Source organism: Mesorhizobium sp. B2-4-12, assembly GCF_006441575.1.
Lineage (GTDB): Bacteria > Pseudomonadota > Alphaproteobacteria > Rhizobiales > Rhizobiaceae > Mesorhizobium.
In genome coordinates, this window is sequence record NZ_VFVC01000005.1 from 1 (window position 1) to 191,139 (window position 191,139).

Here is a 191,139-nt window from a genome sequence, read left to right on the forward strand (position 1 = left end):
TTGTCTGAGACGGTGTAGACGGTGGCGCCACGGATGCCCTTGACGCTGATCGTGTCGGCATGGATCGAGATCAGCAGGTCTGCCTCATGCTGGCGGGCGATGCGCACGCGGTCGTCCAGGCGCAGATATTCATCGGTGTCACGCGTCATGAAGACATCGTATTTGCCGATAGCCGCGAGCTTGTCGCGCAACTCCGTGGCAAACGCCAGTGTGACGTTCTTCTCGATGGTGCCGTTCAGGCCCTCGGCGCCGCCGTCGATACCGCCATGGCCGGGATCGAGGACGACGGTGAAGCGGTGGCCCGGATTGGAGACCGGGCCGGTGCCGACCCGCCCACCCTTGTCGGTCGAAACCGTGGAACCGGTGGTCAGCGCCTGGTTGGCAAAGGCGGCGTCGAACTCACGTTCCGACGCGGCCGACATATCGACGGCAATGCGATAGCCGGTTCCGTCCTCGTTCTTGAGCACATCGAGCTTGTCGACGGCGAACGGCCCCTTGCCGGTGAGGATCAGCCGCGAAACGCCGTCGCCGATCTCGCCCAGCCGCACGCCCTTGACCAGGCCGCGCGGCTTCAGATCCTTGGCGTCGATGGCCAGCCTGGTATTCGCAAGATCGATGACCAGACGATTGGGCCCACGCAGCAGGAACCATTTGATGTCCGGCTCGCGATCGAAATCCATGACGATGCGCATCTTGGTGGCATCGCCCGCCATCTTGTAACCCTTCGCCACGAGCGGTGCATCGGCGGCATCGGCAACGGAGGAGCACGCAAGGAAAATCGCCATCAGCAGCAGGAGACGGAAGGCGCCGAGAATCTGGCCGCCAACACGACATCCCTTGTCTGTGAAGTCTGCCAGTCCCATCTCTCTTCCAGTCGCTCACGGTTTGGCGCCAGGCGCCTGCTCGTTTCATCGAAGTGCCGGTTAGGCCGCGAACCCGATTAACGATTGGTATCCAGAGAAGGTTAACCAAGCCTTTTCATGCAAGGTCGGAACCCAGGCTTACGCTGCGGAACTGCTTTTTGCCGGCATCGGAAATCGGGGTTGCCTTCCAACCCGCCAAATCATAAAAGCGATGGTGGATCACTGCAATCCTGGAACCGCCCTCCTCCGCAGCTTCCTGCTACAGGGTCAGATGAAAGGCGGCTCCTTTCGCTTCACGCGAGAAGGCTACAGGTGATCGCGACGAATTTCGCAGGTGTGCGCCCGTGGCGGGGGAATCGCCTGCGTGAGGAAAACGGCCGGGTTTGTTCCCGTGCCGGCTCTGTATGAGCAAACAAGCTGGTCCGGTTTCCGGGCTTTGGTTCAAAGGTTCTGCTGGTGACGATGGCTTCAAGCGCAATCATTGAAAGGTCCGCATCAAACCGCGCCAATATGGCTGCGGGCGGCACCGCCATGACACGCGGGCAGCGTCCGGCGGACGTTCAATTATCCGGCACCCACATTCATCCAGACACACAGCAGCGGGCTTTGCCCCGCCAGCTGCGGCTGACGGCTGCCGGGGGGAAACGAAATAATGCCCAACAAAATGCTGATAGACGCCTCCCACCCGGAGGAAACACGCGTTGTCGTCGTACGCGGTAACCGTATCGAAGAATTCGACTTTGAATCCCAGGACAAGAAGCAGCTCAAAGGAAATATCTATCTCGCCCGCGTAACGCGCGTCGAACCCTCCCTTCAGGCAGCTTTTGTCGAATATGGCGGCAACCGTCACGGTTTTCTCGCCTTCAGTGAAATACACCCCGACTACTACCAGATTCCGGTCGCCGACCGTCAGGCACTGCTGCGCGCGGAAGCGCAGGAGGCCGAAGACGAGGAGGACGAGGATGGCGATGGCGACGATCGCCAGAACCGTGACCGCGGACGGCGCGGACGCCGGCGCGGCGGCAAGAGCCGCGACCGTGCCGAGCACAAGCGCGATGCCGGTTCAGCCGATTCCGACGAGGCAAACGAAGCCGCCGGCGAGACAGGTGAGGACAACGGCCATGGCGCTGACGTCATCGCCGAGGACACCTCCCACGTTTCGGAAACCATCGAACATGCGGCGGATACCTCCGAACATGTCGATGCATCCGAACACGCCGATGAATCCCACCATGATGAAGGCCCTTCCGAACAGGGCGACTCTTCTTCCGAAGAGGGCGAAAACGAGACCCGCGACGGCGGTTCTACTTCGATCGCCGCCTCCGTCGAAGCCGATGTGATTTCCGAGCCCGCCCCGCAGGCGGAACAGGGCAGCGAAGCCACCTCCACCGACAATGATCGTGGCATGCTGGAGGAGGTGCAGTCCTCGCATCCCGACGATCATGAGGTCGAATCGGTCGGTGCGGAGGATGCGCTGGAAGAAGTGCGCAACCGCCGCAAGCCGGTGCGTCGCCAGTACAAGATCCAGGAAGTCATCAAGCGTCGGCAGATCCTGCTGGTGCAGGTCGTCAAGGAGGAGCGCGGCAACAAGGGCGCCGCACTCACCACCTATCTGTCGCTTGCCGGCCGCTATTCGGTGCTGATGCCGAACACGGCGCGCGGTGGCGGCATTTCACGCAAGATCACCAGCGCGGTCGACCGCAAGCGCCTCAAGGAAGTGGTTGCCGATCTCGAAGTGCCGCAAGGCATGGGCGTCATCCTGCGCACCGCCGGCGAGAGCCGCACGAAGGCCGAGATCAAGCGCGATTATGAATATCTGATGCGGCTCTGGGAGAACGTGCGCAATCTCACGCTTCAATCCACCGCCCCTGCCCTCGTCTATGAGGAAGGCAGCCTGATCAAGCGTTCGGTGCGCGACCTCTACAACAAGGATATCGACGAGATCCTTGTCTCGGGTGAGGAAGGCTATCGCGAGGCCAAGGACTTCATGCGCATGCTGATGCCGAGCCACGCCAAGGTGGTTCAGCCGTTCCGCGACACGACACCGATCTTCGTGCGCAACGGCATCGAGGCGCAACTCGACCGCATGCTGCAGCCGCAGGTGACGCTGAAGAGCGGCGGCTACATCATTATCAACCAGACCGAGGCGCTGGTTGCCATCGACGTCAATTCGGGCCGCTCCACCAAGGAGCACTCGATCGAGGACACCGCGCTCCACACCAATCTGGAAGCGGCCGAAGAGGTGGCCCGCCAGCTCAGGCTGCGCGACCTTGCCGGCCTGATCGTCATCGACTTCATCGACATGGAGGAGAACCGCAACAACCGCTCCGTAGAGAAGCGGCTGAAGGATCACCTCAAGAACGATCGTGCCCGCATCCAGGTCGGGCGCATCTCGCATTTCGGCTTGATGGAGATGTCGCGTCAGCGCATCCGCGCCAGCGTGCTGGAATCGACCATGAAGCCGTGCCCGCATTGCGGCGGCACCGGCCATGTGCGCTCCGATTCTTCGGTCGCGCTGATGGTGGTGCGGGCGATCGAGGAATTCCTGCTCAAGGATTCGCGCAGTCACATCACGGTTCGCACGCCGGCGGCGACAGCACTCTATGTGCTCAACCACAAACGCGGCACGCTGGTGGAACTGGAAAGCCGTTTCGGCCTGACCATCACCATCGAGGCCGACGATGCGGTAGGCGCGCAGCACTACGCGATCTTCCGCGGTGCTCTAGCCGAAAAGCCCGAAGGCTTCGTGGAGGTGCGCAGCCTGCCAGCCTATGTCGAGCCGGAAGAGCCCGAGGACGAGATTGTCGTCGTTGAGGAAGAGGATGAGGCATCGGCGCAGGCAGAGCAGCCTCGCCAACAGCCGCAGCAGCACCAACAGCCGCGGCCTGCCGGTGGCGAGGATGGCGAAGGCCGCGACCGCAAGCGCCGCAAGCGCCGCAGACGTCGTGGCGGCAGGGATCGCGACCGTGAGCATGGCGCGCCGGCCGACGGCTCGTCCATCTCTGCTCCGGCCGGAGATTTCTCCGATCAGACAGACGCGGAGGTCAATGACGAGACCGAAACCGACGATGCCGCCCCGGTCGCTGCCAGTGCGTTGGATGAGGCAACGCAGGCGTCGGACGACAGCCAGGGCAAGAAGCGCCGGCGCGGCAAGCGCGGCGGCAAGCGCAACCGTCGCGAAGACGGCGAAGGCGAGGCCGAGGCAAGTGCCGGCGAAACGACCGAGCCGTCCGAGGCTGATGCTTCGGAAAGCGAGCCCGCGTCGATCGAACCGGTTGCCGTTGCCGCGATGGAAGAGCCGGTAGTGGCTCCGGTCAGCGACGAGGTGCCAAGCACAGAGAAGCCCAAGCGGGCGCGCCGTGCGGCCAAACCGAAGAAGGCAACCGCCGAGGCCGTCGCCGAGACAAGCGTTGTCGAAGCGGCCGCGGAAACGCCGGTTGAGACTCCGGTGACTGCCGCTGAGGTCGAAGAGGAGCCTTCAAAGGCCCGGCCATCGCGACGCAAGCCGGCCGCCATCGATGCACCGGTCGTGCCGGTGGTTTCGTCGACCGTCGACGATGAGCCGGAAGTCAAGGCCGAGGAAAAGCCGAAGCGTGCCGGCTGGTGGCAGCGGAAAGGCTTTTTCTAAGCCTTTCAATGGCTTGAAATGATTTTTTGATAACAAAATCCCGCGCCAATCGACATACGGCGCGGGATTTTTCATATCGGGCGGCCAACAGGGCGCGAAGTTTCAAGGCGCGAAGATCGACCAGTTCATCATCCTGGCCAGCTTTTCCAGCGCGATCGAACCCAGCTTGGAATTGCCGTTGGCATTGAGACCCGGCGACCAGACGGCAAGCGAGGCAATGCCCGGCACGATGCCCAATATGCCGCCGCCGACACCGCTCTTACCGGGAATGCCGACGCGAAAGGCGAAGTCGCCCGAGCCGTCATAGTGGCCGCAGGTCAGCATCATGGCGCCGATGCGCCGTGCCCGCTCCGCCGACACCACGGAATGCCCGGTCGCCGGGTTCTTACCGCCATTGGCGAGGAAGCGGCCGGCCATGGCCAGTTGCCGGCAGCTCATGGCGATGGCGCAGTGGTGGAAATAGACGCCCAGCGCCAGCTCTGGCGCATGATGAAGGTTGCCGAAGGATTTCATGTAGTTGGCGAGCGCGAAGTTGCGATAGCCGGTGGCGCGCTCAGACGCGGCGACCTCGCGGTCGATAATGATCGTCTCGTCGTCGGCGAGGAACTGGATGAAGCGCAGGATCTCGCCGATCGCCTCGCGCGGCTGGTGGCCGGCAAGCAGGATGTCGGAAACGACGATGGCACCGGCATTGATGAACGGGTTGCGCGGAATGCCGTTCTCGTGCTCGAGCTGGACGATCGAGTTGAAGGGATTGCCCGAGGGTTCGCGCCCTACCCGCTTCCACAATGCGTCGCCGACATTGCCGAGCGCGAGCGTCAGGGTGAATACCTTGGAGATGCTCTGGATCGAAAAGGCCTGTTCGGCATCGCCCGCCATCAGCACGCGGCCGTCATTGGTGACGGCGGCGATGCCGAATTTCCTTGGGTCAACCTTGCTCAGTTGCGGGATATAGGAAGCGACCTCGCCGCGATCGGTGCGTTCGGCCATTTCGGCGGCGACCTCGGCCAGCGCCTGCTCGAGTTCCGGCATGGGGCTACCTCAACCAGCGGTCGATGCGCGTCAGCGCCTCGACCATGTCGTCGTGGCTGCCGGCATAGGAAAACCGCATCGTGCGGTGCCCCGCCTGGGTGTCGAAGTCACGGCCCGGCGTCGCCGCCACATGCGCCTCGGCCAGCATCCTGCGCGCGAAGGCCATGCTGTCGTTGGTGTGCCGGGTGACATCGCAAAAAGCGTAGAAGGCACCGTCCATGGGCGCGGCCAGCGGGAAACCGAGTTCGGGCAGACGTTTCATCAGGAGCTCGCGATTCCAGGCGTAGCGACCCTTCACCGCTTCCAGTTCCTCGGTGGCGGCAAAGGCCTCGATCGCCGCGATCTGCGACAGTTCCGGCGGCGAGATGTAGAGGCTCTGGGCGATCCGCTCGACGGGCCGCACCAACTCTTCCGGCAAGACCATCCAACCGATGCGCCAGCCGGTCATGCAGTAATATTTCGAGAAGGAATTGATCACCGTCACGCTGTTGCCGTAGCGAAGCGCCGTCGTGTCAGGCGCGGCGTAGGCCAGCCGATGGTAGATTTCGTCGGAGATGACGGCGATCCCCAGGGTCTCCGCCGTCCTGATCAGAGCCGACAGTTCGTCGGCCGGTATGACCGCGCCGGTCGGATTGGCAGGGCTTGCAAACAGCACGCCCTTCAGCGGCTTCTCGCGGTGCGCGGTCTCCAGATGACCGGCATGCAAGTAAGCCTCATCGCCGAGTTCGATCTCGACCACATCGATGCCGAGCGCCGCCATGATGTTGCGATAGGCGGGGTAGCCGGGCGCGGCGATGGCGACGCGGTCGCCCGGATCGAACATCGCCAGGAAAGCGAGATTGAAGGCCGCCGACGATCCTGTCGTCACCGCGATCCGGCCGGGATCGACATCAAGCCCATAATGATCAGCGTAGTGCCCCGCAATCGCTTTGCGTAGACCGGCCAGACCGAGCGTGTCGGTGTAGCCTATGCGGCCATCCTCCAGGGCCTTGGCCGCCGCGGCGCGAACGCGTGCGGGCGCCGGGTCGGACGGCTGGCCGACCGCCATGGAAATCACCGGTACGCCTTGGGCCTTCAGCCGGTTCGCTTCGGCCAGCACATCCATGGCGTGGAATGGCTCTACATTGCCGCGGCGTGAGAGTGAAACGACCATTAGACCCCTCGTCCAAGCTGCCGCTTTTGTTGGCGCAATTCCGGACGGTAACCGGATGCGCGATTTCCTGGAATTGGCCGGCTCAACGGAAGCACCGTCGCGCTCGCCTCGATCTTCCGGGAGACGTAATCCCGATAGAGGAGTCCATCAATCGCGAGGTCAAGATCGCCGCAGTGGTAATCGCCTGCCTGCTGATCATTCAGCTTCTGCTGCAGGTCCAACTTTCCGAAGATCGGTTAGCCAGGTCTCGATCTCGTCGAGGACTGTCGGCAGCTTGCCGGTGATCAGTGAGCGCACCTCGTGGATCTTGCGCAGCAATCGCTCATCGCGTTTACCGCCGTCCGTCTGGCCTTCCTGAATCCAAGCTTGCAAATCACCCGGATCCACTGTCGGTGGCAACTCGATCTCGCGCAAGGCGGCAATTAGAGTCGCGCCACGCCGGGCTGCCGCATGCAATTCTTTCTCTGTCTTCGTGTGCAATGTGATGTAGCCATGCAGCCGGGTGAACTCGATGACAGAACCCTTGAAGTCCGGGTCGACCTGTTCAGGTGTCAGAGTGGCCTGCTGCAGCACCGGCGCGACAAACATCTTTTTGCTGACGCGGTTAGCCGTTGTGTTGGCTGCGTAGTCAAGGAGATAGCGATCAACCAGAGCCGCTATGTTCGTACCCCGGTGACCGGCGGCCTCGACCAGCGCCTTCCATTCTGTCTTGTTACGATGAACTGTGATGTTGTGTTTGTCGCGACCATCACGCCGGTTCTTCTCTTTCGTGCTCATGGCAATCCCCAGTCGTTGAGAGCGCGGACAAGGAGGGGGAAGCAACGGCTTCCCCTCTCCAGGTTGTCCGACTGGTCTGGGTTACTCGGCGGCTTTGGCCGCAGCCAGCGCCTCTGCCTTGCCCCATACAGACGGAAACACCTCATTGACGCGCAGAGCGAGCTTCTTGACCGCCTCCTGCTTCAGCCAGGCATTGAAGCCCTTAATGCAGAGGCCGAGTACCTGGTGGCGCTCCATCGGGTCGATGCTGTTGAGATCGTTGATCAGCTCATATTGCATTACAGCGATCGGATCGCCGGAAGCGCGCGCCGCGTCACCACGCTCGTTGGCGAGATCTTCGAAGAACTCGTCGGCCGTGTTTTCGTCGTGCGCCTTGATGATCTCGAAAGCCAGTACCGTCGCCACATCCGGCTTGAAGATCACCTTCTTGGTAATTGCCTTGTGTTCGCCATGCATCAGGTTCGCCGCAGTGCGCAGCGCGGGATTGGCGAGCAGGTAGTCGAGCATCACCTTGGGCGCGATCTTGCCCAGGCTCTGCACCTTGGAGGCGGTGTAGCAATCAGCATCGAGGTGCATCGCCATCTTGCAGGCACCCGCCAAAGGACCAGACATCGAGCCGTAGCCAGCAGTCACCAGGATCTCTGCGTGCGTGCGCGGTTTGCCTTGATCGAAATAGGCAAAAACGCTCGGAATCCGGTCAACTTGATTGACAACGTAGTGTTTGACCGTAATGCCGGTGATGAGAGTTGCCAGGCAACGGTGCTGCAGATCGATGCCATTGCCGTCAATGTCGAAGACCAGCGGGACACCAGTCGGCTGGAATTCACGGATCTCCACCTGGTGGCAGAGGTATTTGGTGTTGGCAAGGGACGGCGGCCTATTGGCGGTGTTCCGGATCCAGGCCTTGGCGGCCCACTCAACATCGACATTTGTCCACCCGTCAGGGTGCTCGAAATCATCCGCAAAGGACACGTTATCCTGGGCCCACGTATGCAGCCGATCGATGAAGTCGTGCCACATCGGGCTGTTGCATGCTTCGATATCGAGGGTGGGAAGCAGAGAAAGGGGCGACGTCGAAGACGCCGCTTGTGTAGCGGTGGTCATGTGACTCTCCTGTTACCCGGTGCCATTGCCGAGGCTCGCATTGAGCCAGGCCGCTATCCGGTGATTGCAATACTGCGCCCTTCTCCGGTGCTTGGCAACTACCAACCTTGTCCGGATTGCTTTAAGTCGCACTGATATGGTACGCGCACAGCGAAAGAGAGACAGTTTTGGCAATTCAGCTTGCCCATTTAAGCGATTGATTTTATCGATAAAAATTGACGATGAAGGCCCCAACAAAATGATGCCCCCAATCCTGTGGGTATCACAAGTTGAGGAAGTTTTTCCGGTGCCGACTTTTCATCTTTCGCCCGCTCGTCTACCAGTGGACACATTATGTTGAGCCGACCCAGACCGACGATAGCCCGGGCAGCGCGTGTCTTCGCCACGCTTTCGCTCGGCTTCGCCGTTGCCGTGGCGAGTTCGGTCACCGCCTTTGCCCAAGGCGTGCCTGTGATACGTGATGCCGAGATCGAGGCTCTGGTGCGCGATTACGCACGGCCGATCTTCAGGGCTGCCGGATTGGCGAATGATGGCATAGACATCGTGCTGGTCAACGATTCCAGCTTCAACGCCTTCGTCACCGGACGCCGGATGTTCATCAACACCGGCGCGCTGATGATGGCTGAGACGCCCAACGAAATCATTGGCGTCATCGCGCACGAAGCCGGCCATTTGGCCGGCGGTCACCAGCAGAAATTGCGTGACCAGCTCGAGCGCGCCAAGACGATGGCCGTCATCGCGACATTGCTTGGTGCCGGCGCGATCGTCGCCGGTGCGACCACCAACAGCCGCGGCCTTGCCGGCGCAGGCATGGGCGTCGCCGCCGGCGGCGGCGAGATGGCCCAGCGCAGCATCCTTGCCTACCAGCGCACCGAGGAGATCACGGCCGACCGCTCCGCGATCACCTATCTCAATGCCACCGGTCAGTCCGGCATGGGCATGCTGAAGACCTTTGCCCGCTTCCAGACGGCCTTGTCGTTGTCGGGCGCCCAGATCGATCCCTACCGGATCAGCCATCCGATGCCGCAAGAGCGAATCGCCAACCTCCAAGTGCTGGTCAAACAGAGCCCCAATGTCGACAAGCTCGATCCGCCGGCGCTGCAGCAGCGCCATGACATGATGCGGGTTAAGATCGCCGTCTACATGGGAGGCCAGGCCGCCGCGGCGCGGCTGATGCAAAAGATGCGGGGCAGCCTGGCCGCGCAATATGGCGATGCCCAGTCGACCTACCTTTACGGCAATCTTCCCGCAGCGCTCGTCAAGACCAACGCCCTGATCAAGGCACAACCCAAGAATGCCTACTTCCAGGAGTTGCGCGGCGACATACTGATGAAGGCGAACAAGCCTGGGGAAGCGACGGACGCCTACGCCAAGGCGGTCAGCCTCGATCCGGCGCGGTCCGGCCTGCTGCCTGTCTCGCTTGGCCAGGCGCTGATGGCTGTCGGTACGCCTGATTCCCTCAAGAAAGCCGTCGTGCAGATCAACAATGGTCTGGGTCGCGACAAGGAAAATTCCGAGGGGTACCGTTATCTGGCGCAGGCTTACGGCGAATTGGGAGACATACCGGGCGCCGAGCTTGCCACGGCCGAAGGTCATTTCTATTCAGGCAACTACAAGGACGCGAAGATCTTCGCCATGCGGGCGCAGCAGCGGATGAAGCGCGGCGAGCCGCGCTGGATACGCGCCCAGGACATCATAAATTACAAATCGTCAGGCAAGATCTAGTAATCTCATGAACCTTCCGGCCACGCGCTACGACACAGCCGGACCGGGAAAACAGGTAAAAGGAACGAAAACGATGAAAAAGGCACTGCTGCTGGGCACCACGGGGATCGCTGTAGCCCTTGCCATGCTGGCTTTCGGTTTCGTGGCCGGCAGCCCACAGGTCGCGAAGGCCGGGACGACGCAGCCGGTCCAGACGGTGGCCGATACCAAGATCGACCGCACGGAGATCGAAGGAATCATCCGCGACTATCTCTTGAAGAACCCGGAAGTGCTGCTCGAGGTGCAGGACGCGCTGGAGGCCAAACAGAAGGAAGAGCAGCGCATCGCTCATCTTGGCGTCATCAAGGACGCCAAGGACCAGATCTTCAACTCCGCCTTCGACGGCGTCGTCGGCAATCCGAACGGCAAGGTGACGATCGTCGAGTTCTACGACTACAATTGCGGTTTCTGCAAACGCGCCATCGAGGACATGCGGGCGCTGACCAAAACCGATCCGGATCTGCGCTTCGTGCTCAAGGAATTCCCGATCCTCGGCCCGGATTCGCAGAAGGCGAGCTTCGTTTCGATGGCGTTTCACCTGATGATGCCGGAAAAGTACGGCGAGTTCCACAACGCGCTGCTTGGCGGCCAGGGACGCGCCACCGAGGCGACCGCGATCAAGATCGCGCTTTCGCTCGGTGCCGACGAGGCGACATTGCGCGAGAAGATGAAGGACCCGTCGATCCCCGAGGCCTTCTCCAAGACCTATGATCTCGCCAACAAGCTGTCGATCACCGGAACGCCGTCCTATGTCGTCGGCAACGAGGTCGTGTTCGGAGCTCTCGGGCAGCAAGTGCTTGCGGAAAAGATCGAGGCGGCGAAAGCCGCGCTTTGATCCGCCGCGGGTTTTGCTCACGGTCGCATTTCGGCCTGTTGTGGACAGTGAAAGAACGCACTTGCGCTCTTTTCGCGGACGGCTATGCCCATTATAGAGAGCCAGCGCGGCGGTTTGATACCGGCGCCGGAAAAGGTCGGCTTTTTTGAAAACGGTTTTCGTCCTGAACGGTCCCAATCTCAACGCGCTCGGCAAGCGCGAGCCGGGCATCTATGGCGGCAAGACGCTTGCCGCGATCGCCGACGACTGCAAGCAGGCGGGCACATCACTCGGGCTCGAGATCGATTTTCGCCAGTCGAACCACGAGGGCGATCTTGTCGACTGGATCCAGGAAGCCGGCGACAAGGCTGCCGGTATCGTCATCAACCCGGGCGCCTACAGCCATACATCGATCGCGATCCACGACGCCATTCGTTCGGTGGCGCCATTACCGGTCGCCGAAGTTCATCTTTCCAACATCCACGCGCGGGAATCATTCCGTCATGTCTCCATGGTCGCGCCGGTCGCCGTCGGCATGATCTGTGGTTTTGGGCCGCTCGGCTACACGCTGGCGCTGCAGGCGCTGGCCGCACGCCTATGACCGGTCAACAAACAGAAGGCTCGAAAATGTCCATAAAGAAGACCGGTGTTGACCAGCAGCTTATCCGCGATCTTGCGGGTATACTGAACGACACCAACCTGACCGAGATCGAGGTTGAACTGGGCGACCTGAAGGTGCGCGTGTCACGGCAGGCACCTGCCGTCCATGCGATTGCGGCACCCCAGTCCACCTATGCGCCGGCGGCTGCGGGCCAGCCTGCCAACGCGGCCGCCCCGGCGGCGGCGGTCGACGTATCGAAGAACGCGGTGGCCTCGCCGATGGTCGGCACCGCCTACCTGGCGCCGTCGCCGGACGCCAAGGCGTTCATCGAGATCGGCCAGAAGGTCAAGGAAGGCCAGACACTGCTCATCATCGAAGCGATGAAGACGATGAACCAGATCCCCTCGCCGCGCGCCGGCACGGTGACGGCGATCCTGTTCGAGGACGCGCAGCCGGTCGAATACGGCATGCCGCTCGTCGTGATCGAGTAGAGCGGGTCGGATGTTCCAGAAGATCCTCATCGCCAATCGCGGCGAAATCGCGCTTCGGGTTCTGCGCGCTTGCAAGGAACTCGGCATCCAGACGGTGGTGGTGCATTCGACCGCCGACGCCGACGCCATGCATGTGCGGCTTGCCGACGAAAGCGTGTGCATTGGCCCGCCGCCATCGCGCGACAGCTATCTCAACATCCACCAGATCGTCGCGGCCTGCGAGATCACCGGCGCCGACGCCGTGCATCCGGGCTACGGCTTCCTGTCCGAAAACGCCAAGTTCGCCGATATCCTGGCCGCGCACAACATCACCTTCATCGGCCCGTCTGGCGATCATATCCGGATCATGGGCGACAAGATCGAGGCCAAGCGTACCGCCAAGCGTCTCGGCATTCCGGTCGTGCCAGGTTCCGACGGCGCGGTGAGCGAGGAGAAGGAAGCCAAGCGGATCGCCGCCGAGATCGGCTACCCCGTGATCATCAAGGCATCGGCCGGTGGCGGCGGGCGCGGCATGAAGGTGGCCCACAGCGAGGCCGACCTCGAAGTCGCCTTGCAGACTGCGCGCTCGGAAGCGGGCGCCGCCTTCGGCGACGACGCCGTCTATATCGAGAAATACCTGCAGAAGCCGCGCCACATCGAAGTGCAGGTGTTCGGCGACGGCTTTGGCCGCGGCGTGCACTTCGGCGAGCGCGATTGTTCGCTGCAACGGCGTCACCAGAAAGTCTGGGAAGAGGCCAATTCGCCAGCACTCAATGCCGAGGAGCGGTCCCGGATCGGCGGCATCTGCGCCAAGGCCATCGCCGATCTCGGCTATTCCGGTGCCGGCACGATCGAATTCCTCTACGAGAACGGCGAGTTCTATTTCATCGAGATGAACACACGCCTGCAGGTCGAGCATCCGGTGACGGAAGCGATCACCGGCATCGATCTCGTGCACGAGCAGATCCGCGTTGCTTCCGGCGGCGGACTTTCGGTCAAACAGGAAGACATCAAGTTCAATGGCCACGCCATCGAATGCCGCATCAATGCCGAGGATCCGCGCACGTTCACGCCCTCGCCCGGCACCATCACCCATTTCCACACGCCTGGGGGTCTCGGCATCCGCGTCGATTCCGGTGTCTATTCAGGCTACAAGATCCCGCCTTACTACGACAGCCTGATCGGCAAACTGATCGTGCACGGGCGCAATCGCGTCGAATGCATGATGCGGCTGCGCCGGGCGCTTGACGAATTCGTCGTCGACGGTATCAAGACGACATTGCCGCTGTTTCGCGACCTGGTCGGCAATGCCGACATCGCCAATGGCGACTATGACATCCATTGGCTGGAAAAATATCTGGCCAAGGAAGAATAGTTCGGGGACGCGATGACCCGTCCTTACGCGCCTGGCTATCGCATACCCACCGACCTTCTGCTCAAGGCCTACGCCTCGGGCGTCTTCCCGATGGCCGAAAGTGCCGGTGATCCGGAGGTGTTCTGGGTGCGGCCGGAGACGCGCGGCATCATACCGCTCGACGATTTCCACATACCCAAAAGCCTGAAGAAGGCGATTCGCAGGAACCCGTTCGACATTCGCTTCGACTTCGATTTCGAGGCGACGATCGACGGCTGTGCCGAAAAGCGTGAGGAGCGCCGCTCGACCTGGATTAATGCGCCGATCCGCGAGGCCTATGTGCAACTGCACCGCATGGGTCATTGCCATTCGGTCGAGGCCTGGCGCGAAGAGCGGCTGGTCGGCGGCCTCTATGGCGTCTCGCTCGGACGGGTGTTCTTCGGCGAAAGCATGTTTTCCAAGGAGACGGATGCGTCGAAAATTTGCCTCGTGCACCTTGTCGAACGCCTGAAGTCACGCGGTTTCGCGCTGCTTGATACGCAATTCACCACCGAGCATCTCAAGCGCTTCGGCGCGGTCGACGTGCCGCGCGGCAAATATGAGAAGCTGCTGGCGGAGGCTCTGAAGGGCGAAGCGGCCTTTTTCCCGTAAAGGATCTGCCTTACTTCACCGCGGCGGCTTCCAGCGGCGTCTGCGAATGGAACATCATCTTCCAGCCGTTGACGCGATGGACGTAGCCCGTGCTGACCAGCGCTGCGTAGGGTTCGCCATTCTCGCGCGTCGCATGGGCCTCATAAGTCAGCATGACGATGTCGCTGCCGGGTTCGATTATTCCTTTGAGCTCGATGTCCAGATTGCGCCACCGGTTGGGCTTCGACGCGGTCTTGGCCAGATCGGCGTTATCCATGGCCTGCGCCATCTGCGGAAACGCCACTAGGCACTCGGTATCGGCATTGGCCGCGTAGTAGGCCTCATCGCCCGTCCAGAACCCCTTTTCGAGTTCCAGCAATTCCGCCTTGTTGGCCGTAAGTCGCTTGCTGTCTGACATCGCAATATCCTCCACGCGCACCGATGCGCGGTCGTGCGTGGTCCAACGTGTGGTGGCCGCGACGGTTCCGGGGATCAGTTGGTCGTGGTCGTATCCGGTTCCGTGGGGTCGGACTGTTCCACGTCCGGAGTGGCCACGGGCGTCGGCTTGGCCGAAGCGGGTTTGGGCTTGGCCGCGACAGGCTTCGAAGCGTCAGCCTTGGTGGCGTCAGCTTTGGTGGCATCTGGCGCCGGTACATCCGACTTCTGCTTGCATTCCTTCAGCCAGACGTCATAGACGGCATGTTCGACGGCATTGAGACCCGGGCTTTCGGCAAACATCCAGCCCGTGAAGATGCGGCGGATCTTGCGGTCGAGCGTGATCTCGTCGACCTCGACGAAGGAATCGGTCTTCGGCTCCTCGTTCTGCGGCCGGGAATAGCAGACGCGCGGCGTCACCTGCAAAGCGCCGAACTGCACCGTCTCATTGATATAGACATCGAAGGTGATGATGCGGCCGGTGATCTTGTCGATGCCAGCGAACTCGGCGACCGGATTGGTGATCCGATCGGATCCCGCGGGCGGCGCCGGCGCGGGTGCGGCGGGTGCAGCCGGCGCGGGCGAAGCCGCAAAGGCGGCGGTGCTGACGGCAAGGCCGGCGGCTAGCGTGAGACCGCCCGTCGATATCAGGTTGAAAAAACTCATACAGGGGTACCGGAGGTTCGCGCCCAGGTGATTCCGTTGATCGCCAAGGCTAATCGCCGTTTTCTGATCAGCAAGCAGCTAAACGCCAATTGTGGCGATAAAGGACCGGCCTGCACCTTTGCGCCGTTACAAACCGGGGCCGTTACGACCCGGGTGTCCAGGCATCGTAGTCGCCCGTGACCTGCGGGCGATGCTGGTTGGTCAGCACCGAGCCCTTCGGGCGATAGGCCGCCGGCGTACCGGTCAGATTGGGCTCATGCGGCTTCTGCCAGTCGCGCGGCTTATAATTGTCGCTCGGGGGTGCCGTATCGACCCGGTGATGGATCCAGCCGTGCCAGCCGGGCGGGATCGCCGAGGCTTCCGAATAGTTGCGGTAGATGACCCAGCGGCGCGTGCGGCCTTCCGAATCGATGCCGCCCTCGTAATAGACATTGCCGGTCTCGTCCTGGCCGACTTTCTTGCCGAATCGCCAGGTGTGCAGGCGCGTCCCCAGCGTCTGGCTGTTCCACCAGGTGAAAAACTGCGTCAGGAAAGTCTTCATTTCGGAACCCTTCGCGCTGGCGGCGCCTATTTCCTGCTTATGGCGTCAGGCCTTCGCGAAGGCAAGGGTTTTGCCGCCGGGAGTGCGCAAATGGCGCGCCAGAGGCCGGATACGAGCCTGTGATCCCTGCAAGCGGCAGGATGCACGCTTGCCAAGCCTTTCCGCTCTTTCTAAAGCTCAGCGCCGATGCGGGTATCCATCCGGCAACGGGCCGAAGGAGGTGACGATTGGCCACGCAATTGCCGACCACCGACGTTCGCATCGGCGCCGAGCTGATTCGTCGCCGCAAGGGCGGCACGCCGTTGGTCTGCCTAACAGCCTACACCTATCCCGTCGCTCGCCTGCTCGACCCTCATGTCGACCTGCTTCTGGTCGGTGACAGCGTCGCCATGGTTCTGCATGGCCATGAGACGACACTAGGCGCCTCGCTCGAGATGATGATCGCGCACGGTCAAGCCGTGATGCGGGGCTCTGCCAGGGCTTGCGTGGTTGTCGACATGCCGGCCGGGACCTATGAGGACTCGCCGGCGCAGGCAGTCGTCTCGGCGCGGCGCATCGTTGGCGATACCGGCTGCCAGGCAGTGAAACTCGAAGGTGGCGTCGGCATGGCCGGGCAGATCGCGGCGATCGTGGCCGCCGGCATTCCCGTGATGGGTCATATCGGCCTGCTGCCGCAATCCGTGGAAAAGGATGGCGGCTACAAGATCAAGGGCCGCACGGATGAGAATGTCGCGGCGCTGACCGCCGACGCGCTCGCGGTCGAAAAGGCTGGAGCGTTCTCCGTGGTCATCGAAGGCACGATCGAGGCTGTCGCCGCCGATATCACACGCCGCATCGCCATACCGACCATCGGCATCGGCGCCAGCAGCAACTGCGACGGCCAGATCCTGGTGATCGACGACATGGTCGGGCTGACGGTCGACCGCGTGCCGAAATTCGTCAAGGAATACGCCGACCTGCGCAGCGTGATCGCGCAAGCCGCCGAGCGCTACGCATCGGAGGTGCGAAGCCGGACATTCCCCGGCCCCTCCCACATTTTTTCAAGCACGAACGGCGGAGATGAGGCATGAACCGGCCTGACGTCGTCGACAGCATCGCCGCGCTTCGCGCGCGGGTCCGCGACTGGCGACGCGATGGCCTGCGCGTCGCCATGGTGCCAACCATGGGCGCGTTGCATGACGGACATCTCTCCCTGATCCGGATCGCAAGGGAAAAAGCCGAGCGTTGCGTGGTGTCGATCTTCGTCAACCCGGCGCAGTTCGCGCCGAGCGAGGATCTCGACAAATACCCGCGCCAGCTCGCCCGCGACCTGGACATGCTGGCAATGGTCAAGGCCGATCTTGCCTTCACACCGGCGGTTGACGCGATGTATCCCGCCGGCTTTGCCACCAGAATCTCGGTCGGCGGCCCATCCGCCGGGCTCGAATCAAACTTTCGCCCCACGTTTTTCGAGGGCGTCGCCACCGTGGTGGCCAAACTCTTCCTGCAGGCAACGCCCGACTATGCGGTCTTTGGCGAAAAGGATTACCAGCAGCTCTGCGTCGTCAGGCAGCTCTGCCGCGACCTTGACCTGCCTGTCGAGATCATCGGCGCGCCGACCATACGCGATACGCATGGCCTCGCCATGTCGTCACGTAACGCCTATCTCGGCGAGGACGAACTCCAGATCGCCCGGGAGCTCAACGTGATCCTACGCAAGGCCGCAGCGGCGCTGGCGACAGGTGCCGGCCAGGAAGACGCGATCGCCGAAGCCATCCGCGCCCTGATCGCCACCGGTTTCCGGAAGGTCGACTATGTCGAGGCCCGCGAAAGCCTGACACTCGCGCCATGGCGGCACGACCGCGCGGGCCGCGTTCTCGCCGCCGCCTGGCTGGGAAAAACCAGGCTGATCGACAATGTGGCAGTTCCCGCCGCCCGAGTGTGAGCTTCAGCCTCTCGATCCGGTTCGCGAATCGGCATGCGCAAAAATGAAACCCGAATTGCCTATACGCGAACTGTCGCTGCCGCTGCGCTCACGCTGACCTCGGCTTTTACCCTTCCCCTACCCTGCTCACTGGATCTATTCCTCGGTCGGCATGTGCAGGTACATCGACTGGATGCCGACGCGACCCGGGCCGGTGAAGCGATTGACGATGAAGTTCATATTGGCGCCGAAGAAGCCGCTCGACAGGCGGTCGATCTTGGTTTCCATCCTGACCGAGGCATCCTTGAACAGCCAGCCGCCCGGCTCGATGTCGATGGTCTCGCCCGGTGCAAGCGTCTTTCCGAAGACATTGCCGTAACCGTGCAGCCAGACGATGCCGTCGCCGGCGTCGCCGCGAAACCGGTCGATGAAGAAGCCGCTCTGGCCGAACAGCATCGTCGCCAGGCCTCGTACACGCTCGAATGTGTAGTCGATATTGCCGGTGGCGGCGAGAAACTGATGTTCGCGCACCTGGATTTCCTCGCCGCGCCTGAGATGGATCGGCACGATGTGACCTGGCCCGTCGCGGCTGAAGGCGATGATGCCCGGCCCCGACGCTTCGGTGACGAAAATCTGCATGCCGGCCATCATGCGCTTCAATGCGCCCTTCAGCGATTTCAGGCCGATGGTGATGCTGGAGTTCTTCCACAACAGGATGTGGTGCTCGAAATAGACAGGCATGCGCGTCACATCGACCGAAAGCACGGGCACAAGTTCGCCCGCTATGTGATAGGTGACGCCGCCAAAGGTTTCGTCCGACACCTGTGTCGGCATCAGTTCCGGCAAGCTTGGCATGATTCCCCCCAGCGCCATGCCGCCGGTCGACGACAGGCCGTCACAGGCGCGTCAGCCACAGCAGCATTTGCCGAGGACGACCGTCAAATGAAAGCTGCGGTCGAGGGAGCTGCTCGCAACAACGTGATGCAGTCCCCGGGAGAATCAGCGCTCAGCGCTCAGCGACCGCTCAAGGATAAGCTCGGCAATGCCGGACTGTCCCGACCCGTGGTTGTCGGTCCGGCCGATCTGGACGAAACCGTTCCCCAGATAGAAGGCGACGGCGCGCCTGTTCTGTTCCGCGACCTGAAGACGTATGGCGCGGGCTTCCGGAAAGCTCTCGATCACCTCGTCGAGCAACGTGCCGCCGATGCCTCGGCCTTGCAGATCGGGTGCGACAAGAAGCTGGTGCAGATCGACCACGGCGCCGCCCTCAGCGCTTTCGGCATGGGCGACGCCGCCGATGCGTTTGCTATCGTCGGCGACCAGGAACTCGGCATTGGGCCGTTCCAGGCTCGCTTTCAGTTTCGCCGGCGAATACCAGATATCGATAACCTCATTGATCCGCCCGGCACCGTAGATCGCATCGTAAGTCGCATGCCAGGTTTGGACCAGCAGCGCGCGGATGGCACCGAGGTCGCGCTCTCCGGCGGTGCGCACGAACATGGCGGCTACTCTATGCCGAGCTTGGCCTTGACGAGGTCGTTGACCGCCTGCGGGTTGGCCTTGCCGCCGGTTGCCTTCATCACCTGACCGACGAACCAGCCGGCCATGGTCGGCTTGGCGCGCGCCTGTTCGACCTTGTCCGGATTGGCCGCGATCACCTCGTCGACCGCCTTCTCGATGGCGCCGGTGTCGGTGACCTGCTTCATGCCACGGCTTTCGACCAGCTCGCGCGGATCGCCGCCCTCATTCCAGACGATCTCGAACAGGTCCTTGGCGATCTTGCCGGAAATCGTGCCATCCTTGATCAGGTCGATGACGGCACCAAGCTGATCTGGTGAAACCGGAGCGCTTTCAATGTCCTTGCCGGCCTTGTTCAATTGTCCGAGCAGATCGTTGATAACCCAGTTGGCGGCTAGCTTGCCGTCGCGGCCGGCAGCCACCTTCTCGAAATAGTCGGCGATCGATTTTTCCGACACCAGGATCGAGGCATCATAGGTCGACAGGCCGAGCGAGGAGACCAACCGCGCCTTCTTGTCGTCGGGCAGTTCCGGCAATTCCCTGGCCAGCGCATCGACATAGGCCTGGTCGAACTCCAGCGGCAGAAGATCGGGATCGGGGAAATAGCGATAGTCGTGCGCCTCTTCCTTGGAGCGCATCGAGCGGGTCTCGCCTTTGACGGCGTCGAACAGCCGTGTCTCCTGTTCGATCTTGCCGCCGTCCTCCAGGATGGCGATCTGGCGGCGCGCCTCATAGTCGATGGCTTGGCCGATGAAGCGGATCGAGTTCATGTTCTTGATCTCGCAGCGCGTGCCGAAGGCCCCCCCTGGGCGGCGTACCGAGACATTGACGTCGGCTCGCAGCGAGCCTTCGTCCATGTTGCCGTCGCAGGTGCCGAGATAGCGCATGATGGTGCGCAGCTTGGTCACATAGGCCTTGGCTTCGTCGCCAGAGCGCATGTCGGGCTTCGACACGATCTCCATCAGGGCGACGCCGGAGCGATTGAGATCGACATAGGACATGGTCGGGTGCTGGTCGTGCAGCGACTTGCCGGCATCCTGTTCCAGATGCAGCCGCTCGATGCCGACCTCGATGTCTTCGAATTCGCCCTGGCGGTCGGGACCGACCGACACGATCACGGTGCCCTCGCCGACGATCGGCTGCTTGAACTGCGAGATCTGATAGCCCTGCGGCAGGTCAGGGTAAAAATAGTTCTTCCGGTCGAAGACCGACTTGTGATTGATCTGCGCCTTCAGGCCGAGGCCGGTGCGGATCGCCTGCTTGACGCATTCCTCGTTGATCACGGGCAGCATGCCCGGCATTGCCGCATCGACCAGGCTGACATTGGCATTGGGTGCCGCACCGAAAGCGGTCGAAGCGCCAGAGAAAAGTTTTGCCTCCGAAATGACCTGCGCGTGCACCTCGAGGCCGATGATGATCTCCCAGTCGCCGGTGGCGCCTGATATCAGGCGTTTTGCGTCGGGTGTGCGGGTATCGATGATGCTCATAGCCTGCCGTCAAATTTCGGATGAATGCCGAATGCGCTGCACATTCAGCAGGTACAAATCGTACCCGCTTCGCTAGTGCAAACCGCCAAAAGAGACAAGCGCAAACCCTCGGCGCTTGTGGGGACAGCGCATCCTCCACCACCTCGCACGGCGGTCCCTACAGCATCACAAGGGGGTCTGGAGCTCGTCCGCTCCGAACTCGACAACCGGTAGACCATCGGTTCCGCCGGCCGCCCTCCGACCGGCGGTTTTCTTTCATCGCCTCAGGCGGTGGCGATGTAGGCGCGTATTTCCTCGGCCTCGCGCTCGACATCCTCGATGCGACGCTTGACCACGTCGCCGATGGATATGATGCCATCCAGCAGGCCATCCTTCTCCACGGGCAGATGGCGGAAGCGCCCCCTGGTCATGATCTCCATCACCTCGTTGACGGTGTGGTTCTCATTACAGATCTTCACCTTCGGCGTCATTGCCGAGCGCACTGCAATGTCGAGTGCGGCGGCTCCTTCCTTGGCGATCACCCGCACGATGTCGCGCTCGGAGAGGATGCCGACGATCTTTCGATCGCCATTGGTGATAACCAGTGCGCCGATCTTGTGTTCTGTGAGGATGCGGATGGCTTCACTGAGTTTTTCGTTTGGCCCGAGCGTCAACACGTCATGGCCTTTTTGCTCCAGAATGGCCTTAACCGTCATGGCGTCCTCCTCTACTTTGCCAACCGGTTCCTGCCCTGGCCGGCTTTCACTTGAGAGTGAACATCGTGCGCCGTGATCGGTTGCATTTCAAGTGTGATCGGGGGCTTCCCACTTTGGCGCCTGCCATCGCCGGTCGAACCAGCGCAGGCCGAAGAAGCCGGTGACAAAACCGCCAATATGGGCCTCCCAGGCGATCTGGCCCTCTACACCGGGGGCAAAGCCAAGCAGGCCGGTGGCAAGATTGATGATCATCCACATGGCGAGGAAGATCACGACGCCGCGCGAGCGCAAAACACTCGCGATCGGCAGCACGGGACCGGCGAAGGCCGCCTTGCCGGCCGAACGGTCGGTGCGGAAACCGAAACGCGCGGCCGCACCCATCATGCCCGATATGGCGCCAGATGCACCCACCAGCGGCGCCTCGCCATAAGGGTGCATGGCCCAGAACAGCGCCACGGAAGCCAGCCCGGTAGCAGCGAAGAACAGGGCGAACCAGAGCCCGCCAAGGCGATTGGCCAGTGGCGAGCCAAAGGCGGCAAGCCAGACCATGTTGATGGCGATATGGGCAAAGCCGCCATGCATGAAGGCATAGGTGAAGGGGCGGGTAAACAGGAACCAGTCGAAGCCGTACTGCCCGGTGTAAAGGACAGGGATGAAGGCCCCGTCGTACAGCAGCGTCATTTGCTGTGCATCGCTGAGTACGTACTGCTGCAGCAGATAGACGACCGCGCAAATGCCGATCACCGCCAGCACGATCGGCGGCAGGTTGAATACCGGCTCGCGCGCCGGCGGAGGCACGCTCTCGACCTGTTCGGTCTCGGAAGGATTTACCGGTTCGCTCATCTGCAATCGCACTCGGTGCTGGTTCGATCTGGCGAGCATCTAGATCACCGCCAATGGAACCGCAAACGGCGAATCGTCCCGGTGCGAATCAAAAGAAGCCGTCCAAGGTTTCCCTTGAACGGCTGGTCGAGTCCCCTGTTACCCCGAAACTCTTGACTGAAGTGCTGCCGATCGTCGCGAAACGACCGCTTTTGGAGTGGTTTTGGTGTGCCACAGGGCTCGCCTAGGCGCAACGTAAACTACTTGTTAACCTTAACGGCCCCGACCCGTGAACAAGTGTTAACGACGCTGGCACGCTTCCTGCTCCGCAACGCATGTAGGTCATCGGAGGGCGCCCTTCTGTTCACCGATGGGACATCAGACGACAGAATGCGCGGAGCAGCATACCATGAACCAAAACGGATCGATCACGCTGTTCCATTATTGGAACCGACTGCGTGACGGGCGCCCTGCTCCGAAGCGATCGGAAGTCGAGCCGGCCGATATCAAGTCGCTGTTGGCCGATACGTTCATCCTGGAAAGGGACACCCGCGGGCAAGCCGTATTCCGCCTCGCCGGCACCAGGCTCTGCGCCTGCTATGGCCGCGAACTCAAGGGGTTCTCCTTCCCGTCACTGTGGCGCGAGAAGGATCAGCGGCTGGTCTCGCGGCTGATTCAAGGAGTTTTCGACCAGAAATCCGTCGTGCTGATGATGTTCGAGGGGTTCAGCCGCAACGGCCGTTCCAACAAGTTCGAATTGCTTGCCTTGCCGCTTGACGGCGGCGTCGAAAACCCGCGCTGCCTCGGCGTGGTCAGCGCCGCGGAGAAGCCATTCTGGCTGGGTGCCGATCCGATCACGGACGCACTGATCGATTCTATCCGCGTCATCGACCCGGAGAAGGAGCTCCTGAACAACCGTCCGGCGATCAGCGTTCCCTCGCTCGTTCCCGACGACATCGAGGCGCCCGAAACGATCTCGGCACTCGGCCGCGCGCGCCGCATCCGCCATCTCGTCGTCTTCGATGGCGGGCGCGAGGAATAGTTGACAATCGTACGGTCCCGCCAGCCCGTTTTTCCCCTTTGTTAACCCGTTTTGTTGTAGTTCTCTGCTGAAGTTCCTCGCATCCACGCGCGGGAATGCCAAACGGGGTGTAGGCAGTCATGAGGTCAGCGGCGGTCGACTATGCGCCGTCCCAAGCTGAAAGGCGTAACTTTCAGCGCGTCCGGGTCAAGATATACGGGCGATTCATGCTGGAAGACCGCACCGAGCATCCTTGCCAAGTCGTCGACATGTCGCCCGGCAACGTTGCGTTGCGCACTGACCGCGTCGGCATGCCTGGCGAAAAGGTCATCGCCTATATCGACCATATCGGCCGCATCGAGGGCGTCGTCACGCGTACGTTGCAGGACGGCTTCGCGATGACCGTGATTGCGTCCGACCGCAAGAAGGACAAGCTTGCCGCGCAATTGACCTGGCTTGCCAACAAGCACGAGCTTGACTTGCCGGAAGACCGCCGCCACGAGCGCGTGGCGCCGCGCAACCCGACCAGCGTGCTGCAGCTCACCGACGGCCGCCAGTACCAGTGCCGGATCATCGACCTGTCGCTGTCCGGCGCCGCGATCGAGATCGACGTCAAGCCGGCGATCGGCGTCCAGGTCATGCTGGGCACCATGCGCGGCCAGATCGTTCGTCATTTCGAGGATGGCGTCGCCATCGAGTTCGCCGTCATCCAGCGCCCCGAAACGCTTGATTCCGAGTTCAACACGCCGCGCGCCTGACCGGATCGGGCAGCACGCCTCAATCAAACCGGCCCTTCGGGGCCGGTTTTTTGTTGTGGCAACCGCCATTGAAATTTCTCGGAAGCGCCAGAACCGCTCTGACAGCCTGAGCGTCATCTGTGGTGCCTGATGCAAGACCCCATACCTAACGGGCTGGACGCGATCCAAACAAATCAATACTCAAATGATTCAAATTTTAGGTTTATTATATGGACGTTTTACTTAATATCTACTTCGCACCTTTGCGTCAAATAAATCCGCCTGTGGCAATGTCTCCTTCGAACGGGGAGACTAGAAATGAAAAAAACGAGGGGCAAGCTGTTGCTGATGGCAATGGCGATGCAGCTTTCCGCTTGGGGATCAGCATATGCCGCGGGACCGGCCTTTATGCACACCGCCGGCCGCACCACTCAGCCCGTTGGCCATTATGAATTCTGCCAGCGCATCCCTGGCGAATGCAACGAAAAGACGCCAAAGGGCGCGCCGGTCGAGCTGACCCGCAAGCTCTGGGCGACGATCGTCAATATCAACAATTCAGTCAACACCCGCATCAAGCCGCGCACCGACATGGAAAACTATGGTGTCGAGGAGTACTGGGCCTATCCGGACAATGGCTATGGCGATTGCGAGGACTACGCGCTGGAAAAGCGCCGCGAACTCATGGATGTTGGCGTGGCCGCCGGCGACCTGCTGATGACTGTCGCGCGCCAACCCAATGGCGACGGCCACGCCGTGCTGACCGTGCGCACCAGCCTTGGTGAGTTCATTCTCGACAATCTGGAAACCAAGGTGCTGTCCTGGACGGACACCGACTACACCTATCTCAAGCGTCAATCGACGGAGAATTCCGGCGTTTGGGTGACGATCAACGACGGCCGCTCCGACGCGGTCGCCAGCGTCCGCTAGGGATGCAGATGCAGGCCGCGGCTTTGTGACAGCGGCATGCATGAACCGAGATCAAGCGCGTCGCCTTGACGCGACGCGCTTAAGGAGAAACCCGGTCGAGTCCCCACCCTCCCCGTCCCCAACGACCGGGTCAAAGGAGCCGGCCCCGTCCCCGGGCCGGCTCCGCCATTTCTGGACAGGACCTTACTATGGCAAGTTTCCAACGGTTTAGACTTTGTTAGCTGAAAGATCTGACTGACAACCGTCTTCCTCCCACTATTCCGGTCACTCGACGGTCGCATCGGCGGCCGCTATGTTTTGCCGGAAGGCTCGGCCAGAGCAACTCTGGAGACGCCAGTCAAAGAAAGCGCCGCATGCCGACAGAAGCCAGATCTCCACGCCTTGCGGTTCTCATCGATGCAGACAATGCTTCCGCCAAGATTGCGGATGGCTTGTTCGAAGAGATCGCGAGGATCGGCGAGGCCAGTGTCCGCCGCATCTAAGGCGATTTCTCGCACGCGATCATCCCCCAACAGCAGTTCGCCTATACGACGGGAAAGAATGCGTCTGATATTACTCTGGTGATCGATGCCATGGACCTACTCCACAGCGGTCGCCTTGATGGCTTCTGCCTGGTTTCGTCCGACAGCGACTTCACGAGACTTGCCGCTCGTATCCGCGAACAAGGCGTCGATGTGTTCGGCTTTGGAGAACAGAAAACCCCGGAGAGTTTCCGGCAGGCATGTCGACGTTTCGTTTACACCGAAAACCTTCTCCCTGGCGTGGCGAACGTTCAAGACGCGGCGCCGGCAAAAAGGCCACTTCAGTCGCCAAGCGCAGCAACCCCAATGTTGAAGAAAGCCATCGGCCAGATGGATAGCGAGGATGGGTGGGTGCTTCTCGGCACCTTCGGTAAGCAACTCTCAAATCTCTTTTCCGATTTCGACCCCCGCACCTATGGCTTCAGCAAGCTAAGCGATCTGGTGAGAGAAACCGCTGCATTCGAAATCGAAAAACCTAAAGGCGGGGCTATGCGAATACGCCTCCAACCTGCTGCCCCGAAAAAGGCGAAAAACAAATTCGGATAGGTGCCGGAGTTCTGTTCCTGTCCGGCTTCCCAGGGACAGTCAACCAATGCACTATCGGCTGTCCATCCCGTTTCGGATCATGGTTATGTTGGAAATCCCGGAAGATCGGTGCGAACACCATCGGCTGTTCAGGGCCATCGACGACGCCTTCAAGGTCGGAGATTTCGGGACTTTGGGCGCACTTCTGGGCGGCTCACGACGCTGGTTTGACGAACAGATGCCGTTCGAGCTCGGCCTCGGGCATCCTCTGGAATACGCGATCTATTGGAGTCCCCTCGCCTTCATTTCCACCCTGCTGAGCGCGGGTTCAAATCCGAACTACAGCCATCACGGCGGATTTCCGTCGATCATTGCGGTGCTCTCCACGGAGCGCGCTGACAAATTGGAAATCATGCGGATCTTGATTGATGCTGGCGCGGATCTCGACATGCGGGGCGTGAACGACTGGACGCCGCTTCACTATGCGGTGGCGGTCCGCGACGCCGATGCGATCCGCCTGCTTCTGTCGGCCGGCGCCGACCCCTCGCTCAAAACGCGCGTCGATGACCATGCAACAGCCCTGGAAGGAGCGGAGCATGCGGGCTTCGATGCTGGCGCCACGCTGCTGCGCGAGGCGATGACCAGGCGTGGCTCCGACGACACCAGTCGATAGGCCTCAAAGCTTTTTCAGCCCCGCCTTGAAGCGCCTGCCATTGGCGACGTAATGCGCGGCCGAGCCGCGCAGCCTTTCGACGGCCGCGTCGTCCAGCACACGGATCGCCTTGGCCGGCGAGCCGACGATCAGCGAATTGTCCGGAAATTCTTTGCCTTCGGTGACCAAGGCACCGGCGCCGACCAGCGAATTCCTTCCGATCCTGGCGCCGTTCAGCACGATGGCGCCCATGCCGATCAGGCTGTTGTCACCGATCGTGCAACCATGCAGCATGGCCCGGTGGCCAATCGTGCAGCCCTGCCCGATCGTGAGCGGAAAGCCGGGGTCGGTATGCATGACCGTGTGTTCCTGCACATTGGTGTCGGCGCCGATGACGATCGGCTCGTTGTCGCCACGAATGATGGCGCCGAACCAGAAGCCGGCATTGCGGCCGACCCTGACGTCGCCGATCAGCGTCGCGTCGGGCGCGACCCAGTTCGATTCTGCGTCGGCGAAGCTGGGTTCTGTTCCATTGATCGCATAAAGCGGCATTGTCGGCCTCCGAATCGTCTCAGGCTGGAATGCCGGACCCTAGGAGACGGATCGTCCATGAGGCAATGGCAAGCACGACGATGCCCAGCACCAGGGACCATGTGATCGCCGTACAGCCGCATGACAAGAGCGCCATTGTCGAAATGCGGTTCTCGCGCCGGGCATCGAGGGCATCGTTGACCAGCATGAACGGCCCCGCACAAGCGGTCGCCGCTAGCGAGCGCACCACATGCGAAGGCGAGACGTAAGGTTCGGCGAAGGCGACCTTGCGGCCAGACACCAGTTCCATCGCCGAGCCAGCCAGCCCGCACGCCGTCAGCCCGACGACAAAAGCAAACAGAGTGAGTTCGATCTGGCCCATCTTTACCGTCCATTTACCATGAAACTGCACAGTCGCTCCACAAGGCTGCAAGAGCCATGCCGAGCGATGTGTGCCGCCAAGGGACACCCAAGGGCGCAAGCAAGCTGGATCCGAGGACCGAGATGAAGCAGGCAGCGATCGCCGACGGCCCTGAACTCACCGTGGTCGATTCCATGCTGATGAAGCGGGTGTTCTACGCCTTCGCGGCGTTGGCGCTGCTGTCGATGGCGATCAGTCTTGGCGGCAAATGGTTCGGCCGTTCCATCGCCATGGCCGGATACACCGACGACACAACAGTGCGCGAGGTGGTGATCGGCAACAATGTGATTTCCGTGCCGGCCAATTTCATCCGTTTCGAGCAGGCCCGCCGCGACGGTATTGCCTCACGTCTCGATCTTTATCTGCGCTATCCCCAGATGGACGGCTACAGCGAGGCGGCCCGCGACGATTTCAACCATTCCGGAACCAACAGGAACATCATTTTTCTGTCCTTCGAACTGCGGATGATGTCGCGCGACATGAGCGGCCGGTTCGCGCCGATCTACAGTGCGCTGATCGTCCAGCCCGGCATTCCGGGCCCTGGCGCCACGACGGTCTACGGCTTCAATGAAAAATCAGGCTATCTGAACGAGGTGCTGGTGTTCGGCAAGCGCGGGGGCAAGGACCCCTTCGTGGCCCGCTGCCTGAGCGGACCGAGTGCCGGCGAATCGCTGGCGCCCTGCGAGCGGGACATCCATGTCGGCGACGATCTCAGCCTCACCTACCGTTTTCCCAGGGAATTCCTTGGCGACTGGCAGGCGCTCGACGCTGCGATCACGGCCGAGGCAGGACGTATCCTGAAAACCGGACATTGACGGACCGGTGGGGCAGGCCGCGCTCGGCGTGGCCCGCCCTCGGATTGCGGGCTCAGCCCAGATCGATGTCGAGGATCGCCATCGAGAAATTGTAGTCGCCGTCGTCCTCGTCCTTGAAGACAATGCCGAGGAACTCCTCACCGACATACACTTCGGCCGAATCTTCCTTGCGGGGCCGTGCCTTGACCATAAGCTTGGGGTTCTGGAAGACGCGCTTGAAATAGGCGTCCAGCTTTCTGATTTCGTCCGGCTTCAACAGTCTTCTCCGATCATCGGCTTGCTGGTTTGAACGGCGCTTCTGGCACGTCGACAATGGCGATGTAAAGGCAAGCCGGCCGTATTGCACCGGAAGCGGCAGCGCCGCCGGGCAAAACGCGGTCACGGGCGGAGGACGCGCCGGCGTGAAAAATCAGATGTCGAAGCTGACGACCTGGTCCATCGACTGCGACGGCAGGAGCTGGTCCATCTGGCGCGAAGGCTGATCGCAGCCGGTTTCGCCGACGACGCGGGCCGGCACGCCGGCGACCGTCTTGTTGTGCGGCACGGGCGACAGCACCACCGATCCGGCGGCGATCTTGGAGCAATGGCCGACTTCGATATTGCCGAGAATCTTGGCTCCGGCGCCGATCAGCACGCCACGGCGAATCTTGGGATGACGGTCGCCGCCGGCCTTGCCGGTACCGCCCAGCGTCACGCCGTGCAGGATCGACACGTCGTCCTCGATGACCGCGGTCTCGCCGACGACAAGACCGGTGGCGTGATCGATGAAGATGCCCTTGCCGATGCGCGCCGCCGGGTTGATATCGGTCTGGAAGACCGACGATGAGCGGCTTTGAAGGTAGAGAGCGAAATCCTTGCGGCCCTGGTTCCACAGCCAGTGCGCCAGCCGATGGGTCTGGATGGCGTGAAAGCCTTTGAAATAGAGCACCGGCATGATGAACCGGTCGCAGGCCGGGTCGCGGTCATAATAGGCCTGGATGTCGACGCGCACCGTCGTCGGCCAGTCCTTGTCATCGGCCAGCATCGACTTGAAGGTCTGGCGGATGAGATCGGAACCGATATCCTGATGGGCAAGCCGCTCCGCGATCCTATGAATGACCGCTTCCTCCAGACTCTCCTGGTTGAGGATCGTCGAATAGAGGAACGCGGCCAGCAACGGATCGCGGTTGACCGCTTCCATGGCTTCGTCACGGATGGAGCGCCAGATCGGATCGACCGGCTGCAATGCGCCGTGGCGGGAAATGCTGATGCTGTTCATCGACGTCTTGTCCTGCGTCCTGCGGGCTTGCCTGTTGTGCGGCCGCACATATAAGCCAGATCATAGCACGGTTGAACTCAATTTTCCTTAGTGCTTTGTCAAATGGATTTGGTTGGCAGGAATTCAAGCCGCGATGGAAAACGAACCCCTGATCGACGAAGCCCTGAAAACCGAGCTTTCAGCGCTCTACCGGGCCGGGGATCGCCACTACCACAATCTTACCCATATCGAGGCGATGCTTGCGCTGGCCGGCGACTACCGGGGGCTGCTAGGCGACCCGGAAGCCGTCGAAGCGGCGATCTGGTTCCACGACGCCATCTACGACAGCAAGGCCAAGGACAATGAGGCGCAAAGTGCCGTCCTTGCCGAGACAAGGCTCGCGGGCCGCGGCGATGCCGGGCGCCTGGCCCGCATCAGCGCGATGATCCTCGCCACAGCCACGCATCATTTGCCCCGCTTCGAAGATGCAGCGGCAATGCGCGACGCCGGTCTTTTCCTCGACGTGGACCTCTCGATCCTGGGTGCCGCGCCGGCCGCGTTCGACGCTTATGAACGCGCGGTCCGCCGCGAATATGACTGGGTGGAGGAGCCGATGTGGCGCGCCGGACGTGCCGCCGTGCTGAAGGCTTTCCTTGCCCGCCCGCACATTTTCCACACCGAAGAATTTCGCCGGCGTTTCGAGCCTCAAGCCAGGCTGAACATGGCGCGGTCGCTGGAGGCCCTGGAAAGCTCCACATGATTTTTGTCGGAAGATATCATAGCGCTTGCATGTGGCCCTGTATCGACCTTGCTGCGGGGGCACAGTATCGAAGCGGGCTGCGAAAAACGCCTTCCGAGGGTATCGTCCAACATGAATTCTTCTGAGGTGCCGACATCATGAGCAGCAATTTCTTCCAGCCGGTCGATGCCTCGGCCGTTCCCCGCTTTGCTGGGCTCTCGACCTTCATGCGGCTGCCAGCGGTGACAACCGCCGAGGGGCTCGACATCGCGCTGGTCGGCATACCGTGGGACGGCGGCACGACCAACCGCGCCGGCGCGCGGCATGGCCCGCGCGAGATCCGCAACCAATCGAGCCTGATGCGGCGCGCCCACCATGTCTCCGGCATCGAGCCGTTCAGCATCGCCAATGTCGCCGATGTCGGCGATCTCTCGGTCAATCCGATCAACCTGCTGGATGGGTTGAAGCGCATCGAGGAGGGCATCGCGGCAATCGTGGCGGCGGGCGCCATTCCGCTGGCGGCAGGCGGCGATCATCTGACGACGCTGCCGGTGTTGCGTGCCGTTGCCAGGAACCGGCCGGTCGGCATGATCCATTTCGACGCGCATTCCGACACCAATGACCGCTATTTCGGCGACAACCCCTACACGCATGGCACGCCGTTCCGACGCGCGATCGAAGAGGGCCTGCTCGATCCCAAACGGGTCGTGCAGATCGGCATTCGCGGCTCGATCTATGAACCCGGCGAGCATGATTGGGCGGTCGCCCAGGGCATCCGCATCATCTACATGGAAGAGTTCGTCCGGCGCGGCGCGGCCAGCGTCATGGAAGAAGCGCACGCCATCGCCGGAAGCGGACCGACCTATGTGACCTTCGACATCGATTGCATCGATCCGTCGATGGCACCGGGCACCGGCACGCCCGAGCTCGGCGGCTTCACCACCCGCGAGGCGCAGGAAATGGTGCGCCTGCTCGACGGATTGAACATCGTCGGCGCCGATGTCGTTGAGGTGGCGCCACCCTTCGATCTTGGCGGTATGACGGCGTTGGCGGGTGCAACGATGATGTTCGAACTGTTGTGTGTGCTGGCGAAATCGGTTCAAGAAGCGAGAGCGCCGGACTGACCCCAAGCATGCCTGCGCAGGATCAAAGCGGATGTTCGGCGTAGAACTCCAGCACGCGCTGCTTGAAGGTCTTGTCGCCAACCGCCAGCATGTGGTCGCGGCCCTCGATGTGAAAAGCCCTGGCGTTCGGCATCAGGGCGGCAAGCTCGTCGGGCGAGCCGCCAATGTCGTCGGTGGTGCCGACCGCGATCAGCGTCGGCTGGGCGATGCGGGCAATATCCTGCCCGCTCAGCAATTCGCGTGACGTGGCGATGCAGGCGGCAAGCGCCCGGCGATCGCTGCGGGTCTGGTCAGCGAAGGCGCGGAACGAGCGGCCGCGCGGATGGGTGGTTGCGGCCGGATCGTCGGCAAGAAGGGCCTCCGCGATCGGATCCCAATCGCCAACCCCGTCGATCATACCGATGCCCAAGCCGCCAAAGACCAGCGTCGCCACCTTGTCGGGATCGGACAGTGCCATGAACGCCGCGACCCGCGCGCCCATCGAATAGCCCATGACATGGGCCCGTTCGATACCGAGATGGTCAAGCAGGGCGGCGGCATCCGAAGCCATTTTCGCTGGTGTATAATCGGCCTCGTCATAGCTCTTGGATGACGAGCCATGGCCGCGATTGTCGAAGCCGATGGCGCGATAGCTGGCGTCGTTGAGCGTCTTGAACCAGCCCGGCGACACCCAGTTGACGTAGTGGCTCGAGGCGAAGCCGTGGATCATGAGCACCGGATCGCCTTCGCCCGATGCCGGCTCGCGGTCGAGGAAGGCGAGATCGAATCCATCATGGGAGAAAAACTGCATGGGAAGCGATCCCCTCGCGTTCAATCGGAATCGACGTTCGGAGAATCGCCCTTGTTCGCCGGCGGCATGCGGGGCCCCGGTGCGGTGCCGATCACGGGATGACGCAGCAGATCGCCATCCCTGATGCCGTCGCGGGCTGCGGTGCCGGCCTTGAGCTCGAGCACGAAGCGGACCGGCTCACCCGGCGACACGATCGCCTCGGATTGCGGCTCGCCCTGCTTGATCGCACGGATCCTGCCGTCCTGGCCGACAAAGATCAGGTCAAGGGGCATCGGCGTGTTCTTCATCCAGAAATTGACGTCGCGTGTCTCGTCGAAGACGAACAGCATGCCATGATTGGCGGCCATGTCCTCGCGAAACATCAGGCCGGCTTCCCGCTCGGCATCGGTATCGGCGACTTCGATAGAGAAGGAGCGTTCCCCATTTTTCGTCACCGCGATCAGCGGCGCCGGATCGACGGGAAGGATCATCGCTCGGCCATTGGCCGCGCTGGGTGCCTGGAAATAGAAGAAGGCGCCCGCGGCGATGATGACGGCGGCAACGGCGCACATCACGCCCGCCGTCAGCCTGTTCATGTGAGTCATGTCATGCGAAATCCTCGGCCGGGGTCGCCCTAGTGCGAAACCGGCAAGGTGCCCATATCGGGGTGAATTTCGGCGGCCATAAGGCCTTTGTCACCACGTCCGAAACGCACAAGCACCACCTGCCCCGGCCGAAGCTCGGTGATGCCGTAGCGGCGCAAGGTCTCCATATGGACGAAAATGTCCTCGGTTCCCTCGCCGCGCGTCAGGAAGCCGAAGCCCTTTGTGCGGTTGAACCACTTGACCAGCGCGCGTTCGAGCCCACTCTCCGGCGTCACCGAAACATGGGTGCGCTGTTCCTGCATTTCGGCGGGGTGGACGGCAGTGGTGATGTCCATGGAAAGCACACGGAAGGCCTGCAGTCCGCGCTCGCCTTGTTTGACGAGACAGACCACGCGCGCGCCTTCCAGAGCTGTCTGGAAACCGTCCCGTCGAAGACATGTCACATGGAGGAGGATATCGCCCGAAACACCATCATCCGGAAGGATGAACCCGTAGCCCTTGGCCACATCGAACCATTTGATGGCGCCGGCAATTTCGGTCAGGTCGGCGGCCTCGCCGCCTTCGTCGCGCTTCACAGCGTCGCCAAGGGTTCCGGCCCGCCCCGTCAAAGAGGCCTTTTCCCCCATAAGAATGCCCCCTTTGTTCAAGAACACTGCAACTGATTCTTGATACCAGATTAACACTGCGGCTTCCGGTGTGTGCAAGACCTGCCGTGCCTTTTTTCACGGTTCATTGCGGGAATACCGGATTTGTTCTTTGCCGGCATTGCCGGCCGCCGGGCGATTGCCCTTTGACCGGGCCGACCCTATGTTGCGCCGCAATCCAACAAATCGAGGAAAACACATGCGCTATCTGCACACCATGGTCCGCATCGCCGATGTCGATGCCTCGCTCGATTTCTACTGCAACAAGCTCGGCCTGAAGGAAGTCCGCCGCTACGAAAACGAGCAAGGTCGCTTCACGTTGATCTTCCTCGCCGCGCCGGAGGACGAGCAAAGCGGCATCAACGAGAAGGCGCCGCTGGTCGAACTCACCTACAATTGGGATCCCGAAGACTACAAGGGCGGGCGTAATTTCGGCCACCTCGCCTATGAGGTCGACGATATCTATGCGACCTGCCAGAACCTGATGGACAAGGGCGTCACCATCAACCGGCCGCCGCGCGACGGCAACATGGCCTTCATCAGGTCTCCGGACGGCATCTCCATCGAGCTTTTGCAGAAAGGCCCTGCCAAGGCCAAGGCCGAACCCTGGGCGTCGATGGCGAACACCGGAAGCTGGTAAGGCTATAGCCCCTTGCCGGGCGCGGATATCGCCGGCCTTTGCCTTTCGGCGAGCCGGCGCCTATCTGCCTGAAGTCGCGCCGGCCCCGGCGCCGGCGCATTGTCATGCAACCGGGCGCCCGCCCGAGGAGAATCCGGTCATGCCGTCCAGCCGTGCCGACGTCGCCACCGAACATGCCAGCCGCTACCTGCAGCAATTGTGCAAGCACTGGGCGCACAAATTCCCGGTCGAGTTCGATCCGCATCATGGCACGATCGAACTGTCGCTTGGCCGCACAGTGATGGATGCCGATGCGAGCGCGCTGCACATCATCGTGTCGACCGACGAAGCGGGATCGCTCGAGCGCCTGGAAAGCGTCGTCGCCGATCACATCAAGCGCTTCGCTTTCCGCGAAGAGCTGGTGTTCGACTGGAAGCAGGCTCCGGCAGCGTAAAAATATCCGAAGTCAGCCGCCGCTGCCGGCTTTACCGGCCATCTCCAACAATGCCTGCACCGAACGCCAATTGCGCGCGGTGCCTGGTACTTTCAGCGTGCGCCCGATCAGGCCGGCGAACACAGACTTTCCAAGTCCATCGGGGGCATGCAGGTAAAGCACGTCGCCCTTGATCTCGAATTTTTCCGGCCCTGTGCATTTCTCCAAAAGCCGGGCCGCTTCCTCTTCAGTCGGTTCGCGCTCCAGCGCATAGGCGTGGAGCTTGGTTGGCTCGCCGGCAACTTCCGGATAGGGATTTTGCGCGACCAGCCGCTCGAACCAATCCGCGTCGCGCACCATGATGCGCGAATGAAAACCCCATTTCTTCTCGAAGGCTGCTTCGATCTGTTTCGTCAGCGTGGCGGCATCGTCCTTGTCAGCCCGGAACACGGCATTGCCGCTCTGCACATAGGTGGCGACGTCGGAAAAGCCGAGATCCTCGAAGAACGAACGCAGTTCCGCCATCTTGACGATGCGATTGCCGCCGACATTGATGCCCGAAAAAAGGGCGATGAAGACCTTCCCGCTCATATGATGAACCCCGCCAATGTCTCGTTGTCCGTGATGTCCTGATACTGAACACCTTCGGCCTCGAAGTTCGCCTTCAGCAGGTCGAAATTGCGGCGGTCCTTGGTTTCGATGCCGATCAGCACCGAACCGAAATTGCGCGCCGACTTCTTCAGATATTCAAAGCGCGCGATGTCATCGTCGGGACCCAGCATCTCAAGGAAGTCGCGCAAGGCGCCCGGCCGCTGCGGGAAGCGGATGATGAAGTATTTCTTCAGGCCTTCGAAGCGCAGCGCCCGTTCCTTGACGTCAGGCAGCCGCTCGAAATCGAAATTGCCGCCCGATACCACGGCGACGATGGTCTTGCCCCGGATCTCCTTCCTGGCAAAATCCTTCAACGCATCGATGGCCAAAGCACCCGCTGGCTCGAGCACGACGCCTTCGACGTTGAGCATCTCGATCATGGTCGCGCAGAGCCGGTTTTCCGGGATTAGCCGCACCGTACCGGCGGCGAATTCCTTGAGGTACCGCAAGGGTTCGCGGCCAATTTCGGCCACCGCCGCGCCATCGACGAAGTTGTCGACCTTGGCGAGCTTCAGCCGTTTTCCCGCCGCAAGACTGTCATGCAGGCTCGGCGCCCCAGCCGGCTCGCAGAAGACGAAACGGGCTTCCCGGCCCTGATCGGCGAAATAGTGGGTGACGCCGGCGGCGAGCCCGCCACCGCCGACCGGCAGCATGACGATGTCGGGCATGCGTGCGCCTGGCATCTGGTCGGCGATTTCATAGGCGACCGTGGCCTGCCCCTCGATGATGTCCTTGTGGTCGAAAGGCGGCACCATGTGCGCACCGGAGCTTTCGGTGAATTCGAAGGCGGCGCGATAGCAGTCGTCGAAAAAGTCGCCGACCAGCCTGATTTCCACGAAATCGCCGCCGAAAAGCCGGGTCTTGTCGATCTTCTGCTGCGGCGTCGTCACCGGCATGAAGACCACGCCCTTTCTGCCGAAATGTCGGCAGACGAACGCGAAACCCTGTGCATGGTTGCCGGCGGACGCGCAGACGAACATTTCGGCCTGATTGCCGGCGGCAAGCGCCTTGCGGAAGAAGTTGAAGGCGCCGCGGATCTTGTAGGAGCGCACCGGGCTCAGGTCCTCGCGCTTCAACAAAATCCGGGCGCCGGTTTTCTTTGACAGATAGTCGTTTTCCTGCAGCGGCGTCTCCGGAAAGATCTGGCGGATCGCGGAGGCAGCGATGGCGACGCGCGAGGCAAAACTGGTCATGGCAAGATCATCCCGGTCCGCCCGCAGGCGCGTTAGACGGAAGGCTATCGCACATCCGGCCCCGCAAGACCATTGCCAGGTTGGGCTTACGCCTGCAACGGGCATTCCCGCCATGCTTGCAGGCGCTTGGAAGCGTTTGTTCATGCCGGCCGGATCGAGGTGTCCGCACCTTCACGGGCATTGTGCGGCATCTCCGGCGCAGACCCAGAGCGCTGACCTTCTCCTGTTGTGGCCGCTCTCGCCGACATTTTGGCTTTCGCGCAACAGTGCGATGGCCGCTGCCGGACGCCAACGACATTTCGGCGGGAGACGACTTACTTCCGCCGCACTTCGCCTGCTGGGGAGATGTCGCGGAGAGTGGAAGGCCCTTTTGGGCTCGAGTGGAATTTTGACGTGCATTTGAAGACTATTTGCATTCTTGCACTTGCCTTGCTGGTGGCAGGCTGTGGCGGCGGCCGCAAAACCGAGGAACTGCTCGGCAGCGCGGTCATGTCCGTGCCGGTGACGGAAATCGCCGGCAACCACTCGATCTTCATTGCCACGACGCGCAAGCCTTCCGACGACCCCAACAAGGTTTTCGACGGTGAACGCTCGGCGACGCTGAACTACGCGCGCGTCAATGTCACCGTTCCGGGCACCCACACAACCGGCCAGATCGAGCGGCGCTCACGCGGCAAATCGAACGACCCGACGAAGTATTTCATGGCTTCCGAGGTCGTCGGCTACGACACGCAGCCGAAATTCGCCAGCGCGCTGAGCACCGATATCGCGGCGCGCGGCGACCGCGTCATGGTCTTCGTCCACGGCTACAACACCGGCTTTGACGACGCCGTCTACCGCTTGACCCAGATCGTTCACGATTCCGGTTATCCCGGCACGCCGGTGCTGTTCTCCTGGGCCTCTGGCGCCAAGACGACGGACTATGTCTATGACAAGGAAAGCGCCAGTGCCGCGCGCGACCAGCTTGAAGTGACGTTGCGGATGCTGGCACAGACCGGCGCGCGGCGCATCGACATCGTCGCCCACTCGATGGGAACCTGGGTGACGATGGAGACGCTGCGCCAGCTCGCCATCACCGGCGACCGCGATCTCGGCGGCAAGCTCGGCGACGTGGTGCTCGCCTCGCCAGACATCGACGTCGATGTGTTCAAGAGTCAGATGCGACGCTATGGCAAGCCCAACAAGCCGTTCATCCTGCTGTTGTCGGACGATGATCGTGCGCTCCGGCTCTCCGGCCTGATCGCCGGTGCGCGGCCGCGCGTCGGCGACTACAAGGATGCCGCCGATCTTGCCTCCTACGGTGTTACGGTCGTCGATCTCTCCAAGGTCAAGGGCAGCGACAGTTTCAATCATACGAAATTCGCCGACAATCCCGCTTTGGTGAAGATGATCGGCCAGCGGCTGCGCGAGGATGACGGCTTTGCCAGCGATCGAGACGTGACCGACCGCATCAGCCTGCTCGGCCAATAGATGCGGCGCCGCGGGTTTCGCCGTATCCGCTTCACCATCGTTGAGACATATCGGCCCACTTTGAACTGGACCGCGCCGGTCTCTGGCTTTATCGGGATAGGAGCGACGTCAGGCGTTTGACGTCCCCTACGGGAGCCGGCGCGTGAGCTTTCGCTTCAAGAATGTCGTCGCCGCCGCGTTTGCGCTCACCGTTGCCGGCTGTGCCGGCCAGAACACGCATGACCTGCTCAACAGGACGACTGTCGCGGTGCCCGCATCCGACATCGCGGCCACGCATGAGATCTTCGTCGCCACGACCCGGCAGAAGGCGACCAAGGAGCCGCGGCAGGTGTTCGATGGTGATCGCTCGCTCACCACCAGCTACGCCCGGGTCGATGTCACAGTTCCTAAGAGCCACAAGGTCGGCGCCATCGAGCGCGCCAAGGGGTCCGCAAACAGCAATCCGGCCAAGGACTTCACCGCGAAGGACGTGATCTACTACAAGGATGCACCGCAATTCGCCAAGGCGCTTGGGACCGACATCGCCATGCGCGGCGACCGCGCGCTGGTCTTCGTGCACGGCTTCAACAATGGTTTCGACGACGGCATCTACCGCCTGACGCAGATCGCCCACGATACGAAATATCCCGGCACACCGGTGCTGTTCTCATGGGCCTCAAGCGCCAAGACGACCGGCTATCTCTACGACAAGGACAGCGCCAATGCCGCGCGCGACGACCTCGAGGCGACGCTGCGGATGCTGGCCAAGACCCGCGTCAAGAGCATCGACATCATCGCCCACTCGATGGGAACCTGGTTGACCATGGAAGCGCTGCGCCAGCTCGCCATCACAGGCGACCGCGATCTTGGCGGCAAGCTCGGCTATGTGATCCTGGCCTCGCCGGACATCGATGTCGATGTGTTCAAGAAGCAGATGATCCGCTACGGCAAACCGACCAAGCCTTTCGCCATCCTGCTTTCGGGCGACGATCGGGCACTGAAGCTCTCGTCGTTCATTTCTGGCGACAAGCCGCGCGTCGGCGACTACGGCAATGCGGCGGATCTTGCCAACTATGGTGTGGCGGTCGTCGATCTGACCAAAACCAAGGGCGGCGACCAACTGAACCACGCCAAATTCGCCGACAACCCCTTCCTGGTGCAATTGCTTGGCGACCGCCTGCGGGCGCCGGCCGGCCTGGCTTCAGACGAGGCTCAACTCGACGATCTCGGCCAAGGCCTTGGCAAAGCTGTCGGCTCGGTCGCCGAGGTCGTCATCACGACGCCGTTCAAGGTGCTGACCATCGCCACCGGCGGCTGAGAGCGAAGCGCCGGCGGCTGACCTCAGACGAACAGATCGACCTTCTGGAAGCTCGTCACGTCGATCAGCCCAACGTCGGAAATCCTGAGCTCCGGAATGACCACCAGCGCCAGCAGCGAGTGCTGCATGTAGGCGTTGTTCAGCGAACAGCCCATCTTGCGCATCGCCTCGGTCAGTTTCTCCGCCTTGGCGGCGACGATCTCGGCGCGCTCGTCAGACATCAGCCCGGCGATCGGCATTTCGACCAGCGCCAGCTCCTTGCCCTTGGAGAACAGCACGACGCCGCCGCCGACTTCGCCCAGTCGGTTGACCGCCAGCGCCATGTCCTGCTTGTTGGTGCCGACGCAGATGATGTGGTGGGCGTCATGCGCCACGCTGGAGGCCATGGCGCAATCGGCCATATAGCCGAAGCCGGAAACAAAGGCGTTGGTGACGCCGCCGGTACCCCGGTGACGCTCGACCAGCGCGATCTGGCAGATGTCGTTGCGGCGATCCATGGCGACCAGCCCGTCCTCGACGGCAAGGTCGGCCTCCAGCGCGCGCGTCGGTGCCTGGTTCTCGATAACGCCGATCACCCGCACCCGCACTTCGTTGGCGCCCTTGGGGGCCACGATGTCGAAATCGGTTGCCTTCAGCTTCTTGCCGAGCTTGACGGTGTTCTTCGCGGTCTTCGGGTAATCATAGGCCGGAATGTCGATATCGAGCTTGCCGCCCTTGGCCAGTCTCACGCCGCGCGCATAGACCTCGTCGATGGTCATTGCGGCGAGATCGGACACAATCAGCAGATCGCCCAACCGGCCCGGCGCGATCGAACCGATCTCGCGCTCCAGCCTGAAATGCTGGGCGGTGTTGATCGTCGCCATCTGGATCGCCGTCATCGGCTTCAGCCCCTGTTGGATCGCATGGCGCACCACCCGGTCCATGTGCCCTTCGTGGACAAGCGTGCCGGAATGGCTGTCGTCGGTGCACAGGATGAAGTTACGCGGATCGATGCCGCCTTCCGTCACCGCCTTGATTTGGGAGGCAACGTCATACCAGGCCGAGCCTAACCGCAGCATCGCCTTCATGCCCTGGCGCACGCGGGCGATGGCGTCCTCGGCGCGCGTGCCTTCATGATCGTCCTCGGGTCCGCCGGCGACATAGCCGTGGAAGGGCAGGCCAAGATCGCGCGAGGCATAGTGGCCGCCAACCGTCTTGCCCGCATGAACCGTCGCGGCGATCTCACCCGACATGACCGGATCGTTGGCGGCGACGCCGGGAAAATTCATCACTTCGCCGAGCCCGATGATGTTTTCCCAGGTCATCGCCTCCGTCACATCGGCGACCGTCAACTCGGCGCCGGCATGTTCGAGCCCGGGTGCGGAGGGCACGCAGGACGGCATCTGCACATGCACGTTGATGGGCATGGCCACCGCCTCGTCATGCATCAGCCGCACGCCAGGCAGGCCCAGCACATTGGCGATCTCATGCGGATCGATGAACATCGACGTGGTGCCGTGCGGGATGACGGCGCGGCAAAATTCGGTCACCGTCACCATGCCGCTCTCGACATGCATGTGCGCGTCGCACAGGCCAGGCACCAGATAGCGCCCGCCGGCATCGACCACCTTGGTGCCCTGGCCGATGGCATGGCTGGCGTTCGGCCCGCAATAGGCGAAACGGCCGCCGGCAATGGCGACATCGGTGCCGGCGATGATCTCGCCGGAATGCACGTTCACCCAGCGCCCGTTGCGGACGACGAGGTCGGCGGGTTTCCTGCCCATGGCGACATCGACCAGATGCCTCGCCATCTCGGTCCAAGGCTTGGGCTTTGTGGGGCTGGCGGGTTTGGCATGCGTCATGGGGAGGTTCCTTTGCTGCGGCCAGTCTGGCAAATCTCGGAGCGCGGAGCCAGAGCCGTTTGCCCGCCATCCGCCGGAAAGCCGCGCGTTGACTATTCCAGCCAAAAGGCGATGCTGACTGTCGAACCCGAACCATACGAGGGAGCCATGACCCGTTACTGGAAAGCGTTCGCCACCATCATCCTGTTCATTGTATCGACGTCTTTTGCCGTTGCAGAGGAGCGCTGGCAGACGTTGCCGGAGCCAGCGGCCATGCCCAAGGCCGAGCAGAGCGGTTATGCGCCGGTCAACGGCATCCAGATGTACTACGCCGTTTTCGGGACGGGTGATCCGGTGCTGCTCATCCATGGCGGCCTCGGCCATGCGGACGTCTGGGCGAACCAGGTGGCGACACTTTCCAAGACCCACAAGGTGATCGTCGCCGACAGCCGCGGCCACGGCCGCTCGACCCGCACGGACGAGCCTTACGGCTACGACCTTATGGCCTCGGACTATCTGGCGCTGCTGGATTACCTCAAGATCGACAAGACCGCCCTTGTCGGCTGGAGCGATGGCGGCATCATTGGCATCGACATCGCGCTTCATCATCCCGAACGTCTGACGCGGCTGTTTGCACAGGCCGCCAACGTCACCACGGATGGCGTCGACCCGGGCGTCATGACTAACAAGACCTTCGCCGCCTACATCGACCGCTCAGGCCGTGACTACAAGAAGCTGTCGAAGACCCCGGCCCAGTATGATGCCTTTGTCGCGCAGATCAGCCATATGTGGGAATCGCAGCCGGCCTGGACGAAGGAACAGCTCGGCAAGATAACAACCCCGACGGCGATCGTCGCCGGCGACCATGACGAGGCGATCAAGCGCGAACACACCGAGTACATGGCCTCCGCCATCCCGGGCGCGAAGCTGATCATCCTGCCCAACGCCAGCCATTTCGCCATGCTGCAGGCGCCGGACCAATACAGCCAGGCTGTATTGGATTTCATCGACGCCAAATAGCCGGTGACGAGCCTTGTCGATGGCACAGACGATCAGGTTCGCGATCTTCGCGGTGTCGGCCTGCCTCGCCGGCCTGGCCTTCTTCGCTTTGCATTCGTTCTGGATATGGCTGGCGCCGATACTGATTTTCATCGCCGGCTCGGTGCTCGCGGAATACGCCTTCAACCGGCTGGCATCGCCGCTGGAGAAGCAGCGCGATTTGGAGGACAGGGCGCGCGACCCGCCAACGTAAACCGCTGTTGCCTGAAGCCAATTCCGTTTCGCGGCGAATAAGGTTAGGTTGTGCGCCAGGAGTCTTTCGAAACCGCCATTTCGGGGTGCTCGATGCGTCGATTAACGCTCGCCAGTGCCGGTTTTCTTGCCCTGCTGTCCGGGCCGGCCTCGGCCGCGGACGTTGGTGCCGGTTTGCCAATGACCGCGCCCGGCTTTGACTGGACCGGCTACTATGCCGGCCTGCAGGCCGGCTATGGCTGGGGGCAATCGGATATCACCGGGACAGGCGGCGGGCCGTTTTCGGTCTCGCCCGATCTCGACGGCGGTTTCGTCGGCGGTCATGTCGCCGGTCTGTGGCAGTTCGACCAGGCGGTGCTCGGCGCCGAGGCCGAACTCAACTATTCCTCGATCGACGGCACGGCCGAACCCGAACCGGGGAACGTGTTCGGCACAGACATCAAGTGGTTCGGATCGATGAATGCCAAGGCCGGCTATGCCATGAACCGCGTGCTGGTCTACGGCATAGGCGGCGTCGCCTTCGCCGGCGTCGAAACCTCGCAAGCCGCGGGCCCGGCATTCTCCAACACACGTACGAATGTCGGCTGGACCGTGGGCGCCGGCGTCGACTACGCGCTGACGGACAAGTTCGTCGTCGGCGCGCAGTATCGTTACTACGATTTCGGCTCCGAGCACTATGACGGGTCGAACGGCTTCACCGACCGCGATCAGGACGTGAAGCTGAACACCGTCGGCGTCAATCTGAGCTACAAGTTCTGAGCGTGGCTCTTCCCCGCCATTCCGAAGGGAAAGCCGCCTGCACAGCTTTCCTGGAATTGCTTTGACAGCGCCACTGCTGGACAGATGGCGCGCGGATCAATCCTGCCGGATGTGAGGCGGCCGACGCCCGCAGGGGGCGGGGGAATGGGGTGGCCTGAGAGGCGCCGGCCTTGGCGGATCAAATCCACCGCGAGGATGTTTAGCAATGCCTGCGCCGTTGATAATTCCGCGATCGCGCCAGTATCGCCACGCCCCCCTCCTCTGGGTTGCGCGTTCGAGAACGCGAGAACACGACTTGACGGCCTGTGTCTGGCATCTGAAAAGGGCTGGCCTGCGGACGTGGCGGAATTGGTAGACGCAAGGGACTTAAAATCCCTCGATCTCTGATCGTACGGGTTCGATTCCCGTCGTCCGCACCAGTTTGAAATTGCTTACTTATTTGAAATCTACCATTGCCGTAGGCTACCCTGAAAAAACGTGACGTGGGTAGCCGCCAAGGTAGCCGAGACAGTCAACTAGGAGGGAGAACACTTGCATGACGCCAGCAAAAGCTAAGGGCCATCGAGGATCGTGGTTCGCCAATGTCGACGGAGAGAGCCTCCCATGCGTCCACAAGTATTGGGTCAAAGGTCTCGTCCACCACGACCGCTTTCAGAGGCAAGGCTACGCTAACTCTTCGCAAATTTTGGAATTGGTCCAAGCAGTTCAACAAACCGAGCGGGTGATCCTCACCGACGACAAACCGATCGTTGATGCTGCTGGAAACCTAATTGGCTTCGAACGCAAGGGCTACATCGCGATCTACGCGGTGGATGATGTCACATACAGCCCGGAGGAAGGCCTAAAGTTCCGGTTGGTGCAGAGGATTCGAAGCCTGCAATAATTTTGCTTACAGGGTCGATTAAAAAGACACAGCCCGGCCATTAAGCGGTTGGGCCAAAAAGGGGATGGTAATGGCCGTCTATCAGGTTTGGGCCTCGAACAGCGAAGACGAGTGGACCTATTGCTTTTTGGAAACTGAGGACCGCGAGGAAGCAAAAAACAAAGCTCAAGAGATTTTTGAGTCGCGCCGCTTCCTGTTCTTGGCGATCGACAAGGATGGCAAGACCATCTGGTCGAACGATCCTGACACACCAGCGGAGTTCGCCTGAGCAGTAAAAAGGCCCGGAAGCCGAAGCCGCCGGGCAATCAGCGGAGGTGCTGGGGAGCATCTTAATGAATCGTTGACCGCGCTGTCCTATTTTGGAACAGCGCGGTCAAACCCCAACCGGACTGCGCAGGCGGCTCCGGCAACCCAGCCCCCGCCGCACTGTCGGAGCCGCCACCATACATGGAATAATACCAGCAATGGTTGAATCAACTGTTACTAAGTGTCCTTTCCAGTTCGCTTTCCCGGTCGTTAGACTTTGATAAAACTGGGGATTTCAGATCCCCTGCCCGCCCTCGATAAAGCCGGGAAAATCGCACTCGGCATGGTCCATTTCGCGGTCGGTGCATACCTCCCGTTCATGGTCGCCACGCGCGCCGTCCGCCCAATGCGTTTGATTGTGGTGACGGTTCGGTGCGCCTAGCGTCGGCTCCTCGGTGCCGTCGTCCTCATCGTCGCTGTTGTCCAGTTCGCGATCGTCGTATGGGATGCCCCTGCCGTCGTCAAAGCCGCTCACAGTCTGCGGGCCGAGCGCACACCAGCCAAGCCACACCTTAACGTTTGTTCAATGCGCCCAATTTAGAATTGGAGCATGCGCTTCTCCATTGTGCTTTTTGGCTGGGCGGCAATTTTCGGCTGGGACTTCGCCGCCAATCAAGGCGAATTCACCATTCGCCTCGGTATGCGAGTTGCCCACCTGATCCAAACGTCGGGGCTTGTTTGAAACGATGTAGATAGATAGGGCTTCGACGCGTCCGCAAGGCTTCGCGATCGGCCTGGGCATCGCTATAGGCCACGCTGTAGCGGGTTGATCTCATAAGGGTCACTCGGCCGCACCGGCCCCGTGGTATTCCACTGGATGAACTCGACCTCCTTTCCCGTCACTTCCCGCACGGCCTTCAACAGCGCCTCATGAAGGTCTTGCATTGAGCGGTAATGATTGCACTGCGGCGATATAAATGGCTTCACGATGCTCAAGTGAAGCGCCTCGGCCGCCGCTAGGAAGCGCTCGATTTCCGCCTCGGAAAGCTGTTTGGATGGTTTGCTCCTGGCCATTTGGCGATCTCCGTTCTTGAAGGGGTCGCCGCTACGGAAGGATTATATTCCTAATTATATACGTGACATAGCCGTTTCCTGCTGGTACTGATTCCAGCGACAGGCCGGCGCGTCACGGAACCTAGGAAAAGTTCCTATGACGGATTTGAAATTTGAAATCACGCCACCCGTCTTGCGTGCGGGCTTAGCGGCGTTCGAGGAATGGAAGATCGACGGCGACGACGATCCTGTCGCGCTCGTCGCTGCTATTCTTTTTGCATGCCAGGAGCCTTTACTGGCAAGCCTAGCTCTGACCGGATCATTGCAACCAGTTCATCGAGGCGCGGCGACCTTGTAAGCCAAGTTGCGGCCGCCAACGTCTCCACAAGGACCAAGTCAATCGATTCTTGTGTATGGCTTATCGCAAGTTCGTCTCTGTCGATACCATGCCGGAATAGGTCCAAATGTAGACCCTTGCCGTCCTCTAAAGAAACCCCGGTTGAACTTCGCATGTTCGCTAAAGTTTGGTCCACCTTGTCAGTCGGGGCGCCAGAGTGAACGCCTGACGAAATGTTCGCCATATACTTGATCACCTGCTGCCGAGTGACCCACTGACCACGATAGCAAATCACTCTCTGCTGGGCGAATTGATCAAGGTTAAGCTGAGTTTGCGTAACATCATCATCGCTGGGGAGTTTCTTCTGCAATTGTTTGGCAAAATCGTCTGGAGAAATCCAATGAGGTTTTTGCAAATCAAAGGCGCTTATCCGGTCAATTCGACCATCAAAAATGGCCGCCCCGCCGCTTAGAAAGAGCAAGAATGGAACCTTTTCCTCGACGCGGTAGTGCGGTCGATTATCTGGTGCGGTTAAAGTGATCTTGCCCATCCTTGGCGATGCAACGATAGCTATGTCGCTTTCCACGATTAGTCGCCGCAGGATCGCGCTGAGATGCCTGATATCGCGGCGCGAGGTGTCTTTTTTGGCGACGACCTCCCCAAGATATTCCATATCCTCGACGAGCGCGTTAGCGGCATCGCGAGTGGTGTTCAGTAAGTGCGCCCGCTGTTCCTCAGACAACGCCATGATGGTATCCTAGGCACATGGAAAAACAAAAACTGTCAGATGATGAAGTCGCCAAGCGCCGAGACGAAGCCTTACGGCGCGCGCTGAAAACCCCTCCGTCCAAGCACGAGACGAAGGGGAAGCCAAAGGATAAGAAGAGTCAATCTTCCGAGCGTCGGTGACGTTTTCGCCAACGAACAAAGGCAGCCGCTTTCTGCTTAGGCGTTAGCGGCATCGTCAGTCTGTTGATAGGTCAGCCGCTTGCCTGACGTGCCCCGGATCAAATCGTCTGACCGCTCGCGGTCGGTAACGCCAAGCGCGGTGCGGCGATTGTAGCGGAAATCGAACTCGGCAAGGTAGCGGTGCAAGTGTGCTTCGCCGCAATGCTGATAGACGCCGACCATGCCGCGCTTGAAGACCGAGAAAACGCCTTCAATGGTATTGGAGTGAACCACGACATCGCCTTCGCGGCGGGCGTATTCTCCGGCAGCGTGGTTGGTCGTACGATGCGCGGCGTACTCCTCGCCAGTGCGGGTGTAGAGGCGCGAGGAGTCGGTGTAGAGCGTCGTGTCGCGAGACACGTTGCGGACCAGCACGTCGCGCACGGTCGCTGCCGTGGCATCGTTCAAGTGGAACATGCGGGCTTTGCCGCCGCGCTCGACAAGGCCAACGACGATGCGCTTCTGGGCGCCGCCGCCCTTGCCTTTCTTGGTGTATGGCGCACCCTTTCGCGGCTTGCGAGGCGTCTCACGCTTGCCGATGTAGGTTTCGTCGGCTTCGACGGTCTTGCCTTCGCCGCCGAGCGGGCCTGACGATGCAACGTCTTCCTTCATGGCTTCGCGGATGCGATGGGCCATGAACCAGGCAGTCTTGTAGGTGATGCCAAGCATACGGTGCAGCTGATGCGCCGAAAGACCTTTCTTGCTGGCGGCATATAGATGGAAGCCCAGAACCCATTTGCACAACGGGATTTTCGACCGCTCCATGACGGTGCCAACGGTGACGGTGAAATGCTCGCGGCAAGCGTTGCACTGATAAAGGCCGGGACGGTGAGACTTGCCCTTCAACAGGTGCAGCGAAGCCGGATCGGCGTTACCGCAATGCGGGCAATAGGCGCCATCGGCCCAACGAATGGCTTCAAGATGCTCGCGCGCCTTGTCGTTGTCGTTGAAGATCGGATCGGTAAGGTTCGTCATGGCTTTTCCCTCTTGACCTTTTATCGGTCAAGACGCCTGCTATGTCAAGTATATAATTAGGATTATATTCCTAATTATATACATGACAAAAGCGACCAAATCACATAAGCCGGAAGGCGACAGGCCGGCACTAGGCGGAAACCCGCCAACAGATCAAGAAATCATAACCGCGTTTGCGAACGAAATACGCGAGGCGGTTGGGCTTGGCGTTGGTGCTAACGATTCTCAGTCGCGTTTCGAGCTGATTGCTGCGCAGCTGCTCGCTAACCCAATCTTGGCAGGAACGCGCTCACGATCCTGAACTGAAGTTCAAATATGGTTTTCGATAAATGCTCGAACATCTCGGCTGCCTTGTCGAGTTCGGCTTTGTCGAAAAGGAATTTTCCTAGCAAAGCCTTCCGCTCTTGTTCCGTTGTGTAGCTAGGACCGAAAATCTGCTCGACAGAGAAGGTGCGGAGCAGTTCAGTATGCTGGTATTCTTCGCCAATAAAGTGATGCGTTTCATTCCATCGCCCATGAATTATACGGTTCCTGACCGTCGCCTTCTTCCCGATTTTTTCGGTTGTGCGTTCTACGTCTTTCAGAAGATCGGGGTGTTTGCGAAGGTGAGACCGCGCAGCTGCTTCTATGACGCGCAACTGCGCTTGAATCCCGATGATTGACAGGAGGATCGAGCCAGACTTGTTAAGATCGGTGGGAGTGCTGACGGAATTGAACAGAAACATCATTTGCCATTCGACCTTCGACCAAGCGTCGACGGCAGCAGCAAATGCGATGTAGGTTTCGTCGCGCGTTGGGCGGAAAACTAGCTCTTTTGGGAATTCCGGCATATGGCTGAGACCGACAAAGACCTGGATGAAACGAGGCGCATCATGGAGCGCTTGGTGAAGACGCCGCCTGACCCCAACAAGGCCAGCGCAAAGCCCGGTAAGAAGCCGGTCAAAAAGGAAGAAAAGCCCGCTGATTGAGCGGGCTTTTTCCTAAGAAAGGAACGCCCCAATGGTAGAGTCGGTCATCCCTGACCTTGGTCGCCTTTTTTCGGAAATGCGGGAAGAAGATCGTCAATTAGCTTCTCAGCGTGACGCCGCCCATTGGGCGAAGATAAGAAATTATTTGCTTCTCTTTTCGCTCGTCCTCTGTCTAGCCGTTGCGTGTCTGGCAATTGCGATATGATGCCGGCAAGAGCCGCGATTTGCCCGGATATTTGATCTAAGGCTGTTTCGATCCGGCGTTCGCTGTCAGTAGGCATAATGTTTGGTCCCCCCTTTTAACTTTGACCAAACAACGCTTACGCTTTCTTTCTCATTCTGTGGAGTCGGCGCGCCTTCTGGCGCAAGGTCTTTGCTCTAGTGAGCGCTTCGATAGGTCAGTCGCTTGCCTTCGATGCCTTCCATGATGGCGTCAACGCGCATCTGGTCGGTGAAGCCAAGCTTGGCGTGGCGATTGTAGCGGAAATCGAACTCGGCAAGGTAGCGGTGCAAGTGCGCCTCGCCGCAATGCTGATAGACCCCAACCATGCCGCGCTTGAAGACTGAAAACACGTTCTCAATTGTGTTGGTGTGGACGATGCGGCCGGCTTCGTAGCGAACGTATTCGCCGCCAGTGTGCTTGACCGTGGCGTGGTCGGCAAACTCCTGTCCAGTGAAGGTGTAGAAGTTCGACTCGTCGGTCATGAGCGTCGATTTGCGGTCGGCGTTGCGGACCAGCACATCGCGCGCAGATGCTTCGTGGCGCGCTCGACATAGAAGGAACGCACGGAGCCGCCACGGCGTTCGTCCCCGTTTGTTAGATGCGCGTGGTGCCATTCTCTTGGCCACCAAAATGTCGTACCGGTGGCCGCTGATCGGTGCTTCGCCCGTGGTCTGGCCCACCGCCCATCTCAATGATTCCGACCAGCGCGCGAACAAACTCAACCATATCGTTTGCAGTGAGGGCTGCCCTGTCGGGACTCTGCCCAATGTGCTCGGCGGCCGCGCAACATGACAGGCGAATGAGATCGTAGTGCGAATCCCTTTCATCCTCCGGCAACGCCGCTAATCTCATGGCTCGGCGATGAATCAACCGCAGCAATTGTTCGAGAGCTGCTCCGACACTCATGCGTTTGCTCCGCATAGCGTTTCCGGCGCTCCAGGACGCGTTGGAACGTCGACGAGAACGTGTTCCCTCCCTGTGTCAAAGCTGCATCTCAGTCATTAATATATCGTTTATTGCTAATATAATAGCTTGCAGGAGCCAGGTGCGCGCGTCGGACGACGCCCGCTGCTCCTCAGAAATCGTTCGTGTCAGCGTCATCTCGGTAGGGTTGGCATAAAGGCTCGCCACGGTCGGGCAGCGGAGCGTCCGGGCAGCGATGAAATATCGCAATCGTCCTGAGCAATCCCAATGTTATCCCGCATTTGGCGGATCGAGCTTCGTCAGGCGCTGACCTCGATCACGCCGCTGCGCGGACCTGATCCGGCTGCAAACCGCGATGTAATCCCGACATCACAGTCCTCGTCCAACGTTTCTACCGCGCGTTCCAGAGCGAGTTCCGCTCGGTTGACGCACTGTCTGGCCCCAGATTTGCCAAGCCAGGAGCCTGGAGGGCGCCAGAACACGATTCAAGCCGCGATCGGGTTGAGCTTCAGATGCTGGATCAGGATGATGGTCTTGGCATCGACGATGCGGCCGGCGGTTATGCCGGCGAGCGCTTCGTCGAGCGGCATTTCCAGAACTTCGATGTCCTCGCCTTCTTCCGGGGCGCCGCCGCCGGCGGAGATGCGGTCGTGGGGCGAATAGCGGGCGACGAAGAACCAGAGCCGCTCGGTGACGCTGCCCGGGCTCATGTAAGGCGAAAACAGCCGCTCGACATCCTGCAGGCGGTAGCCGAGTTCTTCCTCGGCTTCCTTGCGGATGGCAGTCTCCGGATCGTTTTCATCCAGCAGTCCGGCACAGGCTTCGATCAGCGGTTCGCGATGGCCGGTCACGTAGGCGGGATAGCGGAACTGGCGCACCAGAAGCACGGTCGAACGCAAAGGGTCATATGGCAGGATCACCGCCCCGTCGCCACGGTCATAGGTCTGGCGGATTTGCGTTTCCCACTGGCCGTCACGCCGGCGATAGTCGAGCACGGTCTTCTTCAGGACCGCCCAATCGTCGGAAAGAACCTCTTCCGAGCGGATGCGAACGCGGTCTTCCATCGGACACCTCTGAGCTGCTGGCGCAGGCAGCCCTAGCGGCGAACCGGCTGCGGCGCAATCGGGCCAGCGATTGGTCCAGCAGGCGTTTCACTCTCTCGTGTGTGGCATGGAGGAGATCCGTTGCTTAAATAGCAGGTTCCCTCCCCGGAGTTTCTTCCATGACGACATCGCTTTTCCAGCCCATCACGCTCGACGGGCTCAGCTTTCCCAACCGCATTGCCGTGGCGCCGATGTGCCAGTATTCCGCCGAGGACGGCTCGGCCAGCGACTGGCATCTTTACCACTGGATGAACCTGGCCATGTCCGGCGCCGGCATGGTCACCGTCGAGATGACCGATGTCGAGCGGCGCGGCCGTATAACCCATGGCTGCCTCGGCCTCTATTCCGAAGACAATGAAGCCTCCGCGCGGCGGGCGCTGGACGCGGCCAGACGCGTTGCCGCCTCGGGCACCAAGTTCGGCACGCAGCTTGCCCATGCCGGCCGCAAGGCCTCGAACCGCAAGCCTTGGGAAGGCGGCGGGCCGTTGCAGCCAAACGAAGATCCCTGGCAGACCGTTTCAGCCTCGGCCATAGCCTACGACACCGGCTGGAACGTCCCGCGAGCGCTGGAAGACGACGAGATCCTCCAACTCATCGAGCGGTTCGCGGAGGCCGCAAGGCGGGCCGAACGCGCCGGCTTCGACTTCATCGAACTGCATGCCGCGCATGGCTACCTGATCTTCCAGTTCCTGTCGCCGCTCTCCAACCAGCGCACGGACCGCTGGGGCGGCTCGCTGGAAAACCGGATGCGTCTCGCGGTCGAGATCGCCAGGGCGGTGAAGAAAGCAGCACCAAGCCTGATGCTCGGCGCGCGGCTGTCGGTGAAGGACTGGGTCGATGGCGGCTTTGACGTCGATGACGCGATCGAGGTGGCCAAAGCGCTCAAGGCCGAGGGCGTCGCCTATCTCTGCTGCTCCAGCGGCGGCAACTCGCCGTTGCAGAAATTGCCTACCGGCCCCGGCTATCAGGTGCACCTGGCGGAAGCCGTGCGCAAGGGCGCCGGGATCCCGACCCGTGCGGTCGGCCTGATCGACGATCCGAAGCAGGCCGAGGCTGTCATCGCCGAGGGCCGCGCCGACATGGTGGCGCTGGCGCGCGCCTTCCTGGCCGACCCGCGCTGGGGTTGGCGTGCGGCCGCCACGTTCAGCGAAAAGATCCATCCGGCGCCGCAGCTCGCCCGCTCGGTGACGACGATGGAACACTGGATGAAGGCGGCGGGCTGACCGATCCCACCTCCCAATGCCGTCGCGGTCCTGCCCAGCACATGCATCGAACAAACTTAAGTCGCGTCGCAAACGCGACGCGACTTTTGGGCGCAGCCTGAAGGCCATTTTTGAAACCAAATTGGCTGCTTTGCGTTGCGGCCATGATGGACAACAAACCCTTTGAAACGCCTGTGGTGGTCGAGCTTGGCCATGTCGGCAAATATCGCCATATCCGCAGCACCCAGGAAGCGGCGGAGTGCCTGATGACGGTTTGGCCGCTCAATCGCGGCCCGCGTCACCGTGATGCTCTCGACACTTGCCTCAAAGTGCTGGAAGGTTATCGTTCGACAGCGGATGCACGACGGGCACTGATCGAGGCCGCCAGGGAATCGGAAGTGCTTGTGCCCGACGACAGGCTATCCGACGACCGGCTGCATTGAGCAGGCGGAGCTTTCAACCGGAGGTTTTTAATGGCGAAGCTGACTTACAAGATCGTCGAACATGACGGTGGCTGGGCCTACAAGGTCGGCTCGACCTTCTCGGAGACGTTTCCCACCCACCAGGACGCGTTGCGCGCCGCCGAAATCGCTTCGGCCGAGCAGCAAGTCGCGGGCGCCACGGACGGCATCCAGTATGAGGACGCCGAGGGCAAATGGCACGAGGAATTGGCCGATGGCCGCGACCGACCGCAGACCGAAGTTTCCGACTAAACTGCCAGCAGAAGAAAACTTGCCTGCACAAAGACAGGGTGCCGACCGCGGACGTCAGGAGAGACGACGTCCTGCGGTCAGCAGCCACCCCAGCGGAATTATTTGCCGCAGTACTGATCGTTGACGTTCAGCCCGGCATTGGCATCGGGACCAGGGGTGCTGGACGCACAAGGCCCGACCGGACCAGGGTTGCCAAGGCTGTTCAGCCCACTGCCATCCGCATTGATGCTTCCGGTGGTGCTCTGGTCGACGCCTTGGGAATCCTCATTGCCGAACAGCCACCAGTTGTGATGGCTGGAATACGTGCCGTCCGACGGCTGGGCCATCGCCGATGTTGCGAGCCCGATTGTCAGAACCGACGCCGCGAGAAGTTTCGTATACATTGAATCACTCCGTATCTTGGCCGCCTTGGGTGCGACACGGGGTAAACCCGGCGATCAGCGGGATGGTTCATTGAAATTGTTGTGAGGCCGCGGTGATGGAATGGGCGGGCTGCAATCCGCTCTATGAAATCAACGACCCGCTTCGGTTCGACGAACTGCGGCATGTGGCCGGCACCGTCGACACGTTCACATTGAATTGCGAATGCAGATGCCGCCGGCCGGTCGAAACACAGCGCCGGCCGCGTGGCATTGCAGCAGGCCGCGCGCCGCGCTATCTCAGGCGACATCGCCTTCCCAGACGACCCGTCTTGCCGGAGCCTTCATGCCCGAAATCGTTACCGCCGCCATGCTTGTCATCGGTGATGAGATTCTGTCCGGCCGCACCAAGGACAAGAACATCGGCCATCTCGCCGACATCATGACGGCGATCGGCATCGACCTGAAGGAGGTGCGCATCGTCCCCGACGAGGAAGACGAGATCGTCGCGGCTGTGAATGCCGTGCGCGCACGCTACACCTATGTGTTCACCACCGGCGGCATCGGCCCCACCCATGACGACATCACCGCCGATTCGATCGCCAAGGCGTTCGGCGTGCCCTGCGAATACGACGCCAAGGCCTACGCGATGCTGGAGGCGAGCTATGCCGCGCGTGGCATCGAATATACAGAGGCCCGCAAACGCATGGCGCGGATGCCGCGCGGCGCCGACCATATCGACAACCCGGTGTCGGTGGCGCCCGGCTTCCGCATCGGCAATGTCCATGTAATGGCCGGTGTGCCCGCTATCTTCCAGGCCATGCTCGACAATGTCGTGCCGACGCTGAAGACCGGCACGAAGATGCTGTCGGCGGCGGTGCACTGCCCCTTCGGTGAAGGCCTTGTCGGCGGGCCGTTGGGCGAGATCCAGAAAGCGCATCCGGACACGATCATCGGCTCCTATCCGAAATATGGCGATGGCAAGTTCTGGACTGAACTGGTCGTTCGTGCCCGCAGCCAGGAGGCACTCGACGCCGCGCGCGCCGATGTCGAGGCTATGGTGGCGGGATTGGCTGGCAAGGTGGGCTGATCGGCTCGAGGCCGGAACCAAGCACGGCGCGGCCACGTTTCTTTCCGACGGGTTCGGGCGCTCGCAAGATTGAGGGATCATCATGCGCTTCAAGACCATGGTTGCCATTCTGCAGAACGAGCAGGATGCCGAGCGCGTGCTCGACTGTGCCATTCCGCTTGCCAGCCGCTTCGAGAGCCATCTGATCGGCATCCATGCCGAGGCGCTTCCTGTACCCTACACATCGGCAACCGGGTTCCCGGATACCGAGTTCTTGCAGGTCTCGGCCGACATGAACCGCGAGCGGGCCAACAAACTCCAGGCCGTCTTTCTCAGGCGTATCGAGGATTCCGGCCTCTCCTTCGAGTGGCGCAGCCTGGAGAGCTTTTCCGGCGACAGCGCGCTGACGGGCATTTCAAGCGTGCGCGCCGCCGATCTCATCATAGCCGCCCAACGCGAGACCGGCGGCGACCCCAGTGCCGACGTCGATACGCTGGTCTATGACGCCGGCCGGCCGGTCCTGGTGGTCCCCCACGCCGGCCCGCTGGTCACCACCTTCAAACGCGTGCTGCTCGCCTGGAACGGCAGCAAGGAAGCCGCCCGCGCCGCCTTTGACGCGCTGCCCTTCATCATCGAGGCCGAGAAAACCGACATACTGGTCATCGATCCGCCCGATACGCTCGACGAGAGCCCGGAGGCCGCCGGTGCCGAAATCGCCTCCGCCCTGTCACGCCACGGCGCCACCGTCAGCGTCTCGGTGCTGAAATCGGGCGGCACGTCTGTCGATGACATGATCCAGAACAGGGTCGCCGAAAGCGGTGCCGATCTCCTGGTTCTTGGCGCCTACAGCCACTCCTGGCTGCGTCAGCTTCTGTTCGGCGGGGTGACGCGCACGGTCCTCCGCACGGCGCAGGTGGCGGCCTTCCTGTCGCGATAAGTCCACAACGATCGCTGGTGGCCACCCTTGCCAAACCCAAGGGTTTCCAGTTAATTCCGCGCGCATTCCCCTGTTTTCTTGCACGCGGTCCTCGCGTGCTGCGGAGTGCGCGAGACATGTCCCTTCCCGAAAAAGCCTTCCCGGTCTCCTGGGACCAGTTCCATCGTGACGCCCGCGCGCTCGCCTGGCGGCTTGCCGGCACCAACAAGGGGCAATGGAAGGCGATCGTCTGCATCACGCGCGGCGGATTGGTTCCAGCGGCGATCATCTCGCGCGAGTTGGGCATCCGCATCATCGAGACGGTCTGTGTCGCCTCCTATCACGACTATACCAGCCAGGGGCAGTTGCAGGTGCTGAAGGAAGTCACGCCGGCGCTGCTTGCCGATGATGGCGCCGGGGTGCTGATCATCGACGACCTGACCGACACGGGCAAAACCGCCGGTATCGTGCGGGCGATGATGCCCAAGGCCCATTTCGCCACCGTCTACGCCAAGCCCAAGGGCAGGCCCTTGGTCGATACTTTCGTCACCGAGGTCAGCCAGGACACCTGGATCTATTTTCCCTGGGATATGGGCTTCACCTATCAGAAGCCGATCGCTGACGATCACGCCGGCTGATTCGGAACGGGCGCTTTTTCCAGTTTAAGCCGTCACCAGCGACAATATTTGCCTGCGCGGCCAGGCCCGCGGAGGCAGAATGTCCTGTGAAATCGACCTTTGTTGAGGGAACCGGCCAGCCTGATCAAAGTTTTTACTTTTATTGGTCACGATTAGTCGTAGAATCCGTGAGGCGGCAAACGATTCTGGAGGCTGGGGCTAACTTCTCCGATGTTGATAAGGCCAACGACGCACAACCATCTGGCTGAACGGGTCCAACGGCTCTTTGGTATGGCTCCATGCCGCCTGCAGGTTGCCGCCCTGCCCTGGCGCAATGTGGGGAACGGTGTCGAGATCATGCTGATCACCAGCCGTGACACCGGCCGCTGGGTGCTTCCCAAAGGCTGGCCTGAGGCCAGGGAGCCGCTCTGCGAGGCGGCCGCACGCGAGGCTGGCGAGGAAGCCGGATTGCGCGGTAGCGTCTCTCATCTCGAAGCCGGCCGCTACTTCTATGCCAAGGTGCTGGCCTCCGGCGAAGAAGTACCCTGCGAGGTGCTGGTGTTTCCGCTGCATGTCGACAAGATCGCCGACCGCTGGAAAGAAAAACACGCCCGCACCCGCAAATGGGTCAATTCCAGCGAAGCGGTGCGCATGGTCCATGAACCCGACCTGTGCCAGATCATCGCCTATTTCTGCGCCGACCCGCACAAATTTTCCTAGACCGCCGCCGGCCTGTGCCGCGTGCGCCACGGCGGATTCACACGCCTGTGATGTGCCGCATGAATGGTTTGCTAATTTTTCTTCGCTAGGAAGCGGCCAATCTGGCGTTTGATCGATGGCGAAACCTGTAGACCCACTTCAGCAAGACCCGGGCAAGCCCAAGCGCGAGCGCCGCCCTCGCGTGCTCAAGGGTGCAAGCATCATCACCGGGTCCCATTCGGAAGTCGCCGTTTTGCTGCGCAACCAGCATGCGGGCGGCGCCGAACTGAAAATACCGCTCGAGGCCCGGATTCCCGATCGCTTCCTTCTTTACGTGCCGCTCGACGGCGTCGGCTATCGCTGCGAGGTCCGCTGGCGCCGCAAAGACAGGATTGGCGTGCAGTTCACCGGCACCGAGCCGAAACCGAGGTTGCATTACGGCTGAACCACGATTTGCCCGGCGCCTCCCAACGTCGGCAATTCGCAAACCGGCGACCCAGACGACCATCGCGGCGGCGCATTTCTATCCCCGTTATCCACATGTGTGACACACAAGATGTTGGGGTCACAAAAGCTACGCAAACGAATCCTTGACGGCGCAAAACGAGTCGCCTTTTATAGGCCATGCGCTCCTGTTGAGAGCGCGACCGGAAAGTTCTGAGCCCGGTCTTTTTCCCGGATTATGTGTGTTTTTTTCCCGCATTTCCGCCTGTTACGAGGCCGGCGGAAGCGTTGGGATTGTGGGGCATGGGGCGACGAAAGGGAGAATTGTCGGACTGGAATAAATTGTCTGTTAATACTATATTTAGTGTTTGCAGGTAGGTTCGGCGCTAGATAGTGTGAATTTCCCTCGATCGAGGGAATCGAAAAATTCAGTTTCGAAGGACCCGCAAGGTCGGTTGGCAGCCTCGGCAAGCGCCTGGCAAGGCGTCTTGTTGCGCGCGCGGCAGCAGCTTGCGAAGAGGAGATGCCGGCATTGTTCGCGATGCCTGCAAACGGCGGACTGTGCTTTTCGCATTTGGGGCAGAAATCCCCTGACGAAAGCGCTATATATAGACAAAAGGGACAGGACCAATGCGCATCGAGCGTCGTTTCACCAAGCCGGGGCAATCTGCTTATGCGGAGATTGAATTCCGCAAGGCGCTTTCCGAGATCAAGAATCCGGATGGCTCGGTGGTGTTCCGCTTGGACAATATCGATGTGCCGGCGCAGTTCTCCCAGGTGGCGGCCGACATCCTGGCGCAGAAATATTTTCGCAAGGCTGGTGTCCCCGCGCGGCTGAAGAAGGTCGAGGAGAACGACGTCCCCTCCTTCCTGTGGCGCTCGGTCGCCGATGAGGCCGAACTTGCCAAGCTGCCGGAAGTCGAGCGCTATGGTTCCGAGATCGACGCCCGCCAGGTCTTCGACCGTCTGTCCGGCACCTGGACCTATTGGGGGTGGAAAGGCGGCTACTTCAAGTCGGAAGACGACGCGCGCGCTTTCCGCGACGAACTCGCCTACATGCTGGCCACCCAGCGCGTGGCGCCGAACTCGCCGCAATGGTTCAACACCGGCCTGCACTGGGCCTATGGCATCGACGGTCCGAGCCAGGGTCATTTCTATGTCGACCCCTTCACCGGCAAGCTGACCAAGTCGAAATCATCCTACGAGCATCCGCAGCCGCATGCCTGCTTCATCCAGGGCGTGCAGGACGATCTCGTCAACGAGGGCGGCATCATGGACCTTTGGGTGCGTGAGGCGCGCCTGTTCAAATATGGCTCCGGCACCGGCTCCAACTTCTCGCTGCTGCGCGGCGAAGGTGAAAAACTGTCGGGCGGCGGCCGTTCTTCCGGCCTGATGAGCTTCCTGAAAATCGGCGACCGCGCTGCGGGCGCCATCAAGTCGGGCGGCACGACGCGCCGCGCCGCCAAGATGGTCATCGTCGACGCCGACCACCCCGATATCGAGGAATTCATCGACTGGAAGGTCAATGAAGAGCAGAAGGTCGCCTCGCTGGTGACCGGCTCCAAAATCGTCAAGAAGCATCTCGAAGCCATCATGAAGGCCTGCGTCAACTGCGAAGGTCAGGATGACGATTGCTTCGACCCGTCGATCAACACCGCGCTGAAGCGCGAGATCAAAGCGGCCAAGAAGTCGGCCGTGCCGGAGAACTACATCTACCGCGTCATCCAGTTCGCCAAGCAGGGCTATACCTCGATGTCGTTCAAGACCTACGACACCGACTGGGATTCGGACGCCTACCTCACCGTTTCGGGCCAGAACTCCAATAATTCGGTGTCGCTGAAGGACAATTTCCTGCGCGCCGTCGAGCAGGATGGCGACTGGCAGCTGACCGCCCGCAAGGACGGCAAGGTGCTGAAGACGCTAAAGGCCAGGGATCTCTGGGAAAAGATCGGCTACGCCGCCTGGGCTTCGGCCGATCCCGGCCTGCATTTCAACACGACGATGAACGACTGGCACACCTGCGCTTCGGCTGGTGCGATCCGGGCCTCCAACCCGTGTTCTGAATACATGTTCCTTGACGACACGGCCTGCAATCTCGCCTCGATCAATCTGCTCCCTTACCGCAATGCCGACGGCACGATCGATATCGCCGCCTACGAGCATACGGTCAGGCTGTGGACCGTCGTTCTCGAAATCTCCGTCATGATGGCGCAGTTCCCGTCGAAGGAGATCGCCAAGCTCTCCTACGACTACCGCACGCTCGGCCTCGGCTATGCCAATATCGGCGGCCTCTTGATGACCTCGGGCATTCCTTACGATTCCGACGAGGGCCGTGCCATCTGCGCCGCGCTGACCGCGATCATGACCGGCGTCGCCTACGCCACCTCGGCGGAAATGGCCTCCGAGCTCGGCGCCTTCCCGGATTATGACCGCAACGCCCAGAACATGCTGCGCGTCATGCGCAACCATCGCCGCGCCGCCTATGGCGACAGGGACGGCTACGAGAAGCTGGCTGTCAATCCGGTGCCGCTGGTTGCCGCCGATCTCAAGCAGCAGGCGCTTGCCGAGCATGCCAAAGCCGCCTGGGACCGCGCCATCGAGCTTGGCGAGGAGCATGGCTACCGCAATGCGCAGGCGACCGTGATCGCGCCGACCGGCACGATCGGCCTGGTCATGGATTGCGACACCACCGGCATCGAGCCCGACTTCGCTCTTGTGAAGTTCAAGAAGCTCGCCGGCGGCGGCTATTTCAAGATCATCAACCGCGCCGTGCCGGAAGCGCTGCGCACGCTCGGCTATTCCGAGAGCCAGATCGCCGAGATCGAGGCCTATGCGGTCGGCCACGGCAACCTCAACCAGGCACCCGGTATCAATCCCGGCTCGCTCAAGGCCAAGGGCTTTACCGACGAGAAGATCAGCGCGCTCAACGCGGCGCTGAAGTCGGCGTTCGACATCAAGTTCGTCTTCAACCAGTGGACGCTCGGTGCCGACTGGGTGAAGGAGACCTTTGGCTTCACCGACGAGCAGCTCAACGACTTCTCGTTCGAGATGCTGCCGGCAATGGGCTTCTCCAGGAAAGACATCGAGGCAGCCAACATCCATGTCTGCGGTGCCATGACGCTGGAAGGCGCGCCCTTCCTCAAGGCCGAACACCTTGCCGTGTTCGACTGCGCCAGCCCCTGCGGCAAGATCGGCAAGCGCTCGCTGTCGATCAACAGCCACATCCAGATGATGGCCGCCGCACAGCCTTTCATTTCCGGCGCCATCTCCAAGACCATCAACATGCCCAACGATGCGACGGTGGAGGACGCCAAGAACGCCTACATGCTGTCGTGGAAGCTGGCGCTGAAGGCCAACGCGCTCTATCGCGACGGCTCGAAACTGTCGCAGCCGCTCAATGCCTCGCTGCTCGCCGATGGCGAGGATGACGAGGACGAAGCGGTCGAGCAGCTGATCGCGGCGCCGCAGGCGGCGCGGGCGGCGCAGATCACCGAGCGTATCGTCGAGCGCATCATCGAGCGCGTGTCGCGCGAGCAGGAGAAGCTGCCCGGTCGCCGCAAGGGTTATACCCAGAAGGCCAAGATCGGCGGCAACACCATCTTCCTGCGCACCGGCGAATATGATGACGGCCGCCTCGGCGAGATCTTCATCGACATGAACAAGGAAGGCGCGACGCTGCGTGGCCTTCTCAACAACTTCGCCATCGCGATTTCGCTCGGCCTGCAATACGGCGTGCCGCTCGACGAATATGTGCATGCCTTCACCTTCACCAAGTTCGAGCCGGCCGGCATGGTGATCGGCAACGACGCCATCAAGAGCGCGACGTCGATCCTCGACTACGTGTTCCGCGAACTTGCGATCTCCTATCTCGGCCGCAACGACCTCGCCCATGTCGACCAGTCGGACTTCTCCAACACCGCACTTGGCCGTGGCATCAGCGAAGGCAAGACCGACGCCGTTTCCAAGGGACTGACACGCGGTTCGCCGGTGAAGCTGGTTTCCCGGGTGAGCGGCAGTGAGCCTAAGGGCTTTGCCGGCTCCGCCTCCGGCACCCCTACCCGCTCGGCGCCGTCGGCCTTCTCCGGCTCCAACGTGCTGGCGTTGAAACCGGCGAGCGACGAGGCAATCGCCTACAAGCGCGACTATGAGGAGCGGGCCAAGGAATTGGCCGAGGACATGGCCTTCGAGGAAGCCGCCGACGCTGCCTCCGAGGCCTCCGGCGCCGCGGCCCTGTTCACCGACGCGGCCGCCAATGAAGCAGCCGAGGCGAAGAAACTCGCCGCCGACCGCCGCGCCAAGTCACTGCTTCAGGGCTACACCGGCAATTCCTGCTCCGAGTGCCAGAATTTCACCATGGTGCGGAACGGGACGTGTGAGAAGTGCGATACTTGTGGGGCGACCAGCGGGTGCAGCTGAAACCCTTTGCCTCCTTATGGTCCTCCTGACGCGTCACTGAATCTCGCTCAACGTCAAGGTAGATCGCTCATTCGACACACGATGTCTGCTCACCTCTGGCGGTAAGCCGAAAAACACAATCTCCGGGCGCTTTCCGCGCCCGGGAATGCCCTATACCTAACCACGTTTCTCCCAGCGACCTCGACCTCCGCTTTGGCGCCGGCAACGCCGACTGCTGGTATCTCGATGACGATAGCCTGGCGCGCGCAGGGCATGTCATGCGGCAATTCCCGCATCTGGCCGCACGATTTCGGCAAACCCCTCTCGCCACGAGGCATGGCGCGGGCTCCAGCCGAGCTCTGACTTGGCCCTGACGTTGGATCCCGCGCGCGATTCCGTCATCATGACGACGAGATGGCCGCCGGCCGCGAGCTCCGGCGTGCGTTCGCTCTTCGAAGCCCCCAGCGCCTCGTCCATCTCGGCCTCGAGCACCTCCTGCATCACCGCGCGGATCACTTCGTGCGGCCCATCCAGGTTCGATAGCAGAATGTCTTTGACGGCAGCGCTGGCAGTCAGTCTTGGTCATGGTGGCGTTCCTTCGCGGGAATCAGGTGACGTTGAACATCACCAGTCTGCCATGACCGCCTCTCTCGGCAAAATTTGCTGAACTCTCAGCACATTATCCTGACTTACCGATCTGTGCAGGGGCGCGAATCTGGTGTCTACTTGGCAAGCGCTTACCCTGAAGCCTCTCGCCCAACAGGCGCCCGACATCTGTCCGTGCAGTGATTGAGATCGTCCATTGCCACCGGACCAAGGTCTTGGTTTTTGCAAAGCAAAGGTCTGACATTTCCATCCAGACTTTGTCCTTAGCCGTCAGATATTCCGTACTCTGGCAAATCGGCATATAAAGCGCGCCACGGGGGGAAACAACTCTATGTTCATTGACTATTATGAAATTCTCGAAATTAGCCCGAATGCCAACTCGGAAACGTTAGAGCGGGTATTTCGTTACTTTGCCATGCGCTACCATCCCGACAATCAAGACACCGGCGATGAAGCACGCTTTAGCGAAATCGTGGAAGCCCATAACATCCTGAAAGACCCGGTCAAACGCGCTCAGTACGACATCAAGTACAAAGACCACTTGAAGCTTCGCCGCGAGCTGATTGAGGAAACCGGCAATAATAAAGGTATAGAGCGTGACGTCGTAATTCAGGCAAAACTTCTCTCGCTTCTTTACGTCAAACGCCGACAAGACGTCAATGATCCTGGCATTGGCGATACAGAACTTGAACGCCTGTCAGGCTGCCCCCGTGAGCATCTCGAGTTTCATCTCTGGTATCTGAAAGCAAAAGGCTGGATAGGTAGGGTCGAAAACGGCACCTTCGCGATTACCGTGGAGGGCATCGATCGCGCCAATGCCGAACACCGTCGTGAGCCCGCCATCCGACTATTGGACCGCGACGTCCGTGGCGCATGAACCCTTTGCTGCTGCAAAGGATCCGCCGTTCCATTGACGGCAACGGCGGTCCGTCCTGGGATAGTGGGTAGTCGGCGCGCCCGCGCGAGAACAGCGCGACCTGGAGGGAACCAGTGGAAGTGCCGCGCGTTCTCGCCGCATGCTCAAGAAGATCGCCTTTGCCGCCGTTCTGATCCAGGTCGCCGCCTTTTCGGCTCTCATAACCCAGACGGTTCTTTTCGCGTCATCCACCACCACCCACGCGGCGAACGTAGCGCCTGGCGAAGCTGTTGCGGCCGTAGACAGAGAATGCGCCCAGGCAATGTGGCCCAATATTCCGGATCATTGTCTAAGGCGGATTGAGGCGACGAGGCCGATTGCGATAACAATCCTGCGGACGGCCGCGCAATAACGACCCGGCAGGGTAAGGCGGCGGACCGTACACCCCTTGACCACCAAGGCCCATGCCCGGCAGACCGTGGCCTACGCGCCGACCAGCGGCACGGTAACGGTCGTCGCGTAGTTGATCGGGAAGGCGCTGAAATAGGGAAAGTCGATGACGAAGGCATAGCTGGCGGTCAGATGTGCCATGCGGAAGCCGCCACTCGCCGGATCCATGACGATCGTGACGACGACATCCTTCAAACCCAGGGCCTGAAGTTTCTGTGTAGCGATAGCCTGGATGTCGGCCTGGGTCAGCGTGTTCTGAAGCTGCAGCGAGCGTGCGGACATCTCCAGCGTATAGCGAACGCTGGATACGGAGTTCATCGACCAGCCGAAGGCGAAGATGCCAAACAAAAGCATAATGAGAAACGGGGCGATCAGTGCGAATTCCAACCCGGCACCGCCCGATCGATCCCGCCTGAACGCGGCTGCCATGACGCAATTCCAGGAAAAGTGCGAAGCGGTTTTCCGTCCGGAATTGCGCAGAAACAAAGAGTTAGAGCGGGTCAACGATTCCATCAAACGCTGAACCGCTCTGACGCAATTCCAGGAAAAGTGCGAAGCGGTTTTCCGTCCGGAATTGTGTCCAAGCAAGCACATAGTGCGGGCCTGCGTTTCCGCGAAACGAAGAACGGCTCTAGCGGACACGGATCACCTCCAGGTGGCCGATGACGCTGGACGTGGAAAAGACGCCGAAGGTGAAGGGCGGCACCCAGGTGGCCGACGCCTGGATCTGGACATAGACCGATGGCGCCTTGGGCCCACTGCACAGGGTGGCGGCGTCGACCACGGTCGCCCCGCACATGTAAATCCGGCTTAGCGTGACCTGGCCATCCGCCGGCCGCTTCTCCCAACTCGAAATGGCAACGGCCTGGGTCGCCGTATCGTTGGTCGATCCTGCCATGACCAGGTTCGCGGCAGTCTTGACGCCGGCGCGCATCGACAGTGAACTCGTCACGTAGGACCAGCCGTCGAGGATGCCGAGCAGCGCAACGCACAGAAAGGGCAGAACCATTGCGAACTCGACGGCCGCAGTGCCCGCCTCATCTTTAAGATACGAGATCGATCGACGCTCCACGGCAGGCTACTCGACCAGCGCCACGGACTGCGTGGCCGGAATATCGTGCAGGCCAAGGCTCGTGCAATCCTGATTGACGGTTGAGTTTCCGGACCATTGGATCGTGTTGGCAACGACCTGGGTGCAGCCGCTGTTGCCCGAGAAATTGCCGAGATAGCTGACCTGCTGTTTTGGAAAGTAGATGGCCCCAGTCAGTAGCGAGTCGGCCGTGCCGTTGAAGGTGCTGGATGCGCTGTTACCTGTCCTGTCGCCATAGAACAGAACGCCTGAATAGGTGCCCGAAGTCGGCGCACTGAGCTGCACAGAGGCATTGCCATTTATGCTGACCGTCGAACTGCCCGACATGAAGATGGTCACCCCGGTGCCAGTGATGGCCGCGTTGGCGTTTATTTTGAGATTGCCCTGAACGACATAGACGCCGGGCTGGAGTGCGACGCTGCCGCTGAGACTGAGCCCATTACAGTACGTACCCGGCGCCAGCGTCGCTTTGTTGCTGTTCTGGCAGGGGTTGGTGGCCGCAGGAGCCGGCAGGCCGGCGAATGGATCGGCGGCAGGCAACGCCTGGGTGATCGGGGCTGCGCAAACTGTCGTGACGGGGTTATTGAGAGAGACGCCGCCCGCCGTTATTAGGCAATCGGCCTGGAGGCCTGCCGAACCCTGGAGCTTGATGGCATCCGAGGCGATCGAATTGGACATCACCGAGCAACCGGTGAACTTCACGCTGGTGTTGCCTGAAAACAGCGCAGCCTGCGATGCGGATGGATCGAGCGCTAGCACGCAGGCCTTCGAGGCATTGGTGATGAGCGCCACCGCCCTCGCCTGTTCGGGAACCTGGCCCCGCGTAAAGATCGAGGTGAACATCCGATCGAGGTTCTGGCTGACGATGACCTCGACCGCTTTCTTCGCCGTGTTCGGTCCGGACGCTGGCGGCGTGTTGACGACAATCGTGCCGGAACCCAGCCCATTGGAGGCGGCCGATTGGGTCGCGGCTGCGGTGATCGTCGGCTTGTCGGACCCCGAGATTTGTTCGAGCGCGCCGGCATAGGCCGCGGCGTCGGCCGTCGCCTGAAGTTTGAGGCTGTTGTAATACCAGTAGGACGTCTCGATACCGAAACCCGCGGCGCCGACGACGATCGGTAAGGTCAGGGCGAAGATGGTGGCAACATTCGCGCTCGTACCCCGGCGTATACCGTCCGCTATAAGCCGAATTCGGGTGAAGCGTTTGAAAGTCATGAGAAATTAGAAGACATGCACATATGAACGAACGGCTAAAAAGTTCGGTTCATTTTTTGATCGATGGCTTATTGGCCTCAAAAAGAAAGAATTTTCGTCGGCCGATCGGCGCACGATAGGACTTTTGTCCAGCAAACTTGGGACCAAGGTCCGACAGACGACATTATGGCATGGCCATGCTTTTCGAGCGGGACAGCCGTCACGAAGGCAAGATGCGGGCAGTGAAGGCGAGTCTCAGAGCTGCCAGCCTGGTTCGTAGCGACGCCGTCCCCCTACCAGTTCACCCTGAACCCGACATTGCCGCCATAGGTCTGCACCCGGTCGGCGAACTTGCCATCGAAGCTGGCGAAGACGGATGTGTTGGAGCCCAGTTCAGCTTGACGCCGGCGTTGACGGCGACCGCGTCCTCGGCAGCGCTAGCGCCCTGGACGACGAAGGCATAGCCCGGCGCTGCCTGGAAGGTGGGTTCCACCGAGCGGTCCGGCTTGAACTCATGCTGCCATGCCGCGCGGCCCCAGGCCTGCAGCGTCGTCGTCCCGCCGACGGCGACCGTCGTGTCGAGCTGCAGGCCGAGCGAGACCGGCAGCGAGATAACCGTGCGACTGTCGAAGTCGAGGCCGAGCGCTCCGTCGCTGGCCGACTTTTCTGAAAAGGCCTGCATCGACAGCGCCTGGAATTGCAGCCCGGCGAACGGCGTGATGGCGCCGGCACCGATCGGCTGCCGCCAGCCGGCCTCGAGGCTGGTGCCGAAGCCGGCGCTCATGAAATCACCGGTCCAGTGCTCCCTCGTGATCGCCGGCACGGGATTGAGCGGACCGGATGCGCCCGGAACCGAGGTGAAGCGGTCGGTCGTGTTGCTGTAGAGATCCATCGCCAGCGAGCCGTTGATGTAGAACTGGCCCCATTTGCGCGCACCATAGGCTCCGGCATGGCCGCCGATGATGTTGCCCGAAGTCTCGCGGTCCGGCACCGAGAAGGATCCCGCGATGCCGCCAAGCGCGAAGCCCATCAGCGTGTCGGGATCGCCCTGCGAGTCGAGGCCGACGGCGAAATTGCCGGACCTGTAGCCAAGCGCGGCGCTGCCGACCATCGGATCGCCGGAAACCGCGCCGGAATTGCCGCCCGCGGTTTCGTGCGCTATCGTTGCAAATAGCGTGAAGTTATCGGCGGTTGGATTTACTTCAGGCCGAAAGAACTGGTGTCGCTTCGGCGATCGTGCCCGCCGAAAGTTCTCTCTGTACGGCAAGGAAAAACCTGCGTACTTCGTCACTGGCTGCCGCCCTGTCCCTGCCGGATCCGACGACGAGATCAACCAACTCGACCGCTTTTGCCCTCCAGAAGGAGGTGGCGGTCTCGCCGTGCAGATTGCCGAGATTGGCTGCAACTTCTTTAACCAAGAATAGCTGACGGTCGATCGGGAATGCACGGACTTTTTTTGGGGACATCTTCCGAACCATGAGACTGACGCAACGAATCAACCATTGCTGAACAAACAATGGCCTAGCCGCGAAGATGGAAACGGAAGCTTAACGCCGCCATCGAGACGATCCGGTCGCCGGATCGTCATGTGCAATCAAGTCGAGCTGGTGTGATCGGGATAGACGGAGCGGACCTCAGGCCTGCAGCACCCTGGCCTCACCGCCACGCTTGCGCGGCGCCATCATGTCGCTGGCCATCAGTCCGGTGACACGGCAGAACGCCATGAATGCTCGGCAGGCATCCTCGGTCTTGACTACATCCACCGTGGCGCCGAAGCAGGCATTGAAAGCCTTTTGATAAACCGGTCCCTGCCGGCGTGCCGGCCAGTCCTGGAGAAAATCGAGCGCCTGCTCGACGCTGTAGATCTCCTCGACGGGCAAGCCGGATCCTGGCGCGATCCGCACCGGCACCTCGAATTGCAATCTGTCCATCTGACATCTCCCGAACTGGCGTCGCCCCAAGCAACGCCGTTCGTCGTCAAAAGTTGCTTTGGCCTGTTGGTGCCACGCAAATGTGTCGTCACTGCGGAAGCGACCGTTTTGCCGCAACGGGCGGACGAAAGACCTACCGGCGCCGAGCGGCCCGGCAGGTCTCCCCATATATCCCGGGCGGCGTGATCACTGGTTGGCCGGGTCGGTCTCCGCGTCGAAGGCCATGCGCACCACGGTCAGCAGAACATACGCCGACGGCAATGCGAATAGGACGCCAAGGACAAGCGCTCCGGCTCCGGACAAATAGAGCGCCTCGGCGATCGCCCAATAAACGGTTCCGATGCAGATGAGCGCCTGGACGGAGAGGAATGAGGCGGCCGAAGCCGCTCGCGACAGGCTTTTGAATGTCTTGATCCGTTGCATTGAATTGATCCGGAAATGACGCGCCGCGCCACCAATGCTCGGCTGACGGCCGCCGCACGGGTCGCGACACGAATGGCATGGGAAATGATTGTGAAACCTGCGGTCCTGGACCGCTCAGACCAGCGTGGACGGCGGCGCGCGCGGCTGGTTGCTGCTGATGCTGGGCGCGCCCCCATGGTCGGCAATAAATACGGCGGGTAATATCGGATCGAACCGAAAGAAGGCAGCTTGCGGCGCCGGCAGGGCCGGATGGCCGCTGGCGGATTTGGCCAGCACCGGCCGGGCGCCGCGAACCTCCAGCGCCTGCGCCTTGTTGGTGACACGCAGCAGCGCCGCCGCCTCGCCCGACCGTTCCAGACCAACGCTGGCGCCGCCCTGTGCAGGGTCCGCGAAGATGGGCACATCAGGCCGGCCGAGGCACAGCATCGCCAGCAGGACCAGGCCCATCAGACATGAGCAGGCTGCCGTCAGTAGTGCTTCAAGCGATCTGGCGCACTTGCGTGAAGGAGGCGATCTCCAAAACATAACCCGGCCTAACCCACGATGGGCGGAAAGGAAAGCAAGCCGTGCAAAACCGAGCAGAGATCACCCCGACCAGACGAATATCCCGCCCACTCGGCCGGCATCAGGCAGTTCTTCCTTGAACCTTTTGCCCCCAAGTGCCAAATCTGGGGGACTTTCACGCCAGCACTCCTGCAGCGCCCCACCTTCTACACGGACAAAATGGTCACCTATCTCGACGCCGCCACGGCACCGCTCAGAAATACCGGCCAGATCCGCCTCTATGGCGAGGAAGGGTTTGCCGGCATGCGCAAGGCATGCGACCTCACCGCGCGCTGCCTGGACGAGCTGGTGCCTATGGTCGCTCCCGGCGTCACGACCGATACCATCGACCGTTTCGTCTTTGAATTCGGCATGGACCATGGCGCGCTGCCAGCGACGCTCAATTATCGCGGCTATACGAAATCGTCCTGCACCTCGATCAACCACGTGGTCTGCCATGGCATTCCAGACAACAAACCGTTGAAGGATGGCGACATCGTCAACATCGACGTCACCTATATCCTCGATGGCTGGCACGGCGACTCCTCGCGCATGTATCCCGTCGGCACCATCAAGCGCGCCGCGGAACGCCTGCTCGAGGTCACCCATGAATGCCTGATGCGCGGCATTGCCGCGGTCAGGCCGGGTGCCCGCACCGGCGCCATCGGCGCCGCCATTCAGACCTATGCCGAGGCGGAACGCTGCTCGGTGGTGCGCGACTTCTGCGGCCATGGCGTCGGCCAGCTGTTCCATGATGCGCCCAACATCCTGCACTATGGCAACGCCAGTGAAGGCGTGGAAATGCGACCCGGCATGATCTTCACCATCGAGCCGATGATCAACCTCGGCCGGCCGCATGTGAAGGTCCTGTCGGATGGCTGGACGGCGGTGACGCGCGATCGCTCGCTGTCGGCGCAATATGAGCACACGATCGGCGTGACCGACGCGGGCTGCGAGATTTTCACGCTCTCGCCCGCAAAGCTCGACCGCCCCGGCCTGCCGGCCTGATATTTTGACATGTCGGGCGGCTGTTTGCCCGATCGATTGCCGGATGCGGGGGCGCATGGGGAAAGTCAGCGACGACGACGAGCGGAGTTTCTTCTCCGAGGTGCCGGCACCACCCGCGCCGAAAGCCAGGCCGGTGCCCGAGGAGAAACCACACTATCTCGGCCATCGCGACCGCCTGCGCGAGCGCTTTGCATCCGCTGGTCCGGATGCCCTGCCCGACTATGAACTCCTGGAACTCCTGCTCTTCCGCCTGATCCCGCGCGCCGACACCAAGCCGGCCGCCAAGGCGCTGCTGGCGCGCTTCGGCACTTTGGCCGAGGTGCTTGGCGCGCCCGTCAACCTGTTGCAGGAGGTCAAGGGTGTCGGCCCGGCGGTGGCGTTCGACCTGAAGGTCGTCGCCGCGACAGCGCAGCGCATGGCGCGCGGCGAAGTCCATGGCCGCGAAGTCCTGTCGTCCTGGACGCAGCTTCTCGCTTACTGTCGCTCGGCCATGGCGTTCGAGGCACGCGAGCAGTTCCGCATCCTGTTCCTCGACAAGAAGAACGCGCTGATCGCCGACGAAGTGCAGCAGACCGGCACTGTCGACCACACACCCGTCTATCCCAGAGAAGTGGTCAAGCGGGCGCTCGAACTGTCGGCGACCGCGATCATCCTGGTGCACAACCATCCCTCCGGCGACCCGACGCCCTCACGCGCCGACATCGAGATGACAAAGGAGATCGTCGACGCCGCCAAGCGGCTGGGCATCGCCGTGCACGACCACATCATCATCGGGCGAAAAGGCCATTCCAGCATGAAGGGTCTGCTGCTGATCTAGCGCATGTGGCTGGCATGGCGCATCGGGCCGCGGCCAGGCTTTCAACAATTCAGCGCGTTTCCCATAAACCAGCCCACAACTTCTGCCTTGCCGCTGGGGGTGATGGCTAGGACCATCGTCCGGCCAGTATGGGACTTCAGTACAGCAGCAGTTTTACTGCACCGATTTTGAAGCAATCTCAGGAGGTTACGGCGTTTTCTGGATGCGGCCAACGGATTGGAAACACATTTAGCCAAAGTTTATTCTGTACTTTTAGCAATTTCTCACACGAGGCTTGTTCTAGCGGTTGGGCGGAGTGGCGATTCCCGAGGAGAGACACCATGACAAACCGAAAAACTCTGTTCGCGGTACTTGCCGCATTGGCGCTTCTTGCGTCCCCGGCGCTCGCCGGCAACGGGCATGGCAATGGCGGGGGCAATGCCGGCGGCAACGGCGGCGGCCAAGGCAACGGCGGCGGCAAGGGTAATGGCAATGGCAACAGTGGCGCTTCGCATGGCAAGTCTGCGTCGGCTCCAGGGCATGCGGCCAGGACGGAAACGGACACAACGACCGACACCACGGTCGATACGACTCAGGTCGCGTCCGTGCCCAACGACAAGAACATACATGCCAAGCTCGGCCGGCTGAACTCGCTGCAGCGCAATATCAACGCTTACATGAATTCCAAGAGCAAGAAGTTCGCTGCCATTCAGGCGTATGTGACACAGTCCGCGAAAGCCAAGGTCGCCCAGGCCGCGGCTGACGCGGCGGCCGCGACAGCGGCCACAGCCCAGACCCAACTGGATACACTGAACGCGCAGCTGACCGCGCTGCAGGCGGATTCGTCAGCCACGACTGCCCAGATCCAGGCTGTGAAAGACCAGATCACCGCACAGCAGGCCATCGTCGACGCCGACAATGCGGCGGCGGCCCAGGCCGAGGCGGCAGCCACCGCGGCGGCCGTCGGCACCGATCAGACATCGCATGACGCAGCACTGGCGGGTATGGCCAACAAGCCCGTCGATGCCCAGGTCAGTGCCTGGGCCCAGGGCGTCCTTGCCGGCAAGATCGATCAGGCGGCCGCCACGATCCAAGCGGGGACGACGCCGTAGCGCATCGCGCCCGAAGTGGCGATAGCCAGCCAAGAAACATGCCGCCGGGCCTTCCCCCGGCGGCATTGCCGTTTCTGGCCCTTGGGAAGAAAACTGGCCAAAGAAGTCCGTCTGCCGCTGTCCCGCGCACCTGTCCCGCCGGACATCTTCCCACGAAATCGGAGATACTTTTCCGCCAGCGCAAGCGCGAAAACCGTCGCCAACCCTGATGGTTGAAGATCCTCCCGTCCTTCGACCCGGTTGATGGACAACCCGGCGCCCGACGCCGTCGTGTGCCGATACCGGGATGACCATGGAGATTGTCGATCCGGCCAAGCGGCAAGACATTACCGCATGACCAGATCATCGTTGGGCGGAGAAACGCCATTCCATGATAAAGGACCTGGTGCCGACCTGGGGAATTGCCGGTCTCGAAGGGCAAAAGCTGCATTTTTTCCCGTCAAGATAGTCGGCTCTGGAATTGCGACCCCAAATCGAGCTATGATGCGGCTGGTATTTTTCGGGACGGCTTCGCGCCCCTGGAATGCCGGAGGGACGGGACATGGCCGTAGCGCTTGTACTCGTTTTGATTGTAGTGGGCTCAGTGTCGTTTCACCTCCTGAGCCCATGGTGGTGGACGCCGATTGCCTCGAACTGGGACTATATCGACAACACCATCATCATCACCTTCTGGATCACCGGCGTCGTCTTCGCCGCCGTGGTTCTATTTATGGCCTATTGCGTCTTCCGCTTCCGTCATCGGGAAGGCAACCGGGCTGCCTACGAACCGGAAAACAAGCGGCTCGAATCGTGGCTAACGATCGTCACCGCGGTTGGGGTCACGACGTTACTGGTTCCCGGCCTGTTCGTCTGGAGCCGGTTTGTTACCGTTCCAAGCGACGCGACCGAGGTCGAGGTCATTGGCCAGCAATGGCAATGGAGTTTCCGCCTGCCCGGCAAGGATGGCAAGCTCGGCACGTCGGAGACCCGCGACGTCAGTGCCGATAATCCGCTGGGGATCATCCCCGGCGATCCCAATGGTCAGGACGATGTCGTGGTCGAAGCCGCTGATCTGCATTTGCAGGTCGGCAAACCGGTCAAGATGCTGCTTCGCTCCATTGATGTGCTGCACGATTTCTTTGTGCCGGAATTCCGCGCCAAGATGGACATGGTCCCGGGCTCGGTCACCTATTTCTGGTTCACCCCGACCAAGACCGGAACCTTTCAGGTCCTTTGCGCCGAACTTTGCGGCCAAGGGCATCCTTTGATGCATGGTGTGGTCGTCGTCGACACGCAACAAGACTACCTGGCCTGGCTTGGTCAGCAGCAGACTTTCGCGCAGCTGTCGGCACCCCAGAAAACGGGCTCGGCGGACCAGGCATCGGGCACGACGGCGTCCGGTTTGAACGTTGCAGCAAAGCTCGAAACGGTCGGGTCTCGCTGAAAAGAACACGGAGTGTTCCCATGGTCGACATCACGCCAGCAGATGGAATCCCACCGGCCGAAGTCGCGGAAGTGGAACTCTACCATCCTCACAGCTGGTGGACGAAATACGTCTTCTCGCAGGACGCAAAGGTCATAGCCGTCCAGTATTCGGCGACAGCAACGGGAATCGGCCTGGTCGCCCTGGTGCTATCCTGGCTTATGCGGCTGCAACTCGGCTTCCCCGGTACGTTCAACTTCATCACCCCGGAAGCCTATTATCAGTTCATCACCATGCATGGCATGATCATGGTGATTTACCTGCTCACCGCCCTCTTCCTTGGCGGCTTCGGCAACTATCTGATCCCACTGATGGTCGGCGCGCGCGACATGGTCTTTCCCTATGTCAACATGCTGAGCTACTGGATCTACCTGCTCGCCGTGCTGGTCCTGGTGTCGAGCTTCTTTGCGCCCGGCGGACCGACTGGGGCCGGCTGGACGCTCTACCCGCCGCAGGCCATTATGAGCGGCACACCAGGCGGCCAGGACTGGGGCATCATCCTGATGCTCTCCTCCCTGATCCTGTTCATCATCGGCTTCACGATGGGCGGCCTGAACTACGTGGTGACCGTGCTGCAGGGCCGCACGCGCGGCATGACAATGATGCGCCTGCCGCTGACCGTCTGGGGCATCTTCACTGCGACCGTCATGGCGCTGCTCGCCTTTCCGGCGCTGTTCGTTGCCAGCGTGATGATGCTGCTTGACCGCGTCCTGGGCACCAGCTTCTTCATGCCGGCAATCTCAGAGCTGGGCCAGCAACTGCAGCACAATGGCGGCAGTCCGATCCTGTTCCAGCACCTATTCTGGTTCTTCGGCCATCCCGAGGTCTATATCGTGGCGCTGCCGGCCTTCGGCATTGTGTCCGACCTGATCAGCACCCATGCCCGCAAGAACATCTTCGGCTACCGGATGATGGTCTGGGCCATCGTCGGCATCGGTGCGCTGAGCTTCGTGGTCTGGGCGCACCACATGTATGTCAGCGGCATGCACCCCTATTTTGGCTTCTTCTTTGCCACCACGACGCTGATCATCGCCATTCCGACAGCCATCAAGGTCTACAATTGGGTGTTGACCCTGTGGCGCGGCGACATCCATCTCACCATACCTATGCTCTTTGCCCTGGCCTTCATCGTCACCTTTGTCAACGGCGGGCTGACCGGGTTGTTTCTCGGCAATGTCGTCGTCGATGTTCCACTGTCCGACACGATGTTCGTCGTCGCCCATTTCCACATGGTCATGGGTGTCGCCCCGATCCTCGTGGTTTTTGGCGCGATCTACCATTGGTACCCGAAGGTCACAGGCCGGATGCTCGACGAGACGTTGGGCCGGTTCCATTTCTGGGTCACGTTCCTCGGCGCCTACCTGATTTTCTTCCCCATGCACTATCTCGGCCTGATGGGCGTGCCGCGGCGCTACGCTGAACTGACCGACATGACGATCATGACCGAGTCGGCCCGCCACCTGAACTCGTTCATCAGCATCATGGCGTTCATCGTCGGCTTTGCTCAAATGGTGTTCCTGTTCAACCTGATCTGGAGCATCCGGCACGGCCGCGAGGCCGGCGGCAATCCGTGGCGGGCTACGACCCTCGAATGGCAGACGCCGCAAACACCGCCGGCCCACGGCAATTTCGGCAAGAACCTGCCGATCGTCTATCGCTGGGCCTATGATTACAGCGTGCCGGGCGCCAAAGAGGATTTCATCCCGCAGAACATGCCGGGCTCCTTCGGCCCATCGAGGGAGCCGGCATGAGCGTCATCATAGTCTTCCTGTTCGTCGTCGCCGGCTTTGCCGGATGGTGGCTTTCACATCAGGGGCTGATGTCGAAGCCATGGCTCGAGCAAGGTCTGGCCGGGGATGTTGTCGCCCTCAACCGGTCAACGCTGCCAACCGCCAAGATCGGCCTCGGCGTCTTCCTCGCCGTCGTAGGCTGTCTTTTCGCGCTCTTTACCAGCGCCTATTTCATGCGGATGGCGGTGCCAGACTGGCAGCCGCTGCCGCTGCCGCGGCTGCTCTGGTTCAACACCGGCGTGCTGGTCCTGAGCAGCATAGCCCTGCAATGCACCTCGGTCGCGGCGCGCAGGGGCCAGATCGACACGGTCAGGCTCGGCCTTGCCACGGCCGGGCTGACTGCGCTCGCCTTCCTGATCGGACAGCTCATGGCATGGCGGCAGCTGACCGCCGACGGCTATTTTCTGGCCTCCAATCCGGCCAACAGTTTCTTCTACCTGATAACCGGCATGCATGGCCTGCACATATTGGGAGGGCTGGTGGGTCTGGGCAGAACCACCACCAGCGCCTGGACTGGAGCGCGGCCGGAGCGGCTTCGCCTCGGCGTCGAGCTATGTGCCATGTACTGGCATTTCCTGCTTTTCCTCTGGCTTGCCATCTTCGCCCTGCTGGCCGGCTGGGCCGCGACGTTCGTCGACATTTGCCGGCTGTTGCTGACCTAAGGGGATCAAGCGCATGGCACAGACACTGACACATATCGGCCAGACGGAGCCACGGCCAGCAGGCTGGCGAGGCATTGCCGCCGACTGGTCCTCGGATCAGCGCGCGTTCAAGAACGTGTCCTGGGGCAAGGCCATGATGTGGATCTTCCTGCTCAGCGACACCTTCGTATTCGGCTGCTTCCTGCTCTCCTACATGACCGCGCGCATTTCCACACGCGTGCCGTGGCCCAATCCGAGCGAGGTCTTTGCGCTCCGTATCGGCGGCTCGGATATCCCGCTGATCCTTATTGCCATCATGACCTTCGTGCTGATCTCCAGCAGCGGAACAATGGCCATGGCAGTCAATTTCGGCTACCGCCGCGACCGCCGCAAGACGGCAATTCTCATGCTTCTGACTGCCGCACTCGGTGCGACCTTTGTCGGCATGCAAGCTTTCGAATGGACCAAGCTGATCACCGAAGGGGTGCGGCCTTGGGGCAATCCCTGGGGTGCCGCGCAATTCGGCTCATGCTTCTTCATGATTACCGGCTTCCACGGCACGCATGTGACCATCGGTGTGATCTTCCTGATCATCGTGGCGCGCAAGGTCTGGCGCGGAGACTACGACATCGGACGGCGCGGCTTCTTCACCAGCCGCACGGGTCACTACGAGAACGTCGAGATCATGGGGCTGTACTGGCACTTCGTCGATCTGGTCTGGGTATTCATCTTCGCATTCTTCTATCTTTGGTGAGAGGCAGACATGGCTGAAGTAACCGCAAACGGCCTCGGGCAAGACGCACTTCACGCCGCGCACGAAGCGCCGGCGACTCGCATCGCCTATACGGAGGTTCACCAGGAGCACCCGATCAAACTCTATCTGGTGGTGTGGGCGTGGCTGTTCATCCTCAGCACCTGCTCCTACTTGGTCGACTATTTCGGCCTCCACGGCTATCTCAGATGGTCGCTGATCCTGATTTTCATGATCCTCAAGGCAGGATTGATCGTCGCCGTCTTCATGCACATGGCTTGGGAACGGTTGGCTTTGGCGTATGCCATCATCTTGCCGCCAATATTGGTCCTGGTGTTTGTGACAATGATGGTCTTCGAAGCGGATTACACGCTTTTCACGCGGCTGGCGTTTTTCGGAGCCGGGCCCTGACGCGAACCATCAGCAGCTGGTCCATTTTTTGTATCCGAAACGAATTGGGAGAATAATTTCCCTCGTTTCCCCACGCGTCATGAACTCCGGCAAAAGGGAGGCCAAGATGACGATCGCAGCCAGACTGAAGGATTTTATCGACCAGAAGGGAATCTCATACGACACTGTCGCCCACCATCGCACATCCACCAGCAGACAGGCTGCCATTGCCGCGCATATACCCGGCAGCATAATGGCCAAATCGGTGGTTGTTCACCACGAGCTCGGCTATGCGCTGGCCGTGGTTCCCAGCACGCACAGGATCGAACTCGGCACATTGCAAGACGTCATGGACAAGCGTCTCGGGCTCGCCTCCGAAGACGAGGTGATTTCGCTCTTCGGTGATTGCGACACCGGTGCCATCCCGCCGATCGGCGCAGCCTACGACGTGCCGGTGATTGTCGATGAGAGCCTTGGCGATGCCGCCGACATCTACTTCGAAGGCGGCGACCACAGAACACTGGTGCATGTCAGCGGCAAGGATTTCCGCAACCTGACCATGGGCGCGCACCAAGCCCGCTTCAGTCACCGGGCTTACTGACGGCTCGATCAAAACTCGCCCCGGCACCCTGGCCGGAGCGATGCGAAACTTCCTCAACTCGCCGGTCTGGCGGGCGGCTCCACAACCTTGCGGTAGACATGCCAGGTGGCGTGACCGAGGATCGGCAGCACGACGGCGAGCCCGACGAATACTGGCAGCGAGCCGATGATCAGGCCGACGGCCACGATCAGCCCCCAGACGGCCATCACGATCGGGTTCGCCAGGACCACGCGCACCGAGGTGTGGATCGCTTCATAGGCGCCGACATCGCGATCAAGCAACAATGGGAAAGCGATGACCGTCGTGCACAACACCACCACAGCGAAGATGAAGCCGATGGCATGTCCCAGGATAATCAGCGTCCAGCCACGTCCGGTGGCGAATATTGCGTTGATGAAGCTGGATATCGATTCCGGCGGAGCCGGGCCGAAAAGGTATTGGTAGAACATCTGCGCCGTCAAAAGCCAGGTGATGAAAATCGCAAACAGCATGATCCCGACCGCCGCGATGGCCGGCAGCGCCGGAGAATTCCTGACCTCGAATGCATGCCGCCAGGAGGTGTCGAGTCCGGCCTCCCGTCTACGGCTGATTTCATAGAGGCCGATCGCCGCGAATGGGCCAATCAGCGCAAAACCAGAAACCAGCGGAAACAACAACGGCAAAGCATTGGCGCCTGAAGTCCAAGCGGCGAGCACGACGCCCACGAGCGGATAGATCAGGCAGAGAAAGACGATATGCGATGGTTTGACCATGAAATCATCGACGCCCCGTTTGAGCGCGTCGAAAAGGTCGGAAACACCGATTTTCCGAATTTTGGTATGTTCCAGCGTCTCGCTGGCGCCTGCTATCACATGAAAGCTTGCCATGACCGTTCCTCCAGACCGGGTCCGGAAGGTCGCGGTTTTGGCGGTGCTGTCGTCTGCGTGACTGGCCACACAAGACCGCGACCTACACCGCCATCAACATACTCTCTTGCGCGGGGCTTGTCGCCCGTTGTTGGCAAGGATAGGAGGACCGAGCGGCTCGGCTGCCTCTGGCGGCCCTTCTTCGATATGCTTATGCAGCGCCGCGCACCCTTTTTTACGCACGCAAAGACGCTGTACCACTTGGATTGGCGCATGATCCTTTCCCAACCGCAGGTCGGCGAAGCAAAATCGATCCGATCGCGACAGCTCTATAAGCGTCTTTAGCACGGCACGTGCCGACCGGCCGCCGGAGAGCGGTTCGCGAGCGGCGATCTGCGCTCAAACTCCGGCTGAGATCAAAGTGCGCGTGACAATGGTGTCGGCAAGCAGCGCGGCGAAGATCACGAAAAGATAGAAGATCGAATAGGCAAACAGCGTCTTGGCGGGTTTCAGTTCCTCTTCGGGAGCGGCCAAAAGCTTCCAGGCGTGCCAGATGAAAGCGGCGCCCAATGCGGCCGAGGCAATTCCGTAGTAGCCACTGGCGAATCCGAAGAGCCAGGGCAGCACGCCGACCGGCGCCAAAAGCAGCGCATAGGCAAGGATCTGCCTTCGTGTTGAAGCAGGGCCTGCCACATTCGGCATCATCGGAATGCCGGCAGCGGCGTAGTCGCCAACCTTGAACAGCGCCAGCGCCCAGAAATGCGGCGGCGTCCACAGAAAGATGATCAGAAACAGGATAAGGCTTTCAATGCCGATGGCGCCAGTTGCGGCGGCCCATCCAATTATCGGAGGAAGGGCGCCAGCCGCGCCGCCGATGACGATGTTCTGCGGCGTCGAGCGCTTCAGCCACATCGTGTAGATGACGACGTAGAAGAAGATGGTGAAGGCAAGCAGCGATGCGGCAAGCCAGCCCACCAGTACGCCGAGCGTCATGACCGAAAGCCCGGAAAGCACAAGGCCGAAGCCGAGAGCTTCGCCCGGCGTGACGCGGCCCGACGGAACCGGCCGCCTTGATGTGCGCGACATCAACGCGTCGATGTCCGCGTCGTACCACATGTTGAGGGCCCCCGCCGCTCCCGCTCCGATCGCAATCGCGCCGATTGCAATCACGGCAATGGCCGGATTCATCCCGCTAGGCGCCACCATCAGACCGACGAAAGCGGTGAATACGGCAAGCGCCATGACCCGCGGCTTCATAAGCGCGAAGAAATCACCCGCCGTCGCTTCCGAGGGGCGGATGACGGTATCGTCGAGGCGGCTTTCCCCAGTCGACATCTCAGACCACCGATCGAAGCGGGCAAGCTGGGCCATGATCCCGAACTGAACGCCCGCGCAAGCGAGAACTGGTACCCTGCTTTTGCTTACGCTGTCCTTCGGTTCGGATAAAATCGCGGTAGAACAAGGACGGATGGCAGAGAAGCCAGGTCACTTGGAAAACGTTTTCAGATAGGCAATGACGTTGGCCACGTCCGCATCGTTCTTGAGGCCCGGAAACGCCATCTTGGTCCCCTTGACCATAGCCTTGGGGTCGTGAAGGTAGGTCGTCAGTGTTGGTTCGTCCCATTTGACGCCGGATTTGCCGGCCGCGATCATGGCATCAGAATATTTAAAATCCGGATGCGTCCCGGCGGTGCGGCCGATGACCCCGTGCAGCGATGGCCCGATCTTGTTCTTGTCTTCATTTGCGATGTGGCAGACTTGGCATTTGGTGAAGACCTTCTCACCAGCCGCGGCATCCTGTGCCTGCGACGGATGCGCGACGAAGATCGTAACGGACACCGCAGCGAAAAACGCTATAGTGCGCATGGCATTTCCTCTCTGATCGTCATTTGTGTCTTGGACGATCGCGTCTGGGCCGAATACCCGCCCTCCCCAGTGGAATTGCGGTACCAATGTACCATGGAATCCAGGCGGCGGGTAGAAAAAGCCAAGCATCGCTGAGGGTTTAGAACCCGGCGCGCTCAAGGCGGGTCGGTGTTGCAGCTCCCGGCAATCTGCGCGACCGCCTCATCGAGCCCCGCAAGGTCGAAATCCGCCTGGCCGCGCCCCGACAGCAACCCGAACCGCCAGGAGAGCAGCAGCCGGCTTGCGGGAACAAGACGCTTGATGCCGTCGGCGCCGTCGCGCATCAGCAATCGGCCGCGCGACCCGACCGACCAGCTCTCGTTGAACTTGCCGCCACCATCAACGGTAACCGACATTGTGATCTTGCCGCCGGCCGAAACCGCGTCATTCAATTGCAGCCATTCGGTCCAGCGCGGTTCGCCGGCTGCCCGGCAGGCAATGGTCAGGACCGGGCTGTAGCTCAAGGCGCCACCCCCGGTGATCAGTTTGTTGGTGGCATGGAGCGAAGCCGTGGCAAGCCCATCCGCACCCGTGGCGAAGCGCCAGCTGCCGCCAATCGCGTCGGCGTAGGCGACATCACAGGCGAAGGCCAGAACGAGCGCCAGGGCGACAGTACGTCCCGTTTCAAAGACTAAGCTCAACGCCCCCTCCACGACCAATGCGGTTTGCATTACAAGCGCAGATAATGATCAATGCTTGGTATCGCCAAGGGCCACCTCCCGCGAAGCGAATCGGCTGTTGCAGTTTCGCAACGAAAAAGGCCGCCTCGAGGGCGGCCTTCGTCGATTCCATCAAGCGCCGGAGCCTTATTCGGCGTCCTTGGCGGCCTTCTTCTTCGGCGCGGCCTTCTTTTTCGGCTCTTCCGTCTCGTCGCCGGCCTTGGCTTCATCTGCCTTGGCTTCGGCCTTCTTCGACGCAGCCTTCTTGGCCGGCTTGGCCTTCGTCGCGGTCTCGGCCTCCTCGTCGTCGGCCATCAGCTCTTCCTTGCTGACCTTGACGTCGGTGACCGAGATCTGCCCGAGCAGGTGGTCGACCACCTTCTCCTCGAACATCGGTGCCCGCAGCGCGTTCAGCGCCTCGGGGTTGCTGCGGTAGAATTCGAAGGCTTCCTGCTGCTGGTTGGCCGGGAAGCGGCGAACCTGCTCGAACAGGCCGCGCTGCAACTCCTCATCGGAAACGGTGACACCGGCCTTTTCGCCGATCTCGGCCAGCACCAGGCCGAGACGCACGCGGCGCTCGGCAAGGCGCATATATTCGGCGCGGGCTTCTTCTTCGGTCGTCTCTTCGTCGGCGAAAGTGCGGCCGGCGGCTTCCAGGTCGCGGTTGACCTGCGCCCAGATGTTGTTGAACTCGGCCTCGACGAGCTTCGACGGTGCCTCGAACGAGTAGGCCGCGTCAAGCTGGTCGAGCAGCTGGCGCTTGACCTTCTGGCGCGTCATCGAGCCGAACTGGTTCTCGATCTGGCCGCGCACGATGTCACGCAGGCGCTCGAGTGACTCCAGGCCAAGGTTCTTGGCGGTCTCGTCGTTGATTTCCAGTTCGCCGGGCTTCGACACTTCCTTGACGGTGACATCGAAGGTGGCTTCCTTGCCGGCCAGATGCGCAGCCTGGTAGTTTTCCGGGAAGGTCACGGTGACCTGCTTTTCCTCGCCGGCCTTGGTGCCGATGAGCTGATCCTCGAAGCCCGGAATGAATTCCTTGGAGCCGAGCACCAGCGGCTGGTCGGTGCCGGCGCCGCCGGCAAAGGCCTCGCCGTCGATCTTGCCGACATAGTCGATCGAGACGCGGTCGCCTTCGGCGGCCTTGCCGGTCTTCGGCTCGTAGCTGCGCGCCGATTCGGCGACGCGCTTGACCTGCTCGTCGATCTCGGAATCCGGCACGTCGAATACCTGACGCGTCACTTTTATATCGGAGAAATCCTTGATCTCGATGGCCGGGATGACCTCGTAGTTGAGACGGAACTCGAAGTCGGCGCCACCGGCCAGGATCTTCTCGGCTTCCTTCTCGTCCTCGGTCATGATGACCTCGGGCTGCATGGCGGCCTTTTCGCCGCGCCCGGTGATGATGGAACGGGTCGAATCGTTGAGGATTTCGTTGACCACTTCGGCCATGAACGACTTGCCGTAGACCTTGCGCAGGTGTTGCACCGGCACCTTGCCCGGGCGGAAGCCGTTGATGCGGACCTTGTTCCTGGCGTCGGTCAGCCGCGCCATCAGCTTGGCTTCCATGTCACCGGCCGGCACGGTGATCTTGATCTCGCGCTTGAGACCGGAGTTGAGTGTTTCGGTGACCTGCATCGTAAAACCTTTGTTTTCACCAATGAGGCTGCCAAACGGCTCCCTGCCGTTCACAGCCTGCCGGTATAGTCTTGCCGGAAATGGCTTTTGGTACGGAACCTGGCGATTTGACCGAAATTACGGCTCAAACTCTTCCAAACTGCGTTCCAAGATGTGAATAAGTTCTTGTTTTTCCTACTTCTTATCACATTCTGCAGAAGCGGATCGTCGCGTCCCGTCACATTCGACACGCCTTTTGTCACAGGCGAGGCTAATTTTCAACCATCTTCGCGTTTAGGCGAATAACCAACATTTCGGCTCCGACATTGACAGAATGATGGCTACATGGGATTGCCGGAACATGCGGATGTGGCGGAACTGGTAGACGCCCTGGATTTAGGTTCCAGTGCCGAAAGGCGTGGGGGTTCGAGTCCCTTCATCCGCACCAGTTCGACAACCTGACCACCTAATACAATGGCTCCTCGAACAGCGTCTTGTCGCCATCCACCAGCGCCTTGATCTGCGCCGTGCCATCGGCGGCCAGCGCCAGGCGTATCCCGAACGGGCGCACCCGCATGTCGTTCTGGATCGCCAGTCCCTCGCCTTCCGGCAGATAGAACCGTTCGATGCCGTAGTCGGGCGCGATCGTCGCTCCCTCGCTCCGCAGATCCCAGCCTTCGGTGACATGACCCGATATATCAGCCTCGTCGGCAGCGGCCGGGGTCGGCGCCTTGCCCAACCAGGCGATGGTCGGCGTCCAGTAGCCGTCAACGCCCTTCTTCAGGCGCACCACGATCGCCGTGTCGTCGCTGGAGAATTTGTCGGGCGGAATGTTGGCGATCATTTTCACCGGCATGCGCGAAATATCGTAGCCGAGGATGATGTAGTCGCCGCGCAGCAGGTCGCGCGGGTCGACTGGCTCGATCTTCAAGAGCACTTCCCTGCCGTTACGCAGGATCGCCGCCCGGCCAGCGATGATCCAGCTCAGGAAGCCGATCTGGACAAGCGCAAGCACCAGCGCCGAGATGACAAGTCTCCTTCCGGTCATCATGCCACGGCTCTCCTGGCCACCGGGGCCTTCATGCGTTTCTCGACGCGGATGATAATGAGTGCGACGATGCCGAGCAGCACTGCTGCCGCGAGGAAGAAACCGGCGGTGTCGAGCATCGATTGCAGGGTTACGACATAGATGATCGCGAGTTCGAAGGCGAAGCCGAAATAGGCAAGCCAGCGCAGGCCACGGCTCTCACGCCCCGCCAGCACGATTGCCGCCACGATGCCGGCGAGCGCCACGACCGAGGCAATGGCGAAACCGCTGTTGTAGGTGCTTTCATCGGCCAGTTCGAACTGGATGATCGCCAGGCCGGTGAGGAAGCCGAGCAGCGCGTGCAGGGGCAAACGCCCGCCGAGCTGCACGGTCCTGTCGACCGGTTCCGGCGCAAAGACGGCGGTAGTGAACAGCACCACGGACACAATGACCAATGGGATCGCCACCGGCAGCGTCGCGTGGTCCATGGCCAGCAGCACGAGATAGAAGAGCAATGATAGGAGGATCAGATGGCGCGCCGCCTGGCTGCGGGTCCAGAAGGAGACTGCGAACAGCACGGCCGCCATTGCAACGAAGGCATGCGGAAACGCGCTGCGATTGAAATAGTCGAACCCTTTCAGAAACAGCCAGGCGTCGGCGATAGCGACCGCAGCGACGGTCAGCGGGTTCGACCGCAAGGCGACCGCCGCCAGTGCCGTGCCGGCACCCCAGGTGATCAGCGCGGAAGCCTCGTCGCCGGACAAATGATACATCTGCCCGATCAGCGCGATCGAGCCCCCGAACGCGGCGGCCGCCACGATCCACAAGGCTTCGCCGACCGCTGCATGGTCACGCGTCTTCAGCACCGCGCCGCCGACATAGCCGCCCAGGATAACGGCAAAGAGCGCAACCACCCGCGCCAGTCGCGGGATCGCGTCCCAGTTGGAGGCGACGAAGATCAGGATGGCCGCGCCAAACAGCAAGGCCGCCATCATCGCCAGGATCGAGCCGAAGCTGAGCGAATTGCGCGTGTTGGCTTCGACGTCGCGCGCCAAGATATCGGCGGTCGAGGCATCGATCAGTCCGGCCTGTTGCCATCGTGCGATGTCCGACCTGACCCGTGTCGAGTAGCCCGCCATATCCTCCCCCCGCTGCTTGGCCGGTTTCTTCAGCCGAAGCTGCCAAACCGTTGACGTTACGGCACTTTCTGATTCTTGGCTTCTTTGTGTCAGGTCCGTGAAGGCGCGTTAATGTTGCATTGCACAATTTGCATTGCTGCCATGCAGCCATAGCGCTTTTAAATCGATATGAGCCCGCCTATTTATGGTTCGTACACAAACGGAATGATCCGCAAGAAAGACGAAACGAGAACTACCATGAACCTGATCCGCAACTACCGCAACTGGCGCCGCTACCGGGACACCGTTTCCGAGCTGAGCCGCCTGAGCAACCGCGAACTGACCGACCTCGGCATCAGCCGCAGCGACATCCCTTACGTCGCTCGCAAGGCGGTCTAATTCTTCGGACCGCAAATGGTCCGAACCAGATCTGTAAAAGAGAACGACAATGAACCTGATCCGCAACTATCGTAACTGGCGCGTTTATCGCGAGACGGTTACCGAGCTGGGTCGCCTTTCGAACCGCCAGCTGCATGATCTCGGCATCGTCCGCGACGAAATCAAGATCATCGCCCGCAAGGCGATCTAATCGAAGGAATTTCGTCCGGGTCGACCTCCTCCCCGACCTTGACGAATACGGTCAGCCCTTATCCTCCTCCCAAAGGGTTGACCACCAAAACGGCGCCCGCCGCACCTCCTCCCGCGGCGGGCGTTGTTTCCCCGAAGCAAAGCGAATTTGCTCCAAAGGTTTCGCTCCTTTTCAAACCGCGAAAAGAATTTCGTCAAAGCCGACCTCCTCCCCGGCGATGGCGAATACGGTCGGCCTTCACCTCCTCCCGAGGGTCGACCCCCAAAACGACACCCGCCGGACCTCCTCCCCCGGCGGGTGTTGTTGTTTTTACGGTTGGTTTTTCCCGTCGACCCTTGACCACCCCATTCGCGGCAATTGCAATCGCAGCCGCAAGCGAATATTCCGGCGCTCATGAGCAAAGACCCCATCCATATCATCGGCGGCGGCCTCGCAGGTTCCGAAGCCGCCTGGCAAGCAGCGCAGGCCGGCGTTCCCGTCATCCTGCACGAGATGCGCCCGGTTCGCGGCACCGACGCGCACAAGACCGATGGGCTGGCCGAGCTCGTCTGTTCCAATTCCTTCCGCTCCGATGACGCCGAGAACAACGCGGTCGGCCTGCTGCACGCTGAAATGCGACTGGCCGGATCCCTGATCATGAGCGCCGGCGACGCCAATCAAGTGCCGGCCGGCGGCGCATTGGCCGTCGACCGCGACGGGTTCTCCGATACCGTGACGAAAAAGCTCGAGGCGCACCCGCTGATCACCATCCAGCGCGAGGAAGTGCCTGGCCTGCCGCCAGCGGACTGGGACCAGGCGATCATCGCCACCGGGCCGTTGACCGCGCCGTCGCTTGCCCAGTCAATCGCGGAAGCGACCGGGGCCGATGCACTCGCCTTCTTCGATGCCATCGCGCCGATCATCCACTTCGACACGATCGACATGGAGACCTGCTGGTTCCAGTCGCGCTACGACAAGGTCGGGCCAGGCGGCACCGGCAAGGACTACATCAATTGCCCAATGGACAAGGACCAATACCTCGCCTTCGTGCAGGCACTGGTCGACGGCCAGAAGACCGAATTCAAGCAGTGGGAAGGCACGCCCTATTTCGACGGCTGCCTGCCGGTCGAGATCATGGCCGAACGCGGCGTCGAGACGCTGCGTTACGGGCCGATGAAGCCGATGGGCTTGACCAACGCGCACAATCCGACGGTGAAGGCCTACGCCGTGGTCCAGCTGCGGCAGGACAATGCGCTGGGCACGCTCTACAACATGGTCGGGTTCCAGACCAAGCTGAAGCACGCCGAACAGGTGCGCATCTTCCGCACCATTCCGGGCCTCGAAAACGCCGATTTCGCACGCCTGGGCGGCCTGCACCGCAACACCTACATCAATTCGCCGACCTTGCTCGACGGCTCGCTGCAGCTGAAGTCGCGGCCCGGCCTGCGCTTCGCCGGCCAGATCACCGGCTGCGAAGGCTATGTCGAAAGTGCCGCCATCGGCCTGCTCGCCGGCCGCTTCGCCGCCGCCGAGCGGCTCGGCCAAACACCGTCCCTGCCACCGCTTACCACGGCCTTCGGCGCCCTGCTCAACCACATCACCGGCGGCCATATCGTCTCCGACGACGAACCGGGCAAGCGTTCCTTCCAGCCGATGAACGTCAATTTTGGCCTGTTCCCGCCGGTCGAAGCACCCACGACCGAAGGCAAGCGCCTGCGCGGCAAGGACAAGACGGTCGCCAAACGCCATGCGATAACCTCGCGCGCGCTGGCTGATTGCCGGGAATGGCTTCGGTTGCCGGACCAGGCGCAGGCCGCGGAATGAAGCCCTAGGGTTGGACACTCGGCATAGAGTAGGATATCATCCTACTCTATATTGACATGGAGCAATCCAGTGGAATCCGCCGAGAAACTGTCCATCACCGTCACGCCAGCCATGGCGCGCATGATCCGCGAGAAGGTCGAGGATGGCTCCTTCGGCTCCGCGAGTGAAGTCATCCGCGCAGCGTTGCGGGCCTTCCAACGTGAGGAAGAAGAGCATGCCGAACGCATGGCTTCGATCAGGGCGCGCGTGAAGGCATCGCTCGAGGACAAGAGGCCGACTCTCTCAGGAGAAGAGGTTCGTGCCCACCTTCAAGGGCTGTTTGCCGAGAATACGAGCCCCGACCATGATTCAGCGACATGAGATTGACTACCGCCAAAGCGCGAGGTCCCATGAGCGGCATCTGGCGAGACGTAGCTTTCCAATTTGAACCCGATGTCGCGCTGGCGACGGCGAAAGCGTGGTCGTGGCTTTTGCCAGAGCCTTGGACCCCTCTCGTCTGCTCAATGGTGGGAGGCATGTTTGTCATGCGGCCGAACAACGAGGTTCATTGGCTGGACACCGGGACGGGCTTGGTCGAACGGGTGGCTCGGAGCGCGACGGATTTTGAGGAGATTATCAGGACTGCTCCTGATCTGGTTGACGAATGGTTCCTTCCGCCGCTTGTCGAACGCCTTCACGCCGCGGGCAAGAAGCCCAAGGCGGGAGAATGCTACGGCTTCACCATCTTGCCTGTCTTCGCTGAGGGAAAATTCGACGTAGACAACATGTTCGTGACTCCGGTCAGCGAGCAATTCGTCGGCATGGCGAACGTTCACCGCCAGTTGAACGAATTGCCCGATAGTTCGAGGGTGCGGATCAAGGTCGTCGACTAGGTTTGTACCTACTCCGCCGGCTCGGCGGCCGCACTTGGCAACCCCGGCTTGCCCGCCTCTTTCGGATTTCGCCTCACATAGGCCGCCTTCAGCGTCTCGGAGGTGTCGCGCGAGCCGTCATGGCTCCAGCCGGGCGGCTTGATCAGATAGTTGAGGCGGTCGCTCAGCGTCAGCCCGGGCGCAAGCGCATCCCTGAACATGCCGATCCATTCGTGGAACGCCACCTTCAGCGGATTGAAGGTGCCGATATTCTTGACGATGCCGTAGCGCGGCCGGTCTTCCTCCAGCTCCTCGACGAAGGTGCCGAACATGCGGTCCCAGATGATCAGCGTGCCGGCGAAATTGGCATCGAGATAGCGCGGATTGGTGGCGTGGTGGACGCGGTGGTGCGAGGGCGTGTTGAAAATGAATTCGAACCAGCCCCACATCTTGCCGATGGCCTCGGTGTGGATCCAGAACTGCCAGACCAGGTTGAAGCCGAAGGTGAAGGCGATCACCGCCGGATGGAAGCCGAGCAGCACCAGCGGCGCCTGCAGCACGAACATGAAGGTGAACAGGCCGGTCCAGCTCTGCCTGAGCGCCGTCGACAGGTTGTAGTGCTGGCTGGAATGGTGGTTGACGTGCTCGGCCCACACCCAGCGCACCCGGTGCGCGATGCGGTGATAGACGGCTGGGCCGACTCCTTAACACGATTGACGTTTACGTCAAAGTGCCGGCCAGCCCCTGCTCGCGCGCCGCAACAGCAACCAATGCCGGCGTAACGCAGACAGCCGTACGACGCCATCAAGCGGTGAACGGCGCAAGCCCTCCATCTTGTCGAGATAGGCACGCGACAGGACCAGGGGCAGAAAGGCCGGGCGCAACGATACCGGCAGCGCCGCGGCGCCCTGTTCGAAGGCGGAAAGGTGTTCGCGCGCCAGCGCTCTCATCGCCGCCACGGCGCGCTGTGCACCCGGTCCGCCATCGCCGGCAACAAATTCCTCCGGCGACGATCCCGCCGCCGCCAGGATGTCGACCGGGATGAAACACTGCCCGCGCTTGCGATGCAGCGGCAACAGAAGCAGCAGGCCGGTCATTGCCTGCGCGCAGCCTGCCCGGCCCGCCAGTTCGGCAAACCGGGGCGCCTCGACGGGATCAAGCACCATCGCCGCAAGCTGGATCAATGCCGCGGCCGTCTCGCCGCAATAGCCTTCGAGATCGGTGCGCGACGGCATCGGATCGTCGTACAGGTCGAATATGCGGGCTTCGAGCATGTTCTCGAAGGCCAGTTTCGGTAGTTTGAACGCGGCAATGGTAGCGTTCAAGGCTTCGGCGACGGGGTGACCGGCGCCAGCCTCGCCGCCGGCGGCTATGACATCGCGCCACCATTGCAGCCGCACCTCACCGGGCAACGGCTCGTGGATGCGGTCGCGTACGCTGGCGATCTCGGCATTGAAGGCATAAAGCGAAAACAGTGCGTTGCGCTTGTCGGCAGGCGCATAGAGCGCGCTGAGATAGCGGTCGCGGTCGGTGGCGCGCACCGCGCTCATGACGATCTCAATGTTTTGCGGCATGTCAGTCGACGGCGATGAGCGCGGCGGCCACGGCGCGGTCCTCGGCCAGAAGCACGTTGTAGGTCCGCACCGCCGCCCCCGTCGACATCGGATCGGACGCGATACCTGCCTCCTTCAGCGTAGCACGCAGCGGCGCCGGCAATGGCCGGAGATCTCTGCCCATGCCGATCAGCAGGATCTCGATCTTGTCCGCTTCAGCCAGAAGCTTATCGAAATCCGCCACCGTCAGCGCCAGGGGATCCGCCGGCTCCCAGCCGTGGATGCCGGATGGCAGGCACAGCAGCGAGCCGCGATGCGACATGTCGGCAAAGCGAAACCCGCCATTGCCGTAGGCTTCGATCGGCGCACGGCCGGGGAAATGCGCCTCGCGGATGACGATGCCTTTGCCGGTCACCATTCTGTCACCCCTTCGGGCCGCCGCGTCAGGTCGCGACCGCCTTGCCGCCGCTGACCGGCTTCTCCTCGTCGGCCGAAGCCTGCGGCCGCAGCTTGAACAGGATCAGCAGTGGCGCGGCGATGAAGATCGACGAATAGGTGCCGAAGACAACGCCGAACAGCATCGCCAAGGTGAACGAGCGGATCACCTCGCCGCCGAACAGCACCAGCGCGAGCAGCGCCAGACTGGTCGTCACAGAGGTCAACGTCGTTCTCGACAGCGTCTCGTTGATGGCGTTGTTCAATAGCTGCGGCAACGGCATCTTCTTGTATTTTCGCAGATCTTCTCGAACGCGGTCGTAGACCACGATCGTGTCGTTCAACGAATAGCCGATGATGGTCAGGATCGCCGCCAGCGATGATTGATTGAACTCCAGCCCGGAGATGACGAAGAAGCCGATCGTCATGACCACGTCGTGCACGGTCGCGACGATAGCGCCGACCGCGAACTGCCATTCGAACCGGAACCAGACATAGACCAGGATGCCGACAAGCGCGACCAGCATGGCGATCGTGCCCTGCTTTGCGAGTTCGCCCGATACGGTCGGCCCGACGACCTCGACGCGACGGAAGTCGTAGTTGTCTTGCAGTTCGCCGCGAACCTTGTCGATCACCGTCTGCTCGGCGTTTTCGCCGCCGCCCTGGGTGCCGACGCGGATCAGGACGTCGTTGGGAGCGCCGAACTGCTGCACCTGCACTTCGCCGATGTTGAGCTCCGACAGTCTGCTGCGGATATCGCCGAGATTGGCGTCACCGCTCTTGGACTGCACCTCGATCAGCGAGCCGCCCTTGAAGTCGATGCCGTAATTGATGTCGACCGTAAAGAACAGCCCGACCGACAGGATCGACAGCGCACTCGACAGTGCGAACGTCCACCGCCGGATGCCCATGAAAGGGATCTTCGTGCCGGGCGGAATGAAGGTCACCGGCGCCCGAGGCAGTTCCTTCGGCCGGGCGCGGCGCAGCCAGATCGACACCAGCATTCGGGTGAAGGTGAACGCGGTGAACACCGTGGTCAGGATGCCGATGGCGTAGGTGATGGCAAAGCCCTTGACGGGCCCGGTGCCGAGATAAAACAGCACCACCGTTGCGATCAGCGAGGTGACATTGGAATCGACGATCGTCGCCAGCGCCTTGGAGAACCCGGTATCGATCGCCTGGATCACCGAGCGGCCGTTGCGTCGCTCCTCTCGGATACGTTCGTAGATCAGCACGTTGGAATCGACCGCCATGCCGATGGTGAGCACGATACCGGCGATACCGGGCAAGGTCAGCGTCGCGCCGAGCAGCGACAGCAGTCCGACAATCATCGCCACGTGCACCGCCAGCGCGATGTTGGCGAGAAAGCCGAGGAACCCGTAGGCGACGAACATGAAGGCAACGACGAGGATCGAACCGATGACGCCCGCGACCTTGCCGGCATGAATCGAATCCTGGCCGAGGCCCGGACCCACGGTGCGTTCCTCGATGACCGTCAACGTCGCCGGCAGCGCACCGGCGCGCAGAAGCACGGCCAGGTCATTGGCGCTCTGGGCGGTGAAATTGCCGGAGATCTGACCGGTGCCGCCAAGGATCGGTTCGCGAATCTGCGGCGCCGAGATCACCTGGTTGTCGAGGATGATGGCAAACAGCTTGCCCACATTCTGCGCGGTGGCCTGGCCGAAGCGGGCAGCACCCTTCGAATCGAAGCGGAACGACACCACCGGTTCGTTGTTTTGCGAATTGTATGTCGCTTGCGCGTCGACCAGGTTCTCGCCCGAAACGATGACGCGGTTTTCGATCAGATACGGAACCGGCGGATCATCCTGCGAATAAAGCACCGTCGAGCCGGCGGGCGGGCGGCCCTTGAGCGCGTCCTGCACCGGCATCGACTGGTCGACCATCTGGAAGGTCAGCTTTGCAGTCTGGCCGAGGATTTCCTTCAGCCGCTGCGGGTCCTGCAGGCCCGGCACCTGCACAAGGATGCGATCCTCGCCTTGCCGCTGCACGATAGGCTCGGTCGTGCCAAGTTCGTTGACGCGACGTCCGACCACCTCGATCGACTGCGCTAATGCGGTCGACGTGCGATATTTGATGCCGGCGTCGGTGACGGTGAACTTCAGCAGGCCGGGCTCGGAATCGTCCAGCGACATTTCCTGGATGGAACCGCCGGAGAACAGGCCAGCGGCAACCGGGTCGGTCAGCGACTTCAATGCCTTCTTGGCGGCATCGAGTTGGGCCGGGTCCGTGATGCGGACCTGCAGGGTCCGCCCCGTTCCACCAAGGCCGGTATAGCCGATCTTGGCATCGCGCAGCAGCGTGCGGATTTCATCGCGCGCCGTCTCTAGCCGATCCTTGATCAGGTCGTTCTGGTTCATCTCGAGCAGAATGTGCGAGCCGCCCTGCAGGTCGAGGCCAAGTGTCATCTGCCGCTTCGGCACCCAGCTCGGGAGCTGGGCCAATGTGCTTGCGGGAATGAGATTGGGCGCGGCGAGGACCACTGTGGCGGCCACGGCCAGCCAGATCAGGATCATCTTGAAGCGCGAAAAATAGAGCATATGGCGTCGTCCGTCCGAGCGTACCCGCGGATCACTCCGCCTGGAATTGGATTATTTCTTGGCGTTCTGGTTGGCTACCGGCTCGCCCTTGACGCGCACGTCGGCGATCGTCGAGCGCAGCGCCGTCACCTTGGTGCCACCGCCAAGGTCGATCTCGAGTTCGTTGTCGTCGATCACCTTCGTCACCTTGCCGACGAAACCGCCGCCGGTGACGACCGTGTCGCCGCGACGGACCGCCGCCAGCATCTCGCCACGCTTCTTCAGCTGCGTGCGCTGCGGGCGGATGATCAGAAAATACATGATTACGAAAATCAGGACAAACGGCAAAATGCTGATGAACATATCGGGAGAGGCGCCGCCAATGCCTTGGGCGTATGCCGGTGTCACGAACATCAAGGTACTCCTGAATTTTGAAAAACGGCCGCCAAACCGAATGCAGTGAAAATTTGGCGGCCCCGCGAAATTTGGCCGGAATATAGTCGGTAAAGTTGTCAATGCAACTGCGCGGCCGGGCAAATCGGCTGCTTTTCCGGCCTGTTTAGCCGTGTTAGAGCAGGATCGCGAAAAGCGCGAGCCGGTTTTCGGAAAAGATTACGCTCGAACAAATGGTTGCACGCGGTTTCGCAACCGCCGGAAGCGAACGGGTCCCACTCGCCCGACCCAAAGAGACGAACCAAGAAGACCCGAAATGACCGACAGCACCATCGACGCCCTCAACGAGAAACTTGACCGCCTGATCGAGGCTGTCGGCCGCCTCGCCCCACCGCCAGTGCCTGAAACCAGCCTTGGCGAGGCCGACTGCTTCGTCTGGCAGGCCGATCCCGGCTATCTGGAGCCGGTGCGCAAGGTCAACCGCGTCGACATTCGCCTGATCCGGGGCGTCGATCGCGTCCGCGACATCCTTGTCGATAACACCGAACGCTTCGCCGCCGGCTTTGCCGCAAACAACGTGCTGTTGTGGGGCGCACGCGGGATGGGCAAATCGTCGCTGGTCAAGGCCGTGCACGCCGAGATCAACGCCAAGGCCAAGTCCGACCTGCCACTGAAGCTGATCGAAATCCACCGCGAGGACATCGACACGCTGCCGAAGCTGATGGGATTGCTGAAGTCCGCTCCCTTCCGCATCATCCTGTTTTGCGACGACCTCTCCTTCGACCACGACGACACGTCCTACAAGTCATTGAAGGCGGCGCTCGAAGGTGGCGTCGAGGGCCGCCCGGCCAACGTCATCTTCTACGCCACCTCGAACCGCCGCCACCTGTTGCCGCGCGACATGATCGACAATGAGCGCTCGACCGCCATCAACCCGTCCGAAGCGGTCGAGGAAAAGGTTTCGCTGTCCGATCGTTTCGGACTTTGGCTCGGCTTCCACAAATGCTCGCAGGACGAATATCTCGACATGATCAACGGCTATGCCAGCCATCATGGCCTCGACATCGACCCCGGGCAGCTTCGCGCCGAGGCGCTGGAATGGGCTACGACGCGCGGCAGCCGCTCGGGCCGCGTTGCCTGGCAGTTCACCCAGGACCTGGCGGGCCGGCTCGGCAAGCCATTGAAGGATTGATCCATGTCGCTCAGGCGAGCTCGGTCTCGCGACCACGACATGCACGGAAACAAAGACTTAAACCAAGAAATCAACTGAAAGAGCCCGCTCCTTGCGGAACGGGCTGAGCCGGCGGGCCGGACTGGAGGTCAGACGGCCCGCAAATCGCTTTTTTTATTCTATTCGAGATAGGTCGAGGGATCGACCGGGGCCGAGTTCTTGCGCACTTCGAAGTGCAGCTTCGGCGAGTCCGTCGTGCCGCTCATGCCCGAGAGTGCGATCTCCTGACCGCGCTTGACCTTCTGGCCGCGTTGCACCTCGATCGAACTGGCATGGCCGTAGACGGTGACTAGACCGTTCTCGTGGCGCACCAGCACCGTATTGCCGAATTCCTTGAGCCCGTCGCCGGCATAGATGACGACGCCGTTCTCGGCTGCCTTGATCGGCGTTCCCGTGGGCACGGCGATGTCGACACCGTCCCTGCCGGATCCGAAGCCGGAGATCACCCGGCCGCGCACCGGCCAGCGCATCTTGCCGATGCCCGTGGCATCCGGCGCCACCGCCTCGTCGTCCTCGGCCTGCTGGATGACCTTCGCATCCTTCTTCGGCGGCGTGTAGGATGCCAGCGTTTCCGACGGCGTGGCCTTTGCGGCGGGCTGCGTGGTGGCCGTGGTCACCGGGTCGACCTTGGCCGGCTTTGCGCTGGCGACTGTCGCGGTTCCACCGGCCGGCACCTTCAGGGTCTGGCCGATCTTGAGCAAGCCATCTTTCATGCCGTTGGCCTGCTTCAGGGCAACGACGCCAATGCCGGTCTTCCTGGCGATCGAGGACATCGTGTCGCCGGACTGGACCGTATAGGTGCCGGCGGGGCCAGCCTTGGCCACCTGCGCTGGCTTGGGCTCCTTGGGCTGGCTTGTGGCAGCCGACGCATCGACCTGAGCCGCGGACTTGCCCTCCTTGACCTTCGGCTGCTGCGGCAGAACGGCGACCTTGTCCGGCGCGGAGGCCGGCAGGTCGTGCTTGCCATCCTTGGCCGGCTTCGCATCAGCGACCTTCGATTCAGCCTTGCTCGAATAGGCATAGGCCGGGATGACGATCTTCTGACCGGTCTTCAGCCCCTTGGTCGGGCTCAGGCCATTCGCCTTCATGATGACATCGGCCGGCACCTTGTAGTGCGCCGCCAAGCCGGAAATGGTTTCGCCGTCCCGGACGACGATCTCGGTCGCGTGCGGCCGGCCGGCCTCAGCCATCTTCGGCTCGTCGGGCTGGGCATTTTTGAATGGCTTCGCGGCCGGCGCGACGGTGCCGGTTGTCGTCCTGTCGACATGGGGAGCGGGCCGAGCCAGGGCCGGCGCCGATGCGACCCGCACCGGATTGGCGGCGGGCGCGAGCGCAGGAGCGGCCTGGGCTGAAACCGGCGGCGGCAACGGCCGGCTCGAAACCGGTTCAAGGCTGGAGCGGGCGACCGATTGCGTGTGGCTGCCGTCGAGTGGGGCTGCCGAGACGTCGCCCGGATAGGGCTGTACGGCATCCTGCTTGTTGATGATCGCGCGCTGATTATTGGTCGAGGAAGTAAAGACGTCGTCGACACTGTTGAACCGCGAAGCCTGGGAACTGCACCCGGCGGCCGCGCCTGCAATCATGAGAACAGCGCAGCCCCGCGCCAGATTGCGACTATTTGCCTTCAAAACATTGAGTTGCATCGCACTAACCCGCACAAACTCTGCACCAACTGGTCAGGATTAAAGCGCGTTAATGTTACTGGTCGGTTAACCCCATGGAATCCGACATAAATTTTCTTAAAATATTTGGGGCGGCCGATCATGCACTTCGGCAGGCTGAAATGGCGGACGACGCCTGACGAAAAGCTACATCACCGCTGCCAGGCTGCGCAGGATCGGCTGCAGGCGCACAAGACCGATATCCTCGCGCTCGAAACGGCTGCCGACCTTGGTCAGCTTGGCCAGCACCTGCTCGCCCTCCTCCGGGCCGATCGGTGCAATGACGATGCCGCCACTCGACAATTGGTCGAGCAGAAAGCGCGGCAGGCTGTCGAAAGCCGCCCAGGCGACGATGCGATCGAACGGTCCTTCAGCGGGCAAACCGGCGGAACCGTCGGCCTGGCGCGCGATGGCGTTGCTGATACCGAGCGCGTCGAAGCGCTGTTTTGCCTGTTCGGCCAGGGTCTTGTAGCGATCTATGGTAACGATGCGCGCGGCAAGCCGCGACATCACCGCAGCGGTGTAGCCCGAGCCGGTGCCGATCTCGAGCACACGATTGCTGGGCTCGATGGCAAGTGCCGCGATCACCGCCGCCTGCATGTCGGCGCCTTCGATCGCCTCGCCGCATTCGATCGGCAACATTCGGTCGGACCAGGCGATCTGGTGGAAGTGGGGCGCCAGGAAACCGCGCCGTGGTGTCGCCTCGAAAGCCGCGATCAGCGCCTTCGGCACGGTCCCCCTGCCGCGCAGGCGCAGCAGGAAAGCGGCGAAGCCTTCGCGATCGTCGATGCCATGGTTCATGCAAGCGCCTTGCTCAGCTGGTCACGGATCTCATGCGCGGTGAGGTCGAGCTGCAACGGCGTCACCGACACCAGACGGTTGCGCAGGGCAAAAAGGTCGGTGCCCTGCTTGCCTTCGACCGGCTCGCGGCCGAAGCGCAGCCAATAGTAAGGCAGGCCACGGCCGTCGCGACGTTCGTCGACCCAGAGGCTGTGCACCAGCTTGCCCTGTGTGGTGACCACAGTACCGGCGACTTCCTCGGGAAGGCAGTTCGGAAAATTGACATTGAGCAGCACGCCGTCGGGCAGCGGCGTCGCGACGAGCTTCTTCAGCAGCGCCGGCGCCAGCGCCTCGGTGGTCTCGTAAGGAACGACGCGGTCCTCGCCGACATAGCTGTAGCCCTGGCTGAGAGCGATCGACCTGATGCCGAGCAGCGCGCCTTCCATGGCGCCGGCGACGGTTCCCGAATAAGTGACGTCGTCGGCGATGTTGGCGCCCGAATTGATGCCGGACAGGATCAGGTCGGGTGCGCCGGGCAGGATCTTCTTGACGCCCATGATGACGCAATCGGTCGGCGTGCCCCGCACGGCAAAGTGCTTTTCGCCGATCTTGCGCAGCCGCAGCGGCTCCGAGATCGACAGCGAATGCGCGTAGCCGGACTGGTCCTGCTCCGGCGCCACCACCCAGACATCGTCGGACAGCGTACGGGCGACGCGCTCGAGCGATGCCAGCCCCTCGGCATGAATGCCGTCGTCGTTGGTCAGAAGGATGCGCATTATTTCGATTCGATCTTTTCCAGGCCGCCCATGTAAGGCCGCAGCACTTCAGGAATGGTTACGCTGCCATCCTCATTCTGGTAGTTTTCGATGACAGCTATGAGAGCGCGGCCGACAGCGGTGCCCGAACCGTTGAGCGTGTGGACGAAACGGTTGCCCTTGCCGTCCTTGTCCTTGTAGCGGGCATCCATGCGGCGCGCCTGGAAATCGCCGCAGACCGAGCACGATGAAATTTCGCGGTACGCATTCTGGCCGGGCAGCCAGACCTCGATATCGTAGGTCTTGCGGGCGCCAAAACCCATGTCGCCGGTGCACAGAACCATGGTGCGGAACGGCAGCTCCAACCGCTTCAGCACTTCCTCGGCGCATTGCGTCATCCGCTCATGCTCGGCCAGCGACGAGTCCTGGTCGGTGATCGACACAAGCTCGACCTTGTAGAACTGGTGCTGGCGCAGCATGCCGCGCGTGTCGCGCCCGGCCGAGCCCGCTTCAGACCGGAAGCACGGCGTCAGCGCCGTGTAGCGCAACGGCAGTTTCTCATGCGCGGTGATTTCTTCACGCACAAGGTTGGTGAGCGGCACCTCGGCGGTGGGGATGAGGCCAAGCCTGCCCTCCCCGTGCGGCGTGAAGAACAGATCCTCCTCGAATTTCGGCAACTGGTTGGTGCCGAAAAGCACCTCGTCCCGCACCATCAGCGGCGGGATCACTTCCTCATAGCCATGTTCGGTCGTGTGCATGTCGAGCATGAATTGGCCGATCGCCCGTTCCATCCGCGCCAGTCCGCTCTTCAGCACGGTGAAGCGCGAGCCCGACAGCTTCGCCGCCCGTTCGAAATCCATCATGCCGAGCGCTTCGCCGATCTCGAAATGCTCCTTCACCCAGTTCGGCCGCGTCGGCAGCTCGCCGACGACATGCCTGACGACATTGTCGTGCTCGTCCTTGCCGACAGGCACATCATCGAGCGGCACGTTGGGCAGCACCGCCAGCGCGTCGTTCAGCGCCTTGTCGAGCTCGCGTTCGCGCGCCTCGCCATTCTGGATGAAGGTTTTTATCTCGCCGACTTCGGCTTTCAGTTTTTCGGCAAGGGCGGCATCGCCCGAACGCATGGCGTTGCCGATCTCCTTCGAGGCGGCGTTGCGGCGCTCCTGTTTGGTCTGCAGCTCGGTGACATGTTCGCGCCGCGCCTCGTCACTGGCGATCAACCCGTCGACAGTGGATTGCGCCTCGCTCGCCGGCCACGAGCGCTTGGTGAGCGCCTCGACAAGGGCTTTCGGGTTGTCGCGAATCCATTTGATGTCGAGCATGGTTTATCCGTCCTCAGGTAGCATGTCGCCCAAGTGCGCAGCGGTTTTGGGACAACGGCATGCAAAGCAAAAACTGAAACGCATCGCCTTAATGGCGATGCGTTTCAGTTTGAGGGGCGTAAACCGCAATTTTGATCGATGCAAGATGAGGCTGGGCGGCGGCTGCCGTTTTCCGCCGCTGTCTCGGGCCTGGCTGCGTGTGTTACGAAGCTGCCGGCGCTGGAGGTTCGTCCGGGGTCTTGTCCGCGACGGTCTCGCCTGCCTCCTGCTTCTCGCGCGCCATGCGCTCGCGCGCCTGGCTGCGCTCGATCAGCCGGGACGACCAGATGGCGACCTCGTAGAGTAGGATGGTCGGGATGGCCAAGCCGATCTGGCTCATCGGATCGGGCGGCGTCAGCACGGCCGCGACGACGAAGGCAATGACGATCGCCCATTTGCGCTTCTCGGCCAGCGCCTTGGACGACAGCATGCCGACGCGCGTCATCAGGCTGGTCACCACCGGCAGCTGGAACACCAGGCCGAAGGAAAATATCAGCGTCATGATCAGGCTGAGATATTCCGAGACTTTCGGCAACAGCGAAATCTGCACCTGCTCGTCGGTACCGGCCTGCTGCATGGCAAGGAAGAACCACATCACCATCGGCGTGAAGAAGAAATAGACCAGCGAAGCGCCCATCAGGAACAGGACGGGCGACGCGATCAGGAACGGCAGGAAGGCGTTGCGCTCGTTCTTGTAGAGACCGGGGGCAATGAATTTGTAGATCTGCGTGGCGATCAGCGGAAACGCGATGACCATACCGCCGAACATGGCGAGCTTGACCTGGGTGAAGAAGAATTCCTGCGGCGCGGTGTAGATCAGCTCGACCTTGTGCGGATCGAGCCCGGCCCATTTCGTCGCCCATTTGAAGGGGACGACCAGCAGGTTGAACAACCGCTTGGCGAAGAAGAAGCACACCAGGAAGGCAACGAAGAAACCCCCGAGCGACCAGATCAGCCGGCGGCGCAATTCGATGAGATGCTCGATCAGCGGCGCAGACGATTTTTCGATCTCGTCTTTTTCCTTGTCCGAAACGCTCACTTGGCGGCTCCCGACGTCTTCCTGGTCACCGGCTTCGCCGGAGCAGGCTTCGGTTCGGCTTTCGCCCCAGCCTTTGCAGCTGCCGTCTTGGCAGCAGTCGCCCTTGCAGCCGTCGCCTTTGCAGCTGTCGTGTTGGCAGCTGCGGGCTTCGTCGCGGCGGCCTCAGGCTTTGCCGCCGTCACGGGCTTTGCCGACGCCTTGGGCGCTGGTGCGGCTTTTGCCGTCACCGCCTTCGCGGGTGTCGAGGCCTTCGACGGTCCTTTTGCCTCCGGCGCCGTCCTGGCGGCCTTCTTTGCCGCAGGTGCCTTCGGCGCCACGGGAGGTTCCGTGGATGCCGGCACCGCCGAAGCATCGGTCATTGCCGGAAAAATCGGCGTTGTCGGCGCGGCATCTGGCCCGTTGACACCAGGCATTTCCGTCGCACCGTTCTTCAACGGCTCGGCCGCCTGCGGCGTCGAGGCGGCAGGTGCCGCCGGATCAGCGGCCGGCTTCGGCTTTATCGCCGCGTCGACGCCGGCGCGCACATCGGCCGCCGCCTGCTCGAACGGATTGAGCTGCTTGCGGATCTCTGCAACCGGGCTGAGGCCCTTGAGCTCGTCGACCGATTTCTTGACGTCGTCGAGTTCGGCTTCCTTCAGCGCCTCGTTGAACTGTTTCTGGAAGTCGGCCGCCATGGTGCGCAGCTTCGCCGTCGTGCGGCCGAAGGTGCGCAGCATGTTGGGCAAATCCTTCGGCCCGACGACCACGATCATGACGATCGCGATCACCAGCATTTCGGTCCAGCCGACTTCAAACATGGCTATCAGTTCCGACTAGTGCTTGTCGCCCAAAAGTGCGAAGCGGTTTTCGGACAACGACATGCACAAAGCAACACCGTTGGGCTCAGCTCTTGCTGACTTTTTCCTTGGCTGCCGAAACGGTTTCGTCGGCGCGGTGCTCGACGGTACGCTTGTCGTCGGCAACGTCGTCGTCGGCCATGCCCTTCTTGAAGCTCTTGATGCCCTTGGCCATGTCGCCCATCAGCTCCGGAATCTTGCCGCGGCCGAACACCAGAAGCACGATGACCAGCACGATCATCCAGTGCCAAATCGAAAATGAACCCATAGCAAATCTCTCTCGAATGTTTTCCCTGGCGATGATCTATGCGTTTTCGCGTTGGGATTCAAACACAACCGCGACAGAGTTTATGAAAGGCTGGCGGATGTCACGCATTTTCAGCGAAGCGGCCCGCTACCAAACGGCGCATGTAAAGCCGGAAAGCAGCTATTGATAGGCGCCCGTGGTCAATCTTCCGTGACGCGCGGCGTCAGCAGGCCGAGTTCCTCGAGATCGATGTCGGTCAACGGATCCTCGTCCTCGCTCAGCACGTCGGCGTCGGCCGGCGGCAGCGGGATCGAGAAATTCGACGGCATGCGGCCCGAAAGCAGGCCGGCGCCCTTCAATTCCTCCATGCCGGGAAGATCACGGATTTCCTCGAGCGCAAAATGGTCAAGGAAGGTTTCGGTGGTGCCATAAGTGACGGGACGGCCAGGCGTTTTGCGACGGCCGCGCATACGCACCCATTCCGTCTCCAGCAGCGTGTCGAGTGTGCCTTTCGAGGTTTCGACACCACGGATGTCCTCGATCTCGGCGCGCGTCACCGGCTGGTGATAGGCAATGATCGCCAGCACTTCGAGCGCGGCCCGCGACAGCTTGCGCTGCTGCACCGTGTCGCGGCTCATCAGGAAGGCAAGATCGCCGGCGGTGCGGAAAGCCCAGGCATCGCCGACCCGGACCAGATTGACGCCGCGCCGGGCGTAGATCTGCTGCAATTCCACCATCGCAAGCGCGATATTGATGCCATCTGGAAGGCGTGCGGCAAGCTGCTTTTCGCTGACCGGTTCGGCACTGGCGAAGACGATCGCCTCGGCCATGCGCATGGCCTCGGACATGTGCAGGCGCTCGGCCGGATTCTGTTCCGGATTCTGGGCTGAACCCTGGTCGAGTTCGCCCTCTTCCTGCTCCTCGTCCACCTTGAAGGGGATAACCGAAGCGTTGGCGCGTTCGCTCATGATGCCACCTCGACTGGCTTGATTGTCTGTGCGCGGTGGTCGCGCAGATAGATCGGCGCGAACACCTGGTCCTGCCGCATATCCATTTTGCGCTCGCGCACCAGCTCCAGTGTCGCTGCGAATGAGCTGGCGATCGCCGTGCGCCGCTCTTCCGGGCTGGTCAGATACTGGATGAGGAAGCTGTCGAGCGCCGTCCAGTCCCGCAGCGAGCCGATCAGCCGCGTCAGGATATCTCGGGCATCCTTGAGCGACCAGACACCGCGCCTGGCGATCGTCACATTGGTGATCGCCTGCTTCTGCCGCTGCTGCGCATAAGCGGTCAAAAGGTCGTAGAGCGAGGCCGAGTAAGAGTTGCGCTTCTCGATGATGACCATCTCCGGCATGCCGCGCGCGAACACGTCGCGGCCGAGTCGGTTGCGATTGACGAGACGCGCCGCCGCGTCGCGCATGGCCTCGAGCCGCTTCAGCCGGAATTGCAGCACCGCCGCAAGCTCCTCGCCGCTTTCACCCTCCTCGCCCGGCTGCTTGGGGATCAAAAGCTTCGACTTCAGGAACGCCAGCCACGCCGCCATCACCAGGTAGTCGGCGGCAAGCTCGAGGCGCAGCGCCCTCGCCGTCTCGACAAAGGCCAGATATTGCTCGGCTAGCGCAAGGATGGAAATGCGCGCCAGGTCGACCTTCTGGTTGCGGGCAAGATGCAGCAGGAGATCGAGCGGACCTTCGAACCCGGCGACGTCAACCACCAGCGACGGATCGCCGGTCAGCCGTGAATCGTCATTCTCGGCCCACAGGCGGTCCATCGGTGCGGCCTTCGGGGCCTTGCTCTCCAATGTTTCCGCCACAGTCGTTCCACTTCCTCTTGGTCAGGCCACCGCATCGAAATAGGTGGCGAATTCAGCGCGTATCTCGGTTTCCTCGGCCGTGTCGCTTTTGCTGATATAGGTCATCGCCCGCTTTGCGCGCTCCAGCGACTTGCCCTCGAGCCCCCTGGTGCGCGATGCGATGCCCGCCATCTCCTCGAAAACGCCGTTGCAGTGAAGGACCAGATCGCAGCCCGCCGCAAGGATCGAGGCCGCCTTTGTCGGGAAATCCCCAGAAAGTGCCTTCATCGAGGTGTCGTCGCTCATCAGCAGCCCGTCAAAGCCGATGTCGCGGCGAATGATCTCGTCGATGACCTTGCCGGACGTCGTCGCCGGATTCTTGGGATCGATGGCGCTGTAGACGACATGCGCGGTCATCGCCATCGGCAGATGGTTAAGCTCCCTGAACGGGGCGAAATCATGCCGCTGCAGGTCGCTGAGCGAGGCGTCGACCGTGGGCAACTCGAAGTGCGTGTCGGCAAAGGCCCTGCCATGACCCGGAATGTGTTTCATGACAGGCAGCACGCCGCCCGACATCAGGCCTTCGGCCGTGGCGCGGCCGAGTTCGATGACCGCGCGCGGCTCCTTGCCATAGGCGCGCGCGCCGATGACATCGCTGGCACCTTCGATCGGCACGTCGAGCACCGGCAGGCAATCCGCCGTAATGCCGTAGCGCAGCAGGTCGAAGGCGTGCAGGCGCGCCATCAGCCAGGCAGCACGGGCGCCGGCGTCGTGATCGTCGCGCCACAGCGCGCCAAGCGCACCGCCCGCCGGATAGTTTGGCGCCAGCGGTGGCCGAAGGCGTTGCACCCTGCCGCCTTCCTGATCGATGAACACCAGCGCATCCGGACGCCCGATGCAGTCGCGCATCTCGGCGACCAGATCGCGGATCTGCTCGGTCTCGCCAATGTTGCGGGCAAACAGGATGAAGGCCCAGGGGCATTCATTGCGATAGAAGTTGATTTCTTCGCGGGTGAGCGATTTCCCGGCACAGCCGAGGATCATGGATTTTGATTCGGTCATGACTGGAGTCTAAGGCCTCGCGCGATCAAAGGGAATCGTCTCGGCTCGCAGGCCGCGACCACAAGATATGCTCCCACATGAAAAAAACGGGCACATGAAAAAGCCGGGGCACATAGGGGCAGCCTATACGAAAACCGGCGCGGCCTTGGGCCGCGCCGGTTTTTGAATGGTTGATCGGCGTCTAACGCGACACGAAGCAGTTGCCGCCGGCTGCCTTGTAGCTGGTGCACAAATTGATGGCATCGTTGCGCGACTGAGCCGGAACGCGGACGCGGTAGAATGTGCCTTTGCCTGCGATCTCGGCCTTGACGATGTTGGCGGTGCGGCCGGAAAGCACGCTGCCGTAGCGGCGCTGCAGATCCTGGTAAGTCGACTGGGCGCTTTCCACGGTCGGTTGCGAAGCGATCTGCATCGACCATGAACCGCCGGTCGCCGCCGTTGCCGGATCGATGGAAGCGACCTGATCGGGTTTGACCTCGCCGACGACGTCGACCGGCTGGTCGGACGGACGCTGCGGCGCCACCGGAACTTTGGCCGGCGTGTTGGCCGACTGCGCCTTCGCCAGCGGCTTGGCTGCCGGCTTGAGCGCAGGCTCGTCCGCCTGGGCGGCGGCGGTCGCCACGGTACCGGTCTGGTCGGCATCGGACTGGCCCGAAGGGGCGACATGCTGGGGCGCCGGATCGGCTGGTTCAGTGGCGGCCACCTGCGGTGCGGCCGGTGCCGGATCCTCGCGCGGCACCAGCGAGCCGTCTGACTTGACCACCATGGTCCTCACCTTGCGCGGCGCAACGGCGACGACGTCGGTGCTGGTGCCCTTGTCGGCATCCTGCAGCACCTGCGCGATGCGATCCTCGGATTTGGGCGCCGGTGCCGCATTGTCGGCCGGCGCACTGGCGGCCGGTGCGGCATTGGCGGTCGCGACGGCATTGGCGATCGGGGCGGTGTTGCCGTCGTCCGTCACGCCAGCGGCAGCGCTCTGGCCAGAAGAAAGATCGACGGCACGGGCCGGGTCCTTCGCCTGCACATCCACAGGTTCCTCGGTGTTGGTGACAAGCTTCTGCTGCACCGGTTCGGCGGGCTTCGCGCCCTTGACCACGGCGTCATAGACCTTGTTGTCCTGGTTCGGCACCACAGTGCCGCCCGGGTTTTCCGGCTTGATCTTGATTGGCGAATTGTCGGCCTTCACGATCACCGGAGCCTCGCTGCCGCCCTTGCCGCCTAGAGACAGGGCAAAGGCACCAAGACCGCCTGCAACCGCCACCGCGCCGACGATCGCAGCGATGAACAGGCCGCGCCGGCCCGACGGCCTGGCCGCTTCCCGCTCGCCGAGCCCGGGAACAGACATGGCCTCGTCAAGTTCGGGATCGTAGTCGAGTTCATCGACGGTAAAATTGTCCGCCTGTGAGACCGGCTGGCTGCCGGGCAGGCTGTCGAGGTCGAAGCCGTCGGCGGCATTGGCGTAGCCTGTGGTCGCCGCCCCGCGGGCAGGCATTTCGGCCGGCCGCGCCGCATAGGTCCGCGCTTCCGGCTGATAGGCCGACTTGGGTTGTTCGTATCCCTGATTGAGCGCATATCCCGGATTGAGCTTCTCATATCCCGGATTGAGCTTCTCATATCCCGGATTGGGGCCCCCATATCCCGGATTGAGCCCCTCATATCCCGGATTAAGCGCCTCATATCCCGAATTGAAACCGGCATTGTAGGATTCATCCGCATGGGACGCGCTGCTTGCGGCAGCAGCGGGAGCCGGCGCGACATCCACCGAATTCATTTCCGTCAGAAGGCTGGCGAACTCGGCGTCAAGATCGTCATAGCCGGATGCCGCCGGTTCATCTTCCTCGAAATGCAGCTCCGGAATGTCGAGATCGTCAGCCAGCGCCACAACGCGCTCCGGCACGTCGACCGTCTCCACATCAGGCATCTCTTCGTAGCGGGAGGACTGGCGCGGCTGCGGCGCGGATACCGGCGTCGCATAAGGGGCGGCCGCAACGGGCTCGGTCGGATGGTAGGGCGGCATCGCGGCCACTTCCGGTGCCACGGCCTCGGCAGCCATCGAAGCGGCTGGCTGCGCGGCAAATGCCGACTGCTGGGGAACCGGTGTTACGCGGCTCCACGAACGGGCCGGTTCCGCCGGTGCGGAGCGTTCCGCCTGCCAATCGTCCGCCTGCCAATCGGGAGAATCAGCTTGATCCTGCCGGAAGACTGCTCCGTCACTCGGATCCAGGCTCTTGGCCAAGGCGGCATCGAACGCATCATTGTCGATATCGACATCGACTTGATCAGCATCAGTGGCATGCGAGCCAAGATCCTGAAGCTCATCGAGCAGCAGATTATCGGGATCGGTATCGGCGGCCTGTGCGGCATCGGAGTGATGCATTTCCCCTTCGGATGCCGGTTCGTCGAGATCCCAGTCGAGTTCGCCAACAAGATCGGCGGGCTCCTCGGTGGTCTTTGCGGCTGCGACAGGAATAGCAGCAGGTTGAGCCACGACGGGTCCGGCCATGGCCGGCTCCTTGGCAGACGGCACCGCGCGCGCGGTCATGGCGCCCAGAAGCGCATTCAACTCGTCCTCGAGGCTCCGTTCATCGGCCATGGGGGCTTGCGCCGGCTCGGCCATATTGGCAGCGGGGGCTGCCGTCGCCGCCGGTTGAACCGCAGCAGCCGCGAGCTCGGCGGCGGGCTCTTCGGCAGGCTCGGCAAACGCGTCATCGAGGTTCACATCGAAAGCGTCATCCGACACGGGTTCGGCGCTTGGGATCTCGCCCTTCGTTTCCTCGGCATGGGTGAACACTTCGTCCGCCTCCGCCTCATCAAAGGCCACCGGCTCGTCCGCCTGAATGTCAAGATCCGCGCCGACATCGGCCAGGGCGTTGTCGAAGTGGCCCGCGAAAGCCTCATCGGAGACCGCCTGGGCCTCCTTCGCGGCGGCCTGCGCCGGTTGTGGGTATTCGACGGCAGCCGCGTGGTGCTGATCCGCCGAATGGTCGTCAAGCATCAGCTCGTCTTCGAGCGACATGGCGACCGCATCGTCGAACTGATGATCCGAGACCGGCTCCTCAATCACCGGCTCTTCGGCAACAGCGTGCTGGGTCTCGGCGGCCTCATCCTCGACATGGAAGTCCCGGTCGAGCGACGCGGCAAGCTCCTCCTCCATCGGCAGATCGTCCTCATAGGGCGAAACGCCTTCAAGCGAACTGGCGACGGCATTGTCGAAATCGGCGTCGAAGGCAGGCTCGATGGATGGCGCGGCATCGGCCGCAGCGGCACTCGCATGGCTGGCGACGACCGCCTGATCATCGACATCGGCCATGTCCAGATGGAAATCGTCGTCGAGCGAAAGGGCAAGATCGTCGTCCGCCGCATGGATGGCCGCCGTTTCGAATGCCGGCTCATGAACCTCGACGACGGGAGCGACGACGCTGTCGCCAGCGTTGAACTCGCCCATCAGTTCCTTTTCGAGATCGATATCGAAATCGTCCTCTTGCACTGACGGACCGGCGACAGTGACCTGTGACGGGACCGGCGCCTGCGGCTTGACCGGCTGGCGTGGGTCGAATCCCATGATCCTGGTCAGCTCCGCGAACGGATCATCCTCGGCGATGTCGTTGTTGTCGGCTATTCTCAGCTGGGTTCTGTCTGCCATTATTGTTCCCGAACTCGCACTCAGTCGGACGCCATGGACGTCGCGCAGGGTTGGCCCTTACCAGCGCAATGTGGGCAAAAGGTGACAGGTTTTTTAGTTAAACCTAACGCATTTCGGTGGGCGCGGCGGCTCCGATCAACGTCAGGCCGGACGTCAAAACGTCCGAAACAGCCTGCACCAGCCCTAGTCTGGCATGCGTCAATTCTCGGTCGTTAACCTTAACAAAACGTAAGTCCGGATTATCCGTGCCACGGTTCCAATGGCCGTGGAAACTGGAAGCCAGATCATAGAGATAAAATGCCAGTCGATGCGGCTCGAGCGCAAGTGCTGCGGACTCGATCAGGCGTGGATATTCTGCGAGCTTGCGGATCAGGCCGATCTCGCCCTCGTCGGTCAACGACGTCACCGCGGCAGTCAGGCTCTTGCGGTCGAAATTCGCCTCGCCCAATTGCTCGCTCGCCTGCCGGAACACCGAATGGCAGCGCGCCGAGGCGTACTGCACATAAAACACCGGATTGTCCTTCGACTGCTCCGTCACCTTGGCGAAGTCGAAGTCAAGCGGCGCATCGTTCTTGCGGTAGAGCATCATGAAGCGGATCGGGTCGCGCCCGACTTCTTCAACCACCTCGCGCAACGTCACGAAGTCGCCGGACCGCTTCGACATGCGGACCGGCTCGCCATCGCGAAACAGCTTGACCAGATTGCACAAAAGCACGGTGAGCTTGACGTCGTCACCGGCAATCGCCCGCGCGAGCGCTTCCAGCCGCTTGACGTAGCCGCCATGGTCGGCGCCAAGCACATAGATCAGGTCGACAAAGCCGCGATCGACCTTGTCCTTCAGATACGCCACGTCGGCGGCGAAATAGGTAAAGGCGCCATCGGACTTGACCAGCGCCCGGTCCATGTCGTCGCCCACGGCGGTCGAACGGAAAAGCGTCTGTTCGCGGTCTTCCCAGTCGTCCGGCTTCTCGCCCTTGGGCGGCGGCAGCTTGCCCTTGTAGATGTGGCCCTTCAGCGTCAGGTCGTTGATCGCCGAGCGGATCTTCCTGGCATTGTCGGCATGCAGCGTGCGCTCGGAGAAGAACACGTCGTGGTGCACGTTGAGCAGCGCGAGGTCCTCGCGGATCATCGCCATCATCGCATCGATGGTGCGGTCCTTGACGATGGCCAGCGCCTCGTCTTCCGGCATCTGCAGCAGGGAGCGGCCAAACTCCCGGACCAAAGCCTCGCCGACCGGGACGAGATAGTCCCCGGGGTAAAGTCCGGCCGGAATCTCGCCGATGTCCTCGCCGAGCGCCTCGCGGTAGCGCAGCATGGCCGAACGGCCCAATACATCGATCTGCGAGCCGGCGTCGTTGATGACATATTCCTTGGTCACGTCGTAGCCGGCGAACGCCATCAGGTTGGCGAGCGCGTCACCGACAACCGCGCCCCGGCAATGGCCGACATGCATCGGCCCGGTCGGATTGGCCGAGACATATTCGACATTGGTTTTCCGGCCGGCCCCGATCGTCGAGCGGCCATAGTTGCGACCCTCGCCGAGAAGCACCGACAGATGAGCCTGCCAGAAGCCGTCCTTGAGCCGGAGATTGACGAAGCCTGGGCCTGCGACCTCGGCGGCGGCGACATCCTTGTCGGCCCGCAGCGCCTGCGCCAGTATCTCGGCCAATGCACGCGGGTTCTGGCCGGTGGGCTTGGCCAGCACCATCGCGGCATTGGTCGCGAGATCGCCATGGCTGGCGTCGCGCGGCGGTTCGACGGCAATGCGCGACAGATCGGGCGAACCGCCGTCCTTGTCTTTCAGATCGAGCGCTTCGACAGCCTTTGTGACTCGCGCGGTGAAATCGGCGAAGATGTTCATGGGTATTGCTCTGGCGGCTTTATGGCGAATCCGGCTCGTTGGCCGGCAAAATCGCGCCCGCCCTAGCTCAAATCCGGTATCCGGTCAAACAAACGCCGATGTTCCTTCAGCGCGTAGGTGTCGGTCATGCCCGCGAGGAAATCGGCAACGCTGCGCGCCTTGATGCGATCTTCGGCCCGGTCCAGCCCCTCGCGCCAGCCGTCCGGCATGGCACGAGGGTCGGCGAAATAGGCGTCGAACAGATCCCTGACGATCTGCTCGGCACCGGCGCGCACCCGCATCACCTCCGCGTGCCGGTAGAGGTGCTTGTAGAGGAACGCCTTCAGTTCCTTCTCGGCCGCGGCCATCTCGGCGGAAAAAGTAACCATCGTCTCGCCCGCCGCCCGCACAGCATCGGCGCTGCGCGGCCCTGCACGCTCCAGATTGGCGGTCGCGCAGACAATGACGTCCTCGACCATGGCGGTGATCTGCCGCCGCATCAATTCGTGGCCGGTGCGTACGTCATCGAGCGCCGGATAGCGTTGGCGCACGCCCTTCAGGATCGCTCCCGGCAGCGAGACGGCCTCCAGCATGTCGAGCGTCAGCAGCCCTGCCCGCAGGCCGTCGTCAATGTCATGGGTGTTGTAGGCGATGTCATCGGCGATCGCCGCGCATTGCGCCTCGATGCCGGCGAACCGGTCGAGTTCGAGGTCCTGCAGCTGCGAATAATCGCGGATCGCCTGCGGCACCGGTCCTTTCAGGCCTTTGCCGCTGGTGTCCGTCAGGGGACCGTTGTGCTTGACCAGGCCCTCAAGCGTTTCCCAGGTCAGGTTCAACCCATCGAATTCGGCATATCGCGCTTCCAGCCTCGTCACGATACGCAGCGATTGCGCGTTGTGATCGAAGCCGCCCCAGGCGGCCATCTTGTCGTTCAGCGCGTCTTCGCCGGTGTGACCGAAGGGTGTGTGGCCGAAATCATGCACCAGCGCGACCGCCTCGGCGAGATCCTCGTCGCCGCGCAGCGCCCGCGCCAGCGCACGGGCAATCTGCGCCACTTCGATCGAATGGGTCAGCCTTGTGCGATAATGGTCGCTTTCATGGGCGATGAAGACTTGGGTCTTGTGCTTGAGCCGCCGGAACGCGGTCGAATGGATGATGCGGTCCCGGTCGCGCTGGAACGGCGTGCGGGTCGGGCTTTCGACCTCGTCGAACAGCCGGCCGCGCGAGCGCGCCGGATCGGTGGCATAAGCCGCGCGTGGCCGGTAGCCAAATCCGATGTCGCCCAACTCGTTGGTCATGATCGATGCCGCAGGTTGACTTGGTGCAGTTGACTTGGGATGTGGTTGACTTGGCCGCTTGCGCTTCATACCTATCATGTGAAACGGAAAGCAAGGTGACGCCCATGGGCGCGGATGCCAAGACTGCCATGAAAGTCGATATGACCGAGGCCGCGGCCAAGCGGATCGCCAAGATCGTCTCTGGCGAAGCCGGCAAGACGGCACTGCGCGTTTCCGTCGAAGGCGGCGGCTGCTCGGGCTTTTCCTACAAGTTCGACCTGGTCGATACGCGCAACGACGATGACGTCGCCATCGAGAAGGACGGCGCCACGGTGCTGATCGACGACCTGTCCTTGGTTTATATGGGCGGCTCGGTGATCGACTTCGTCGACGATTTGATGGGCCAGTCGTTTCAGATCAGGAACCCGAATGCGGTCGCCTCCTGCGGCTGCGGCACCAGCTTTTCCATCTAACAGCATGCCTGCCATCGGCGCGGTCCGTCAGATCGCGCTGTCGGCCGGACGGAACCTCGACGCGACGCTGACCTTCTGGCACGACGTGCTCGGCATGAATGTTCACGCGCGTTTCGATCCGCCAGGCATTGCCTTCATCATGGCCGGCGACATCAGGCTGCTGTTCACGGATGGCATACCGGCCGGTACCGTCTATCTCGACATATCAAACCTCGATGATTTCCACGCCGAGGCAAAGGCCGCGGGCGTTCCCTTCACCGCGCCGCCAGCTCTCGTCCATCGCGACGCCAAGGGTCTTTTCGGTCCAGCGGGGGAAAGCGAGTGGATGGCCTTCCTAAAGGATCCTGCCGGCAATACGATCGGTCTGGTCGAACGCCATCCGCCGCAAGAGTAATGAGACCGTCATGAAAATCGTCACCTGGAACATCAACGGCGTGCGGGCCCGCCTCGGCAACCTCACCCATTGGCTGACCGAGAGCACGCCCGACATCGTCTGCCTGCAGGAGATCAAGACGGTCGACGATCAGTTCCCGCGCGCCGAGATCGAGGCGCTTGGCTACAATGTCGAGACCCATGGCCAGAAGGGTTTCAACGGCGTTGCCCTGCTGTCGAAGCTGCGCTTCGACGAAGTTGTCAGAGGCCTGCCCGGTGACGATGCCGACGAGCAGGCGCGTTTCATCGAAGGCGTCTTCTCGACCGACAAGGGCGCCTTGCGTGTCGCTTCCCTCTATCTACCGAACGGCAATCCGATCGATGACGAGAAGAAGTTCCCCTACAAGCTGTCCTGGATGACGCGGCTGGAGCGCTGGGCCGAGGAGCGCCTGAGGCTGGAAGAGGCCCTGGTGCTGGCCGGCGACTACAACGTCATTCCCGAGCCGATCGACGCGCGGTTTCCGGAAAACTGGTTGGGCGACGCGCTGTTCCAGCCGCAGACCCGGCAGGCCTTCCGCCGGCTGCTCAATCTCGGTTTCACCGAAGCGGTGCGAGCCGTCACCGACGCCCGCGACACCTACACCTTCTGGGATTACCAGGCCGGCGCCTGGCAGAAGAACAACGGCATCCGCATCGACCATTTGCTGCTGTCCCCGGAAGCTGCCAACCGGTTCTCGTCCGCCTCGATCGAAAAACACGTGCGCGCCTGGGAAAAACCGTCCGACCATGTGCCGGTGGCAATCGACCTCGCCCTGCAGCCGGCCTGACCGGGAAGCCCTGCCCTTCGGCCGACGGCGGACCTTCTATCGCCACAAATCGGGCGCATGGTGAGAAATCATCATGGCGGCTGGGGTTCCCATGACCACTCGGTTTGCTCTTTGTCCGATCGGCTTGGCCTTCACCATGGCTGCGATCGTGCCGGCCTTCGCCGCCCCGGAATGTCTGGCCAATGGAAAATCTTATCCGGTCGGTCAGGTCGCCTGCCTGACAGCCGACCAAAGTCATCTGGCCCGCTGCGACATGGTGCTCAACAACACATCATGGACGAAGGTCGGCGATAGCTGTCCTGGAAACACCACGGCGCCGCGCCTGCCCGCCACGCCGATCTCGACGCCGGCGCCAAGCAGGGTGCCGACAGAACCGACCGAGAACTGATTTTCCCCATAGCTTATCTCCACGCTCGTCGAAGAGATTGGCGGGCTCAGCCGTCGCGCCTTTACTGATCGGTGTTATTGCCCTTGGTCAGGATGTCGTCGGCGAGCGAGATCGCGGTGCGGCGGTCGGCTTCACCGGCGGCGGCGAAGGCCTCTTCCTGCATGCCACGAATCCAGGGCTGGTCGGCGGGCGGCGCACGTTCAAGGGCGGCCGTCATCATCGCCAGGCCGCGAACGATCTTGCCACTCTGGAAGAGCAAATGGCCAAGCGTCGCCTGCGCGCCGGCATGGCCTTTCTCGGCGGCGAGCTGGAACCAGCGCCCGGCCTGCTTGACGCTGGCCTTCACGCCTCCCTCGCCTTTCAGGAACATCTGCCCCATCTCGAACTGGGCGTTCGGGTTGCGGTAGTTGGCGGCCGCACGCATGTAATATTCCTGGGCCGCCACCTCGTTCTCGGTGACCGGACTGCCGGGAATACCCTTGCGCAGATAATCGCCGAGCGCCACCAGCGCATCGGAGACGTAGCTTTCTTCCGGCGAACCGGGCTCGACATCCTGATCGACAATTTCCGAGAAGAACTTGAATGCCTCATAGTCGTCGCGCGCCACGCCATCGCCCTCGGCATACATGCGGGCAAGCTTCCAGGTGGCGCCGATCTGGCCGTTCTCGGCGGCGTATTTATAAGCCTCGGCGGCCTGTTCCTTGTGGCCGTTCTTGTAGGCGGAGAAGCCGAACTGGAACACCGCCCAGGGGCTCGACTGCGGCTTCACGCCGGTCTTGTCGTCGAACACCTTGTCGTCGAAGGCCACGGCCTGGCCCACGGCGCCAAAGATCGCAACCGCGACCAGTGCCGGAAGGACAGAGGACCTCAACAACTCAGATGTCCGCATAGCAGTGTGTTTCTTTCGCACCGCCCGGATGAGTGACCGCGCCATCGCGGGCAGACCCGACCGTCTGTGCGTATTTCCATATCGCGCCCGACTGGTAGTCGGTCGTGCGCGCCTTCCATGTCTTGGCCCGCTCCGCCAGTTCGGCCTCGGTCAGCGCCACCTCGATCGTGCCGTTCACCGCGTCGATCGAGATCACGTCGCCGTCCCGGATGAGACCGATCGGGCCGCCAACTGCCGCTTCGGGTCCGACATGGCCGATGCAGAAGCCGCGCGTCGCGCCCGAAAAGCGCCCGTCGGTGATCAGCGCCACCTTGCCGCCCATGCCTTGGCCGTAGAGCGCCGCTGTCGTCGACAGCATCTCGCGCATGCCCGGTCCGCCGCGCGGCCCTTCGTAGCGGATGACCAGAACCTCGCCTTCCCGGTAGTTGCGATGCGTCACCGCTTCGAAACATTCCTCTTCCGAATCGAAGCAGCGCGCGGGGCCGGAGAATTTCAACTCCGTCATACCCGCGACCTTCACGATCGCGCCTTCGGGGGCAAGGTTTCCTTTCAAGCCCACGACACCGCCGGTTTGGGTAATAGGTCTGTTGGCCGGGCGGACCACATCCTGGTGTTCATTCCAGGCAACGTGCTCCATATTTTCGGCCAAAGTACGGCCAGTGACCGTCAGGCAATCACCATGCAGATAGCCGTGGTCGAGCAGCGTCTTCATCAACAGCGGAATGCCGCCGGCCTCGAACATGTCCTTGGCGACATATTTGCCGCCGGGCTTGAGGTCCGCGATATAGGGCGTCTTCTCGAAGATGCGGGCGACGTCGAACAGGTCGAACTTTATCCCCGCCTCATGCGCGATCGCCGGCAGATGAAGCGCTGCATTGGTCGAGCCGCCGGTGGCGGAGACCACGGTCGCTGCGTTCTCCAGCGCCTTCAGCGTGACGATGTCGCGCGGCCGGATGTTTTTCGCGATGAGCTCCATGACCTTTTCGCCGGAAGCGAAATTGAAACGATCGCGCATCTCGTAAGGCGCCGGCGCACCGCAGGAATAAGGCAGTGCCAAGCCGATCGCCTCGGCGACGGTGGCCATGGTGTTGGCGGTGAACTGCGCGCCGCAGGAGCCGGCCGACGGACAGGCCGCCTGCTCGATTTCAAGCAGTTCGGAATCGCTGATCGTACCGACCGAGTGCTGGCCGACCGCCTCGAACACATCCTGCACGGTGATCTGCCGGCCGCGATAGCTGCCCGGCAGGATCGAACCGCCATAGATGAAGATCGACGGCACGTTCAGACGTACCATGGCCATCATCATGCCCGGCAGCGACTTGTCACAGCCGGCGAGCCCCACCAGCGCGTCGTAGCAATGGCCGCGCATGGTGAGTTCGACCGAATCGGCGATGACCTCGCGCGATACCAGCGACGACTTCATGCCCTGGTGGCCCATGGCGATGCCGTCGGTGACGGTGATGGTGCAGAATTCGCGCGGCGTGCCATTGGCGGCGGCCACGCCCTTCTTGACCACTTGCGCCTGGCGCATCAGCGAGATGTTGCAGGGCGCCGCTTCGTTCCAGCAGGAGGCGACGCCGACCAGCGGCTGCGCGATCTCGGCGGCCGACAAGCCCATCGCATAGAGATAGGAGCGGTGCGGCGCACGCGCCGGCCCGACGGTCACATGGCGGCTGGGGAGCTTAGCCTTGGAAATGCCTCTGGCGTCCATACTCTTCCTTGCCGCGGGCGGCGCGGCCTGCCCCATCGCCGAGCCTTTTGGCGCGCGTCCCGAGACAAGATCGAGGTGCGCCGGGTTTATGGCGGGAAATGGGCAATTTCCTCAGGCGGATTTGTAGCGCAGGGGTTGTTCAGAAAGTGTTGCCAAAACGTCACAATCGCAGGAGCCGACCCCAGTGCGGCCAATATGCAACGCAGCTTGGATTTCGGGAGCCCTGACGACGTCCGGTCCAACATAAAAGGCGGGCGATGCCCAGGCTTTGATATTCAGTTTCAGATGGTTACCACTTCACCTTCAATGAAGTCAAAAGGCTCAGCTAATGAAAAAGGCCGGACATTGCCGGCCCTTTTCTCGACGATCGAAGACGTTACCACTTGATGCTGTAGCCGGTGGATAGGGCGTATCCCCAGTCGCCCTGAACGGAGCGGTTGAAACCATTTCGTGGGTCAGGACTGCCCGGAACGTAACTGTTATTGTATTGGGTTTCGGAAACCGAGGCCAGATATACTGCCGCTACACCCAAGCGGAGTTCGCCGCCTAATTTGTCCTTCATCGAAACACCGGTTCCGATTGTATAGCTGTCGCCCGTCAGATCCCAACCGGTGCTGACGCCACGGTCATAGGTTGCAAACACGGTTCCTGAGATTTCATCGTTGAACTTGTGACCGATGCCACCGGTGACCGTCCAACCGTCGCGCCAGAAATACAGATTCCCACTGTTCAGCGATAGCGCCGGCACGTTCAGCATCAGCGCTTCGGTAACCGACCAATTCGTCCACTTCACGCTGCCGTAGGCGAGCCAGCCCGGAGCGATACCAGTCTGCGCCTTGAACTCGACCGACTGCGGAAAGTTGGCTTGCCCGGTTGCTCCACCAGGAAGATTCCCTCCCAGCAGGCTTGCCGTGCCGGTGGCATTGATGTCGACACCTGACCGATACATCAATTGCGTGCGGAGCGCGATTTCCGGGATTTCGTAGGCAATGCCGGCGCGCCAGCCGAAATTGCTGTCGTGCAGGCTGACGCCAAGGACCGGTATGTTTGTACCCAAGGGAGCACCGGCTACGAGATTGTAATCGGTAACTTCATTGTAGACGCCGCCAATAAGCCAGATACGCCCCTTGCTGAGGTCGAATTTCAACCCGCAAGTCGCGCCATATTCATACATGGTGAAGTCTTCATTCAACTTGCCGAGCGTTCCACTCGAACGCGACCACGTCGCACCGCCACCGAATGATTCCGTGAGAGTACCGGCACAGGAGAGACTGTCCGTCAGCTTGAATTTAACCGCAGCCGATGGGACCGCGTAGCTGTCGGAATAGTTCTCCCCGACCAGATAGGGATTCATCGGGTTCACCGAATATTTTCTGGTCGGCGCGACATAAGTCACGCTGGTGCGCATGTTGAAATTGCCGTCCTCAAAAAGGATGTCGGTATCGGCCGTGCCGCGCGAAAAGCCGCCAGCGTGCGCCGAGCCTGCAAAAACCAGCGAAAAGCACCCTGCCCCCAGCAGTGCTTTCAGACGCAAATTGTTCATGGATGTCCTCCCCGAATAATTAGTGCGTCAAGCTAGAACCAATTCAGGTTAACGCTGCAACAACGAATTCCTGGAGCGTACATGTACATGTTCGCCGAACGCATTTTTGCCAAAGTGCAAACCCGCACCAGCACACGGAAAACCGGCATCTGGAGTGTCCAACGGCTGCCGAAAGGACGGAAAGTCTGCGGAAAAGGCGCAAAAACAACGGTTTTTGGCGGCTGGGAACCCCATTGTTACATTATGGCAACAATGGGGCTAAAAGTTTCCGTTTACGTCAATATTAACGCAACGGAATGCCTGTTTTCGAGGCAAAAACACCCGCTCCAGGCCCGGACGAAGCGTCACGAATCTGCGCTTCAACCGGCGTCCCGGACCCTGGTCAGCGCCACTGAAAGCTTGTCCTGCGCGTCGCGATATTCGGCGAGCTTCTCGCGCTCCGCTTCGACGATCTCGGCCGGCGCGCTGGCGACGAACCGTTCGTTGGACAGTTTCTTGTGCAGGCGCGCGATCTCTTCGGTCACCTTGGCCAGTTCCTTCTGCAGCCGGCCGGCCTCCGCGGCGAGATCGATCAGACTGCCGAGCGGCAGGCAGATCGTCGCTTCGTTCAGCACGATCTGCGCCGAGCCCTTGGGTGCCGCGTCAGCCAGCGAGATGTCGCCGACGCGCGCCAGCCGCTTGATCGCCGATTCCTCACGAACCAGCCGTTCACGCGTCACGCCGTTGGCGCCGACCACGACCAGCGGCGCTATCGCCCCAGGCGGCACGTTCATCTCCGAACGCACCGAGCGGATGCCCGACACGAGATCGACCAGCCAGTTGATGTCGGCGGCCGCTTCAGCATCCTCGAAATCCGGCGACGGCCAGGCGGCATGGCAGAGCAGCGAGTCACGCTCCTTGCCCTCACCCGCCGTCTGCGCCCACAATTCTTCCGTCATGAACGGCATCATCGGATGCAGCAGCTTGTAGATCTCATCCAGCACGAAGGCGACGCAGGCGCGGCTTTCGACCTTGGCCGCCTCGTCCGTGCCCATGAACACTGGTTTCAAGAGCTCCAGATACCAGTCGCAGAACAGGTTCCAGACGAAGCGATAGGCAGCACCGGCCGCCTCGTTGAAGCGGTATGAGGTGATGCCGTCGGTGATCTCGCGGGCAGCGCGTGTCAGTTCGGTGAGGATCCAGCGGTTGACCGCCAGCTTGGCATCGTTCAGCCAGAAGTCATCATTGCGCGCGACTTCGTTCATCTCGGCGAAGCGCGTGGCGTTCCACAGCTTGGTGCCGAAATTGCGATAGCCGGCGATGCGCGCCGGATCGAGCTTCACATCGCGGCCCTGCGCCGCCATCACTGCCAGCGTGAAGCGCAGCGCGTCCGCCCCATATTCGTCGATCAGATCGAGTGGATCGATGACGTTGCCTTTCGACTTCGACATCTTCTGCCCGTTCTTGTCGCGCACCAGCGCATGGACATAGACCGTGTGGAACGGCTCCTCGTCCATGAAATGCAGGCCCATCATCATCATGCGGGCAACCCAGAAGAAGATGATGTCGAAGCCGGTGACCAGCACGTCGGTCTGGTAATAGGTCTTCAACTCCGGGGTCTCATCCGGCCAGCCCAGCGTCGAGAACGGCCACAGCGCCGACGAGAACCAGGTGTCGAGCACGTCCTCGTCGCGGGTCAGGATCTCGCCCGGCTTGAAGTTCTCGAGCTTGTCCTCGACCCAGGCCTTCCACGGCCCTTCGAGCGCCAGATAATATTCGATCGCGGCACTCAGCGCCTCTTCCTCGGACTTCTCGACGAAGACGCGTCCATCTGGCCCGTACCAGGCCGGGATCTGATGCCCCCACCACAACTGGCGCGAAATGCACCAGGGCTGGATGTTTTCCATCCAGTCGAAATAGGTCTTCTCCCAGTTCTTCGGCACGAAATTGGTGCGGCCTTCGCGCACCGAGGCGATCGCCGGCTTGGCGAGTTCGGCCGCGTTGGCATACCACTGCTCGGTCAGGAACGGCTCGATCGGCACACCGCCGCGGTCGCCATGCGGCACGGCGTGGCGATGCGGCTCAACCTTGTCGAGGAAGCCGCCGGCTTCCATCAGCTCGACGATCTTCTTGCGCGCCACGAACCGATCGAGGCCGTCAAGCTCGTCCCAGACAGCCTGGCGCTCCGGCGTCACATCGAGCCCGGCGAGGAAGTCCTCATTGTCTTTCAGCTTTATGGCAGCCTCGACAGACAGGATGTTAATCGCCGGCAATTTGTGACGCTTGCCGACCTCAAAGTCATTGAAATCGTGCGCCGGCGTGATCTTGACCGCGCCAGAGCCCTTTTCAGGATCGGAATATTCATCCGCGATCACCGGAATCTTACGACCGACGATCGGCAGGACGAGATTCTTGCCGACCAGATGCCGGAACCGATCGTCCTCGGGATTGACCGCGACCGCCGTGTCGCCGAGCATCGTCTCTGGGCGCGTCGTCGCAACCGTGATGAAGCTCTTCGAGTGCTCCGGGTCGAAGGTGACGCCCTCGATCGGATAGCGGAAGTGCCAGAGGTTGCCGTTGACCTCCTGCTGCTCGACCTCGAGATCTGAGATCGCCGTCAACAGTTTCGGGTCCCAGTTCACCAGGCGCTTGTCCTTGTAGATAAGCCCTTCCTTGTAGAGGGTGACGAAGACTTCGAGCACGGCCTTGGACAGGCCTTCATCCATGGTGAAGCGTTCCCTGCTCCAGTCGGCGGAGGCGCCGAGCCGCTTCAACTGGTTGAAGATCGCGCCGCCCGATTCGGCCTTCCACTCCCACACTTTCTCGATGAACTGCTCACGCGTCAGGTCGCGGCGGTGGATCTGCTTTTCCATCAGCCGGCGCTCGACCACCATCTGGGTGGCGATGCCGGCATGGTCCATGCCCGGCTGCCACAGCACATTCTTGCCGCGCATGCGCTCGAAGCGCACGAGGATGTCTTGCAGCGTGTTGTTGAGCGCGTGGCCCATGTGCAGCGAGCCGGTGACATTGGGCGGCGGGATAACGATGGTGAACGCCTCGGCGCCCTCCTCCGCCCCGGCGCCGGCGCGAAACGCGTCGGCCTCTTCCCACAATTTGGCGATCTTCGGCTCGACGGTTTTTGCGTCATAGGTCTTTTCAAGCATGGGGGAACGGTCCGCGCTGTCGGGATTTTTGCTGGTTCGGTCTAAATCGGAAGGTCCTGGCCAAGTCAACCGCAAGGGCGGCCTTGGTTCATCACAAGCAGATAGGCGCTGCCGTGTTCCTTTCAACGGAAGGCGCCCGCACATTCATTGTCATGGCCCCCGACGCAAATCTCGTCTGTTTGGCGGCAGGCGCGAGCTGATGGCGCCGCAACGAAAAACGCCGCCTCGGGCGGCGGCGTTTACATCGGCGATTGCCCTGGAGCTTACGGCCTACTGCGCCCCGCGCGCGACGCGCTCGATCTCCTCGCGCACCAGCCTCTCGACCAGCGTCGGCAGGTTGTTGTCGAGCCAATCCTGCAGCATCGGCCGCAACATTTCTTCGGCCATCTCGTCGAATGTCTTCTTGCTGCGGCTGGCAAAGGCGTCGGACAGCTCGCCAAAGGCCGCGGCAACCTGCCTGCCCGCATGCTCGGAAAGGATTGCCGGACGGGCCGCGGGTGCTTCATTTGCCGCCGCACGCACCTCGGTAGCGCCCGTAGGAGCACCGCTTGAAGCAGGTTGCTCGAAGGCAGGCTCCGCCACCGGTTCGCTCACCGGCACATCGGGCTGGGCAACCGGCTTGCGGATGCCCCTGTCCGGCATCGCTTTGGCCTGCTCGCCAACCGCCGCGATCTCGCGCCGCCAATCGGCAACGATGGCATCGCTTGTCGCGCCGGCCTCCGGGGCCGCGTCGGACCTTACGGCAGCCACCGACTCCGCGGCGATCCTGGCACTGACCTCTGCAAGCGTCATCGACGTCTTCACGGGCACGGGATCGACGCGCGACTGCGCTTCCCCCCGTGCGAGCACCGGCTCTGGCGACGACGCCTTGATCTCGGCAAGCATGACCGGCTTCCTGACGTCAGGGGCAGCATGCAGTTCGGCGCGAAACGCATCCACGTCGACGGCTGGAGCCTCGCCTTGCGCCGGCGCCAAGTCCTGCCGCAGCTCATCGGCCTCGCCCGGCTGCTTGCGGCCGTTGTCGCTGTCCTCGATGATCCTCCGGATGGAAGCCAATATCTCTTCCATGGAAGGTTCGCGCTGTGCGCTGCTTGCCGTTGCCATCGTCACATCCGCCGCCCTTGTGACCTCTGTGGATTTCCGCTCCGGCAAGAGCCGGATTCGAATCATGGCAACAGCGTACCCGACGGATGGCCGCACGAGAATCCCCAATCTGGGGACATGTGGGATTTCAACAGATTAGAGCACGAAACCGAAGTGGAGCCGGTCCCAGGAAAGGTTCTGTCAGACATTCCAGGGAAATTAAGGTGGCCGCCCGTTAGCGGCCGTCCGGCGTGCGCAGGCCGATCCACTTGTCCTTGACGGCGTTGTAGTGCTCCTCAGGCTTGTACTTGGTCACCTGCAGGGCAAGGCGCTCGGCCGACAAACGGCCGATTGCCGACAGGATGGCATAGCTTGCCACGACCACGTCATGTTCGGAATTGGCCTGGTTGATCTTGGCGGTGATGACGGTGGCCTGCGCGTTGAGCACGTCGAGTGTCGTGCGCTGGCCGACATTGCGCTCTTCGATGACGCCATTCAGCGCCAGCTGCGCGGCATCGATCACCTGCCTGTTGGCGGCGACGCTTTGCTGCGCGGCGGTGTACTGCGACCATGCCGACGCAACGGCCTGGCGCACCTGGTCGCGGCTGACGTCAACCTGGATACGCGCTTCGCCGAGCGATTCCTTGTTCTGCCGCACGATCGCCGAGGTCCGCCCGCCCGAATAGATCGGAATAGTCAGCGTCGCGCCAATATTGGCCGATGTCGAATTGCCGTTCGTCCCGATGCTCGGATTGCGGTTCAGATAGTCGTCCGAAATGCCTGCGGAGGCGGAAAGTTGCGGCAACAGTGCTCCCTCTGCCGATTTCACCGAAAACGCAGCCGCGTCGACAAGATGCTGAGTGGCGAGGATGGCCGGATGTTCATTCGACGCGATCCCGATCGCTGCCTCGAGGCTCGACGGCAACAGCCTGGACACTGGCGAAGCCGGCTTGAGCTTGCCGGGTTCGTCGCCGACGATCTGATGGTAGGTCGCGGCGCTTGCCAGGGCTTGTGCGCGGGCAGAGCTGAGCGAGGCCACCGCCGAGGCGCGCGAGGCATCCGCCTGCGCGACGTCGGTACGCGTGCCTTCACCAACTTCGAAACGGGAGCGCGCGGCGCGCGCCTGCTCGGTCAGGAACTGCAGGTTCTGTTGGGTCAGCACCGCAATCTGCCGGTCGCGAATCACGTCCATATAGGCCGTGGCCGCATTGAACAGGGTGTTTTCCTCGGTGTTGCGCAGGCTCTCCACCGACGCTTTCACCTGCGATTCGGCGGCCGCCACATTGTTTCTTGTCTGAAAGCCGTCGAACAGGCTCTGGTTGATCACAATTCCTGCGCTGGCGGACGATGTCTTGCTGGTGAAACCCCTGGCGTGGGTGTTCACATAATTGGCGTCGGCGGATCCGGTGATGGTCGGGCGCCAGCCGGACTTGGCGATCGCAACGCCCTCGTCGGTGACGCGCACGCCGGCCCGTGAGGCATTCAGCGAGGAATTGTATTGATAGGCCTTGGCGAGCGCGCCGGAGATGGTTTCGGCCGAGGCGGCCAGCGGAGACAAAGCGGTCGCGGAAACCAGGACAGCTGCAAGAAGGGTCTTGGATACAGACGGCACGATATATCCCTCATTCGTTTTCCATGGGAACCACGCCGCGCCAGCTTCTCCTTTGAGTAGCCGGAGCAGCGTGTTTGATGCTCCCTGTCGCTCGGCCCGAAGTGCCCCCAGTTCGGGACCGGCAACGATTGTTCAAATGCAAGCGACCATGACAAAGCCTTTGCTGCAAGGCCAAATCATTCAGAATTCGAAAGCACGCTCACGTTCGAACCCCGGTAGTGGCTTAATTGCCGCATTAAATGCCCTTCTTCCGGTTACAATCCCCCCAGATTTGAAAAATAGTCGCGCCACGCCGGAATTGCCCTGTCCCTCCACCGCGACGAGTCGACCACCTTCGGCGAGCTGGTCGAGCAGCGTTGCCGGCACTTTCGCGACGCTGCCGCCGATGAAAATGACGTCATAGGGTGCGGCGGCGGCATGGCCTTGCGCCAGCGGACCCTGAACCACGGTCACATTGCCGCAGCCAAGGGATGACAGTAACGATTTGGCGGTTTCGGCCAGCGTCGATTCGCTTTCGAGCGCCACGACAGACCTTGCCAGCCGTGACAGGATGGCCGAGGCGTAGCCCGTGCCGCAGCCGATATCGAGCGCCGAATCGGTGGGACTGATCTCGGCCAGTTGCATCAGTTTGGCCAGCGGCGACGGTTCCATGAGGTAGCGAGCGCCACCGGCGCCGTCCGCGATGCGGATATCCTCGTCGATATAGGCGAGATCGCGCTGGGGGGCGCCGACGAAAATCTCGCGCGGCACGACAAGCATGGCTTCCAGCAGCGGTGCGCTGGTGACGTCGGTGGTGCGAACCTGACCGTCGACCATCTTGACCCGACGTTCGGAGAAATCAGCGTTCATGTTCCAACCAATCCGCTTGCCGCGTCAAAACCGCGGTTCATTTCGACCGGAACATCAAGCTCCCGCGCTGGCGCGCGGGAGCCCGGGCATTGGAGGCCTCGCCCGGAATCGAACCGGGGTGCAAGGATTTGCAGTCCTCTGCGTAACCACTCCGCCACGAGGCCTCGTTGCTCCCGGCGTTCCACCCGGTTCCAATAGGTTGCGGCGAAAATGCCGTCAAGCGGCCACCGCGCATTCGGCGCGGTTTCCCTCTGCATCAATCCAACCTCCGCATGCGGCGTCGCGGACCACTGCGCCCACGACACACATTAGCATCTCGTTATGTATAGCAGGCGATGACGAGAAACTCCAAGCCCCGGCCGCGGTAGAGGAATGAGGAGGACGCCTATGCTATGCGACCGGCAAGCCTGGACACGGCGACGGATGCCTGGGGCGGCTTGCCGCGACCGGGATGCGAGGAATTGCTGCGTCACGCCATCGACTGTACCGCGATAGAAGTGACCAGCCGGCGTTCGCCACGCGACCGCGCGCCTCGCTTCCGCCGCCGCCGTTCTCAAGGAGATTCGCTGGGATCTGGAAAGAAGCGCGGGCCGTAGAACCGAATCGCGAAAATCTGCAGCCCGGCATAACGCGGACAAGCGCGGCGCGGTCAAAGGCGCGCCTGCCGTTCAATCCGGCCGGCGCCGCCGCTCCCACCAGACGACGAAACGGCGACGATGGCGGCGCACCATGGCGAATTCATAGGAGAGCACCAGCAATCCGAGCGGCACCATCCAGAAGCCCAGGATAGGCAAAAAACCGAGAATGCCGCCGATGGTCAAAAGGAAACCGATCGTGATTCTGAGGCCGCGCGAACGCGGCATGGTGAACTCGCGCCCGAAAACCGAGATCTTTCGCGCCGGTAACCGGTTTTCGTCTGCTGCCGTCATCGCCAATGGCTGCCCTCTGGTGATTCGAGAATGCCTGTTTACGAAAGCCGCGACCGCCATTTCGGTTCCGCGCCGGTCGCCAGACGGCTAATATGAGAGCGAACACCGCCGATTGCGAGAAAGCGCCGCGTGAAAAAGTGTCGTAAAAATACGAAATGCTTCTTTGCAAAGCCGAAAAGGGTTTGCTATAGGCTGCGCCACTTGCTGAAGAGCCTCTGTTCCCCGGTAGCTCAGTGGTAGAGCAACCGGCTGTTAACCGGTTGGTCGCTGGTTCGAATCCGGCCCGGGGAGCCAACATTTCTAAGCATTTGAGAGTTTCGGCGCAACAGGCGCGGCTGCCGGCCGCTGTTTTCCGGCGGCTTGGCTCGCTGCATCGTGACAGCGCGACCATTGCGGAACTGCATCGCATGATGCGACTTTGCTGACCGGATGTGCCGCGAGGATGCCGCCATGTCGATATGCAAGATCGTGCTCTGCGCGGCAGCGATGACGATTGCCGCTACAAGTTTCGCCAGCGCTCGGCCGGACACGCGCAAAATGACTTGCGCACAAACCCAGGCGCTCATCCAGAGCCAGCATGCAACGGTGCTGACCACCGGGCCAAACACCTACGATCGCTATGTCCGCCAATTCGGCAATGAGTGCGACGCTCCTTACGTGCCGATGGTTGCCTATGTTCCGACGGGTGACGGTCAATGCATGGTCTATCGATGCGATGAGCCCTCGCCCATGGTTCCGAACTGATCGGCGGATTGCCCGCGGGTGGCCCGTACAGAATGTCCGCCGGTCGTTTAGGGGCCTCTCTGGATACAGGGCAATATCGAACGACCTTGAGGCTGGCCACAGCGCTGGCAGGGGTGCGGGAGACGTAAATCTCAGCCGGCATCGCGTTCATTCCGGAGAATGGCGGTGCAGGGATGAGGCTGCGCGAGGATCGACCGTCAAGCGCTTCCCATAGGGGCCTGCTTGCGCGCGCGCTCAAGTTGCGCGAATATGCAACCGGGGATTGGGGAGGCTCCGAAGATGGCGATCTATCTTGTCGAAGAAATGGACATGAACAAAGTCCTGGCCGTGCATCAGGCGCGTGCCATCAGTCCATTGAAGGCCGCGTCCAAGGCCGTCGGCCGTGACGTGACCTTGCGAACCTGGAAGAGAAAATGGGTTCGTGTCACAGACGAAAATCGTGGAAGAGTTTTTGCTTTCAGCTTCGCCGACAAGATGGGGCTGGGCATGGAGAATGACCCTAAACAGCCGGGCGGCCCTTCCATCGATAAGTAGCGCGCAGTCCATGGAGATATCGCGGGAGCAATGTGCCGCCGCAAGCAGCGTAGAATATCGCACTCAAGAGCCGATCCTACATCATCTGAATGGACGTTGAACGCGCGTGCCGCACGGTCGACCGAGCATGCGCAGGTGGTCGCCGCTGCAATGGCCGGCTGTCCCTTCATGTAAACGGCTGTGAAAACCTCTGTGATGGAGAGTTTCTAAGGTGGAGGCCTTACCGATGTCCAGGAATTCCGCCCCTTGCCTGCGTCCCGGAGAAGGCCAGATGCAGCTACATTACCCAAGACGTCTACCGTGCACGAGGCAGAAGCCCGACTTTGACCAGTTGCCATGGGAAACTGAGAGGAAGCCCGCCGGGCGAAGACCCAACACCTCAAGCCCGGCGAGCCTACAACCTGATCGGAAGTGCGCGATCAGGACCGGGGTCAACCGGCAGCGACTTCGGTGCAAGATGGATGCCTGTGTCTTTGTATCGAAATGAAACAGATATTGATTGGAAAACGCCTCCACGGTGTTCTTATGCGGGATTGCTAATATTACGCTTCGACTCAGCCGGCAGGCCCTGGCCGGTCAGGCCCGGCGGCCCGTGCTAATTTACCCCAACAGGCTGTCGGGCCGCTATCGGCATACGACTATTCGAAATGGCCCGCCGCGCGGTGTGCGCAACGGGCCAATGCGCCAGACTAAAAACGTGTAGAGGGGGGACACTCCTCAACTGGCGCTCCGTAGCGCAATTTCGCACTACACGTATCAGTCTATGCGGGCGGCGCATTGCCCTCATCCGTCGATTGGATGACGCGCGCCAATATAGATTAGTTAACACTAATGTTGCCGGTGACTCACACCACCGGTGCAGCTCGGCAGCCTCCGCCACACACCCAACCTGACGTCGGTTGCCGAGCTGGCCTTTCAACGTCAGCGCCAGCCCGCGATCGCGCCGCCGCCACCTGCGGTCAAAATTCGGCGACGGGCTGGAAGCCGAGACTAAACCGTCAGCGATTGGTGCTTCCAACGGTTGGCGCCTCGGCAATTGCAACGCCATCGGGTCTGGGTTGAGCGGCCTTCGCGTTCGCCCTCAAATGACGAAATTGGGAAAGGGCGAGCAACAGGAGATTGATCAGCAGTCCGTCGTAGATGCTTGTGCGACGCGCTTGCGCGCAAGTGCCCACCGCGCGATGGTGGCGCGGCTTCGGGAGGAATCATGCGGAAAATCTTGATACCGGCACTACTGGTCGCGGCCGCGCTTTATGCAACCGGCGCCGTTGCGCTGGACAGCGGCGGAACCCCGGTGGTTGTCACTCCGCTTGCATCACGCACGGCAACCGCTTCCGGCCAGCCGATCACGCTTCCGCAGAAGAATGTCCAGGTGCTGGTGTCGACCTACGACATCGCGCCGGGGGCGACCCTGCCGGTGCACCGGCACCCCTTCCCCCGCTACGCCTATGTCGAGGCCGGCACTTTGAAGGTCACCAATGTCGAGACCGGCAACAGCAACACCTACAAGACAGGCGATTTCATCATCGAAATGATCGGTCAGTGGCATCAGGCCACCAATATCGGCGACGGCCCGGTCAAGCTCCTGGTGATCGATCAGGTCGAGGAAGGGGCCAAGAATACGGAATTGCGTCAGTAGCTACCAAGCCATGCCCGGAAAGCGGGACGGCAAGCGCCAGACGCTTCCCGTGTCCTCATGGGCAAAACTGTCAAGAAGGGAAATGTCATCTGGTCCAAATGGCGGCGCACTGCTCACGCTTTCGCGCCGCGCGCCCGAGTGCTAGGGCTTTCCACACCATCATGGACCGGATCGCCCCTTGACCGCAGAAACTCGCCCGCCGCTGATCGAAATCTGTGTCGAAGGCATTGATGGCCTGCTCGCCGCGCAAGCTGCCGACGCCGACCGGGTCGAGTTGTGCGCCAGCCTTGTCGAAGGCGGCATCACGCCGAGCTTCGGCACGGTGCGCGCCGCGCTGGACCAGGCAACCGTCCCGTTCCACGTCATGGTGCGGCCGCGCGGTGGCGATTTTCTCTACAGCGAGACCGAGTACCGCTCGATGCTCGCCGATGTCGCGGCACTGCGTGATCTCGGTGTGCCCGGCGTGGTGTTCGGCTGCTTGAACGCCGACGGCACCGTCGACGAGAGGCGCATGGGCGAACTGACAGAGGCCGCAGGCTCCCTGAACGTCACCTGCCATCGTGCCTTCGACATGACGCGCGATCCCATCGAGGCGCTGGAAGCGCTGATCCGCTGCAAGATCGGTCGCGTGCTGACCAGTGGCCAGCGCGACACCGCGATCGAAGGCTTGCCGTTACTGGCCGATCTGGTGCGGCAGGCCGGCGACCGTATCATCATCCTGGGCTGCGGCGGGCTCGATCTCGGCAATATCGCCGAGGTGCGCGCGAAGACAGGGCTGGCCGAAATGCATTTCGCGGCCCTCAAGGACGTGCCGAGCGCCATGCGCTACCGCAATCCGAAGGTCGGCATGGGCGGCTCCGACCTCGACCGCGAATATCGCAACACACTGACCGATACACCGCTGGTGGCGGCAACGATCGCGGCGGCCAAAGCATGACCTCTCCGATAGACCGCATAGCGCAGGACGACGAAGCGGCCATACTGGCGCTCAACAACGAGCATGCCGCCGAATTGTCATGGCTCGAGGCCGAGCGGCTGTCGTTCCTGCTCGGTGAGGCTTTCTACGCGCGCCGCATCGGCGATCTCGAAGCCTTCATCATGACCTTCGACCAGGAAGCGAACTACGACAGCCCGAACTTCGTCTGGTTCCGCGAACGCTACGAACGCTTCATCTATGTCGATCGCGTCGTCGTGGCGGTGCATGCAAGGGGCCGCGGCCATGCACGTCGGCTTTATCAGGACCTGTTCGATCATGCACGGCGCGCCGGCCACACGCTGGTCACCTGCGAGGTCAACACCGACCCGCCCAACCCCACCTCGGATGCGTTTCACGCCGCCCTTGGCTTTGCCGAGGTGGGCGACGCGGTGATCCATGGCGGCAAGAAAGCGGTACGCTACTACGTGAAGCCGATCGTCGCCTGACCTGATGGCGCTGGCCACATAAAGAAGCCACACCTAATATAAGGTTCCCAACGGAGGAACCGCGATGCCAAGCAACGTCTTCCGCTTCGACGAAAACTGGCACATTCCCGAAGGCACGCCGCAGGAGGTCTGGGAGGTGCTATCGGATGCTGAATTGCTGCCGCTCTGGTGGGGAGATGTCTACAAGGAGGTGGTGCCGCTCGACAAGAAGGGCAAGGCGACCATCGGTTCGCGTGCAAGGGCAAGGGCGCGCGGCGCCCTGCCCAAGAATTGAACTTCATCATCGAGGCCGCGGAACTTGAACCCGCCCTGCTGGTCGTGGTGAAAACCCTTGGCGATTTCGACGGGCTGTGGCGCGCGGAACTGTCGCCATCAGACACCGGCACACATGTCCGGTTGACCTGGCAAGTCACGGTCGAGAGGCCGATCCTCAAATTCCTCGCCCCGTTGCTGCGACCGGCGTTCGCCTGGAATCATCGCTGGACCACGCCGCGCGGCGAAGCGGGTCTGCGGCGCTATCTGCTCGAGAAGAAGAGAGGTCGATCCGTTTAGTTTTACCATGAAAGTCGGCCGGCCGTCTGGACAACCCTGCAGGTCGGCCAACCCAATCTGCTGCAGCTGCTCCATTCACCAGTTGCGGTTGAGCCATTCGCGTGCCGGGCGCTCGATGACGTAATAGCTGCAGAGTGCGCAGGCAAAAACGCCGGCCAGCATCGGCCACGGGTTGCTGCCTTGCTCATAAACGAATTTGTAGAATGGCTGCTGCCACAGATAGAGCGAATAAGACCACAGGCCGAGCATCGTCATTGGCAGGGCCGAGAGCAATCCGCAGAGGTAGCCAGTGCTGAAATCGAGCGCATTGACGGCCAGGGCCAGGAGCGGCACCGCCAGGAGATAGTGGATCGGCGTTGGCACTGCGTCCATGAACAGCAAGACCGCGGTCGCAGCCGCCAACGGAGCGACATAAGGCCCCTTCAACACCGCCGGCAGCCTGCCGTCGGCCTTGAGCAGGCAGATCGAGGCTGACAGCAGGATCGATGCGATGTGCACATCGGTTCGCCAGTAAGTGGCCTCGTAGTCCAGCTTGAACGCCCAGTACGAGACCGCGCCATTCGCCATGGCGAGCAGGGCCAGCCCCAGCAGCAGCGGGATGACGCGATCGCGGCTGACAACGGTCGCGCTGATCAGGGCCAGGATCACATAGGCGTGCTCCTCCACGCAGAGGGACCAGATATGGTCCAGCGCCCCCGCGCGGGTGACGAGAATTCCGGCGTAGTTGTAGGTGAAGGTCAGCGCCGTCAGCGCCGCCTTCCATTTGAAGGCGACGAATGTGCCGGAGAGCGCGACCATGGCAGCGACGACGAAGACCAGAAGCGCCGGATAGATGCGCGAGAAACGGCGTTTGAAGAATTTCTTCAGCGGGTAGCGTTCGATGAACAGGATCTCGGCCATCAGCCTACCGCTGAGGACGAAAAAGAATTCGACGCCCAGCACGCCGAGATTGATCCCTGGAACCGGGAAAAAATGCCCGATCAGCACCAGGGCGATCGACAGGCCGCGCCAGCCATCGAGATAGGCCAGTCTTGCTCTGGCCGATCTGTCGACGACGGATCGGGACGGAACCATATGGGTCGCGGAAATTTCGGACATGCCGATCCCTTCGCATTGGCATGCGAAAGGGCACGGCGATACGCATTCCGAACCCGGCTCGCATTCCCGCCCAACCCATACTGCAGTGCAATATAAGTTTGTGCAAGTGCGAGATTGCCGCCGACGCAGGTCCGAGGCAGGCACGGGTCGGAATTGCTTCAGGCAAAAGGATAGTGCGCTGCAGCCATTCCATCGGGAACTGGGGCAGCTACAGGCCGCCGCATACGCGAAAAAGGGGCCTGCGACGGCCCCCTTGCCTTGTCTGCAACCGCCAAGCAATGCCAGGAAAAGTGTGAAGCGGTTTTCCGTCAGGAATTGCGTCAAACCACGGGATAGAGCGGTTCGGCGTTTTCGTGGAAACGATGAGCCGCTCTAATGTCAGGCATTGGCCGCCGCCACCGCGCGCTTGGCCATGACCGTGATCAGATTGGCGCGGTAGTCGGCGGAAGCGTGCATGTCGCTCATCAGGTTCTTGGCCGGCACCTTGACGCCGTTGAGCGCAGCGGCGTCGAAATTCTTCGCCAGTGCTGCTTCGATCTCCTTCGAGCGGAAGACGCCGTCATCGCCGGCGCCGGTGACGGCGACGCTGACGCCGTCCTTGCCCTTGGCCACGAACACGCCGACGATCGCGTAGCGCGAGGCGGGGTTGCGAAACTTTTCATAGGCAGCTTTCGCAGGCGCCGTGAAGGAGACCGCCGTGATGATCTCGCCATCCTTCAAGGCCGTCTCGAACAGCCCCTTGAAGAACTTGTCGGCTGATATCTCGCGCTTGTTGGTGATGATGGTAGCGCCCAGCGCCAGCAGCGCCGCCGGATAGTCGGCCGCCGGATCGTTGTTGGCGATCGAGCCGCCGATCGTGCCCTTGTAGCGTACCGCCGGGTCGCCGATCAGCGACGCCAGATTGGCAAGCGCCGGACAGGCCTTCCGCAGCTTCTCGTCGTTGGAGACGTCATAGTGCGTCGTGGCGGCGCCAATGGTGATCGTCTTGCCCGATACCTTGACGCCTTGCAGTTCCTTGATGCGCGACAGATCGACGAGATCGGAGGGCGCCGCGAGCCGCGTCTTCATGGCAGCGATCAAAGTCATGCCGCCCGATAGCAGCTTGGCATCGCCGCTCTTGACCAGCTTCGCGGCATCGGCGACCGAGGCGGCACGGTGATAGTTGACCGAGTACATGGTTGTTCCTCCTCAGTGCTTCGTCGCGGCGCGGATCGCGGCCCACACGGTGGACGGCGAAGCCGGCATGGCGATGTCGGTGATGCCGATGGCATCGGTAATGGCATTGATGACCGCCGGCGGCGAGCCGATGGCGCCCGCCTCGCCGCAGCCCTTGATGCCGAGCGGATTGCCGGGACATGGGGTATTCGACGTCGAGACCTTGAACGACGGCAGGTCGCCGGCACGCGGCATGGTATAATCCATGTAGCTCGCCGTCAGCAGCTGTCCGCTGGCGTCGTAATGGGCGCCTTCCAGCAGCGCCTGGCCGATGCCCTGGGCGATGCCGCCATGCACCTGGCCTTCGACGATCATCGGATTGATGATGTTGCCGAAATCGTCGGCGGCCACGAACTGGACGATCTCGGTTGTCCCGGTCTCCGGATCGATCTCGACCTCGCAGATGTAGCAGCCCGCCGGAAAAGTGAAGTTCGACGGATCGTAGAACGCCGTCTCCTTCAGCCCCGGTTCCATGCCGGCCGGCAGATTATGGGCGGTATAGGCGGCAAGCGCCATCTGGAACCAAGGCACGTTCTTGTCGGTGCCGGCGACCTTCAGTGCGCCGTTCTCGATGACGATGTCGCCCTCGTCGGCCTCGAGCAGGTGGGCGGCGATCTTCTTGGCCTTGGCCTCGACCTTGTCGAGCGCCTTGACGATCGCCGACATGCCGACCGCGCCCGAACGCGAACCGTAGGTGCCCATGCCCATCTGCACCTTGTCGGTGTCGCCGTGGACGATCGAGACGCTGTCGATCGGCACCCCAAGGCGCTGGTTGACGAGTTGTGCGAACGTTGTCTCATGGCCTTGGCCGTGGCTGTGCGAACCGGTCAGCACCTCGATGGTGCCGACCGCGTTGACGCGCACCTCGGCCGATTCCCACAGGCCGACGCCGGCGCCGAGCGAGCCGACCGCGGCCGACGGCGCGATACCGCAGGCCTCGATGTAACAGCTCATGCCGATACCGCGCAGCAGCCCTCTCTTGGCCGCGTCGGCTTTCCGTGTGGCAAAGCCGGCATAGTCGGCGGTCTTCATCGCCGCGTCGAGCGATGCGCCATAGTCGCCGGCGTCATAATTCATGATCACCGGCGTCTGGTGCGGGAAGGAGGTGACGAAGTTCTGCCGCCGCAGTTCGGCGGGGGAGACGCCGAGCTCGCGCGCGGCGGCTTCCATCGTGCGTTCCAGCACATAGGTCGCCTCCGGCCGCCCCGCCCCGCGATAGGCGTCGACGGGAGCCGTGTTGGTATAGACGGTGCGCACATTGGCGTGAATGGCCGGGATGTCGTACTGGCCCGACAGCAGCGTGGCGTAGAGATAGGTCGGCACGCAGGACGAGAACAGCGACATGTAGGCGCCGAGATTGGCGATCGTGTCGACCTTCAGGCCGGTGATCCTGTTGTCCTTGTCGAAGGCCATTTCCACAGTCGAGACATGGTCCCGCCCATGCGCGTCGGACAGGAAGCTCTCGGTGCGGTCGGCGACCCATTTCACCGGCACGCCGGTTTTCTTGGAAGCCCACAGGCAGACGATCTCTTCCGGGTAGATGTAGATCTTGGAGCCGAACCCGCCGCCAACGTCCGGTGCGATCACGCGCAGCTTGTTTTCCGGCGCGATGTTGTAGAACGCGCTCATCACCAGTCGCGCGACATGCGGGTTCTGCGATGTCGTCCAGCAGGTGTAGTGGTCCTCGGCCTTGTCGTAGTGGCCGAGCGCCGCGCGCGGCTCCATGGCGTTCGGCACCAGCCGGTTGTTGACGATCTTCATGCGGGTGACATGGGCGGCCGCCTTGACCGCCGCATCGGTCGCCTTGCCGTCGCCGATCTCCCAGTCGAAGATCAGATTGTTCTCGGCCTCGGCATGGATTTGCGGCGCGCCCTTTTCGAGTGCCTTGGTCGCATCGACGACAGCCTTCAATTCCTTGTAGGTGATTTCGACGGCCTCGGCCGCGTCGCGCGCCTGGCCTTTGGTTTCCGCCACCACCACCACGACCGCATCGCCGACATAACGGACCTTGTCGACGGCCAGCGGCGACCATGCGCCCATCTTCATCGGCGTGCCGTCCTTGGAATGGATCATCCAGCCGCAGATCAGATTGCCGATGCCGTCAGCCTTGAGCTCCTTGCCGGTCAGGACGCCGATGACGCCCGGCATGCCTTGTGCTTTCTTGACGTCGATCTTCTTGATCTGTGCATGCGCGTGCGGGCTGCGCACGAAGGCCGCATGCTTCATGCCGGGAACCACCATGTCGTCGACATAGCGGCCGGCGCCGGTGATGAACCTTTTGTCTTCCTTGCGCGCCACGCGAGCGCCAACACCTTCGATGCCCATTGCAGAAATCCTCCCGAAAAAGTAGGGGAATAGGGCAGTAGGGAAGTAAGGCAGTAGGAAAAATCGGCTCCCAATTCCTACTGCCTTACTGCCCTACTCCCTTAATGCCCTAAGTCTCACGCAGCTTGTTTCGCTTTGCCCTTGGCGGCGCCCTTCGACATCGTCTTCGATGCGGCCAGGATCGCCTTCACGATGTTGTGGTAGCCGGTGCAGCGGCAGATGTTGCCTTCGAGCTCGGCTCGCACCGTCGCCTCGTCGAGGCCCTCTGGGTGGCGGTTGATCATGTCGGTTGCCGCCATGATCATGCCTGGCGTGCAGAATCCGCATTGCAGGCCGTGATATTCCTTGAACGCGGCCTGGACAGGATGCAGGTCGGCGCCGTTGGCGAGACCTTCGACAGTGATAACGGTCGACCCTGAAGCCTGAACGGCAAGTATGGTACAGGACTTCACGGCCTTCCCGTCGACATGGACGACGCAAGCGCCGCATTGCGAGGTATCGCAACCCACATGCGTGCCGGTCAGGCCAAGATTCTCCCGCAGGAAGTGAACCAGCAGCGTTCGGTCCTCGGCAACGCCACTGACCCGCCTGCCGTTGACCATCAACGAAACGTCCGACATGAATCCTCCCTGGATATCAACCTTGGTCATCACGCTGCCGACGCGCCGCTGGCACTCGGCCATGCGCATTCGTACACCGCATAACCGGCAAAAAACAGCGCGACGGAAAAGTCGGATCATTGTACTTTCGGTCATGGCCAAGGCCAAAGGTGCGCGCCCCTCGCCCCCATTGCCAAACCGCCGATTGGAAGCAACAATGCCTTCGACGCTGCGCGCCAGAAGCTTGTAACAGCCGCGCATAAAACAGCGTTGGAGGAAATGCGGGAGAACGCCGCTGGCCAGTTCACGGACGCGCTACGCATGCGGCTTGTCGGCGCTGACCACGGACGAGCCGGATCCGGATGCCTTCGCACGCGCGGTGGCCGCAGAGGCCGCCGCGATCGACGCCGGCTTTGCCCTCCTGTTCTTTTCCCAGAGTCTCGTCGAAGCCGGCGCTCTGTCACGGGCGCTTTCGGTCCATGCACCGGGGCTCCATCATGCCGGCTGTTCCACTGCCGGCGAGATCACGCCGCAGGGGCTCGAGGAAGGCCACATGCTGGCGATGCTGCTTCCTTCGGCCTCGTTCACCGCGGTCAGCGCCATGGTCGACAACCTGTCCTCTTCGGGCATGGACAGCATCACCGGCGAGGTCGAGGCGCTTCGGCGCACGCTGCGCGGCCGGGTCGGCGGCGAGAGGACGGGGAATACCTTCGCCCTCTGCTTCATCGACGGGCTGTCCTATGCCGAGGAAGCGGTCAGCTCCGCCATCCACTGGGGCCTTGACGACATCCCGCTGCTCGGCGGCTCGGCCGGCGACGATCTGAAATTCGAAACGACGCGCCTGATCTCCGATGGCAAGGTCACCTCCGACAGCGCGATCATTGTGCTGATCGCCACGGAAATTCCGTTTCATGTCTTCAAGACCGACAATTTCGTTCCAACCGACGAGAAGCTGGTGGTGACGGCGTCCGATGCCGATCACCGTATCGTGCGGCAGTTCAACGCCACCAACGCGGCCGAGGAATATGCCGCTTCCGTCGGCATCATCCCGCAGACCCTGACGCCGCTGAGCTTCGCTTCGCATCCAGTGGTGGTGAAGGTGGGCGGCGAATATTACTGCCGTTCGATCCAGAGGATGCACGCCGATGGCTCGCTGTCGTTCTTCTGCGCCATCGACGACGGTATCGTGCTGTCGATCGCGCAGCCCAAGGACATGGTGGAATCGACGCGCGCGGCGTTGCGCGAGGTCGAGGAGAGGCTGGGCGGCATCGACTTGATCCTCGGCTTCGACTGCGTGCTGCGCCGCCTCGACGCGCGCAACCGGCAGGTCTTTCGCGACATTTCGGAGCTCTACCGGGTCAACAATGTCATCGGCTTCGGCACCTATGGCGAGCAGTACCGGTCAATGCACCTCAACCAGACTTTCACCGGCATAGCGTTCGGTGACCGCCAAGCGGCTGAATAGGGCGGCGGAAGAAGATGCCGCTCAGGGACATAACCGATCTCGAAAAATTGAAGAAGATCAACGCCGCCCTGGTCAGCCGCGTCGAGCGGTCGATGGACCAGCAGGGCAATGCATTCTCGCTGTTCCAGACGGCGATCTCGCTGGAAAACCGGGTGCGTACGCGCACCGAGGAGTTGCACTCGACGCTGCGGCGGCTTGAGCAGTCGAACATCGACCTCAGCGCCGCCAAGGAGAACGCCGAGCTGGCGAACCTCTCCAAGACACGGTTCCTTGCAGCCGCGAGCCATGACGTGCTGCAGCCGCTGAACGCGGCTCACCTCTCCGTCTCGGCGCTCGCCGAGGTGCAGACCAGCGACGAGGGCAGGAAGCTGGTACGGCAGGTCGAGCGCTCGCTGGAAACGATGGAGGACCTGCTGCGCACCTTGCTCGACATTTCAAAGCTCGATGCCGGCGTGGTGCGGCCCGACATCGGCGACGTCAGCCTCGAGGCGCTGTTCTCGTCGCTGCGCTCGGATTTCCAGCCGGTCGCGGAAATGAAACGGCTGTCGCTGAAATTCCGCCCGGTCAATGCCGTGGTCCGCTCCGACCGGACGCTACTGCGCCGTATCCTGCAGAATATTCTGTCCAACGCGCTGGGCTACACACGTTCGGGGGGCGTCCTTGTCGGCACACGCCATCGCGGCGACACGATCCGCATCGATGTCGCCGATACAGGCTGCGGCATTCCCGAGGATCAGCGCGAGGCGGTGTTCGAGGAATTCCATCGCGGCACCTCGCAGGCCGGTGCCGAATTCGACGGCGGCGGGCTTGGGCTCGGCCTGGCCATCGTGCGCCGCATGGCCAGCGCGCTTGGCCACCCCGTGACATTTTCATCGAAGGTCGGACGCGGCACGATCTTCCATATCGATGTCCCCGTCGGCATCGGCGCGCGGGCCGACGCCATCGCCAGCGCCGCCGGCCTGGAGCGGCCTCGCGGCTACGGCCTGTTCGGGACCAAGGTGCTGCTGGTCGAAAACGACACCGAGGTGCTGGAGGCGATGACCTTCCTGCTCGAGCGCTGGCAATGCCTGGTGCGATCCGCGACCTCGACCGATGACGCGCTCGACCTGCTCGGCGACACCGACTGGGTTCCAGACATCATCATCGCCGACCAGCATCTCGACGACGGCGATCTCGGCACCGCCACAATATCGGAGGTCCGCGACTATCTCGGCCGCGCCGTGCCGGCGCTGATCATCACCGCCGACAGTTCCGAGGACGTTGCGAAGGCGGCCCGGGCCGGCGGCATCGAACTGATGCGCAAGCCGCTGAAGCCGGCACAACTCAGGGCGCTTCTGGCGCATCTGCTGGCTTAGCTCCCTACTCACCCTCGATGGGAGGATCGGCGCATAGCGCCGGGGGATGACGACATTGCGCCGCGTGGCACTCCCACCCTGCTCCGCTTCCCGGATCGACCCTCCCCATGAGCGGAAGGGTGAAGACTAAAACCCCGCCTGATCGCGAAACAACTCCGCATTGTCGAGCTTCGACACTTCGATCACCGCTTGCGTGCGGCTATAGACATTGAGCTTGCGCAATATCTCCGAGACGTGCGCCTTGACCGTGGTCTCGCCGACCTGCAGCTCGTAGGCGATCTGCTTGTTGAGCAGGCCCTGGCGCAGCATCTGCAGCACCCTCAACTGCTGCGGCGTCAGCGTCGACAGGCGCTGGACCATGTCGGCGCGGTTGCTGCTGTCGGCGTCCCGCGGCTGGCCCTCATAGGTTTCCGGCACATAGATCGCGCCGTCCATCACCGAGCGGATGGCATTGGCCAGGTCGCTCTTGCGCGCCGATTTCGGGATGAAGCCGGCGGCGCCGTAGGAGAGTGCCTCCGAAATGATCTTCGGCTCCTCATAGCCCGACACGATCACCACCGGCAGGCGCGGATGGCGGGTCCTGAGTTGCAACAGCCCGTCGAACCCGTGCACGTCGGGCATGCTGAGGTCGAGCAGCGCCAGGTCGAACGGCTTTGCGTCGGCCAGAAGATCGAGCGCTTCCGAGATCGAGCGCGCCTCCACCGTGTCGACCTCGGGATAAGCCATCTGCACGGCGCTGTGCAGCGCCTCGCGAAACAGCGGATGATCGTCGATGATCAGAAACCGGGCGCGATCAGTGGCTGACGTCATGGCGTTGGTTTCGAGCCCCGTTCAGTTTGCGGCATAAGGTAGCCCCGCGATCACGAGCGGATTATTGCCAAATAGTATACCGCCGCCATCTGGATTCCTTGTACGACCTTTTGCGAAGTGCTGCCGCGCCAAATGCGGCGCTTGCCCGGCTCTCGAAATCGGCCGAAGGTGCCGCCTTCCTACATCTATTTTAGAGTTCAACATGACCGCATTCGTCCTACCCGTGCCGCCAACGCCTTCTGTCGCCGTCAGTGGCTCAGCCCAGCGTTTTGCCGTGCGGCGCATCTTTTGCGTCGGCCGCAATTACGCCGCGCACGCCCGCGAGTTCGGCAATGACGAGCGCGACCCACCCTTCTTCTTCACCAAGCCCGGCGATGCGGTCGTCGATTCCGGCACCGAGATCCCTTACCCGCCGCTGACCGAAAACCTGCATTTCGAGATCGAATTGGTTGTCGCGATCGGTGTAGCCGGTTCTTGGATCGCCCGCGACAAGGCGCTGGACCATGTCTGGGGCTATGGCGTCGGCATCGACCTCACCCGCCGCGATCTGCAGGATGCCGCCAAGAAGGCAGCGCGGCCATGGGACTGGTCGAAGGCCTTCGACCGCTCCGCGCCCTGCGGCCCGCTGGTTCCGGCGCAGAAATCCGGACACCCGGCGAAGGGGCGTATCTGGCTCGCAGTCGACGGCGCGGTGAAACAGGATGCCGATCTGTCCGAACTGATCTGGCCGGTGGCCGACATCGTGTCGATCTGCAGCGAGGCAGTCGAACTGCAACCGGGCGACCTGATCTTCACAGGCACGCCAGCCGGTGTCGGCGCGGTCAAGCCGGGCGAGACGATGACCGGCGGCGTCGATGGCATTGGTACGATCGAGATCGCCATCGGCCAGCCCGGATCATGAGCGACATCGTCCTGCACAATTACTATCGCTCCTCCACCTCACACCGGGTGCGGATCGCGCTGGAGATGAAGGGGCTGAGCTATGACTACGTCCCGCATCACCTGCGCCACGGCGAGCATCTGGAGCCCGCCTATCTCGCGCTCAATCCGCAGGGGCTGGTCCCGACAATTGTATGGAACGACGGCATGATGCTGACGCAATCGCTGGCGATCATCGAATTCCTCGACGAGACGCAGCCCCATCCGCCATTGCTGCCGAAGGATCCGTCGGACCGGGCGCGTGTCAGGATGCTGGCGCAGATGATCGCCTGCGACATCCACCCGGTGAACAATCTGCGCGTGCTGACCTCGCTGCGCACCCTTTTCGGCGCTGGCGACCAGGACATCACCAACTGGTTCCGCCACTGGGTCAACGAAGGCTTCGGGCCGCTTGAAAAGATTCTGGCCTCCTCGCCGTGGACCGGAACATTCTGCCATGGCGAAGCGCCGGGGCTGGCCGACATCTGCCTCTCGGCACAGGTCACCAGCAATGCGCGCTTCGGTGTCGACCTGGCGCCCTACCCGACCATCGCGCGCATCAACGCCGCCTGCATGGCGCTGCCAGCCTTCCAGAAAGCTGCGCCGCAGAACCAGATCGATGCCGAATAGGCAAGCCTGCGGAATTGCTGCCGCTCTGGCGGAATCGATTTCCGCTTGACCGGTCAGGGAATCGTCTATCGTTTCCGGTAGCGTATGCCGTTTCAAGGGTGGAGTTACCTATGAAAGCCATCGTCTTCGAGAAATTCGGCGAAGCACCGACGATCCAGACCGTTCCCGATCCGAAGCCGACAACCGACGGCGTCGTCATCAAGGTCGAGGCGACCGGGCTCTGCCGCAGCGACTGGCATGGCTGGATGGGTCATGACGCCGATATCCGCCTGCCGCATGTACCGGGCCACGAATTGGCCGGGGTCGTGGTTGCCGCCGGCAAGCATGTCACCCGCTGGAAAGCGGGCGAACGCGTCACGGTGCCGTTCGCCGTCGGCTGCGGCCATTGCTTCGAATGCACGTCGGGCAATCACCAGGTCTGCGAGCACCAGTCCCAGCCCGGCTTCAATGCCTGGGGCTCCTTCGCCGAATATGTCGCCATCGAGCATGCCGACACCAATCTGGTGCGCCTGCCCGACGAGATGGAATTCGCCACCGCCGCCAGCCTCGGCTGCCGCTTCGTTACCTCGTTCCGCGCCATCGTCGATCAGGGCCGGGTGAAACCGGGCGAATGGGTAGCGGTGCACGGCTGCGGCGGCGTCGGCCTGTCGGCGATCATGATCGCCAGTTCGATGGGCGCCAATGTTATTGGCATCGATCTCTCGGACGATAAGCTGGACTTCGCCAGGAAGATCGGCGCGGTCGCCACTATCAACGCCTCGACGACGCCGAATGTGGTCAAAGCGGTCAAGCAGATCACCAATGGCGGCGCGCATATGTCGATGGACGCGCTCGGCCACCCCACGACATCGTTCAACTCGATCGCCAATCTGCGCCGGCGCGGCCGCCACGTGCAGGTCGGCCTGATGCTGGGCGAGCACGCCCACCCGCAAGTCCCGATGGACAAGGTAATCGCCTTCGAGCTCGAAATCCTCGGCAGCCACGGCATGCAGGCCTATCGCTACCCAGCACTGATGGAGATGATCCGCACCGGCAAGCTCAAGCCCGAACTTCTGGTCGGCAAGAAGATCAGCCTTGACGAAGCCCCGGCGGCGTTGATGGCGATGGGCGGCTTCGAGGGTATTGGGATTGGGGTGGTGACGAAGTTCTAGGTGCGGGAATCTCTTCCCGAACTACCGCGCGAATTTCTTCGCACCGACAACACAAAGAACCACGCCGAGCGTGACGACGATCATCAGCGGGCTGACCTTCTCGTGCAGCAGGGTCGCCGCCAGCGCAAGGCCGAAGAAAGGCTGCAGCAGCTGCAACTGGCCGACCGCCGCTATGCCGCCTTGCGCCAGGCCGCGATACCAGAACACGAAGCCGATCAGCATGCTGAACAGCGAGACATAGGCGAGACCAATCCAGGCATGGGAGCCGACATCGGCAAAGGACTGCGGCAGCGTCGCGAAAGTCAGCACCAGCATGATCGGCAGCGACAGCGTCAGCGCCCAGCAGATCACCTGCCAGCCGCCAAGCCGGCGCGACAACGCGGCCCCTTCGGCGTAGCCCAGCCCGCAGACGATGATGGCGGCGAGCATCAGACCATCGCCGACCGGTGAAGCGGTCACGCCCTGGACCAGGGCGAAACCCGCGACCAGCGCGCTGCCCAGACATGAAAACAGCCAGAAGCCCGGGTGGGGACGGTCGCCGCCGCGCAACACACCGAAGATCGCGGTCGCCAACGGCAGCAGGCCGACGAAGATGATGGAATGCGCGGAGGTGACGTGCTTCAGCGCCAGCGCGGTCAACAGGGGGAAACCGACCACCACCCCAAGCGCGACGATCACCAAAGACAGCAGATCCCCGCGCTCCGGACGTTTCTGCCGGAACAGAAGCAGCATCGCCAGGCCAAGCAATCCGGCAATCGCCGCCCGGGCAAATGTCAGGAATGTTGGATCGAAATCCGCGACCGCCACGCGCGTCGCCGGCAGCGAGCCGCTGAAGATCAGCACGCCGATAAGTCCATTCATCCAACCGCTCGCGGTCTTGTCCATTGCAGGCTCCTATTTCTTTTGCCTCTATCGGCCGGAAGTCCATGGTGCAGCCAGAGACAATGGGGTACAATTTCGCGAAACTGTAATGGTCAATCGGGCAGTACGGATGACGGATATCGCCTTCGAAACCAATGGCGCACAAACTCTGGTGGAGAGCGTCATGGCGACCATCCGTCAGCGGATTGCCGCGCGCAGTCTGACGCCGGGAGCCAGACTGCCCTCGATCCGGGCCTTCGCAAAGTCCATGCAGGTGTCAAAGTCCACCGTCGTCGAAGCCTATGAGCGGCTCGCCGCCGAGGGCGCGATCCGCTCCCGGCCGGGCTCCGGCTTCTACGCCGCCGGATCGCTGGCGCCGTTGTCGCTGGCCGAGATCGGTCCTCGGCTCGACCGTGCCGTCGATCCGCTCTGGGTGTCACGCCAGTCGCTGGATGCCAGCGGCGAGGCCCTGAAACCCGGCTGCGGCTGGCTGCCGGCCTCCTGGATGCCCCAGGCCGGCTTGCGCCGCGCCCTGCGCACGGTGGCGCGTGCCGAAGATATCGCGCTTGCCGATTACGGAACGCCGCTTGGCCTGCCGCAGCTGCGGCAGCTGCTGGCGCGCCGCATGGCCGGGTATGGCATCGAAGCCTCCCCCGAACAGATCATGCTGACGGAATCGGGCACGCAGGCCATCGATCTCCTGTGCCGGTTCCTGATCGAACCTGGCGACACGGTGCTGGTCGATGATCCCTGCTATTTCAATTTCCACGCCTTGCTGCGCGCCCATCGCGCCAAGGTCGTCAGCGTTCCCTATACGCCGTCAGGACCGGATATCGAGCTGTTTGCGCAGGCGTTGGCCGAACACCGGCCGCGCCTCTACATCACCAACTCCGCCATCCACAATCCGACCGGTGCGATCCTGTCGCCGGTCACCGCGCACCGTCTGTTGAAGCTCGCCGACCAGTCGGACCTGACCATTGTCGAGGATGACATTTTCGCCGATTTCGAACACACCCCTGCCCCGAGGCTGGCGGCGTTCGATGGTCTCAGCCGCGTCGTCCACATCGGCAGTTTCTCCAAGACGCTGTCGGCGTCGATCCGCTGCGGTTTCATCGCCGCGCCCCACAACTGGATCGAGGGCCTGACCGACCTCAAGATCGCGACGACTTTCGGCGGCGGACGGCTGGCGGCCGAACTGGTGCTGATGCTGCTGAAGGATGGCAGCTACCGCAAGCATATGGATTTGCTGCGCGCGAAGCTTGCGCGCGCCATGGTCGAGACCGGCGCCCGGCTGAAGGCAATCGGCATCACGCCCTGGATCGACCAGCCGGCCGGCCTGTTCCTGTGGTGCGGCCTGCCCGATGGCGTTGACGCAGCAGAAGTCGCACACCGCGCCCTGGCCGACAATGTCGTGCTGGCGCCAGGCAATTCGTTCAGCCTGTCGCAGACAGCGAGCCGTTTCCTGCGCTTCAACGTCGCCCAGTGCGGAGACGAGCGGATTTTCAAAGTGCTTGAAAGGGCGATGGCGCACTGACCTCGCTGCTTCGCTCAGCGGCCGGCGCAGACCTCCCGCACGCACTCACGCAACCAGCGTTGCGCCGGATCGGCATCCAGGCGCGGGTGCCAGAGCATGGAAATGGTGACTTCCACGGTGGCGACCGGCAGTGCAAAACTGTGCATCCCGGCCCGCGCGCCGGCAGTGTGCCGTTCGGGCACGCTGGCAATCAGGTCCGAGGCGCGTGCCAGGGCGAGTGCCGCCGAGAAACCCGAGACCATGCACACGACCGTCCGCTGCAGGCCAAGCGTGCCCAAGGCTTCGTCGATCGGCCCCTTCTCGCGGCCACGCCGGGAAACGCTGATGTGCCGGCCCGCCGCGTAGCGCTCGGGCGTCACCGTGCCCTCGCTCAAGGGATGGTCTGCTCGCACGGCACCGATGAAGCGGTCGCGAAACAGCGCCTGGATGCGCACTTCCGGTCCGGTTTCGCCGGCGACACCGATTTCCAGGTCGATCGCCGCGTCGCGCAGCGACATCGCATCCTTGTCGGACTTCGCAGCGAAACGCAGCCGCACCCCAGGCGCATCGGCCTCGACGCGGGCGACAAGGCGGCCCCCGAACTCCTCGACGAAACCCTCATTGGTACGCAGCGTGAAGACCCTGTCCAGGCGCGGGAGATCAAGCCGCTTGGCGGGACGCAGCAGCGCCTCCGCGTCCTGGACGGCCCGGCCGACCTGGTGCCGCAATTCCTCCGCGCGCGGTGTTGCCATCAGCCCGCGCCCGGCGCGAACCAGCAGAGGATCGTCCGTCGCCTCGCGCAGCCGCGCCAGCGTCCGGCTCATCGCCGAGGGGCTGAGGCGCAGACGGCGCGCGGCCCGGGCCACGCTGCCTTCCGCCAGCAAGGCGTCGAGTGCGAAGAGCAGATTGAGATCGGGCGACGTCATCAATGGCTCATAACATGATGTGGCGTCTCATGCACGAATATGATGCAAATGCTGCGCCTTCCGCCATATCAGCCACAAGACTAGATCTCCAACAGCTTCGGTTCGGAGCAAGCGCAAAGGAGATCGCCATGCCAGTCGCTGAGCAAAATCGGGAGAGGCCGATATCAACTTCACAAAAATCCGCCGGCTGGGCACTGGCAAGCCTGTCGCTCGCCACGCTGCTGTCATCGTTGGGAACCAGCATTGCCAGCGTCGGGCTGCCCTCGCTGATGCAGGTGTTCGGTGCGCCATTTCAGGCCGTGCAATGGGTGGTTCTTGCCTATCTCCTTGCCATCACCACGCTGATCGTCAGCGCCGGGCGACTGGCCGACATGTTCGGGCGCCGGCCGTTGCTGCTTGGCGGTATCGCGCTGTTCACATCGGCATCGGTGCTCTGCGGGCTCGCGCCGACGCTCTGGCTACTGATCGCGGCTCGTGCCATGCAGGGACTTGGCGCGGCGCTGATGATGGCGCTGACGTTGGCATTCGTCACGGAGACCGTGAGCAAGGACCGGACCGGTAGTGCCATGGGCCTGCTGGGCGCCATGTCCGCCATCGGCACGACACTTGGCCCCTCGCTCGGCGGCTTGCTGATCGCCGGTCTCGGCTGGCGGGCGATCTTCCTCATCAATGTCCCGCTGGGTTTCCTGACCTTCGCCCTCGCCTGGCGAGCCCTGCCTGCCGGCAACAAGACGGCGCAACCTGTTCAAGGCAAGTTCGACGCGACAGGCACCGTCCTGCTGGCCTTGACGCTGGCCGCCTATGCGATGGCCATGACGCTTGGCCGGGGTAATTTCGGAACGCTCAACATCGGCCTGCTGGCTGTCACCGCCCTCGGCATTGCGCTGTTCGCTGTCGCGCAGCGGAGCGTAAACACCCCCCTGGTCCAGCTTGCCAGCTTCCGTGATTTGCGGCTCAGCGCCAGCCTGGCCATGAGCCTCATCGTCGCCACGGTGATAATGGCGACCCTGGTCGTCGCCCCGTTCTATCTGTCGCGGGGGCTGGGGCTGGATGCCGCGATGGTCGGCGTGGTGCTTTCGACCGGGCCGCTTGTCTCGACATTGTCGGCGCTGCTGGCCGGGCGGCTTTCGGATCGGTTTGGTGCCCACAGGATGATGGTCGCCGGCCTGATCAGCCTCGCCACGGGTACAGCCCTTCTGTCGCTCGCCATGACGACGGTCGGCATTGCCAGCTATGTCGGTCCGATCACCGTCACCTGCTTCGGCTACGCCCTGTTCCAGACATCCAACAACGCGGCTGTCATGAGCGGTGTCGGTGCCAGCGAGCGCGGCGTCATATCAGGCCTGCTCAACCTGTCGCGCAATCTCGGCCTCATCACCGGCGCTTCTCTGATGGGCGCCATATTCGCGGTTGCATCGGCCGGCACTCGGCAAGGAACAGGTCAGGACCTGCTGAGTTCCGCTTCGGCCGCCCGGGGCATGCAGGTCACCTTCGAGACGTCAACCGCCCTGGCGCTGGTCGCGCTGGTGCTTGCGCTCTTCTCGTTGCGCATTTCCGGCCGTCCACAGCCCGGGATTGCGTGACCTGTTTACGCGGTTGTCGGCCAGCTGATTGTGCGGGCGGACACCGCTCAGGCCCCTGCCCGCTTGCGGCGCTCATAGAGCATGACCAGCGTTTCCGCCGTCAGCGCCGGCTTCTCCTCACCCTTGATCTCGACCGTGTTGGCGGCCTTCATCAGGTATTGGCCAGGCCCTCTGTCTTCCATGGAAAGCAGCGTGGTGCGCAGCCGGATGCGCGCACCGACCTTGACCGGTGCCAGGAAGCGCACCTTGTCGAAGCCGTAATTGAAAGCGGCCTGCGTATTTTCCGGCACGATGCCCATACCGAGCGCCAGCGCGCCGATGATCGACAGCGTCAGGTACCCATGCGCGATCGTCGTGCGGAACGGGCTTTGCCGCCGCGCGCGTTCGGGGTCGACATGGATCCATTGATGGTCGCCGGTGCATTCGGCGAACTGGTTAATACGGTTCTGGTCGACCGTGGTCCATTCCGAGACGCCGAGCTCCTGCCCGGACATCGTCCTCAACTGCTCGTAGGTCGGCGGCGTTTTAGGCCGTATTTCAGTCATTCCTGCTTTCCCGATAGCTTGCAGCGCCTCCGGACCACGAACTGAGTGCTTCTGTCAATTCGTCGCGCATGAATCCGTTCCGCCGAATTCCGGCCGATTCGTGCCATGCTTTGCCTTGCAATGGCAGGTCGAATTCGGATTTTCTGACCGTCAAGAACGGGCGCGAGCGATAGCGTTGCGCTGGTGCAACTATGCGCAAGGTTGCGGGATTGCGAACCGGCGCCCCCGGACGAAGGCGGAACCGCAGTCCATCAAAGCCTTACTTCTGCCCATAGCCGGCGCGGATTTCCTCCATCGCCTCCTTGATGCGCGCACGCAGGATATCGATCGATTCGGTGCCGGATTCCCTCGCCAGTTCGGCTACTTCACCGGCATTTTTCAGGGCGGCCTCGAAGGATTTCCTGGCGAACTCCGTCTGCTTGGCCAGGAGTTCCTGGGGGTTCCCCGGCGCCCGGTAGCTCTGCGCCATGTCGGCAACCTCGCGCAGCGTGTCCTGCAGCATTTCGCGTTGTCTTGACAGCACCGAGGATGCACCGGCGGCATTGGCGCGCGCCGATTTCTCAAGGGCTTCGAGGTTCTTGCGGTGATGGGTAAGGATTGCCTCGACATCGACGTTGGGCATCTTCAGGTCGCGGCCGAATCTGCCGAACATGTCCATGAAGGAATCGGATTCCGGTTGCTTTGCCATAATGTCTTCTCCCCATGTTGCGCCGATGGTGCCCTCACGGGGAGAATAGCACTGGGAAGCCACATGTCCATTTCGAACACAGGCTGGCGATCGAGGCGCATCAATTGACCGGGAGCAGCAGCTCGATCGTGTAGAGCACGATACCCGCCAGCCCGCCGATGATCATACCGTTGAACCTGATATATTGCAGGTCCCTGCCGATGTTCATCTCGATCAGCCGCGTCAGTTGCGCCAGGTCCCAGCGCTTGACCTGATCGGCGATGAATTTCGACACGCCGCTCTTCTGGCTCTCGACGAAGGAGGCCAGCGCCACGACGAACCCCTGGTTCATGTCGGCCCGGATCTGCGCATCGCCGGCAAGGTGCCGCCCGACCTCGACGAACATGTTGGCGAGATGCGCGCGGATCACCGAATTCGGCGCCTTGGCGTCCTGTTCGATGAACAGGCTGAGGCTCTCCCACATATCGCCGGCCAGCGCCCTGACTTCCGGTCTGGCGAGGAAATCGTGCTTCATCTTCTCGGCACGCCTGGCATACTGCTTCGACGTCCGCAGCCGCTCGACGAAGCCTTGCGCGAATCGGTCGAACTCGGCGCGCATTGGATGGTTGGGATCGGCCCGGACCTCGTCGAGCAGGGAGCCCGCGGAGGCGACGATCTTCTTCAGCAGATAGGCGTCGGCCCTGAACAGGTTGAACAGCGATGGCAGTTCCTCGCGGATCTTCTCGCGCATCGTCGCCAGCGCCTGCTCATCGTTGAGGAAACGGCCGATCACCTTGATGAATTCGTCGAACAGCTTCTGGTGTCGGCGGTCATCGGTGAGTGCCGACAACAGTTCGGCGGCCAGTGGCGCCAACGGCACCTTTTCGATCTGCTCGAGCATGCGGCTGGTGACGAAGCCGCGCAATCCGGATTGCTCGACGGCGGCAAGCGTCTGCGGCACCAGCCGCACGACGAAGCGCGACAGGCCGGCGGCGCGCTCGGCGTCGGCCAGCCAGTCGGCGACCAGCGCTGAAAAATCGACCTCGGCCAGCTTTTCCCGCACCGGTTCCGGCGCCAGGAAGTTGACCTCGATGAAGCGGCCGAGATTATCGGCGATGCGGTTCTGGTTTTCCGGAATGATGGCGGTGTGCGGGATCGGCAGCCCGAGCGGCCGCCTGAACAGCGCCACCACCGCGTACCAGTCGGCGAGGCCGCCAATGGTCGCCGCCTCGGCGAAGGCAGCGACGAACCCCAGCCACGGATAGGTGCCCTGGAACGACTTGGCCAGCGCAAACACCAGCACGCAAAGCGCCAGAGCGGCCGTGGCGATGAATTTGGTTCGCCGCAGCGCGGAGAGTTTGGCGGCCGCGTCGGTGTCGAAACGGACGGGCGCCAGGGACTGGGCCGATTGAGACATGATGAGCCGCTCCTCGTCGATCCCAGCCTATCTAGTGCTTCGGCCGCCAAAATGCCCGCGACGACCGTTTTCCTAAGCTTTTCGCTCCACTGCGCACATAAAGTTGACGAGAATATTCATCTATCAAACGATGGCAGTCTGGAATTATTCCAAGGTATAAGCCATATTCGGATCGAGGCCAGCGTGGCGAATTCGAATTCCGGATGGGAGCCGCGCGGCAAAGTTTTGGAATCTGGCGTGGGTTGCGCCAGCGCCTAGCGAGGACAAGATGCGGCTAACGCGCCAAACCAACTATGCCATGCGCATCCTGATGTACTGTGCCGCCAACAATGACCGGTTGAGCCGCATTCCAGAGATCGCGGCCGCCTATTCCGTATCGGAGCTTTTCCTTTTCAAGATCCTGCAGCCACTGGTCGAGAACGGCCTTGTCGAGACCGTGCGCGGCAGGAATGGCGGCGTCCGGCTTGGCCGCGCAGCCGAGGCGATCAGCCTGTTCGACGTCGTGCGCGTCACCGAGGAAAGCTTCGCCATGGCCGAATGTTTCGAGAACGACGCCGCCGAATGCCCGCTGGTCGACAGCTGCGCGCTGAATTCGGCGTTGCGCGAGGCGCTCAACGCCTTCTTCGCCGTGCTGGCCCGCTACACGATCGCCGACCTCGTGGCGGCGCGGCCGAATGTGCGCAACCTGCTCGGCATCGACATGCTAGAGCGCCGCGCGCCGGCCGCATAGCGGAAGGCTATACGCTTTTCGCGTCGCACACGGTTTGGGCCACGAGGTCGGAAAATTTCCGTGCCGCGGCACGCCCGTCGAGGCCAGCCGCGCCGGCTCAGGCCGCGGCGAGCAGGCTCGCATTACCGCCCGCCGCCGTGGTGTCGACGCAGACAGCCCGCTCATGCGCATAGGCCGCCGGATTGAGCACCTCGCTGACCAGCGGCACGATCGGTCCGCTGCGCTCGGCAATGACCTTGCGCACGATGCGCGCCGCCTCGGGCGTCCCGGAAAAAGCAACGACATCGACGCGTAACGACCGCGCCTCGACCGGATCGGGCCGGCCATCGATCGCGGCCAGAGGCAGGCCTTTCCCGATCAATGCGGAAAGTGCGGCCGGCGCTCCGGGTGCCACGGCAAGCACCGCATTGCCGGCGGCGAGCGCCTGGATGGTCTGGGCAAGCAGCGTATCAGCGTCGGGACCGAGGCACAGCACCCGGCCGCGCGGCGACAGCGACAGCGTGTTGGCCTCGCCGGTCGGCCCGGGCAAATCGACCTGGCCGAAATCGATGCCGGCGGCGGCAGCGATCGCCGCCGCTCCCTTGCCGCGCAGATGCTTGCGCAGGATGGCGATCCGGTCCGGCCGGGTCGACCAGCCGCCAAGCGCCGGATCCGGCAGATTGTCGGCCAGTTCGGTCGCCGTCACCTTGTGGCCGTCCTGCACATGCGTGCCGGCCTCGGGGCCTTTGCGGAAGCGTCGGAGATAGTGCGGCCCGCCGGCCTTTGGTCCCGTACCGGACAGCCCCTCGCCGCCGAACGGTTGCGATCCAACCACGGCGCCGATCTGGTTGCGGTTGACATAGATGTTGCCGGCATGGATGCCGTCGACGAAATGCTGCACGCGGCCTTCGATACGGGTGTGCAGCCCGAAGGTCAGGCCATAGCCCTTGCGATTGATCGCCGCGATCACCGCATCGATCTCGTCGGCGTCGAACGTCGAAACGTGCAGCACCGGCCCGAATACCTCGCGCTCCATCTCCTCGATGCCCTTGACCCGAAAGACGTGCGGCGCCACGAAGCGGCCGTCCTTCGGAGCTTCGAGCTTGGCGATCAGCCTGCCCTCGAGGCCCTTCTTGGTGCAATAATCGCTGATCGAGGCCTGGGCCTCGTCATCGATGACCGGACCGACATCGGTCGAGATCAGCCAGGGATCGCCGACGTTGAGCGCTTCCATCGCGCCCTTCAGCATCTCCAGCATCTTCTTCTCGACGTCCTTCTGCACATAGAGCACGCGCAGCGCCGAACAGCGCTGGCCCGCACTCTGGAAGGCCGAGGCCAGGATATCGCGTACCGCCTGTTCCGGCAGGGCCGTGGAATCGACGATCATGGCGTTGAGGCCGCCGGTCTCGGCGATCAGCATGGCATCTGGCGCGGCGGTCTCGGCCAGCTGCTTTTCGATCAGCTTGGCGACCTCGGTCGACCCGGTGAAGCAGACACCTGCAATGCGCGGGTCGGCGGTCAGCGGCCCGCCGACCGACGGGCCGTCGCCTGGCAGAAGCTGGATAACGTCTTCCGGCACGCCGGCCTCGCGCAGCAATTCGACGGCGCGGAAGGCGATCAGCGGCGTCTGCTCGGCCGGCTTGGCGATCACCGAATTGCCGGTGACGAGTGCCGCCGCGACCTGACCGGTGAAAATGGCGAGCGGGAAATTCCACGGCGAAATGCAGACGATGGCGCCCCGCGCCTCGGTGCCCGCTTCGGCATTTGCCGCCTCGGCGGCGTAGTAGCGCAGGAAGTCTACGGCCTCGCGCACCTCGGCGACCCCGTCGGCCAACGACTTGCCGGCTTCGCGGGTTGCCAGCGCGAAAAATTCGACAGCATTGGCTTCATAGAGATCGGCGGCGCGGTTGAGGATGGCGGCACGTTCGGCAACTGGACGTCTAGCCCAGGCCGGCTGTGCTTCCACCGCGATGCGCACGGCGGTCGAGACCTGCTCGGCGGTGGCCTCGTGAACCGTGCCGACCACCTCGCCGGGTTTCGCCGGATTGACGATCGGGCGCTGCTTGCCGGCGCCCGCGGCGCGCGTGATCGGCTTGGCGTGCCAGCGGTCCGGCCCGGCAAAGGCCGCCCTTGCCTTGTCGATTGCCGCGAGCGTCACCGTGTCGGTGATGTCGAATCCCTTCGAATTGCGGCGGCCGGCTCCGAATATCTGGGAAGGCCGGGTAATCGCCGGATTGGCGGCCGGCCCCTGGTGCTCGATCGTATCGAGCGGATCGCGGGCAATGTCCTCCGGCTCGACATCCTCGTCGGTCAGCTGGTGCACAAAGGAGGAATTGGCGCCGTTCTCCAGCAGCCGGCGAACCAGATAGGCCAGCAGGTCGGAATGCGCGCCGACCGGCGCATAGATGCGGCAGCGCGTGCCTTCGGCCTTGCGCACCGTCTCGTGCAGCGCCTCGCCCATGCCATGCAGGCGCTGGAACTCGAAGCAATCGCGATCTCCCGCCATGGACAGGATGGCCGCGACGGTGTGGGCGTTGTGCGTGGCGAATTGCGGATAGATGCGGTCGGTCATGCCAAGTAGCTTCTTGGCGCAGGCTATGTAGGAGACGTCGGTGTTGGCCTTGCGGGTGAAGACGGGATAGCCGGAAAGCCCAAGCGTCTGCGCCCGCTTGATCTCGGTGTCCCAATAGGCGCCCTTCACCAGCCGCACCATGATGGTGCGATCGTACTTCTTCGCCAGCGCGTAGAGCCAGTCGATGGCAAACGCGGCGCGCGGCCCATAGGCCTGGACGACGACGCCGAAACCATTCCAGCCGGCGAGTTCCGGCTCGGCCAGCACCCGCTCGATCACGTCGAGCGACAAATCGAGGCGGTCGGCCTCCTCGGCATCGATATTGAGGCCCATGCGCGAATGGCGCGCTGCGAGCGCCAGCGTCAGCAGGCGCTCGGCCATGACCGGCAGCATCTCTTCCTTCTGCGCCACCTCATAGCGTGGATGCAGCGCCGAGAGCTTGACCGAGATGCCATGGTTCTGGCGGATGTCGGGGCTGTTGGAACCGGAATCGAGCGAGGAAATGGCGTCGGCATAGGCGCTGTGGTAGCGCAAGGCGTCGGCCTCGGTGCGGGCGGCCTCGCCCAGCATGTCGAAGGAATAGAGATAGCCCTTCTGGATCATCGGCCTGCCGCGCTTGACGGCTTCCGCGATGGTGCGGCCGAGCACGAACTGCTCGCCCATTTCGCGCATGGCGGCGGCGACCGCCTTGCGGATGACCGGCTCGCCCAATCGCCGCACCATCGAACGCAACGTGCCTTCGATGCCGCCCTCGCCCTCGTCGAGTACGCGGCCAGTTAGCATCAGCGCCCAGGTCGAAGCATTGACGAAGATCGAGCTCGAACCGCCAGAATGCGCCGACCAATCGTGCGGCGCGATCTTGTCGGCGATGAGATCGTCCATCGTCTCGGTATCAGGCACGCGCAGCAGCGCCTCGGCCAGGCACATCAGCGCCACGCCTTCCTTGGTGGAGAGGCCATAGGCGGAGAGGAAGACCTCCATGAGCCGTGGATCCGACGAGCCGCGCACCGCCCGCACCAGGTCGGCGGCGCGGGCCGAAATCGCCCTGCGGTTCTCGGCCGAGAGCCCCGTCGTCTCCGCCAGACGCTTCAGCGCCTCGTCTTCGTCGGGCAGGTAGTTGGCACGGATCTGCTGGCGGATGGCGTCGAGCGGCATGGCGGTCCTATGAGCAAGCATAAGGGAGCGGCCCGGCGGTCACCGGACCGAATGGCGCAAGCTAGCACAGGCGCGAATTTTCGTCGGTCCAAAGAAATCGACATTTTAGCCCATATGATCTATCATAGCGCCATAAATTCATTAAACGGACTATGTTTTTCATGACAGAAGACCAATTGGACCGGATCGACAGGAACATCCTGTCGGCGCTGGCGAGCAACGGCCGGCTTTCCATGTCCGAACTGGCGGCAAAGGTCGGTCTTTCCAAGACACCCGTGCAAGCGCGGGTGAAGCGGCTAGAGAAGGACGGCTTTATCAGAGGCTACCAGGCGATCATTGATCGGGAGCGCATGGGCGAAGGCCATGTCGCCTTCGTCCAGGTGAAATTGTCGGACACCCGTTCCGCCGCGCTGGACGCTTTCAACCGCGCCGTTCAGGGCGTGCCGGAGATCGAGCAGTGCCACATGATGGCGTCGAGCTTCGACTATCTGCTGAAGGTGCGCACCAGGGACATTGCCGCCTATCGCCGCGTGCTCGGCGAGCGTATTTCGGCCCTGCCTCATGTCGCGCAGACCTCCACCTTCGTGGCGATGGAGACGGTGAAGGATCGATGACCATGATCCCGAAAAGCAGACGCCGGTTTTCGGACGAGATTATGGTCAAATAAGAAAACAGAGCCTATTCCGAAAGCGTCTTCAGGAACGCCACCAGCGCCGCGCGCTCGCGATCCGAAAGCTGCAGCGGATGGATTTCGGATACACCTTCGACGCTCGGTGCAGCCTTGGCGTAGTGCGCAACCACCTCGTCGAGCGACGAAAACTGACCGGCGTGCATATAGGGCGGGCGTGTTGCCGCGCCGCGCAGCGACGGTGTCTTGTAGGCGCGGATCAGTTCCGGCGCGTCCTTGACCATGAAGCGCAACTCGCCGCAGGCGCTGACGTCGCCATCCCGATACGCGCCGAAGCAGTTGAACGGGTCAGCCTCTACCTGTGCCACCGCGTCGATGCGTCCGCGATCCGGCGGCAGACCTGCGACAGGCGGCACGCCCGTGTTGTGAAAGCCGTTGTCGGTGAAGCGCGGGCCGTTGTGACAGGTCACGCAATTGGCCTTGCCGATGAACAGTTTCAGCCCAAGGATCTCCTCCCTGGAAAAGGCCGCGTCGTCTTTCGGCTCGGCGCCTGTGACGAGGTCGAGCGCAAAGCGGTCGAAACGCGTCTGTGCCGGTTCGATCGAGCGTTCGAAGGCCGCGATCGCCTTGCCTATGTTGGCATAGACGCGGTTGACGGCGTCGCGCTGCGCGTCGCTCATCGCGTTCCAGGCAGCCCTCTCGGCATCGCTTCCAAGCGGGCTGGCATTGAGCGGAATGCCGGAGAAATCGGGCAGCGGCCCGAAGATGCGCTCATAACGTTCGCCGAAGCGCGCCTTGATGTAGTGCGCATAGGTGGCGCGGTTTCCCGCCTGCTCCAGCGGATTTTCCAGCGGCGTCAACGCTTGCGCCCACAGACTGTCGCGACGGCCGTCCCAGAACAACCAGGGGTCGCGCGCCACGCCGGCCAGCGCCATGGTGCGGCGGTTGGTGCGGCCGATGCCCACCGCCTGCGGCAGGTCATCCTGGAACTGCCGGTCGATCTTGTGGCAGGTCGAGCAGGACACCGTACCGTCGCGACTCATCCCTACGTCGAAGAACAGCGTCGAGCCAAAAGCCGCGGCCGCCGGCACGTCGGCAAAACGGTTGGTGGTGTCGGGCTTCAGAAGCGGCAGCGTGTTCAACGCCAGAGAAGCGATGGTCTTCTTCTCGGCGTCGGAGAAATCCGGTTTGCCGCAGCCAGCGAGGATGGCCGCCACTGTCAGCGCCAGAAAGAAGAAAAGACGCTTCATCGATCGCTCACAGCACCACGTTGAACAGCACCGTGTCGGAGCCGGCGGTGGCCGAGATGGCGAAGTGCAGCTGCCACCAGCCGCTCATCGTGAATTTCACCCCCTCGATGCGATAGCGGCCGTCGCCGAGATAGTCGGTCGCCTGCGGGCTGGTCGGAAGGCCGTGATTGTGCTGCGGCATTCCCCCGGAGATGGTGATCGCGGCCCCCTCCACCGGCGCACCGGCCTTCGTCTTCAAGGTCAGCAGCCAGGATTCCAGCTCGCCCTGCCGCACGACGCCCCTCTCCGGCGCGAAGCTCGCCATGAACAGCCCGTTGTCCGTGGTCTTTGTCCGCGAGACATCCGGGCCGATGGGCTGTGCCGATTGCGGCGCGGTCAGATAGACGATCGCGAGAACGCCGACCAGCAGAGCAGCCAGACCAAGACCTGCCAGGAGATAACGCCATAACGATGCCAAACCGGTTCCTCTTCTGCGGACAACGTTCTGCCGGGAGGATCGCATCCCGCCAGGCCGTGGGAAACGCTGTGGCGGAAAAAAGCCTGCTTGCCAAGCATGGCGCTGTCGCCGGCAAAAAGCTACAGCACCAAAATCACTGGAGGATTGCAGATGGCGGGAAACGGCGTCGCCTCGATCGGCGAATGCATGCTCGAATTGTCGGGGCAGACCGGCCCCAACTGGCGCATGGGTTTTGCCGGCGACACGTTCAACACACTGTGGGCGCTGCATGCGTTGAGCGGGGACCGGCCGGCAACCTATGTCTCGGCCTTCGGCGACGACCCCTTCTCGCAGGGCCAGATCGGCTTCTTCGTCGAAAACGGCATCGGCATCGGCTCCAGCCCGGTGATACCGGGAGCGCGCCCCGGCCTCTATGCGATCACGTTGACCGGCGCCGAGCGCTCCTTCACCTACTGGCGCGGCGACGCCGCCGCACGGCAGCTCGCGTCGGACGCTGAGGCACTGTCGAAAAGCCTGAAAAATCAGTCGCTTGTCTACTTCAGCGGAATCACTTTGGCAATTCTGGACGAGGCCGCGCGCAAAACGCTGGTGACGGCCCTGGCAAAGGCGCGGGCGGCTGGCTCGCTGATCGCCTTCGATCCCAATTACCGGCCACGGCTCTGGCGCAACCGCCAGGACGCGCAGGCGGCGATCGTCGAAGCGCTTGATGTCACCGACATCGCGTTGCCGACCTTCCCCGACGAGCAGATGCTGTTTGATGATGCATCGCCACGGGCAACCGCGGAGCGGCTCGGGCGACAGGTCGGCGAAGTTGTCGTCAAGAATGGCGAGCAGCCGGCATTGGTTGCCGAAAACGCGACAGTGGAGGATGTGCCCGCGATCCATGTCGCTGCCCCCGCCGACACGACCGGCGCCGGCGATTCCTTCAATGGCGGCTATCTCGCGGCGCGTCTTGCCGGTCATGGCCCTCGGGAAGCCGTCCGCCGGGCCCATCGTGTCGCCGCCGCCGTGGTGCAGGTTAGCGGCGCGCTGGCGCCATTCGAGACTCTGCGAACTGCGTTCGACGGCCTAGGTCCAACCTGATCCTCGGAGATTTAAGGCAGGCGGAACCGGTATTCCGTCACATGGTGGTAGATCGCGCCAGGCCACAGCGTCGCCTGCGGGAAATACGGCCGGTTCGGTGCATCCGGCCATGTCTGCGGCTCCAGGCAGAAGCCGCAGAAAGGCTTGTAGCCGCGCCCCTCCAGCCCGGTGCGCGGCGTCACGTACTGACCAGTGTAGAGCTGAATACCGGGCTCCGTGGTCCAGACCTCCATTTCGACACCTGAACTCGCCCCTTGCGTCCATGACGCCTGCTTCAGCGGCCCGCGCGTCGAGGCAAGGCAGAAATTCCGGTCGTAGGGAAGCTGCTCGCCCTCGGTTTCCATGCGCAACGGCCGTGCCTGACGGAAATCATAGGGCGTGCCGTCGACCGGCTTGACCACGCCGGTCGGGATCATGTCGCCATCAACCGGCAGATAGGCGCCGGCATTGAGCATCATCCGGTGGTCGAGGATGTCGCCGGCGCCGCCATCATCCAGGTTGAAATAGGAGTGCTGGGTGAGATTGCACAGCGTCGGCTCCTCGCAGGTCGCCGTCAGTTCGACGCTGAGCGTGCCGGGGATCTTCAACCGGTAGGTGCAGGTGACATCGAGCGCGCCGGGAAAACCCATCGCACCGTCCGGATCATGCAGCGTCAGCGTGACGAAGTCCCTGCCATGCAGCGAAACCGCCCACGGCCGATGCGAATAGCCTTGCGAGCCGCCATGCAGCGTATGCTTGCCGAGGAAGTTGCGTTCCGTCTGGTAACGGTTGCCGCCAATCGTGAAGCGGCCGTCGGCGATGCGATTGGCATAGCGGCCAACCACCGCGCCGAAGAAGGCAGTATCGGTTTCATAGGCTTCCAGATTGCCGTAGCCGAGCACCAGCGGCGCATCGTGTCCGGTCAGGCGCAAATCCTGAATGATGGCGCCCAGCCCGATGATGTTGGCGGTGATTCCGCCGCCTCGGATCGTGAAGCGGCGCACCGGATCGCCTGCCTGCGTCGTGCCGAAAACCTCGCCGTCCTTCATCGCCATGCCCGCAAACGCCAGTTGATCCAGAAGAGTTCGGCTGGTCTTCCATGAGAGATGGGAAGACCAACGGCCTTCCCATCCGGGAAGCTCTATCAGAGGCCGAGGCCGCCGATGCAGACATATTTGGTATCGAGGTAATCCTCGATGCCCTGGTGTCCGCCTTCCTTGCCCAGACCCGATTCCTTGACGCCGCCGAACGGCGCCTCCGGCGTGGTGATGAGACCTTCGTTGACGCCGACCATGCCGTATTTCAGGCCTTCCATGACCCGGAAAGCGCGGCCGAGATCGCCGGTGTAGAAATAGCAGGCAAGGCCGAACTCGGTGTCGTTGGCGAGCGCCACCGCCTCTTCCTCGGTCTCGAATTTGAACACCGGCGCGATCGGGCCAAAAATCTCTTCCTTCATGAAGCGCATCTTGGGCGTGGCGTCGGCGATCACCGTCGGCTGGAAGAACGAACCGCCAAGCGCATGGCGCTTGCCGCCGGCAACAACCTTACCGCCCTTGGAGGTGGCGTCGGCGATGAATTCCTCGACCTTCTCGACCGCCTTCTCGTCGATCAGCGGTCCCTGCTGCACGCCCTCCTCAAGGCCGGAACCGACCTTCAGTCCGTTGCTGGCCGCGGCCAGCTTCTCGACGAACCTGTCATAAACGCCCGCCTGGACGAGGAAGCGGTTGGTGCAGACGCAGGTCTGGCCGGAGTTACGGTACTTGGCAGTGATGGCGCCCGTGACGGCACGGTCGATGTCGGCATCGTCGAAGACGATGAACGGCGCGTTGCCGCCAAGCTCCATCGACACCTTCTTGACCGTGGCCGACGACTTCTGGATGAGGATCTTGCCGACCTCTGTCGATCCGGTGAAGGTGATCTTCTTGACCAGCGGATTGGCGCAGATCTCATCGCCGATCTCGCCGGCGGCGCCGGTCAGGATGTTGACGACGCCCTTGGGGAAGCCGACTTCCTCCGCAAGCGCGCCCCAGGCGAGACCCGAATACGGCGTCTGCGAGGCTGGCTTGACGACGGCGGTGCAGCCGGCGGCAAGGGCCGGACCGAGCTTGCGGGCCAGCATCGAGGACGGGAAATTCCACGGCGTGATGGCGGCGATGACGCCGACCGGTTCCTTCGTCACCAGGATGCGGCGGTCCGCCCACGGCGACGGTACGATGTCGCCATAGGCGCGGCGGCCTTCTTCGGCAAACCACAGGATGTAGGCAGCGGCCGAACCGATCTCGCCTTTCGATTCGAACAGCGACTTGCCCTGCTCGATGGTCAAGAGCTCGGCCAGCACGTCCTGATTGTCCATCATCGCGTCATGCAGCTTGCGCAGCAGCTTCGAGCGCTCGAGAGCGGTGGTCTTGCGCCAGGTCTTGAATGCCTCATCGGCGGCTTCGATGGCGCGGCGCGTTTCGGCCTTGCCCGACTTCGGCACCGTGCCGATCTTGAGACCGGTGGCCGGGTTGGTGACGTCGACCGTCTGACCGCTGTCGGCCGGGACCCATTCGCCATTGATGAGATTGGCCTGCCGCATGAAATGGCTGGTTTTCTGAAGCATGGTCTATCCTCCGTTCGGCGCGCTAACGGGCCGGTCTGTGAATTCTGCGTGAAGCGTGCGCATGACTGGAGCCTGCTCTTTACCTAGGGCAAGGCCCGCAAGCAATCGCAAGATGGCATATAGGGCTTGGGCCAGCCCATAACGAGAGCAACCGTGGTTCGCTGAAGGGTGTGTATCGACATATCCTACCCAAAGACATGCAAAACAATCGTCAGCCAGAAGGCCGTGGTAACGGCGGCAAAGGCGGTGGCGATCGTCATCTGGTTCGATGCCAGCGCCTGGCCGGTGTTGAACTGCACCGCGATAAGATAGGAATTGATGCCGGACGGCAGCGCCGCCACCACGACGGCCACCTTGGCTGTCAAGGGCGGCAGGCCGAGCAGCCAGACGAAGCCCAGAACCAGCGCCGGCATCAGGAACAGTTTCAGCGCCGAAAGCGCCAGTGCCGGCCGCACATTGCCCGATATGCCGAAGCGGCGCAGGCTGAGCCCCATGGCGAACAGCGCCACCGGCCCGGCGGTGTTTGCCAGGGCCTCGACCAGCCGCGTCACGAGGGCCGGCAATGGCACGCCGCCGAGCCGCCACGCCAGCCCCAGGAGAATGCCGATGATCAGCGGGTTGATGAACAGCCGCTTCAGGAAACTGTGCAGGACCCGCAGCGGATGCACATGCTCGCCACTGCCGCGGCCGAACATTTCGAACAGCACGATCGACGCCATCATCATGATCGGCAGGTGCACGCAAACCAGCAGCGACAGAACTTCGAAGCCACTCGGGCCGAATATGCCGAGGATGAAGGGAGCGCCGAGCAGCACGATGTTGGAAAAGGCCGACGAGACGCCTCCGACGACGCCGGCGCGGGCATCGCGTCCGAATATCCGCGTGATGACGACATGGCCGGCGGTCCAGGTGATCGCCGCCGCCGTGAAGTAGGCGCCCCACAGCGGCCAGGGCGCCACGCCGTGGAAATCCGCTTTCACCATGGTCTGGAACAAAAGCAGCGGCATCGCCACCGAAACCGCGAAATCGGATATGCCCTCGCCGCTCGCCGGCCTGAGATAGCCGGTAAGCCCGGCGAGATAGCCGAGCGCGACCAGGCTGAAGACGAAGAGGACGGTTTCCGTGAGCGGAGACATTTTTTCAGGGATAGGCGAGCCATGCCCGGGGCGCAATCGCGGCAATATCCACAGTAGCCGCCCCAGCGATGACCACCGGAATATCTGAAAGTCGGCGAACTCTTCTGGAAACGCAACGTATGGTTTGTCATCTTGCCGGCCAGAAGATCGATCTGGTGAGGAAGCAACTCGCTAAAAAGTGAGGCTCGGAACGCGGCCGGTTCTTGGCTTGTCTTTGTGTCTGCCTTCCAATGCCTATATGCGAATCGTCGGAGGCCGATGCCGGGCTCCTGGAAGGTGACGATGTTCCGATTGGCCTTGGCGTTGTTCCTGCTTGTTGTGCCTGTGGCGGCCCACGCAACGGATGCCGGGTGGGCGCTGCTGCGTGACGGCGGCCATGTGGTTCTGCTTCGCCACGCCATGGTCACCGGCACCAGTGACCCCGCCAATTTCGACATCGACAACTGCGGCACCCAGGTCAATCTGTCGGCGCGCGGCAAGCAGCAGGCGAGCAGGATAGGCGCCCTGTTTGCCGCCCGCGCGGCGCCCGTTGAGCGCGTGCTCTCCAGCCGCTACTGCCGCTGCCTCGACACAGCGCGCATCGCCTTCGAGGCCGAGCCGAAACTGTTCGCGCCGCTCGACCTCTTGAAGGGCGACGATGGGCAGAAGGCCGCGCAGATCGCCGGCATCCTGAAGGAAATCCGCGCTTATTCCGGCTCCGACAATCTGGTCATGGTCACCCACCTGGAAAACATCGTCGCGCTCACCGGCATCTCGCCGCGCGAGGGCGAAGCCGTGGTCGTCGAGCCGCAGGGCGACGGCCTGCGCGTGCTCGGCCGCGTCACTTTCTGAGGACCGGCCCGAGGACCGGCAAGACGGCGGCGATTTGCCATCGCCGGCAGCTGCCGGAACGTGAACCGGCGGAACTGCCGCTTGACCGGCGGACCTTCTTGCGTTTCTTGGGCATGCTTCCCATCTGCGCCCGGCTCATCAGGCCTTTTCCTGCCGGGAAAAACCGATTAGACAGCGCCCAAACCAAGCTGCGGACAGATTCCGCCCGCAAAGAAGGAAAAGCCCTTGTCCACCACGTTCGACAAAGTCGCCAAGATCATTGCCGACACCAGCGAGATCGATATCGACACCATCACGCCCGAAAGCCACACGATCGACGATCTCGGTATCGACAGTCTCGACTTCCTCGACATCGTCTTCGCCATCGACAAGGAATTCGGCATCAAGGTGCCGCTGGAAAAGTGGACCCAGGAAGTCAATGACGGCAAGGCTTCCACCGACGATTACTTCGTCATGAAGAACCTGTGCGCCAAGATCGACGCGCTGGTTGCCGCCAAGACCGCCTGACGTCAGTTGAGCGCCGCGACCTTGACGCGCTCCGCCGCCTGACCCACAAAGCCGCTCATGAGCAGCCCCCGCGACGTCGTCATCACTGGAATCGGCCTTGTCTCCTCATTGGGAGAAGGCCCGGAAGCCCATTGGCAGAAGCTCGCGCAACCAGGCCTGCAGCCGGTGCTCGAAGCGGCGCGTTTTGCGCCCTACACCATCCATCCGCTGCCGGAGGTCGACTGGAACCTCCAGATCGCCAAGCGCGGCGACCAGCGGCAGATGGAAACCTGGCAGCGGCTCGGCACCTATGCGGCCGGGCTTGCGCTCGACGATGCCGGCATCAAGGGCAATGATGATCTCTGCGCCACCATGGACATGGTTGTCGCCGCCGGCGGCGGCGAGCGCGACGAGGCGGTCGATGCCGCCATTCTCGCCGCTTCGGAAAGCCGCAACGACCGCGATGTGCTGCTCAATGAGAAGCTGACTACCGAATTGCGGCCTACCCTGTTCCTGGCCCAGCTTTCCAACCTGCTCGCAGGTAACATCTCCATCGTCCATAAGGTGACCGGCTCGTCCAGAACCTTCATGGGCGAGGAAGGCGCCGGCGTCGCCGCCGTCGAGACGGCCGCCGCGCGCATCCGCTCCGGCCAGTCGACACACATCCTGGTCGGCGGCGCTTTCCAGACCGAGCATTCCGACATGTTGCTCGGCTACGAATTGGCCGGCTATCTGCATCGCGGCCCGTGGATGCCTGTCTGGCAAAGGCAGGGGGCCGAGGGCGGCGGCGTGGTGTCTGGCTCCGGCGGTGCCTTCCTGGTGCTGGAGCAGCGCGAACACGCGATGAGCCGGGGGCGCAAGATCTATGCCGAGCTCGGACCGGTCGTTTCCGGCCGCGCCAGGCGGTCGCGCGGAGAGCTCGACGCCGAGATCGCCGCACTGCTCGCCCGGGCGAAGCTGCCGAACGGCGAGTTGCTCGCCATGTCGGGCGCGTCCGGCGCGCATGCGGCAACCACCGCCGAAAAAGCCGCTCTCGATGCCAATCCGGCAATCGCCGCGCGCGGTTTCTCAACGCTGACCGGGCACATGAAGGAAGCGCAGTTTCCGTTCGCCGTCGCGCTGGCCGCATTGGCCGTCGACCGCAAGGCCGCCTACCCTGTCTTTGATGCCGCCGCCGAGAAGCCGTTCGAAGGCATTCCCGGAACCGTCCTTGCAACGGCGATCGGCTATCACCAATTCGAGGGCATGGCACTGGTCAACGCTGCGTAAGGCGGCATTGTTCGGCGATGCTGTAACGATAAAAGGTTGAGGGCTTCCGATGGCCAATCTCAGAGATCACATGGGCAGGCCGATCGTCGCCGTCACCGGCATCGGCGTGGTGACCTCGCTTGGCGTCGGCAAGGCCCATAATTGGGCGGCGCTGACCTCGGGCAAATCAGGCATCCACCCGATCACCCGCTTTCCGATCGACCACCTCAACACCCGCATCTCCGGCATGGTCGATTTCCTGCCGTCGAGTTCGAAGGGCGCCAGCCCCCTCACCTACGAACTGGCCGAGACCGCCGCGCAGGAAGCCGTGGGCGAAGCTGGCCTGAATTCCGGCGATTTCGGCGGGCCGCTGTTCCTCGCCTCGCCGCCGGTCGAGCTCGACTGGCACGAACGCTTCTCGCTCTACAATTCCGACAAGGACGACGTCGGCGCCGAAAGGCTGCTGCGGGTGGCGCGCGGCCTGAAGGAACTCGACATTTTCGAAACCACCCAGTTCGGCTCGATCGCGGACCGGCTCGCCGACCGGTTCGGCACGCGCGGGCTGCCGATCACGCTGTCGACCGCTTGCGCCTCCGGCGCCACCGCCATCCAGCTCGGTGTCGAGGCGATCCGCCGCGGCGAATGCGACCGGGCCCTGTCCATCGGCGCCGACGGTTCGGCAACCGCCGAGGCGTTGATCCGCTTTTCGCTACTGTCGGCGCTGTCGACCCACAACGATATTCCCGAAAAAGCTTCCAAGCCATTTTCCAAGGACCGCGACGGCTTCGTGCTGGCCGAGGGTTCCGGCGCGCTTGTGCTGGAATCGCTGGAAGCAGCGCTGGCCCGTGGCGCGACCGTTCTTGGCATTTTGCGTGGCTGCGGCGAAAAGGCGGACGATTTCCACCGCACCCGTTCCAAGCCGGACGGTTCGCCGGCGATCGCGGCCGTTCGCGCTGCCCTTGCCGATGCCGGCCTGGGCGAAGACGAGATCGACTACGTCAATGCGCACGGCACCTCGACGCCGGAAAACGACAAGATGGAGCATCTGTCGCTGTCGACCGTGTTTGGCGAGCGGATCGGCTCGATGCCGATCTCGTCGAACAAGTCGATGATCGGCCACACGCTGTCGGCGGCGGGCGCCGTCGAGGCCGCGTTCTCGCTGATGACCATGCGCGAAGGCGTCATTCCGCCGACCATCAATTACGACAATCCTGACCCCGCGATCGTGCTCGACGTGGTGCCGAACAAGAAGCGCAATGCCGAGGTTCGCAGCGTTCTGTCGAACTCCTTCGGCTTCGGCGGCCAGAACACTTGCCTTGTCATGGCGCGGGAACCGGTCTAAGCGACCTTTTTCAGTCCCACTGAACCGACAGGCCCAATGCGCGCATTGCAACTTATCGAGGACCGCCGTCTTGAAACGGTGGACCTGCCGCCTCCCCCGCCCCCCGCACTCGGAGAAGTCACGCTGCGCATCAAGGCGGTGGCGCTGAACCATATCGACGTCTGGGGCTGGCGCGGCATGGCCTTCGCCAAGCGCAAATTGCCGTTGGTCGTCGGCGCGGAAGCCTCCGGCGAGGTCGAGGCGGTCGGCCCAGGCGTCTCGAGCCTGCTGCCCGGACAATTGGTGTCGATCTACGGCGCGCGCACCTGCGGCCTTTGCCATGCTTGCCGCGAAGGCCGCGACAATCTGTGCGAACATGTCTCCGGTGTCCACGGCTTCCACCTCGACGGTTTCGCGCAGGAGAAGATCAACCTGCCGGCGCGCCTGTTGGTCCCAGCGCCGCCTGGCGTGAGCGACATCGGCGCCGCGGTGGCTCCCGTCACCTTTGGCACGGTCGAGCACATGCTGTTCGACAATGCGAAACTTCAGCCCGGCGAGACCATCCTCATCCATGCCGGCGGCTCCGGCATCGGCTCTGCCGCAATCCAGCTGGCCAAACGCATGGGCTGCACGATCATCACCACGGTCGGGTCGAACGACAAGATCGAAAAGGCCAAGGCGCTTGGCGCCGACCATGTCATCAACTACCGCGACGACCGTTTCGAAGGCGTCGTGCGCAAGCTGACGAAGAAGAAGGGCGTCGACGTCGTGTTCGAACATGTCGGCGCCGATACCTTTGCCGGCTCAATGTTGTGCCTGAAGCGCGGCGGCCGGCTGGTCACCTGCGGCTCGACATCAGGCGTGTCGACGCAGATCAACCTGATGCAGCTGTTCCAGCAGCAGCTGAAACTTCTGGGATCGTTCGGCTGCCGCATGGAGAACATGGCCAACGCCATGCAGAAGATGGCGGCCGGACAGGTCGCGCCGATCATCGACACCGAGGTCGGCTTCGGCGATATCGATGCGGCGCTGAAGCGCATGGAAGGCCGCGACGTCTTCGGCAAGATCATCCTGCGCGTCGCCTAGGCCCTGATTTCCGTGCTCAAGAAGCTTCGCCGCGACCTGAAGTTCCGCTATGGTCGGCAGCTGCGCCAAGTGAATTACTGGCTGGTTGCACGCGCCGCGATGATCATCATGTCGATGCTGCGCCTGCTGCCGGTCGACAGCGCGCTGAATTTCGCCGACCGCGTCGCACGCCTCATTGGTCCAAGGGTCGGGCGTCATCAGGTCGCCATCGACAATCTGCGCAAGGCCTATCCGGAAAAGAGCGAGGGCGAAATCCAGGCCATCGCTTCCGACATGTGGGGCAACATGGCCCGGCTTGCCGCCGAATACATTTTCCTTGACGCCCTGTTCGACTATGACCCGGCCGCCAGCAAGCCCGGCCGCATCGAGGTCAGGGGCACTGAACACTTCATCGAGATCGCGGCCGAAAAGCAGCCCCATATCGTCTTCACCGGCCATCTCGGCAATTTCGAGCTGCTGCCGGTGGCGGCGGCCACCTTCGGCATGAACATCACGGCGCTGTTTCGCCCGCCCAACAACCCATACCTCGCCGACTACATCCTTTCGACGCGTCGCTCGACCATGGGATCGCTGCTGCCGTCGATGGCCGGCGCCTCGTTTGCCTTGGCCGGGGTGCTGGAAAACGGCGGCAACATTGGCGTTCTCGTCGACCAGAAATTCTCCAATGGCCTGGAGACGACCTTCTTCGGCCGTCCCTGTCAAAGCAATCGCGTGCTCGGCACCCTTGCCCGCCACTACGATTGCGATGTCTATCCGGCGCGCTGTGTCAGGCTGCCGGGCAACCGCTTCCGCCTCGAAATCGAGGACAAGCTGGTCTTGCCGCGCACGGCCGACGGCAGCGTCGACGTCCCCGCCGCCACCCAGATGCTGAACGACGTGGTCGAGCGTTGGGTGCGCGAGGATCCTGGCCAGTGGATGTGGTTCCACAAGCGGTGGGAGATCAGCAACTGGCGGCGCAAACGGCGGCCCAAGCCAGCTCCCGTCTCAGACGCTTGAGCCAGCCGCCGGCGAGAACGCGAGTTCTACGCCGGCCGACGAAGCCGATTTGGACGACATTAGTTGCTGACGACAATGCGTGTGTTGCCGAGGCCCACTTCCCGCACCATCGTATAGAAGGTCGCGGCATTGGCCGTGTGCAGCCGCACGCAGCCATGCGAAGCCGGGCGGCCGAGTTGCCTGATGGCGCCCGTTCCATGGATGGCGTAGCCACCGCGGAAGAACACGGAATAAGGCATCGGCGACATGTCGTATTTTCGCGAATACCACATCCGCGCGGTCCGCTGCGGCCGGTAAGTGCCGCGCGGCGTGAAATAGCCCGGACGGGCGGTGGACACGGCCCACCGGTAAACCGCCGAGCCATACCTGACGGTCATCGTCTGCGACGACACGTCGATGTTCGCCACCAGCATCGCCGCCTGACTTGCGATCGATGTACCAAACAGCGCGGTTGCCAGCATCGCTGCCAAAAAAAAGAACTTTTTCATACGATCAAACCCCTTTGATTGCCCCTTGCCTGCCCGCCATCACGTTGTTTTCACTTTTTTAATGGCGATGAACAGATAGCACATACTCCTTGATCAATTCGCCAATCCAACGCAGCGAATTTGAACGATTTCCCGCAATAGTTGCCGCAACGACGCGCCGCACGGCTCGATCGATCGAGGGGCTTGCAAAACCACAGGGATCGCTGCTCAACTCGTGGCATGGACGAGCGACTCCTCAAGGCAATCGACATAAGGCGCGACGAGATGGTGGCGCTGACCGGCGACCTGATCCGTTTTCCAACCATCAATCCACCGGGCGAAGCCTACCGGCCTTGCGCCGAATATATCGGCGCGCGGCTGAAGAAGCGCGGCTTCGAAACCGAGTTCATCCGCGCCGAAGGCACGCCTGGCGACACCGATCGCTACCCGCGCGTCAATGTCGTGGCCCGTTTCGACGGAAGATCACCCGGCGCCTGCGTCCACTTCAATTCGCATATCGACGTGGTCGAGGCCGGCGACGGCTGGACCGTCGATCCCTTTGCCGGCATCGTCAGGGACGGCAAGGTCTACGGCCGCGGCGCCTGCGACATGAAGGGTGGCCTGGCCGCCTCCATCATCGCCGTCGAAGCCTTCATGGAAGTCTTCCCCGATTTTCCCGGCGCCATCGAAATATCGGGCACGGTCGACGAGGAATCCGGTGGCTTCGGCGGCGTCGCCCATCTGGCCAGGCTCGGTTATTTCTCGAAACCCAGGGTCGACCACGTCATCATCCCTGAGCCATTGAACAAGGACCGCATCTGCCTTGGCCATCGCGGCGTCTGGTGGGCGGAGATCGAGACCAAGGGTGAGATCGCCCACGGCTCGATGCCCTTCCTCGGCGACAATGCGGTACGCCATATGGGCGCCGTGCTGCGGGCCTTCGAAGACGAACTGTTCCCGGCTCTCGACCGCAAGATGACGCGCATGCCCGTTGTGCCTGAAGGTGCCAGGCGCTCGACCATGAACATCAACTCCATCCATGGCGGCCAGACCGAGGATTTCCGGCCCGGCCTGCCCTCGCCCAACGTGCCCGATTCCTGCCGGCTGACCATCGACCGCCGCTTCCTGCTCGAAGAGGATCTCGCCACGGTCAAGGGCGAAGTGACTGATATTCTCGACAGGCTGAAGCGCGAACGCAAAAAGTTCGACTACGAGATCCGCGACTTGATGGAAGTGTTGCCGCTGATGACCGAGCGCGACGCGCCGGTGGTCAAGGCGGTGGCGCAAGGCATTCATGCGATCTTCGACCGCGAGCCCGATTACGTCATCTCGCCCGGCACCTACGACCAGAAGCACGTTGCGCGGATCGGCCACATCTACGACTGCATCGCCTATGGGCCGGGCATTCTCGACCTGGCACACCGGCCGGACGAGTGGGTCGGCATATCGGACATGGTGGAATCGGCCAAGGTAATGGCGATCGGCCTCAACGTGCTGCTGCGCGGCACGGCTGCATGATTAGGCCGCGGCGCAAAAACATTTCACTTCGCGTGACGCGACAGCACGAAACGCAATTTACTCCCGCGCGAAATCACGCTTCTATCCGCCGGCTTGAGCATCTGAGCACATGGGGAGTTCAGCGATGAAACTGTGGAAGACCCTACTGGCCGCTGCCGTGCTGGCGTTCGCAACCGCCACGTCGGCGTTTGCCGCCAGGACCGATCTGGTCATCGGCATTCCGCTTGAGCCTCCGCATCTCGATCCGACGGCAGGAGCGGCCGCGGCTATCAGGGAAGTCACATACGCCAACGTCTTCGAGGGCCTCACCCGCATCGGCCCGAACAGCGAAGTTCTGCCCGATCTGGCCGAGAGCTGGACCGTTTCAGACGACGGCAAGGTCTACACTTTCAAGCTGCATACCGGCGTGAAATTCCACGACGGCACCGATTTCAGTGCCGATGACGTGAAGTTTTCGCTCGACCGTGCCCGCGCGGAAAACTCCATCAACGCGCAGAAGCAGCTCTTTGCTGCCATCGACAAGATCGAAGTGGTCGATCCCGCCACCGTGAAGGTCACGCTTACCCACTCGCAGGGCTCGTTCCTCTACAATATGGGCTGGGGCGACGCGGTGATCGTTTCGCCGAAATCCGCCGACACCAACAAGGAAAAGCCGATCGGCACCGGGCCCTTCAAATTCGAGAGCTGGGCCAAGGGTTCATCGATCACCCTCGTGAAATCGGACCATTACTGGGGCGCCCCTGTTTTCCTCGAAAAGGCCGAATTCCGCATCGTTCCCGATGCCGCCGCCGCGGTGCCGGCGCTGCTTTCCGGCGACATACAGGCTTTCCCCTTCTTCGACCCCGACAGCGTTTCTCAGGTCAAGGACGATCCGCGCTTCAAGGTCGTGGTCGGCGCGACCGAAGGCGAGACCATCCTGTCCATCAACAACAAGAAGCCACCCTTCGACAAGCTGCAGGTGAGGCAGGCGATCTCCTACGCGCTTGACCGCAAGGCGATCATCGACGGCGCCTCGGCCGGGCTCGGTCTGCCGATCGGCTCGCATATGTCGCCGGCCAACAAATATTATGTCGACCTCACCGGTCTCTATCCGCACAATGTCAACAAGGCCAAGGAACTCTTGAAGGAGGCCGGGCTGGAGAACGGCTTCAAGGCCACATTGAAACTGCCGCCACCCTCCTATGCGCGGCTCGGCGGCGAGATCATCGCTTCGGAACTTCGCGACGTCGGCATCAATCTCGAGATCATTCCGGTCGAATGGGCGCAGTGGCTGGATCAGGTGTTCACCAAGAAAGACTACGACCTGACCATCGTCTCCCACACCGAGCCGAACGACATCGGCATCTATTCGCGCAAGGACTACTACTTCAATTACGACAACCCGACCTTCGACAAGATCATCGCCGATCTGGATCTGACCTCGGACGAGGCCAAGCGCAAGGAACTGTATGCCGAAGCGCAAAAGATCCTTGCCGACGATGCCGTGGTCGGCTTCCTCTACGAATTGCCCAAGGTCGGGGTCTGGGACGCCAAGCTGCAAGGGTTGTGGGAAAACGCGCCGATCCCTGCCAACGACCTGACCAAGGTGAAATGGAGCGAGTGAGGCTCGCACAACGGTTCGTCATCCTAGGGCGGAGCAGATAGCGCAGCGAACTGCGTAAACCCTAGGATCCATTCCGCGACTTATGAGCGATGCTGCCACGCAGAACCTGGGGGAACGTGAGTTGGAGACAGAAAGAGGCAACGCTGGTTTTGGACCGCCGCGCTCTTCGACTTCTGTCACGGCATGGATCCTGGGGTCTTCGCGACGTCGCTTCGCTCCTGCTTCGCCCCAGGATGACGAAGTTGCGCTTCCCCACCTCCCATGACCGCCTACCTTCTCAAGCGCCTCGCAATAGCCATCGCCACGCTGGTGCTGGCTTCCATCGTGGTGTTCGCCGTGCTGGAAGTCCTCCCCGGCGATCCGGCGCGGCTGATGCTGGGCATGAACGCCAGCGCCGGCCAGGTGGAGCTGTTGCGCAACCAGATGGGTCTCGACGCGCCGCTTGCCTGGCGTTACCTGCACTGGGCCGGCGGCCTGCTCAGCCTCGATTTCGGCCGATCCTACACCTATTCGGTGCCGGTCATCGATCTCGTGCGTGAACGGCTTGCCGTATCGCTGCCGCTGGCGCTGATCGCGCTGGCGCTCTCCACCATCATCGCCATTCCGGTCGGGCTGTTTTCCGCCAGCCGGCGTGGACGGGTCGGCGACACGGTGGCGATGGGCGCGGCGCAGCTTGGCGTGGCCGTGCCCAATTTCTGGTTCGCACTGATGCTGATCTATGTCTTCGCCGTCTGGCTGCACCTGGTGCCGGCCGGCGGTTTTCCAGGCTGGGCCGCCGGCGCCTGGCCGGCGCTGAAATCGCTGCTGTTACCGGCGGTGGCGCTTGCTTTGCCGCAAGCCGCCATCCTGGCGCGCGTCACCCGCTCGGCGCTGATCGAGGTGCTGAACGAGGACTATATCCGCACCGCCCGCGCCAAGGGCCTGCCCTACCGCGCCGTGTTGTGGCGGCACGCGCTGCGTAACGCCATGATCCCGGTGCTGACCATCCTTGGCCTGCAATTCGCCTTCCTGCTCGCCGGCACCATCATCATCGAGAATGTCTTCTACCTACCCGGGCTCGGCCGACTGGTGTTCCAGGCGATCACCCAGCGCGACCTGATCGTCGTCGAAAGCGTCGTCATGCTGCTGGTCGCCGCCGTCATTGCCGTCAACCTCGTCGTCGACCTTTCCTATGCGGTGGTCGATCCCCGCCTGAGAACCCGGCAATGACGCTGCGCATCGACATCCCCGAGGACACTTTCAGCGGCATCCTGGCCAAGGCGTTCAGGAACACCGCTTTCGTCAGCGGCTTCGTCATCACCGCGCTGATACTGGCGATGGCCATCGTCTCCTATGTCTGGACGCCGTACGACGTGACGAAGCTGGTCATAGCGGACAAAACCCAAGGCCCCGCGCTGGCGCACTGGTTCGGCACCGACCATTTCGGCCGCGACATCCTGTCGATGATCATGGTCGGGGCGCGCAATTCGATTGCCGTGGCGTTGGTCGCGGTCGGCATCGGCATGGGTGTCGGCGTGCCGCTCGGCGCCTTTGCCGCGGCCCGCGGCGGCCTCGTCGACGAAGCGCTGATGCGCATCAACGATCTCGTCTTCGCCTTCCCGGCGCTGCTGTCGGCGATCATGATCACCGCCATCTTCGGGCCGGGCGCAGTCAACGCCATCATCGCCATCGGGATCTTCAATATCCCGGTCTTTGCCCGCGTTGCCCGCGCCGGCGCGCTGGCGATCTGGCCGCGCGAATTCATCCTTGCCGCGCGCGCCGCCGGCAAGAGCAGCACGCAGATCACTGTTGAACATGTCCTGCCCAACATCGCCACGCTGCTCCTGGTGCAAGGCACCATCCAGTTCGCACTCGGAATCCTGGCCGAAGCGGGACTCTCCTATCTCGGCCTTGGCGCGCAGCCGCCAATGCCGAGTTGGGGCCGCATGCTGTTCGATGCGCAGACGCGCATGGTGGCGGCGCCATGGATGGCGATCTTCCCCGGCATGGCGATCGTCATCACCGTGCTCGGCCTGAACCTTCTGGGCGACGGCATCGCCGACATCCTCGACCCCAAATCGCGGCGGCAGCGATGAGCCTGCTTGAGATCAACAATCTGTCGCTGACCATCGGCGATACGCAAATCCTGAAGGACATGGAGCTTTCCGTCGCGCCTGGCGAGGTGATGGGACTGGTCGGCGAATCCGGCTCCGGCAAATCGATGACCGCGTTGACAGTCATGCGGCTGCTCCCGCACACCGCACGTGCCACTGGGCGCGTCACATTCGACGGCATCGATATCCTTGCGGCGACCGAGGACCAGATGTGCGCGCTGCGCGGTGACGACATCGGCATGGTCTTTCAGGAGCCGATGACTGCCCTCAATCCGGTCAAGACCATCGGCGAACAGGTGGCCGAAGGCATACGCTGGCACACCAAAGCGACGCGCGCCGAAGCCGAGGAGCGGGCGCGAAAAATGCTCGACCGCGTCGGCCTTCCCTCGGCGAAATTCCCGCTGTCGCGCTATCCGCACGAACTGTCCGGCGGTCAGCGCCAGCGCGTCGTCATCGCCATTGCCTGCGCGCTGAAACCGAAACTGCTGATCGCCGACGAGCCGACGACGGCGCTCGATGTCGTCCTGCAGGCGCAGATCCTCGATCTCTTGCGCGGTCTCGTTGCGGAGAGCCGCATGGGTCTGCTGCTGATCTCGCACGATCTCGCCGTGGTGACCGAGATGGCGGATCGCATCACCATCATGCGCCGCGGCGAGGTGATGGAGGCCGGAGACACCGCGCGCACGCTGTCGGAACAGCTTCATTCCTATACGCGCCAGCTGGCGCAAGCCTCGATGCATGTACCGGCACGCGCCAGGCCACACGGCGCCGGGCTGGGCCAACCCATGCTTCAGGTTGAAGGCGTGACCCGCGACTATCCCGGCCGGCGTACTTCGCTGTTTCGGCGCGCGCCTGATATCCGTGCCGTCGACGATGTCTCCCTGTCGATTGCGCCCGGCCAGTCGGTGGCGCTGGTCGGCCGTTCCGGCTGCGGCAAGTCGACACTCGCGCGCATGATCCTGGCGCTGGACCGGCCGAGTTCGGGCACGATCCAGTTTCGCGGCGACACCATCACCGGCAAGAGCGAAGCCGAGATGAAACCGGCCAGGCGCGACATGCAGGTTGTCTTCCAGGATCCCTATGGCTCCTTCGACCCGCGCCTGAAGGTCGAAAGACTGGTCGCCGAACCCTTGCATGTGCTGGACAGGAAACCGATGCGCGCCGAGCGCCGTGAGATGGTCGCGCATGCGCTGCACGAGGTCGGCCTGGACCAGCGCGACATGGACAAGTACCCGCATGAATTTTCCGGCGGTCAGCGCCAGCGCCTGTCGATCGCCCGCGCGATCATCACCCGTCCCAAGCTGGTCGTCGCCGACGAGCCGGTTTCGGCGCTCGATGTGTCGATCCGTGCCCAGATCCTCGATTTGTTCGCCGGGCTCAACCAGAAACTCGGTATCGCCTACCTCTTCATCACCCACGACCTGACCGTCGCCCGCGCCATCACGGACGAGGTGCTGGTCATGCATGACGGCAAGATCGTCGAGCGCGGCAAGACGAGCGAGGTGCTGGATCACCCGCAGTCAGAAGCCGCGCGAGCCCTGGTCACCGCTGCACCGGACCTGCACCGAGCGATCGCGCGGAGAATGCAGGAACAGGGGTGAGCAAGCTGTTCGACCTTAGTCTTCCGGCTGCACCACATCGACCGGGCTGATGTCGAGCAGGTCGAGCGTGCGGCGCAGCAGGCGCACCTCGGTCTCGGCCAGTTGCGAATCCGCCTTCGCGATCTCGGCCATGTGGCGGGCCAATTGCTTGCGTCGTTCGATGTCGAGATCGCGAAAAAGCGCGATCGCCTGCGAGCCATTGGTCTCGTAACCGAACTCATTGAGATATTCGATGACGTTGTCGATGCTGGTCTCGAGGATACCGAAAGCATCCTTGCAGATGCGCCGGAAGGCAATCATCTCGCTCTCGCTGACGGTGCCGTCCGCCAGGATCATGCGGAACAACATCAACAGTTCCGCCGAGAGGACCGGGTCGTCCGCCACCTTGCGCACGCCAGGGTCGCCGTCGAAGATAGAGCGTATCTGGTCCATCAATGCGAACGCCATCAGAGCCCCTTTCCGATTCCACTTCAATAATTAGCGCGGAATCAGCCTTGCGCAAACGGGATCGTCGTGGTCGAACGCCTGATATCTCAGCGAAGTGCGCTTTCTCATCTCGATGATCGACCTCAGCCTGCAGACTGTCGCCATGCTCGCTTTCGCCGCTTTTGCCGCGGGCTTTGTCGATTCGATCGCCGGCGGTGGCGGGCTGATCACCATCCCGGCACTGCTGCTTGCCGGTTTTTCACCGGTCGAGGCGCTTGGAACCAACAAGCTGCAAGGCATGTTCGGCTCCGGGTCGGCGACGATCCACTATGCCTCCAAGGGGCATGTCCACCTGCGCCGGCAATTGCCGCCGGCCCTGCTGGCGCTTGCCGGAAGCGCCGTCGGCGCCTTGCTGGCCACGATCGTTCCCGGCGACCTGTTGCGCGCCCTGCTGCCGCTGGTGCTGATCGCCATTGCGCTCTACTTCGCCCTGAAGCCCAACATGAACGATGTCGACCGCGCCGAGCGCCTGTCACCCTTCCTTTTTGGACTGACCCTGGTGCCGGTAATTGGCTTTTATGACGGGCTGTTCGGGCCTGGTGCCGGCTCCTTCTATATGCTGGCCTTCGTCGCGCTTGCCGGCTATGGCGTGCTCAAGGCGACGGCTCATACCAAGCTGCTCAACTTCGCCTCCAACATCGGTGGCTTCATCGTCTTCGCCGCCGTCGGCGTCATCTCCTGGAAGATTGGCCTGATGATGGGCGTTGCCCAGTTCCTCGGCGCCCGCCTCGGCGCCAGCCTCGCCATGCGCATCGGCGCCAGATTGATCAAGCCGCTGCTGGTGATCGTGTGTGTGGCGCTGGCGGCGAAACTGCTGGCCGACCCGGCCAACCCGCTGCGTGTCATGATCGGCGTTTGATAGACAGCCACTGTTCGAATAATGTTGGATTGGCCGGGCGGAAGGATGGCCAATGCCAATCGAGATGCAGCGCCGAACGGAACAGGACCGCTCCATATCTGGACGCTTCGAGATGCGCCGGCTTCTTCCCGGTCCCGCGCTTGAGGGCGTTGTCACCGACATTTGCGGCTACCGCGAAACCGCTGCCGGCCATTTTTGCAATGTCGAATACGCCTCGCTGACCGTGCCGCTGGTCATCAGCTTCGCAGATCCCTTCGCCATCGGCCTTGGCAAGGCGCCTGATGACAATGACCGCTTCGCCAGCTTCGCCGCCGGCCTCTTCGCCGGACCTGTGATGATCGAATCCTTCGGCGCCGCCTGCTGCGTCCAGATCAATTTCACGCCGCTTGGCGCGCGCCGCTTCTTTCGCCTGCCGATGAGCGAGCTGACCGACAGCATGGTCGTGCTCGATGACGTGCTGGGCATTGAGGGTATGGCGCTGCGCGAACGGCTTGGCAACGCGCCGGACTGGACGGCGCGTTTCGATCTTGCGGAAGCCTTCGTCACCGCCCGTCTTGCGAGCGCCGCCGAAACGCCGCCGGAGATCGCGTGGGCCTATGACCGCATCGTCACATCGGGTGGCCGGACACGGATTGCGTCGCTCGCCGAGAGACTGGGCTGGAGCCGCAAACATCTGGCTGGCAGCTTTTCCAACGCCATCGGCATCGGCCCCAAGACGATGTCGCGCATCGTGCGCTTCAACCGCGCGCTCGGCCTGTCGCGGCAGCAAACCGCTGACTGGGCCGACATTGCCGCCGATTGCGGCTATGCCGACCAGGCGCATCTGGTGCGCGAATTCCGTGAGCTGGCAGGCGAGACGCCGACGGCGCTTTCGGTCAGGTAACATTTCTTCAAGACGCTGGAACGGCCTTCGCCCAGACTGGGTATCGACCAACCCAACCGAAGGAGATCGACATGAACAGCAGCACTGAAGCACCACGGCTCTACCCTGCCCTGCGTTATCGGAATGCCGCGAAAATGATCGACTGGCTGTGCGAAGCCTTTGGCTTCAGCGTCCGTGCCCGCTATGGCGAAGGCGATGTCGTTCATCATGCCGAACTGGTGTTCGGCTCCTCCATGATCATGCTGGGCACGGTGCGTGATGACGACTACGGCAAGATGGTCGGGGAGCCAGGTTCGGGCGGCGGCAAGTCGATCTATATCGCCGTCGACGATGCCGATGCCGCCTACGCCAGGGCAAAGGAAGCCGATGCCACGATCATCCAGGAACTGACCGACCGCGACTATGGCAGCCGCGAATTCATCTGCCGCGACCCCGAAGGAAATGTCTGGTCCTTCGGCACCTATTGGCCGAAGGCCGGCGAGAAAAAGGCCTGAGCGACCTAAGGCGTGCTGAGATTCAGGTCAGGCCGAGCCGAAAATGATGGGTTTCGAGAACCGGAGCGGAGCGTACTTGAAGTACGTGAGCACCGGAAGCGCAGGAAACCGGCGTTCGCAGGCCGGCATCGCCTGAATATCGGCACGCCTCAGCGCGCCAGGGCGAAAATCGCGTCACAGTCGAGATGGGCTTCCAGCTCGGCCGCGACCTCGTCCAGGGCCCGCTCGACTCCGGCCCGGTAGTCGATGCCGCCACCCTTGATCCCCAGGATTTCGAGGAATTTTCCGCGAAAGCCGTCGGCGCCGAACAGGCCGTGCATATAGGTGCCGATCACTTTGCCGTCGGCCGAGGTCGCACCGTCCTCGACGCCATTGATGATCGCCGACGGCCGCGCTGTGTCCGGGCCGGTGGTGCGGCCGAGATGGATCTCGTAACCTTCGAGCGGCAGGTCGAACGGCACCGAGCGCGCGCTGACATTGCGCACCGTCTTCTCCGGCTCCATCACCGTTTCGATATCGAGCAGGCCGAGCCCCTCGGCCTCGGTAACGCTGCCTTCGATGCCGTCGGGATCGCGCACCATATGGCCGAGCATCTGATAGCCGCCACAGATGCCGACGATGTGGCCGCCCCGCCTGCGGTGGGCCAACAAATCGCGATCCCAGCTATTCTCGCGGAATTTCAGGAGATCGCCGATCGTCGATTTCGAGCCGGGGATGACCACCAGCCCGGCATCGGCCGGCAGCGGTGTACCGGGCGGTACGAACACCACTTCGACCTGAGGTTCGGCCTTGAGCGGGTCGAGATCGTCGAAATTGGCGATGCGGCCAAGCATCGGCACCGCCACCTTCAGCGCGCGCGCGTCGCCGGACGCAAGCCGTTCCAGCACCACCGAATCCTCCGAAGGCAACCTTGCCGCCGCCTTCAGCCATGGCACGACGCCAAAACAGCGCCATCCGGTGAATTTTTCGATCGCCTTCAGGCCATCATCGAACAGCGAGACATCGCCCCGGAACTTGTTGATAAGGTAACCCACGATCATGCGTCGGTCCTCTTCCGGCAGGATCAGATGGGTACCGGCAACCGAGGCGATGACGCCGCCGCGGTCGATATCGCCGACCAGCACAACCGGCACATTGGCACGCGTGGCAAAACCCATATTGGCGATGTCGCGGCTCCTGAGATTGATTTCGGCCGGCGAGCCGGCACCCTCGACAATGACAAGGTCCGCGTCCTCGCGGACCTTCGCCCAGGAATCGAGCACCGCGTCCATCAGCCGGCCCTTCAGCGCCTGGTAGTCGCGCGCCCTCGCCTCGCCGAACACCTTGCCTTGCACGATGATTTGCGCGCCGACATCGGTCTGGGGCTTGAGCAGCACCGGGTTCATGTGGACTGACGGCGCGACGCCGCAAGCGATTGCTTGCAGCCATTGCGCACGGCCGATCTCGCCGCCGCCACGTCTGTTGTCGCCGGGAATGTCGGCGACTGCGGCGTTGTTCGACATGTTCTGCGGTTTGAACGGCCGCACCTTCAGGCCGCGTTTTTTTGCGGCGCGACAGAGGCCGGCAACCAGCACCGTCTTGCCGACATCCGAACCCGTGCCTTGCAGCATGATTGCCCTGGCCATCAGTTCCGGCCCTGCGTCGCGGTTCCGGTGATCGTGGATTTCTGCGCCAACGGCCCGCCGCGCCAGATGTAGAGTGCCAGCAGCGGCTCCTTGCCCGTTCGCATGGCGTGATTGACGTTCGAAGCGTGGTGGACGACCTCGCCGGCCTCCCGCTTGCGAAAACCGCCCTCGCCCATGCGCCACTCTGTGCCACTGGTCAGCGGAATATAGATCTCCTCGGCGACGTGATGGTGATCGGGATAGACGATGTCGGGCCCGAGGATCAGCAGCCCGGCCGCCACCTCGTCATTGGCGAAATGGCCACGCGTACCGAACATTTCCAGCCAGCCGTAATTGTCGATGAAGGCCTTGCCGAAATCAGCCTCCGTGTAGGTCTGCCCCCAAGGCAAATCGTTGCGCTGCCGCGCCAGCAATTGCACCAACGGCTTCGCATCCGGCGGCGTCAGTTCGGCGGCGCGATCGAGATGGCGCAGGCAGCCGAGCGTATGTGGCTCCAGTGCGCGGGCCGGCATGTCCCAGCCAATGCGCGCCACGGCGTCTCGCACCAGGGCATTGTCCACTGAAGCGAGATAGGCGCGGAACTGTTCCAGCAGTTCGTCGAATTTTGTCGTCACATCTGGCTCCGAACATGCATTGATGCACAGCCGCTCCGCGATCGGTTGGGTTGCGCGGCGGCATCATTGGTCTAGATTGGTGCGCGCGCAAAGCCAAAAACGACAGGCCAGCGGGCTAGCTGGCCAGCATACAGGGAGCACGCCATGGACGCCGCGGTCGATGCGAGCACCAGCCAGTTCGAACTCAACGAGGAACAGCGCGCCATCCAGGAGATGGCCCAGGCGTTCGCCACCGATCGCGTCGCGCCGAACGCGCTCGACTGGGACCGCAGGAAACATTTCCCCGCCGATGTGATCCGCGAAACCGGGCCGCTCGGCCTCGGCGGCATCTACATAAGGGACGATGTCGGCGGCTCCGCGCTCGGCCGACTCGATGCCGTGCTGATCTTCGAGGCGCTGTCGCATGCCGATCCGGCCTTTTCGTCCTTCATCTCGATCCACAACATGGTGGCCTCGATGATCGACCGCTTCGGCAATGAGGAGCAGCGCCAGCGCTTCCTGCCCAAGCTGACCTCGATGGAATGGCTGGCGAGCTACTGCCTGACCGAGCCGGGCTCCGGATCGGATGCCGCGGCGCTGAAGACGCGCGCGGTGAAAAGCGGTGGCGACTACATCCTCAACGGCGCCAAGCAATTCATCTCCGGCGCCGGCGACAGCGACCTCTATGCCGTCATGGTGCGCACCGGTGCCGAGGGGCCGAAGGGCATTTCCACCGTCATCGTGCCGAAAGACGCGCCCGGCCTCTCCTGCGGCGCCAACGAGCACAAGATGGGCTGGCACATGCAGTCGACGCGCCAGGTCATCTTCGAGGATTGCAAGGTGCCGGCCGAAAACCTTCTGTCGGGTGAAGGCGCCGGCTTCGGCATCGCCATGGCCGGCCTCGACGGCGGCCGGCTGAACATCGCCGCCTGTTCGCTGGGTGGCGCGCAGTCGGCGCTCGACAAGGCATTGTCCTACACGGCAGAGCGCAAGGCCTTCGGCTCGAAAATCAATCAGTTCCAGGCTTTGCAGTTCAGGCTGGCCGACATGGAGACAGAACTGCAGGCCGCGCGCATCTTCCTCTATGCCGCCGCCTCCAAACTCGACCGCAAGGCGCCGGACGCCGGCAAATGGTCGGCGATGGCCAAACGCTTCGTCACCGACACCGGTTTCAACGTCGCCAACGATGCGCTTCAACTGCTCGGCGGTTACGGCTATCTGCATGATTATGGCATCGAGAAGCTGGTGCGTGACCTGCGCGTCCACCAGATCCTCGAAGGCACCAACGAGATAATGCGCGTCATCATAGCACGCGCCTTGATCGGAAGGTGAAACTAGGCAGTAGGCAGTAGGCAGTAGGCAGAGATGACCGGCAAGATCAATTCGTACAAGGATCTTATCGTGTGGCAGCAGGCCATGGACCTGGCCGTCGCCACCTACTCGTTGACCAAGACGTGGCCAAAAGAAGAATTATATGGGCTCACCAGCCAGATCCGTCGTTCAGCCAACTCCATTCCTGCGAACATCGCGGAAGGGTACGGCCGAGACAATAGAGGCTCTTATCAGCAATTTCTCAGGATTGCCCAAGGCTCCCTGAAAGAGTTCGAGACGCACCTCCAGATCGCCGAACGAATCGGCTTAGCCACGCACGATCAAACAAATCAGATGCTGTTAGCGACCGAGGGCATCGGAAAAATGCTTCGCCAACTTATCATCAAACTTGCACCCGAATAGTCGCCTACTGCCTACTGCCTACTGCCTACTGCCTACTGCCTACTGCCTACTGCCTACTGCCTAAAGGCCTCACCCCAAATCAAGGAGCGCCCCTATGACCACCATCGCCTTCATCGGCCTCGGCAATATGGGCAATCCAATGGCCGCGAACCTGGTCAAGGCAGGGCATACGGTGCATGGCTTCGACCTGGTGACGGAGAGCCTGACCGTCGCGAGGGAGCACGGCGTCGTCGTCATGGCCAACGCACCGGCCGCAGTGAAGGAGGCCGATGTAGTCATCACTATGCTCCCCGCCGGCAAGCACGTGCTGTCGGTCTATGAGGACATCGCCTCCAAGGCAAAAAAAGGCGCGCTGTTCATCGACTCCTCGACGATTGACGTCGATTCGGCACGCAAGGCGCATGCCATCGCGGCGAAACACGGCCTGCTGTCGATCGACGCCCCTGTTTCCGGCGGCACCGGCGGCGCCACCGCCGGCACGCTGACCTTCATGGCCGGGGGCTCCGACGATGCATTCGCCACGGCCGAACCAATCCTCAAGCCGATGGCCGGCCGCATCGTCCATTGCGGCGGCGATGGCGCCGGCCAGGCGGCGAAGATCTGCAACAACATGATCCTCGGCATTTCGATGATCGGTGTCGCCGAGGCCTTCGTGCTGGCGGAAAAGCTCGGCCTGTCGCATCAGGCGCTGTTCGACGTCGCCTCGACCTCTTCAGGCCAGTGCTGGTCGCTGACCACCTATTGCCCGGTGCCCGGCCCGGTGCCCACCTCGCCCGCCAACAAGGATTACAAGCCGGGCTTTGCCGCCGCCCTTATGCTGAAGGACCTGAAACTGTCACAGGAAGCAGCACTTGGCGCGGGCGCGGTGACGCCACTTGGTGCTGAAGCGGCACAACTCTATGCCCTGTTCAACGCCCAGGGGCATGGCGGCGCCGATTTCTCCGGTATAATTAATTTTCTGCGCGGCGCCCCTGCGTAACCAACGGATTTGATGGGCTTTTTCCTGGTTGGCCCGGCAGGACGGCCGCAAATTTAGATTTGCTTAAGCTCTCGATAACTCCGCGGTAACGATGTCCCTATAAAACGGATTGCGAGGCGGACATATCGCATCCGCCCGGCGCTCCGGATCAGGTCTCGCGTACCGGAGCCCTTCGCCAAGTGTTGAGTAGCGAAACGCCATGCGTATCTGGCAAAGCCGCGTTCCCGACGGAGCGCGGTTTTTGCATTTCCGCCGCGCCCGATCCGGGCTGGAGCCTATATTCCGATCGCGGCGTTCGGGATCGGCACGTGATCTTCATTGGTCAACACGATCGGCGCATCGAAACCGTCCACCCTGATCACGAGCAGGCGCATGCTCCATGTGCCTGCATTGCGAACCAAGTGGGAAAATACGGTCCCTTTACCCTTGGCGCCGTGAACGGGAATGCTGAACTGGGCATCGCCCGCGCCATTCGCATTGACGTTGAGATGCCCGCCGACCCAGAAATTGTCGGTCACATCGTCACCAATGGCGGCTTTCACACGGCTGTCGGCGCGAATGGCATCCATGGTCATGTGATAGGCACCATTACCTTTGAGCATAAACGGGACGCTGCCGACCATCGTCGCGCAGCCGCCTATACTGACCACCCAGACGGCAAGGCCCGCGATTGCCCAGTTGCGCTGCGTCCTGCGGAATTGTTCGGCATCACGCCAGGTCCTGTTCTGCCAGGCCCAGCGGCTGCCGCGTGCCCCAAGCACGAAGATCATGATGAGGTTGACGACCGGGATCAGCGCCAGCAGCGCGATGAAAGTGTTGTTGCCGATGCCCCAGATCCAGTTGAGGAAAAAGGCGCCCCAATTCCAGCGATCCAGCTCGGCCGGGATTTCGGCCGGCTGATTGAGCGGTTGTGCTGCCATGCTGCCTCCCGTCGGTACGTATACCGATCGGTTTTAAAGCAACTCCAGGAAAAGTGTGAAACGGTTTTCCGCCCGGAATCGGGCCAACCCAAAAAATCAAAGTTCCGCAGCACCCATTTCAAGCCTTTGACGAAAGCCGGCGAAAATTCGCCTTCACAGCCCTGCTGGCCGGCTTCAGCGCGGCGCTGATCGACCGTTCAGCCGCGACGCCGTTGAGCAGCGACGGTGTCTGGCCGGAAAGAACCTCCGGCCAGAAACGAGACGCCGACTGCAGAAACGACATTTGCGCCGCAACCGCGCCCTCGGCCATTGCGACGGTCTTCTCGCTGACCGCCCTTGCCGTCTCCGCACTCCAGGGCTCGCCGCTCCGGGCCTCCATGGCCATCAGTGGCAGGCGCATCATCGCCACCATCGGCGCCAGCATCAGGCCCGCGCCGATGCTGTTCGCTTCCTGCACGCGTCGACGTCTGGTCTTTCTCATGGAAACCCCCTTCGCGGCCGGATCGACCGCCGCTCACACTACGCGCCAAAGGTGGGATCGTTCCCTGGCCAGGATGGTATCTTCTCGATACCGAGCGTCTCCTGAAGAAACGCCCGGTCGAGCTTCGCCTACCGCTTGCGCAGATCCGCCTGTGCCAAATCCAGCGCTTTGCCGATACGTTCGCAGGCCATGTCGATCGTATCGCGGGTCCAGATCAGCGGCGGCGACAGGATCATCGTATCGCCGGTGGCGCGCAGCATCATGCCGTTGGCGATCGCATGATCGCGGACCGTCACCGCGGCACTTCCCGACGGCAGGAACCGTTCCTTGGTCCCCTTGTCCTTGACGATCTCGATCGCACCCATCAGTCCGATCGAGCGCACTTCGCCAACCAGGTCATGCCCAGCAATGCGCTCTTGCAGGGCCTTGGCGAAATACGGCCCGGTGTCGTTCCTGACGCGGTCGACCAGGCCTTCCCGTTCGATGATCTCCAGGTTCTTCAACGCCACGGCGCAGGCCACGGGGTGACCCGAATAGGTGTAGCCATGGTTGAACTCGCCCCCCTTCTCGACCAGCGTCGAGGCTATACGATCGCCGACCAGGAGTGCCGACAACGGCTGATAGCCCGAGGTCAGCGCCTTTGCCGTGGTGATCGTGTCGGGCTCGATGCCGAAGGTCTGCGCGGCAAACCACTCGCCGGTGCGGCCATAGCCGGTGATGACCTCGTCCAGCATCAGCAGCACGTCGTATTTGCGGCAGATGCGCTGCACTTCGGGCCAGTAACTGGCCGGCGGGATCTTGACGCCGCCCGCGCCCATCACCGGCTCACCGATGAAAGCCGCGACCTTGTCGGCGCCGGCCTCGAGGATGGCATCCTCGACCGATTTGGCCGCGCGCAGGCCGAACTCATGGTCGCTCTCACCCGGCAGCGCCAGCTCATAGGCATAGGGCATCATCACATGGACGATGTTGGGCACGGCCCCGTTGAGTTGCTTGTGCATGGCATCCATGCCGCCGAGCGAGGTGCCGGCGATGGTCGAGCCGTGATAGGCCATCTTGCGCGAGATGACGCGGTTCTTTTCCGGCTTGCCTTCCAGCACCCAGTAATGGCGCACAAGACGCAACGCGGTGTCGTTGGCCTCCGAACCGGATGACCCATAGAACACCTGGTTGACGTTACGTGGCGCGATTTCGGCCAGCTTCTTCGACAACAGCACCGGCGTCGGCGTCGAGCATTTGAAGAAGGAATTGTAGTAAGGCAGTTCCTTCATCTGGGCATAGGCGGCCTCGGCCAGTTCGTCCCGGCCATAGCCGATGTTGACGCACCACAGGCCGGCCATGCCGTCGAGCAGCTCCGCCCCTTCGGAATCGTAAATGAACGGGCCATTGGCATGAGTGATGACGCGCGAGCCGGCCTCGCGCAGTTCCCTATGGTCGGTGAAGGGATGCAGGTGATGCGCGGCGTCGATCTGCTGAAGCTGCTTCAGCGAATAATTTTGATAGGTCATGTCTGATCTTTCCTCTGGATTCAATCCGGCTGCGCCGGGGCGAATGCATCAGAGGCAGGCAGGTGGCGAATAGCCGATGCGGGCGCACAGCCGCAAAAGCTCGGCGCGCAGCGTGCGCGGTGACGGTGTCACTGCGACCCTGAACGCGCGAGCCCCAACTGCGCTGACCAATATCCTGACGAGAGCCATGGTCGGTACCTTAGAGCAAAGGCTGGTCGACGTGAACCACCCTTCGCTTGGCCCATGAGGGAATGTGTCTATGGGTTGGCGCTCAGCGCCCTCTGCAGGAACACGTATTTCATCGCCGTCTGCGCGGCCTGCGGCCGGCGGTCGCCACGCCCGCCATGTCCGCCCTCGGTTTCCTCGAAGAACAGCGCCTTCGCGTGCCCGGCCTCCTGGAGGCGGGCCGCCATCTTGCGCGCGTGGCCGGGATGAACCCGGTCGTCGGCGGTCGAGGTGGTCAAGAGCACCGGCGGATAGGCGGTATCGGCAGTGACATGTTGATAGGGCGAATAGGCGGATAGCCATTTCGCGTCTTCCGGCTTCGACGGATCGCCATACTCTGCCATCCACGAAGCGCCCGGCGGCAATTCGGTGTAGCGCAGCATGTCGAGCAGCGGCACCTCGACGATGACGGCGCCAAACAGTTCCGGGTGCTGCGTCAGGGAAACGCCGGTCAGCAGCCCGCCATTCGAGCCACCCTGGATGCCGAGCGAGGCAGCCGTGGCGATGCCGCGCCTGACGACGTCCTCTGCCACCGCGGCGAAGTCATCGAAGCCGTTCTGGCGCTTGCCCTTCAATGCGGCCTGGTGCCAGGCCGGCCCGAACTCGCCGCCGCCGCGAATACAGGCCTGCACATAGGCGTTGCCCTTCTCCAGCCACAGCCTGCCTCGCACACCGGCATAGCCCGGCAGCAGCGGCACTTCGAAGCCGCCATAGCCGTAGAGCAGCGTCGGCACCGGCCCCTTCTGGTCGCGACGCCGCACGACGAAGTATGGGATCATCGTACCATCCTTCGAGCGCGCCTCGAACTGCTCCGAGATCAGCGGCGAGGCATCGAAACGCGCCGGCTGCGACTTCACCGTCGCAAGCGTCTCACCATCGTCATCGGACCAGATGATTGAACTCGGCGTCAGGAAATCAGTGAAGGAGAAGGACACGCTGGAGCCGAAATGCTCGGCATGGCTGATGCCGACAGTGCCGTTTTCGGGCAGTGCGACGGGCTTCAGCGACCAGGCGCTGTCCTTGCGCTGGCAGACGAGCACCTTGCCACGCACATTGTCCATCAGGCTGATGAACAACCGGTCCTGCGTTCTGGCGAGCCCGGCAATCGACACGCGATATGCCGGCGCCAACAAGGTTTCGATGGCGCCAAAACCGCCGGTTTCGATCCAATGCGCGAAATCGAGCGAATAGAGTCCATCAGGCTGGCACGCCGTGCCGTCCGGCGCCGTCCAGGGGGTGCGCACCCCGAACACCAGTTGATCCTTGAAAAGCGCTGTGTCGGTGACGTCGTCGGGCAGCGGAATGCGCCTGTTTTCGCCTGATGGCAGATGCAGGAAACTGTGCGATGCGAAGAAATTGAGCGTTCGCGCCAGGAACAGATGACGTTTCTCGCCGTCGAATTCGACGCCGGCGCCGACAGCGAGGTCCTCGGTCTTTCCCTCGAAGATCGGCGTGGCGTTTTCGAGTTTCGTGCCGCGCTTCCACAGCTTGACCACGCGCGGATAGCCGGATTCGGTCTTGTCCGCGTCCTCGAGGGCCGCCGAGACGATGACCGTGTCCTTGTCCAGCCAGCCAAAACCCGACTTGGAGGCCGGCGCACGGAATCCGTTCTCGATAAAGGACTTGGTGTCGATGTCGAACTCGCGCATCTCGCTGGCGTCGCCGCCGTCCGGGGACATCGAGAGCAGGCAGCGGCTGAAGTCCGGATAGAGCCGGCTGGCGCCGCTGAAGACCCATTTGATCCCCTCTTTCGCCGCGAGCTGGTCGAAGTCGATGATTGTCTCCCACTCGGGCTTGTCGGTCTTGTAGGAAGCGACGGTCGTGCGGCGCCACAGGCCGAGCGCATTGGTCTTGTCCTGCCAGAAATTATAGACATGACCGGCAATGGCCGCACCGACAGCGATGTTGTCCTCCGCCGTCATCAGGTCGAGCGCCGTCTGGAACGACGCCTGATAGGATGGATCGCCCTGCAGTTCGCCAACCGTGATCTCGTTCTGGCGGTGCACCCAGTCGAGCGATTGTTCGCTCGTCCTGTCCTCTAGCCAGAGGAAGGGGTCTTCATGAGCGGATTCTGGCTTGGCGATGGGCTTGGTCATGGAATCTCCGATTGCTTCGGCATGCAACATCGACATGCGATCTCCGATATTCAATAGCTGCGGCATCTGGGCAGAGGATTCAGGCCTTCCCGCGACTTCATCCGAACCCGCCACCATCACGCCTTGCCGCTCTGGCGCACGGACGAGCGATAGAGCGCGAAGATGACCAGCACGGCATCAAGCCCTGCGATCACCACAGGCAGCCCCAGCGGGCCGATGCCCTGCATCAACAGGCCGGCGCCGGGCGGGCCGACAATGCCGCCAACGCCCCACAGCAAGGCGAAAGCCGCATTGCCGGTGACGAGCAGCGTGCCCTTGAAGCGGCTGCCGAGTTCCACCAGCGCCATCGTATAGACGCCATAGCCGACCGCGCCCATCACCAGCAGCACCATCCAGATCAGCGGTGTCGTTATCGTGAGCGGCAGCAGCGCCGCGCAAGCTGCCGTCGCCATCGCGCAGGCCAGGATCATGGGGCGGCCGCCGAAGCGTTCGGCAAGCAGGCCAAGCGGGATCTGCAGCAGGATGTTGCCCAGGGACAGCGCCATCACCAGTGCTGCGAGCACGGCCTCCGGCAGGCCGTAGTCGGCGCCGAAGACGGGAACCAGCGCATAGGTGCTTTGCTGGACGGCGGCCGAGACCAGCACGGCCAGCAGCAGCGCCGGCGCCAGCCGGGCAAAACCGGCAAAGCTGCCGGCCGGCTGCCCATCATCCTCGAAACCGGTGAGCTTCGAAGAAACAAGGCGCAGGATGACGGCGCAAAGCACGAAGCCGCCAATGCCGACGCTGAAGGAAGCCCAGCCCTGCGTACCGACCAGTGTCAGGGTGAACGGGCCGGCGGCGTAGCCGGCGCCCATCAGCGTGTTGAACACGCCCATCACCCGGCCGCGCCGCGAAGGCGGCGCCAGCGACAGCGCCCACACTTCGCCAAGGATATAGAGCGGATTGATGACCACGCCGATTAGAAAGCGGATCACGTACCAGGCTACCCAGTTCTGCAGATAGCCGATGGCCAGGAAGCACAGCGCTCCGATCAGCGAGCAGCCGACCGCCAGCGTGCGCGCACCGACCAGGCGGACAGCCGCCGGCACGAATGACGCCGACAGGATCAGCCCGAGCGGCATCGTCGCCGCGGACAGGCCGATCAACCCTGGCGACATGCCTTGCTTCTGCATCAGGAGCGTGAACAGCGGCGAGCTCAACCCCTGCGCGGCGCCGAACATGGCAAGTGCCGCGGTGACGCCGGCGAGCGCTGCCCACTGCGTCCGCGCTTCGCCTTCGCTCGAGCCGGTTGCGACCATGCAGTCAATCCATGTGAAGTGCCGGCTGACCTCCGCGCGGCAGGCGTCATTAGCTACCGGTACGATCGGGGGAAGGAAAGGGCCGGCAAGCGAAATCCGCTTGCGCCAATCGGCCTGTGCGCCCGATCGTGGCCGAGCGAGCCTGGATCGGATGAGCCTGAGATGCGCGGCAGGCCACGCTACGGGAAATAGCGGGCGATCGCGCCCTTCTTGCCGTCGGCGTAAGGCTTCAGCCACTGGTCGTCGATGGAAAGTCCGTCATCGTCCGAAGGCCCCTTGCCGATCGTCCTCCGCCAAGCGCGAAACTTGTAGTGGTCGAACACGTCGAGCATGTGCACCGCGTAGGCGGCCGCGAAGGTCTTGTCGCCTTCGACGATCACAAGGTTCTCGTCATTTTCGTAAGAGGCCTTGTAACCGAGATTGTGGCTGCCGGTGATGACGGTGGCGTTCTCCTCCATCGGATCGATGATGACGATCTTGTCGTGCACGATCGCATGGCCGACGGTCAGCACCTCGGCCTGGAAGTCGCGGGCGATGGTGGCGCCGGTCAGGTTCGCCGCCCGCACGACGGAGACGTTCGGAGCCTCCCAGATCTTTTCCGGATAGACGAAGGGCGCCTTGCCGTCCTTGTTCGACTTGTGGGTGACCGGATCCTTGGTCGGCGCGACATAGTTGGGCATGGCGGTTTCGTCGCTTATCGCGCCCTGCACGATCAGCTTCGGATCGGCCTTCGCCGCCGCGACGGCCTGGTCGACGATCGAGTTTTCGCCGAGCAGCGAGGGATTGAACACCAGAAACAGCACCGCCCGCTTCGCAGCCTTGATGCGGGCGAAGACATCCTCGAGATCCACCGGCCGCACCGAGATGTCCTTCTTGTTGCGGTCGGGATCGTTCGGCGAAAACCAGATCGTCATGCCGTCCAGCACCGCCGTGGTGCCGTTCAGAGGGTTTGGCATGTGGTTCTCCTTGCGAAACGGCACGCCTTGCGTCTGTGCCACGCGGCCGGCAGCGCTTTCCGAGGCCGGCGGCGGAAACACGTCGGCCTTCATGCGATCCCAGTAGGCGTCGAAGATTTCGGCCATTGCAGGATCGTCGCGGATGAAGGCGTTGTTGGACTGCCCGCAAATGCCCGTCGACGTCCAGTTGGTGCTGCCGGTCATCACCGCTTGCGGCTTCCCCTGGGCGTCGCGGTAGACGGCAAACTTGTTGTGGCCGATGTGGTTGTTGTTGAAGAGGCGATCCGTCACCACCACGCCCGCGTCGTGCAGGCGCTTCCTGTAGGGCGCGTTGCCGGCGTCCCACGCCTTGGTCTGGTCGTCCTTGCCCGAATTGGAAAGAATGACCTCCACGACATCCTTCGCGGCGAGGATGGCGTCGCACAGCTCGTCGTCGCCAAGCTCGTAAAGCGCGAGCCGGACGGTGCCGCCGTCCGTCTTGGCCCGTTTCAGCAGGCTGGTCAGCACGTCGGGCACATCGCCATGCAGGTAGGCGCGTATCTTGCTGGTCGGATCCTGCAGCACCGCCCTGATCTTGTCGCGCTGCCCGACCTTGATGCCGGCTTCCGCCAGTGCATGCGACATCCATTGCGTCGACAGCACGCCATTGGTGAAGGCCACACGCGCCTTGCCGAACATCTGCCCCAGGAAGATCGGTGGGCTGACCGCACCCCGGCCGAGATAGCCCAGCGGCCGCGCCGGCCCGGTGTAGGCGGGCTTGCCGTCGACGACCTGTTCGGGTCGCACCGGCACTGGATCGAGGCCGGGCTTCATGTCGCCTACCGGGCGCACCCGATAGGCAATCAATTCACCGTCAGGTCTGACGTCGATGCTGTCGCGGCGCCGCCGCACGGTGAGATCGCGCCAGAAGGTCTTCTGCACCGGCCAGACGCCGGTATCCTGGGGAATCCAGTCCTTGTTGCTCTGGCCCTTGAAGGGCACCCAGGACGCCAGGCAACGCTCTTCGCCTGTATCGGGATAGAGGCGCACGATCTCGAAGCCCAGGCAGTCCGGGATCATCCCGTCTATGTCCCAGGAAAGGAACGCGACTTCGTTGTTGGTCGCGGCACGCACCTTGACGACATCAGGCATGGGGCTGTCCCTCCAAAGACGTTCAGCCCGCAAGTATATCAGAAGTAAAAGACGGTACTGTAACCGCGCGCCGTCGGCATCCATTCACTCGGCCGCGCTCAGCACTTGCTGGCGCGTCATGGTGACAAGGTGAGGTCCCCGCCATGCAACTGCCGTTCCGGCATGTCGCTTCCCTCGCTCTAGTGGTCGCCGCCTCCGCAATGGCCGGACCGCCGCCGGTCCATTATGCCGCCCACTTTCGCATCCTACGAGGCTCCTCATGACCGCCGCCCTTCAACCCGCCGAACCGGCTCCGGCAACCGATCGCGCCCGTCGGGGCGGCCGCGCCGGAAAACGCGCCGGTGGCTCGGCCGCGTTCGAGCAGCCTGCCTTCCGCCAGCTGAAAAACCCGTTGCAGCCGACCAGGCTGGTATCCGAGGACGAGCTGGAATCGATCCACCTCGCCTCCTTGCGCGTGCTCAGGGAAATCGGCGTCGACGTGCTGCACGACGAGGCCCGCCGCATCATGAAGGCGCATGGCGCCGACGTGCGTGAGGGCAGCGAGCGGGTACGCTTCGACAGCGACATGATCCTCGAACTGGTCTCCCATTGTCCGTCCGAATTCACCATCCATGCTCGCAATCCCGCGCACAATGTGCGTTTCGGCGGCAACAATCTGATCATCTCGATGATGGCGTCGGCGCCCAACTGCTCCGACATCGATCGCGGCCGCAGGCCCGGCAACCAGCAGGACTACCGCAATTTCCTGCGCCTGGCGCAGATGCACAACATCTTGAACTGTACCGGCGGCTATCCGGTCGAGCCGACCGACATCCATCCGTCCGTCCGCCACCTCGAATGCGTCCGCGACCTCGCCACGCTCACCGACAAGGTGTTCCACATCTATTCACTGGGCAAGGAGCGCAATGTCGACGGCATCGAGATCACTCGCATCGCTCGCGGCATCAGCCGCGAGCAGCTGATGGCGGAGCCGTCGGTATTCACCATCATCAACACCAATTCACCGCTCAAGCTCGACGTGCCGATGATGGAAGGCATCATCCAGATGTCGAGCATGGGCCAGGTCGTCATCGTCACGCCGTTCACCCTGTCGGGCGCCATGGCCCCGGTGACCATCGCCGGCGCGCTGGTGCAGCAGAACGCCGAGGCGCTGTCCGGCATCGCTTTTGCCCAGATGGTGAAGAAGGGCGCACCGGTCGGCTATGGCGGCTTCACCTCCAATGTCGACATGAAGTCCGGTTCACCTGCCTTCGGCACGCCTGAATACATGAAGGCGCAACTCGTCGGCGGTCAGCTTGCACGCCGCTACAAGATCCCCTACCGCACCTCGAACACCTGCGCTGCAAACACGGTCGACGCGCAGGCGGCCTATGAGAGCGTGTTCTCGCTGTGGGGCGCGGTGCAAGGCGGCGGCAACCTGATGATGCATGCGGCCGGTTGGCTCGAGGGCGGCCTGCGTTGCTCCTACGAGAAGACCATTCTGGACATCGACCTGCTGCAGATGGTGGCCGAGTTCCTGACGCCGCTCGATCTGTCGGAAGAAGCGCTCGGCTTCGACGCCATCCAGTCGGTCGGCCCCGGCGGCCACTTCTTCGGCACCCAGCACACGCAGGACCGCTACAAGACCGCCTTCTATTCGCCAATCCTGTCGGACTGGCGCAATTTCGAGACCTGGGCGGAAGCCGGATCGCCGACAGCGATGGAAAAAGCCAACAAGGTGTGGAAGGAACGTCTGGCCTCGTACGACGAGCCCTACATGGACCCGGCCATCCGCGAGGAGCTCAACGCCTTTGTCGCGAAGCGCACGGCCGAAGGCGGCGCGCCGACCGATTTCTAGACGGACCACCCTTCAGGGCCGTTCGGTTTCGCTGCAAAGCGACTCGGGACCTTCAAAATATCTGATTCAGTTTACACGAAAACGGACCTATCTTCATGAAATCCCATGTAAAAGCGGTTGTAATTGGCGGCGGCGTCGTCGGCTGCTCGGTTCTTTATCATCTGGCCAAGGCCGGCTGGACCGACATCATGCTGATCGAGCGTTCGGAGCTGACCTCCGGCTCGTCCTGGCACGCGGCGGGCGGCTTCCATACGCTGAACGGCGATCCCAACGTCGCCAAGCTGCAGGCCTATACGGTCCAGCTCTACAAGGAGATCGAGGAAATATCCGGCCAGTCCTGTTCGCTGCACCTGACCGGCGGCGTGATGATGGCCGACACGCCCGAGCGCATGGATTTCCTGCGGCTCGCCCATGCCAAGGGCCGCTATCTCGGCATGGACACCGAGCTGATCACCCCGTCCGAAGCCAAGGCGATGTTCCCGCTGATGGACGAGACGAATTTCGTCGGCGCCATGTGGGACCCGGTCGAAGGCCATCTCGATCCCTCGGGCACCACCATCGCCTACTCCAAGGCGGCCAAGAAACTCGGCGCCGAGATCGTGCTGCGCAACCGCGTCGTCGACCTGACTCAGCAGCCGGACGGCACCTGGAACGTCGTCACCGAACAGGGCACGGTCCATGCCGAGCATGTCGTCAACTGCGGCGGCCTGTGGGCGCGCGAGATCGGGCGCATGGTTGGCGTCGAACTGCCGGTGCTGGCGATGGAGCACATGTACCTGCTCACCGAGCCGATGCCGGAGGTCGAGGAGTTCAACAAGTCGACCGGCCGCGAG

At 62.3% G+C, this 191,139-nt stretch carries 191 protein-coding genes, 4 tRNA genes and 4 pseudogenes; 96 read left to right on the forward strand and 103 right to left on the reverse strand.

From position 1 onward, the window contains the following. The coding region (locus FJ934_RS04510; protein WP_140607463.1) for an N-acetylmuramoyl-L-alanine amidase at window positions 1–863 on the reverse strand (863 nt) is incomplete at its 3' end. 652 nt (window positions 864–1,515) lie between these two features. Between FJ934_RS04510 and FJ934_RS04515 the strand changes: the two genes are divergently transcribed. Then, window positions 1,516–4,491 (forward strand): ribonuclease E/G, encoded by a 2,976-nt coding sequence (locus FJ934_RS04515; RefSeq protein WP_140607464.1) that lies wholly within the window; start codon window positions 1,516–1,518, stop codon window positions 4,489–4,491. Window positions 4,492–4,593: 102 nt separating this feature from the next. On the opposite strand, the gene FJ934_RS04520 is transcribed toward FJ934_RS04515, so the two are convergent. The 5 genes from FJ934_RS04520 to FJ934_RS04540 all read right to left on the reverse strand — a co-directional run bounded on the left by FJ934_RS04520 (window position 4,594) and on the right by FJ934_RS04540 (window position 8,557). Beyond that, a complete protein-coding gene (locus FJ934_RS04520; RefSeq protein WP_140607465.1) occupies window positions 4,594–5,523 on the reverse strand; it encodes a glutaminase in 930 nt (309 codons plus the stop codon). A gap of 4 nt (window positions 5,524–5,527) precedes the next feature. Further along, window positions 5,528–6,676 (reverse strand): aminotransferase class I/II-fold pyridoxal phosphate-dependent enzyme, encoded by a 1,149-nt coding sequence (locus tag FJ934_RS04525; RefSeq protein ID WP_140607466.1) that lies wholly within the window; start codon window positions 6,674–6,676, stop codon window positions 5,528–5,530. Then, window positions 6,676–6,897, reverse strand: coding sequence for a hypothetical protein (locus tag FJ934_RS28205; RefSeq protein ID WP_140607467.1), 222 nt, complete (start codon window positions 6,895–6,897; stop codon window positions 6,676–6,678). Before FJ934_RS28205 ends, FJ934_RS04525 begins: the two co-directional genes overlap by 1 nt. Next, on the reverse strand, window positions 6,872–7,453 hold the full coding sequence (locus tag FJ934_RS04535; RefSeq protein ID WP_140607468.1) for a hypothetical protein: 582 nt from the start codon (window positions 7,451–7,453) through the stop codon (window positions 6,872–6,874). The genes FJ934_RS28205 and FJ934_RS04535 overlap by 26 nt, the downstream gene beginning before the upstream one ends. An 81-nt stretch (window positions 7,454–7,534) precedes the next feature. Further along, on the reverse strand, window positions 7,535–8,557 hold the full coding sequence (locus FJ934_RS04540) for a hypothetical protein (RefSeq protein WP_140607469.1): 1,023 nt from the start codon (window positions 8,555–8,557) through the stop codon (window positions 7,535–7,537). Window positions 8,558–8,890: 333 nt separating this feature from the next. Between FJ934_RS04540 and FJ934_RS04545 the strand changes: the two genes are divergently transcribed. The 6 genes from FJ934_RS04545 (at window position 8,891) to aat (ending at window position 14,211) form a co-directional block, all read left to right on the forward strand. Continuing rightward, window positions 8,891–10,282, forward strand: a complete 1,392-nt coding sequence (locus FJ934_RS04545; RefSeq protein ID WP_140607470.1) for a M48 family metallopeptidase — start codon at window positions 8,891–8,893, stop codon at window positions 10,280–10,282. Between the two features lie 73 nt (window positions 10,283–10,355). After that, on the forward strand, window positions 10,356–11,156 hold the full coding sequence (locus FJ934_RS04550) for a DsbA family protein (protein ID WP_140607471.1): 801 nt from the start codon (window positions 10,356–10,358) through the stop codon (window positions 11,154–11,156). Window positions 11,157–11,301: 145 nt separating this feature from the next. Beyond that, entirely contained in the window at window positions 11,302–11,736 is a 435-nt protein-coding gene (gene aroQ / locus FJ934_RS04555) for a type II 3-dehydroquinate dehydratase (RefSeq protein WP_056566522.1), read from the forward strand. A 26-nt stretch (window positions 11,737–11,762) separates the two neighbouring features. Further along, window positions 11,763–12,227: an acetyl-CoA carboxylase biotin carboxyl carrier protein gene (accB, locus tag FJ934_RS04560; RefSeq protein ID WP_140607472.1), complete on the forward strand. Its 465-nt coding sequence runs from the start codon at window positions 11,763–11,765 to the stop codon at window positions 12,225–12,227. A gap of 10 nt (window positions 12,228–12,237) precedes the next feature. Continuing rightward, a complete protein-coding gene (accC, locus tag FJ934_RS04565; protein WP_140607473.1) occupies window positions 12,238–13,581 on the forward strand; it encodes an acetyl-CoA carboxylase biotin carboxylase subunit in 1,344 nt (447 codons plus the stop codon). Between the two features lie 12 nt (window positions 13,582–13,593). Beyond that, complete coding sequence (aat, locus tag FJ934_RS04570; protein WP_140607474.1) at window positions 13,594–14,211, forward strand: leucyl/phenylalanyl-tRNA--protein transferase; 618 nt, start codon at window positions 13,594–13,596, stop codon at window positions 14,209–14,211. A gap of 10 nt (window positions 14,212–14,221) precedes the next feature. Here aat and FJ934_RS04575 read toward each other — a convergent pair whose 3' ends face one another. The 3 genes from FJ934_RS04575 to FJ934_RS04585 form a co-directional block, all read right to left on the reverse strand. Beyond that, a complete protein-coding gene (locus FJ934_RS04575) occupies window positions 14,222–14,608 on the reverse strand; it encodes a hypothetical protein (RefSeq protein WP_140607475.1) in 387 nt (128 codons plus the stop codon). Between the two features lie 74 nt (window positions 14,609–14,682). Continuing rightward, a complete protein-coding gene (locus FJ934_RS04580) occupies window positions 14,683–15,291 on the reverse strand; it encodes a DUF2155 domain-containing protein (protein ID WP_140607476.1) in 609 nt (202 codons plus the stop codon). 142 nt (window positions 15,292–15,433) lie between these two features. After that, window positions 15,434–15,832 (reverse strand): NADH:ubiquinone oxidoreductase subunit NDUFA12, encoded by a 399-nt coding sequence (locus FJ934_RS04585; RefSeq protein ID WP_140607477.1) that lies wholly within the window; start codon window positions 15,830–15,832, stop codon window positions 15,434–15,436. Window positions 15,833–16,059: 227 nt separating this feature from the next. Between FJ934_RS04585 and panB the strand changes: the two genes are divergently transcribed. Beyond that, window positions 16,060–16,902 carry a 3-methyl-2-oxobutanoate hydroxymethyltransferase gene (gene panB, locus FJ934_RS04590; protein WP_140607478.1) on the forward strand — a complete coding sequence of 281 codons (843 nt, stop codon included), beginning with the start codon at window positions 16,060–16,062 and terminating at the stop codon, window positions 16,900–16,902. Continuing rightward, on the forward strand, window positions 16,899–17,756 hold the full coding sequence (gene panC, locus FJ934_RS04595; RefSeq protein WP_140607479.1) for a pantoate--beta-alanine ligase: 858 nt from the start codon (window positions 16,899–16,901) through the stop codon (window positions 17,754–17,756). Before panB ends, panC begins: the two co-directional genes overlap by 4 nt. Before the next feature lie 135 nt (window positions 17,757–17,891). On the opposite strand, the gene FJ934_RS04600 is transcribed toward panC, so the two are convergent. The 5 genes from FJ934_RS04600 to FJ934_RS04620 all read right to left on the reverse strand — a co-directional run bounded on the left by FJ934_RS04600 (window position 17,892) and on the right by FJ934_RS04620 (window position 22,278). Further along, a complete protein-coding gene (locus FJ934_RS04600; protein WP_140607480.1) occupies window positions 17,892–18,590 on the reverse strand; it encodes an AIM24 family protein in 699 nt (232 codons plus the stop codon). A 144-nt stretch (window positions 18,591–18,734) separates the two neighbouring features. Beyond that, on the reverse strand, window positions 18,735–19,235 hold the full coding sequence (locus FJ934_RS04605; RefSeq protein WP_140607481.1) for a GNAT family N-acetyltransferase: 501 nt from the start codon (window positions 19,233–19,235) through the stop codon (window positions 18,735–18,737). 5 nt (window positions 19,236–19,240) lie between these two features. Further along, window positions 19,241–20,740, reverse strand: a complete 1,500-nt coding sequence (gatB, locus tag FJ934_RS04610) for an Asp-tRNA(Asn)/Glu-tRNA(Gln) amidotransferase subunit GatB (protein WP_140607482.1) — start codon at window positions 20,738–20,740, stop codon at window positions 19,241–19,243. Window positions 20,741–21,003: 263 nt separating this feature from the next. Further along, a complete protein-coding gene (locus tag FJ934_RS04615) occupies window positions 21,004–21,435 on the reverse strand; it encodes a CBS domain-containing protein (protein WP_140607483.1) in 432 nt (143 codons plus the stop codon). Between the two features lie 87 nt (window positions 21,436–21,522). After that, window positions 21,523–22,278, reverse strand: a complete 756-nt coding sequence (locus tag FJ934_RS04620) for a rhomboid family intramembrane serine protease (RefSeq protein ID WP_140607484.1) — start codon at window positions 22,276–22,278, stop codon at window positions 21,523–21,525. Between the two features lie 388 nt (window positions 22,279–22,666). On the opposite strand from FJ934_RS04620, the gene FJ934_RS04625 reads away from it, so the two are divergent. The 5 genes and pseudogenes from FJ934_RS04625 (at window position 22,667) to FJ934_RS04645 (ending at window position 26,661) form a co-directional block, all read left to right on the forward strand. Further along, window positions 22,667–23,299: a PAS domain-containing protein gene (locus tag FJ934_RS04625; protein ID WP_140607485.1), complete on the forward strand. Its 633-nt coding sequence runs from the start codon at window positions 22,667–22,669 to the stop codon at window positions 23,297–23,299. Window positions 23,300–23,418: 119 nt separating this feature from the next. Continuing rightward, window positions 23,419–24,036: a PilZ domain-containing protein gene (locus FJ934_RS04630; RefSeq protein ID WP_091578409.1), complete on the forward strand. Its 618-nt coding sequence runs from the start codon at window positions 23,419–23,421 to the stop codon at window positions 24,034–24,036. A gap of 297 nt (window positions 24,037–24,333) precedes the next feature. Further along, window positions 24,334–24,942: a transglutaminase-like cysteine peptidase gene (locus tag FJ934_RS04635; RefSeq protein WP_140607486.1), complete on the forward strand. Its 609-nt coding sequence runs from the start codon at window positions 24,334–24,336 to the stop codon at window positions 24,940–24,942. A gap of 353 nt (window positions 24,943–25,295) precedes the next feature. Then, window positions 25,296–26,009, forward strand: a pseudogene (locus tag FJ934_RS04640) (NYN domain-containing protein). An 85-nt stretch (window positions 26,010–26,094) separates the two neighbouring features. Continuing rightward, entirely contained in the window at window positions 26,095–26,661 is a 567-nt protein-coding gene (locus FJ934_RS04645) for an ankyrin repeat domain-containing protein (RefSeq protein ID WP_181165528.1), read from the forward strand. A 3-nt stretch (window positions 26,662–26,664) separates the two neighbouring features. Here the strand turns inward: FJ934_RS04645 and FJ934_RS04650 are convergent, their stop codons facing one another. Together FJ934_RS04650 and FJ934_RS04655 are read right to left on the reverse strand one after the other, a co-directional pair. Beyond that, window positions 26,665–27,192 (reverse strand): gamma carbonic anhydrase family protein, encoded by a 528-nt coding sequence (locus tag FJ934_RS04650; protein WP_140607488.1) that lies wholly within the window; start codon window positions 27,190–27,192, stop codon window positions 26,665–26,667. Window positions 27,193–27,211: 19 nt separating this feature from the next. After that, window positions 27,212–27,553: a hypothetical protein gene (locus FJ934_RS04655; protein ID WP_140607489.1), complete on the reverse strand. Its 342-nt coding sequence runs from the start codon at window positions 27,551–27,553 to the stop codon at window positions 27,212–27,214. Between the two features lie 122 nt (window positions 27,554–27,675). On the opposite strand from FJ934_RS04655, the gene FJ934_RS04660 reads away from it, so the two are divergent. Next, window positions 27,676–28,407, forward strand: coding sequence for a hypothetical protein (locus FJ934_RS04660; protein ID WP_140607490.1), 732 nt, complete (start codon window positions 27,676–27,678; stop codon window positions 28,405–28,407). A 52-nt stretch (window positions 28,408–28,459) separates the two neighbouring features. Here FJ934_RS04660 and FJ934_RS04665 read toward each other — a convergent pair whose 3' ends face one another. Then, window positions 28,460–28,663 carry a DUF3126 family protein gene (locus tag FJ934_RS04665; protein ID WP_140607491.1) on the reverse strand — a complete coding sequence of 68 codons (204 nt, stop codon included), beginning with the start codon at window positions 28,661–28,663 and terminating at the stop codon, window positions 28,460–28,462. 153 nt (window positions 28,664–28,816) lie between these two features. After that, entirely contained in the window at window positions 28,817–29,665 is an 849-nt protein-coding gene (gene cysE / locus FJ934_RS04670) for a serine O-acetyltransferase (RefSeq protein ID WP_140607492.1), read from the reverse strand. Between the two features lie 133 nt (window positions 29,666–29,798). Here cysE and FJ934_RS04675 point away from each other — a divergent pair, with 133 nt between their 5' ends. Next, the gene (locus FJ934_RS04675) at window positions 29,799–30,404 is read left to right on the forward strand and encodes a hypothetical protein (RefSeq protein ID WP_140607493.1); all 606 of its coding nucleotides are present in this window, start codon (window positions 29,799–29,801) and stop codon (window positions 30,402–30,404) included. A gap of 137 nt (window positions 30,405–30,541) precedes the next feature. Beyond that, entirely contained in the window at window positions 30,542–31,507 is a 966-nt protein-coding gene (speB, locus tag FJ934_RS04680; RefSeq protein ID WP_140607494.1) for an agmatinase, read from the forward strand. Window positions 31,508–31,529: 22 nt separating this feature from the next. Here the strand turns inward: speB and FJ934_RS04685 are convergent, their stop codons facing one another. Genes FJ934_RS04685 through FJ934_RS04695 form a run of 3 tightly spaced genes read right to left on the reverse strand, consistent with a single transcriptional unit; the run spans window position 31,530 to window position 33,507 of the window. Then, window positions 31,530–32,297, reverse strand: coding sequence for an alpha/beta hydrolase (locus FJ934_RS04685; protein WP_181165516.1), 768 nt, complete (start codon window positions 32,295–32,297; stop codon window positions 31,530–31,532). A 20-nt stretch (window positions 32,298–32,317) separates the two neighbouring features. Then, window positions 32,318–32,881 carry a DUF192 domain-containing protein gene (locus FJ934_RS04690; protein WP_140607496.1) on the reverse strand — a complete coding sequence of 188 codons (564 nt, stop codon included), beginning with the start codon at window positions 32,879–32,881 and terminating at the stop codon, window positions 32,318–32,320. 29 nt (window positions 32,882–32,910) lie between these two features. Next, the gene (locus FJ934_RS04695; RefSeq protein ID WP_140607632.1) at window positions 32,911–33,507 is read right to left on the reverse strand and encodes a cold-shock protein; all 597 of its coding nucleotides are present in this window, start codon (window positions 33,505–33,507) and stop codon (window positions 32,911–32,913) included. Window positions 33,508–33,724: 217 nt separating this feature from the next. Here FJ934_RS04695 and FJ934_RS04700 point away from each other — a divergent pair, with 217 nt between their 5' ends. Beyond that, window positions 33,725–34,165, forward strand: coding sequence for a VOC family protein (locus FJ934_RS04700; RefSeq protein ID WP_140607497.1), 441 nt, complete (start codon window positions 33,725–33,727; stop codon window positions 34,163–34,165). Window positions 34,166–34,304: 139 nt separating this feature from the next. Beyond that, window positions 34,305–34,598, forward strand: a complete 294-nt coding sequence (locus FJ934_RS04705; protein ID WP_140607498.1) for a DUF2218 domain-containing protein — start codon at window positions 34,305–34,307, stop codon at window positions 34,596–34,598. A 12-nt stretch (window positions 34,599–34,610) separates the two neighbouring features. Here FJ934_RS04705 and FJ934_RS04710 read toward each other — a convergent pair whose 3' ends face one another. Beyond that, window positions 34,611–35,168, reverse strand: a complete 558-nt coding sequence (locus FJ934_RS04710; protein ID WP_140607499.1) for a DUF1697 domain-containing protein — start codon at window positions 35,166–35,168, stop codon at window positions 34,611–34,613. Then, window positions 35,165–36,421, reverse strand: coding sequence for a threonine ammonia-lyase IlvA (ilvA, locus tag FJ934_RS04715; protein WP_140607500.1), 1,257 nt, complete (start codon window positions 36,419–36,421; stop codon window positions 35,165–35,167). The genes FJ934_RS04710 and ilvA overlap by 4 nt, the downstream gene beginning before the upstream one ends. 345 nt (window positions 36,422–36,766) lie before the next feature. On the opposite strand from ilvA, the gene FJ934_RS04720 reads away from it, so the two are divergent. Beyond that, window positions 36,767–37,891, forward strand: coding sequence for an alpha/beta hydrolase (locus FJ934_RS04720; protein ID WP_181165517.1), 1,125 nt, complete (start codon window positions 36,767–36,769; stop codon window positions 37,889–37,891). Window positions 37,892–38,033: 142 nt separating this feature from the next. Further along, window positions 38,034–39,188, forward strand: coding sequence for an alpha/beta hydrolase (locus tag FJ934_RS04725; RefSeq protein WP_140607502.1), 1,155 nt, complete (start codon window positions 38,034–38,036; stop codon window positions 39,186–39,188). A gap of 23 nt (window positions 39,189–39,211) precedes the next feature. On the opposite strand, the gene ade is transcribed toward FJ934_RS04725, so the two are convergent. Continuing rightward, complete coding sequence (gene ade / locus FJ934_RS04730; protein WP_140607503.1) at window positions 39,212–41,029, reverse strand: adenine deaminase; 1,818 nt, start codon at window positions 41,027–41,029, stop codon at window positions 39,212–39,214. 147 nt (window positions 41,030–41,176) lie between these two features. Here ade and FJ934_RS04735 point away from each other — a divergent pair, with 147 nt between their 5' ends. From FJ934_RS04735 to FJ934_RS04760, 6 genes are all read left to right on the forward strand, one after another. After that, window positions 41,177–42,028 carry an alpha/beta hydrolase gene (locus FJ934_RS04735; protein WP_140607504.1) on the forward strand — a complete coding sequence of 284 codons (852 nt, stop codon included), beginning with the start codon at window positions 41,177–41,179 and terminating at the stop codon, window positions 42,026–42,028. Window positions 42,029–42,047: 19 nt separating this feature from the next. Beyond that, the gene (locus FJ934_RS04740) at window positions 42,048–42,260 is read left to right on the forward strand and encodes a hypothetical protein (protein WP_140607505.1); all 213 of its coding nucleotides are present in this window, start codon (window positions 42,048–42,050) and stop codon (window positions 42,258–42,260) included. Between the two features lie 92 nt (window positions 42,261–42,352). Beyond that, the gene (locus tag FJ934_RS04745) at window positions 42,353–43,018 is read left to right on the forward strand and encodes an outer membrane protein (RefSeq protein WP_140607506.1); all 666 of its coding nucleotides are present in this window, start codon (window positions 42,353–42,355) and stop codon (window positions 43,016–43,018) included. A gap of 333 nt (window positions 43,019–43,351) precedes the next feature. After that, a tRNA-Leu gene (locus FJ934_RS04750) sits at window positions 43,352–43,437 on the forward strand. 116 nt (window positions 43,438–43,553) lie between these two features. Beyond that, window positions 43,554–43,901 (forward strand): hypothetical protein, encoded by a 348-nt coding sequence (locus FJ934_RS04755; protein ID WP_140607507.1) that lies wholly within the window; start codon window positions 43,554–43,556, stop codon window positions 43,899–43,901. Window positions 43,902–43,971: 70 nt separating this feature from the next. After that, the gene (locus FJ934_RS04760; RefSeq protein ID WP_140607508.1) at window positions 43,972–44,169 is read left to right on the forward strand and encodes a hypothetical protein; all 198 of its coding nucleotides are present in this window, start codon (window positions 43,972–43,974) and stop codon (window positions 44,167–44,169) included. A 273-nt stretch (window positions 44,170–44,442) separates the two neighbouring features. Here the strand turns inward: FJ934_RS04760 and FJ934_RS04765 are convergent, their stop codons facing one another. Continuing rightward, a complete protein-coding gene (locus FJ934_RS04765; RefSeq protein WP_140607509.1) occupies window positions 44,443–44,682 on the reverse strand; it encodes a hypothetical protein in 240 nt (79 codons plus the stop codon). 75 nt (window positions 44,683–44,757) lie between these two features. Between FJ934_RS04765 and FJ934_RS28635 the strand changes: the two genes are divergently transcribed. Continuing rightward, window positions 44,758–44,889: a hypothetical protein gene (locus FJ934_RS28635; RefSeq protein ID WP_281406639.1), complete on the forward strand. Its 132-nt coding sequence runs from the start codon at window positions 44,758–44,760 to the stop codon at window positions 44,887–44,889. Between the two features lie 62 nt (window positions 44,890–44,951). Here FJ934_RS28635 and FJ934_RS04770 read toward each other — a convergent pair whose 3' ends face one another. From FJ934_RS04770 to FJ934_RS04785, 4 genes are all read right to left on the reverse strand, one after another. Further along, window positions 44,952–45,221, reverse strand: a complete 270-nt coding sequence (locus FJ934_RS04770) for a hypothetical protein (protein WP_140607510.1) — start codon at window positions 45,219–45,221, stop codon at window positions 44,952–44,954. Between the two features lie 245 nt (window positions 45,222–45,466). Beyond that, window positions 45,467–46,285, reverse strand: a complete 819-nt coding sequence (locus FJ934_RS04775) for a hypothetical protein (protein ID WP_140607511.1) — start codon at window positions 46,283–46,285, stop codon at window positions 45,467–45,469. 197 nt (window positions 46,286–46,482) lie between these two features. Then, complete coding sequence (locus FJ934_RS04780; RefSeq protein WP_140607512.1) at window positions 46,483–47,460, reverse strand: IS1595 family transposase; 978 nt, start codon at window positions 47,458–47,460, stop codon at window positions 46,483–46,485. A gap of 263 nt (window positions 47,461–47,723) precedes the next feature. Then, on the reverse strand, window positions 47,724–48,290 hold the full coding sequence (locus FJ934_RS04785) for a hypothetical protein (protein ID WP_140607513.1): 567 nt from the start codon (window positions 48,288–48,290) through the stop codon (window positions 47,724–47,726). On the opposite strand from FJ934_RS04785, the gene FJ934_RS27900 reads away from it, so the two are divergent. After that, on the forward strand, window positions 48,291–48,428 hold the full coding sequence (locus tag FJ934_RS27900) for a hypothetical protein (protein ID WP_181165518.1): 138 nt from the start codon (window positions 48,291–48,293) through the stop codon (window positions 48,426–48,428). A 44-nt stretch (window positions 48,429–48,472) separates the two neighbouring features. On the opposite strand, the gene FJ934_RS04790 is transcribed toward FJ934_RS27900, so the two are convergent. From FJ934_RS04790 to FJ934_RS04805, 4 genes and pseudogenes are all read right to left on the reverse strand, one after another. After that, window positions 48,473–48,709 carry a hypothetical protein gene (locus tag FJ934_RS04790; protein WP_140607514.1) on the reverse strand — a complete coding sequence of 79 codons (237 nt, stop codon included), beginning with the start codon at window positions 48,707–48,709 and terminating at the stop codon, window positions 48,473–48,475. Window positions 48,710–48,806: 97 nt separating this feature from the next. Then, window positions 48,807–49,187, reverse strand: a pseudogene (locus FJ934_RS04795) (IS1595 family transposase); the annotation flags it as partial. 58 nt (window positions 49,188–49,245) lie between these two features. Then, on the reverse strand, window positions 49,246–49,557 hold the full coding sequence (locus FJ934_RS28210) for a hypothetical protein (RefSeq protein ID WP_210241946.1): 312 nt from the start codon (window positions 49,555–49,557) through the stop codon (window positions 49,246–49,248). Between the two features lie 503 nt (window positions 49,558–50,060). Then, window positions 50,061–50,639, reverse strand: a complete 579-nt coding sequence (locus FJ934_RS04805; RefSeq protein ID WP_140607515.1) for an NUDIX domain-containing protein — start codon at window positions 50,637–50,639, stop codon at window positions 50,061–50,063. A gap of 158 nt (window positions 50,640–50,797) precedes the next feature. Between FJ934_RS04805 and FJ934_RS04810 the strand changes: the two genes are divergently transcribed. The 3 genes from FJ934_RS04810 (at window position 50,798) to FJ934_RS04820 (ending at window position 52,593) form a co-directional block, all read left to right on the forward strand. After that, on the forward strand, window positions 50,798–51,901 hold the full coding sequence (locus FJ934_RS04810; protein ID WP_140607516.1) for an NADH:flavin oxidoreductase/NADH oxidase: 1,104 nt from the start codon (window positions 50,798–50,800) through the stop codon (window positions 51,899–51,901). A gap of 143 nt (window positions 51,902–52,044) precedes the next feature. Next, window positions 52,045–52,323 carry a DUF982 domain-containing protein gene (locus FJ934_RS04815; RefSeq protein ID WP_032925336.1) on the forward strand — a complete coding sequence of 93 codons (279 nt, stop codon included), beginning with the start codon at window positions 52,045–52,047 and terminating at the stop codon, window positions 52,321–52,323. Between the two features lie 30 nt (window positions 52,324–52,353). Then, the gene (locus FJ934_RS04820) at window positions 52,354–52,593 is read left to right on the forward strand and encodes a DUF2188 domain-containing protein (protein ID WP_140607517.1); all 240 of its coding nucleotides are present in this window, start codon (window positions 52,354–52,356) and stop codon (window positions 52,591–52,593) included. 98 nt (window positions 52,594–52,691) lie between these two features. Here FJ934_RS04820 and FJ934_RS04825 read toward each other — a convergent pair whose 3' ends face one another. After that, entirely contained in the window at window positions 52,692–52,976 is a 285-nt protein-coding gene (locus FJ934_RS04825) for a hypothetical protein (protein ID WP_140607518.1), read from the reverse strand. 322 nt (window positions 52,977–53,298) lie between these two features. On the opposite strand from FJ934_RS04825, the gene FJ934_RS04835 reads away from it, so the two are divergent. The 6 genes from FJ934_RS04835 to FJ934_RS04860 all read left to right on the forward strand — a co-directional run bounded on the left by FJ934_RS04835 (window position 53,299) and on the right by FJ934_RS04860 (window position 61,113). Beyond that, entirely contained in the window at window positions 53,299–54,042 is a 744-nt protein-coding gene (locus tag FJ934_RS04835; protein ID WP_140607519.1) for a competence/damage-inducible protein A, read from the forward strand. An 82-nt stretch (window positions 54,043–54,124) separates the two neighbouring features. Beyond that, a complete protein-coding gene (locus tag FJ934_RS04840) occupies window positions 54,125–54,958 on the forward strand; it encodes a universal stress protein (protein ID WP_140607520.1) in 834 nt (277 codons plus the stop codon). Between the two features lie 116 nt (window positions 54,959–55,074). Beyond that, window positions 55,075–55,575 (forward strand): xanthine phosphoribosyltransferase, encoded by a 501-nt coding sequence (gene gpt, locus FJ934_RS04845; RefSeq protein WP_140607521.1) that lies wholly within the window; start codon window positions 55,075–55,077, stop codon window positions 55,573–55,575. A 210-nt stretch (window positions 55,576–55,785) separates the two neighbouring features. Then, window positions 55,786–56,274: an NUDIX hydrolase gene (locus FJ934_RS04850; RefSeq protein WP_140607522.1), complete on the forward strand. Its 489-nt coding sequence runs from the start codon at window positions 55,786–55,788 to the stop codon at window positions 56,272–56,274. 115 nt (window positions 56,275–56,389) lie between these two features. Then, window positions 56,390–56,698, forward strand: coding sequence for a PilZ domain-containing protein (locus tag FJ934_RS04855; RefSeq protein ID WP_140607523.1), 309 nt, complete (start codon window positions 56,390–56,392; stop codon window positions 56,696–56,698). Between the two features lie 629 nt (window positions 56,699–57,327). Beyond that, a complete protein-coding gene (locus tag FJ934_RS04860; protein ID WP_140607524.1) occupies window positions 57,328–61,113 on the forward strand; it encodes a vitamin B12-dependent ribonucleotide reductase in 3,786 nt (1,261 codons plus the stop codon). Window positions 61,114–61,524: 411 nt separating this feature from the next. On the opposite strand, the pseudogene FJ934_RS04865 reads toward FJ934_RS04860, so the two are convergent. Further along, window positions 61,525–61,668: pseudogene (locus FJ934_RS04865) on the reverse strand (transposase); the annotation flags it as partial. A 361-nt stretch (window positions 61,669–62,029) separates the two neighbouring features. On the opposite strand from FJ934_RS04865, the gene FJ934_RS04870 reads away from it, so the two are divergent. Further along, complete coding sequence (locus FJ934_RS04870; protein WP_140607525.1) at window positions 62,030–62,575, forward strand: J domain-containing protein; 546 nt, start codon at window positions 62,030–62,032, stop codon at window positions 62,573–62,575. Between the two features lie 462 nt (window positions 62,576–63,037). Here FJ934_RS04870 and FJ934_RS04880 read toward each other — a convergent pair whose 3' ends face one another. The 8 genes from FJ934_RS04880 to FJ934_RS04915 all read right to left on the reverse strand — a co-directional run bounded on the left by FJ934_RS04880 (window position 63,038) and on the right by FJ934_RS04915 (window position 68,089). After that, window positions 63,038–63,433 carry a TadE/TadG family type IV pilus assembly protein gene (locus FJ934_RS04880; RefSeq protein ID WP_140607527.1) on the reverse strand — a complete coding sequence of 132 codons (396 nt, stop codon included), beginning with the start codon at window positions 63,431–63,433 and terminating at the stop codon, window positions 63,038–63,040. Between the two features lie 202 nt (window positions 63,434–63,635). After that, window positions 63,636–64,076: a TadE/TadG family type IV pilus assembly protein gene (locus FJ934_RS04885; protein ID WP_181165519.1), complete on the reverse strand. Its 441-nt coding sequence runs from the start codon at window positions 64,074–64,076 to the stop codon at window positions 63,636–63,638. A 6-nt stretch (window positions 64,077–64,082) separates the two neighbouring features. Further along, entirely contained in the window at window positions 64,083–65,309 is a 1,227-nt protein-coding gene (locus FJ934_RS04890) for a pilus assembly protein TadG-related protein (RefSeq protein ID WP_181165520.1), read from the reverse strand. 280 nt (window positions 65,310–65,589) lie between these two features. Next, window positions 65,590–66,399: an autotransporter domain-containing protein gene (locus tag FJ934_RS04895; RefSeq protein ID WP_140607528.1), complete on the reverse strand. Its 810-nt coding sequence runs from the start codon at window positions 66,397–66,399 to the stop codon at window positions 65,590–65,592. Between the two features lie 91 nt (window positions 66,400–66,490). Continuing rightward, complete coding sequence (locus tag FJ934_RS04900; RefSeq protein WP_246671434.1) at window positions 66,491–66,805, reverse strand: DUF6074 family protein; 315 nt, start codon at window positions 66,803–66,805, stop codon at window positions 66,491–66,493. A gap of 117 nt (window positions 66,806–66,922) precedes the next feature. Beyond that, window positions 66,923–67,219, reverse strand: a complete 297-nt coding sequence (locus tag FJ934_RS04905) for a DUF982 domain-containing protein (RefSeq protein WP_140607530.1) — start codon at window positions 67,217–67,219, stop codon at window positions 66,923–66,925. 186 nt (window positions 67,220–67,405) lie between these two features. After that, window positions 67,406–67,642, reverse strand: coding sequence for a hypothetical protein (locus FJ934_RS04910; RefSeq protein ID WP_140607531.1), 237 nt, complete (start codon window positions 67,640–67,642; stop codon window positions 67,406–67,408). Between the two features lie 114 nt (window positions 67,643–67,756). Further along, a complete protein-coding gene (locus FJ934_RS04915) occupies window positions 67,757–68,089 on the reverse strand; it encodes a hypothetical protein (RefSeq protein WP_140607532.1) in 333 nt (110 codons plus the stop codon). A 276-nt stretch (window positions 68,090–68,365) separates the two neighbouring features. Between FJ934_RS04915 and map the strand changes: the two genes are divergently transcribed. The 9 genes from map to FJ934_RS04960 all read left to right on the forward strand — a co-directional run bounded on the left by map (window position 68,366) and on the right by FJ934_RS04960 (window position 76,736). After that, entirely contained in the window at window positions 68,366–69,193 is an 828-nt protein-coding gene (gene map, locus FJ934_RS04920) for a type I methionyl aminopeptidase (RefSeq protein WP_140607533.1), read from the forward strand. A 55-nt stretch (window positions 69,194–69,248) separates the two neighbouring features. Then, window positions 69,249–70,010, forward strand: coding sequence for a DNA repair protein RadC (gene radC, locus FJ934_RS04925; RefSeq protein WP_140607534.1), 762 nt, complete (start codon window positions 69,249–69,251; stop codon window positions 70,008–70,010). Window positions 70,011–70,330: 320 nt separating this feature from the next. Further along, window positions 70,331–71,101 carry a hypothetical protein gene (locus FJ934_RS04930; protein ID WP_140607535.1) on the forward strand — a complete coding sequence of 257 codons (771 nt, stop codon included), beginning with the start codon at window positions 70,331–70,333 and terminating at the stop codon, window positions 71,099–71,101. 541 nt (window positions 71,102–71,642) lie between these two features. After that, window positions 71,643–72,524, forward strand: coding sequence for a cytochrome c oxidase subunit II (locus FJ934_RS04935; protein ID WP_140607536.1), 882 nt, complete (start codon window positions 71,643–71,645; stop codon window positions 72,522–72,524). Window positions 72,525–72,544: 20 nt separating this feature from the next. Beyond that, window positions 72,545–74,314 (forward strand): cytochrome c oxidase subunit I, encoded by a 1,770-nt coding sequence (gene ctaD, locus FJ934_RS04940; protein WP_140607537.1) that lies wholly within the window; start codon window positions 72,545–72,547, stop codon window positions 74,312–74,314. After that, window positions 74,311–75,015, forward strand: coding sequence for a cytochrome c oxidase subunit 3 (locus FJ934_RS04945; protein WP_140607538.1), 705 nt, complete (start codon window positions 74,311–74,313; stop codon window positions 75,013–75,015). Before ctaD ends, FJ934_RS04945 begins: the two co-directional genes overlap by 4 nt. Before the next feature lie 13 nt (window positions 75,016–75,028). Continuing rightward, window positions 75,029–75,748, forward strand: coding sequence for a heme-copper oxidase subunit III family protein (locus FJ934_RS04950; RefSeq protein WP_140607539.1), 720 nt, complete (start codon window positions 75,029–75,031; stop codon window positions 75,746–75,748). Between the two features lie 9 nt (window positions 75,749–75,757). After that, window positions 75,758–76,156: a cytochrome C oxidase subunit IV family protein gene (locus FJ934_RS04955; protein WP_140607540.1), complete on the forward strand. Its 399-nt coding sequence runs from the start codon at window positions 75,758–75,760 to the stop codon at window positions 76,154–76,156. 106 nt (window positions 76,157–76,262) lie between these two features. Further along, on the forward strand, window positions 76,263–76,736 hold the full coding sequence (locus FJ934_RS04960; protein WP_140607541.1) for an aminoacyl-tRNA deacylase: 474 nt from the start codon (window positions 76,263–76,265) through the stop codon (window positions 76,734–76,736). A 53-nt stretch (window positions 76,737–76,789) separates the two neighbouring features. On the opposite strand, the gene FJ934_RS04965 is transcribed toward FJ934_RS04960, so the two are convergent. The 5 genes from FJ934_RS04965 to tig all read right to left on the reverse strand — a co-directional run bounded on the left by FJ934_RS04965 (window position 76,790) and on the right by tig (window position 81,783). Continuing rightward, window positions 76,790–77,602, reverse strand: coding sequence for a DUF2189 domain-containing protein (locus FJ934_RS04965; protein WP_140607542.1), 813 nt, complete (start codon window positions 77,600–77,602; stop codon window positions 76,790–76,792). A gap of 378 nt (window positions 77,603–77,980) precedes the next feature. Then, complete coding sequence (locus FJ934_RS04970; RefSeq protein WP_140607543.1) at window positions 77,981–78,916, reverse strand: heme o synthase; 936 nt, start codon at window positions 78,914–78,916, stop codon at window positions 77,981–77,983. 150 nt (window positions 78,917–79,066) lie between these two features. After that, complete coding sequence (locus tag FJ934_RS04975) at window positions 79,067–79,447, reverse strand: cytochrome c family protein (RefSeq protein ID WP_140607635.1); 381 nt, start codon at window positions 79,445–79,447, stop codon at window positions 79,067–79,069. 155 nt (window positions 79,448–79,602) lie between these two features. Then, entirely contained in the window at window positions 79,603–80,127 is a 525-nt protein-coding gene (locus tag FJ934_RS04980) for a hypothetical protein (protein ID WP_140607544.1), read from the reverse strand. Window positions 80,128–80,292: 165 nt separating this feature from the next. Next, window positions 80,293–81,783 (reverse strand): trigger factor, encoded by a 1,491-nt coding sequence (gene tig / locus FJ934_RS04985; protein WP_140607545.1) that lies wholly within the window; start codon window positions 81,781–81,783, stop codon window positions 80,293–80,295. Between the two features lie 342 nt (window positions 81,784–82,125). Here tig and FJ934_RS04990 point away from each other — a divergent pair. Continuing rightward, window positions 82,126–82,210 (forward strand) — tRNA-Leu (locus FJ934_RS04990). Between the two features lie 18 nt (window positions 82,211–82,228). On the opposite strand, the gene FJ934_RS04995 is transcribed toward FJ934_RS04990, so the two are convergent. Both FJ934_RS04995 and FJ934_RS05000 read right to left on the reverse strand, forming a co-directional pair. Beyond that, window positions 82,229–82,813: a GDYXXLXY domain-containing protein gene (locus FJ934_RS04995; protein WP_140607546.1), complete on the reverse strand. Its 585-nt coding sequence runs from the start codon at window positions 82,811–82,813 to the stop codon at window positions 82,229–82,231. Beyond that, complete coding sequence (locus FJ934_RS05000; RefSeq protein ID WP_140607547.1) at window positions 82,810–83,928, reverse strand: DUF2157 domain-containing protein; 1,119 nt, start codon at window positions 83,926–83,928, stop codon at window positions 82,810–82,812. Before FJ934_RS05000 ends, FJ934_RS04995 begins: the two co-directional genes overlap by 4 nt. Before the next feature lie 237 nt (window positions 83,929–84,165). Here FJ934_RS05000 and FJ934_RS05005 point away from each other — a divergent pair, with 237 nt between their 5' ends. The 5 genes from FJ934_RS05005 (at window position 84,166) to FJ934_RS05025 (ending at window position 87,171) form a co-directional block, all read left to right on the forward strand. Further along, on the forward strand, window positions 84,166–84,306 hold the full coding sequence (locus FJ934_RS05005) for a DUF1127 domain-containing protein (RefSeq protein WP_013531315.1): 141 nt from the start codon (window positions 84,166–84,168) through the stop codon (window positions 84,304–84,306). Between the two features lie 49 nt (window positions 84,307–84,355). Further along, window positions 84,356–84,496, forward strand: a complete 141-nt coding sequence (locus FJ934_RS05010; RefSeq protein WP_065005581.1) for a DUF1127 domain-containing protein — start codon at window positions 84,356–84,358, stop codon at window positions 84,494–84,496. Between the two features lie 393 nt (window positions 84,497–84,889). Further along, the gene (gene trmFO, locus FJ934_RS05015) at window positions 84,890–86,299 is read left to right on the forward strand and encodes a methylenetetrahydrofolate--tRNA-(uracil(54)-C(5))-methyltransferase (FADH(2)-oxidizing) TrmFO (protein ID WP_140607548.1); all 1,410 of its coding nucleotides are present in this window, start codon (window positions 84,890–84,892) and stop codon (window positions 86,297–86,299) included. Between the two features lie 69 nt (window positions 86,300–86,368). Then, on the forward strand, window positions 86,369–86,659 hold the full coding sequence (locus FJ934_RS05020) for a type II toxin-antitoxin system ParD family antitoxin (RefSeq protein WP_140607549.1): 291 nt from the start codon (window positions 86,369–86,371) through the stop codon (window positions 86,657–86,659). A gap of 29 nt (window positions 86,660–86,688) precedes the next feature. Next, complete coding sequence (locus FJ934_RS05025) at window positions 86,689–87,171, forward strand: T6SS immunity protein Tdi1 domain-containing protein (protein WP_181165521.1); 483 nt, start codon at window positions 86,689–86,691, stop codon at window positions 87,169–87,171. Window positions 87,172–87,179: 8 nt separating this feature from the next. Here the strand turns inward: FJ934_RS05025 and FJ934_RS05030 are convergent. The 5 genes and pseudogenes from FJ934_RS05030 to yajC form a co-directional block, all read right to left on the reverse strand. After that, a pseudogene (locus FJ934_RS05030) lies at window positions 87,180–87,836 on the reverse strand (sterol desaturase family protein); the annotation flags it as partial. Window positions 87,837–87,875: 39 nt separating this feature from the next. Then, on the reverse strand, window positions 87,876–88,724 hold the full coding sequence (locus tag FJ934_RS05035; RefSeq protein ID WP_181165522.1) for a phytoene/squalene synthase family protein: 849 nt from the start codon (window positions 88,722–88,724) through the stop codon (window positions 87,876–87,878). 1 nt (window position 88,725) lies between these two features. Continuing rightward, window positions 88,726–89,121 carry an Mth938-like domain-containing protein gene (locus FJ934_RS05040; protein ID WP_181165523.1) on the reverse strand — a complete coding sequence of 132 codons (396 nt, stop codon included), beginning with the start codon at window positions 89,119–89,121 and terminating at the stop codon, window positions 88,726–88,728. A 25-nt stretch (window positions 89,122–89,146) separates the two neighbouring features. Then, window positions 89,147–91,696, reverse strand: coding sequence for a protein translocase subunit SecDF (gene secDF / locus FJ934_RS05045; RefSeq protein WP_140607552.1), 2,550 nt, complete (start codon window positions 91,694–91,696; stop codon window positions 89,147–89,149). A 51-nt stretch (window positions 91,697–91,747) separates the two neighbouring features. Continuing rightward, window positions 91,748–92,089 carry a preprotein translocase subunit YajC gene (gene yajC / locus FJ934_RS05050; protein ID WP_010909882.1) on the reverse strand — a complete coding sequence of 114 codons (342 nt, stop codon included), beginning with the start codon at window positions 92,087–92,089 and terminating at the stop codon, window positions 91,748–91,750. A gap of 295 nt (window positions 92,090–92,384) precedes the next feature. On the opposite strand from yajC, the gene FJ934_RS05055 reads away from it, so the two are divergent. Then, window positions 92,385–93,260 carry an ATP-binding protein gene (locus FJ934_RS05055; protein WP_140607553.1) on the forward strand — a complete coding sequence of 292 codons (876 nt, stop codon included), beginning with the start codon at window positions 92,385–92,387 and terminating at the stop codon, window positions 93,258–93,260. A gap of 158 nt (window positions 93,261–93,418) precedes the next feature. Here the strand turns inward: FJ934_RS05055 and FJ934_RS05060 are convergent, their stop codons facing one another. The 13 genes from FJ934_RS05060 to FJ934_RS05120 form a co-directional block, all read right to left on the reverse strand. Further along, window positions 93,419–94,942 carry a peptidoglycan DD-metalloendopeptidase family protein gene (locus FJ934_RS05060; RefSeq protein ID WP_140607554.1) on the reverse strand — a complete coding sequence of 508 codons (1,524 nt, stop codon included), beginning with the start codon at window positions 94,940–94,942 and terminating at the stop codon, window positions 93,419–93,421. A 165-nt stretch (window positions 94,943–95,107) separates the two neighbouring features. Then, entirely contained in the window at window positions 95,108–95,761 is a 654-nt protein-coding gene (locus FJ934_RS05065; RefSeq protein ID WP_140607555.1) for a protein-L-isoaspartate(D-aspartate) O-methyltransferase, read from the reverse strand. Then, complete coding sequence (surE, locus tag FJ934_RS05070) at window positions 95,758–96,516, reverse strand: 5'/3'-nucleotidase SurE (RefSeq protein WP_127281111.1); 759 nt, start codon at window positions 96,514–96,516, stop codon at window positions 95,758–95,760. The genes FJ934_RS05065 and surE overlap by 4 nt, the downstream gene beginning before the upstream one ends. After that, on the reverse strand, window positions 96,516–97,820 hold the full coding sequence (serS, locus tag FJ934_RS05075; RefSeq protein WP_140607556.1) for a serine--tRNA ligase: 1,305 nt from the start codon (window positions 97,818–97,820) through the stop codon (window positions 96,516–96,518). Before serS ends, surE begins: the two co-directional genes overlap by 1 nt. A gap of 202 nt (window positions 97,821–98,022) precedes the next feature. After that, the gene (gene tatC, locus FJ934_RS05080; protein ID WP_140607557.1) at window positions 98,023–98,898 is read right to left on the reverse strand and encodes a twin-arginine translocase subunit TatC; all 876 of its coding nucleotides are present in this window, start codon (window positions 98,896–98,898) and stop codon (window positions 98,023–98,025) included. Next, complete coding sequence (tatB, locus tag FJ934_RS05085) at window positions 98,895–99,695, reverse strand: Sec-independent protein translocase protein TatB (RefSeq protein ID WP_140607558.1); 801 nt, start codon at window positions 99,693–99,695, stop codon at window positions 98,895–98,897. Before tatB ends, tatC begins: the two co-directional genes overlap by 4 nt. An 85-nt stretch (window positions 99,696–99,780) precedes the next feature. Then, window positions 99,781–100,002, reverse strand: coding sequence for a twin-arginine translocase TatA/TatE family subunit (locus tag FJ934_RS05090; RefSeq protein ID WP_140607559.1), 222 nt, complete (start codon window positions 100,000–100,002; stop codon window positions 99,781–99,783). Between the two features lie 179 nt (window positions 100,003–100,181). Then, entirely contained in the window at window positions 100,182–100,949 is a 768-nt protein-coding gene (scpB, locus tag FJ934_RS05095; RefSeq protein WP_140607560.1) for an SMC-Scp complex subunit ScpB, read from the reverse strand. After that, the gene (locus FJ934_RS05100; RefSeq protein ID WP_140607637.1) at window positions 100,946–101,749 is read right to left on the reverse strand and encodes a ScpA family protein; all 804 of its coding nucleotides are present in this window, start codon (window positions 101,747–101,749) and stop codon (window positions 100,946–100,948) included. Before FJ934_RS05100 ends, scpB begins: the two co-directional genes overlap by 4 nt. Window positions 101,750–101,812: 63 nt before the next feature. Further along, window positions 101,813–102,832, reverse strand: a complete 1,020-nt coding sequence (nagZ, locus tag FJ934_RS05105) for a beta-N-acetylhexosaminidase (RefSeq protein WP_140607561.1) — start codon at window positions 102,830–102,832, stop codon at window positions 101,813–101,815. Between the two features lie 181 nt (window positions 102,833–103,013). Beyond that, the gene (locus FJ934_RS05110; RefSeq protein ID WP_140607562.1) at window positions 103,014–106,475 is read right to left on the reverse strand and encodes an SPOR domain-containing protein; all 3,462 of its coding nucleotides are present in this window, start codon (window positions 106,473–106,475) and stop codon (window positions 103,014–103,016) included. A 103-nt stretch (window positions 106,476–106,578) separates the two neighbouring features. Further along, on the reverse strand, window positions 106,579–108,336 hold the full coding sequence (gene argS / locus FJ934_RS05115) for an arginine--tRNA ligase (RefSeq protein ID WP_140607563.1): 1,758 nt from the start codon (window positions 108,334–108,336) through the stop codon (window positions 106,579–106,581). Window positions 108,337–108,398: 62 nt separating this feature from the next. Continuing rightward, complete coding sequence (locus tag FJ934_RS05120; protein WP_140607564.1) at window positions 108,399–109,613, reverse strand: deoxyguanosinetriphosphate triphosphohydrolase; 1,215 nt, start codon at window positions 109,611–109,613, stop codon at window positions 108,399–108,401. 104 nt (window positions 109,614–109,717) lie between these two features. On the opposite strand from FJ934_RS05120, the gene erpA reads away from it, so the two are divergent. The 4 genes from erpA to FJ934_RS05140 all read left to right on the forward strand — a co-directional run bounded on the left by erpA (window position 109,718) and on the right by FJ934_RS05140 (window position 111,652). Then, the gene (gene erpA / locus FJ934_RS05125) at window positions 109,718–110,065 is read left to right on the forward strand and encodes an iron-sulfur cluster insertion protein ErpA (RefSeq protein WP_031259639.1); all 348 of its coding nucleotides are present in this window, start codon (window positions 109,718–109,720) and stop codon (window positions 110,063–110,065) included. Between the two features lie 4 nt (window positions 110,066–110,069). Continuing rightward, entirely contained in the window at window positions 110,070–110,459 is a 390-nt protein-coding gene (locus FJ934_RS05130) for a VOC family protein (protein WP_140607565.1), read from the forward strand. Between the two features lie 10 nt (window positions 110,460–110,469). Further along, on the forward strand, window positions 110,470–111,264 hold the full coding sequence (xth, locus tag FJ934_RS05135) for an exodeoxyribonuclease III (protein ID WP_140607566.1): 795 nt from the start codon (window positions 110,470–110,472) through the stop codon (window positions 111,262–111,264). A 73-nt stretch (window positions 111,265–111,337) separates the two neighbouring features. Next, complete coding sequence (locus tag FJ934_RS05140; protein ID WP_181165524.1) at window positions 111,338–111,652, forward strand: hypothetical protein; 315 nt, start codon at window positions 111,338–111,340, stop codon at window positions 111,650–111,652. A gap of 61 nt (window positions 111,653–111,713) precedes the next feature. Here the strand turns inward: FJ934_RS05140 and FJ934_RS05145 are convergent, their stop codons facing one another. From FJ934_RS05145 to FJ934_RS05185, 9 genes are all read right to left on the reverse strand, one after another. Further along, window positions 111,714–112,541 carry a tetratricopeptide repeat protein gene (locus tag FJ934_RS05145; RefSeq protein ID WP_140607568.1) on the reverse strand — a complete coding sequence of 276 codons (828 nt, stop codon included), beginning with the start codon at window positions 112,539–112,541 and terminating at the stop codon, window positions 111,714–111,716. After that, window positions 112,528–114,252: a dihydroxy-acid dehydratase gene (ilvD, locus tag FJ934_RS05150; protein WP_140607569.1), complete on the reverse strand. Its 1,725-nt coding sequence runs from the start codon at window positions 114,250–114,252 to the stop codon at window positions 112,528–112,530. The genes FJ934_RS05145 and ilvD overlap by 14 nt, the downstream gene beginning before the upstream one ends. Before the next feature lie 376 nt (window positions 114,253–114,628). After that, window positions 114,629–115,795, reverse strand: coding sequence for an outer membrane protein transport protein (locus FJ934_RS05155; protein ID WP_140607570.1), 1,167 nt, complete (start codon window positions 115,793–115,795; stop codon window positions 114,629–114,631). Window positions 115,796–116,154: 359 nt separating this feature from the next. Further along, window positions 116,155–118,938, reverse strand: a complete 2,784-nt coding sequence (locus FJ934_RS05160) for a valine--tRNA ligase (RefSeq protein WP_140607571.1) — start codon at window positions 118,936–118,938, stop codon at window positions 116,155–116,157. 270 nt (window positions 118,939–119,208) lie between these two features. Further along, window positions 119,209–120,042 (reverse strand): PopZ family protein, encoded by an 834-nt coding sequence (locus FJ934_RS05165; RefSeq protein ID WP_140607572.1) that lies wholly within the window; start codon window positions 120,040–120,042, stop codon window positions 119,209–119,211. A 214-nt stretch (window positions 120,043–120,256) separates the two neighbouring features. After that, the gene (locus FJ934_RS05170; RefSeq protein WP_140607573.1) at window positions 120,257–121,633 is read right to left on the reverse strand and encodes a TolC family outer membrane protein; all 1,377 of its coding nucleotides are present in this window, start codon (window positions 121,631–121,633) and stop codon (window positions 120,257–120,259) included. A gap of 180 nt (window positions 121,634–121,813) precedes the next feature. Further along, window positions 121,814–122,482, reverse strand: coding sequence for a protein-L-isoaspartate O-methyltransferase (locus FJ934_RS05175; protein WP_140607574.1), 669 nt, complete (start codon window positions 122,480–122,482; stop codon window positions 121,814–121,816). Window positions 122,483–122,572: 90 nt separating this feature from the next. Continuing rightward, window positions 122,573–122,646 (reverse strand) — tRNA-Cys (locus tag FJ934_RS05180). A gap of 504 nt (window positions 122,647–123,150) precedes the next feature. Further along, window positions 123,151–123,411 (reverse strand): hypothetical protein, encoded by a 261-nt coding sequence (locus FJ934_RS05185; RefSeq protein WP_140607575.1) that lies wholly within the window; start codon window positions 123,409–123,411, stop codon window positions 123,151–123,153. Between the two features lie 219 nt (window positions 123,412–123,630). On the opposite strand from FJ934_RS05185, the gene FJ934_RS05190 reads away from it, so the two are divergent. The 8 genes from FJ934_RS05190 to FJ934_RS28295 all read left to right on the forward strand — a co-directional run bounded on the left by FJ934_RS05190 (window position 123,631) and on the right by FJ934_RS28295 (window position 128,302). After that, window positions 123,631–123,705, forward strand: a tRNA-Asn gene (locus FJ934_RS05190). Between the two features lie 156 nt (window positions 123,706–123,861). Further along, window positions 123,862–124,155, forward strand: coding sequence for a hypothetical protein (locus FJ934_RS05195; protein WP_140607576.1), 294 nt, complete (start codon window positions 123,862–123,864; stop codon window positions 124,153–124,155). 279 nt (window positions 124,156–124,434) lie between these two features. Then, window positions 124,435–124,689: a hypothetical protein gene (locus tag FJ934_RS05200; protein ID WP_181165525.1), complete on the forward strand. Its 255-nt coding sequence runs from the start codon at window positions 124,435–124,437 to the stop codon at window positions 124,687–124,689. Window positions 124,690–125,896: 1,207 nt separating this feature from the next. After that, window positions 125,897–126,328 (forward strand): cupin domain-containing protein, encoded by a 432-nt coding sequence (locus FJ934_RS05205; RefSeq protein ID WP_140607577.1) that lies wholly within the window; start codon window positions 125,897–125,899, stop codon window positions 126,326–126,328. A 178-nt stretch (window positions 126,329–126,506) separates the two neighbouring features. Beyond that, window positions 126,507–127,265 (forward strand): copper homeostasis protein CutC, encoded by a 759-nt coding sequence (locus FJ934_RS05210; protein ID WP_140607578.1) that lies wholly within the window; start codon window positions 126,507–126,509, stop codon window positions 127,263–127,265. After that, window positions 127,262–127,750 carry a GNAT family N-acetyltransferase gene (locus FJ934_RS05215; RefSeq protein ID WP_140607579.1) on the forward strand — a complete coding sequence of 163 codons (489 nt, stop codon included), beginning with the start codon at window positions 127,262–127,264 and terminating at the stop codon, window positions 127,748–127,750. The genes FJ934_RS05210 and FJ934_RS05215 overlap by 4 nt, the downstream gene beginning before the upstream one ends. Before the next feature lie 64 nt (window positions 127,751–127,814). Then, window positions 127,815–128,024, forward strand: coding sequence for a hypothetical protein (locus FJ934_RS28290; RefSeq protein WP_246671435.1), 210 nt, complete (start codon window positions 127,815–127,817; stop codon window positions 128,022–128,024). Next, a complete protein-coding gene (locus FJ934_RS28295; protein WP_246671436.1) occupies window positions 128,021–128,302 on the forward strand; it encodes a hypothetical protein in 282 nt (93 codons plus the stop codon). The genes FJ934_RS28290 and FJ934_RS28295 overlap by 4 nt, the downstream gene beginning before the upstream one ends. A 75-nt stretch (window positions 128,303–128,377) precedes the next feature. Here FJ934_RS28295 and FJ934_RS05225 read toward each other — a convergent pair whose 3' ends face one another. From FJ934_RS05225 to FJ934_RS05240, 4 genes are all read right to left on the reverse strand, one after another. After that, entirely contained in the window at window positions 128,378–129,400 is a 1,023-nt protein-coding gene (locus FJ934_RS05225) for an acyltransferase (RefSeq protein ID WP_140607580.1), read from the reverse strand. A gap of 378 nt (window positions 129,401–129,778) precedes the next feature. Next, on the reverse strand, window positions 129,779–130,576 hold the full coding sequence (locus FJ934_RS05230) for a xanthine dehydrogenase family protein subunit M (RefSeq protein ID WP_140607581.1): 798 nt from the start codon (window positions 130,574–130,576) through the stop codon (window positions 129,779–129,781). 12 nt (window positions 130,577–130,588) lie between these two features. Next, window positions 130,589–132,940: a xanthine dehydrogenase family protein molybdopterin-binding subunit gene (locus tag FJ934_RS05235; protein ID WP_140607582.1), complete on the reverse strand. Its 2,352-nt coding sequence runs from the start codon at window positions 132,938–132,940 to the stop codon at window positions 130,589–130,591. Between the two features lie 116 nt (window positions 132,941–133,056). After that, window positions 133,057–133,560, reverse strand: coding sequence for a (2Fe-2S)-binding protein (locus FJ934_RS05240; protein ID WP_140607583.1), 504 nt, complete (start codon window positions 133,558–133,560; stop codon window positions 133,057–133,059). 274 nt (window positions 133,561–133,834) lie between these two features. Between FJ934_RS05240 and FJ934_RS05245 the strand changes: the two genes are divergently transcribed. Further along, on the forward strand, window positions 133,835–135,004 hold the full coding sequence (locus FJ934_RS05245; protein WP_246671437.1) for an FIST signal transduction protein: 1,170 nt from the start codon (window positions 133,835–133,837) through the stop codon (window positions 135,002–135,004). Window positions 135,005–135,018: 14 nt separating this feature from the next. Then, entirely contained in the window at window positions 135,019–136,359 is a 1,341-nt protein-coding gene (locus tag FJ934_RS05250) for a hybrid sensor histidine kinase/response regulator (RefSeq protein ID WP_140607585.1), read from the forward strand. Between the two features lie 126 nt (window positions 136,360–136,485). Here FJ934_RS05250 and FJ934_RS05255 read toward each other — a convergent pair whose 3' ends face one another. Continuing rightward, on the reverse strand, window positions 136,486–137,169 hold the full coding sequence (locus FJ934_RS05255) for a response regulator transcription factor (RefSeq protein WP_140607586.1): 684 nt from the start codon (window positions 137,167–137,169) through the stop codon (window positions 136,486–136,488). A 202-nt stretch (window positions 137,170–137,371) separates the two neighbouring features. On the opposite strand from FJ934_RS05255, the gene FJ934_RS05260 reads away from it, so the two are divergent. From FJ934_RS05260 to FJ934_RS05270, 3 genes are all read left to right on the forward strand, one after another. After that, window positions 137,372–138,070, forward strand: coding sequence for a fumarylacetoacetate hydrolase family protein (locus FJ934_RS05260; protein ID WP_140607587.1), 699 nt, complete (start codon window positions 137,372–137,374; stop codon window positions 138,068–138,070). Next, complete coding sequence (gene maiA / locus FJ934_RS05265) at window positions 138,067–138,717, forward strand: maleylacetoacetate isomerase (protein ID WP_140607588.1); 651 nt, start codon at window positions 138,067–138,069, stop codon at window positions 138,715–138,717. Before FJ934_RS05260 ends, maiA begins: the two co-directional genes overlap by 4 nt. Window positions 138,718–138,827: 110 nt before the next feature. Next, window positions 138,828–139,868 (forward strand): zinc-dependent alcohol dehydrogenase family protein, encoded by a 1,041-nt coding sequence (locus FJ934_RS05270; protein ID WP_140607589.1) that lies wholly within the window; start codon window positions 138,828–138,830, stop codon window positions 139,866–139,868. A 21-nt stretch (window positions 139,869–139,889) separates the two neighbouring features. On the opposite strand, the gene FJ934_RS05275 is transcribed toward FJ934_RS05270, so the two are convergent. Continuing rightward, on the reverse strand, window positions 139,890–140,753 hold the full coding sequence (locus tag FJ934_RS05275) for a DMT family transporter (RefSeq protein WP_140607590.1): 864 nt from the start codon (window positions 140,751–140,753) through the stop codon (window positions 139,890–139,892). 106 nt (window positions 140,754–140,859) lie between these two features. On the opposite strand from FJ934_RS05275, the gene FJ934_RS05280 reads away from it, so the two are divergent. Continuing rightward, window positions 140,860–142,263 carry a PLP-dependent aminotransferase family protein gene (locus FJ934_RS05280; RefSeq protein ID WP_181165526.1) on the forward strand — a complete coding sequence of 468 codons (1,404 nt, stop codon included), beginning with the start codon at window positions 140,860–140,862 and terminating at the stop codon, window positions 142,261–142,263. Window positions 142,264–142,277: 14 nt separating this feature from the next. Here the strand turns inward: FJ934_RS05280 and FJ934_RS05285 are convergent, their stop codons facing one another. Continuing rightward, window positions 142,278–143,168, reverse strand: a complete 891-nt coding sequence (locus FJ934_RS05285) for a LysR family transcriptional regulator (RefSeq protein WP_140607591.1) — start codon at window positions 143,166–143,168, stop codon at window positions 142,278–142,280. A gap of 128 nt (window positions 143,169–143,296) precedes the next feature. On the opposite strand from FJ934_RS05285, the gene FJ934_RS05290 reads away from it, so the two are divergent. Then, window positions 143,297–144,751, forward strand: coding sequence for an MFS transporter (locus tag FJ934_RS05290; protein WP_140607592.1), 1,455 nt, complete (start codon window positions 143,297–143,299; stop codon window positions 144,749–144,751). Between the two features lie 47 nt (window positions 144,752–144,798). On the opposite strand, the gene FJ934_RS05295 is transcribed toward FJ934_RS05290, so the two are convergent. From FJ934_RS05295 to FJ934_RS05305, 3 genes are all read right to left on the reverse strand, one after another. Continuing rightward, window positions 144,799–145,296, reverse strand: a complete 498-nt coding sequence (locus FJ934_RS05295; protein ID WP_140607593.1) for a MaoC family dehydratase — start codon at window positions 145,294–145,296, stop codon at window positions 144,799–144,801. Window positions 145,297–145,555: 259 nt separating this feature from the next. Further along, window positions 145,556–145,984 (reverse strand): phasin family protein, encoded by a 429-nt coding sequence (locus tag FJ934_RS05300; RefSeq protein WP_140607594.1) that lies wholly within the window; start codon window positions 145,982–145,984, stop codon window positions 145,556–145,558. 100 nt (window positions 145,985–146,084) lie between these two features. After that, window positions 146,085–147,380, reverse strand: coding sequence for a DUF445 domain-containing protein (locus tag FJ934_RS05305; RefSeq protein ID WP_140607595.1), 1,296 nt, complete (start codon window positions 147,378–147,380; stop codon window positions 146,085–146,087). Window positions 147,381–147,648: 268 nt separating this feature from the next. Between FJ934_RS05305 and rirA the strand changes: the two genes are divergently transcribed. Then, complete coding sequence (gene rirA / locus FJ934_RS05310) at window positions 147,649–148,110, forward strand: iron-responsive transcriptional regulator RirA (RefSeq protein WP_137934645.1); 462 nt, start codon at window positions 147,649–147,651, stop codon at window positions 148,108–148,110. Window positions 148,111–148,207: 97 nt separating this feature from the next. On the opposite strand, the gene putA is transcribed toward rirA, so the two are convergent. Further along, complete coding sequence (putA, locus tag FJ934_RS05320) at window positions 148,208–151,816, reverse strand: bifunctional proline dehydrogenase/L-glutamate gamma-semialdehyde dehydrogenase PutA (RefSeq protein WP_140607596.1); 3,609 nt, start codon at window positions 151,814–151,816, stop codon at window positions 148,208–148,210. Between the two features lie 161 nt (window positions 151,817–151,977). Here putA and FJ934_RS05325 point away from each other — a divergent pair, with 161 nt between their 5' ends. Continuing rightward, window positions 151,978–152,430, forward strand: coding sequence for an Lrp/AsnC ligand binding domain-containing protein (locus tag FJ934_RS05325; protein WP_140607597.1), 453 nt, complete (start codon window positions 151,978–151,980; stop codon window positions 152,428–152,430). 64 nt (window positions 152,431–152,494) lie between these two features. Here the strand turns inward: FJ934_RS05325 and FJ934_RS05330 are convergent, their stop codons facing one another. Then, the gene (locus tag FJ934_RS05330) at window positions 152,495–153,694 is read right to left on the reverse strand and encodes a cytochrome c peroxidase (protein WP_140607598.1); all 1,200 of its coding nucleotides are present in this window, start codon (window positions 153,692–153,694) and stop codon (window positions 152,495–152,497) included. A gap of 7 nt (window positions 153,695–153,701) precedes the next feature. After that, window positions 153,702–154,151, reverse strand: coding sequence for a FixH family protein (locus FJ934_RS05335; protein ID WP_140607599.1), 450 nt, complete (start codon window positions 154,149–154,151; stop codon window positions 153,702–153,704). 150 nt (window positions 154,152–154,301) lie between these two features. Between FJ934_RS05335 and FJ934_RS05340 the strand changes: the two genes are divergently transcribed. Next, window positions 154,302–155,234, forward strand: coding sequence for a sugar kinase (locus FJ934_RS05340; protein ID WP_140607600.1), 933 nt, complete (start codon window positions 154,302–154,304; stop codon window positions 155,232–155,234). A gap of 11 nt (window positions 155,235–155,245) precedes the next feature. On the opposite strand, the gene FJ934_RS05345 is transcribed toward FJ934_RS05340, so the two are convergent. From FJ934_RS05345 to FJ934_RS05355, 3 genes are all read right to left on the reverse strand, one after another. After that, window positions 155,246–156,268: an aldose epimerase family protein gene (locus tag FJ934_RS05345; protein WP_140607601.1), complete on the reverse strand. Its 1,023-nt coding sequence runs from the start codon at window positions 156,266–156,268 to the stop codon at window positions 155,246–155,248. Window positions 156,269–156,357: 89 nt separating this feature from the next. Continuing rightward, window positions 156,358–157,815 carry an NAD-dependent succinate-semialdehyde dehydrogenase gene (locus tag FJ934_RS05350; RefSeq protein WP_140607602.1) on the reverse strand — a complete coding sequence of 486 codons (1,458 nt, stop codon included), beginning with the start codon at window positions 157,813–157,815 and terminating at the stop codon, window positions 156,358–156,360. Window positions 157,816–158,000: 185 nt separating this feature from the next. Continuing rightward, complete coding sequence (locus FJ934_RS05355) at window positions 158,001–158,951, reverse strand: AEC family transporter (protein ID WP_140607603.1); 951 nt, start codon at window positions 158,949–158,951, stop codon at window positions 158,001–158,003. A 282-nt stretch (window positions 158,952–159,233) separates the two neighbouring features. On the opposite strand from FJ934_RS05355, the gene FJ934_RS05360 reads away from it, so the two are divergent. The 6 genes from FJ934_RS05360 to FJ934_RS05385 all read left to right on the forward strand — a co-directional run bounded on the left by FJ934_RS05360 (window position 159,234) and on the right by FJ934_RS05385 (window position 164,919). Next, on the forward strand, window positions 159,234–159,782 hold the full coding sequence (locus FJ934_RS05360; RefSeq protein WP_140607604.1) for a histidine phosphatase family protein: 549 nt from the start codon (window positions 159,234–159,236) through the stop codon (window positions 159,780–159,782). Window positions 159,783–160,007: 225 nt separating this feature from the next. Beyond that, window positions 160,008–160,289 carry an acyl carrier protein gene (locus tag FJ934_RS05365; RefSeq protein ID WP_010909964.1) on the forward strand — a complete coding sequence of 94 codons (282 nt, stop codon included), beginning with the start codon at window positions 160,008–160,010 and terminating at the stop codon, window positions 160,287–160,289. A gap of 57 nt (window positions 160,290–160,346) precedes the next feature. After that, the gene (locus tag FJ934_RS05370; RefSeq protein WP_140607605.1) at window positions 160,347–161,537 is read left to right on the forward strand and encodes a beta-ketoacyl-ACP synthase; all 1,191 of its coding nucleotides are present in this window, start codon (window positions 160,347–160,349) and stop codon (window positions 161,535–161,537) included. Window positions 161,538–161,586: 49 nt separating this feature from the next. Next, on the forward strand, window positions 161,587–162,858 hold the full coding sequence (locus FJ934_RS05375) for a beta-ketoacyl-ACP synthase (protein ID WP_140607606.1): 1,272 nt from the start codon (window positions 161,587–161,589) through the stop codon (window positions 162,856–162,858). Window positions 162,859–162,894: 36 nt separating this feature from the next. Then, the gene (locus FJ934_RS05380; protein ID WP_140607607.1) at window positions 162,895–163,923 is read left to right on the forward strand and encodes a zinc-binding dehydrogenase; all 1,029 of its coding nucleotides are present in this window, start codon (window positions 162,895–162,897) and stop codon (window positions 163,921–163,923) included. 12 nt (window positions 163,924–163,935) lie between these two features. Further along, complete coding sequence (locus tag FJ934_RS05385; RefSeq protein WP_181165527.1) at window positions 163,936–164,919, forward strand: lipid A biosynthesis lauroyl acyltransferase; 984 nt, start codon at window positions 163,936–163,938, stop codon at window positions 164,917–164,919. A gap of 59 nt (window positions 164,920–164,978) precedes the next feature. Here FJ934_RS05385 and FJ934_RS05390 read toward each other — a convergent pair whose 3' ends face one another. Beyond that, entirely contained in the window at window positions 164,979–165,407 is a 429-nt protein-coding gene (locus FJ934_RS05390) for a L,D-transpeptidase (RefSeq protein ID WP_140607609.1), read from the reverse strand. Between the two features lie 219 nt (window positions 165,408–165,626). Here FJ934_RS05390 and FJ934_RS05395 point away from each other — a divergent pair, with 219 nt between their 5' ends. From FJ934_RS05395 to FJ934_RS05415, 5 genes are all read left to right on the forward strand, one after another. After that, window positions 165,627–166,904 (forward strand): acetylornithine deacetylase/succinyl-diaminopimelate desuccinylase family protein, encoded by a 1,278-nt coding sequence (locus FJ934_RS05395; protein WP_140607610.1) that lies wholly within the window; start codon window positions 165,627–165,629, stop codon window positions 166,902–166,904. Window positions 166,905–167,028: 124 nt separating this feature from the next. Further along, a complete protein-coding gene (locus tag FJ934_RS05400) occupies window positions 167,029–168,507 on the forward strand; it encodes an ABC transporter substrate-binding protein (protein WP_140607611.1) in 1,479 nt (492 codons plus the stop codon). 261 nt (window positions 168,508–168,768) lie between these two features. Continuing rightward, a complete protein-coding gene (locus FJ934_RS05405) occupies window positions 168,769–169,716 on the forward strand; it encodes an ABC transporter permease (protein ID WP_140607612.1) in 948 nt (315 codons plus the stop codon). Next, on the forward strand, window positions 169,713–170,582 hold the full coding sequence (locus FJ934_RS05410) for an ABC transporter permease (protein ID WP_140607613.1): 870 nt from the start codon (window positions 169,713–169,715) through the stop codon (window positions 170,580–170,582). The genes FJ934_RS05405 and FJ934_RS05410 overlap by 4 nt, the downstream gene beginning before the upstream one ends. After that, the gene (locus FJ934_RS05415) at window positions 170,579–172,201 is read left to right on the forward strand and encodes a dipeptide ABC transporter ATP-binding protein (RefSeq protein ID WP_140607614.1); all 1,623 of its coding nucleotides are present in this window, start codon (window positions 170,579–170,581) and stop codon (window positions 172,199–172,201) included. Before FJ934_RS05410 ends, FJ934_RS05415 begins: the two co-directional genes overlap by 4 nt. Before the next feature lie 15 nt (window positions 172,202–172,216). Here FJ934_RS05415 and FJ934_RS05420 read toward each other — a convergent pair whose 3' ends face one another. Then, window positions 172,217–172,648, reverse strand: coding sequence for a TerB family tellurite resistance protein (locus FJ934_RS05420; RefSeq protein ID WP_140607615.1), 432 nt, complete (start codon window positions 172,646–172,648; stop codon window positions 172,217–172,219). A gap of 112 nt (window positions 172,649–172,760) precedes the next feature. Here FJ934_RS05420 and FJ934_RS05425 point away from each other — a divergent pair, with 112 nt between their 5' ends. From FJ934_RS05425 to FJ934_RS05435, 3 genes are all read left to right on the forward strand, one after another. Beyond that, entirely contained in the window at window positions 172,761–173,546 is a 786-nt protein-coding gene (locus FJ934_RS05425; protein WP_140607639.1) for a TSUP family transporter, read from the forward strand. A 52-nt stretch (window positions 173,547–173,598) separates the two neighbouring features. Next, window positions 173,599–174,429, forward strand: a complete 831-nt coding sequence (locus tag FJ934_RS05430) for an AraC family transcriptional regulator (protein ID WP_140607616.1) — start codon at window positions 173,599–173,601, stop codon at window positions 174,427–174,429. 71 nt (window positions 174,430–174,500) lie between these two features. Further along, window positions 174,501–174,923 (forward strand): VOC family protein, encoded by a 423-nt coding sequence (locus tag FJ934_RS05435; RefSeq protein WP_140607617.1) that lies wholly within the window; start codon window positions 174,501–174,503, stop codon window positions 174,921–174,923. Between the two features lie 149 nt (window positions 174,924–175,072). Here the strand turns inward: FJ934_RS05435 and FJ934_RS05440 are convergent, their stop codons facing one another. Both FJ934_RS05440 and FJ934_RS05445 read right to left on the reverse strand, forming a co-directional pair. After that, the gene (locus FJ934_RS05440) at window positions 175,073–176,548 is read right to left on the reverse strand and encodes a cobyric acid synthase (protein ID WP_140607618.1); all 1,476 of its coding nucleotides are present in this window, start codon (window positions 176,546–176,548) and stop codon (window positions 175,073–175,075) included. After that, entirely contained in the window at window positions 176,548–177,162 is a 615-nt protein-coding gene (locus tag FJ934_RS05445; RefSeq protein ID WP_140607619.1) for a dimethylsulfonioproprionate lyase family protein, read from the reverse strand. The genes FJ934_RS05440 and FJ934_RS05445 overlap by 1 nt, the downstream gene beginning before the upstream one ends. Window positions 177,163–177,306: 144 nt before the next feature. On the opposite strand from FJ934_RS05445, the gene FJ934_RS05450 reads away from it, so the two are divergent. The 3 genes from FJ934_RS05450 to mmsB all read left to right on the forward strand — a co-directional run bounded on the left by FJ934_RS05450 (window position 177,307) and on the right by mmsB (window position 179,854). Continuing rightward, window positions 177,307–178,473: an isobutyryl-CoA dehydrogenase gene (locus FJ934_RS05450; protein WP_140607620.1), complete on the forward strand. Its 1,167-nt coding sequence runs from the start codon at window positions 177,307–177,309 to the stop codon at window positions 178,471–178,473. 33 nt (window positions 178,474–178,506) lie between these two features. After that, a complete protein-coding gene (locus FJ934_RS05455; protein ID WP_140607621.1) occupies window positions 178,507–178,875 on the forward strand; it encodes a four helix bundle protein in 369 nt (122 codons plus the stop codon). Between the two features lie 94 nt (window positions 178,876–178,969). Further along, window positions 178,970–179,854: a 3-hydroxyisobutyrate dehydrogenase gene (gene mmsB, locus FJ934_RS05460; RefSeq protein WP_140607622.1), complete on the forward strand. Its 885-nt coding sequence runs from the start codon at window positions 178,970–178,972 to the stop codon at window positions 179,852–179,854. Window positions 179,855–180,129: 275 nt separating this feature from the next. Here mmsB and FJ934_RS05470 read toward each other — a convergent pair whose 3' ends face one another. The 6 genes from FJ934_RS05470 to FJ934_RS05500 form a co-directional block, all read right to left on the reverse strand. Continuing rightward, window positions 180,130–180,774 (reverse strand): cytochrome c oxidase assembly factor Coa1 family protein, encoded by a 645-nt coding sequence (locus tag FJ934_RS05470; protein ID WP_140607623.1) that lies wholly within the window; start codon window positions 180,772–180,774, stop codon window positions 180,130–180,132. Window positions 180,775–180,892: 118 nt separating this feature from the next. Beyond that, complete coding sequence (locus FJ934_RS05475; RefSeq protein WP_140607624.1) at window positions 180,893–181,255, reverse strand: hypothetical protein; 363 nt, start codon at window positions 181,253–181,255, stop codon at window positions 180,893–180,895. Between the two features lie 128 nt (window positions 181,256–181,383). Next, complete coding sequence (locus tag FJ934_RS05480; protein WP_140607625.1) at window positions 181,384–182,763, reverse strand: aspartate aminotransferase family protein; 1,380 nt, start codon at window positions 182,761–182,763, stop codon at window positions 181,384–181,386. Between the two features lie 257 nt (window positions 182,764–183,020). Beyond that, window positions 183,021–185,084, reverse strand: coding sequence for a prolyl oligopeptidase family protein (locus FJ934_RS05490; RefSeq protein WP_140607627.1), 2,064 nt, complete (start codon window positions 185,082–185,084; stop codon window positions 183,021–183,023). Window positions 185,085–185,200: 116 nt separating this feature from the next. Continuing rightward, complete coding sequence (locus FJ934_RS05495; RefSeq protein WP_140607628.1) at window positions 185,201–186,382, reverse strand: MFS transporter; 1,182 nt, start codon at window positions 186,380–186,382, stop codon at window positions 185,201–185,203. Window positions 186,383–186,561: 179 nt separating this feature from the next. Beyond that, entirely contained in the window at window positions 186,562–188,469 is a 1,908-nt protein-coding gene (locus FJ934_RS05500; RefSeq protein WP_140607629.1) for a phospholipase D-like domain-containing protein, read from the reverse strand. 259 nt (window positions 188,470–188,728) lie between these two features. Between FJ934_RS05500 and FJ934_RS05505 the strand changes: the two genes are divergently transcribed. Together FJ934_RS05505 and FJ934_RS05510 are read left to right on the forward strand one after the other, a co-directional pair. Continuing rightward, entirely contained in the window at window positions 188,729–190,306 is a 1,578-nt protein-coding gene (locus tag FJ934_RS05505; protein WP_140607630.1) for a trimethylamine methyltransferase family protein, read from the forward strand. Between the two features lie 95 nt (window positions 190,307–190,401). Further along, window positions 190,402–191,139, forward strand: a 738-nt coding sequence (locus FJ934_RS05510; protein WP_140607631.1) for an FAD-binding oxidoreductase, incomplete at its 3' end; no start/stop codon positions are given.

Excerpts from the sequence above, each read along its gene's own strand:
- FJ934_RS05295 (WP_140607593.1), bottom strand. The coding sequence starts at position 145,296 with ATGACTGAAATACGGCCTAAAACGCCGCCGACCTACGAGCAGTTGAGG.
- FJ934_RS04705 (WP_140607498.1), top strand. The coding sequence starts at position 34,305 with ATGCCGTCCAGCCGTGCCGACGTCGCCACCGAACATGCCAGCCGCTAC.
- FJ934_RS05100 (WP_140607637.1), bottom strand. The coding sequence starts at position 101,749 with ATGGACCGCCTGTGGGCCGAGAATGACGATTCACGGCTGACCGGCGAT.
- FJ934_RS04660 (WP_140607490.1), top strand. The coding sequence starts at position 27,676 with ATGAAGCAGGCAGCGATCGCCGACGGCCCTGAACTCACCGTGGTCGAT.
- surE (WP_127281111.1), bottom strand. The coding sequence starts at position 96,516 with ATGCGCATCCTTCTGACCAACGACGACGGCATTCATGCCGAGGGGCTG.
- FJ934_RS04540 (WP_140607469.1), bottom strand. The coding sequence starts at position 8,557 with ATGACCACCGCTACACAAGCGGCGTCTTCGACGTCGCCCCTTTCTCTG.
- FJ934_RS05420 (WP_140607615.1), bottom strand. The coding sequence starts at position 172,648 with ATGGCGTTCGCATTGATGGACCAGATACGCTCTATCTTCGACGGCGAC.
- FJ934_RS04835 (WP_140607519.1), top strand. The coding sequence starts at position 53,299 with ATGCCCGAAATCGTTACCGCCGCCATGCTTGTCATCGGTGATGAGATT.
- FJ934_RS05470 (WP_140607623.1), bottom strand. The coding sequence starts at position 180,774 with ATGGCAGCACAACCGCTCAATCAGCCGGCCGAAATCCCGGCCGAGCTG.
- FJ934_RS05185 (WP_140607575.1), bottom strand. The coding sequence starts at position 123,411 with ATGACGGCAGCAGACGAAAACCGGTTACCGGCGCGAAAGATCTCGGTT.
- FJ934_RS05065 (WP_140607555.1), bottom strand. The coding sequence starts at position 95,761 with ATGAACCATGGCATCGACGATCGCGAAGGCTTCGCCGCTTTCCTGCTG.
- FJ934_RS04545 (WP_140607470.1), top strand. The coding sequence starts at position 8,891 with ATGTTGAGCCGACCCAGACCGACGATAGCCCGGGCAGCGCGTGTCTTC.
- FJ934_RS05205 (WP_140607577.1), top strand. The coding sequence starts at position 125,897 with ATGCGGAAAATCTTGATACCGGCACTACTGGTCGCGGCCGCGCTTTAT.
- FJ934_RS05450 (WP_140607620.1), top strand. The coding sequence starts at position 177,307 with ATGGACGCCGCGGTCGATGCGAGCACCAGCCAGTTCGAACTCAACGAG.
- FJ934_RS05330 (WP_140607598.1), bottom strand. The coding sequence starts at position 153,694 with ATGAAGCGTCTTTTCTTCTTTCTGGCGCTGACAGTGGCGGCCATCCTC.
- radC (WP_140607534.1), top strand. The coding sequence starts at position 69,249 with ATGGGGAAAGTCAGCGACGACGACGAGCGGAGTTTCTTCTCCGAGGTG.
- accB (WP_140607472.1), top strand. The coding sequence starts at position 11,763 with ATGTCCATAAAGAAGACCGGTGTTGACCAGCAGCTTATCCGCGATCTT.
- aat (WP_140607474.1), top strand. The coding sequence starts at position 13,594 with ATGACCCGTCCTTACGCGCCTGGCTATCGCATACCCACCGACCTTCTG.
- xth (WP_140607566.1), top strand. The coding sequence starts at position 110,470 with ATGAAAATCGTCACCTGGAACATCAACGGCGTGCGGGCCCGCCTCGGC.
- yajC (WP_010909882.1), bottom strand. The coding sequence starts at position 92,089 with ATGTTCGTGACACCGGCATACGCCCAAGGCATTGGCGGCGCCTCTCCC.
- FJ934_RS04810 (WP_140607516.1), top strand. The coding sequence starts at position 50,798 with ATGACGACATCGCTTTTCCAGCCCATCACGCTCGACGGGCTCAGCTTT.
- FJ934_RS05380 (WP_140607607.1), top strand. The coding sequence starts at position 162,895 with ATGCGCGCATTGCAACTTATCGAGGACCGCCGTCTTGAAACGGTGGAC.
- FJ934_RS04720 (WP_181165517.1), top strand. The coding sequence starts at position 36,767 with ATGTCGCGGAGAGTGGAAGGCCCTTTTGGGCTCGAGTGGAATTTTGAC.
- speB (WP_140607494.1), top strand. The coding sequence starts at position 30,542 with ATGAGCAGCAATTTCTTCCAGCCGGTCGATGCCTCGGCCGTTCCCCGC.
- FJ934_RS04710 (WP_140607499.1), bottom strand. The coding sequence starts at position 35,168 with ATGAGCGGGAAGGTCTTCATCGCCCTTTTTTCGGGCATCAATGTCGGC.
- FJ934_RS04945 (WP_140607538.1), top strand. The coding sequence starts at position 74,311 with ATGAGCGTCATCATAGTCTTCCTGTTCGTCGTCGCCGGCTTTGCCGGA.
- FJ934_RS05060 (WP_140607554.1), bottom strand. The coding sequence starts at position 94,942 with ATGCAACTCAATGTTTTGAAGGCAAATAGTCGCAATCTGGCGCGGGGC.
- FJ934_RS05230 (WP_140607581.1), bottom strand. The coding sequence starts at position 130,576 with ATGTACTCGGTCAACTATCACCGTGCCGCCTCGGTCGCCGATGCCGCG.
- FJ934_RS04535 (WP_140607468.1), bottom strand. The coding sequence starts at position 7,453 with ATGAGCACGAAAGAGAAGAACCGGCGTGATGGTCGCGACAAACACAAC.
- mmsB (WP_140607622.1), top strand. The coding sequence starts at position 178,970 with ATGACCACCATCGCCTTCATCGGCCTCGGCAATATGGGCAATCCAATG.
- FJ934_RS05270 (WP_140607589.1), top strand. The coding sequence starts at position 138,828 with ATGAAAGCCATCGTCTTCGAGAAATTCGGCGAAGCACCGACGATCCAG.
- FJ934_RS04605 (WP_140607481.1), bottom strand. The coding sequence starts at position 19,235 with ATGTTCGTGCGCACCGCCGGAGAGCGCGACCTCGGTGCCATCCGCGCG.
- maiA (WP_140607588.1), top strand. The coding sequence starts at position 138,067 with ATGAGCGACATCGTCCTGCACAATTACTATCGCTCCTCCACCTCACAC.
- FJ934_RS04930 (WP_140607535.1), top strand. The coding sequence starts at position 70,331 with ATGACAAACCGAAAAACTCTGTTCGCGGTACTTGCCGCATTGGCGCTT.
- FJ934_RS04780 (WP_140607512.1), bottom strand. The coding sequence starts at position 47,460 with ATGACGAACCTTACCGATCCGATCTTCAACGACAACGACAAGGCGCGC.
- FJ934_RS04815 (WP_032925336.1), top strand. The coding sequence starts at position 52,045 with ATGATGGACAACAAACCCTTTGAAACGCCTGTGGTGGTCGAGCTTGGC.
- FJ934_RS05215 (WP_140607579.1), top strand. The coding sequence starts at position 127,262 with ATGACCTCTCCGATAGACCGCATAGCGCAGGACGACGAAGCGGCCATA.
- FJ934_RS05430 (WP_140607616.1), top strand. The coding sequence starts at position 173,599 with ATGCCAATCGAGATGCAGCGCCGAACGGAACAGGACCGCTCCATATCT.
- ade (WP_140607503.1), bottom strand. The coding sequence starts at position 41,029 with ATGACGCATGCCAAACCCGCCAGCCCCACAAAGCCCAAGCCTTGGACC.
- FJ934_RS05155 (WP_140607570.1), bottom strand. The coding sequence starts at position 115,795 with ATGAACAATTTGCGTCTGAAAGCACTGCTGGGGGCAGGGTGCTTTTCG.
- FJ934_RS05040 (WP_181165523.1), bottom strand. The coding sequence starts at position 89,121 with ATGGTGACCGGCAAAGGCATCGTCATCCGCGAGGCGCATTTCCCCGGC.
- ctaD (WP_140607537.1), top strand. The coding sequence starts at position 72,545 with ATGGTCGACATCACGCCAGCAGATGGAATCCCACCGGCCGAAGTCGCG.
- ilvA (WP_140607500.1), bottom strand. The coding sequence starts at position 36,421 with ATGACCAGTTTTGCCTCGCGCGTCGCCATCGCTGCCTCCGCGATCCGC.
- FJ934_RS04880 (WP_140607527.1), bottom strand. The coding sequence starts at position 63,433 with ATGGCAGCCGCGTTCAGGCGGGATCGATCGGGCGGTGCCGGGTTGGAA.
- FJ934_RS04740 (WP_140607505.1), top strand. The coding sequence starts at position 42,048 with ATGGCACAGACGATCAGGTTCGCGATCTTCGCGGTGTCGGCCTGCCTC.
- FJ934_RS05500 (WP_140607629.1), bottom strand. The coding sequence starts at position 188,469 with ATGCCTGATGTCGTCAAGGTGCGTGCCGCGACCAACAACGAAGTCGCG.
- FJ934_RS05145 (WP_140607568.1), bottom strand. The coding sequence starts at position 112,541 with ATGCGGACATCTGAGTTGTTGAGGTCCTCTGTCCTTCCGGCACTGGTC.
- FJ934_RS05415 (WP_140607614.1), top strand. The coding sequence starts at position 170,579 with ATGAGCCTGCTTGAGATCAACAATCTGTCGCTGACCATCGGCGATACG.
- FJ934_RS04645 (WP_181165528.1), top strand. The coding sequence starts at position 26,095 with ATGTTGGAAATCCCGGAAGATCGGTGCGAACACCATCGGCTGTTCAGG.
- FJ934_RS05160 (WP_140607571.1), bottom strand. The coding sequence starts at position 118,938 with ATGCTTGAAAAGACCTATGACGCAAAAACCGTCGAGCCGAAGATCGCC.
- FJ934_RS04520 (WP_140607465.1), bottom strand. The coding sequence starts at position 5,523 with ATGCCGGAACTCGAGCAGGCGCTGGCCGAGGTCGCCGCCGAAATGGCC.
- FJ934_RS05280 (WP_181165526.1), top strand. The coding sequence starts at position 140,860 with ATGACGGATATCGCCTTCGAAACCAATGGCGCACAAACTCTGGTGGAG.
- FJ934_RS05340 (WP_140607600.1), top strand. The coding sequence starts at position 154,302 with ATGGCGGGAAACGGCGTCGCCTCGATCGGCGAATGCATGCTCGAATTG.
- FJ934_RS04615 (WP_140607483.1), bottom strand. The coding sequence starts at position 21,435 with ATGACGGTTAAGGCCATTCTGGAGCAAAAAGGCCATGACGTGTTGACG.
- FJ934_RS05140 (WP_181165524.1), top strand. The coding sequence starts at position 111,338 with ATGGCGGCTGGGGTTCCCATGACCACTCGGTTTGCTCTTTGTCCGATC.
- FJ934_RS05355 (WP_140607603.1), bottom strand. The coding sequence starts at position 158,951 with ATGTCTCCGCTCACGGAAACCGTCCTCTTCGTCTTCAGCCTGGTCGCG.
- FJ934_RS04785 (WP_140607513.1), bottom strand. The coding sequence starts at position 48,290 with ATGCCGGAATTCCCAAAAGAGCTAGTTTTCCGCCCAACGCGCGACGAA.
- cysE (WP_140607492.1), bottom strand. The coding sequence starts at position 29,665 with ATGAACAGCATCAGCATTTCCCGCCACGGCGCATTGCAGCCGGTCGAT.
- FJ934_RS05130 (WP_140607565.1), top strand. The coding sequence starts at position 110,070 with ATGCCTGCCATCGGCGCGGTCCGTCAGATCGCGCTGTCGGCCGGACGG.
- panC (WP_140607479.1), top strand. The coding sequence starts at position 16,899 with ATGAACCGGCCTGACGTCGTCGACAGCATCGCCGCGCTTCGCGCGCGG.
- FJ934_RS05290 (WP_140607592.1), top strand. The coding sequence starts at position 143,297 with ATGCCAGTCGCTGAGCAAAATCGGGAGAGGCCGATATCAACTTCACAA.
- FJ934_RS05300 (WP_140607594.1), bottom strand. The coding sequence starts at position 145,984 with ATGGCAAAGCAACCGGAATCCGATTCCTTCATGGACATGTTCGGCAGA.
- gatB (WP_140607482.1), bottom strand. The coding sequence starts at position 20,740 with ATGAGCATCATCGATACCCGCACACCCGACGCAAAACGCCTGATATCA.
- accC (WP_140607473.1), top strand. The coding sequence starts at position 12,238 with ATGTTCCAGAAGATCCTCATCGCCAATCGCGGCGAAATCGCGCTTCGG.
- FJ934_RS04855 (WP_140607523.1), top strand. The coding sequence starts at position 56,390 with ATGGCGAAACCTGTAGACCCACTTCAGCAAGACCCGGGCAAGCCCAAG.
- secDF (WP_140607552.1), bottom strand. The coding sequence starts at position 91,696 with ATGCTCTATTTTTCGCGCTTCAAGATGATCCTGATCTGGCTGGCCGTG.
- FJ934_RS05400 (WP_140607611.1), top strand. The coding sequence starts at position 167,029 with ATGAAACTGTGGAAGACCCTACTGGCCGCTGCCGTGCTGGCGTTCGCA.
- FJ934_RS28290 (WP_246671435.1), top strand. The coding sequence starts at position 127,815 with ATGCCAAGCAACGTCTTCCGCTTCGACGAAAACTGGCACATTCCCGAA.
- FJ934_RS04860 (WP_140607524.1), top strand. The coding sequence starts at position 57,328 with ATGCGCATCGAGCGTCGTTTCACCAAGCCGGGGCAATCTGCTTATGCG.
- FJ934_RS05425 (WP_140607639.1), top strand. The coding sequence starts at position 172,761 with ATGATCGACCTCAGCCTGCAGACTGTCGCCATGCTCGCTTTCGCCGCT.
- FJ934_RS04790 (WP_140607514.1), bottom strand. The coding sequence starts at position 48,709 with ATGCCTACTGACAGCGAACGCCGGATCGAAACAGCCTTAGATCAAATA.
- FJ934_RS04820 (WP_140607517.1), top strand. The coding sequence starts at position 52,354 with ATGGCGAAGCTGACTTACAAGATCGTCGAACATGACGGTGGCTGGGCC.
- FJ934_RS05055 (WP_140607553.1), top strand. The coding sequence starts at position 92,385 with ATGACCGACAGCACCATCGACGCCCTCAACGAGAAACTTGACCGCCTG.
- FJ934_RS04960 (WP_140607541.1), top strand. The coding sequence starts at position 76,263 with ATGACGATCGCAGCCAGACTGAAGGATTTTATCGACCAGAAGGGAATC.
- FJ934_RS05495 (WP_140607628.1), bottom strand. The coding sequence starts at position 186,382 with ATGGTCGCAACCGGCTCGAGCGAAGGCGAAGCGCGGACGCAGTGGGCA.
- FJ934_RS05175 (WP_140607574.1), bottom strand. The coding sequence starts at position 122,482 with ATGAACGCTGATTTCTCCGAACGTCGGGTCAAGATGGTCGACGGTCAG.
- FJ934_RS04685 (WP_181165516.1), bottom strand. The coding sequence starts at position 32,297 with ATGCAGTTTTTCTCCCATGATGGATTCGATCTCGCCTTCCTCGACCGC.
- FJ934_RS04690 (WP_140607496.1), bottom strand. The coding sequence starts at position 32,881 with ATGACTCACATGAACAGGCTGACGGCGGGCGTGATGTGCGCCGTTGCC.
- FJ934_RS04805 (WP_140607515.1), bottom strand. The coding sequence starts at position 50,639 with ATGGAAGACCGCGTTCGCATCCGCTCGGAAGAGGTTCTTTCCGACGAT.
- FJ934_RS04525 (WP_140607466.1), bottom strand. The coding sequence starts at position 6,676 with ATGGTCGTTTCACTCTCACGCCGCGGCAATGTAGAGCCATTCCACGCC.
- nagZ (WP_140607561.1), bottom strand. The coding sequence starts at position 102,832 with ATGACCGAATCAAAATCCATGATCCTCGGCTGTGCCGGGAAATCGCTC.
- argS (WP_140607563.1), bottom strand. The coding sequence starts at position 108,336 with ATGAACATCTTCGCCGATTTCACCGCGCGAGTCACAAAGGCTGTCGAA.
- FJ934_RS04950 (WP_140607539.1), top strand. The coding sequence starts at position 75,029 with ATGGCACAGACACTGACACATATCGGCCAGACGGAGCCACGGCCAGCA.
- FJ934_RS05120 (WP_140607564.1), bottom strand. The coding sequence starts at position 109,613 with ATGACCAACGAGTTGGGCGACATCGGATTTGGCTACCGGCCACGCGCG.
- FJ934_RS05035 (WP_181165522.1), bottom strand. The coding sequence starts at position 88,724 with ATGCCGCAAAACATTGAGATCGTCATGAGCGCGGTGCGCGCCACCGAC.
- FJ934_RS04695 (WP_140607632.1), bottom strand. The coding sequence starts at position 33,507 with ATGGGGGAAAAGGCCTCTTTGACGGGGCGGGCCGGAACCCTTGGCGAC.
- FJ934_RS04515 (WP_140607464.1), top strand. The coding sequence starts at position 1,516 with ATGCCCAACAAAATGCTGATAGACGCCTCCCACCCGGAGGAAACACGC.
- FJ934_RS04995 (WP_140607546.1), bottom strand. The coding sequence starts at position 82,813 with ATGATGACCGGAAGGAGACTTGTCATCTCGGCGCTGGTGCTTGCGCTT.
- FJ934_RS05475 (WP_140607624.1), bottom strand. The coding sequence starts at position 181,255 with ATGAGAAAGACCAGACGTCGACGCGTGCAGGAAGCGAACAGCATCGGC.
- FJ934_RS04630 (WP_091578409.1), top strand. The coding sequence starts at position 23,419 with ATGAGGTCAGCGGCGGTCGACTATGCGCCGTCCCAAGCTGAAAGGCGT.
- FJ934_RS04965 (WP_140607542.1), bottom strand. The coding sequence starts at position 77,602 with ATGGCAAGCTTTCATGTGATAGCAGGCGCCAGCGAGACGCTGGAACAT.
- FJ934_RS04745 (WP_140607506.1), top strand. The coding sequence starts at position 42,353 with ATGCGTCGATTAACGCTCGCCAGTGCCGGTTTTCTTGCCCTGCTGTCC.
- FJ934_RS05375 (WP_140607606.1), top strand. The coding sequence starts at position 161,587 with ATGGCCAATCTCAGAGATCACATGGGCAGGCCGATCGTCGCCGTCACC.
- FJ934_RS05275 (WP_140607590.1), bottom strand. The coding sequence starts at position 140,753 with ATGGACAAGACCGCGAGCGGTTGGATGAATGGACTTATCGGCGTGCTG.
- FJ934_RS04550 (WP_140607471.1), top strand. The coding sequence starts at position 10,356 with ATGAAAAAGGCACTGCTGCTGGGCACCACGGGGATCGCTGTAGCCCTT.
- FJ934_RS04580 (WP_140607476.1), bottom strand. The coding sequence starts at position 15,291 with ATGAGTTTTTTCAACCTGATATCGACGGGCGGTCTCACGCTAGCCGCC.
- FJ934_RS05285 (WP_140607591.1), bottom strand. The coding sequence starts at position 143,168 with ATGACGTCGCCCGATCTCAATCTGCTCTTCGCACTCGACGCCTTGCTG.
- FJ934_RS04910 (WP_140607531.1), bottom strand. The coding sequence starts at position 67,642 with ATGCAACGGATCAAGACATTCAAAAGCCTGTCGCGAGCGGCTTCGGCC.
- FJ934_RS05165 (WP_140607572.1), bottom strand. The coding sequence starts at position 120,042 with ATGGCAACGGCAAGCAGCGCACAGCGCGAACCTTCCATGGAAGAGATA.
- FJ934_RS05350 (WP_140607602.1), bottom strand. The coding sequence starts at position 157,815 with ATGCTTCAGAAAACCAGCCATTTCATGCGGCAGGCCAATCTCATCAAT.
- FJ934_RS05200 (WP_181165525.1), top strand. The coding sequence starts at position 124,435 with ATGGCGATCTATCTTGTCGAAGAAATGGACATGAACAAAGTCCTGGCC.
- FJ934_RS04575 (WP_140607475.1), bottom strand. The coding sequence starts at position 14,608 with ATGTCAGACAGCAAGCGACTTACGGCCAACAAGGCGGAATTGCTGGAA.
- scpB (WP_140607560.1), bottom strand. The coding sequence starts at position 100,949 with ATGAGCGAACGCGCCAACGCTTCGGTTATCCCCTTCAAGGTGGACGAG.
- FJ934_RS05090 (WP_140607559.1), bottom strand. The coding sequence starts at position 100,002 with ATGGGTTCATTTTCGATTTGGCACTGGATGATCGTGCTGGTCATCGTG.
- FJ934_RS05240 (WP_140607583.1), bottom strand. The coding sequence starts at position 133,560 with ATGTCGGACGTTTCGTTGATGGTCAACGGCAGGCGGGTCAGTGGCGTT.
- FJ934_RS04935 (WP_140607536.1), top strand. The coding sequence starts at position 71,643 with ATGGCCGTAGCGCTTGTACTCGTTTTGATTGTAGTGGGCTCAGTGTCG.
- tig (WP_140607545.1), bottom strand. The coding sequence starts at position 81,783 with ATGCAGGTCACCGAAACACTCAACTCCGGTCTCAAGCGCGAGATCAAG.
- FJ934_RS05390 (WP_140607609.1), bottom strand. The coding sequence starts at position 165,407 with ATGAAAAAGTTCTTTTTTTTGGCAGCGATGCTGGCAACCGCGCTGTTT.
- FJ934_RS04915 (WP_140607532.1), bottom strand. The coding sequence starts at position 68,089 with ATGGGCCTGGTCCTGCTGGCGATGCTGTGCCTCGGCCGGCCTGATGTG.
- FJ934_RS04890 (WP_181165520.1), bottom strand. The coding sequence starts at position 65,309 with ATGACTTTCAAACGCTTCACCCGAATTCGGCTTATAGCGGACGGTATA.
- FJ934_RS05455 (WP_140607621.1), top strand. The coding sequence starts at position 178,507 with ATGACCGGCAAGATCAATTCGTACAAGGATCTTATCGTGTGGCAGCAG.
- FJ934_RS05360 (WP_140607604.1), top strand. The coding sequence starts at position 159,234 with ATGTTCCGATTGGCCTTGGCGTTGTTCCTGCTTGTTGTGCCTGTGGCG.
- FJ934_RS05025 (WP_181165521.1), top strand. The coding sequence starts at position 86,689 with ATGAGCGGCATCTGGCGAGACGTAGCTTTCCAATTTGAACCCGATGTC.
- FJ934_RS04955 (WP_140607540.1), top strand. The coding sequence starts at position 75,758 with ATGGCTGAAGTAACCGCAAACGGCCTCGGGCAAGACGCACTTCACGCC.
- FJ934_RS05260 (WP_140607587.1), top strand. The coding sequence starts at position 137,372 with ATGACCGCATTCGTCCTACCCGTGCCGCCAACGCCTTCTGTCGCCGTC.
- FJ934_RS05480 (WP_140607625.1), bottom strand. The coding sequence starts at position 182,763 with ATGACCTATCAAAATTATTCGCTGAAGCAGCTTCAGCAGATCGACGCC.
- FJ934_RS04625 (WP_140607485.1), top strand. The coding sequence starts at position 22,667 with ATGAACCAAAACGGATCGATCACGCTGTTCCATTATTGGAACCGACTG.
- FJ934_RS05235 (WP_140607582.1), bottom strand. The coding sequence starts at position 132,940 with ATGGGCATCGAAGGTGTTGGCGCTCGCGTGGCGCGCAAGGAAGACAAA.
- FJ934_RS05195 (WP_140607576.1), top strand. The coding sequence starts at position 123,862 with ATGTCGATATGCAAGATCGTGCTCTGCGCGGCAGCGATGACGATTGCC.
- FJ934_RS05505 (WP_140607630.1), top strand. The coding sequence starts at position 188,729 with ATGACCGCCGCCCTTCAACCCGCCGAACCGGCTCCGGCAACCGATCGC.
- FJ934_RS05005 (WP_013531315.1), top strand. The coding sequence starts at position 84,166 with ATGAACCTGATCCGCAACTACCGCAACTGGCGCCGCTACCGGGACACC.
- FJ934_RS04585 (WP_140607477.1), bottom strand. The coding sequence starts at position 15,832 with ATGAAGACTTTCCTGACGCAGTTTTTCACCTGGTGGAACAGCCAGACG.
- FJ934_RS04905 (WP_140607530.1), bottom strand. The coding sequence starts at position 67,219 with ATGGACAGATTGCAATTCGAGGTGCCGGTGCGGATCGCGCCAGGATCC.
- serS (WP_140607556.1), bottom strand. The coding sequence starts at position 97,820 with ATGCTCGACATCAAATGGATTCGCGACAACCCGAAAGCCCTTGTCGAG.
- FJ934_RS05250 (WP_140607585.1), top strand. The coding sequence starts at position 135,019 with ATGCCGCTCAGGGACATAACCGATCTCGAAAAATTGAAGAAGATCAAC.
- FJ934_RS05255 (WP_140607586.1), bottom strand. The coding sequence starts at position 137,169 with ATGACGTCAGCCACTGATCGCGCCCGGTTTCTGATCATCGACGATCAT.
- FJ934_RS28635 (WP_281406639.1), top strand. The coding sequence starts at position 44,758 with ATGCGCTTCTCCATTGTGCTTTTTGGCTGGGCGGCAATTTTCGGCTGG.
- FJ934_RS04775 (WP_140607511.1), bottom strand. The coding sequence starts at position 46,285 with ATGGCGTTGTCTGAGGAACAGCGGGCGCACTTACTGAACACCACTCGC.
- erpA (WP_031259639.1), top strand. The coding sequence starts at position 109,718 with ATGGGCGCGGATGCCAAGACTGCCATGAAAGTCGATATGACCGAGGCC.
- map (WP_140607533.1), top strand. The coding sequence starts at position 68,366 with ATGGTCACCTATCTCGACGCCGCCACGGCACCGCTCAGAAATACCGGC.
- FJ934_RS04620 (WP_140607484.1), bottom strand. The coding sequence starts at position 22,278 with ATGAGCGAACCGGTAAATCCTTCCGAGACCGAACAGGTCGAGAGCGTG.
- gpt (WP_140607521.1), top strand. The coding sequence starts at position 55,075 with ATGTCCCTTCCCGAAAAAGCCTTCCCGGTCTCCTGGGACCAGTTCCAT.
- FJ934_RS04840 (WP_140607520.1), top strand. The coding sequence starts at position 54,125 with ATGCGCTTCAAGACCATGGTTGCCATTCTGCAGAACGAGCAGGATGCC.
- FJ934_RS05435 (WP_140607617.1), top strand. The coding sequence starts at position 174,501 with ATGAACAGCAGCACTGAAGCACCACGGCTCTACCCTGCCCTGCGTTAT.
- FJ934_RS04635 (WP_140607486.1), top strand. The coding sequence starts at position 24,334 with ATGAAAAAAACGAGGGGCAAGCTGTTGCTGATGGCAATGGCGATGCAG.
- FJ934_RS04870 (WP_140607525.1), top strand. The coding sequence starts at position 62,030 with ATGTTCATTGACTATTATGAAATTCTCGAAATTAGCCCGAATGCCAAC.
- FJ934_RS04675 (WP_140607493.1), top strand. The coding sequence starts at position 29,799 with ATGGAAAACGAACCCCTGATCGACGAAGCCCTGAAAACCGAGCTTTCA.
- FJ934_RS04850 (WP_140607522.1), top strand. The coding sequence starts at position 55,786 with ATGTTGATAAGGCCAACGACGCACAACCATCTGGCTGAACGGGTCCAA.
- FJ934_RS04600 (WP_140607480.1), bottom strand. The coding sequence starts at position 18,590 with ATGCCAAGCTTGCCGGAACTGATGCCGACACAGGTGTCGGACGAAACC.
- FJ934_RS05395 (WP_140607610.1), top strand. The coding sequence starts at position 165,627 with ATGGACGAGCGACTCCTCAAGGCAATCGACATAAGGCGCGACGAGATG.
- FJ934_RS04770 (WP_140607510.1), bottom strand. The coding sequence starts at position 45,221 with ATGGCCAGGAGCAAACCATCCAAACAGCTTTCCGAGGCGGAAATCGAG.
- FJ934_RS05440 (WP_140607618.1), bottom strand. The coding sequence starts at position 176,548 with ATGGCCAGGGCAATCATGCTGCAAGGCACGGGTTCGGATGTCGGCAAG.
- ilvD (WP_140607569.1), bottom strand. The coding sequence starts at position 114,252 with ATGGACGCCAGAGGCATTTCCAAGGCTAAGCTCCCCAGCCGCCATGTG.
- trmFO (WP_140607548.1), top strand. The coding sequence starts at position 84,890 with ATGAGCAAAGACCCCATCCATATCATCGGCGGCGGCCTCGCAGGTTCC.
- FJ934_RS04760 (WP_140607508.1), top strand. The coding sequence starts at position 43,972 with ATGGCCGTCTATCAGGTTTGGGCCTCGAACAGCGAAGACGAGTGGACC.
- FJ934_RS04700 (WP_140607497.1), top strand. The coding sequence starts at position 33,725 with ATGCGCTATCTGCACACCATGGTCCGCATCGCCGATGTCGATGCCTCG.
- FJ934_RS04650 (WP_140607488.1), bottom strand. The coding sequence starts at position 27,192 with ATGCCGCTTTATGCGATCAATGGAACAGAACCCAGCTTCGCCGACGCA.
- FJ934_RS05345 (WP_140607601.1), bottom strand. The coding sequence starts at position 156,268 with ATGGCGATGAAGGACGGCGAGGTTTTCGGCACGACGCAGGCAGGCGAT.
- FJ934_RS28210 (WP_210241946.1), bottom strand. The coding sequence starts at position 49,557 with ATGAGTGTCGGAGCAGCTCTCGAACAATTGCTGCGGTTGATTCATCGC.
- tatB (WP_140607558.1), bottom strand. The coding sequence starts at position 99,695 with ATGTTTGAAGTCGGCTGGACCGAAATGCTGGTGATCGCGATCGTCATG.
- FJ934_RS05305 (WP_140607595.1), bottom strand. The coding sequence starts at position 147,380 with ATGTCTCAATCGGCCCAGTCCCTGGCGCCCGTCCGTTTCGACACCGAC.
- FJ934_RS05410 (WP_140607613.1), top strand. The coding sequence starts at position 169,713 with ATGACGCTGCGCATCGACATCCCCGAGGACACTTTCAGCGGCATCCTG.
- FJ934_RS04655 (WP_140607489.1), bottom strand. The coding sequence starts at position 27,553 with ATGGGCCAGATCGAACTCACTCTGTTTGCTTTTGTCGTCGGGCTGACG.
- FJ934_RS05000 (WP_140607547.1), bottom strand. The coding sequence starts at position 83,928 with ATGGCGGGCTACTCGACACGGGTCAGGTCGGACATCGCACGATGGCAA.
- FJ934_RS04895 (WP_140607528.1), bottom strand. The coding sequence starts at position 66,399 with ATGGTCGGCAGCGCCGCGCTTGGCTACAGGTCCGGCAATTTCGCCGTC.
- FJ934_RS04970 (WP_140607543.1), bottom strand. The coding sequence starts at position 78,916 with ATGTCGACTGGGGAAAGCCGCCTCGACGATACCGTCATCCGCCCCTCG.
- FJ934_RS27900 (WP_181165518.1), top strand. The coding sequence starts at position 48,291 with ATGGCTGAGACCGACAAAGACCTGGATGAAACGAGGCGCATCATGGAG.
- putA (WP_140607596.1), bottom strand. The coding sequence starts at position 151,816 with ATGCCGCTCGACGCCATCCGCCAGCAGATCCGTGCCAACTACCTGCCC.
- FJ934_RS04825 (WP_140607518.1), bottom strand. The coding sequence starts at position 52,976 with ATGTATACGAAACTTCTCGCGGCGTCGGTTCTGACAATCGGGCTCGCA.
- FJ934_RS05370 (WP_140607605.1), top strand. The coding sequence starts at position 160,347 with ATGAGCAGCCCCCGCGACGTCGTCATCACTGGAATCGGCCTTGTCTCC.
- FJ934_RS05490 (WP_140607627.1), bottom strand. The coding sequence starts at position 185,084 with ATGACCAAGCCCATCGCCAAGCCAGAATCCGCTCATGAAGACCCCTTC.
- FJ934_RS05405 (WP_140607612.1), top strand. The coding sequence starts at position 168,769 with ATGACCGCCTACCTTCTCAAGCGCCTCGCAATAGCCATCGCCACGCTG.
- FJ934_RS05010 (WP_065005581.1), top strand. The coding sequence starts at position 84,356 with ATGAACCTGATCCGCAACTATCGTAACTGGCGCGTTTATCGCGAGACG.
- rirA (WP_137934645.1), top strand. The coding sequence starts at position 147,649 with ATGCGGCTAACGCGCCAAACCAACTATGCCATGCGCATCCTGATGTAC.
- FJ934_RS04975 (WP_140607635.1), bottom strand. The coding sequence starts at position 79,447 with ATGCGCACTATAGCGTTTTTCGCTGCGGTGTCCGTTACGATCTTCGTC.
- FJ934_RS04735 (WP_140607504.1), top strand. The coding sequence starts at position 41,177 with ATGACCCGTTACTGGAAAGCGTTCGCCACCATCATCCTGTTCATTGTA.
- FJ934_RS05110 (WP_140607562.1), bottom strand. The coding sequence starts at position 106,475 with ATGGCAGACAGAACCCAGCTGAGAATAGCCGACAACAACGACATCGCC.
- FJ934_RS05325 (WP_140607597.1), top strand. The coding sequence starts at position 151,978 with ATGACAGAAGACCAATTGGACCGGATCGACAGGAACATCCTGTCGGCG.
- FJ934_RS05225 (WP_140607580.1), bottom strand. The coding sequence starts at position 129,400 with ATGTCCGAAATTTCCGCGACCCATATGGTTCCGTCCCGATCCGTCGTC.
- FJ934_RS04755 (WP_140607507.1), top strand. The coding sequence starts at position 43,554 with ATGACGCCAGCAAAAGCTAAGGGCCATCGAGGATCGTGGTTCGCCAAT.